At 71.3% G+C, this 228302-nt stretch carries 199 protein-coding genes, 4 tRNA genes, 1 pseudogene and 1 riboswitch (1 of these 205 running past the window's edge); of the genes and pseudogenes, 110 read left to right on the forward strand and 94 right to left on the reverse strand.

Annotated features, from left to right (window positions below; all coding sequences use genetic code 11):
* Nucleotides 1-208: 208 nt before the first annotated feature.
* Nucleotides 209-295: transfer RNA gene (locus AB0P07_RS23265), tRNA-Ser, on the reverse strand.
* Nucleotides 296-846: 551 nt separating this feature from the next.
* Between AB0P07_RS23265 and AB0P07_RS23270 the strand changes: the two genes are divergently transcribed.
* The gene (locus AB0P07_RS23270; RefSeq protein WP_365553380.1) at nucleotides 847-1008 is read left to right on the forward strand and encodes a hypothetical protein; all 162 of its coding nucleotides are present in this window, start codon (nucleotides 847-849) and stop codon (nucleotides 1006-1008) included.
* 120 nt (nucleotides 1009-1128) lie between these two features.
* On the opposite strand, the gene AB0P07_RS23275 is transcribed toward AB0P07_RS23270, so the two are convergent.
* Nucleotides 1129-1722, reverse strand: coding sequence for a helix-turn-helix domain-containing protein (locus AB0P07_RS23275; RefSeq protein ID WP_365553382.1), 594 nt, complete (start codon nucleotides 1720-1722; stop codon nucleotides 1129-1131).
* Between the two features lie 71 nt (nucleotides 1723-1793).
* Here AB0P07_RS23275 and AB0P07_RS23280 point away from each other — a divergent pair, with 71 nt between their 5' ends.
* The gene (locus tag AB0P07_RS23280) at nucleotides 1794-2687 is read left to right on the forward strand and encodes an NADP-dependent oxidoreductase (RefSeq protein WP_365553384.1); all 894 of its coding nucleotides are present in this window, start codon (nucleotides 1794-1796) and stop codon (nucleotides 2685-2687) included.
* A 75-nt stretch (nucleotides 2688-2762) separates the two neighbouring features.
* Here AB0P07_RS23280 and AB0P07_RS23285 read toward each other — a convergent pair whose 3' ends face one another.
* Nucleotides 2763-4343, reverse strand: coding sequence for a trypsin-like peptidase domain-containing protein (locus tag AB0P07_RS23285; RefSeq protein ID WP_365553386.1), 1581 nt, complete (start codon nucleotides 4341-4343; stop codon nucleotides 2763-2765).
* Nucleotides 4344-4605: 262 nt separating this feature from the next.
* On the opposite strand from AB0P07_RS23285, the gene AB0P07_RS23290 reads away from it, so the two are divergent.
* From AB0P07_RS23290 to AB0P07_RS23300, 3 genes are all read left to right on the forward strand, one after another.
* Nucleotides 4606-5442, forward strand: a complete 837-nt coding sequence (locus tag AB0P07_RS23290) for a glycerophosphodiester phosphodiesterase (RefSeq protein ID WP_365553388.1) — start codon at nucleotides 4606-4608, stop codon at nucleotides 5440-5442.
* Nucleotides 5443-5674: 232 nt separating this feature from the next.
* The gene (locus tag AB0P07_RS23295) at nucleotides 5675-6313 is read left to right on the forward strand and encodes an ATP-binding protein (protein WP_365553390.1); all 639 of its coding nucleotides are present in this window, start codon (nucleotides 5675-5677) and stop codon (nucleotides 6311-6313) included.
* A 163-nt stretch (nucleotides 6314-6476) separates the two neighbouring features.
* On the forward strand, nucleotides 6477-7442 hold the full coding sequence (locus AB0P07_RS23300) for a DUF5926 family protein (protein WP_365553392.1): 966 nt from the start codon (nucleotides 6477-6479) through the stop codon (nucleotides 7440-7442).
* Nucleotides 7443-7686: 244 nt separating this feature from the next.
* Here AB0P07_RS23300 and AB0P07_RS23305 read toward each other — a convergent pair whose 3' ends face one another.
* On the reverse strand, nucleotides 7687-8292 hold the full coding sequence (locus tag AB0P07_RS23305; protein ID WP_365553912.1) for a hypothetical protein: 606 nt from the start codon (nucleotides 8290-8292) through the stop codon (nucleotides 7687-7689).
* 190 nt (nucleotides 8293-8482) lie between these two features.
* Nucleotides 8483-9148, reverse strand: coding sequence for a bifunctional DNA primase/polymerase (locus AB0P07_RS23310; RefSeq protein WP_365553394.1), 666 nt, complete (start codon nucleotides 9146-9148; stop codon nucleotides 8483-8485).
* 661 nt (nucleotides 9149-9809) lie between these two features.
* Between AB0P07_RS23310 and AB0P07_RS23315 the strand changes: the two genes are divergently transcribed.
* Together AB0P07_RS23315 and AB0P07_RS23320 are read left to right on the forward strand one after the other, a co-directional pair.
* Nucleotides 9810-11243 (forward strand): PP2C family protein-serine/threonine phosphatase, encoded by a 1434-nt coding sequence (locus AB0P07_RS23315; protein WP_365553396.1) that lies wholly within the window; start codon nucleotides 9810-9812, stop codon nucleotides 11241-11243.
* A gap of 137 nt (nucleotides 11244-11380) precedes the next feature.
* The gene (locus AB0P07_RS23320) at nucleotides 11381-12889 is read left to right on the forward strand and encodes an aminopeptidase P family protein (RefSeq protein ID WP_365553397.1); all 1509 of its coding nucleotides are present in this window, start codon (nucleotides 11381-11383) and stop codon (nucleotides 12887-12889) included.
* Nucleotides 12890-12956: 67 nt separating this feature from the next.
* On the opposite strand, the gene AB0P07_RS23325 is transcribed toward AB0P07_RS23320, so the two are convergent.
* On the reverse strand, nucleotides 12957-13421 hold the full coding sequence (locus AB0P07_RS23325; protein WP_365553398.1) for an ATP-binding protein: 465 nt from the start codon (nucleotides 13419-13421) through the stop codon (nucleotides 12957-12959).
* A gap of 241 nt (nucleotides 13422-13662) precedes the next feature.
* On the opposite strand from AB0P07_RS23325, the gene AB0P07_RS23330 reads away from it, so the two are divergent.
* The 9 genes from AB0P07_RS23330 (at nucleotide 13663) to AB0P07_RS23370 (ending at nucleotide 23686) form a co-directional block, all read left to right on the forward strand.
* A complete protein-coding gene (locus tag AB0P07_RS23330) occupies nucleotides 13663-14502 on the forward strand; it encodes a hypothetical protein (RefSeq protein WP_365553400.1) in 840 nt (279 codons plus the stop codon).
* 130 nt (nucleotides 14503-14632) lie between these two features.
* On the forward strand, nucleotides 14633-15388 hold the full coding sequence (locus tag AB0P07_RS23335; protein WP_365553402.1) for a YcnI family protein: 756 nt from the start codon (nucleotides 14633-14635) through the stop codon (nucleotides 15386-15388).
* A 147-nt stretch (nucleotides 15389-15535) separates the two neighbouring features.
* Nucleotides 15536-16186 carry an SCO family protein gene (locus AB0P07_RS23340; RefSeq protein WP_365553403.1) on the forward strand — a complete coding sequence of 217 codons (651 nt, stop codon included), beginning with the start codon at nucleotides 15536-15538 and terminating at the stop codon, nucleotides 16184-16186.
* Complete coding sequence (locus AB0P07_RS23345; RefSeq protein WP_365553405.1) at nucleotides 16183-16674, forward strand: copper chaperone PCu(A)C; 492 nt, start codon at nucleotides 16183-16185, stop codon at nucleotides 16672-16674. Before AB0P07_RS23340 ends, AB0P07_RS23345 begins: the two co-directional genes overlap by 4 nt.
* A 13-nt stretch (nucleotides 16675-16687) precedes the next feature.
* Entirely contained in the window at nucleotides 16688-18676 is a 1989-nt protein-coding gene (locus AB0P07_RS23350; RefSeq protein ID WP_365553407.1) for a copper resistance protein CopC, read from the forward strand.
* An 8-nt stretch (nucleotides 18677-18684) separates the two neighbouring features.
* Nucleotides 18685-20022: an iron uptake transporter deferrochelatase/peroxidase subunit gene (gene efeB / locus AB0P07_RS23355; protein WP_365553409.1), complete on the forward strand. Its 1338-nt coding sequence runs from the start codon at nucleotides 18685-18687 to the stop codon at nucleotides 20020-20022.
* A gap of 80 nt (nucleotides 20023-20102) precedes the next feature.
* Nucleotides 20103-21035 carry a prephenate dehydratase gene (gene pheA, locus AB0P07_RS23360; protein WP_365553411.1) on the forward strand — a complete coding sequence of 311 codons (933 nt, stop codon included), beginning with the start codon at nucleotides 20103-20105 and terminating at the stop codon, nucleotides 21033-21035.
* Between the two features lie 534 nt (nucleotides 21036-21569).
* Complete coding sequence (serS, locus tag AB0P07_RS23365; RefSeq protein ID WP_365553413.1) at nucleotides 21570-22847, forward strand: serine--tRNA ligase; 1278 nt, start codon at nucleotides 21570-21572, stop codon at nucleotides 22845-22847.
* The gene (locus AB0P07_RS23370; protein ID WP_365553415.1) at nucleotides 22844-23686 is read left to right on the forward strand and encodes an HAD family hydrolase; all 843 of its coding nucleotides are present in this window, start codon (nucleotides 22844-22846) and stop codon (nucleotides 23684-23686) included. Before serS ends, AB0P07_RS23370 begins: the two co-directional genes overlap by 4 nt.
* Nucleotides 23687-23986: 300 nt before the next feature.
* Here AB0P07_RS23370 and AB0P07_RS23375 read toward each other — a convergent pair whose 3' ends face one another.
* The 4 genes from AB0P07_RS23375 to AB0P07_RS23390 are packed head-to-tail and all read right to left on the reverse strand — an operon-like array spanning nucleotide 23987 to nucleotide 27486.
* Nucleotides 23987-24706: an ABC transporter permease gene (locus AB0P07_RS23375; protein ID WP_007388893.1), complete on the reverse strand. Its 720-nt coding sequence runs from the start codon at nucleotides 24704-24706 to the stop codon at nucleotides 23987-23989.
* 11 nt (nucleotides 24707-24717) lie between these two features.
* Nucleotides 24718-25629: an ABC transporter ATP-binding protein gene (locus AB0P07_RS23380; RefSeq protein ID WP_365553418.1), complete on the reverse strand. Its 912-nt coding sequence runs from the start codon at nucleotides 25627-25629 to the stop codon at nucleotides 24718-24720.
* On the reverse strand, nucleotides 25626-26534 hold the full coding sequence (locus AB0P07_RS23385) for an ABC transporter permease (protein WP_365553420.1): 909 nt from the start codon (nucleotides 26532-26534) through the stop codon (nucleotides 25626-25628). Before AB0P07_RS23385 ends, AB0P07_RS23380 begins: the two co-directional genes overlap by 4 nt.
* Nucleotides 26524-27486, reverse strand: coding sequence for an ABC transporter ATP-binding protein (locus AB0P07_RS23390; protein ID WP_365553915.1), 963 nt, complete (start codon nucleotides 27484-27486; stop codon nucleotides 26524-26526). The genes AB0P07_RS23385 and AB0P07_RS23390 overlap by 11 nt, the downstream gene beginning before the upstream one ends.
* Before the next feature lie 334 nt (nucleotides 27487-27820).
* Between AB0P07_RS23390 and AB0P07_RS23395 the strand changes: the two genes are divergently transcribed.
* From AB0P07_RS23395 to AB0P07_RS23415, 5 genes are all read left to right on the forward strand, one after another.
* Nucleotides 27821-29578 carry an SDR family oxidoreductase gene (locus AB0P07_RS23395; RefSeq protein WP_365553422.1) on the forward strand — a complete coding sequence of 586 codons (1758 nt, stop codon included), beginning with the start codon at nucleotides 27821-27823 and terminating at the stop codon, nucleotides 29576-29578.
* Nucleotides 29579-29689: 111 nt separating this feature from the next.
* On the forward strand, nucleotides 29690-30238 hold the full coding sequence (locus AB0P07_RS23400) for an RNA 2'-phosphotransferase (protein WP_365553424.1): 549 nt from the start codon (nucleotides 29690-29692) through the stop codon (nucleotides 30236-30238).
* Nucleotides 30239-30244: 6 nt separating this feature from the next.
* Nucleotides 30245-30703: a hypothetical protein gene (locus AB0P07_RS23405; protein WP_365553426.1), complete on the forward strand. Its 459-nt coding sequence runs from the start codon at nucleotides 30245-30247 to the stop codon at nucleotides 30701-30703.
* A gap of 54 nt (nucleotides 30704-30757) precedes the next feature.
* Nucleotides 30758-31663, forward strand: coding sequence for an LLM class flavin-dependent oxidoreductase (locus AB0P07_RS23410; RefSeq protein WP_365553428.1), 906 nt, complete (start codon nucleotides 30758-30760; stop codon nucleotides 31661-31663).
* A gap of 74 nt (nucleotides 31664-31737) precedes the next feature.
* Entirely contained in the window at nucleotides 31738-32625 is an 888-nt protein-coding gene (locus AB0P07_RS23415; protein ID WP_365553430.1) for an HAD family hydrolase, read from the forward strand.
* Nucleotides 32626-32649: 24 nt separating this feature from the next.
* Here the strand turns inward: AB0P07_RS23415 and AB0P07_RS23420 are convergent, their stop codons facing one another.
* From AB0P07_RS23420 to AB0P07_RS23440, 5 genes are all read right to left on the reverse strand, one after another.
* Complete coding sequence (locus AB0P07_RS23420; RefSeq protein ID WP_365553432.1) at nucleotides 32650-33702, reverse strand: peptidoglycan DD-metalloendopeptidase family protein; 1053 nt, start codon at nucleotides 33700-33702, stop codon at nucleotides 32650-32652.
* A 122-nt stretch (nucleotides 33703-33824) separates the two neighbouring features.
* Nucleotides 33825-35510: a GAF domain-containing protein gene (locus AB0P07_RS23425; RefSeq protein WP_365553434.1), complete on the reverse strand. Its 1686-nt coding sequence runs from the start codon at nucleotides 35508-35510 to the stop codon at nucleotides 33825-33827.
* A gap of 98 nt (nucleotides 35511-35608) precedes the next feature.
* Complete coding sequence (gene cydD / locus AB0P07_RS23430; RefSeq protein WP_365553436.1) at nucleotides 35609-39124, reverse strand: thiol reductant ABC exporter subunit CydD; 3516 nt, start codon at nucleotides 39122-39124, stop codon at nucleotides 35609-35611.
* A 79-nt stretch (nucleotides 39125-39203) separates the two neighbouring features.
* Complete coding sequence (gene cydB, locus AB0P07_RS23435) at nucleotides 39204-40208, reverse strand: cytochrome d ubiquinol oxidase subunit II (RefSeq protein WP_365553438.1); 1005 nt, start codon at nucleotides 40206-40208, stop codon at nucleotides 39204-39206.
* A gap of 20 nt (nucleotides 40209-40228) precedes the next feature.
* A complete protein-coding gene (locus tag AB0P07_RS23440) occupies nucleotides 40229-41734 on the reverse strand; it encodes a cytochrome ubiquinol oxidase subunit I (protein ID WP_365553440.1) in 1506 nt (501 codons plus the stop codon).
* A 210-nt stretch (nucleotides 41735-41944) separates the two neighbouring features.
* Between AB0P07_RS23440 and AB0P07_RS23445 the strand changes: the two genes are divergently transcribed.
* Entirely contained in the window at nucleotides 41945-42349 is a 405-nt protein-coding gene (locus AB0P07_RS23445) for a cyclophilin-like fold protein (protein ID WP_365553442.1), read from the forward strand.
* A 14-nt stretch (nucleotides 42350-42363) separates the two neighbouring features.
* On the opposite strand, the gene hisC is transcribed toward AB0P07_RS23445, so the two are convergent.
* Nucleotides 42364-43443 carry a histidinol-phosphate transaminase gene (hisC, locus tag AB0P07_RS23450; protein ID WP_365553444.1) on the reverse strand — a complete coding sequence of 360 codons (1080 nt, stop codon included), beginning with the start codon at nucleotides 43441-43443 and terminating at the stop codon, nucleotides 42364-42366.
* A gap of 422 nt (nucleotides 43444-43865) precedes the next feature.
* Between hisC and AB0P07_RS23455 the strand changes: the two genes are divergently transcribed.
* The 3 genes from AB0P07_RS23455 to AB0P07_RS23465 all read left to right on the forward strand — a co-directional run bounded on the left by AB0P07_RS23455 (nucleotide 43866) and on the right by AB0P07_RS23465 (nucleotide 47488).
* Nucleotides 43866-44978, forward strand: a complete 1113-nt coding sequence (locus AB0P07_RS23455; protein ID WP_003975000.1) for a LacI family DNA-binding transcriptional regulator — start codon at nucleotides 43866-43868, stop codon at nucleotides 44976-44978.
* Between the two features lie 375 nt (nucleotides 44979-45353).
* Nucleotides 45354-46433 carry a Ser/Thr/Tyr protein phosphatase SppA gene (gene sppA, locus AB0P07_RS23460; protein WP_365553447.1) on the forward strand — a complete coding sequence of 360 codons (1080 nt, stop codon included), beginning with the start codon at nucleotides 45354-45356 and terminating at the stop codon, nucleotides 46431-46433.
* 182 nt (nucleotides 46434-46615) lie between these two features.
* Entirely contained in the window at nucleotides 46616-47488 is an 873-nt protein-coding gene (locus AB0P07_RS23465; RefSeq protein ID WP_365553449.1) for a hypothetical protein, read from the forward strand.
* A 24-nt stretch (nucleotides 47489-47512) separates the two neighbouring features.
* Here the strand turns inward: AB0P07_RS23465 and AB0P07_RS23470 are convergent, their stop codons facing one another.
* The 3 genes and pseudogenes from AB0P07_RS23470 to thiC form a co-directional block, all read right to left on the reverse strand.
* Nucleotides 47513-48958 (reverse strand): VWA domain-containing protein, encoded by a 1446-nt coding sequence (locus tag AB0P07_RS23470; protein ID WP_365553451.1) that lies wholly within the window; start codon nucleotides 48956-48958, stop codon nucleotides 47513-47515.
* Nucleotides 48959-49037: 79 nt separating this feature from the next.
* Nucleotides 49038-49169: pseudogene (locus tag AB0P07_RS23475) on the reverse strand (thiamine biosynthesis protein ThiC); the annotation flags it as partial.
* A 1064-nt stretch (nucleotides 49170-50233) separates the two neighbouring features.
* Nucleotides 50234-52078 carry a phosphomethylpyrimidine synthase ThiC gene (gene thiC / locus AB0P07_RS23480; RefSeq protein ID WP_365553453.1) on the reverse strand — a complete coding sequence of 615 codons (1845 nt, stop codon included), beginning with the start codon at nucleotides 52076-52078 and terminating at the stop codon, nucleotides 50234-50236.
* A riboswitch (TPP riboswitch) is annotated at nucleotides 52071-52260 on the reverse strand. Its footprint overlaps the gene before it by 8 nt.
* Before the next feature lie 71 nt (nucleotides 52261-52331).
* Here thiC and AB0P07_RS23485 point away from each other — a divergent pair.
* Nucleotides 52332-53822: a YibE/F family protein gene (locus AB0P07_RS23485; protein ID WP_365553455.1), complete on the forward strand. Its 1491-nt coding sequence runs from the start codon at nucleotides 52332-52334 to the stop codon at nucleotides 53820-53822.
* Nucleotides 53823-53870: 48 nt separating this feature from the next.
* On the opposite strand, the gene AB0P07_RS23490 is transcribed toward AB0P07_RS23485, so the two are convergent.
* The 4 genes from AB0P07_RS23490 to AB0P07_RS23505 form a co-directional block, all read right to left on the reverse strand.
* Nucleotides 53871-54308 (reverse strand): SsgA family sporulation/cell division regulator, encoded by a 438-nt coding sequence (locus AB0P07_RS23490; protein WP_365553457.1) that lies wholly within the window; start codon nucleotides 54306-54308, stop codon nucleotides 53871-53873.
* Between the two features lie 100 nt (nucleotides 54309-54408).
* On the reverse strand, nucleotides 54409-55146 hold the full coding sequence (locus AB0P07_RS23495) for a helix-turn-helix domain-containing protein (RefSeq protein WP_365553917.1): 738 nt from the start codon (nucleotides 55144-55146) through the stop codon (nucleotides 54409-54411).
* A gap of 309 nt (nucleotides 55147-55455) precedes the next feature.
* A complete protein-coding gene (locus AB0P07_RS23500; protein ID WP_007388908.1) occupies nucleotides 55456-55668 on the reverse strand; it encodes a DUF5326 family protein in 213 nt (70 codons plus the stop codon).
* A 150-nt stretch (nucleotides 55669-55818) separates the two neighbouring features.
* Entirely contained in the window at nucleotides 55819-56136 is a 318-nt protein-coding gene (locus tag AB0P07_RS23505) for a cupin domain-containing protein (RefSeq protein WP_003975009.1), read from the reverse strand.
* Nucleotides 56137-56196: 60 nt separating this feature from the next.
* Between AB0P07_RS23505 and AB0P07_RS23510 the strand changes: the two genes are divergently transcribed.
* The 6 genes from AB0P07_RS23510 (at nucleotide 56197) to AB0P07_RS23535 (ending at nucleotide 60894) form a co-directional block, all read left to right on the forward strand.
* Nucleotides 56197-56583, forward strand: coding sequence for a phage holin family protein (locus tag AB0P07_RS23510; RefSeq protein ID WP_365553459.1), 387 nt, complete (start codon nucleotides 56197-56199; stop codon nucleotides 56581-56583).
* Nucleotides 56580-57074 carry a low molecular weight protein-tyrosine-phosphatase gene (locus AB0P07_RS23515; protein ID WP_365553461.1) on the forward strand — a complete coding sequence of 165 codons (495 nt, stop codon included), beginning with the start codon at nucleotides 56580-56582 and terminating at the stop codon, nucleotides 57072-57074. The genes AB0P07_RS23510 and AB0P07_RS23515 overlap by 4 nt, the downstream gene beginning before the upstream one ends.
* A complete protein-coding gene (locus tag AB0P07_RS23520; RefSeq protein ID WP_365553463.1) occupies nucleotides 57071-58249 on the forward strand; it encodes a cystathionine gamma-lyase in 1179 nt (392 codons plus the stop codon). Before AB0P07_RS23515 ends, AB0P07_RS23520 begins: the two co-directional genes overlap by 4 nt.
* Nucleotides 58250-58500: 251 nt before the next feature.
* Nucleotides 58501-59397 carry a LysR family transcriptional regulator gene (locus AB0P07_RS23525; RefSeq protein WP_365553465.1) on the forward strand — a complete coding sequence of 299 codons (897 nt, stop codon included), beginning with the start codon at nucleotides 58501-58503 and terminating at the stop codon, nucleotides 59395-59397.
* Nucleotides 59398-59467: 70 nt separating this feature from the next.
* Nucleotides 59468-59950, forward strand: coding sequence for an NUDIX hydrolase (locus tag AB0P07_RS23530; RefSeq protein WP_061443668.1), 483 nt, complete (start codon nucleotides 59468-59470; stop codon nucleotides 59948-59950).
* 77 nt (nucleotides 59951-60027) lie between these two features.
* Nucleotides 60028-60894, forward strand: coding sequence for a GNAT family N-acetyltransferase (locus tag AB0P07_RS23535; RefSeq protein WP_365553468.1), 867 nt, complete (start codon nucleotides 60028-60030; stop codon nucleotides 60892-60894).
* Nucleotides 60895-60985: 91 nt separating this feature from the next.
* On the opposite strand, the gene AB0P07_RS23540 is transcribed toward AB0P07_RS23535, so the two are convergent.
* Together AB0P07_RS23540 and AB0P07_RS23545 are read right to left on the reverse strand one after the other, a co-directional pair.
* Nucleotides 60986-61405: a heme-binding protein gene (locus AB0P07_RS23540; protein ID WP_365553469.1), complete on the reverse strand. Its 420-nt coding sequence runs from the start codon at nucleotides 61403-61405 to the stop codon at nucleotides 60986-60988.
* A 99-nt stretch (nucleotides 61406-61504) separates the two neighbouring features.
* A complete protein-coding gene (locus AB0P07_RS23545; RefSeq protein ID WP_365553471.1) occupies nucleotides 61505-62713 on the reverse strand; it encodes an MFS transporter in 1209 nt (402 codons plus the stop codon).
* Between the two features lie 140 nt (nucleotides 62714-62853).
* Here AB0P07_RS23545 and AB0P07_RS23550 point away from each other — a divergent pair, with 140 nt between their 5' ends.
* The gene (locus AB0P07_RS23550; protein ID WP_365553474.1) at nucleotides 62854-63318 is read left to right on the forward strand and encodes a MarR family transcriptional regulator; all 465 of its coding nucleotides are present in this window, start codon (nucleotides 62854-62856) and stop codon (nucleotides 63316-63318) included.
* Nucleotides 63319-63340: 22 nt separating this feature from the next.
* Nucleotides 63341-63793, forward strand: a complete 453-nt coding sequence (locus AB0P07_RS23555) for a GNAT family N-acetyltransferase (protein WP_365553476.1) — start codon at nucleotides 63341-63343, stop codon at nucleotides 63791-63793.
* Between the two features lie 75 nt (nucleotides 63794-63868).
* Here the strand turns inward: AB0P07_RS23555 and AB0P07_RS23560 are convergent, their stop codons facing one another.
* Both AB0P07_RS23560 and dnaB read right to left on the reverse strand, forming a co-directional pair.
* Complete coding sequence (locus tag AB0P07_RS23560; RefSeq protein ID WP_365553479.1) at nucleotides 63869-65254, reverse strand: serine hydrolase domain-containing protein; 1386 nt, start codon at nucleotides 65252-65254, stop codon at nucleotides 63869-63871.
* 103 nt (nucleotides 65255-65357) lie between these two features.
* Nucleotides 65358-66836, reverse strand: coding sequence for a replicative DNA helicase (gene dnaB, locus AB0P07_RS23565; protein WP_365553482.1), 1479 nt, complete (start codon nucleotides 66834-66836; stop codon nucleotides 65358-65360).
* A 459-nt stretch (nucleotides 66837-67295) separates the two neighbouring features.
* Between dnaB and AB0P07_RS23570 the strand changes: the two genes are divergently transcribed.
* On the forward strand, nucleotides 67296-68633 hold the full coding sequence (locus AB0P07_RS23570; protein WP_365553485.1) for an MATE family efflux transporter: 1338 nt from the start codon (nucleotides 67296-67298) through the stop codon (nucleotides 68631-68633).
* A 124-nt stretch (nucleotides 68634-68757) separates the two neighbouring features.
* Here the strand turns inward: AB0P07_RS23570 and rplI are convergent, their stop codons facing one another.
* The 4 genes from rplI to rpsF all read right to left on the reverse strand — a co-directional run bounded on the left by rplI (nucleotide 68758) and on the right by rpsF (nucleotide 70472).
* Complete coding sequence (gene rplI / locus AB0P07_RS23575; RefSeq protein WP_003975023.1) at nucleotides 68758-69204, reverse strand: 50S ribosomal protein L9; 447 nt, start codon at nucleotides 69202-69204, stop codon at nucleotides 68758-68760.
* 18 nt (nucleotides 69205-69222) lie between these two features.
* A complete protein-coding gene (rpsR, locus tag AB0P07_RS23580; RefSeq protein WP_003949403.1) occupies nucleotides 69223-69459 on the reverse strand; it encodes a 30S ribosomal protein S18 in 237 nt (78 codons plus the stop codon).
* Nucleotides 69460-69504: 45 nt separating this feature from the next.
* Nucleotides 69505-70101 carry a single-stranded DNA-binding protein gene (locus AB0P07_RS23585; RefSeq protein WP_282087457.1) on the reverse strand — a complete coding sequence of 199 codons (597 nt, stop codon included), beginning with the start codon at nucleotides 70099-70101 and terminating at the stop codon, nucleotides 69505-69507.
* An 80-nt stretch (nucleotides 70102-70181) separates the two neighbouring features.
* Entirely contained in the window at nucleotides 70182-70472 is a 291-nt protein-coding gene (rpsF, locus tag AB0P07_RS23590; RefSeq protein ID WP_077798159.1) for a 30S ribosomal protein S6, read from the reverse strand.
* Nucleotides 70473-70747: 275 nt separating this feature from the next.
* On the opposite strand from rpsF, the gene AB0P07_RS23595 reads away from it, so the two are divergent.
* The 3 genes from AB0P07_RS23595 to AB0P07_RS23605 all read left to right on the forward strand — a co-directional run bounded on the left by AB0P07_RS23595 (nucleotide 70748) and on the right by AB0P07_RS23605 (nucleotide 73407).
* Entirely contained in the window at nucleotides 70748-71053 is a 306-nt protein-coding gene (locus tag AB0P07_RS23595; protein WP_365553489.1) for a hypothetical protein, read from the forward strand.
* A gap of 139 nt (nucleotides 71054-71192) precedes the next feature.
* A complete protein-coding gene (gene femX / locus AB0P07_RS23600) occupies nucleotides 71193-72314 on the forward strand; it encodes a peptidoglycan bridge formation glycyltransferase FemX (RefSeq protein ID WP_365553492.1) in 1122 nt (373 codons plus the stop codon).
* Nucleotides 72315-72375: 61 nt separating this feature from the next.
* Nucleotides 72376-73407: an alanine racemase gene (locus tag AB0P07_RS23605; protein WP_061443657.1), complete on the forward strand. Its 1032-nt coding sequence runs from the start codon at nucleotides 72376-72378 to the stop codon at nucleotides 73405-73407.
* 85 nt (nucleotides 73408-73492) lie between these two features.
* On the opposite strand, the gene AB0P07_RS23610 is transcribed toward AB0P07_RS23605, so the two are convergent.
* Both AB0P07_RS23610 and AB0P07_RS23615 read right to left on the reverse strand, forming a co-directional pair.
* Nucleotides 73493-75001 (reverse strand): glycosyltransferase 87 family protein, encoded by a 1509-nt coding sequence (locus AB0P07_RS23610; protein ID WP_365553495.1) that lies wholly within the window; start codon nucleotides 74999-75001, stop codon nucleotides 73493-73495.
* A gap of 120 nt (nucleotides 75002-75121) precedes the next feature.
* Nucleotides 75122-77512, reverse strand: coding sequence for a transglycosylase domain-containing protein (locus tag AB0P07_RS23615; RefSeq protein WP_365553498.1), 2391 nt, complete (start codon nucleotides 77510-77512; stop codon nucleotides 75122-75124).
* 664 nt (nucleotides 77513-78176) lie between these two features.
* On the opposite strand from AB0P07_RS23615, the gene AB0P07_RS23620 reads away from it, so the two are divergent.
* The 4 genes from AB0P07_RS23620 to AB0P07_RS23635 all read left to right on the forward strand — a co-directional run bounded on the left by AB0P07_RS23620 (nucleotide 78177) and on the right by AB0P07_RS23635 (nucleotide 81954).
* A complete protein-coding gene (locus AB0P07_RS23620) occupies nucleotides 78177-78854 on the forward strand; it encodes a PadR family transcriptional regulator (protein ID WP_019324689.1) in 678 nt (225 codons plus the stop codon).
* 44 nt (nucleotides 78855-78898) lie between these two features.
* Complete coding sequence (locus AB0P07_RS23625) at nucleotides 78899-79981, forward strand: inositol-3-phosphate synthase (protein ID WP_365553501.1); 1083 nt, start codon at nucleotides 78899-78901, stop codon at nucleotides 79979-79981.
* Between the two features lie 79 nt (nucleotides 79982-80060).
* Nucleotides 80061-81323 (forward strand): MFS transporter, encoded by a 1263-nt coding sequence (locus tag AB0P07_RS23630; RefSeq protein ID WP_365553503.1) that lies wholly within the window; start codon nucleotides 80061-80063, stop codon nucleotides 81321-81323.
* A 46-nt stretch (nucleotides 81324-81369) separates the two neighbouring features.
* Nucleotides 81370-81954 (forward strand): hypothetical protein, encoded by a 585-nt coding sequence (locus AB0P07_RS23635; protein WP_365553506.1) that lies wholly within the window; start codon nucleotides 81370-81372, stop codon nucleotides 81952-81954.
* Between the two features lie 252 nt (nucleotides 81955-82206).
* On the opposite strand, the gene AB0P07_RS23640 is transcribed toward AB0P07_RS23635, so the two are convergent.
* Nucleotides 82207-83658: a CCA tRNA nucleotidyltransferase gene (locus AB0P07_RS23640; RefSeq protein WP_365553508.1), complete on the reverse strand. Its 1452-nt coding sequence runs from the start codon at nucleotides 83656-83658 to the stop codon at nucleotides 82207-82209.
* 225 nt (nucleotides 83659-83883) lie between these two features.
* On the opposite strand from AB0P07_RS23640, the gene AB0P07_RS23645 reads away from it, so the two are divergent.
* The 7 genes from AB0P07_RS23645 (at nucleotide 83884) to trxA (ending at nucleotide 93728) form a co-directional block, all read left to right on the forward strand.
* Nucleotides 83884-86295 (forward strand): DUF6049 family protein, encoded by a 2412-nt coding sequence (locus AB0P07_RS23645; protein WP_365553511.1) that lies wholly within the window; start codon nucleotides 83884-83886, stop codon nucleotides 86293-86295.
* 44 nt (nucleotides 86296-86339) lie between these two features.
* Complete coding sequence (gene murJ / locus AB0P07_RS23650; protein WP_365553513.1) at nucleotides 86340-88748, forward strand: murein biosynthesis integral membrane protein MurJ; 2409 nt, start codon at nucleotides 86340-86342, stop codon at nucleotides 88746-88748.
* A gap of 139 nt (nucleotides 88749-88887) precedes the next feature.
* Nucleotides 88888-90606 (forward strand): protein kinase family protein, encoded by a 1719-nt coding sequence (locus tag AB0P07_RS23655; protein WP_365553516.1) that lies wholly within the window; start codon nucleotides 88888-88890, stop codon nucleotides 90604-90606.
* Nucleotides 90607-90637: 31 nt separating this feature from the next.
* Entirely contained in the window at nucleotides 90638-91363 is a 726-nt protein-coding gene (gene sigM, locus AB0P07_RS23660; RefSeq protein ID WP_365553519.1) for an RNA polymerase sigma factor SigM, read from the forward strand.
* 17 nt (nucleotides 91364-91380) lie between these two features.
* Nucleotides 91381-92229: a hypothetical protein gene (locus AB0P07_RS23665; RefSeq protein WP_365553522.1), complete on the forward strand. Its 849-nt coding sequence runs from the start codon at nucleotides 91381-91383 to the stop codon at nucleotides 92227-92229.
* Between the two features lie 158 nt (nucleotides 92230-92387).
* Nucleotides 92388-93356, forward strand: a complete 969-nt coding sequence (trxB, locus tag AB0P07_RS23670) for a thioredoxin-disulfide reductase (RefSeq protein ID WP_365553524.1) — start codon at nucleotides 92388-92390, stop codon at nucleotides 93354-93356.
* A 39-nt stretch (nucleotides 93357-93395) separates the two neighbouring features.
* Nucleotides 93396-93728: a thioredoxin gene (trxA, locus tag AB0P07_RS23675; RefSeq protein ID WP_365553527.1), complete on the forward strand. Its 333-nt coding sequence runs from the start codon at nucleotides 93396-93398 to the stop codon at nucleotides 93726-93728.
* Between the two features lie 89 nt (nucleotides 93729-93817).
* Here trxA and AB0P07_RS23680 read toward each other — a convergent pair whose 3' ends face one another.
* The 9 genes from AB0P07_RS23680 to rpmH form a co-directional block, all read right to left on the reverse strand.
* A complete protein-coding gene (locus AB0P07_RS23680; protein WP_365553530.1) occupies nucleotides 93818-94435 on the reverse strand; it encodes a GNAT family N-acetyltransferase in 618 nt (205 codons plus the stop codon).
* A 337-nt stretch (nucleotides 94436-94772) separates the two neighbouring features.
* A complete protein-coding gene (locus AB0P07_RS23685) occupies nucleotides 94773-95873 on the reverse strand; it encodes a ParB/RepB/Spo0J family partition protein (protein ID WP_365553533.1) in 1101 nt (366 codons plus the stop codon).
* Nucleotides 95870-96943: a ParA family protein gene (locus AB0P07_RS23690; RefSeq protein WP_365553921.1), complete on the reverse strand. Its 1074-nt coding sequence runs from the start codon at nucleotides 96941-96943 to the stop codon at nucleotides 95870-95872. The genes AB0P07_RS23685 and AB0P07_RS23690 overlap by 4 nt, the downstream gene beginning before the upstream one ends.
* A 261-nt stretch (nucleotides 96944-97204) precedes the next feature.
* Nucleotides 97205-97924, reverse strand: a complete 720-nt coding sequence (rsmG, locus tag AB0P07_RS23695) for a 16S rRNA (guanine(527)-N(7))-methyltransferase RsmG (protein ID WP_365553535.1) — start codon at nucleotides 97922-97924, stop codon at nucleotides 97205-97207.
* Between the two features lie 126 nt (nucleotides 97925-98050).
* Entirely contained in the window at nucleotides 98051-98563 is a 513-nt protein-coding gene (locus tag AB0P07_RS23700) for a R3H domain-containing nucleic acid-binding protein (RefSeq protein WP_030403066.1), read from the reverse strand.
* Between the two features lie 15 nt (nucleotides 98564-98578).
* Complete coding sequence (gene yidC, locus AB0P07_RS23705; protein ID WP_365553540.1) at nucleotides 98579-99874, reverse strand: membrane protein insertase YidC; 1296 nt, start codon at nucleotides 99872-99874, stop codon at nucleotides 98579-98581.
* Nucleotides 99875-99877: 3 nt separating this feature from the next.
* Nucleotides 99878-100252: a membrane protein insertion efficiency factor YidD gene (gene yidD, locus AB0P07_RS23710; RefSeq protein ID WP_031039985.1), complete on the reverse strand. Its 375-nt coding sequence runs from the start codon at nucleotides 100250-100252 to the stop codon at nucleotides 99878-99880.
* Nucleotides 100249-100620: a ribonuclease P protein component gene (gene rnpA / locus AB0P07_RS23715; RefSeq protein WP_061443637.1), complete on the reverse strand. Its 372-nt coding sequence runs from the start codon at nucleotides 100618-100620 to the stop codon at nucleotides 100249-100251. The genes yidD and rnpA overlap by 4 nt, the downstream gene beginning before the upstream one ends.
* A 21-nt stretch (nucleotides 100621-100641) precedes the next feature.
* Nucleotides 100642-100779, reverse strand: a complete 138-nt coding sequence (gene rpmH / locus AB0P07_RS23720; RefSeq protein WP_003975051.1) for a 50S ribosomal protein L34 — start codon at nucleotides 100777-100779, stop codon at nucleotides 100642-100644.
* A 377-nt stretch (nucleotides 100780-101156) separates the two neighbouring features.
* Between rpmH and dnaA the strand changes: the two genes are divergently transcribed.
* The 9 genes from dnaA to AB0P07_RS23765 all read left to right on the forward strand — a co-directional run bounded on the left by dnaA (nucleotide 101157) and on the right by AB0P07_RS23765 (nucleotide 114215).
* Nucleotides 101157-103166 carry a chromosomal replication initiator protein DnaA gene (gene dnaA / locus AB0P07_RS23725; RefSeq protein WP_365553545.1) on the forward strand — a complete coding sequence of 670 codons (2010 nt, stop codon included), beginning with the start codon at nucleotides 101157-101159 and terminating at the stop codon, nucleotides 103164-103166.
* 995 nt (nucleotides 103167-104161) lie between these two features.
* The gene (dnaN, locus tag AB0P07_RS23730) at nucleotides 104162-105292 is read left to right on the forward strand and encodes a DNA polymerase III subunit beta (RefSeq protein WP_365553924.1); all 1131 of its coding nucleotides are present in this window, start codon (nucleotides 104162-104164) and stop codon (nucleotides 105290-105292) included.
* Between the two features lie 219 nt (nucleotides 105293-105511).
* On the forward strand, nucleotides 105512-106387 hold the full coding sequence (gnd, locus tag AB0P07_RS23735; protein ID WP_365553548.1) for a phosphogluconate dehydrogenase (NAD(+)-dependent, decarboxylating): 876 nt from the start codon (nucleotides 105512-105514) through the stop codon (nucleotides 106385-106387).
* Between the two features lie 64 nt (nucleotides 106388-106451).
* Complete coding sequence (recF, locus tag AB0P07_RS23740; protein WP_365553551.1) at nucleotides 106452-107573, forward strand: DNA replication/repair protein RecF; 1122 nt, start codon at nucleotides 106452-106454, stop codon at nucleotides 107571-107573.
* Nucleotides 107570-108151 (forward strand): DUF721 domain-containing protein, encoded by a 582-nt coding sequence (locus AB0P07_RS23745; RefSeq protein WP_365553554.1) that lies wholly within the window; start codon nucleotides 107570-107572, stop codon nucleotides 108149-108151. Before recF ends, AB0P07_RS23745 begins: the two co-directional genes overlap by 4 nt.
* 434 nt (nucleotides 108152-108585) lie before the next feature.
* Complete coding sequence (gyrB, locus tag AB0P07_RS23750; protein WP_365553557.1) at nucleotides 108586-110646, forward strand: DNA topoisomerase (ATP-hydrolyzing) subunit B; 2061 nt, start codon at nucleotides 108586-108588, stop codon at nucleotides 110644-110646.
* Nucleotides 110647-110688: 42 nt separating this feature from the next.
* Complete coding sequence (gyrA, locus tag AB0P07_RS23755) at nucleotides 110689-113283, forward strand: DNA gyrase subunit A (RefSeq protein ID WP_365553560.1); 2595 nt, start codon at nucleotides 110689-110691, stop codon at nucleotides 113281-113283.
* A gap of 18 nt (nucleotides 113284-113301) precedes the next feature.
* Entirely contained in the window at nucleotides 113302-114027 is a 726-nt protein-coding gene (locus tag AB0P07_RS23760) for a DUF3566 domain-containing protein (protein WP_365553563.1), read from the forward strand.
* Nucleotides 114028-114138: 111 nt separating this feature from the next.
* Nucleotides 114139-114215, forward strand: a tRNA-Ile gene (locus tag AB0P07_RS23765).
* 78 nt (nucleotides 114216-114293) lie between these two features.
* Here AB0P07_RS23765 and AB0P07_RS23770 read toward each other — a convergent pair.
* The 3 genes from AB0P07_RS23770 to AB0P07_RS23780 all read right to left on the reverse strand — a co-directional run bounded on the left by AB0P07_RS23770 (nucleotide 114294) and on the right by AB0P07_RS23780 (nucleotide 120208).
* Nucleotides 114294-114455 (reverse strand): hypothetical protein, encoded by a 162-nt coding sequence (locus AB0P07_RS23770; protein WP_365553566.1) that lies wholly within the window; start codon nucleotides 114453-114455, stop codon nucleotides 114294-114296.
* Between the two features lie 463 nt (nucleotides 114456-114918).
* Nucleotides 114919-119280: a hypothetical protein gene (locus tag AB0P07_RS23775; RefSeq protein ID WP_365553569.1), complete on the reverse strand. Its 4362-nt coding sequence runs from the start codon at nucleotides 119278-119280 to the stop codon at nucleotides 114919-114921.
* A 373-nt stretch (nucleotides 119281-119653) separates the two neighbouring features.
* On the reverse strand, nucleotides 119654-120208 hold the full coding sequence (locus AB0P07_RS23780; RefSeq protein WP_365553572.1) for a hypothetical protein: 555 nt from the start codon (nucleotides 120206-120208) through the stop codon (nucleotides 119654-119656).
* Nucleotides 120209-120478: 270 nt separating this feature from the next.
* On the opposite strand from AB0P07_RS23780, the gene AB0P07_RS23785 reads away from it, so the two are divergent.
* Both AB0P07_RS23785 and AB0P07_RS23790 read left to right on the forward strand, forming a co-directional pair.
* Complete coding sequence (locus AB0P07_RS23785; RefSeq protein WP_365553574.1) at nucleotides 120479-120691, forward strand: ferredoxin; 213 nt, start codon at nucleotides 120479-120481, stop codon at nucleotides 120689-120691.
* Between the two features lie 62 nt (nucleotides 120692-120753).
* A complete protein-coding gene (locus AB0P07_RS23790; protein ID WP_365553927.1) occupies nucleotides 120754-121632 on the forward strand; it encodes an FkbM family methyltransferase in 879 nt (292 codons plus the stop codon).
* A 129-nt stretch (nucleotides 121633-121761) separates the two neighbouring features.
* Here AB0P07_RS23790 and AB0P07_RS23795 read toward each other — a convergent pair whose 3' ends face one another.
* The 3 genes from AB0P07_RS23795 to AB0P07_RS23805 form a co-directional block, all read right to left on the reverse strand.
* Nucleotides 121762-122532 (reverse strand): glycosyltransferase family 2 protein, encoded by a 771-nt coding sequence (locus tag AB0P07_RS23795; protein WP_365553577.1) that lies wholly within the window; start codon nucleotides 122530-122532, stop codon nucleotides 121762-121764.
* A gap of 8 nt (nucleotides 122533-122540) precedes the next feature.
* Nucleotides 122541-123329 carry a GntR family transcriptional regulator gene (locus AB0P07_RS23800; protein WP_365553580.1) on the reverse strand — a complete coding sequence of 263 codons (789 nt, stop codon included), beginning with the start codon at nucleotides 123327-123329 and terminating at the stop codon, nucleotides 122541-122543.
* Between the two features lie 215 nt (nucleotides 123330-123544).
* Entirely contained in the window at nucleotides 123545-123919 is a 375-nt protein-coding gene (locus AB0P07_RS23805) for a DUF6344 domain-containing protein (RefSeq protein WP_365553583.1), read from the reverse strand.
* A 338-nt stretch (nucleotides 123920-124257) separates the two neighbouring features.
* Between AB0P07_RS23805 and AB0P07_RS23810 the strand changes: the two genes are divergently transcribed.
* Together AB0P07_RS23810 and AB0P07_RS23815 are read left to right on the forward strand one after the other, a co-directional pair.
* Nucleotides 124258-124386 (forward strand): DLW-39 family protein, encoded by a 129-nt coding sequence (locus tag AB0P07_RS23810; RefSeq protein ID WP_003999697.1) that lies wholly within the window; start codon nucleotides 124258-124260, stop codon nucleotides 124384-124386.
* A gap of 136 nt (nucleotides 124387-124522) precedes the next feature.
* Complete coding sequence (locus AB0P07_RS23815) at nucleotides 124523-125902, forward strand: hypothetical protein (protein WP_365553586.1); 1380 nt, start codon at nucleotides 124523-124525, stop codon at nucleotides 125900-125902.
* Between the two features lie 22 nt (nucleotides 125903-125924).
* On the opposite strand, the gene AB0P07_RS23820 is transcribed toward AB0P07_RS23815, so the two are convergent.
* Together AB0P07_RS23820 and AB0P07_RS23825 are read right to left on the reverse strand one after the other, a co-directional pair.
* Nucleotides 125925-127652 (reverse strand): protein kinase, encoded by a 1728-nt coding sequence (locus AB0P07_RS23820; RefSeq protein ID WP_365553589.1) that lies wholly within the window; start codon nucleotides 127650-127652, stop codon nucleotides 125925-125927.
* Nucleotides 127653-127736: 84 nt separating this feature from the next.
* Complete coding sequence (locus tag AB0P07_RS23825; protein ID WP_365553592.1) at nucleotides 127737-128285, reverse strand: DNA-binding protein; 549 nt, start codon at nucleotides 128283-128285, stop codon at nucleotides 127737-127739.
* 179 nt (nucleotides 128286-128464) lie between these two features.
* Between AB0P07_RS23825 and AB0P07_RS23830 the strand changes: the two genes are divergently transcribed.
* Together AB0P07_RS23830 and AB0P07_RS23835 are read left to right on the forward strand one after the other, a co-directional pair.
* Nucleotides 128465-128537 (forward strand) — tRNA-Ala (locus tag AB0P07_RS23830).
* A gap of 408 nt (nucleotides 128538-128945) precedes the next feature.
* On the forward strand, nucleotides 128946-129722 hold the full coding sequence (locus AB0P07_RS23835; protein ID WP_061443622.1) for an isoprenyl transferase: 777 nt from the start codon (nucleotides 128946-128948) through the stop codon (nucleotides 129720-129722).
* Nucleotides 129723-129830: 108 nt separating this feature from the next.
* Here AB0P07_RS23835 and AB0P07_RS23840 read toward each other — a convergent pair whose 3' ends face one another.
* Nucleotides 129831-130532: a DUF5324 family protein gene (locus AB0P07_RS23840; protein ID WP_365553595.1), complete on the reverse strand. Its 702-nt coding sequence runs from the start codon at nucleotides 130530-130532 to the stop codon at nucleotides 129831-129833.
* 320 nt (nucleotides 130533-130852) lie between these two features.
* On the opposite strand from AB0P07_RS23840, the gene AB0P07_RS23845 reads away from it, so the two are divergent.
* Entirely contained in the window at nucleotides 130853-131386 is a 534-nt protein-coding gene (locus AB0P07_RS23845; protein WP_365553598.1) for a peptidylprolyl isomerase, read from the forward strand.
* A 104-nt stretch (nucleotides 131387-131490) separates the two neighbouring features.
* A complete protein-coding gene (locus AB0P07_RS23850) occupies nucleotides 131491-132399 on the forward strand; it encodes a rhomboid family intramembrane serine protease (protein WP_365553601.1) in 909 nt (302 codons plus the stop codon).
* Between the two features lie 266 nt (nucleotides 132400-132665).
* On the opposite strand, the gene crgA is transcribed toward AB0P07_RS23850, so the two are convergent.
* A complete protein-coding gene (crgA, locus tag AB0P07_RS23855) occupies nucleotides 132666-132920 on the reverse strand; it encodes a cell division protein CrgA (protein ID WP_061443618.1) in 255 nt (84 codons plus the stop codon).
* 152 nt (nucleotides 132921-133072) lie between these two features.
* Between crgA and AB0P07_RS23860 the strand changes: the two genes are divergently transcribed.
* The 5 genes from AB0P07_RS23860 to AB0P07_RS23880 all read left to right on the forward strand — a co-directional run bounded on the left by AB0P07_RS23860 (nucleotide 133073) and on the right by AB0P07_RS23880 (nucleotide 136557).
* Nucleotides 133073-133852, forward strand: a complete 780-nt coding sequence (locus AB0P07_RS23860; protein ID WP_365553605.1) for a DUF881 domain-containing protein — start codon at nucleotides 133073-133075, stop codon at nucleotides 133850-133852.
* A gap of 81 nt (nucleotides 133853-133933) precedes the next feature.
* The gene (locus AB0P07_RS23865) at nucleotides 133934-134095 is read left to right on the forward strand and encodes a hypothetical protein (RefSeq protein ID WP_016326682.1); all 162 of its coding nucleotides are present in this window, start codon (nucleotides 133934-133936) and stop codon (nucleotides 134093-134095) included.
* Entirely contained in the window at nucleotides 134092-134730 is a 639-nt protein-coding gene (locus AB0P07_RS23870) for an aminodeoxychorismate/anthranilate synthase component II (RefSeq protein WP_365553609.1), read from the forward strand. The genes AB0P07_RS23865 and AB0P07_RS23870 overlap by 4 nt, the downstream gene beginning before the upstream one ends.
* Nucleotides 134727-135785: a class E sortase gene (locus tag AB0P07_RS23875; RefSeq protein ID WP_365553612.1), complete on the forward strand. Its 1059-nt coding sequence runs from the start codon at nucleotides 134727-134729 to the stop codon at nucleotides 135783-135785. Before AB0P07_RS23870 ends, AB0P07_RS23875 begins: the two co-directional genes overlap by 4 nt.
* Nucleotides 135786-135798: 13 nt before the next feature.
* Nucleotides 135799-136557, forward strand: coding sequence for a class E sortase (locus AB0P07_RS23880; RefSeq protein WP_365553615.1), 759 nt, complete (start codon nucleotides 135799-135801; stop codon nucleotides 136555-136557).
* Between the two features lie 93 nt (nucleotides 136558-136650).
* Here AB0P07_RS23880 and AB0P07_RS23885 read toward each other — a convergent pair whose 3' ends face one another.
* From AB0P07_RS23885 to fhaA, 7 genes are all read right to left on the reverse strand, one after another.
* Complete coding sequence (locus AB0P07_RS23885; protein ID WP_365553618.1) at nucleotides 136651-137697, reverse strand: restriction endonuclease; 1047 nt, start codon at nucleotides 137695-137697, stop codon at nucleotides 136651-136653.
* Between the two features lie 146 nt (nucleotides 137698-137843).
* The gene (gene pknB, locus AB0P07_RS23890; protein ID WP_365553621.1) at nucleotides 137844-139853 is read right to left on the reverse strand and encodes a Stk1 family PASTA domain-containing Ser/Thr kinase; all 2010 of its coding nucleotides are present in this window, start codon (nucleotides 139851-139853) and stop codon (nucleotides 137844-137846) included.
* 190 nt (nucleotides 139854-140043) lie between these two features.
* Nucleotides 140044-141516 (reverse strand): penicillin-binding protein 2, encoded by a 1473-nt coding sequence (locus tag AB0P07_RS23895; protein WP_365553624.1) that lies wholly within the window; start codon nucleotides 141514-141516, stop codon nucleotides 140044-140046.
* A complete protein-coding gene (locus AB0P07_RS23900) occupies nucleotides 141513-142949 on the reverse strand; it encodes an FtsW/RodA/SpoVE family cell cycle protein (RefSeq protein ID WP_102930156.1) in 1437 nt (478 codons plus the stop codon). The genes AB0P07_RS23895 and AB0P07_RS23900 overlap by 4 nt, the downstream gene beginning before the upstream one ends.
* Nucleotides 142950-142976: 27 nt before the next feature.
* Entirely contained in the window at nucleotides 142977-144518 is a 1542-nt protein-coding gene (locus AB0P07_RS23905) for a Stp1/IreP family PP2C-type Ser/Thr phosphatase (RefSeq protein WP_365553628.1), read from the reverse strand.
* 141 nt (nucleotides 144519-144659) lie between these two features.
* Nucleotides 144660-145175, reverse strand: a complete 516-nt coding sequence (gene fhaB / locus AB0P07_RS23910) for an antibiotic biosynthesis regulator FhaB (protein WP_102930155.1) — start codon at nucleotides 145173-145175, stop codon at nucleotides 144660-144662.
* Between the two features lie 10 nt (nucleotides 145176-145185).
* Entirely contained in the window at nucleotides 145186-146055 is an 870-nt protein-coding gene (gene fhaA, locus AB0P07_RS23915) for an antibiotic biosynthesis regulator FhaA (RefSeq protein WP_365553633.1), read from the reverse strand.
* 563 nt (nucleotides 146056-146618) lie between these two features.
* Between fhaA and AB0P07_RS23920 the strand changes: the two genes are divergently transcribed.
* A tRNA-Leu gene (locus tag AB0P07_RS23920) sits at nucleotides 146619-146705 on the forward strand.
* Nucleotides 146706-146804: 99 nt separating this feature from the next.
* Here the strand turns inward: AB0P07_RS23920 and AB0P07_RS23925 are convergent.
* Nucleotides 146805-147701 carry a carbohydrate-binding protein gene (locus AB0P07_RS23925; RefSeq protein WP_365553636.1) on the reverse strand — a complete coding sequence of 299 codons (897 nt, stop codon included), beginning with the start codon at nucleotides 147699-147701 and terminating at the stop codon, nucleotides 146805-146807.
* A gap of 663 nt (nucleotides 147702-148364) precedes the next feature.
* Here AB0P07_RS23925 and AB0P07_RS23930 point away from each other — a divergent pair.
* The 6 genes from AB0P07_RS23930 to AB0P07_RS23955 all read left to right on the forward strand — a co-directional run bounded on the left by AB0P07_RS23930 (nucleotide 148365) and on the right by AB0P07_RS23955 (nucleotide 154436).
* Nucleotides 148365-149852, forward strand: a complete 1488-nt coding sequence (locus tag AB0P07_RS23930; protein ID WP_365553639.1) for a DUF2252 domain-containing protein — start codon at nucleotides 148365-148367, stop codon at nucleotides 149850-149852.
* Between the two features lie 59 nt (nucleotides 149853-149911).
* A complete protein-coding gene (locus tag AB0P07_RS23935) occupies nucleotides 149912-150727 on the forward strand; it encodes a hypothetical protein (protein WP_365553641.1) in 816 nt (271 codons plus the stop codon).
* A gap of 48 nt (nucleotides 150728-150775) precedes the next feature.
* Entirely contained in the window at nucleotides 150776-151105 is a 330-nt protein-coding gene (locus tag AB0P07_RS23940; RefSeq protein ID WP_031043538.1) for a rhodanese-like domain-containing protein, read from the forward strand.
* A 214-nt stretch (nucleotides 151106-151319) separates the two neighbouring features.
* Nucleotides 151320-152330: a DUF5819 family protein gene (locus AB0P07_RS23945; protein ID WP_365553643.1), complete on the forward strand. Its 1011-nt coding sequence runs from the start codon at nucleotides 151320-151322 to the stop codon at nucleotides 152328-152330.
* A complete protein-coding gene (locus tag AB0P07_RS23950; protein WP_365553646.1) occupies nucleotides 152327-153655 on the forward strand; it encodes an HTTM domain-containing protein in 1329 nt (442 codons plus the stop codon). Before AB0P07_RS23945 ends, AB0P07_RS23950 begins: the two co-directional genes overlap by 4 nt.
* Before the next feature lie 10 nt (nucleotides 153656-153665).
* Nucleotides 153666-154436 carry a TrmH family RNA methyltransferase gene (locus AB0P07_RS23955; protein WP_365553649.1) on the forward strand — a complete coding sequence of 257 codons (771 nt, stop codon included), beginning with the start codon at nucleotides 153666-153668 and terminating at the stop codon, nucleotides 154434-154436.
* A gap of 38 nt (nucleotides 154437-154474) precedes the next feature.
* Here the strand turns inward: AB0P07_RS23955 and paaN are convergent, their stop codons facing one another.
* On the reverse strand, nucleotides 154475-156166 hold the full coding sequence (paaN, locus tag AB0P07_RS23960; RefSeq protein ID WP_365553652.1) for a phenylacetic acid degradation protein PaaN: 1692 nt from the start codon (nucleotides 156164-156166) through the stop codon (nucleotides 154475-154477).
* 191 nt (nucleotides 156167-156357) lie between these two features.
* Here paaN and AB0P07_RS23965 point away from each other — a divergent pair, with 191 nt between their 5' ends.
* On the forward strand, nucleotides 156358-157875 hold the full coding sequence (locus tag AB0P07_RS23965; protein ID WP_365553656.1) for a 3-hydroxyacyl-CoA dehydrogenase: 1518 nt from the start codon (nucleotides 156358-156360) through the stop codon (nucleotides 157873-157875).
* On the forward strand, nucleotides 157872-158483 hold the full coding sequence (locus tag AB0P07_RS23970) for a TetR/AcrR family transcriptional regulator (protein WP_365553660.1): 612 nt from the start codon (nucleotides 157872-157874) through the stop codon (nucleotides 158481-158483). The genes AB0P07_RS23965 and AB0P07_RS23970 overlap by 4 nt, the downstream gene beginning before the upstream one ends.
* Nucleotides 158484-158506: 23 nt before the next feature.
* Here the strand turns inward: AB0P07_RS23970 and AB0P07_RS23975 are convergent, their stop codons facing one another.
* The gene (locus AB0P07_RS23975; protein WP_365553663.1) at nucleotides 158507-159010 is read right to left on the reverse strand and encodes an Lrp/AsnC family transcriptional regulator; all 504 of its coding nucleotides are present in this window, start codon (nucleotides 159008-159010) and stop codon (nucleotides 158507-158509) included.
* A gap of 188 nt (nucleotides 159011-159198) precedes the next feature.
* Here AB0P07_RS23975 and pdhA (AB0P07_RS23980) point away from each other — a divergent pair, with 188 nt between their 5' ends.
* From pdhA (AB0P07_RS23980) to AB0P07_RS24010, 7 genes are all read left to right on the forward strand, one after another.
* Nucleotides 159199-160350: a pyruvate dehydrogenase (acetyl-transferring) E1 component subunit alpha gene (gene pdhA, locus AB0P07_RS23980; RefSeq protein ID WP_365553667.1), complete on the forward strand. Its 1152-nt coding sequence runs from the start codon at nucleotides 159199-159201 to the stop codon at nucleotides 160348-160350.
* Nucleotides 160347-161351, forward strand: coding sequence for an alpha-ketoacid dehydrogenase subunit beta (locus AB0P07_RS23985; protein WP_365553669.1), 1005 nt, complete (start codon nucleotides 160347-160349; stop codon nucleotides 161349-161351). The genes pdhA (AB0P07_RS23980) and AB0P07_RS23985 overlap by 4 nt, the downstream gene beginning before the upstream one ends.
* Entirely contained in the window at nucleotides 161351-162781 is a 1431-nt protein-coding gene (locus AB0P07_RS23990) for a dihydrolipoamide acetyltransferase family protein (protein ID WP_365553672.1), read from the forward strand. Before AB0P07_RS23985 ends, AB0P07_RS23990 begins: the two co-directional genes overlap by 1 nt.
* Before the next feature lie 503 nt (nucleotides 162782-163284).
* Nucleotides 163285-164214 (forward strand): NTP transferase domain-containing protein, encoded by a 930-nt coding sequence (locus tag AB0P07_RS23995; protein WP_365553932.1) that lies wholly within the window; start codon nucleotides 163285-163287, stop codon nucleotides 164212-164214.
* Nucleotides 164214-165584, forward strand: a complete 1371-nt coding sequence (locus AB0P07_RS24000; RefSeq protein WP_365553675.1) for a molybdopterin molybdotransferase MoeA — start codon at nucleotides 164214-164216, stop codon at nucleotides 165582-165584. The genes AB0P07_RS23995 and AB0P07_RS24000 overlap by 1 nt, the downstream gene beginning before the upstream one ends.
* Nucleotides 165581-166678 (forward strand): potassium channel family protein, encoded by a 1098-nt coding sequence (locus AB0P07_RS24005; protein WP_365553678.1) that lies wholly within the window; start codon nucleotides 165581-165583, stop codon nucleotides 166676-166678. The genes AB0P07_RS24000 and AB0P07_RS24005 overlap by 4 nt, the downstream gene beginning before the upstream one ends.
* Nucleotides 166679-167075: 397 nt before the next feature.
* Nucleotides 167076-168056: an NAD(P)H-quinone oxidoreductase gene (locus AB0P07_RS24010; protein ID WP_365553681.1), complete on the forward strand. Its 981-nt coding sequence runs from the start codon at nucleotides 167076-167078 to the stop codon at nucleotides 168054-168056.
* Between the two features lie 89 nt (nucleotides 168057-168145).
* Here AB0P07_RS24010 and AB0P07_RS24015 read toward each other — a convergent pair whose 3' ends face one another.
* Nucleotides 168146-168961, reverse strand: a complete 816-nt coding sequence (locus tag AB0P07_RS24015; RefSeq protein WP_365553684.1) for a hypothetical protein — start codon at nucleotides 168959-168961, stop codon at nucleotides 168146-168148.
* 180 nt (nucleotides 168962-169141) lie between these two features.
* On the opposite strand from AB0P07_RS24015, the gene AB0P07_RS24020 reads away from it, so the two are divergent.
* Entirely contained in the window at nucleotides 169142-169681 is a 540-nt protein-coding gene (locus AB0P07_RS24020) for a bacterial proteasome activator family protein (protein ID WP_365553686.1), read from the forward strand.
* 102 nt (nucleotides 169682-169783) lie between these two features.
* Here AB0P07_RS24020 and AB0P07_RS24025 read toward each other — a convergent pair whose 3' ends face one another.
* Nucleotides 169784-171445 carry a protein kinase gene (locus AB0P07_RS24025; RefSeq protein ID WP_365553688.1) on the reverse strand — a complete coding sequence of 554 codons (1662 nt, stop codon included), beginning with the start codon at nucleotides 171443-171445 and terminating at the stop codon, nucleotides 169784-169786.
* 347 nt (nucleotides 171446-171792) lie between these two features.
* On the opposite strand from AB0P07_RS24025, the gene AB0P07_RS24030 reads away from it, so the two are divergent.
* Nucleotides 171793-173427 carry a protein kinase gene (locus AB0P07_RS24030; RefSeq protein WP_365553691.1) on the forward strand — a complete coding sequence of 545 codons (1635 nt, stop codon included), beginning with the start codon at nucleotides 171793-171795 and terminating at the stop codon, nucleotides 173425-173427.
* A gap of 68 nt (nucleotides 173428-173495) precedes the next feature.
* On the opposite strand, the gene AB0P07_RS24035 is transcribed toward AB0P07_RS24030, so the two are convergent.
* Together AB0P07_RS24035 and AB0P07_RS24040 are read right to left on the reverse strand one after the other, a co-directional pair.
* Nucleotides 173496-173903, reverse strand: a complete 408-nt coding sequence (locus tag AB0P07_RS24035) for a pyridoxamine 5'-phosphate oxidase family protein (protein ID WP_365553694.1) — start codon at nucleotides 173901-173903, stop codon at nucleotides 173496-173498.
* A gap of 106 nt (nucleotides 173904-174009) precedes the next feature.
* Complete coding sequence (locus AB0P07_RS24040) at nucleotides 174010-174666, reverse strand: response regulator transcription factor (protein ID WP_365553696.1); 657 nt, start codon at nucleotides 174664-174666, stop codon at nucleotides 174010-174012.
* Nucleotides 174667-174989: 323 nt separating this feature from the next.
* Here AB0P07_RS24040 and pdhA (AB0P07_RS24045) point away from each other — a divergent pair, with 323 nt between their 5' ends.
* From pdhA (AB0P07_RS24045) to AB0P07_RS24055, 3 genes are read left to right on the forward strand one after another with little or no spacing between them, the layout of a single operon-like run.
* Entirely contained in the window at nucleotides 174990-176243 is a 1254-nt protein-coding gene (gene pdhA / locus AB0P07_RS24045; protein WP_365553699.1) for a pyruvate dehydrogenase (acetyl-transferring) E1 component subunit alpha, read from the forward strand.
* A gap of 16 nt (nucleotides 176244-176259) precedes the next feature.
* Nucleotides 176260-177225: an alpha-ketoacid dehydrogenase subunit beta gene (locus tag AB0P07_RS24050; protein WP_161380073.1), complete on the forward strand. Its 966-nt coding sequence runs from the start codon at nucleotides 176260-176262 to the stop codon at nucleotides 177223-177225.
* A 10-nt stretch (nucleotides 177226-177235) separates the two neighbouring features.
* On the forward strand, nucleotides 177236-178690 hold the full coding sequence (locus AB0P07_RS24055; protein WP_365553702.1) for a dihydrolipoamide acetyltransferase family protein: 1455 nt from the start codon (nucleotides 177236-177238) through the stop codon (nucleotides 178688-178690).
* Nucleotides 178691-178767: 77 nt separating this feature from the next.
* Here AB0P07_RS24055 and AB0P07_RS24060 read toward each other — a convergent pair whose 3' ends face one another.
* From AB0P07_RS24060 to AB0P07_RS24075, 4 genes are all read right to left on the reverse strand, one after another.
* Nucleotides 178768-179745, reverse strand: coding sequence for a Bro-N domain-containing protein (locus AB0P07_RS24060; protein WP_365553704.1), 978 nt, complete (start codon nucleotides 179743-179745; stop codon nucleotides 178768-178770).
* Between the two features lie 164 nt (nucleotides 179746-179909).
* Nucleotides 179910-180902: a DUF1648 domain-containing protein gene (locus AB0P07_RS24065; protein WP_365553706.1), complete on the reverse strand. Its 993-nt coding sequence runs from the start codon at nucleotides 180900-180902 to the stop codon at nucleotides 179910-179912.
* The gene (locus AB0P07_RS24070; protein WP_365553709.1) at nucleotides 180899-181246 is read right to left on the reverse strand and encodes a GntR family transcriptional regulator; all 348 of its coding nucleotides are present in this window, start codon (nucleotides 181244-181246) and stop codon (nucleotides 180899-180901) included. Before AB0P07_RS24070 ends, AB0P07_RS24065 begins: the two co-directional genes overlap by 4 nt.
* Before the next feature lie 108 nt (nucleotides 181247-181354).
* Nucleotides 181355-182296, reverse strand: coding sequence for a D-alanyl-D-alanine carboxypeptidase (locus AB0P07_RS24075; protein ID WP_365553711.1), 942 nt, complete (start codon nucleotides 182294-182296; stop codon nucleotides 181355-181357).
* 219 nt (nucleotides 182297-182515) lie between these two features.
* Between AB0P07_RS24075 and AB0P07_RS24080 the strand changes: the two genes are divergently transcribed.
* Both AB0P07_RS24080 and AB0P07_RS24085 read left to right on the forward strand, forming a co-directional pair.
* A complete protein-coding gene (locus tag AB0P07_RS24080; protein WP_365553714.1) occupies nucleotides 182516-183166 on the forward strand; it encodes a GntR family transcriptional regulator in 651 nt (216 codons plus the stop codon).
* Complete coding sequence (locus AB0P07_RS24085; RefSeq protein WP_365553716.1) at nucleotides 183163-184473, forward strand: MFS transporter; 1311 nt, start codon at nucleotides 183163-183165, stop codon at nucleotides 184471-184473. The genes AB0P07_RS24080 and AB0P07_RS24085 overlap by 4 nt, the downstream gene beginning before the upstream one ends.
* Nucleotides 184474-184604: 131 nt before the next feature.
* On the opposite strand, the gene AB0P07_RS24090 is transcribed toward AB0P07_RS24085, so the two are convergent.
* On the reverse strand, nucleotides 184605-185429 hold the full coding sequence (locus AB0P07_RS24090; RefSeq protein WP_365553719.1) for a maleylpyruvate isomerase family mycothiol-dependent enzyme: 825 nt from the start codon (nucleotides 185427-185429) through the stop codon (nucleotides 184605-184607).
* Nucleotides 185430-185611: 182 nt separating this feature from the next.
* Here AB0P07_RS24090 and AB0P07_RS24095 point away from each other — a divergent pair, with 182 nt between their 5' ends.
* The gene (locus AB0P07_RS24095; RefSeq protein ID WP_365553721.1) at nucleotides 185612-186409 is read left to right on the forward strand and encodes a carbon-nitrogen family hydrolase; all 798 of its coding nucleotides are present in this window, start codon (nucleotides 185612-185614) and stop codon (nucleotides 186407-186409) included.
* 68 nt (nucleotides 186410-186477) lie between these two features.
* Nucleotides 186478-186957: a DUF2867 domain-containing protein gene (locus AB0P07_RS24100; RefSeq protein ID WP_365553724.1), complete on the forward strand. Its 480-nt coding sequence runs from the start codon at nucleotides 186478-186480 to the stop codon at nucleotides 186955-186957.
* 12 nt (nucleotides 186958-186969) lie between these two features.
* Here the strand turns inward: AB0P07_RS24100 and AB0P07_RS24105 are convergent, their stop codons facing one another.
* The 4 genes from AB0P07_RS24105 to AB0P07_RS24120 form a co-directional block, all read right to left on the reverse strand.
* Nucleotides 186970-187464 carry an LURP-one-related family protein gene (locus AB0P07_RS24105; protein WP_365553726.1) on the reverse strand — a complete coding sequence of 165 codons (495 nt, stop codon included), beginning with the start codon at nucleotides 187462-187464 and terminating at the stop codon, nucleotides 186970-186972.
* 76 nt (nucleotides 187465-187540) lie between these two features.
* Nucleotides 187541-187792 (reverse strand): DUF6458 family protein, encoded by a 252-nt coding sequence (locus AB0P07_RS24110; protein WP_365553729.1) that lies wholly within the window; start codon nucleotides 187790-187792, stop codon nucleotides 187541-187543.
* Between the two features lie 114 nt (nucleotides 187793-187906).
* Nucleotides 187907-189205, reverse strand: a complete 1299-nt coding sequence (locus AB0P07_RS24115) for a M18 family aminopeptidase (RefSeq protein WP_365553731.1) — start codon at nucleotides 189203-189205, stop codon at nucleotides 187907-187909.
* 120 nt (nucleotides 189206-189325) lie between these two features.
* Nucleotides 189326-191152 (reverse strand): acyl-CoA dehydrogenase, encoded by a 1827-nt coding sequence (locus tag AB0P07_RS24120; protein WP_365553734.1) that lies wholly within the window; start codon nucleotides 191150-191152, stop codon nucleotides 189326-189328.
* A gap of 149 nt (nucleotides 191153-191301) precedes the next feature.
* Here AB0P07_RS24120 and AB0P07_RS24125 point away from each other — a divergent pair, with 149 nt between their 5' ends.
* The 3 genes from AB0P07_RS24125 to AB0P07_RS24135 all read left to right on the forward strand — a co-directional run bounded on the left by AB0P07_RS24125 (nucleotide 191302) and on the right by AB0P07_RS24135 (nucleotide 194045).
* Nucleotides 191302-191772: an SseB family protein gene (locus AB0P07_RS24125; protein WP_365553737.1), complete on the forward strand. Its 471-nt coding sequence runs from the start codon at nucleotides 191302-191304 to the stop codon at nucleotides 191770-191772.
* Nucleotides 191773-191915: 143 nt separating this feature from the next.
* Nucleotides 191916-192893 carry a pirin family protein gene (locus AB0P07_RS24130; protein WP_365553739.1) on the forward strand — a complete coding sequence of 326 codons (978 nt, stop codon included), beginning with the start codon at nucleotides 191916-191918 and terminating at the stop codon, nucleotides 192891-192893.
* 66 nt (nucleotides 192894-192959) lie between these two features.
* Nucleotides 192960-194045 (forward strand): AI-2E family transporter, encoded by a 1086-nt coding sequence (locus AB0P07_RS24135; protein WP_365553742.1) that lies wholly within the window; start codon nucleotides 192960-192962, stop codon nucleotides 194043-194045.
* On the opposite strand, the gene AB0P07_RS24140 is transcribed toward AB0P07_RS24135, so the two are convergent.
* A complete protein-coding gene (locus AB0P07_RS24140; RefSeq protein ID WP_365553745.1) occupies nucleotides 193976-196141 on the reverse strand; it encodes a SpoIIE family protein phosphatase in 2166 nt (721 codons plus the stop codon). The two genes, AB0P07_RS24135 and AB0P07_RS24140, sit on opposite strands and share 70 nt — an antisense overlap.
* A gap of 195 nt (nucleotides 196142-196336) precedes the next feature.
* Here AB0P07_RS24140 and aspS point away from each other — a divergent pair, with 195 nt between their 5' ends.
* Nucleotides 196337-198100: an aspartate--tRNA ligase gene (gene aspS / locus AB0P07_RS24145; RefSeq protein ID WP_365553748.1), complete on the forward strand. Its 1764-nt coding sequence runs from the start codon at nucleotides 196337-196339 to the stop codon at nucleotides 198098-198100.
* An 83-nt stretch (nucleotides 198101-198183) separates the two neighbouring features.
* Here the strand turns inward: aspS and AB0P07_RS24150 are convergent, their stop codons facing one another.
* From AB0P07_RS24150 to AB0P07_RS24160, 3 genes are all read right to left on the reverse strand, one after another.
* Nucleotides 198184-198549 (reverse strand): PH domain-containing protein, encoded by a 366-nt coding sequence (locus AB0P07_RS24150; protein ID WP_052836613.1) that lies wholly within the window; start codon nucleotides 198547-198549, stop codon nucleotides 198184-198186.
* 282 nt (nucleotides 198550-198831) lie between these two features.
* Nucleotides 198832-200448, reverse strand: a complete 1617-nt coding sequence (gene metG / locus AB0P07_RS24155) for a methionine--tRNA ligase (RefSeq protein ID WP_365553750.1) — start codon at nucleotides 200446-200448, stop codon at nucleotides 198832-198834.
* 114 nt (nucleotides 200449-200562) lie between these two features.
* Entirely contained in the window at nucleotides 200563-202110 is a 1548-nt protein-coding gene (locus tag AB0P07_RS24160; protein WP_365553752.1) for a VWA domain-containing protein, read from the reverse strand.
* Nucleotides 202111-202373: 263 nt separating this feature from the next.
* Here AB0P07_RS24160 and AB0P07_RS24165 point away from each other — a divergent pair, with 263 nt between their 5' ends.
* On the forward strand, nucleotides 202374-204455 hold the full coding sequence (locus tag AB0P07_RS24165; protein ID WP_365553754.1) for a PhoX family protein: 2082 nt from the start codon (nucleotides 202374-202376) through the stop codon (nucleotides 204453-204455).
* 41 nt (nucleotides 204456-204496) lie between these two features.
* On the opposite strand, the gene AB0P07_RS24170 is transcribed toward AB0P07_RS24165, so the two are convergent.
* The 3 genes from AB0P07_RS24170 to AB0P07_RS24180 all read right to left on the reverse strand — a co-directional run bounded on the left by AB0P07_RS24170 (nucleotide 204497) and on the right by AB0P07_RS24180 (nucleotide 206594).
* The gene (locus AB0P07_RS24170) at nucleotides 204497-204892 is read right to left on the reverse strand and encodes an ADP-ribosylation/crystallin J1 (RefSeq protein WP_365553757.1); all 396 of its coding nucleotides are present in this window, start codon (nucleotides 204890-204892) and stop codon (nucleotides 204497-204499) included.
* Nucleotides 204893-204936: 44 nt separating this feature from the next.
* Nucleotides 204937-205866: a hypothetical protein gene (locus AB0P07_RS24175; protein WP_365553760.1), complete on the reverse strand. Its 930-nt coding sequence runs from the start codon at nucleotides 205864-205866 to the stop codon at nucleotides 204937-204939.
* Between the two features lie 200 nt (nucleotides 205867-206066).
* Nucleotides 206067-206594 (reverse strand): hypothetical protein, encoded by a 528-nt coding sequence (locus AB0P07_RS24180; protein WP_365553763.1) that lies wholly within the window; start codon nucleotides 206592-206594, stop codon nucleotides 206067-206069.
* A gap of 160 nt (nucleotides 206595-206754) precedes the next feature.
* Here AB0P07_RS24180 and AB0P07_RS24185 point away from each other — a divergent pair, with 160 nt between their 5' ends.
* Together AB0P07_RS24185 and AB0P07_RS24190 are read left to right on the forward strand one after the other, a co-directional pair.
* Nucleotides 206755-207918, forward strand: a complete 1164-nt coding sequence (locus AB0P07_RS24185; protein WP_365553766.1) for a PP2C family protein-serine/threonine phosphatase — start codon at nucleotides 206755-206757, stop codon at nucleotides 207916-207918.
* 192 nt (nucleotides 207919-208110) lie between these two features.
* Nucleotides 208111-209193 carry a hypothetical protein gene (locus AB0P07_RS24190; RefSeq protein WP_365553769.1) on the forward strand — a complete coding sequence of 361 codons (1083 nt, stop codon included), beginning with the start codon at nucleotides 208111-208113 and terminating at the stop codon, nucleotides 209191-209193.
* A gap of 51 nt (nucleotides 209194-209244) precedes the next feature.
* Here AB0P07_RS24190 and AB0P07_RS24195 read toward each other — a convergent pair whose 3' ends face one another.
* Nucleotides 209245-209424 carry a hypothetical protein gene (locus AB0P07_RS24195; protein WP_365553772.1) on the reverse strand — a complete coding sequence of 60 codons (180 nt, stop codon included), beginning with the start codon at nucleotides 209422-209424 and terminating at the stop codon, nucleotides 209245-209247.
* Nucleotides 209425-209536: 112 nt separating this feature from the next.
* On the opposite strand from AB0P07_RS24195, the gene AB0P07_RS24200 reads away from it, so the two are divergent.
* A complete protein-coding gene (locus AB0P07_RS24200) occupies nucleotides 209537-210886 on the forward strand; it encodes a helix-turn-helix transcriptional regulator (protein ID WP_365553775.1) in 1350 nt (449 codons plus the stop codon).
* Between the two features lie 18 nt (nucleotides 210887-210904).
* Here AB0P07_RS24200 and AB0P07_RS24205 read toward each other — a convergent pair whose 3' ends face one another.
* The 7 genes from AB0P07_RS24205 to AB0P07_RS24235 all read right to left on the reverse strand — a co-directional run bounded on the left by AB0P07_RS24205 (nucleotide 210905) and on the right by AB0P07_RS24235 (nucleotide 218955).
* Nucleotides 210905-211522 (reverse strand): hypothetical protein, encoded by a 618-nt coding sequence (locus AB0P07_RS24205; protein WP_365553779.1) that lies wholly within the window; start codon nucleotides 211520-211522, stop codon nucleotides 210905-210907.
* Nucleotides 211523-212137: 615 nt separating this feature from the next.
* Nucleotides 212138-213808: a glycoside hydrolase family 13 protein gene (locus AB0P07_RS24210; RefSeq protein ID WP_365553782.1), complete on the reverse strand. Its 1671-nt coding sequence runs from the start codon at nucleotides 213806-213808 to the stop codon at nucleotides 212138-212140.
* 141 nt (nucleotides 213809-213949) lie between these two features.
* Nucleotides 213950-214930: a nucleoside hydrolase gene (locus tag AB0P07_RS24215; RefSeq protein ID WP_365553785.1), complete on the reverse strand. Its 981-nt coding sequence runs from the start codon at nucleotides 214928-214930 to the stop codon at nucleotides 213950-213952.
* A 189-nt stretch (nucleotides 214931-215119) separates the two neighbouring features.
* Nucleotides 215120-216196, reverse strand: coding sequence for an aminopeptidase P family protein (locus AB0P07_RS24220; RefSeq protein WP_365553935.1), 1077 nt, complete (start codon nucleotides 216194-216196; stop codon nucleotides 215120-215122).
* Between the two features lie 209 nt (nucleotides 216197-216405).
* Nucleotides 216406-216777, reverse strand: coding sequence for a DUF6479 family protein (locus AB0P07_RS24225; protein ID WP_365553788.1), 372 nt, complete (start codon nucleotides 216775-216777; stop codon nucleotides 216406-216408).
* Nucleotides 216778-216959: 182 nt separating this feature from the next.
* On the reverse strand, nucleotides 216960-217838 hold the full coding sequence (locus tag AB0P07_RS24230; RefSeq protein ID WP_102929087.1) for a serine hydrolase: 879 nt from the start codon (nucleotides 217836-217838) through the stop codon (nucleotides 216960-216962).
* Between the two features lie 184 nt (nucleotides 217839-218022).
* Nucleotides 218023-218955 (reverse strand): LysR family transcriptional regulator, encoded by a 933-nt coding sequence (locus tag AB0P07_RS24235; protein WP_365553791.1) that lies wholly within the window; start codon nucleotides 218953-218955, stop codon nucleotides 218023-218025.
* A 115-nt stretch (nucleotides 218956-219070) separates the two neighbouring features.
* On the opposite strand from AB0P07_RS24235, the gene AB0P07_RS24240 reads away from it, so the two are divergent.
* Nucleotides 219071-220153: a PHB depolymerase family esterase gene (locus tag AB0P07_RS24240; protein WP_365553794.1), complete on the forward strand. Its 1083-nt coding sequence runs from the start codon at nucleotides 219071-219073 to the stop codon at nucleotides 220151-220153.
* 17 nt (nucleotides 220154-220170) lie between these two features.
* Nucleotides 220171-221814, forward strand: coding sequence for a penicillin-binding transpeptidase domain-containing protein (locus AB0P07_RS24245; RefSeq protein ID WP_365553797.1), 1644 nt, complete (start codon nucleotides 220171-220173; stop codon nucleotides 221812-221814).
* A gap of 20 nt (nucleotides 221815-221834) precedes the next feature.
* On the opposite strand, the gene AB0P07_RS24250 is transcribed toward AB0P07_RS24245, so the two are convergent.
* The 3 genes from AB0P07_RS24250 to AB0P07_RS24260 all read right to left on the reverse strand — a co-directional run bounded on the left by AB0P07_RS24250 (nucleotide 221835) and on the right by AB0P07_RS24260 (nucleotide 223771).
* Nucleotides 221835-222083, reverse strand: a complete 249-nt coding sequence (locus AB0P07_RS24250; RefSeq protein ID WP_365553800.1) for a twin-arginine translocase TatA/TatE family subunit — start codon at nucleotides 222081-222083, stop codon at nucleotides 221835-221837.
* A gap of 142 nt (nucleotides 222084-222225) precedes the next feature.
* Complete coding sequence (locus tag AB0P07_RS24255; RefSeq protein ID WP_102928683.1) at nucleotides 222226-222681, reverse strand: tellurite resistance TerB family protein; 456 nt, start codon at nucleotides 222679-222681, stop codon at nucleotides 222226-222228.
* 73 nt (nucleotides 222682-222754) lie between these two features.
* Nucleotides 222755-223771 (reverse strand): sporulation protein, encoded by a 1017-nt coding sequence (locus AB0P07_RS24260; RefSeq protein WP_365553803.1) that lies wholly within the window; start codon nucleotides 223769-223771, stop codon nucleotides 222755-222757.
* Between the two features lie 293 nt (nucleotides 223772-224064).
* Between AB0P07_RS24260 and AB0P07_RS24265 the strand changes: the two genes are divergently transcribed.
* The 4 genes from AB0P07_RS24265 to AB0P07_RS24280 form a co-directional block, all read left to right on the forward strand.
* A complete protein-coding gene (locus AB0P07_RS24265; RefSeq protein ID WP_365553806.1) occupies nucleotides 224065-225516 on the forward strand; it encodes a hemolysin family protein in 1452 nt (483 codons plus the stop codon).
* The gene (locus tag AB0P07_RS24270) at nucleotides 225513-226538 is read left to right on the forward strand and encodes a hemolysin family protein (protein WP_365553809.1); all 1026 of its coding nucleotides are present in this window, start codon (nucleotides 225513-225515) and stop codon (nucleotides 226536-226538) included. Before AB0P07_RS24265 ends, AB0P07_RS24270 begins: the two co-directional genes overlap by 4 nt.
* Nucleotides 226539-227008: 470 nt before the next feature.
* Nucleotides 227009-227524, forward strand: a complete 516-nt coding sequence (locus AB0P07_RS24275; protein WP_365553811.1) for a hypothetical protein — start codon at nucleotides 227009-227011, stop codon at nucleotides 227522-227524.
* Between the two features lie 166 nt (nucleotides 227525-227690).
* Nucleotides 227691-228302 carry the start of a histidine kinase gene (locus AB0P07_RS24280; RefSeq protein ID WP_365553814.1) on the forward strand. 642 nt of this gene lie beyond the right edge of the window, so the window shows 612 of its 1254 coding nt (coding positions 1-612); the start codon lies at nucleotides 227691-227693; its stop codon lies off the right edge, out of view.

Below are 228302 nucleotides of genomic sequence, written 5' to 3' on the forward strand. Positions count from 1 at the left end.
CCCATCATGTACACGCCATGACACGAGGGCGAAACCGCCCCATCACCCACGAACGGGCGACACCACATCATCAGGAACGGGACTTAACGCCCTCTCAGACCGGACGAACCGCCCGGCTATACCCTCCAAGCAGTCCCGCACGCTCTGACGGGCAAGCGCATGGCAGCGGCCCCTGACCGTCAAACCTGGTCAGGGGCCGTACTCACTGCGGTGGGTGTGGGATTTGAACCCACGGTGACATCGCTGCCACGACGGTTTTCAAGACCGTTCCCTTAGGCCGCTCGGGCAACCCACCCGCGCACCGTCCCGCCGGGGGCGGAGCGGGTACAGCGTACCGGCCCCAGGCGTCGCACGGGGGCGGTGGTCACACGGGGTCCATCACCTCTGCTCTTTCGCTCGAAGACCGGCGACCTTCTGATCCGTGGGATCGGACAGCGTCGTCGCGGTGAGGTTTCCCGTCCTCCGACCGGTCGCCGGTGCTGGTGATCGACACTCTTCGCGTGCCGTCGGAGCGTTCACGTGCCGGGCCTTCGCCGCACGGCACCCCACGTCGCGCGCGACAGTGATTTGCGTCACACTTGACGAGCAGGCTGTTTCAATTCCCTGCGGCCCCTGGACGAACAGTCGGCCGCTGGAGGGGCCATGACGGCGACAAGGCGGAGCGAGACTCCCGTAACGATCGAAGGCAATGGCGTCGAGCTGCGCACAGCGGAGGTCGGGGGAAACGTGACCGTCGGCTTCATGCGGCTTCCTCAGGGCGCGAACCTGGCACCCATCCTTGTGGGACTGCCCGACGATCTGTGCCAGTGTCCCCACTGGGGATACCTGCTCAAAGGTCGACTGAGGATGCACACGAAGAACGGCGACGAGATCTACGAGGCCGGACAGGCTTTCTACTGGCCTCCCGGCCATGCACCGGAGGCCGTCGAGGACTGCGAGTACCTGGACTTCTCCCCGACCAAGGAGTTCGCCAAGGTCGTCGACCACGTGCAGTCCCACATGGGGTAACACGTCCATCCCTAGCGGCTTGATCGGTCCGCGACCATCTGTTCCGCAAGTCTGCGCGCGGCCCCGGGGGGACGTGCGGTCACGCCGCAGGACGCTACCGGCACCGTCCGCCGGGCGCGCTCACGTGTGGCGGGGAGGGCGGGCGGCCTCCTCCCAGGCGGCCTCGATCATCGGGAAGATCTCGTCCAGGGCGGCTTCCGGATCGGGGGCCTCGCGGGACAGCGAGTAGGCGTCGATCACGAACCGCGCGATGGTGCGGGCGGCCGTCTCGCTCCGGGTCGGGTCGGGGTCGGCGGCGATGGCCCGCGCGAGGGTGTCCGCGTGGCGCAGGCGCACCGACTCGTCGTACTTCCGCAGGGCGGGGGACGCGTCGATCATGCGCCAGATCGGGGCGGCGTCGTCGGCGGTGCAGTGCCGCACCAGGGCCAGGATCTCGCGGCGGAGCGCGGGGATGAGCGGCTCGTGCGGGGACCGGTCGGATACCGCCTGCGTGAGGCGGTGCTCGAAGTCCTCGTCCTGCTCGAAGACCAGCGCCTCTTTCGATGCGAAGTGGGAGAAGAGCGTGGTGACGGCGACGTCGGCCTCGGCGGCCACGTCACGGATGCCCACCGCGTCGTATCCGCGCTCCAGGAAGAGCCGCAGCGCGGTGTCGGCGATCTTCTGGCGGGTCGCGGCCTTCTTGCGCTCACGACGGCCGGACTGCTGCACGGTCATACTCGGCAGGCTAGCAGGTATGAAACAATAACCGTTATGAAAAACTATCGGTTAGTGTTACGTTCGACGGCATGAAGAAAGTGAGCTTCGCCGAGTTCGGTGGTCCGGACGTTCTGCAACTCGTCGACGCCGAGGAGCCCCGTCCGGGCCCCGGCGAGATACGCGTCACCGTGCGCGCGGCGGGCGTGAATCCCGTCGACTGGAGAATCAGGGAGGGGCAGGTTCTGGGAGCCCATCCGGTCGTGCTGCCCTCGGGGGTCGGGATCGACGCCGCCGGGGTCGTGGACGAGGTCGGTGAGGGGGTCACGGGGGTCGAGGTCGGCGACCGGGTGTTCGGCGAGGGCAGCAGCACGTATGCCGAGTTCGCCGTGCTCGGGGCCTGGGCGCGGATGCCCGAGGGGCTGTCGTTCGAGGAGGCGGCCGGGTATCCCTCCGTGGTGGAGACCGCGCTGCGCGTCGTCCGCGAGGTCGGTGTGCGGCCCGGGCAGACGCTCCTGATCAGCGGCGCGTCGGGGGGAGTCGGTTCGGCGGTGCTGCAGATCGCCCGTGACCGCGGCATCAGGGTGATCGGTACGGCCGGTGCCGCGAACCAGGAGTACCTGCGCGGGCTCGGCGCCCTCGCCACGACGTACGGCGAGGGCTGGGTGGAGCGGGTGCGGCGGCTCGGTCCCGTCGACGCGGCTCTCGATCTGGCCGGCTCGGGGGTCGTTCGCGAACTCGTCGAGCTGACCGGGAACGCGGAACATGTCGTCAGCATCGCCGACCTGGGGGCGCCCGAGTTCGGCGTGCGGTTCTCCGGGGTGGCCGGAAGTATGCCGGCGGCGCTCGCCGAGGCCGTGGACCTGATCGCGCGGGGCCGGCTCCACATCCCGGTCGAGAAGTCGTACTCACTCGCCGAGGCCGCGGCGGCGCACGTCGACAGCCGGGCCGGTCACACGCGCGGGCGTCGGGTCGTCGTCATCTGACCACCCGTACAACGCACTTCGCCACCGGGCGGATCCCGGTGGCGAAGGAGGCGGTCGTGCGGGGAGCGAGGTGGATCAGTCGTCGCCGACCTTCGAGCCCAGGGTGACCTCGGTGGTGTGCTGCTTGCCGCCGCGCTCGTAGGTGACCGTGACCTCGTCGCCGGGCTTGTGGGTCCAGATCTCGCCGATCAGGGTGGGACCGCTGTCGATCACCCGGTCGTCGAGCTTGGTGATGACGTCACCGGGCTTCAGGCCCGCGTCGTCGGCGGGGCCGCCCTTCTCGACGGGGTCGGAGCCGCCCACGCCCTGCTCGGTGAGCTTGGCGCCGTTCGTCGTCTCCTCCAGGGAGACGGAGGCGCCGATCTTCGCGTACACCGGCTTGCCGTTCTCGATCAGTTGCTGGGCGACGAACTCGGCCTGGTTGATGGGGATCGCGAAGCCCAGGCCGATGGAGCCGGCCTGGCCGGTGCCGAAGCCGCCGTTGCTGGTGGACTGGATCGCGGAGTTGATGCCGATGACGTTGCCCTGCGCGTCCAGCAGCGGGCCGCCGGAGTTGCCCGGGTTGATCGACGCGTCGGTCTGCAGGGCGCTCATGTACGAGGCCTTGCTGTCGGCGCTGCCGTCGCTGGAGGCCACGGGGCGGTTCTTGGCGCTGATGATGCCCGTGGTCACCGTGTTGGACAGGCCGAACGGGGCGCCGATGGCGATCGTCGAGTCGCCCACCGCGACCTTGTCGGAGTCGCCGAGGGGGAGGGGGTTCAGGTCCGAGGGGGCGTTCTCGAGTTTGATGACCGCGACGTCGTAGCCCTGGGCGTGGCCGACCACCTGGGCGTCGTACTTCTTGCCGTTGGGGAAGGTCGCGCTGAGCTTGCCGCCGTCGACCGCCTCCGCCACCACGTGGTTGTTGGTGACGATGTGGCCTTCCTTGTCGAAGACGAACCCGGTGCCGGTGCCGCCCTCCCCATTGCTTCCCTCGGCCTGGATGGTGACCGTGCTGGGCAGCGCCTTGGCGGCCACCCCGGCGACGGTGCCCGCGTCACGCTTGAGGGAGCCGCCGGTGTCGGAGGCGGAGACCGTGGTGGAGCCGTTCCCGTCGTTGTTCCTGGCCAGGGTGTAGCCGAGACCACCGCCCAGGCCGCCCGCGACGAGCGCGGCGATCAGGACGCCGGCGACCAATCCACCCCGTCCGCGGCCCGGCTTCGGGGCGGGCTGCTGGTACGAGGCTCCCCAGCCGCCCGCCCCGCCGCCGGCGCCCTCGCCCGGGCCGTGACCCGAGCCGTCGCCGAAGCCGTTGCCGTGACCGAAGCCGTCGCCGCCGCCCGCGCCGTACGTCGGGGTCTGAGCCGGGGTGCCCGGCGGCGGGGGCGGGGGCCACGAGGCGTCGGGAGCCGTGGGCGTCTGGGGGATCTCGCCCCCTTGGGGGGCCGGCTGATCCTGCGGCGCTTGGTGGGCCTGGGTCACCGGGGCCTGGGTGGGGGGAGCAGCCGGGGACTCGGGGGTGGACTCCGGGGCCTCGGGGGACCCGGGGGCCGGGTGGGAGGTGTGCGGGGCGGGAGGTCGGGGCTGGGGCTGGGCGGAGGCAGCGGGAGCATCCACCGGCACGGGAGGTGCGGACGGGGCCGGGGGTACCGCGGTGCCCTCGTTCTCGGTGCTCACAGCTTCTCTCCTCGTTCCACGGCTGGTTGTCGCTCACCCTGGTCGCGCTCAGCCACGATCACGCGCTGTTCCACGGTCCGGCGCAATGCGGATGTGCCGGTGTTTTTGTATGCCATCAGCTTTTCCCACGGGCCGTCAGGGCACCATAAGCCGTTGCTGTGGGTCCCCGACCGTTCTTTACATAGGTCATCCAAGACTAAACGGACGCGTTGCCGATTCCACCGATGGCACGTCTACCCGCCCGCGGTGGCACCATGACGCGGTGACCCACGCACGACAGCACCGGATTCAGGTCGTCGCCCACCGCGGAGCCTCCGAGGAGGCCCCCGAGCACACGCTGGCCGCGTACCGGAAGGCGATCGAGGACGGGGCGGACGCCCTCGAGTGCGATGTCCGCCTGACTGCCGACGGCCACCTCGTCTGCGTCCACGACTGGCGCGTCAACCGTACGTCGAACGGTCGCGGCGCGGTGTCCGCGCTCGAGCTCGCCGATCTCGCCGCCCTGGACTTCGGCGCGCGCCGGACCCGGGAGTTCTGGCGTACGCGCGACGAGCAGCCGGACTGGGAGCACCGGCCGGAGGACCGGGAGGAGACCTCCGTACTGACTCTGGAGCGGCTGCTCCAACTGGTCGCCGACGCGGGGCGGCGCGTGGAGCTGGCCATCGAGACCAAGCACCCCACCCGCTGGGCGGGCCAGGTCGAGGAGCGACTGCTGCTGCTCCTGAAACGGTTCGGACTGGACGCACCGGTCTCGGCCGAGGAGTCCCCGGTGCGGGTGATGAGCTTCTCGGCACGGTCGCTGCACCGGGTGCGGGCAGCGTCGCCGACGCTGCCCACGGTGTACCTGATGCAGTTCGTCTCGCCCCGGCTGCGCGACGGGCGGCTGCCCGCGGGTGTTCGGATCGCGGGCCCCTCGATGCGGATCGTCCGCAATCACCCCGCGTACATCGCGCGTCTGAAGCAGGCCGGTCACCGGGTGCACGTGTGGACGGTGAACGAGACCTCCGACGTGGACCTCTGCGCAGGCCTGGGCGTCGACGCCGTCATCACCAACCGGCCGCGCGCGGTCCTGGACCACCTGAACCGCCCGGGCCACTGACCTAGCCGCTGACCGGCCCACCGTCCGGACCGGGACCGCCGCACCGCCCGGACCACGACCGCCGCACCGCCCGGACCACGACCCGCCGAACTCCCGGGACGTCGGTTCGTCCGCGGCTCTTGACCCGGCGGCCCCGCTGCCCCATTCTCCGGCCTCGGCCGCACCGATCAGATCCAGCCATGTAATTACGGGGAGTGCTCCGGCGCGTTCGGTGCGTGTTCGACCGTGTCGAATGCGTCACCGTACGGAGACCGGCCGGTTTCCGGCTCGGAGCGATGGGGCATCCACACCGTGGCGTGGGGCGAAGGAGGTCTCGGGGGTGGCGTTGGTGGTGGCACAGGAGGTGCCCACGTCGTCGAGCATGGCCGTGCCCCATGGCCCTGCGGGCGTGGGGGAAGCAAGACACCGCATGCGTGATCAGTTGCGCAGAGGCGGTGTGACGGAAGAGGTCATCGACGACGCAGTACTGATCCTTTCCGAACTACTGAGCAATGCCTGCAAGCACGGCCGGCCGCTGGGTGACGCCCTGGCCGGGGACGGCGACGTCCGCGCCGCGTGGCAGGTGGACGCGGGCGGCCGGCTGCTCGTGGAGGTCACGGACGGCGGCGGACCGACCCGCCCGGCTCCGGCGACCCCCTCGGTCACCGCGCACGGCGGCCGCGGGCTGAACATCATCACGGCGCTCGCCGACGACTGGGGCGTACGGGACGACGCCCGCGGAGAGGTCACGGTCTGGGTCGTCGTCCACGGCGACGTGCACGATCCGGACGCCGGGCACCGGCGTGACGACTTCACCGCCCGGATCTCGGCACCGGCGGTCCCGGAGATCCCCGGCCTGGACTTCGCGGACGCCTTCGACGACCTCGGCTGATCCGGCGGCCCGTGCCCCGAGCGGGCCGGGGCGGGCACGAGGTCCTGGCGGGCGACGGCGAGTTGTCCACAGGCGGACCGTCGTCCACAGGGTCCCGTCGGCCGGGGCCGGAACGGCTAGGCTCGCGCCGTACGAGTAGAGCCGTAACCGGGAGACACCCACGATGGCCAAGAAGCGACCCCAGACGAAGGCCAAGCGGCCCCAGCTCGACGACGCCGAGGTCCCGGTCGTCGGCGCCCGCGAGCCCTGCCCCTGCGGCAGCGGCCGGCGGTACAAGGCCTGTCACGGCCGGCCCGCCGCCCAGGCCACCACCGCGCTGGTACAGCGCCCGTTCGAGGGGCTGCCCGGCGAGTGCGACTGGGTGGCGCTGCGGGAGTTGGTGCCGGCGGCCACGGTCGGGCTGACCCTGCGGGACGGCCTGCCCGAGGGCGTCCCCTCCGTCACGCTGGCCACGGTGCTGCCGATGGCCTGGCCCGCCCTGCGCCGCGACGACGGCTCGGTCCTGTTCGGCCTGCAGAACGACACGGCGTCCGGCGACATCAGCCGCGACCTCGCCGACACCCTCGCGCGGGCGCTGACCGCCGCCCCGGGCACTCCGGTGCAGGGCCGCCGCGCTCCGGCCGACGGCCCCCGGCTGCAGGACCTGCTCGCCCCCGAGGGCGCCTTCGAGCCGGAGGTGCACTCGGGCTTCGAGTTCTGGGTGCCGGACCCGGACAACGCCACGCCGGACGTCACCGCATCCCTGGAGCGGGCCAACGCCGCGGCCATCCCGACCGTCCGGCTGCAGAGTGTCGACGCCGCCTACTGGTGCGAGACGCCGGACAAGAACCACCTGCGGTGGGTCATGCCGCACGAGGAGGAGCGCCTTCTGGACGCCCTGGCCCGGCTGCACGCCGCGGGCCGGTCGTCCCTCGGCGAGGGCACCCGGCTCGTGGGCTCCTTCCGCGCCCACGGGCTCACCGTGCCGGTGTGGGACCTGCCGAGCGAGATCACCGCGCAGGACATCGAGAAGCCGGCCGCGGAGTTCGCCGAGCGGCTCGCCGAGGCCCTGGCCGCGGACGCCCCGCTCACGCACGACGAGCGCCGGGCGCGCGGCGGTCTCACCAACCGGCAGGTCACGCTCAGCTGACCTCCGCCCGCCGAGGCCGTCCCCGGCTGACCGACCGGTCAGCCGGAGCGGCGCCCTCCGGACGCGTGACTCCGGTCACAACTCCCCGTGGAGACAGGCCAGTCGGTGACCGGAAACAAGAGATCGAATTTGCTAACCGCCGATCTCTTGTTACCGTTCCAGTAGCCCGGTTGCTGGTGCATCCCCCGTCGCCAGCAACCGGGTCTTTCCGTGTCCCAGGTCGTGCACTCACCGCAGTCGCCCGTCAACTCCCCGTTTGCACAGGTGAGTTGCTCTCGGCGCCTCCGATGCTCTGGTCACTGCCGCCGCTCACGCCGCTTCCGGCGCGCAGCAGCAGCGGCCCGTACCCGGCCCGGCGCGCGAACTCCGCGACCGCGCTGTACCCCGCCAGTCCGCCGCGGGTCGCACCCTCGGCGTCCGGCGGCGTCTCGCAGGTACCCGGCGCGTCCTCGGCACTCACCGCACAGCGCATCCGCACGCTGCGCCCGTCGGGCCCCATGAGACTCAGTACGGACTCGAGCGGGCCGCCGGTGACATTGCGGTAGTAGGTCCGCGCCCAGGTCTCCGTCCCCCGGGTCAGGACACAGGTCTGCGCCTCCACGCCCGCGGGCGAGGTGAGTTCGGGACCGCAGCGCGCGGCCAGCGCGGGACCGGGCGGCAGCGGCGAACGGGTGGACACGGCGCCCGCCGCCGTCGGGGACGCGGACGCCTTGCCGTCCCCGCCCCGGGCGAGAAGCGGGACGGCCACCGGGGCATCCCGGCCCCCGTCGCCCGAGGGCCCCGCGGACGCCACGGCGAACGGCAGTACGGCCGCGCACACCACGACTCCCGCGAGCCCGTACAGACGGATCCGCCGACGGTCCGGCCCACCGCGGCGTCGCCCGGCGCGGCGCGGTCCGACGACTCCTCGCGGTCCGACGGCGGCGCGCGGCCCCACGGCTCCTCGCGGTCCGACGGCACGGTGCTCCCCAGCATGAAGCGGCATGGGGCGGACGATAACGACCGGGAGCGGGCCCGGGCCCGGCGCGCGCCGGACACTCCTACAACTCGGGCGCGCTCACACCCTTACGAGTGAGGGCGTCGACCACCGCGTCCACCACGGCCTCCACGTCCGGCACCCAGGGCGCGGCCGAGCCGGGCAGCGGCGCCCGCTCCCAGCGGACGGCACCGGCGCCGGTCTCGGACGGCGGCAGCGCGAGATAGCCGCCCTCGCCGTGGAAGCGCAGGGAGCCGGGGACGAAGTCCTTGGCATAGAGCAACTCACCCAACTGCTCCATGGAGTACGGCCTGACCAGCAGCGACCAGCGGTGGGGCGAGGCGACGACCGGGCCGGTCCGCAGCCCGGCACGGTCGAGCGCGGCGAGCGCGTGCGCGGCCGGCAGGGCGGGCAGGGAGACGGCGCACGGGGCGCTGCCACCGGTGGCCAGGACGATCGGCGCGGCCGGCCGGTTGGTCCACCACCAGCGCACCATGCGGGCGTCGGTGGACGCCGCGAGGAGACCGGGGTCGAAGGGGTGCGCGCCCGGCACCGTGCACTCGGGGTCGGGGCAGGCGCAGCGCGACCGGGCCCGCTCGTCGGCCGCCGCGCCCGGGAGTACGGGCCACCGCCATTGCGTCGCGTAGGTCAGGGCCGCGCCGATCAGCTCAGGCCGCCCGTCGTCGTGCTGGGACAGGAGCCTGCGTCGCCTTCCGAGGATCTCGCGCATGAGCGCTCGTTCCTTTCCGTTGCACGCCTGGCAACACCGTGGTCACTTCACACCATGTGTCGATCACTTCGCTGTGCGTTGCTGGTGGCGCATCACACCCCTGCCGAGGGGCGCCCCCACGGGGAAATCCCCGGACGACACCTCCGCCAAGGGCAAGGGAAACCCCTGTGGGTCGAGCACTGACTGCGTCCGTGACGGTTCCGACCACTGCGTCTGTCAAAAGCATGGGCGTGGCGCGGGGGTGGCGAAGTATGGCGTTTTGCCGTCGCGCGTATTTCTCTCCGCCTCCGCCACGGGAGGATGGGGCACGGTCGTCGGTGGATAGGACGCCCGGGTCCGTCGCCAGGTTCCAGGTGGCCCCCAACCACCCCCGGCCTTCTCCGAGTACGTACCCATCACGACCGCTGTGACGCTCCGTGAAGCACCCCCAGTCGACCGCAACAAGGCGTCCTCTGGGGCAGTTTCAAGCCAATTTCGCTTTTCCGCAAGGGGTCGGGAAGGAAGCCGTTCACACCCCACGGACACCAGGAATCCCTGCAGGACAATGCTGGACATCCCCTTACGAGTGCGTGTACATGTGGAGACACTGCTGGCGGCGCAGAATGACATGGGGGTTCGCGATGCTTTTGAGCAGTAAGCGCCGGTCGGAAGGCCGGACGCCATGAACGCCCCGCACCCTGCGAAAGTGGCCGGAATCGATTCAACGGTTCCCTCCCCCGCACACACTGTCGCGCCCGCCGCGACGGACGCATCCTCGGCGACCGGGTCCCGCACGGCGGACGCCGAGACCGTCACCGACGGCCCGGGCGCCCCCTGTGCCCCCGGCGCCCTGCTCCAGGACCGGCTCGCCGGCTGGGTCTCGGACCTCACCACCCTGCACGAACTGACCGAACGCCTGGCCCGCACGGGCACCCTCGCCGACGGCCTCCAGGAACTGCTGCACGCCGGAGCCGCCCTGGTCGGCGCCCGGCGCGGGCTCGTCGTGCTGGAACCGGCCGACGGACTCGGCCCCGACACCACCGTCGGCCTCGGCCTCGCCCGCGCCGATCTCGGCCACATCGAGACCGTGCCCCGCGCCTCCCTGTCCTACGGACGGATCCTGGACGGACTGCCGGTCGACGAGGACGGCGTCACCGAACCCGACCTGCTCGCCGAGAAGACCCTCGACCCCCGCCACCGCGAGGTCGCCGCCCGCCTCGGTTACGCCGCGAGCTACGCCCTCCCCCTGCACGCCGAGGGCTCCGGACGCCTCGGCGCCGCCGTCTGGCTCTACGACGAGCCCGCCGAACCGGGCGAACGCCGACGTCACCTCGCCGGCCTGTACGTCCGGTACGCCGCCCAGCACCTGACCCGCCTCCTGGAGGTCGAGCGCACCCGCGCCGCCATGGCCACGATGGCCGAGGAACTGCTGCCCTCCCGCCTCCCCCGGGTGCCCGGCGTGCAGCTCGCCGCCCGGCACCGCACCGGCCCGCGCGGCGGGGGCGACTGGTACGACGCGCTGCCGCTGCCGGACGCCGCCCTCGGCCTCGCCGTCGGCTCCGTCACCGGGTCGGGGCCCAGCGCGGTCGCCGCGATGGGGAGGCTGCGCGCCTCGCTGCGGGCGTACGCCGTGATGGAGGGCGAGGATCCGGTCGCCGTCCTGTCCGACCTGGAGCTGCTGCTGCGGCTCACCGAGCCCGCCCGCTCGGCCACCGCGCTGTTCGGGTACTGCGAGCCCGCGCTGCGCCGGATCACCCTCGCCGGCGCCGGACACAGCCCGCCGCTGCTGATCGGGGAGCGGCGCACCGAGTTCGTCGAGACCTCCGTCTCCGCGCCGCTCGGCATGCTCGCCTGCTGGGAGGCGCCCAGCGTGGAGCTCGAGGCCGAACCCGGAGAGACGGTTCTGCTGTACACCGACGGACTGCTCCACCGCACCGGCGACCCGGCCGACCGCGCATTCGCCCGGCTGCACGCGGCGGCGGCCGGAGTACCCCGGGCCGCACGCCACGACCCGGACGCGGTCGTCGAGCACGTCCTGCGCACCGTGCTGCCCGGCTCGAAGGCGGAAGCCGACTCCGAGGAGGACGTCGTCCTGCTGGCGGTCCGGTTCGCATAGCGGACACAGGGACCGCGTGAACGCCCCGCATGTCACGCATAACGGACGGTAGTTCCCTCGCGTAACAGGTCCTCCGGCCCTGGGCCCCCTTCCGTACGCCCGTACGATGGGGGTGGTCCAGTGCCGTACCTAGGAGGATGACCGTGGCGCAGGAGCTCACCCCGGCAGTATCCGATCTTGCTGCTGACGCAGCGGGCCCGGAGAACCCGGAGACCCCGGACGAGACCGAAGAGCCCGTCAAGCAGCGCAAGAACGGCCTGTACCCGGGCGTGTCCGACGAGCTGGCCGAGAACATGAAGTCCGGCTGGGCCGACACGGAGCTGCACGACCTGGAGCCGATCGCCCAGGCCGCGGAGACCGCCGCCCGCCGTGCCGCGCTGTCCGCCCGCTTCCCGGGCGAGCGTCTGGTGATCCCCGCGGGCAACCTGAAGACCCGCTCCAACGACACGGAGTACCCCTTCCGCGCCTCCGTCGAGTACGCGTACCTGACCGGCAACCAGACCGACGACGGCGTCCTGGTCCTGGAGCCCGAGGGCGACGGCCACACCGCGACGCTCTACCTCCTGCCGCGCTCGGACCGCGAGAACGGCGAGTTCTGGCTGAACGGCATGGGCGAGCTGTGGGTCGGCCGCCGCCACTCCCTCACCGAGGCCGGCAAGCTGTACGGCATCCCCGCCTCCGACGTCCGCGAGCTGGCCGACAGCCTGCGCGAGGCCACCGGCCCGGTGCGCGTCGTGCGCGGTTACGACGCCGGCATCGAGGCGGCCCTCACCGACAAGGTCACCGCCGAGCGCGACGAGGAGCTGCGCGTCTTCCTCTCCGAGGCCCGTCTGGTCAAGGACGAGTTCGAGATCGGCGAGCTGCAGAAGGCCGTCGACTCCACGGTGCGCGGCTTCGAGGACGTCGTGAAGGTCCTCGACAAGGCCGAGGCGACCAGCGAGCGCTACATCGAGGGCACCTTCTTCCTCCGCGCCCGCGTCGAGGGCAACGACGTCGGCTACGGCTCCATCTGCGCCGCCGGCCCGCACGCCTGCACCCTGCACTGGGTCCGCAACGACGGCCCGGTCCGCTCCGGCGACCTGCTGCTGCTCGACGCCGGCGTGGAGACACACACGTACTACACCGCCGACGTCACCCGCACGCTGCCGATCAACGGCCGCTACAGCGAGCTGCAGAAGAAGATCTACGACGCCGTGTACGACGCCCAGGAGGCCGGCATCGCGGCGGTGAAGCCGGGCGCCGCGTACCGCGACTTCCACGACGCCTCCCAGCGCGTGCTGGCCGAGCGGCTCGTCGAGTGGGGTCTGGTCGAGGGCCCCGTCGAGCGCGTGCTGGAGCTCGGACTGCAGCGCCGCTGGACGCTGCACGGCACCGGTCACATGCTCGGCATGGACGTCCACGACTGCGCCGCGGCGCGCGTCGAGTCGTACGTCGACGGCACGCTGGAGCCCGGCATGGTGCTCACCGTCGAGCCGGGCCTGTACTTCCAGGCCGACGACCTGACCGTGCCCGAGGAGTACCGGGGCATCGGCGTGCGCATCGAGGACGACATCCTCGTCACCGCCGACGGCAACCGGAACCTGTCCGCCGGCCTGCCGCGCCGCTCGGACGAGGTCGAGGCGTGGATGGCCGCGCTGAAGGGCTGACCCGTCGTACGACGGCCGGGCACCACGCGGTGCCCGGCCGTCGGCGTTCCCGCGCGGCTGGTGTCGGTCAGACCGCCACCAGCGGGGCGTTCTCCCGCCACTTGAGGATCTTGTCGAAACTCACCACGGCACCGGCACACCCCGGCGCACTGCCGATGTGGACGTGGTCCGCGAGCTCCCGGATGAGACACAGACCCCGACCGCTCTCCGCCTCCGCGGGCGCCGGACGGGCCACGCCCTGCGGTCCGTCCGGAGCGGCGGCGGGGAAACCGGGGCCCGTGTCCGCGACCTCGATACGGCACCGTTCGCCGTCCAGGTAGGCCGTGACGCGGTAGGCCTCACCGGGGCCGCCGGACCCGTCGTCGCCACCGTGCTCGACCGCGTTGGCACAGGCCTCGCTCAGCGCGACGGAGAGGTCGAAGGAGATGTCGGGGTCGACGCCCGCGGTCTCCATGGTGCCGATCAGCAGGCGGCGGGCCAGGGGCACGCTCGCAGCCTCGCGCCGCAAATGGAGTGACCACCAGATGCTCATGCTCCAGCCTCCCGGCCGCGGCTCGACATACCGATACGTATTGCCCCTCACACCCGGGCGTAAGCACGCTGCCGCCGTGACACCGCTCGTCTGGCGGATGCGTCGCCGCCGCCGATCGGTGTATGCGGCGCGGCCCGCAACAGAAGGTGATCTTCCGTGGCGTTCCTCACCTTCCGGTCGTACGGCATCTTGTGGACCTGCCGTACGGCGCGTGGGCCGCGGGTGCGATGATGAGGCCGCCATGACTGCCCCCCACCCGCCAACGGCGCGCTCCGGGAACGATCTCCGGATCCTGCGGGCCGCGGTGTTCGCCGCGGTCTGTGTCGTGCTGGCCGCGGCGGGCCACACCCTCGCCTCCTGCGCCACCGTTCCGCTGTGGTCGCTGGGCGCGGGATTCCTCGGGGCGGTTCTGGTCGCCGTGCCACTCGCCGGGCGCCGGCGCTCGCTGGCCGGCATCGCGACACTGCTCACCGTCGGACAGACCCTGCTGCACACCCTGTTCGGGCTGGGCCAGCACGGCACCGCCGTCGCCGCCCCGGCCGCGGCGTCCGGCGCCGGAGCGGGCGCGCTGTCGGACGCCTCGCTGGTCCAGCAGGCCGCACGGCTGGTCTGCGGGACCACCGCGGCGGCGATCAGCCCGACCCAGGCCCAGCGCATCCTCACCGACGCGCGGATCGCCCCCGACGTCCGGACCGGCGCGGCGCACCACCCGGCCGACGCGCTGTCCGGCGCCGGTGGTTCCGCCTCGCTGCTGCCGTCCCTGCCTATGCTGCTCGGTCACGTCCTCGCGGCCCTGGCCGCCGGCTGGCTGCTGCGGCGCGGTGACCTGGCGCTGGCCCGGCTCGTCGAACTGTCGGCGCACTCGGCCCACTCCTTGGCCGAAGCGGCGTTCGTCCGCGCCCTGCGCGCCGCGCTCTTTCTGGTGCGCGCCCTGCACGCCGGGCTGGCCGGCGCCCCCGGTACGGGACCCCGCCTGCCGCGCCCCGCCCTGTGGGTGCCGCCGCAGCCCCGTACCACCGCACTCCAGCACACGGTCATCAGGCGCGGCCCGCCGAGTGACGCGTTCGCCCTCGCCGCCTGACACGACGCGACCACCGTCCCGCTTCCCGGGGAGGGGCCGCCGTCGTGCGGCACGCGCGCGTGCGCGCATCCCTCCTGTCACCCGGCACCGGGTCAGCACCGGTGTCCACACGAAGCGGAGTACTCCGTCCATGAAGGCTTCCCGTATCGCCGCCGCCGGCGCCGTGTCCGGTATCGCCGTCCTCGCCCTGTCCGCCCCCGCCTTCGCGCACGTCAGCGTGCAGCCGGAGGGCGCGGCCGCCAAGGGCGGTTACGCGGTCGTCGACTTCAAGGTCCCCAACGAGCGCGACAACGCCTCCACCACCAAGCTGGAGGTCACCTTCCCCGCCGACCACCCGCTGGCGTCCGTGATGCCGCAGCCGGTGCCGGGCTGGAAGGCGGAGGTCACCAAGGCCAAGCCGGCCAAGCCGCTGGAGGCGCACGGCAAGCAGATCACCGAGGTCGTCACCAAGGTGACCTGGACCGCCGACGGCAAGGGTGTCGAGCCGGGCTACTTCCAGAAGTTCCCGGTCTCCATCGGCGCGCTGCCCGAGGACGCCGACCAGCTGGCGTTCAAGGCGATCCAGACGTACTCCAACAAGGAGGTCGTGCGCTGGATCGAGGTGCCGCAGGAGGGCCAGGAGGAGCCCGACACCCCGGCGCCCGTGCTCAAGCTGTCCGCGGCCGAGGACGACGCCCACGGCGCCTCGGGCTCCTCGGACGCGAAGGGCGACGACGCCGAGGCGGCCGCACAGAACACCGCCGCCGACGCCTCCTCGTCGGACTCAGGGTCCGGCAGTGACACCACCGCCCGGGTCCTCGGCATCGTCGGCATCGTCGTCGGTGCGGCGGGCGTCGCGTACGGCGTGCTGGCCGGCCGACGGCGCGGCTCCGGCACGGCGGCGTAACAGCCCGTGCCGGTGCGTCGGCGTGACCTCGCCGGCGCATCACCTCGTCCGGTGCGCGCCGGACACCCGTCCGCCGGTCCGTCCATTCGGGCGTCCGGCGGACCCCGGCGCGCGCACCGGAGCACCTCACATCTGGGACATTCTTCTATGCGCAAAAAGACGTTCGCCATGGCCGCCGTGCTCGCCGCCGCCTGCCTGACGCTGTCCGCCTGCGGCAGCGGCACCGACAGCGACAAGCCCGTGACCGTGGTCTCCGAGGACAACAGCCGGCAGGCCGCCACCGTCCTCGACAAGCCCTTCGAGAAGCCTGACCTGGTCCTCACCGACACCCAGGGCAAGAAGTACGACCTGCGCGAGCAGACCGCCGGCAAGCCCACCCTGGTCTACTTCGGCTACACCCACTGCCCCGACGTCTGCCCGCTGACCATGAACAACATCGCCGTGGCCAAGAAGCAGCTCTCCCAGTCGGAACAGGACAAGCTCCGCGTCGTGTTCGTCACCACCGACCCCGAGCGCGACACCCCCGCCGCGCTCGGCACGTGGCTCAAGGGCATCGACCCGCAGATCGTCGGCCTGACCGGCGACTTCGACACCATCCAGGCGGGCGCCCGCACCCTCGGCATCTCGATCGAGCCGCCGACCAAGGACAAGGACGGCAAGATCGTCTCGACCCACGGCACCCAGGTCGTCGCCTTCTCGCCGAAGTCCGACGCGGGCTACGTCCTCTACGGCGAGGACGCCACGGTCGACGACTACACCAAGGACCTCCCCAAGCTGATCAAGGGGGAGAACCCGTGAGGCGACGCCCCGCTCTCGCCGCCGTCGCGGTGATCGGCTCCCTGGCCCTCGCGGGCTGCGGCGGCTCGGACTCCGACTCCGCGACCTCCGGCGCCGAACTCTCCGTCGACGCCGCCTACATACCGCAGCCCGTCTCCGACTCGATGGCGGCCGGGTTCCTCACGATCACCAACGAGGGTGGCACCGCGGACGAACTGACCTCCGTCACCAGCGAGGCCGGCGAGGTCACCGTGCACCAGACCGCCGACGGGACCATGAAGGAGGTCGACCGCCTCGAAGTCCCCGCCCACGGTCAGCTCGTGTTCAAGAGCGGCGGAAACCACCTGATGTTCGAGAAGCTGAAGCGGCAGCCGAAGCAGGGACAGTCGGTCGCCGTCGAACTGCACTTCGCCCACTCCGACCCCGTCACGGTCAAGATGCCCGTGAAGGCGGCCACCTATCAGCCGGCCACCGGAGACTCCGGGCACACCGAAGACTCCGGACACTGAGGGAGGGACCACCTTGACGCAGACCATCGCCCCGCGCGTCCGGACCCTGGTGCTGCTCCTGGCCGCGGCCTGCGCGCTGCTGGCCGGCGCCGGACCGGCCTCCGCGCACGCCGCGCTGACCGGCAGCGATCCCCGGCAGGGGGCGGTGGTCGACCAGGCACCGGCCCAGGTGTCGCTCACCTTCTCCGAGTCGGTATCCATGGACGACGACTCGCTGCGCGTCCTCGACCCCAAGGGCAAGCGCGTCGACGACGGCAGGCCGTCCGGCACCGGCGGCACGACGTACTCCGTGAAACTGCACGCCGGGCTGCCCGACGGCACCTACACGGTGACCTACCAGGTGGTCTCCGCCGACAGCCACCCCGTCGCCGGCGCCTACACCTTCTCCGTCGGCGCCCCCTCCGAGACCTCGGTCTCCGTCTCCGCACAGGCGGCCGGCGGCGGGTTCGTCGGCGGGCTGTACGGCGTCGGGCGCTACGTCTCGTACACCGCCTTCGTCGTCCTGGTGGGCGGCGCCGCCTTCGTGCTCGCCTGCTGGCCGCGCGGCTCCGGCATACGCGCCGTGCAGCGCCTCGTCGTCTCCGGCTGGCTCGCGCTGACCGCCGCCACCCTCCTGCTCCTCCTGCTGCGCGGCTCCTACACCGGCTCCGGAAAGCTCGCCGACGTCTTCGACCTGAACCTGCTCGGCGAAGTGCTGCAGACCAAGTCCGGCGCCGCGCTGGTCTCCCGACTACTGCTGCTCGCGGCGGCCGCGCTGTTCATCGCCGTGCTCTTCGGCGCGTACGACAAGCGGGAGGACGAGGAGAGACGGGACCTCACCTTCGGACTCGCGCTCGGCGGCAGCGTCGTGGCAGTGGGCCTCGCGGCGACCTGGGCCATGTCCGAGCACGCCTCCGTCGGCCTCCAGGCCGGTCTCGCCATGCCGGTCGACGTCGTCCACCTGATCGCCGTCGCCACCTGGCTCGGCGGACTCACCGCGCTGCTCGCCGCCCTGTACCGCGGCCCGGCGGAGACGCCGGTGCCCACCCTCGCCGTACGACGATTCTCGCGCATCGCCTTCGGCAGCGTCGTGGCGCTGGTGGCGACCGGGACCTACCAGTCCTGGCGCCAGCTCGGCTCCTGGACCGCCTTCACCGACACCCGGTACGGGCAGCTGCTCCTCGTGAAGATCGGGCTCGTGGCGGTGCTCGTGGGCGTCGCGTACTTCTCCCGGCGGTGGACGGCACAGCTGGCGGAGACGGTGCCGGCGGCCGTCGCCGGGCAGCGGCAGAAGGAGCGCGCGGCCGCGTCGAGTGGTCGTAGGGACGACGAGGCGAAAGCCGCCGGGAAGACCACGACCGCCGACGCCAAAAAGGCGGGAGCCGCAGGGAAGACCAAGGCCGCCGGAAAGGCGTCCGGCACGGGGAAGGGCTCCGGCGGCTCGCAGCGGGCCGCCCAGCTCGCTCGGCAGCGCGCGGCCGTGGACGCCGCCCGGCAGAAACGGCAACGCGACGCCGACCCGCACCGCTTCGGACTGCGCCGCTCCGTGCTCGCCGAGGCGGGCGTCGCCGTCGTCCTGCTCGCGGTGACCACCGTCCTGACCCAGACCGAGCCCGGCCGCACCGAGGAGGACGCCAAGGCCGCCGGAGCCACCTCCGCCGCCGGTGCCACCCCCGCCACCGGCGCGGTGACACTGGACATGCCCTTCGACACCGGCGGCCAGAACGGCAAGGGCGTCGTACGGGTCGAACTCGACCCCGCCCGGGTCGGCGCCAACGACCTGCACCTCTACGTCCAACGCCCGGACGGAACCGCCTTCGACATCCCCGAGGTGAAGGTGGCCCTCACCCAGAAGGCCAAGGACATCGGGCCCCTGCCCGTCGCGCCCGACCACATCACCACCGGCCACTGGTCGGCCAGCGGAGTACAGATCCCGATGGCCGGAGACTGGGAAGTCGCCGTCACCGTACGGACCTCCGACATCAACCAGATCACCCTCACCAAGAACGCGCAGATCGGCTGAACCGCACCATGGCAGACCAGTCCATCCCGGAGGCCCGGAACCCCGAGACGACCCGCAAGGCGACCGACGGACCCGGACCGCTCGACTCCGACGGCACCACCGCTCCCGAGGGCATCTCACGGCGGCGGCTGCTGGGCACCGCCGGTGCCACCGGGCTCGTCCTCGGCGCGGCGGGCGCCGCCGCGGGCCACGCCGCCGCACCCTCCTCCGCCGCCACGCCCCTCACCTCACTCGGCAGTGAGCGGGCAATGTTTCACGGGAAACATCAGCCCGGCATCACCACCCCCATGCAGGCACGCGGCCACCTCGTCGCCTTCGACCTCGCGGCGGGCGCCGGCCGCAAGGAAGCCGCCGCGCTGCTGCGCCGCTGGTCCGACACGGCTCGGCGGCTGATGGCGGGCGAGCCTGCCGGGACCCGGGACACCGACGTGGCCCGGGACGCCGGCCCCTCCGCGCTGACCCTCACCTTCGGCTTCGGCCACAGTTTCTTCGGCCGGACCGGGCTGGAGGAGCAGCGCCCGGTGGCGCTCGACCCGCTTCCCGACTTCTCCTCGGACCACCTCGACAAGAACCGCAGCAACGGCGACCTGTGGGTGCAGATCGGCGCCGACGACGCCCTGGTGGCCTTCCACGCCCTGCGCGCGATCCAGCAGGACGCGGGGACAGCCGCCCGTATCCGCTGGCAGATGAACGGCTTCAACCGCTCGCCCGGCGCCACCGCCCACCCCGTGACCGCCCGCAACCTCATGGGCCAGGTCGACGGCACCCGCAACCCGAAGCCCGCCGACGCCGACTTCGACAAGCGGATCTTTGTGCCGGAGGCGCCCGGGTCGGGGCAGGGCGGACCGGCCTGGATGGCGAACGGCTCCTACGTCGTCGTACGCCGCATCCGCATGCTCCTCGACGACTGGGAGAAACTGTCACTCAAGGCCCAGGAGGACGTCATCGGGCGCCGCAAGTCCGACGGGGCACCGTTGTCCGGAGGGAGCGACGCCACCGAGACGACGGAGATGGACCTTGAGAAGACGGACGGCTCCGGGAAGCTCGTCGTTCCGATCAACGCCCACGCCCGGATCACCCGCCCCGACCAGAACGGCGGCGCGGCCATGGTCCGCCGCCCCTTCTCGTACCACGACGGCTTCGACGCCGACGGCGTCCCGGACGCCGGGCTGCTCTTCATCTGCTGGCAGGCCGATCCGCTGCGGGGCTTCGTGCCCGTGCAGCGCAAGCTGGACCGGGGCGACGCGCTGTCGCAGTTCATCCGGCACGAGGCGAGCGGCCTGTACGCGGTACCGGGCGGGGCGTCGGAGGGAGAGTACGTGGGGCAGCGGCTGCTGGAGGGGTGAATCCGGCGGCGAATCACCCCGCGGAGGGGCTGGGGCGCGACGCGTGAGCCTGGCATCCCCGGGCCCATTAGGGTGAGGACATGCCAGCCAGTTACGCGTATCTCGGCCCCGAAGGCACCTTCACCGAAGTCGCCCTGCGCACCCTCCCGGAGACGGCGACCCGGGAACTGGTCCCGTACGTCTCCGTGCAGTCCGCGCTCGACGCGGTGCGCACCGGCGAGGCCGAGGCCGCGTTCGTGCCGATCGAGAACTCCGTCGAGGGCGGCATCACCACCACCCTGGACGAGCTGGTCGCCGGCCAGCCGCTGATGATCTACCGCGAGGTGCTGCTCTCCATCACCTTCGCGCTGCTGGTCCGCCCCGGCACCAAGCTGTCGGACGTCAAAACGGTCACCGCCCACCCGGCCGCCCAGCCCCAGGTGCGCAACTGGCTCAAGACGCACCTCCCGGATGCCGCCTGGGAGTCGGCCGCCTCCAACGCGGACGGCGCCCGCCTGGTGCAGGAGGGTCGGTACGACGCGGCCTTCGCCGGCGAATTCGCCGCGGAGCGCTACGGCCTCGAGGTGCTGGAGGCCGACATCCACGACGCGGAGAACGCCCAGACCCGCTTCGTGCTGGTGGGCCGCCCGGCCCGGCCCGCGGCACCGACCGGCGCGGACAAGACCTCCGTCGTGCTGTGGCAGCGCGACGACCATCCCGGCGGCCTGCGCGACCTGCTGGGCGAGTTCGCCACCAGGGGCGTCAACCTGATGCTGCTCCAGTCCCGGCCCACCGGTGCCGGCATCGGCAATTACTGCTTCTGCATCGACGCCGAGGGGCACATCTCCGACCGGCGGGTGGCCGATGCGCTGATGGGCCTGAAGCGGTCCTGTCTCCAGGTGCGCTACCTCGGGTCGTACCCGCGGGCGGAGGTCGAGCCGGCCGACGCGGACGCGCTGCGGCCGGGCACCTCGGACGAGGCGTTCGTCGCGGCGGCGGACTGGGTGGCCCGCTGCCAGGACGGCCGGTTCTGATCACCGGGCCTATCGGCTGATTTTCCTCGGTCCGCCCGTTGTCCACAGAAGTTATCCACAGGTCCTCTTCTCGACCTGGGGACAAGTCGACAACGAAACGGCATTCAGTCGACATATCCCCCTACAGGCCCCCTCTTCACCCACAGGAGCCCAGGTCACCCTTCGTCCACCTGTTTCTTGCACCCCATTCTCCGGAGTGACACCGGGTGCCCCGTTTCCACTCGAAAGTGGAGGCGTGGAGGGTTTGGGCAGTCCACCCTCCGGAATTGGGAATGATCACCTCCGTGAGTCCACAGATCTTTCGCACACCCTGTGGATAACTTTTCCGGACCGTGGATTCCTGTGGACAGCCGCGGCCCCAAGTCCCTTTCTGCACAAGCAAATCCGGTCAACAGGGTGCCCGGTGGCGCCTCGTTCCGGGGATGACGCAGCGCCTCATTGACCGGCCTCATCGACCGGTCGGACGGAACGTGAGGCCCGCGTCCGGCACTAGTGGGTCGAGACCCGACACCGCGCACCGGTAGCCTTGACCGCGTGATTGACCTTCGCCTGCTCCGTGAGGACCCCGACCGTGTGCGCGCGTCGCAGCGCGCCCGTGGAGAGGACGTCGCGCTCGTCGACTCCCTCCTGTCCGCCGACGAACGGCGCAGGTCGTCCGGCGTCCGCTTCGACGAGCTGCGCGCCGAGCAGAAGGGTCTCGGCAAGCTGATCGGCAAGGCCGCCGGGGACGAGAAGGCCGAACTGCTCAAGCGGGCCGAGCAGCTCAAGACCGACGTCAAGGCCGCCGACACCGAGCGCGACGCGGCCGACGCCGAGACTCAGGAGCTGCTCCAGCGGCTCGGCAACCTCGTCCACCCCGACGTGCCCGTCGGCGGCGAGGAGGACTTCGTCACGCTGGAGACGCACGGCACGCACCGCGACTTCGTCGCCGAGGGCTTCGAGCCCAGGGACCACCTGGAGCTGGGCCAGCTGCTCGGCGCCATCGACGTGGAGCGCGGCGCCAAGGTCTCCGGCTCGCGCTTCTACTTCCTGACCGGCGTGGGCGCCCTCCTGGAGCTCGCCCTGGTCAACGCGGCGATCGCGCAGGCCACGGCGGCCGGTTTCACGCCGATGCTGACCCCGGCGCTGGTGCGCCCGCAGTCGATGGCCGGCACCGGCTTCCTCGGCCAGGCCGCCCAGGACGTCTACCACCTCGACAAGGACGACCTGTATCTGGTCGGCACGTCCGAGGTGCCGCTCGCCGCGTACCACATGGACGAGATCCTGGACGCCGAGCGCCTCCCGCTGCGCTACGCCGGCTTCTCGCCCTGCTTCCGCCGCGAGGCGGGCTCGCACGGCAAGGACACCCGGGGCATCTTCCGCGTGCACCAGTTCGACAAGGTCGAGATGTTCTCCTACGTCCTCCCCGAGGACTCGCAGGCCGAGCACCAGCGCCTGCTGGAGTGGGAGAAGCAGTGGCTGACGTCGCTGGAGCTCCCGTTCCGGGTGATCGACGTGGCCTCGGCCGATCTGGGCTCTTCTGCCGCGCGCAAGTACGACTGCGAGGCCTGGATCCCGACCCAGGGCAAGTACCGCGAGCTGACCTCGACCTCGGACTGCACCGAGTTCCAGTCCCGTCGGCTGTCGATCCGTGTCCGCGAGGGCAAGAAGGTGCGCCCGCTGGCCACGCTCAACGGCACCCTGTGCGCCGTTCCCCGCACCATCGTGGCGATCCTGGAGAACCACCAGCAGGCCGACGGTTCGGTCCGCGTCCCCGAGGTGCTGCGCCCATACCTGGGCGGCCGGGAGGTCCTGGAGCCGGTGGCCAAGTGACTGACACCGGCACCGCCACGGTCCCCGGCACCGATGCCGCCGGGGGTTTCCCGTACCGGCTGGTCGCGACCGACCTCGACGGCACGCTGCTGCGCGGCGACGACACGATCTCGCAGCGCACCCGTGACGCGCTCGCCGCGGCCACCTCGGCGGGCGCGGCCCACATCGTGGTCACCGGGCGGGCGGTGCCGTGGACCCGGCACATCCTGGACGACCTCGGCTACGACGGGCTGGCCGTCTGCGGTCAGGGCGCGCAGGTCTACCACGCCGGGGAGCACCGGCTGCTGACCTCCGTAACCCTGGACCGGCAGCTGGCCGGGGTGGCACTGGCCAAGATCGAGGCGGAGACCGGCCCGCTGTACCTGGCGGCGAGCCGGGACGGCCTGGACGGCGACGTACTGGTCGGCCCCGGATACGAGGTCGGGGGCGACCTTCCCGCGCTGCCGTTCACCGACGCCTCGGACCTGTGGTCGGCACCGCTGAACAAGATCTACATCCAGCATCCGACCCTGTCGGACGACGAGCTGGCCGAGGTGGCCCGGCAGGCCGCCGGCGGCTTCGTCACGGTGACCATGGCTGGCGCGGGCGTCGTCGAACTGCTCCCCCTCGGTCTGTCCAAGGCGACCGGCCTCTCGCTGGCGGCACGCCGGCTCGGCCTGAAGGCCGCGGACACCATCGCATTCGGTGACATGCCCAATGACGTCCCTATGTTCGGCTGGGCGGCCCGGGGCGTGGCCATGGCCAACGCCCACGAGGAGCTGAAGGCGGTGGCCGACGAGGTGACGTCCTCCAACGACGAGGACGGCATCGCGGTGGTACTGGAGCGTCTGTCGGCCTGATCCCGGCCCGGCGGTGTTCCTCGTCGCGGCCCCGCACACGGTCCGGACGGCACCGGCGTCCCCGTCGGTCGGCCCACGCGGGGCATCCCGCGTGCTCGAAGCGGCCTTCCGTTGCGCCGGCGCCGTCCGGCCTCGTGCATCCCCCACAGTGCCGCTGCGGAGAGCCGGGCGCCACCGATTAAAAGCGGACGTACACCGCGTTACCGACGGCTCGCCACGCACCGGGCCGCCGCGGGCCGTCATCTCCCCACGGGCCACCGCGTCCCGGTACGGCTCCCCGCCCCGGGCCGGGCGGCGCGGTCACTCCTCCCCGGCGAGGGTCAGCGACCGCAGCTTCTGGCCGGCGTACCAGGTGGCGAGCACGGTCACCGCGGCGAGCAGCACCGTCGCGGTGGGCAGGCCGACGTCGGAGGTCACCAGGTTCCCGTCGGCGACCTTCTGGGCCACCGCCAGCGACCACTGCTGAACGCTCAGCGTGCGGGCCCCTGGCACCAGGGAGCCGAACAGGGCCTCCCAGACCAGGGCGTAGACGAGGCCGAAGACCACCGCGTGCCGGGACACTGTGCCCAGCAGCAGGAACAGGGCGGCGTAGGCGATGGAGGCGACCAGCGCGGCGATCGTGTAGGCGACGGCGACCTGCTGGCCGTTGCCGTTGAGGATCAGACCGGCGAGCAGCGTGGGCACGGCGGAGAAGACCATCGTCACGGCTATGGCGACGATCAGCTTGGTGAAGATGATCGTCGGCCGCTTGATCGGCTTCGACAGCAGGTACACCACCGAGCCGTCGTCGATCTCGGGGCCGATGGCGCCGGTGCCGGCGATGACGCCGATGATCGGCACCATGGTGGCGAGGGCGAACCCGCCCAGCACGTCCGCGGCGGTCTGGTCGTCGGCTCCGGCGAGGGCACGCACGGCGACGGCGATGACGAGCAGCAGCAGGGGGAGCGCGCCGAGGATGAGGGCCCGGCGGCGGCCGAGCAGGGCCCGGTAGGTGAGCCGGGCGACTGTGGGGTCGTACATTCTTCGGCCTCCTACGCCGCGACGAGATACGAGAAGACGGACTCGAGGGACTCGTCGGAGGGCGAGACCGTGAGGAGTCGGATGCCGTGGTCGCGGGCGACCTTCGGCAGCAGGGCCGTGAACCGGCCGAAGTCGACGGCCTGGATGCGCAGGGCGCCCTCGGCGAGGTCGATCTCGATGCCGGACGTCGACGGGTCGGCGATCAGCGCTGCCGCGAGGGCCCGGTCGTCGCTGGAACGCACCAGGTAGCGGTGGGGCCGGTCGGTCATCAGGCGGCGGATCTTGCGGAAGTCGCCGCCGGCGGCGTGGCGTCCGGCGACGATGACCTCGATGTGCCAGGCGAGTTGTTCGACCTCTTCGAGGATGTGCGAGGAGAAGAGCACGGTGCGGCCCTCGTCGCCCATGCGCCGCAGCAGGTCCATGAGCTGCATGCGCTGGCGCGGGTCCATGCCGTTGAACGGCTCGTCGAGCAGGAGCAGCGACGGCTGGTGGACCAGGGCGGAGGCCATCTTCACGCGCTGGCGCATGCCCTTGGAGTAGGTGGCGATCTTGCGGTCCTGGGCGTAGGCCATCTCCACCGTGGCCAGCGCCTCGTCGGCCGCCTTGGCACCCAGGCCGTGCAGCTCGGCGTTGGCGAGGACGAACTCGCGGCCGGTGAGGAAGTCGTACATCGCCTCCCGCTCGGGCACGATGCCGATGTGCTTGTAGATGTCCTCGTTGCGCCAGACCGGCTGGCCGTCGAGGGTGACGCTGCCGGTGGAGGGGGCGAGGAAGCCGCCCATCATGTTGATGAGGGTGGACTTTCCCGCGCCGTTGGGGCCGAGCAGGCCGGTGACGCCGGGGCCGATCGTCATGGTGATGTCGTTGACGGCGACCACGTTGCCGAACCAGCGGGAGACGTGGTCGATGTTGAGCGTGGTCACAGTCCCACCTTCTGGTAGCGGCGCATCAGCAGGCCGTAGGCGCCGGCGATCAGGCCGAGGGTGACGAGGACGTAGACGGCGCCCTCACCGTTGCTCGGGCCGACCCCGCCGGGGAAGGCCGAGGTGGCGCCCAGGAAGGCGGACTGCACTCCGTCGATGAGGGTGATCGGCGAGAACAGGCCTATCCAGGCGACGGCTCCGGCGCTGCCCTGGACGTCGGCGATGGCCTGGAGCGTGGAGACCGCGCCGTAGGTGATGGTCAGGACGGCGATGACGGCCGCGATGCCGAAGCCGCGGCGCGGGGTGACCGATGCCACGACCAGGCCGAGGCCGGCGAAGAGCAGGGAGAGCAGTGCCACGGAGACCAGTCCCTGGGCGAACCCCTTGGTCTGGTCCGCGAAGTCGAGTTTGGCGAGCAGCGCGCCCACGTAGAGCACCAGCAGGGGTGCAGCGGTGAGGATGAAGAGGGCGGAGGCCAGCGAGGCGTACTTGGCGCGGACGTAGTCGGAGGTCTCGATCGGCCGCGAAAAGTACAGCGGTACGGTCTTGAAGCGCAGGTCGCGGGAGACGGACTGCGGGGCCTGGGCCGCGACGTAGAGGCTGATGACGGCCTGCAGGACGATCGCGTAGCGCGTGTAGTCCACGGGCAGGTCGTCGGCCTTGGTGGCGACGGCGACCGCGACCATGATGCCCGCCGGGAGGCACATCACCACGAACAGCAGCATCGGCAGCACCTTGGACTTGGCCGAACGGCCGAGACCGTAGGCGCCGCGCAGGGACTGCGAGTACAGCGAGCGACGGGCGTAGGCGCGGCCGAGACGGGGGCCGTCGTAGCTGCGGTAGCCGATGTTGTGGATGCGGGTCTGGTCACCCGGAACCGTGGCTGTGGGCTGTTCAGCTGCCATGGCCGACCGCCTCCTTCCGTGCTGCGTCGTTGTCGGTGAAGACCTCCGAGATGTGATGCCGGCGTTGCTCCATGCGGACCAGGCCGAGGCCGAGGTCGGCTATGACGTCCCGGACCAGGTCGTAGGTCTCCTCGCCCGCCGCGGTGAGCAGCAGGACGTGACCGGCACCGGGCAGACCGCTGCCGTCCTGGACGGTCACCCCGCGCGCTTCGAGCGCGTCGCGCACCGCTCGCGTGCCGTCGGGGTGTTCGTCGGTGTCGGTGACCTCGATGGCGAGGGTGGTGGTGGTCTGGGTGAAGTCCGTGGTGGAACTGGAGCGCAGCAGCTTGCCCCCGTCCACGACGACGACGTGGTCGCAGGTGCGTTCCAGTTCGCCCAGCAAGTGGGAGGTGACCAGGACGGAGATGCCGAAGTCGGTGTGGATGCGGCGGATGAGGCCGAGCATCTCGTCGCGGCCGACCGGGTCGAGGCCGTTGGTCGGCTCGTCGAGGAAGACCAGCTGGGGGTCGTGGACGAGGGCCTGCGCGAGCTTCACGCGCTGCTTCATGCCCGTCGAGTAGCCGCCGATGGGGCGGTAGCGCTCCTCGTACAGGCCGACGTGGCGCAGGGTGTCGGCGGTGCGCTCGCGGGCGGCGGTGGGCGGCAGGCCGGACATGCGTGCCATGTGGACGACGAACTCGGTGGCCGAGACGTCGGGTGGCAGGCAGTCGTGTTCCGGCATGTAGCCGACCCGCTCGCGGATGTCGGCGCCCTTGGTGGCGACATCGAGTCCGAGCACTTCGGCCCGGCCCTCGGTGGCGGGAGACAGACCCAGCAGGATCTTGATCAGAGTGGACTTGCCGGCGCCGTTGGCACCGACGAGTCCGGTCACACCGGGTCCGACGTCCACGGAGAGCCGGTCGAGCGCGGTCACCCGGGGGAACCGCTTGCTCAGGCTTTCGGTCGCGATCACAGTCACATCCACGACAGTAGTGACGGGCGCCACTGCGGTCGTCAGACCGCAGAGCCGTCTTCGCGTCAGACTCGAGTAGTACGGGCCCGTAGGGGTTGCCGTACCTGAGAGCCACCGGGTGGCCTTCCACGACCGCGCAAGCCGCTCTGCCGACCACCCTATTGACGTTCGGTCTAACAACTGGGAGATTCGGCGGCGTCGTGTTACGCGCGAGTAGCACGGTCGGAGGGACCGCGGCGGGACGGGGGTCCACCACCGGCACCGGCCACCGAAGAGCAAGCACCTTCGGGCCGGACGACGATCTGCCGCACGAGCGGCGCTGGGCGGAGGAGACATGACGGTGCTGAACGGCGGGCGAGAGCGCTGGGTGCGCACGGGCGGGGTCGAGCTGTGCGTCGTGGAGCTGGGCGATCCCCGGCAGCCCACGGTCGTCCTGGTGCACGGCTACCCGGACAGCAAGGAGGTCTGGTCCGAGGTCGCCGCCCGCCTGGCCGGCCGCTTCCACGTGGTCCTCTACGACGTCCGCGGCCACGGCCGGTCCACCGCGCCGAGCCCGCTGCGGGGCGGGTTCACGCTGGAGAAGCTGACGGACGACTTCCTGGCCGTGGCCGACGCGGTCAGCCCGGACCGCCCGGTGCACCTGGTGGGCCACGACTGGGGGTCGGTGCAGTCCTGGGAGTTCGTCACGGTCAGGCGCACCGAGGGCCGCATCGCTTCCTTCACCTCGATGTCCGGCCCCTCCCTGGACCACTTCGGGCACTGGATCAACCAGCGCCTCAGGCGGCCCACCCCGCGCCGGGTGGGACAGCTCCTCGGCCAGGGCGCCAAGTCCTGGTACGTCTACCTGCTGCACACGCCGGTGCTTCCCGAGTTGGCCTGGCGCGGACCTCTCGGCAAGCGCTGGCCGGGCATCCTGGAGCGCGTCGAGAAGGTGCCGGGCGGCGACTACCCGACCCCGTCCCTGCCGTCGGACGCGGCCCACGGGGCGTGGCTGTACCGGGACAACGTCCGGCCCCGGCTGCGCAGGCCGCGTGAGGACGCCTACGCACACGCACCCGTGCAGCTCGTCACTCCCCTCGGCGACGCGTTCCTGTCGGAGCGGCTCTACGACGGACTGGAGCGGTGGGCACCGCGGCTCACCCGGCGCACGCTGCCCGCGAAGCACTGGGTGCCGCGCACCCAGCCGGACCGGCTGGCGGACTGGATCACTGAGTTCGTCACCGCCACCGAGGACGGCCGCTCCGAGACCGCTGCGCGCGGGAAGTACGCGGACCGCTTCGGCGGGCAGCTCGTCCTGGTCACCGGTGCGGGCAACGGCATCGGGCGGGCGACGGCGCTGGCGTTCGCCGAGGCCGGTGCGCGCGTGGTGGCCGTCGACCGGGACGCCGAGGCCGCCGACCGGACCGCGGAGCTGTCCCGGCTGATCGGTGCGCGCGCCGCCCGGGCGGAGGCCGTGGACGTCTCCGACGGGCAGGCCATGGAGAAGCTGGCGGCGAGGGTCGCCGCCGAGCACGGCGTGGTGGACGTGCTGGTGAACAACGCGGGGATCGGACTGTCCGGCTCCTTCTTCGACACCACGCCGGAGGACTGGAAGAAGGTCCTCGACGTCAACCTGTGGGGCGTGATCCACGGCTGCCGTCTGTTCGGCCGGCAGATGGCCGAACGCGGGCAGGGCGGGCACATCGTCAACACCGCCTCGGCGGCCGCCTTCCAGCCCTCCCGGGCGCTCCCCGCCTACGGCACCTCCAAGGCGGCCGTACTGATGCTGAGCGAGTGCCTGCGCGCCGAGCTGGCCGGCCAGGGGATCGGCGTCACGGCGATCTGCCCCGGCCTGGTCAACACCAACATCACCTCCACGGCGCACTTCGCGGGGGTGGACGCCGAGGAGGAGACACGCCGGCAGCAGCGCGCTGCCCGGCTGTACGGGGCGCGCAACTACCCGCCGGAAAAGGTGGCGGACGCCGTCCTGGAGGCGGTCGTCCGCAACCGGGCCGTGGTGCCGGTGACGCCGGAAGCGTGGGGCGCCCATCTCATGTCCCGCCTCGCCCCGGGGGCGTTGAGGCGCCTAGCTCGTGTGAAGCCGCCTCTCTAGTTTCCACAGGCCGCCCCAACCAGCCTGTGGATAGCCGGACTTGTCTGTGAATCAAACCTCGCAGGCAATAATCTTTCGCGTGCCGCGCGCCTCACCAGGCAGGCTGGTGCCATGCAACAGGAACGTTCGGTGAAGGTGTCCAAGTACCTGTCGAAGCACCTGCGCCACCAGCCCGAGAGGCTCGGGCTCACGCTCGACGAGGGCGGCTGGGTCGAGATCGACACGCTGATCGCCGCGGCGGCCGCACACGGCTTCCGTGTCACCCCCGACGAGCTGCACCACGTGGTCGCCACCAACGACAAGAGGCGCTTCGCCGTCGACGGCACCCGTATCCGCGCCAGCCAGGGACACAGCATCGACGTGGATCTGGGACTCCCCTCGGCGACCCCGCCGCCGTATCTCTTCCACGGGACCATTGCCCGCCACCTGGAGGCCATCCGCGCCGAAGGCCTGCGGCCCATGAACCGGCACGACGTGCACCTCTCGCCCGACCGCGCGACCGCGACCCGGGTCGGAGCCCGCCGCGGCCGGCCAGTCGTCCTCCGGGTGGACGCCGCCGCCATGCACCGCGCCGGACACGTCTTCCACGTCAGCGCGAACGGGGTCTGGCTGACGAAGGCCGTGCCGTCCCGCTACCTGCGCTTTCCCCCTCCGCACTGACCCCGCATGATCGAGGGCATGGAGCACCTCCCCACCACCCAGTCCGCCGTCACCGCCCTCCGCGCCATCGCCGAGGAGTACGCGCTGGAGATCGAGGTCACCGACGACATCGGTGCCGACCAAACCTCCCGCCGCAGTGCCGCGGGCGTGGGGGTGACCACCGACGCCGACGGCTCCCTCCCGCACGAGGCGTTTGTCGAGTTCGGCGGCGTTCCCCGGGTGAGCGTCCGGCTCTTCCCCGAGGACGACGCCCTGATCACCGTCGAGAACGTGGAGTGCCCCGACGTCCCACATGACGAGGTGCCCGCCTTTCTGCGCTCCGTCTTCGACGACCACGCCTTCGTCAAGGGGCGCCGCTTCCCGCCCGGGTACCACCTGATCGTGCCGCTGCCTGGTGACCGCACTCACCGGGAGTACGTGCCGATGATCTTCCTCAGCCCGTGGCTGAGCAGTCGCGTACGGTGACGCCGGAGGGGCCGTTTCACGTGAAACCGGAGACGGCCGCATAGTCTCGAAGACATGACCCTTCGCCTGAGCACCGTGATCCTCCCCTACCGCCGCTGGCACGAGGGCGGCCGTTCGACCTGGACGCGGGCGGAGCAGCTCGGCTTCCACACCGCGTACACCTACGACCACCTCTCCTGGCGCAGCTTCCGGGACGGCCCCTGGTTCGGTGCCGTACCCACCCTGACGGCCGCCGCGGTCGTGACCGAGCGGTTGCGTCTGGGCACCCTGGTCACCTCGCCGAACTTCCGGCACCCGGTGACGCTCGCCAAGGAGCTGATCTCCCTCGACGACATCTCCGGCGGGCGGATCACCCTCGGCATAGGAGCCGGCGGCACGGGATTCGACGCCACGGCGCTGGGCCAGGAGCCGTGGACGCCGCGTGAGCGGGCGAACCGGTTCGGCGAGTTCCTGCCGCTGCTCGACCGGCTGCTGACCGAGGACGCCGTGTCGTACGAGGGTGACTTCTACTCGGCACACGAGGCACGCAACATCCCGGGCTGTGTACAGCGCCCCCGGCTGCCCTTCGCGGTGGCCGCGACCGGCCCGCGGGGACTGGCGCTCGCCGCACGGCACGGACAGGCGTGGGTGACCACCGGCGACCCGAAGCTGTTCGAGAACGGCACCCCCGAGCAGTCCGACCGGGCCTTGCGACAGCAGGCCGACCGACTGGCCGACGCCTGTGCCGCGATCGGCCGCGAGGTGGGCGGGCTGGACCGGGTCCTGCTCACCGGCTTCACCCCGGAGCGCAACCGCCCGCTGCAGTCCGTGGACGCCTTCGTGGACTTCGCCGGGCGCCACCAGGACCTGGGTTTCACCGAGCTTGTCGTCCACTGGCCGATCGCCGACTCCGACTTCGCCGCGGACGAGAAGGTCTTCGAGCGGATCGCCATGGAGACCTCCTCGCAGTTGAAGGGGTGAAAGAGGCGAGGGAGGTCCGCGCGTGAGAGCCGTAGCTCACATATGTGCGGACCCTCGCACGGGCGTGCACGCATATGCGTGACAATGACCGGGTGACCTCAGCGACCCGAAAGCCCGAGCCCCCGGCCGCCGCCACTCGCCCGCGGCTCATCGCCACCGACCTCGACGGCACCCTGCTGCGCGACGACAAGTCGGTCTCCCCGCGCACGGTCGCCGCCCTGGCCGCCGCGGAGAAGGCGGGCATCGAGGTCTTCTTCGTCACGGGCCGTCCCGCCCGCTGGATGGACGTCGTCAGCGCCCACGTACACGGGCACGGCCTCGCCATCTGCGGCAACGGCGCCGCCGTGGTCGACCTGCACGGCGGCCCGGGCACGCACGGGTTCGTGAAGGTCCGAGAGCTGCCGCGGGAGAACGCGCTGGACGCCGTGCGGCTGCTGCGCCAGGCGGCGCCCGGCACGGTGTACGCCGTCGAGCAGACGTACGGCTTCCACCAGGAGCCGGCCTATCCGAAGCTGCACATGGAGGTGCCCGACGACCTCCTGCCCGCCGAGGAGATCCTGGCACCGGGCGGTCGCGCCGCCGCCGAACCCGTCCTCAAGATCCTTGCCTTCCACCCGGAGCTGGACCCCGACGCCTTCCTCACGCTGGCCCGCCTCGCCCTCGGCGACCGCGCCAACGTCACCCGGTCCAGCCCCAGCGCCCTGCTGGAGATCAGTGGTCCGGACGTCTCCAAGGCCAGCACGCTCGCCCTGTGTTGCGCCGAGCGCGGCATCTCGCACGAAGAGGTCGTGGCCTTCGGCGACATGCCGAACGACGTCGAGATGCTCACCTGGGCGGGGCGGTCGTACGCGATGGGCAACGCGCACCCCGACGTGGTCGCCGCCGCCTCGGGGCGGACGGTCGCCAACAACGACGACGGAGTGGCCGTCGTGATCGAGCGGATGCTGGCGGACCTGCCCTGATGCCCCGCATCACGTCCGGTGCCGTCACCACAGTGGCACGCCGTGTTCCGACAGCCATGGCACCGGGTCGAGCGCCGAGCCCATCTCCGGGGTGACCCGTACCTCGAAGTGCAGGTGGGGTCCGGTGGAGTTGCCCGTGGTGCCGGACTGCCCGATCCACTGCCCGGCCTCGACCCGGTCGCCCTGATCGACGGCGACGGCGGCGAGGTGGGCGTACTGCGTGTAGTAGCCGCCCGCGTGCTGGATCACGACGTGGATGCCGAAGGCGCCGCCGCAGGAGACCTTCAGGACCCGCCCCGCGCCGACCGACCGCACCGGTGTCCCGACCGGGACCGCGAAGTCCTGGCCGGTGTGCCGGTTCGCCCACCGCGACCCGCCGCTGCCGAACGACGCGGACAGCTCGTAGGTCTCGACCGGTGCCACCCAGGCCGGGCCGGCGGGCAGGTCCGGCTGGTCGAGACGGACCGCGCCGGGGCACGAGCCGGCCGCGACGGAGGAGTCCGCCTGCCCCTCCAACTGTTCCCGCGCCGCCTCCAGCTTGCTCTCGATCTTCTTCTTCAGCCGCACCAGCTCGGCTCGGCGCTTGTCCAGCGCCTGCCATGCCGCCTGTGCCTTGGCCTCGTCGGCGACGAGCCGTGCCTCGGCCCGCAGGTTCTCGCCGATGGCCCGGTCGACGGCCCGATTCGCGCGGGACACGGCCCGCTGACCGCGCATCAGCTCGTCGGGGTTCTCGGCGAGCAGCATCCTCGCCGTGAGCGGCAGCCCACCGCCGTCGCGGTACTGAGCACGGGCGATGCGGCCGAGGTCCTCGCGCATGGCGTCGGTTTTCCGCCGCTGCGCGTCGAGCAGCCGCTCGTACTCCAGGGCCTTCGCGCGTTGGGTCTCGGCCGCGCGCCGCCCGTCCTCGTACTGGCGGGTGGCCGTCGCCGCGTCCTGGTACAGGCGCGCCACCTGCGGGCCGAGGGCGGTAGCGGATCCACCGTCCGCGTCCGTGCCGTCGGTGGGGCGGGCCGCGAGCAGCGCGAGTGCGCACAACAGCGCCGGAACGAGCAGCGGGCGTCGGCGGGATGAGCGCATGTCAGCGATCGTGGACCGGCGCAGGGCGCGAGGTCTCGTTCATGTCGTACGAGTGGGGGACCCGTTGCTGCACACGGATCAGTGCCGCTGCTGCACATGGGGCAACACGGCGCCGGCTTCACTCAGTACGGCGCTTCCCACAGCACCGTCGTGCCAGTGCCGTCCGCCCCGATGCCCGGCCCGAGCCGACTGGTGCCGCCCACGGCCTCTGCTCGGCGCTCCAGATTGCGCAGGCCGCTGCGCCGGCCGCCCTCCGGAATGCCGACCCCGTCGTCCGCGACGGTCAGCCGGACGCCGGGCCTGCCGTCCCGCAGGGTCACCGAGGCGTCCACGACCACCTCGATCCGGCCCGCGTGGGCATGCCGGAAGGCGTTGGACAGGGTTTCGCGCAGCGCGGCGATGAGGTTCTTGGCGGTCAGGTCGCCGACGGCGGTGTCGACCGGGCCGACGAACCGGTGCGCCGGCGTGAAGCCCAGCGGTGCGGCGGCCATGGTGATCTCGCGCAGTACACGGGAGCGCAGTCCTGCGGGCGCCTCGGCCGGCTGCTGGAGCGCGAAGATCGCCGATCGGATCTCCTGGATGGTGACGTCGAGTTCCTCGACGGCCCCGCCGACCCCGTCGCGCACTTCCGGCACGGCCGACCTGCGCTGGGCGCTCTCCAGCATCATTCCCGTGGCGAACAGTCGCTGGATGACGAGATCGTGCAGGTCCCGGGCGATTCGGTCCCGGTCCTCGTACACGGCGAGCCGTTCCCGGTCGCGCTGAGCCTCGGCCATCGTGAGCGCCAGTGCCGCCTGTGAGGCGAACCGCTCGCCGAGCGCCCGCTCCGTCCGGGTGAACGGGCGGTCCCCCCGGGACCGGGGCAGGACGAGGCCACCCAGGACCTTCCCGTCCCGGCACAGCGGCACCAGCATGACCGGCCCGTAGGAGCGCGCCGGTCCGGCCTCCAGGCGGGGGTCGGTGGCGGCGTCGTCCACGAACACGGGCCGTCCGGAGAGCAGTTCCGCCACCATGCCGTTCTCCGGCGGGAGGACGGTGCCGAGGGCGTTCGTGGGGTGCGGTGCGTCGACGGCCGCGATCTCCAGGCCGCCCCCGTCGGCCGGCAGCAGTACGAACCCGGCGGCAGCCCCGGACAGGCGGCGGGCCTGCTCAGCGACGGTCTGCAGGGCATCGTCGGTGTCACCGCCCGCGAGCAGGGCGGTGGTGACGGCGACCGACCCGTCGATCCAGCGCTCCCGCTGCTGAGCGGCTTCGTGCAGTCGCGCGTTGCCGATGGCGATTCCGGCCTCCGCGGCCAGCACCCGGACCATGGCGAGGTCGTGGTCGTCGAAGGGCTCGCCCGCGTGTTTGTCGGTCAGGTAGAGGTGGCCGAAGATCTCGCCCTGCACGCGGATGGGGACTCCCAGGAAGCCGCGCATCGGCGGGCGGTGCTCGGGGAAGCCACGGGAACGCCGGTCCTCGGGCACGTCGGTCGGCCGGACCGGTTCGGAACCCCTGATCAGCGCGCCTAGCAGGCTCTTCCGGTCGTCCGGGCGGTGGCCGATGCGCCGGGCGGCGGTCACGTCGTCGAGGCCGTGGTGCACGAAGTCGGCGAGGCCGTCACCGTCCTCGTCGACGACGCCAATGGCCGCGTACCCGGCGTGCGCCAGGTCGGCGGCCGTCTCGCAGATCCGGTGCAGCGTGGTGTGCAGCTCCAGGCCGCTGCCGACGGACCGCATCGCGTCCAGCAGTTTCGGCACCCGGGCCAAGAGTTCGGCCGAGGCCTCCGGGCGGGACGGCAACGAGCCGGGAGGCGGTGCTGGGGGCATGCCCCGAGCCTAATGAGACCTTTTTATTCAGGAAAGTCGGATTCCAGGGTTTCTTTCCGAAACCGCGGCCGGAACCGTGACCGGGCCGGCTCGGCCGGTCATCTCGCCGTCACCAGCAGCTCCGCCGCCGCCTCCCGCCCGGCCATCTCCTGCAGCGGTCCCGGAACGGCCGCCAGCTCCGCGTAGGTACCCCGCTGCACGACCCGGCCCCGGTCCAGGACGATCACCTCGTCCACGGCCCGCAGTCCGGCCAGCCGGTGCGTGATCAGCAGGGTCGTACGGCCCTCGGTCGCGGCCAGCAGATCGGTGGTGAGCGCGTCGGCCGTCGGCAGGTCGAGGTGTTCGGCGGGCTCGTCCAGCACCAGGACGGGGAAGTCGGCGAGCAGCGCCCGGGCCAGGGCCAGCCGCTGGCGCTGGCCACCGGACAGCCGGGCCCCGTGCTCACCGACCAGCGTGTCCAAGCCGTCGGGCAGGCTGTCGGCCCACTCCAGCAGCCGGGCCCGCGCCAGCACGTCGCGCAGCTCGCCCTGAGTGGCGTCCTTCCTGGCCAAGAGCAGGTTCTCGCGGACCGAGCTGTCGAAGAGGTGCGCGTCCTGGGCGCACAGCCCGACGAGCCGCCGCACGGCGTCGCCGACCAAGGCGTAGGCGTCGACACCGGCCAGCGTGTAGGAGCCGGCGTCCGCGTCGAGGAAGCGCAGCAGGACCTGGGCCAGGGTCGTCTTGCCGGACCCGGACGGTCCGACCACGGCGACACGGCGGCCCTCCGCCAGGGTCAGGTCCAGCTCCGCCAGCGCGTCCCCGTCCTGCCCGGCGTGACGCGCGGACAGCCCCTTGAGGACCAGCGGGAACGGCGAGGTGGGCGCCTGTCGGGGCGTCTCCGGCTCCCGCACCGGCTCCGGGGCGTCGAGCACCTCGTACACGCGCTCGGCGCTCCGGAGCACGCGCTGGCGGTACTGCACTGCGAGCGGCAGGCCGAGTACGGCCTCGAAGGCGGCCAGCGGGGTCAGGACGACGACGGCCAGGGCCACCCCGGCGAGCCGGCCGTCGGCGACCGCCTGGACCCCGACGAGGGCGGCACCCGCGACGGTCACGCCGGAGACGAGCGCGGTGAGTCCGTCGCCCAGCGCGGTGGCGGTGGCAGCCCGCGAGGCGATCGAGGTGAGGGCGCCGTCGGCCCGCCGCGCCTCGGCGGCACGCCCGGCCAGGGCACCGGCGACGGTCAGCTCGGCGGTGCCGGTGAGCAGGTCCGTCACCCGGGTGGCGAGTACGCCCTTGGCGGGGGCGAGCCTGCGCTCGGCGCGCCGTGCCACGGCGGCGGTGACCAGCGGGACACCGGCACCGGCAGCGAGCAGGCCGACCGCGAGCACGGCACCCGCCTCCGGCAGCAACCAGGCCGTGAAGCCCACCGACGCGGCGGAGACGATCAGGGCGCCGCCGGCGGGCAGCAGCCAGCGCAGCCAGTAGTCCTGCAGGGCGTCGACATCGGCGACGAGCCGGGACAACAGGTCGCCCCGGCGGCTGCGGCGCAGCCCCGCGGGGGCCAGCCGCTCCACCCTGCGGTAGACGGCGACCCGTGTGTCGGCCAGCATCCGCAGCACGGCGTCGTGCGACACGAGCCGCTCCGCGTAGCGGAACACGGCCCGTCCGATGCCGAAGGCGCGCGTCGCCGTCACGGCCACCATCAGGTACAGCACCGGCGGCTGCTCGGAGGCGCGCGAGATGAGGTACCCGGAGGTCGCCATCAGGCCGACGGCGCTGCCGAGGGCCAGGGTGCCGAGCAGCAGCGCGAGTACCAGCCGACCGCTCCGGGCCCCGGACATGGCGCGGACCCTGGACAGCGCGCCTCCTCGGGCCCCCGGAGCACGCTCGGTGCGCCGAGGGGACTCGGCGACCGGCTCGTCGAAGGCGTCCGGGGCGGGCGGGCGCCTGCTTCCCCGCGCAGCGGCCGGCAGCCCGCCGGTGTCCGCGGAGGCGACGACGGCCGGCGCCTCCAGCCGCACCACCCGGTCGGCCACCTCCAGCAGTGCCGGCCGATGCACCACGAGCAGGACCGTTCGCCCCTGCGCCAGCCTGCGCACGGCGTCCACGACCTCGGCCTCGGTGGCCCCGTCCAGGGCCGCCGTCGGCTCGTCGAGCAGCAGCACCGGCCGGTCCGCGAGGAACGCCCGGGCCAGCGCGAGCCGCTGCCGCTGTCCGGCGGACAGACCGGTTCCGTCCTCCCCGAGGACCGTCGCCGTGCCCTCGGGCAGCGCGTCCACGAACTCCAGGGCACCCGCGTCCCGCAGCGCCCGCCGTACGGCGGTGTCGTCGGCGTCGGGCCGGGCCAGCCGTACGTTCTCCGCGATGGTGCCGGCATACAGGTGCGGATGCTGCGGCACCCAGGCGACCCGGGCGTGCCAGTCGGCCATGTCGAGGGAGGCGAGATCGACCCCGCCGATCCGGACCCGTCCGCCGGTCGGGGGCACGAAGCCGAGGAGGGCGTTCAGGAGTGTCGACTTGCCCGCCCCGCTGGGGCCGACGAGCGCCACCGCCTCTCCGGGTTCCACGGTGAAGCTGACGTCCGTGACGGCGTCCGCGGTGCGTTCCGGGTAGCGGACCGCCACGTCCTCGAAGGCCAGGGCGCCGTCCGCCGCCACCCGGGCGGTCCCCGATGCCGGTACGGGACGCTCCAGCACCTCGAAGATGTCCTCTGCGGCGGCGAGGCCCTCGGCCGCCGCGTGGTACTGCGCCCCCACCTGCCGCAGGGGCAGATAGGCCTCGGGTGCGAGGACGAGCACGACCAGGCCGTCGTACAGCGCCATGTCCCCGTGGACCAGGCGCATGCCGATGGTGACCGCGACGAGCGCCACGGACAGCGTGGCGAGCAGTTCCAGCGCGAAGGAGGACAGGAAGGCGATCCGCAGCGTCCGCATGGTCGCCCGGCGGTACTCGCCGGTGATGCGTTTGATCGACTCGGCCTGTGCCTTGGCCCGGCCGAAGACCTTCAGTGTCGGCAGCCCCACGACCACGTCCAGGAAGTGCCCGGACAGCCTCGACAGCAACCGCCACTGGCGGTCCATCCGGGACTGGGTGGCCCAGCCGATCAGCATCATGAAGATCGGGATGAGGGGCAGGGTGCCGACGATGATGGCCGCCGAGACCCAGTCCTCGGTGACGATGCGGGCCAGCACCGCGACCGGCACGACCACCGCGAGGCCGAGCTGCGGCAGATAGCGCGAGAAGTAGTCGTCGAGGGCGTCGACGCCCCGGGTGGCGAGCGCAACCAGCGATCCGGTCCGCTGGCCGCTCAGCCAGCCGGGGCCGAGCGCGGTGGCCCGTTCCAGCAGCCGGCCCCGCAGCTCCGACTTCACCGCGGCACTCGCCCGGTGTGCGGCCAGTTCGGTGAGCCAGCCCACCAGCGCACGCCCACAGGCGACGACCACCAACAGCAGGAGGGGGGTACGGAGTCCGGTGGCCGTCGTGCCGTGCTGGAAGGCGCCGACCACCACCTCGGCGATGAGCATCGCCTGCGCGACGAGTAAGCCGGCCCCGACGGCCCCCAGGGCGACGACGGCCGCCAGGAAGAGCCGGGTGGCGCGGGCGTACCGCAGAAGACGTGGATCGATGGGTTTCACGTGAAACAGGCCCTCCTGCCCCATGGGGTGCGTTCCAGCCGCGTTTCACGTGAAACACGGTGAACGCACCCCGCTGGACTCAGTGCGCGGCGTCGGCGAGGTGCTGGGTGCCTATGCGCTTGCGGAACACCCAATACGTCCAGCCCTGGTAGAGCAGGACGACCGGCGTGGCGATCACGGCCAGCCAGGTCATGATCTTCAGCGTGTAGGCGCTGGACGAGGCGTTGGTGACGGTGAGGTTCCAGTCCTCGTTCAGCGTGGACGGCATGACGTTCGGGAAGAGGGTCAGGAAGAGCATCGCCACGGCGGCCACGATGGTGACGCCGGACAGGGTGAACGACCATCCCTCACGCCCGACCTGGTTCGCTATCAGCGCGGCGACCAGGGCGGCGGCGGCCACCACCAGGGCGATGAGGCTCTTGGCGTCCCCGCTGTCGACCTGCGTCCAGAGCAGGAAGGCCAGGGCCTGCACGGTCGTGACCAGGCCGACGCGCAGCGCCAGGGTCCGCGCCCGCTCACGGATCTCACCGACGGTCTTGAGCGCGGTGAACACCGTCCCGTGGAAGGTGAACAGCGTCAGCGTCACCAGGCCGCCGAGGAGGGCGTACGGGTTGAGCAGGTCCCAGACCGAGCCGACGTACTCCAGGTTCCGGTCGATCTCCACGCCGTGGACGATGTTGCCGAAGGCCACGCCCCACAGGAAGGCGGGGATCAGCGAGGTCCAGAAGATCGCCGTCTCCCAGTTGCGCTGCCAGTTCTCCTCGGGCCGCTTGACGCGGTACTCGAAGGCGACGCCCCGGACGATCAGACAGACCAGGATGACCAGCAAGGGGAGGTAGAACCCGGAGAAGAGCGTGGCGTACCACTCGGGGAAGGCGGCGAAGGTGGCGCCACCGGCCGTGAGCAGCCACACCTCGTTGCCGTCCCACACGGGGCCGATGATGTTGATCAGCACCCGCTTCTCGGCCCGGTTCCGGGCGAGCAGCTTGGTGAGCACACCGACTCCGAAGTCGAAGCCCTCCAGGAAGAAGTAGCCGGTCCACAGGACGGCGATCAGGACGAACCAGACGTCGTGCAGTTCCATGACTGTGCAGCTCCCTCGGCCTAGTACGAGAAGGCCATCGGCTTGTCGGCGTCACGGAGATCGCCGCCGATCTTCGTGGGCGGGTTGAGGTCGGCCTCGGTCAGCTCGGGCGGTCCCGCCTTCACGTACTTCGCGAGGAGCTTGACCTCGATGACGGCCAGGACGGCGTACAGCAGGGTGAAGACGGACATCGAGGTGATGACCTCGGCGGTGGAGACACCGGGGGAGACCGCGTCGCGGGTCTGCATCACGCCGTAGACGACCCAGGGCTGCCGGCCCATCTCGGTGAAGATCCAGCCCCAGGAGTTGGCAATCAGGGGGAACGCCATCGTCCACAGCGCCAGCAGCCAGTAGATCCGCGAGAGCTTCACCCCGAGCGGCTTCTTCAGCAGCACGAGGTGCGGGACCTCGTCCTCCCCGGTGCGCAGGGCCGGTGGCAGCAGGAACCGCTTCCGGGTCAGCCACAGGCCCAGCAGGCCGAGGGAGAAGGACGCCATGCCGAAGCCGATCATCCAGCGGAAGCCCCAGTAGGCGACGGGGACGATGGGCTTGTAGTCACCGGGGCCGAACTGCTCCTGGAGTGCCTTGTTGGTGTCGTTGATGCCGGGCACGTAGGACTCGAAGTCGCTGTGGGCGAGGAAGGAGAGCAGTCCGGGGATCTCCAGGGCGACCTTGTTGTGCCCCGTGTCGACATCGCCGTAGGCGAACACCGAGAACGGTGCCGGCTGCTCGCCGTCCCACAGGGCCTCGGCGGCGGCCATCTTCATCGGCTGCTGCTCGTACATGACCTTGCCGAGGGTGTCACCGCTGACCGCGGTGAGCAGGCCACCGACGGCCAGGGTCATCAGGCCGAGTCGGAGCGAGGTCCGCATCACCGGAATGTGCTTCTTGCGCATCAGGTGGAAGGCGGCGATGCCGACCATGAAGGCGCCACCCGTGAGGAAGGCCGCCGAGAAGCTGTGGAAGACCTGGTTGAGGGTGGTGTTCTGGGTGAGAACCTGCCAGAAGTCGGTGAGTTCGGCGCGGCCCTTCTCCTCGTTGATGCGGTAGCCGACGGGGTGCTGCATCCAGGAGTTGGCCGCGAGGATGAAGTACGCCGACAGCAGGGTGCCGATCGAGACCATCCAGATGCAGGCCAGGTGGATCTTCTTGGGCAGCTTGTCCCAGCCGAAGATCCACAGCCCGATGAAGGTGGACTCGAAGAAGAACGCGATCAGCGCCTCGAAGGCCAGCGGGGCACCGAAGACATCACCGACGAAGCGGGAGTAGTCGGACCAGTTCATACCGAACTGGAACTCCTGCACGATGCCGGTGACGACCCCCATCGCGATGTTGATCAGGAAGAGCTTGCCCCAGAACTTGGTCGCCCTGAGGTACTTCTCCTTCTCCGTGCGAACCCAAGCGGTTTGCAGTCCGGCCGTGAGGGCGGCCAGCGAGATCGTCAGCGGGACGAACAGGAAGTGGTAGACGGTCGTGATGCCGAACTGCCATCGCGCCAGCGTCTCCGGCGCCAGAGCCATGTCCACGTCGTCACTCTCCTCACATCGCCACATCGCCGTGGTCAGCGGCATTTTGAGCGTGTTTGTCACACCCAACGCGGGCGCAACCGGGACACGCTTGTGAACGCGTTCACATTCACAAGCAATTATGACCTACTGCTTTTCGCCACCGGAAGGGGGGTCCCCTGTGACGTCAACCCCTTGGCAAGAACTTCAACATCTTGTTGAATTCGTGGCATGAACACCACGGACACACAGGAGCAATACGCACGGATACGCATCTCATGGCCGGCGGGTCACCTCACCGCGGCTCTCGAGGACACTCCCACCACGCAGGCGCTTCTCAAGGCCCTGCCACTCACCGCCTCCGCCCACACCTGGGGCGAGGAGGTGTACTTCGACACAGGTGTGTCGGTTTCACGTGAAACGGACGCGCGGCAGGTCGTCGAGCCCGGAACCGTCGCCTTCTGGACCGACGGCGACGCGCTGGCTCTTCCGTACGGACCCACACCGATCTCGCGAGACGACGAGTGCCGTCTCGCGAGCCCGTGCAACGTCCTCGGCCGCCTCGACGGTGACCCCCGCCGGCTGGCGACGGTGCGCGACGGCGACCCGGTACGCGTGGAGACGGTGGACTTCTGACGCCCACCACCCCGTCAGATCTCCTTGCGGAACGCTTCCGACACCTTCATGAAGATGTCGTTCGCCTCGCTCTCCCCGACCGTCACCCGCACACCCTCACCCGGGAACGGTCGTACGACCACGCCGGCCCGCTCGCACGCCTCGGCGAAGGCGAGCGTGCGCTCCCCCAGCCGCAGCCAGACGAAGTTGGCGTGGGTCTCCGGCACCGTCCAGCCCTGCGCGCGCAGCGCGTCGACCACGCGCGTGCGCTCGCACACCAGCGAGCCGACCCGGCCGATCAGCTCGTCCTCCGCACGCAGCGAGGCGATCGCCGCCTCCTGCGCGATCTGGCTGACCCCGAAGGGCACCGCCGTCTTGCGCAGCGCAGCCGCCACCGGCTCGTGGGCGATCGCGAATCCGACCCGCAGGCCGGCCAGGCCGTAGGCCTTGGAGAAGGTGCGCAGGACGCAGACGTTCGGCCGGTCACGGTAGAACTCCACGCCGTCCGGGACCTCGGCGTCGCGGATGAACTCGCGGTATGCCTCGTCCAGGACGACCAGCACGTCGCTGGGCACCCGGTCCAGGAACCGCTCCAGCTCGGCCCGCCGCACCACCGTGCCCGTCGGGTTGTTGGGATTGCAGACGAAGATCAGCCGGGTCCGGTCGGTGATCGCGTCCGCCATCGCGTCGAGGTCGTGCACCTCGCCCGGTGTCAGCGGCACCTGCACGGACGTCGCACCGCTGATCTGCGTGATGATCGGGTACGCCTCGAAGGAGCGCCAGGCGTAGATCACCTCGTCGCCGGGACCGGAGGTCGCCTGGATCAGCTGCTGGGCCACACCGACCGAGCCGGTGCCGGTGGCCAGGTGGGAGAGGGGCACGCCGAAGCGGTCCGACAGCTCGGCCATCAGCGACGTGCAGGCCATGTCCGGGTACCGGTTGAAGGAGGCGGCGGCCGCCGTCACCGTCTCCATCACTCCGGGCAGGGGCGGATAGGGGTTCTCGTTGGAGGACAGCTTGTAGGCCACCGGGCCGTCGGCCGCGGCGGGCTTGCCCGGCTTGTAGGTGGGAATCCCCTCCAGCTCGGCGCGCAGCTTGGGGTTCTTCTCGCTCACCGCAGTCCTCCTCATGACCACCACCGGCATCGAATACTTCTCACCTTATGAGGATTCGCCGCCGCTGCGTATAGGTGAGACCGGACCTCGTCCGGGTGCGACCGTGCCTCGTCCGTCACAGTGGCATCAGGGACACCAGCACACGAAGGCGCATGATTCGGGGGGCGCGCCGCACATATATCTACGCGCCGGTGGCTCGCGCCGTGGCGCGCATCCCTCGTGCAGGTGAGTTGAGACCTCTTCGCAACATCCGCCACCCCGCAGGCCCCCACTGGTCAACACGCCCGGTAATGGAATGAGCGAGCCCAACTACCTTGCTTTCCAAGAGCGTTAGCCGTAAATGATCATGCAGAAACGTGACTGTCAACGCGTGCATATGCGTCCGCACTACCCCACCCCATGAGCCCTACTATCGGCTCGCCATGACAGCAGCAGGGAAGCACCAGGTGAGCCGCGCGGAAACCTCACGTCGAGGCAGCCGGCCGGGCCGGGCGGGTATCAGGGACGTGGCCGCCGCCGCCGGAGTATCCATCACTACCGTCTCCGATGCCCTCAACGGCAAGGGCCGACTCCCGGATGCCACCCGGCGCCATGTGCGCGAGGTCGCCGACCGGCTGGGCTACCGGCCCTCGGCTGCCGCCCGCACGCTCCGCACGGGCAAGTCCGGACTGATCGGCCTGACCGTGACGACGTACGGGGATGAACCTTTCACCTTCACCGAGTTCGCGTACTTCGCCGAGATGGCACGCGCCGCCACGTCTGCCGCGCTCGCCCGCGGCTACGCCCTCGTCATCCTCCCGGCGACCTCCCGACACGACGTGTGGTCCAACGTCGCGCTCGACGGCACGGTCGTCATCGACCCCTCGGACCACGATCCGGTCGTCAGCGAACTGGTCCGGCAGGGCTTACCCGTCGTGTCCGACGGCCGGCCGGCCGGTTCACTGCCGGTGACCGCCTGGGTCGACAACGACCACGAGGCGGCCGTACTCGGCATCCTGGACCATCTCGCCGACGCCGGCGCCCGCAGGATCGGCCTGCTCACGGGCACCACGACCGACACGTACACGCATCTGTCGACCACCGCCTACCTGCGCTGGTGCGAGCGCGTCGGCCAGGACCCGGTCTACGAGGCCTACCCCGCGCACGATCCGTGCGCGGGAGCGGTCGCCGCCGACCGGCTGCTCGCCCGCCCGGACCGGCCCGACGCCGTCTACGGCCTGTTCGACCCGAACGGCACCGACCTGCTCGCCGCCGCCCGCCGCTACGGTCTGCGCGTCCCCGAGGACCTGCTGCTGGTCTGCTGCAGCGAGTCCACCGTGTACGCCAGCACCGAGCCGCCCATCACCACCCTGTCGCTGAAACCCCGCCGCATCGGCACCGCGGTGATCCAGGTCCTCATCGACGCGATCGAGGGGCTGCACTCCGATCAGCCGGTCGAGCAGGTGATACCGACCGAACTGATCGTGCGTACGTCGTCGCAGCGACGGCCACCGCGTACGACGGTCAGCCCGCCACGGTCACCGGAGGGCGAATAGGGCGGACGGCAGGCGTGGCCCGGGAAGCGGCGGCGTGGCGCGCGACGGTGCCGTCCCGGCCGGAAACGGCACGCGCGGCCGGCGCCGGCCAACGACACCGCCGAAGACCCCGGAAGGCGGCGGCGCGGGACGGCGAAACAGGGCGGAGGACGCCACACCAGCCCCGGCAGGAACGGGACCGGGCCCTGGTTACGGACGGGCGAAGCCGGGCCCAATCGGGGCGAATGCCGCGGTGAACCGCAGTCCTGTCCTGATTCACCACCCCTGGGTCATCACACAGCGCGATCCGCATTCCTATGATGGGCCCACACACCGCGGGCCGCTGCGACCAGGCAGTCCGAAGCGGTGCAGATGCGGCGCGATGGTGGAGGGTCGATGACTCAGGGGGCCGGTCAGGGACCCGAGGTGGAGCGGACGGCGACGGTGCGCGACTTCCGGGTACCCGCGTACGTCCACGATGCCGCTCCGTACGCTGCCCCCGGCATGCACACGGGCGAGTCGGCGCCGCCCTCCGAGGAGGCCATGCCCGAGGGCTACACGCCCACTCAGCGCGACCTGCCTGTCATCCGTCGGGGTGACACGGTCCAGGTCACGGTCGACCCCGCGCCCGTAGCGGTGCAGCAGCAGGCCACCGGTCAAGGGCCCCTGTTCGTCGTCGGCGACGTGCACGGCTACCTCGACGAACTGCTGGCCGCCCTACGGGAGAAGGGCCTCGTCGACGACGCCGGCCAGTGGTGCGCGGGCACCTCCCGGCTCTGGTTCCTCGGCGACTTCACCGACCGCGGCCCGGACGGCATCGGCGTCATCGACCTGGTGATGCGGCTGTCCGCGGAGGCCGCCGCGGCCGGCGGCTACTGCAAGGCGCTGATGGGCAACCACGAACTGTTGCTGCTCGGCGCCAAGCGGTTCGGCGACACGCCCGTCAACTCCGGCGCGGGTACCGCCACCTTCCAGGCCGCCTGGCTGCTGAACGGCGGCCAGAAGACCGACATGGACCGCCTGCAGGACCACCATCTGCAGTGGATGGCCCGCCTCGACGCCATGGAGGAGGTCGACGACCACCTCTTGGTCCACTCGGACGCCACCACCTACCTCGACTACGGCCGCTCCATCGAAGAGGTCAACGACACCGTCCGCGAGACGCTCACGCGCAACGACGCGGAGGAGGTGTGGGACCTGTTCCGCAAGTTCACCAAGCGCTTCTCCTTCCGCGACGAGGGTGGCGCCGAAGCCGTGCGCTCATTGCTGAATACGTACGGCGGCACCCGGATCGTTCACGGCCACAGCCCCATCCCCTACCTGCTGGGCGAAGTCGGCTCCGAGGACGGCGAGGACGACACCCGTACCGTCGTCGAGGGACCGCACGTCTACGCGGACGGCCTGGCCATCGCGATGGACGGCGGCGTCACCATGGCCGGAAAACTGCTGGTCCAGCAACTGCCCCTGGACGCCTGAGCCTTCCCCGAGCGGCCCTTTCGGCGGCTCCGTCCCCGCGAACGGGCACCCAATTTCTGGAAACCCCCTGTCACCCTCCACCGTCACCGCTCTACCATCGGCTTATCCGTAGCAGGCTCCCCTCCGTTTCTGCCCGACGGCTCGTTGGCATGCGAGCCCCAAGCCCTACGGAGCATCGGGGGATGCACATGAACAGCGTTCCGCAGTACCTGTCGACCGAGGACCGCCAAGAGTACGAGCGGATCCTCGACGAGGCGCTGCGCTCCGCACCACACCGCCCGGAACTGACCGCTGTCGGTCAGCGACTCAACTCCGAACAGCTGCGCACCATGGCACTCAACGCCACCGCCCTCATCACGGCGGCGGCCACCACCGAATACCAGCACTACGTGAAGGTCCGCGAGGAGTTGCGCCACCCCGCGCCCTCGGGCCCGTCGACCACCACGCGCGGGTCCGGCTCCCAGGAGCAGAGCACGGGTGCGGGGGGCCTCGCCGCCACCATGGGCGAGATGGCCGAGGCGACCGGCGCGGGGGCCGTCGCCGTCGTCGCCGTCCTGGCGCCGGTCCTGGCCGGCACCGCCGCGGCGATCTTCCTGCTGGTCGGCTACATCCTGAAGATGCTCGACCCGGAGCAGGCCTTCGCGCGGACCATGCTCACCACGGGGTGGGTGTTCGGCGCCGTCACCGCGGTGGCGATCCTCGTCGCCGCGGTGGGACTGCTGCTCACGGCGCTGCGCAACCGCCCGTCCGCCGAGTCCGGCTTCTACGACGCCCGGGACGAGGAGGTGGCCCGGGCCCGGGAAGCCTGGCACGAGGCCCTGCTGGAACGCGGCATCCTGCCCTTCCTGCGGGAGGCGCTCGGCGAACCCGGCACGACGGCACTGCACCGCGCGGGACCAGCAGCCCCGGGCAACGGCCGCATGCCGCACCTCGGCTACGGCCGTCCCGGCTTCACCAGCCCCGACGGCGGCTCCGACCCGGGTTCGCGTCCGAGCTACTCGAGCCCGGACTACAGCAGCCCGGACTTCGGGGGCCCGGAACACCGGACCGAGTAGCCACCGGCACGGGCGGGCAGCGGCTCAGAGGATGCCCGCCCGGCCGGCGGCAGTGATCCAGGAGGGGAACTCGGACAGCAGACGGTCGTACAGCTCCGGGTCCGGTACGGTGCCGATGTCGTCGACGGCGAAGAAGCCGACGTTGTCGACGCGACGGCCCGGCAGGGTGTCGAACCGCTCCAGCACGCCGTAGTTGGAGCGTCCGAGCCCCACGAACTGCCAGAAGACCGGTTCCTCCACGGCCTCCCGCAGCTCCCGATCGATCTCGGCGTTGCGGTATACACCGCCGTCGGAGAAGAACAGGACCAGGGTCGGAACCGGCGCCGGGTGCTCCCGGACGAAGGCGCGGACCTCGGCGATCACCTTCTGCTCCTCGTTCTGGATGCCGACCGCCCGCATGTCGACCTGCTCGGGGTGAAGGCCCTTCTTCCGGCCCCGCCGGAACAGGCTGATCTCCCCCACGCGTACGTGCAGTCGCAGCCAGTCGGGCAGCTCGCCGAGGCGCAGGTCGGGCAGGCGCGCCGGGTTGGAGGCAAAGGTCCACGCCTGCATCTCGCCGTCGTCGTCCAACTGCGCGGCCACGGCGGCCATCCGCTCCACGACGTCCGCGACGACGCCCTTCGAGTAGAGGAAGGACATCGATCCGGAGGCGTCCAGTACGAGGACGACGCGCGCGGTGACCCCGGCCGCCCCGTGCTTGCTCAGGCTGACCGCGACCTGCTCCTTGCGCAGGGACAGCCGCTTGCGCATGTCCACGGGCAGGCGTTCCTCACCTTTGGTGAGACGGGGGCCGCCGGCGGCCGGCGCCACGCTCGGCGGCACCGGGGGTACGAAGGGGACCGGCGGTGGTAGGGGAGCCGTGGGCGTCGGGGAAGTCGGCGCCGACGGTGCGCGGGGGGCCGTGGCGGGAGCGGCCGTCGGGGGAGCGTCGTCCACGGTGATACCGAAGTCCGTGGCCAGCCCCGCGAGCCCGGCGGCGTATCCCTGTCCGACCGCGCGGAACTTCCACTTCCCCTCGCGCCGGTACAGCTCACCGGCGACCAGCGCGGTCTCCGGCCCGGCAGTGATGTCGAACCGGGCCAGTTCGGTGCCGGTCGCGGTGTCCAGCACCCGCAGCGACATCCCGGGGACCCGGCCGAACGTCCCGCCGTCCGCCGAGGCGCACAGGACGATGCGCTCGACGGCCGTCTCAACCGCCCGCAGGTCCACCTCGACGGCATCGCTCGTGACGCCCGCGTCCGCGTCGGGCCCACTCCGCTTGCCCAGGTGCCGCACCGCGCCGGAGCTGTGCCTGGGCTGGTTGTAGAAGACGAAGTCACCGTCGTCCCGCACCCGCCCGGCCGAGGTGAGCAGCAGCGCGGAGGCGTCGACCTCGGGGACGCCCGGTCCGGCGGACCACACGAGTTCGACGCGTACCGCAGGGGAGTCGACGGCGACGTTGGCACCCTTGCTCAGTGAGGTGGCTGTCATGCGTCCAGTCTGCCGAGCGAGGCCCCTGGGCGGGGAGAGGGCCGACCCTGCGGCCTGTTCCCTCCCCGCGCTTGGGCGCTCAGTCCGCGATCGGCAGGTACACGCGGTTGCCCGCCTCCGCGAACTCCTTCGACTTCTGCGCCATGCCCTCCTCGATCTCCCCCCTGCTGCTCCCGTGCTCCCGGCGAATGTCCTGCGAGATCTTCATCGATCCGTGAATCGGTGCCCACACGCGGCCCCCAGGTTGCCGGCGCGAGCAGCGGAACCAGAATATTTACGCAGGTCAGCGTGGATTCCGAGCCCCACGGCTCAGGCTGCTCTGTGAGCGCAGGGCTCCCAACCTGCGGTGGTCATCGGGGCCGGACAGGCTCTCGTCCAAGGCCAGGAGCGACAGGAGTTGCACGGTACGTCCGGCCGAGGCTGCCGCCTCCAGCTTGTGATGGCCGTCGAGCAGAAAATGCGTCAGTCCCCAGTGCTCGTACTCGTCCGTCGCCTGGAGGCTCAACGCAGGCTGACAGAGATCCAACGTCGACACCGCGACTGCTGTCGGCACCACCCCCTGCCCCATCCACTCGACGTACTCCGCGCTCTCGGTCGTTCCAGAGTGGAGGGACCATCGGTACTACGAACTCATAGAGATGTGCGGTGTCGTCGATCACCGTCTCGAACGTGCGGCAATACGGCGTGCGGAGATGCTCCGGAAGACCCCAGAACTGATCGGGACCCCAGGTGGCCACTTGCTCATTGCTGAAGTAGTCGCCGTCCTGCCCTGGAGTCACCAGCCGTGGCTCGACACGAAGCAACAGTGGCAGGTAATTGCCTTCCGGCAGCAAGGAGCCGAAGGCACCCAGGATGCCATCGTCCAGATCTGAGACCTGTCCGGAGAGCAGATCTTGCATGCCTGCCAATGACAGCGTCTCGCTGGCGCCCTCAAGCCGCTGAAACAGGAACTGACACGTCCCACACCACGGCGAAAGCTCAAATGCGGGATTCCCGTCGAGCACCAGCAACCTGCGCCGCGGTGCCGACCCCAGTTCCTGGCGCTCTGTCTCGAACCGCAGCCTCGCTTCAGGCCCGGGAACTCCAAGCCTGCGCGGCTCGCCAACGATGTTCATCACGCCCACGACCTTACGAGCGGTGCGACCACGTACCAGAGGGGGGTTCTTCACCACGGAGCGCGGCTGGCCCTCCTTCGCGAGCACGGTGACGCTGCCCAGGGGGCTGGGGAGCGCCGTTCAAGGCAGACGCCGCCCCGCCACCCGGTTACTCACTCACTCAGTCCGCCAACGGCAGGTACACCCGGTTCCCACGCTCGGCGAACTCCTTCGACTTCTGGAGCATCCCCTCCGCGACCTCCTCAGCCGTCGCCCCCGCAGCCGCTGTACCGCCGAACTGCTCTGTGATGCTTTGACTAATCTTCATCGAGCAGAACTTGGGCCCGCACATGGAGCAGAAGTGGGCCGTCTTGGCGGGCTCGGCAGGCAGGGTCTCGTCGTGGAACTCCCGTGCCGTGTCCGGGTCGAGGGCCAGGTTGAACTGGTCCTCCCACCGGAATTCGAACCGGGCGTCCGACAGCGCGTCGTCCCACTCCTGTGCACCTGGATGGCCCTTGGCGAGGTCGGCGGCATGGGCGGCGATCTTGTAGGTGATGACGCCGGTCTTGACGTCGTCACGGTTGGGCAGGCCCAAGTGCTCCTTGGGCGTGACGTAGCAGAGCATGGCCGTGCCCCACCAGGCGATCATCGCGGCACCGATGCCGGAGGTGATGTGGTCGTACGCCGGCGCGACGTCCGTCGTCAGCGGACCGAGCGTATAGAACGGAGCTTCATCGCAGATCTCCTGCTGAAGGTCGATGTTCTCCTTGATCTTGTGCATCGGGACATGGCCCGGGCCCTCGATCATGGTCTGTACGTTGCAACGCTTGGCGATCCGGTTGAGTTCCCCGAGGGTGCGCAACTCGGCGAACTGGGCCTCGTCGTTGGCGTCCGCGATCGAGCCCGGGCGCAGGCCGTCGCCCAGGGAGTAGGTGACGTCGTAGGCGGCGAGGATCTCGCAGAGTTCCTCGAAGTTCTCGTACAGGAACGACTCCTTGTGGTGCGCCAGGCACCACGCCGCCATGATCGAGCCGCCGCGCGAGACGATCCCGGTCTTGCGGTTCGCGGTCAGCGGTACGTACGGCAGGCGCACGCCCGCGTGGACCGTCATGTAGTCCACTCCCTGCTCGGCCTGTTCGATCACGGTGTCCTTGTAGATCTCCCAGGTCAGTTCCTCGGCCCGGCCGTCGACCTTCTCGAGGGCCTGGTAGAGCGGCACGGTGCCGATGGGAACGGGGGAGTTGCGCAGCACCCACTCGCGCGTGGTGTGGATGTTGCGGCCGGTGGAGAGGTCCATGACCGTGTCGGCGCCCCACCGGGTCGCCCAGGTCATCTTGTCCACCTCCTCCTCGATGGAGGACGTCACCGCCGAGTTGCCGATGTTGGCGTTGACCTTCACCAGGAACCGCTTGCCGATGATCATCGGTTCGATCTCGGGGTGGTTCACGTTGGCGGGCAGGACGGCACGCCCCGCCGCGATCTCCTCGCGGACCACTTCCGGCGCGACGTTCTCCCGGACGGCCACGTACTCCATCTCCGGGGTGATCTCGCCCCGTCGCGCGTACGCGAGCTGCGTGACCGCGGTGCCGTTCCGGCCCCGGCGCGGCTGGCGCGGGCGGCCGGGGAAGACGGCGTCGAGGTTGCGCAGGCCGCCGCGCGGCGAGGTGTGCTTGATTCCGTCGTCCTCGGGACGGACGGGACGGCCCGCGTACTCCTCGGTGTCGCCGCGGGCGATGATCCAGTTCTCCCGCAGCGGGGCGAGACCCCTGCGGACATCGGTGTCGACGAGTGGATCGGTGTACGGGCCCGAGGTGTCGTACAGCGTGACCGACTGCCCGTTGGTGAGGTGCACCTGACGGACCGGCACCCGCAGATCGGGGCGTGAGCCCTCGACGTACGCCTTGTGCCAGCCGATGGACTTCCCGGCCTCCGTGGTCTGCGCGGCGTCCTCCTGGCCGGAGTTGCGGGTGGGATTGTGTGCGGAGTTCTGCGCGGAGGCAGGCGTGCGTGCGTCCTTGATGGTCATGAGACCTACTCCCTACGCCGGCATTACCCGGTAACAGGTTCGGCGGTCGACGCAGCGGCTTCCGTCCGACGGTGCTTCGTGGGTTACGTCACTCGACTTCGGTGACGTTTCCCGTGAAACATCGCTGGGACGGAGGTCAGCGCCCTCTCAGCCCGGTGCTCCGAGCTCCCGCGTGTACAAAGGTGCCTCCACGCTAGCGCCCCTCCGGGCGCGGTGACCAGAGGGCCCCCCTCGTTCTTGCGATGATCGGGCGGTGACCACACCGCAGCATCCCCCCTTTCCACCCCGCCGGCCCCGCCGCGGACCGAACGCCGAAGAAGGCGACGGCCGTGCGACCGGCGATGTCCCCGCCGTCGCTCATGGCGCGCCCGAGGGCAGACCCGAGACCGGTCACGGGCACGGGCCCGGTGCGGAGGGTGGCGGACAGGGTGCGGTCGGCGGGCACGGGCATGCGCACACCCACAGTCATGGCCCCGCGGCGCCCGTCTCCCGGCATCTGCGCAAGGTCATCGCCGCCGTCCTGATCCCCTTCGCCGCGGCCGTGGTGGTCGGGCTCGCGGTGCTGTGGCCGGGCGGTGCGCCTTCTCACGAACGCACGGGTGTCGGCTTCGACCGGCAGACACAGGAGGCCACCGTCACCAAGGTGGTCGCGCTCAGCTGCCAGTCGGTCAACGCCTCGGGCGGCATCCCGACCGGTGACACGTCCACCGCCGAGGGGTCCTCCGCGGTGCAGCAGTCGAAGGGGGAGTGCAGGCGGGCGACCATCCGCGTCGACACCGGCGACGACAAGGGCCGTACGTTCAACGAGATCGTGCAGCCGGACCAGTCACGGCAGTTGCACGAGGGGCAGAAGGTGGTGGTCGCCTACGAACCCTCGGCGCCCAAGGACCTGCAGTACTCGGTGACCGACATCAACCGCCGACTCCCCCTGGCCCTGCTCGCCGGCATCTTCGCCCTCGCCGTCGTGGTCGTCGGGCGACTGCGCGGTCTCATGGCGCTGGTCTCACTGGCCATCAGTTTCCTGCTGCTGAACTTCTTCATCCTTCCCGCGATCCTGCAGGGCTCCAACCCCCTGGTCGTGGCGGTGATCGGGTCCAGCGCCATCATGCTGATCGCGTTGTACCTGTGCCACGGCCTGTCGGCCCGCACCTCGGTGGCGGTGCTCGGCACCCTGATCTCGTTGCTGCTGATCGGCGTGCTCGGGTCGCTGTTCATCGGCTGGGCCGTGCTCACCGGCAACACGGACGACAACACCGGCCTCATCCACGGTTTGTACCCGTCCATCGACATGAGCGGCCTGCTGCTCGCCGGGGTCATCATCGGTTCACTCGGTGTCCTCGACGATGTGACGGTCACCCAGACCTCCGCCGTCTGGGAACTGCACGAGGCCAACCCGACGATGGGCTGGCGCGGCCTGTACCGCGCGGGCATCCGCATCGGCCGCGACCACATCGCCTCGGTCGTGAACACGCTCGTTCTCGCCTACGCGGGCGCCGCACTGCCCCTGCTGCTGCTGTTCTCGATCGCGCAGAGCGGGGTGGGGACGGTTGCCAACAGCGAACTGGTCGCCGAGGAGATCGTGCGAACGCTGGTCGGCTCGATCGGGTTGGTGGCCTCCGTGCCGGTCACCACGGCCCTCGCGGCCCTGGTGGTGTCGGCGGACCGGCCGGCCGTGGCCGCGGGGGCGGCAGCCGGTGCGGGGGCACCCGCACGCGGCGGGCGCGGCCGTCGCCGTAAGCGCTGACGCGCCCGGCGAAGCGTTACGCCACCGCTGCTTGTCTGCCGTAACGGTTCAGCCCGCGCTCTGTTCCTCGGCCAGGATGCGGTCCAGGGCTTCGTCGAGGTGGCTGTCGAAGTCGGCGAGCGCGCCCTCCTGGCCGAGGGGCACGAGCTTGTCGGTGCGGTCGAGGAAGGCCACGAGCGGCGCGGCCGAGGAGCGGAACAGTGCCTGGTCGCTGCCGACCTGAAGGCGGATCACCACCTCGGCCAAGGGCTCCGGATCGACCGGTGCGATGCGCACGTCTCCGTCGCCGCACGGCCGACCCACTCCGTCGACGAGCAACTCCCGGCCGAAGGCCCAGGTCACCGGCGCGTCTCCGGGCAGATGGAAGGTCAGTCGTACGGCGTAGGGATCACGTGTCTCGTACCGCAGCTCCACCGGGATGCGGAACGAGAGCTCCTCGGACACGAGAAAGCTCATCATGACCTCTGCCTGTACGGACTCGCCCATTCGCCTACCCCGTCATTCGCCGTCGACTGTCCGGGAATCAAACCTCTAACACTGGTGGCATCTTGCTCAACGTACACACCAGATCACAAGGAGTGAGTTTTCAGATACTGATAGAGAGCGCCAGTGAACCCAGACGCCGCCCCACCTCGGTCTGCAAACGCTGAGCCGCCGGAAGCAGTCGGTCCGCCTGGTGGAGGGGGAGCGAGATGGCCATCGTCGCGGCCGTGGTGCCGACGGTGATCGGAATGGCCGCGCAGACCGTGCCGAGCGCGTATTCCTGGCGCTCGACCACCGGCGTCATCCGGCGCATGCGCTCCAGTCGTTTCAACAGGCTGTGGCCGTCACGCAGCGTGTACGGCGTGAGCGGCCGCACCGGGTAGCGGTCCAGGTGATCACGGCGGGCGCCCTCGTCCAACTGGGACAGCAGGCACTGTCCGATGGCGTGCGCGTGCCCCGTCTCCCGGAAGTCCGCCCACTCCTCGACCGCCGGGTTGCCCGGAGTGTCGGAGACGCACATGACCTCGATCTCGCCGTCCCGGTACATGGCGTAGTACACCGGGACGCCGATCGCGTCGCGCCAGCGGGCCATGGTGTCGACCACCGTGCTGCGACGTTTCTGCTCGGCCCCGCTGCTGCTCAGCCGCTCGGCGGCCTCGCCGAGGAAGAACAGCCCCTTCTCCCGGCGCAGATACCCCTCGTGCACCAGCGTGCGCAGCAGGTGGTACGCCGTGGGCAGTGCCAGCCCCGTCTCGCGGGCCAGTTGTTTGGCCGGGGCGCCGTACTCGTGCTCGGCGACGCACTCGAGCAGGCGCATCGCCCGCTGCACGGAGCCGATCAGGGTGGCGGAGGGCGGCGGGTCGGCGGAGGAGGGCGTGGGGGAGGGCCGAGGCGTCGAGCAGGGCTGCACGGGAAGGGCGTGCAGGTGAGCGAATGCGGTGTCAGCCGTGGCCAAGGGTCACTCCCGGAACGCGAGGAGGCAACCCGTGCGGAGAACACGGGTGGGGGTGTACGCCGTGCACGGGGTCGCCCCCGCGTGGAGTTCCGGACTCTAACCGTCGGTCACCGCTCACCGAGGTCCCGTCCGGGAAAAGTCCCCCGCCCGAGGGAACCGGTGGTTCCTGTTACCCCCGCAGGTGTCCCACCTCGCTCACCAGTCGCTGCGCGACGACGAGCTCGACATGAACTTGCGTACGACGTAGATCAGTCCGCCGACGAGCGCGACGAAGACCAACAGCTTGAACAGCAGCCCGATCACGAACCCGACCACGCTGGCGATCAGCCCGCCGAACACGACCAGGGCGATGACCGGCACCGCGATCCACTTCACCCACCACGGCAGTCCCGTGAAGATCTCTCGCATCGCCCTTGCCCTCACCTTTCGGGGAACCCCGGCCAGTCCGGGAATCCTCTGATGTCCTGCACTCGATGCTAGAGCCGCGAGGGCCACGGCAGGGGCTTGGCATCCCTTGTCTCCCCCTGACCGATCCCCTAGGGAATCCCGGCTCCGGTCTCAGCTCTCCGGCGGAGAGAACACCACCAGAACCCGCAGGTCCTCGCTGATGTGATGGAACTTGTGGGCGACCCCGGCCGGCACGTAGACCACACTGCCGCGGGCGACCTGGGTGGTCTCCATGCCCACGGTGATCGCGGCCCGCCCGCTCACCACGAAATACACCTCGTCCTGCGCGTGCGGTTTCTGCGGGTCGGTCGTCCCCGCGTCGAGGGCGTACAGGCCGACCGACATGTTCCGCTCGCGCAGGAACTGCAGGTAGGCACCGTCGTTGGCGGCGCGCTCCGCCTCCAGTTCGTCCAGCCGGAATGCCTTCATCGCCTCGTCCGTCCCCTGCCTCACCGTTCGTTTCCGATCGCGTCTGCCACGATCAGACACATGAAGAATTTCCTAGTCAAGACGATCGCCAACGCGGGCGCCCTGGCGGTCGCCGTGTGGCTGCTCGACAAGATCACCCTGGCCGGCGGCAGCACCGGGGAGAAGGCCGCCACCCTGATCGTGGTCGCCCTGGTGTTCGGCCTGGTCAACATGGTGGTGAAGCCCATCGTGCAGGTACTCACCTTCCCGCTGTTCATCCTGACCCTCGGCCTGTTCACGCTGGTGGTCAACGCGCTGATGCTGCTGCTCACGTCGTGGGTGGCCGACCAGCTCGACCTGAGCTTCCACGTCGACGGGTTCTGGACCGCCGTTCTGGGCGGCCTGATCATCTCGATCGTTTCCTGGGCCCTCAACGCGTTCCTGCCCGACGGGGGACTGATTCGATGACCTACCGCGTCTGTTTCGTGTGCACGGGCAACATCTGCCGCTCCCCGATGGCCGAGGCCGTCTTCCACGCGCGCGTGGCGGACGCCGGGCTCGACGACCTGGTCGAGGCCGACAGCGCCGGCACCGGCGGCTGGCACGAGGGCGAGGGCGCCGACCCGCGCACCGTGGCCGTCCTGGCGGAGAACGGCTACGACCTCGATCACACGGCCCGCCAGTTCCAGCAGTCCTGGTTCTCCCGCCTCGACCTGGTCGTCGCCCTCGATGCGGGGCACCTGCGGGCCCTGCGGCGCCTCGCCCCCACCGAGCGGGACGCGGCCAAGGTGCGCCTGCTGCGCTCGTACGACCAGGCCGCCGACGGCGACGACCTGGACGTCCCGGACCCGTACTACGGGGGCCAGGGCGGTTTCGAGGAATGCCTTGAGATGGTGGAGGCGGCGAGCACCGGGTTGCTCGCCGCCGTACGCGAGCACGTGGAAGGACGGGCGGCATGAGCGACTCCGCTACGAACGACGGGGCGGGTACCGGCGCGGGGAGCGCCGCTTCCGGCCCCGGTGACGGCACACGCGCGGTGCGGGCCGGGCTGCCCGAACCCGTCAAGCACGAGCCGACCCTGCCCGGCCCGGTGTTCGCGGCCCACTTCCACCTGCCGGGCGACCCGACCGGGCCGTACACCTACGGCCGCGACGAGAACCCGACCTGGACCCGTCTCGAGAGGGCCATCGGCGAGCTGGAGGCGCCCGGACAGGCCGACGTGGAGACACTCGTCTTCGCCTCGGGCATGGCCGCGATCTCCTCGGTGCTCTTCTCGCAGCTGCAGGCCGGCGACACCGCCGTCCTGCCCGACGACGGCTACCAGGCGCTGCCGCTGGCCCGTGCACAGCTGGAGGCGTACGGCATCGAGGTGCGCACCGCGCCGACCGGCCGGGACGCCCAGCTCGACGCCCTGGACGGCGCGAAGCTGCTGTGGATCGAGACGCCGTCGAACCCGGGGCTCGACGTGTGCGACGTACGGCGGCTCGTGGAGGCGGCGCACGCACGCGGCGCTCTGGTCGCCGTCGACAACACCCTCGCCACTCCGCTGGGGCAGCGCCCGCTGGAGCTCGGCGCCGACTTCTCGGTGGCCAGCGGCACCAAGCAACTCACCGGCCACGGGGACGTCCTCCTGGGCTACGTGGCCGGCCGCGACGCCGGGGCGATGGCCGCCGTGAAGCGCTGGCGCAAGATCGTCGGTGCGATCCCCGGCCCCATGGAGGCATGGCTCGCGCACCGCTCGCTCGCCACCCTGCAGCTGCGGGTGGACCGGCAGGACGCCACCGCGCTCAAGGTGGCCGAGGCGCTCCGGGACCGGCCCGAGATCACCGGCCTGCGCTACCCCGGGCTGCCCGACGACCCGTCTCACAAGGTCGCCTCGCAGCAGATGCGGCGCTACGGCTGCGTCGTCTCCTTCACGCTGCCCTCACGCGCACGTGCCGATCGTTTCCTCGACGCGCTGCACCTCGTCGAGGGTGCGACGAGCTTCGGCGGGGTGCGCTCCACCGCGGAACGACGCGGACGCTGGGGCGGCGACGCGGTGCCGGAGGGCTTCATCCGGCTCTCGGTCGGCGCGGAGGACCCCGCCGACCTGGTGGCCGATCTGCTGCGCGCGCTGGACGAGACGGCGGCCTGACGCCGCAGCGCTGCCCCGCACCCTCATCGGCCCTTCGCGCCGGGTACGACGGACGGTCCGAGCCTCCCCCCTCGTGGCTCGGACCGTCCTCCGGTTCCGCGCGTCTCCGGTTCGACGCGCGAAGAGCCGGGCGAACCAGGCTAGTTGACTGGGTGTCAGTGTCCAATCACAGAGGCGACAGCGACCTATCGACATATTTATAGTTGAGTGCGGGCGGGGGCTGGAGAAGAACAGAAGAGGGACGGGATTCCGTGGATCTGGCCTTGCTCCGTACCTTCGTCACCGTGCACCGGGCCGGTTCCTTCACCCGCGCGGCTGCGCTGCTCGGCCTCTCGCAGCCCGCCGTCACCTCGCAGATCCGTACGCTGGAGCGACAACTCGGCCGTCCCCTCTTCCTTCGGCAGGCCCGCGGAGTGACTCCGACGACCATCGGCGACGAACTCGCCCACAAGGCCGCCCCGCATCTCGACGCCCTGGTGGAGATCGCCGAGACCGGGCCGGGGGACGACTCGGTCCTGCGAACCCTGCATCTGGCCGGACCACCCGAGTTCACCGCGGAACGGGCGCTGCCCGCCCTCCTGGGAGACGGCGGGCAGGCCTTCGCCCTGCGCGTCTCCTTCGGGAACGCCGAGCAGACCCTGGAAGGGCTGGCGGCCGGGCACCACGATCTGGCCATCGGCACGGCCCGTCCCCACGGTGCGCTGCTCACGGCGACTCCCCTCTGTGACGAGGTACACGTTCTAATCGCCGCACCTGACTGGGCGAAGCGTGCCGGTGTGGAAGAGCTCCACGACACCGACGCCTCCGACCTCGAACACCTCCCCGTGGTCGAGGTGCACGAGTCGCTGCCCTTCGTCGCCCGCTACTGGGCCTCCGTGTTCGACGCCCGCCCGGCCGCTCCGGCCACCGTCGTGGCTCCCGACCTGCGTGCGGTTCTCGCCTGCACGATCGCGGGCGCGGGACTCGCCGTACTGCCCCGCTATCTGTGCGCCAAGGCGCTGGAGCGCGGGGACGTCGTCGCCCTGCACGATCCGCCGGTGCCGCCATTGCGGACGTACTTCCTGGTCGCACGCACCGGCACGCTGGCGTTGCCACACATCGCCCGGGCCCACGAGGGACTGCTGCGCGCGGCCCCTGCCTGGAACTGAGCCGGCGGACTCCTGAATCGGGCGTGCGTCACGATGTTTCACGTGGAACCAGCCGGGCCACATTTCTCCCATGACCGTCCGACCCGTGGTCAAGCGCACCGCTCGCGCCGTCCTGCTGGACGGCGACCACCTGATCCTGATCAAGCGGACCAAGCCCGGCGTCGACCCCTACTGGGTCACTCCCGGCGGCGGGGTCGAGCCGGACGACACCACCGTCGTGGACGCCCTTCACCGTGAGGTGTACGAGGAGCTCGGCGCCAAGATCAGCGATGTGGTGCCCTGCTTCGTGGACACCGTGGAGCACATCGGCGAGGACGGTGGCGCGACCGGAGTGAAGGTGCAGCACTTCTTCGTCTGCCGCCTGGAATCCATGGACCCGTCCCTGCGGCACGGTCCCGAGGTCGACGAGCCCGCCGGTGAGTACGAGATCGTCAGAGTGCCGTTCACCCGGGTCGGGATCGCCTCGGTCCACCTCGTACCGCTGTCGCTGCGGCACTACCTGGACGGCAACATCGAGGGTGTGCGTGCCATGCACGCCCCCGACCTCGGCTGACCGACGTGGCCGAAAGCTCGCGTGTTCCGCCGGAAAGAGGTGGACGCGGACGGCCACTCTCGGACAGCCTGACCTGCGTGCCGACTCCTTTCCTCGCCTCTGCACCGATCCGCCGTCTGACGCTCCGCGATCTCACCGCCTGCGCCGACCTGTCCGAGGGCCGGGGGTGGCCGCGCGAGGAACACAAGTGGGGGTTCCTCCTCACGGCCGGCCAGGGATACGGCATCGACGATCCCGATGGGGGCCTGGTCGCCGCCTGTACCGTCACCGGGTACGGACCCCAAGAGCGCCTCGCTCTCGCCGGTATCGGCATGGTGTTGGTCGCCGAGCGCCACGCCCGCCAGGGGGTGGGACGCCGGTTGATGCGCCACGTCGTCTCCGGCCTGGGCACCGTTCCCCTCACCCTGCACGCGACGCCGTACGGTCGGCCGCTCTACGAGGAGCTGGGTTTCAAGGTGACGGGCTGGGCGGAGATGGTGCGCGGCCGTTTCGTCCCGGGCGGGCCGCAGTCGAGGGCCGTCACTCGCGCGGCCACCGCCGAGGACCTCACCACGATCCTCCGGCTCGACGAGGAGGTTTTCGGTGCCGACCGCACCCACATCGTCACGCGGCTGCCCGCCTTCGCCGACCAGTTGCGCATCGCCGAGGAGGACAGCCGGATCACCGGGTACGCCGCGGCCTGGCCGAACATGGACACCCACGTGGTGGGACCGGTGATCGCCCGCGACACCGAGACGGCCAAGGCTCTGATCGGCTCGCTGGCCGCCCGCACCGACCGGCCGCTGCGCACGGACATCGACGTACGGCACGAAGAGTTGCTGGCGTGGATCAAGGAGCGCGGCCTGTCCTCGGTCGCCCCCAACGCGGTTATGACCTACGGGATCACCGAGTTGCCCGGAGACTGGACCCGGCGGTTCGCGCCGCTGACGGTGGCGGCGGGCTGACCTCGGCGCAGCGCCCCTGCGCCGCCGTCCGACCGGTTTCCGGGCGGCCCGGGAACCGGTCGGACGGACGGCCACTCCAGGACCACTGCCGTCAGGCGAGGCTCCGCACGGCGGCCGAGGCGAAGCCGTGGTCCTGCTCCGGCGCGCCTCCGCCCACCCCGATCGCCCCGATCAGCCGGCCGTCCCGGTGCACGGGCACGCCGCCCGCGATGAACAGCAGCGGCCGGTCGAGTGCCGTGGGCAGGGTGTGGAAGGGGCCTCCGGGCTGCACGGCGTCGACGAGGTCGGCGGTCGGAGTGTTCAGCTGGAGCGCCGTGTAAGCCTTACGCGTGCTGGTCTCTCCGGAGATCAGCACGGCGCGGTCGTCGCGCCGGAAGGCGAGCAGATGGCCCCCGGCGTCGAGGACCGTGACGCTGACGGCGACGCCGGACGCCTCGGCGGCGTGACGAGCGGCGGTGACGAGAGCTTCGGCGTCCTGGATCGTCAGCGGGGTGACGACGGTGGTGCTCATGGGTCGTTCTCCTTGGTTCTACTGGGTGGTGCGGTGCCTCGATGAGGCGTCCGAGGCCCGTGAGGCGCGGGGGCGGCCCTGGTCCCGCACCCCGGTCGGTCAGTGGTGGACGGCGGCTCGCTGCTCGGTGGGCACGGAATCCGCGACGACGGTTCCGGAAGCGCTGCCGCGCCTCTCCAGGGCGGCCGAGAGGACGGCGAGGACGAGAGCGGCGGCTGCGAGCACGGCGCCGACCCAGTTGGGCGCGGTGTATCCGTAGCCGGCCGCGATGACGACGCCGCCGAGCCACGCGGAGAGGGCGTTGCCGAGGTTGAAGGCGCCGATGTTCACCGCGGATGCCAGCGTGGGAGCGCCGTGCGCGTGGTCCAGGACGCGCTTCTGCAGCGGGGGGACTGTGGCGAAGCCCAGGGCGCCGATCAGGACGACGGTCACGGCGGACGCGGTCTTGTCGTGCGCGGTGAGGGTGAAGAGAGCGAGCACCACGGACAGTGCGCCCAGGGAGATGTACAGCATGGGCATCAGAGCGCGGTCGGCGAACCGGCCGCCGACGAGGTTGCCGCCGACCATGCCGAGGCCGAAGAGGACCAGCAGCCAGGTGACCGAGCCGTCGGCGAAGCCCGCGACGTGGGTCATCATCGGCGCGATGTAGGTGATGGCCGCGAAGACCCCGCCGAAGCCGAGGACGGTCATGGCCATCGCGAGCAGGACCTGGGCGTTCTTGAACGCAGCCATCTCGTGGCGCAGCCGCACGCCCTCGGCCCTGGGCACGTCGGGGACCAGCTTGGCGACTCCGGCCAGACCGACGACCCCGAGCACGGCGACGACGGCGAACGTGACGCGCCAGCCGGCGGTCTGCCCGATCAGCGTGCCCAGCGGGACACCGACGACATTGGCGACGGTCAGTCCGGTGAACATCATCGCGATGGCCCCGGCCTTCTTGTGCGGAGCGACCAGACCGGCTGCGACGACCGACCCGATGCCGAAGAAGGCGCCGTGCGCGAGCGAGGCGACCACGCGGCCGATCAGCATGACGGGGAAGACGGGGGCGAGGGCGGAGAGCAGATTGCCGACGATGAACAGGCCCATCAGCAGCATCAGCATCCGCTTGCGCGGAACCCTGGTGCCGAGCACGGTCATCAGCGGGGCGCCGAACATCACGCCGAGCGCGTATCCGGTCACCAGGTATCCGGCGGTGGGGATGGAGACCCCGTAGTCGCTCGCGACCTCGGGCAGCAAGCCCATGATCACGAACTCGGTCGTTCCGATCCCGAAGGCCCCGATCGCGAGGGCCAGAAGCGCGAGAGGCATGGAGGGATACCCCTTCCGAAACGATTGCAAGAGCGCTTTATGCTTGAAGACAATAGTTGCATACGCGGGCTATATGCAAGCGCAGGCAATTGCGGCGCTGGTCTACCCTGGTCTGAGCCGCCCCTGGACGGAGGAACCACATGACAGCGACGGATCCCGCGCTCACCGCCCTCTCCCAGGGCTGGTGCGCCCTCTCCCTGCTGCACGGGAGGATCGAGGCCCACATCGAGCGCGCTCTGCAGGCCGGCCACGACCTGAGCGTCCGTGAGTACTCGCTGCTCGACGTGCTCAGCAGGCAGCACGACGGCGACGGGGGGCATCTTCAGATGAAGCAGGTCGCCGACGCCGTGGTCCTCAGTCAGAGCGCGACCACCCGGCTGGTCACCCGGCTCGAGGACCGTGGCCTGCTCGAGCGCTATCTGTGTCCCACCGACCGACGCGGCATCTACACCAACGTCACCGCGGCGGGCTTGCGGCTGCTCAGCGAGGCGCGGCCCACCAATGACGCCGCCCTGCGCGAGGCCCTCGACGACGCGGCCGAGAACCCCGACCTGGCCCCGCTGGTCCGGGCAGTGGAGACGCTGAAGGCACCCGTGCCCGCCTAGATCCGGTTCTAGAGTGCGGGGCATGGCAGACCTCGAAATACGCCCCACCACCGCCCGGGACATTCCGGCGGTCGTCGCGATGCTCGCCGACGACCCGCTGGGCGCACAACGCGAATCACCGGACGACCTGGGCCCGTACCTGGCCGCCTTCGAACGGCTCAGGACCGATCCGAACCAGCATCTCGTGGTGGCCGTCCGCGAGGACCGTGTCGTCGGCACGCTCCAGTTGACGATCGTCCCCGGCCTGTCCCGGCGCGGCGCCACCCGCTCGATCATCGAAGGCGTCCGCATCCACGGCGACGAGCGCGGCAGCGGGCTGGGCAGCCAGCTCATCGAGTGGGCGATCGACGAGTCCCGGCGGCAGGGTTGCCACCTGGTGCAACTCACGTCCGACAAGACCCGTACCGACGCCCACCGCTTCTACGAGCGTCTGGGCTTCTCGGCTTCCCACACGGGGTTCAAACTCCAGCTCTGAGGTACGACTCGAACTGCACGCCCGCCACGGTGCCCGGCCCTGTTTCACGTGAAACAGGGCCGGGCCGGACAGCCGTCAGCCGATCCCCCGCCACCCCTCAGGGTCCACACCGCCGGGTACGGCGGAGCCCTCTTCGTACGGCTGACGCGTGAAGACGAAGGAGCCGAGGTCCAGATGGCTCACCATTCCGTCCGGGCGCCTCACCGCTCGGAGCAACTCCCCTGCGTAGTAACCCTCCAGCCCTGTCCAGCTGCCGTCACCGTTCGCCCGGAAGCGTGAGCGACGGCCCTGGCCCGACAGTGGCCCCAACGAGACCCCTCCGTCGGACGTCAGCCGCAGGGCGAAGGCGTGCGTCCCCCAGTACCACTGCCCCGCCAGCTCCAATACGGAGGAGTCGACGTCCCGCAACGGGCGCCACGGCTCAGGGATCCGGGGCTCCGCCTCGGCGACGATGCGCACGAGGTCGGCTCCGACCCCGGCGAGCAACGGCCCGGACGTGCAATTGGTCAGGACCACCGCGGCGACGTCGTCCTCCACGTCGATGGTGAGGTTGGCCAGAAAGCCCGGCAGGGACCCGGAGTGGCCCACCAGCAACCGTCCGTCCCGGTGCTGGAGCTGCAGCCCCAGTCCGTACGCCGCACCGTCCACCACATCCGCCGCCTCGGCCGGCGCGGCAGGCGCCCGCATCTCGCGCACGGTCTCCACGCCGAGTACCTTGTCGTCTCCGCGCATCAGGAAGACGGCGAACCGCGCCAGATCCCCGGTGGTAGACCAGAGTTGTCCTGCCGGGGCCATCAGCCCGAGGTCCTCGAGGGGCTCGGCCTGCATCACATCGGCCCACGGATGCACCGCCCAGCCACCGGCGTGCGGGGCACTGGGGCGCAGGGTCGTACGCTCCAGCCCCAGCGGGTCCAACACCTCTCGCCGCAGCACTTCCTCCCACGGAGCACCACGCAGCTTCTCGACCAGCGCGCCGAGCAGGGTGTATCCGGGGTTGGAGTAGTGGTGGCGGCGGCCCACGGGGTGCAGGAGCGGCTGCTCGCCCAGAACATCGGCGAGCTCGGGCCGCAGCGAGCCCGGCGTCCGCTCCCACCACGGCGCGGGCGACTCGGCGGCCAGACCACCCGAGTGCGCGAGCAGCTCGGCGATCGTGGCCTCCCCCGCCTTCGTATCCGGCAGATGCTTCTCCAGCGGATCCCCGAGATCGAGGACGCCCTCGTCGCGTAGCCGCAGGACGAGGACGGCGGTGAACGTCTTGGTGATCGAGCCAATCCTGTACTGCACGGTCTCGTCCGGTCCGTGCCCGTCGACCGAGGTCCGCGCCCCGTGCCACACGGTCTGTCCGCCCCTGACCACCGCCGCTACGAGCGACGGTGTGCGCCCTCCGGCCTGGGCCACGGCGATGCGGTGCGTCAGTGCCCTGCGGGTGGTGGGAAGCAGTTCCTGCTCAGGTGTCGTCATGGGCCCAGTCCACCGGTCGGCACTTCTCACGTCGAGCCGATTTCGCCGGGGCACGGTCCTCGGTTCGGTGGGGCAGGGCGGGCGGAGGCCCCCTGGCCGGGTGTCAGGTCTGTGCCATGTCCACGAAGCGCGAATAGTGACCCTGGAAGGCGACCGTGATCGTCGCCGTCGGGCCGTTACGGTGCTTGGCCACGATCAGGTCGGCCTCGCCCGCGCGAGGCGACTCCTTCTCGTAGGCGTCCTCACGGTGCAGCAGGATGACCATGTCGGCGTCCTGCTCGATCGAACCGGACTCACGCAGGTCGGAGACCATCGGCTTCTTGTCGGTGCGCTGCTCGGGACCACGGTTCAGCTGGGAGAGCGCGATGACCGGGATCTCCAGCTCCTTCGCCAGGAGCTTGAGGTTACGGGACATGTCCGAGACCTCCTGCTGCCGGCTCTCGGCACGCTTGGAACCGCCGGACTGCATCAGCTGGAGGTAGTCGATGACGACCAGCTTGAGGTCGTTGCGCTGCTTGAGGCGGCGGCACTTGGCACGGATCTCCATCATCGACAGGTTCGGGGAGTCGTCGATGTAGAGCGGCGCGGCCGACACGTCCGGCATCCGGCGCGCCAGCCGGGTCCAGTCGTCGTCCGTCATCGTGCCGGACCGCATGTGGTGCAGCGCGACGCGGGCCTCGGCGGACAGCAGACGCATGGCGATCTCGTTGCGGCCCATTTCGAGCGAGAAGATGACGCTCGGCAGGTTGTTCTTGATCGAGGCGGCCCGGGCGAAGTCCAGCGCCAGGGTCGACTTTCCCATCGCGGGACGTGCGGCGATGACGATCATCTGCCCGGGGTGCAGGCCGTTGGTCAGCGAATCGAAGTCCGTGAATCCCGTCGGCACACCGGTCATCTCGCCGCTGCGCGACCCGATCGCCTCGATCTCGTCGAGCGCGCCTTCCATGATGTCGCCGAGCGGCAGGTAGTCCTCACTGGTGCGCTGCTCGGTGACGGCGTAGATCTCGGCCTGGGCGCGGTTGACGATCTCGTCGACGTCGTCATCGGCCGCGTACCCCATCTGTGTGATCCGGGTGCCGGCCTCCACCAGGCGGCGCAGGACGGCCCGCTCGTGCACGATCTCCGCGTAGTACGCGGCGTTCGCGGCCGTCGGCACGGTCTGTACGAGGCTGTGCAGGTACGAAGCGCCGCCGACCTTGTTGATCTCGCCGCGCTTGGTGAGTTCGGCGGCGATCGTGATCGGGTCGGCCGGCTCGCCCTTGGCGTAGACGTCGAGGATGGCCTGGTAAACCGTCTCGTGGGCCGGCTTGTAGAAGTCGTGGCCCTTGAGGATCTCGACGACGTCGGCGATGGCGTCCTTGGACAGGAGCATGCCGCCGAGCACGGACTGCTCGGCGTCCAGGTCCTGCGGCGGCACCCGCTCGAACGACGGGGCGCCGCCGTCCCACGCACCGTTGTCCGGACCGCGCTCGTGCTGCTCGTCGCGGTTGCGGCTGCCCTCACCGCGGCGGCGGGAAGCAGGCAGACGATCGCTGGGGCCGCTGTCGGCCCACGGGTCGTCCAAGGGCTCGGAAATGCTCACCGAGCCACCTCCTCCCGTCCGCCGAGCGGACCTCGCCGTGCTTCTCATTTCTACGGCACAGCACTGACAAATAAGACGCCCAACTCCGGTTCTGGCGCGTCGGCTTTGTCACGATTCACCAGCCGACGGACGGAGCGGGCGCCGGATAACCGTAGGCCTGCGAGCACCGTCAGCCAATCTGGTTATCCACAGGCCATGTGGACGACGGGCCAGATGCTGTGGAGAACTCCGCGAAACCTGTGCACGACCCGGTGGACAGCCCTGTGAACAAGCCCGCACCCCGGCCCACGAAGCGGCCCTGACCTGCACAGTCACCGTCCACCGCCTGTGCAGAAGAAAAACTTTCCCAGTCGGACCAAGATCGCTCGGACCCGTACCCAGAAGTACACGGGGCGAGAGCAACCGTAAGGGTCGTCAAAGCATTGCATCTCTTACCTGTGGACGATTAGATTGGTGCTCATGACACAGGCCCCCGTGCGTACCCGGACCGCCCGGCGCCGGCACGACCGAGAGATCGTCGCGCTGGCCGTCCCGGCCTTCGGCGCGCTCGTCGCCGAGCCCCTTTTCGTCATGGCCGACAGTGCCATCGTCGGCCATCTGGGGACCGCTCAGCTCGCCGGACTCGGCATCGCCTCGGCCCTGCTCACCACGGCAGTCAGCGTCTTCGTCTTCCTCGCCTACGCCACCACGGCAGCCGTTTCCCGTCGCGTCGGCGCGGGCGACCTGCAAGCAGCGATCCGCCAGGGCATGGACGGCATCTGGCTGGCACTGCTGCTCGGGGCCGCCGTCATAGCGGTCGTCCTGCCCGCGGCCCCCTCGCTCGTGGAACTCTTCGGCGCATCCGAGACCGCGGGCCCCTATGCCACGACCTATCTGCGGATCTCCGCGCTCGGCATCCCCGCCATGCTCGTCGTGCTGGCTTCGACCGGTGTGCTCAGGGGACTGCAGAACACCCGCACCCCGCTGTACGTGGCCGTGGCCGGCTTCATCGCCAACGCCGTCCTCAACGTCGTTCTCGTCTACGGCGCCGGCCTCGGCATCGCGGGTTCCGCCTGGGGCACCGTCATAGCCCAGGTCGGCATGGCCGCGGTCTATCTGTGGGTGGTCATTCGCGGGGCTCGACGGCACGGCGCCTCCCTGCGACCCGACCTGGCCGGCATCAGGGCATCCGCTCAGACCGGGGTGCCACTGCTCGTGCGCACGCTCTCCCTGCGGGCGATTCTCATGATCGCAACAGCCGTGGCGGCCCGTCTCGGTGACGCCGACATCGCCGCGCATCAGATCGTCCTGTCCCTGTGGAGTCTGCTCGCCTTCGCCCTCGACGCCATTGCCATCGCGGGGCAGGCCATCATCGGGCGGTATCTGGGCGCGGGTGACGCACAGGGCGCACGCGACGCCTGCCGCAGGATGGTGGAGTGGGGCATCGCGGTCGGGGTCGTGCTGGGCCTGCTCGTGGTGCTGTCCCGCCCGGCGTTCCTGCCACTGTTCACCGGTGACTCCGTGGTCAAGGACGCCGCGCTGCCCGCACTGGTCATCGTGGCCGTCGCGCAGCCCGTCTGCGGAGTGGTCTACGTCCTGGACGGTGTTCTCATGGGTGCGGGCGACGGTCCCTACCTTGCCTGGGCCATGCTGCTGACCCTGGCGGTCTTCACTCCTGCGGCGCTCCTCGTTCCCACGCTCGGCGGCGGGCTTACCGCCCTGTGGGCGGCGATGACGCTGATGATGGTGATGCGTCTGCTGACGCTGTGGCTGCGTGCCCGTTCGGGGCGATGGATCGTCACCGGTGCGACGCGCTGACTGTTTCACGTGAAACGACGAAAGGCGACGTTCCACGTGAAACATGACTGCCGCCAACAGACACGAGAGGGGCCGCATCCCTCGGGAGATGCGGCCCCTCTCATCGCTTCAGCGAGAGCAGTGCTCAGGCAGCGACGACCTCGATGCTGACCTTGGCGTCAACCTCGGGGTGCAGACGCACGGACGTCTCGTGGGCGCCCAGGGTCTTGATCGGCGAGCCCAGCTCGATGCGGCGCTTGTCGACCTCGGGGCCACCGGCGGCCTTGATCGCCGAAGCGACGTCGGCCGGGGTGACGGAGCCGAAGAGACGACCGGCGTCGCCGGAGCGGACGGCCAGACGGACCTTTACACCCTCGAGCTGGGCCTTCACCTGGTTGGCCTGCTCGATGGTCTGGATCTCGTGGATCTTGCGAGCACGACGGATCTGCTCGACGTCCTTCTCGCCGCCCTTGGTCCAGCGGATCGCAAACTTCCGCGGGATCAGGTAGTTGCGAGCGTAACCGTCCTTGACGTCGACGACGTCGCCCGCGGCGCCGAGGCCGGAAACCTCGTGGGTGAGGATGATCTTCATGATTCGGTCACCCTTCCCTTATCGCGCGGTGGAGGTGTAGGGCAGCAGCGCCATCTCACGGCTGTTCTTCACGGCCGTGGCGACGTCACGCTGGTGCTGGGTGCAGTTGCCGGTCACGCGGCGGGCACGGATCTTGCCGCGGTCGGAAATGAACTTCCGCAGCATGTTCGTGTCCTTGTAGTCCACGTACGTGACCTTGTCCTTGCAGAATGCGCAGACCTTCTTCTTCGGCTTGCGCACAGGCGGCTTAGCCATGATGTTTCTCCTGTGTGATCAAGAAGTGTGGGTAGAGCCCGTCCCTCAGAAGGGGGGCTCGTCCGAGTAGCCGCCACCGCCGCCGGAGCCACCGCCCCAGCCGCCGCCACCCTGGCCGCCACCGCCCTGCTGGCCACCGGCGGGAGCGCCGGTCGCCCAGGGGTCGTCGGCGGGAGCGCCGCCGCCCTGCTGGCCGCCACCGGGGCCGCCGCCCCAGCCGCCGCCACCCTGGCCGCCGCCACCACCGCCGTAGCCGCCCTGGCCACCGCGGCCCTGGCCCGAGGTCTTGGTGACCTTGGCCGTGGCATTGCGCAGGCTGGCGCCGACCTCGTCGACGTCCAGTTCGTAGACCGTGCGCTTGACGCCCTCACGGTCCTCGTAGGACCGCTGCTTCAGCCGGCCCTGCACGATGACGCGCATGCCTCGCTGGAGCGACTCGGCGACGTTCTCCGCCGCCTGGCGCCAGACCGAGCAGGTGAGGAACAGGCTCTCGCCGTCCTTCCACTCGTTCGTCTGGCGGTCGAAGGTGCGGGGAGTCGACGCGACGCGGAACTTCGCGACGGCCGCACCGGACGGGGTGAAGCGCAGCTCGGGGTCGTCGACAAGATTGCCGACGACCGTGATGACGGTCTCGCCTGCCATGGGGAACCTCTCGGCGGGTTTGCTGCTCTGGCTGCTTGGTTGCTGCTACTCGAATCCCGGGATCAGCTGAGCGGGAGGGCTCAGTGCATCTCGGGACGGAGGACCTTGGTCCGGAGGACCGACTCGTTCAGGTTCATCTGGCGGTCGAGCTCCTTGACGACCGCAGGCTCGGCCTGCAGGTCGATGACCGAGTAGATGCCCTCGGGCTTCTTCTTGATCTCGTACGAGAGACGACGACGGCCCCAGGTGTCGACCTTCTCGACCTTTCCGCCGCCGTCACGGACGACAGAGAGGAAGTTCTCGATCAGCGGGGAGACAGCGCGCTCCTCGAGATCGGGGTCGAGGATGACCATCACCTCGTAGTGACGCATGTGGAACCCACCTCCTTTGGACTCAGCGGCCACGGTCGTTCCGTGGCAGGAGGGTTGCGATGCGTTCGCACCGGCATCAACGAGTAAACCAGGACCCACTGACAATCGGGCCTCCTCCGAGGAGGTGGCCCGGTCGTGGCTGGCAACAGACACCGGTGCGGAAGGTACAGCGTACCCGGCTGCCGCCTTGCGGTTGAAATCAGGCCCCGAGGGGACACAATCGGTAGTCAGGGATGTGAGGGCGAAAACACACTGCCTTCGGCAGGAGGTTCTCCATGGCACAGATCATGCGACCCGCCAAGCCCCGGACCGGCTTGCTGGCCACCGACGGCAAGCCGCACCCCCTCCAGGACACGCTGCTGGCCGTGACCGCGGTCCTCGCCGTGATCGCCGTCGCGACCGCGAGCTTCCGGGAGCTCCACGTCCTGACCTCCTGGGCGGGGCTGCTGGGTGTCCTGACCGGCGGGTACGGCCAGTACGTGTCCGAGACGACACGGGAGCGCTTCGGCCTGGTGCTGGCTCTCGGCGTCTCCGCGTTCGGACTGTTCTTCGGCATCTACCACGGTGGGTTCGTCGGCTGATCCGCAGCACCGGCCGCCCGGCCGGTGCCACCCCTTCCAGCCGTACGCCGGACGGGGCGCTCACAGGGCGCAGTAGGCTTCGCGCGAGAGCCGGAGCCCCTGTACCCATGGGGACACACCAGCCCGAGGAGCGCCCCGAATGAGCCTGACCCTGAGGACCATCAGCCGCGAGCAGCATCTGGCCTACATCCAGAGCCTGTCGGCGGCGAGTCACATGCAGGTCCCGGCATGGGCGGACGTCAAGGCGGAATGGCGCTCGGAGAACCTCGGCTGGTTCGACGACCGGACCGGCCAGTTGGTCGGGGTCGGTCTCGTCCTCTACCGGCAGCTGCCCAAGATCAAGCGCTACCTCGCCTACCTCCCCGAGGGCCCGGTGATCAACTGGTTCGCGCCGAATCTCCAGGAATGGATGGAGCCGATGCTGGCGCACCTGAAGCAGCAGGGCGCCTTCTCCGTCAAGATGGGCCCGCCGGTGATCATCCGGCGCTGGGACGCGACGTCCATCAAGAAGGGCATCCAAGACCCCGACGTCAAGCGCCTGAGGGACATAGAGGCGGACCACATCGAGCCGCGCGCCTTCGAGGTGGCCGACAAGCTGCGCCGCATGGGCTGGCAGCAGGGCGAGGACGGCGGCGCCGGCTTCGGTGACGTGCAGCCCCGCTACGTCTTCCAGGTGCCGCTGGCCAACCGCTCCCTGGAAGAGGTCCACAAGAACTTCAACCAGCTCTGGCGCCGCAACATCAAGAAGGCCGAGAAGGCCGGTGTCGAGGTCGTCCAGGGCGGCTACCACGACCTCGAGGAATGGCAGCGGCTGTACGAGATCACGGCCGTGCGCGACCACTTCCGGCCGCGCCCGCTGTCGTACTTCCAGCGCATGTGGTCGGCCCTCAACAACGAGGACCCCAATCGCATGCGGCTGTACTTCGCCCGGCACAACGGGGTGAACCTGTCCGCGGCGACCATGCTGGTCGTCGGCGGGCACGTCTGGTACTCCTACGGCGCCTCCGACAACATCGGCCGCGAGGTCCGGCCGTCGAACGCCATGCAGTGGGCCATGCTCCGCGACTCCTACGCGCTGGGCGCGACCGTCTACGACCTGCGCGGCATCTCCGACTCGCTGGACGAGAGCGACCACCTCTTCGGTCTGATCCAGTTCAAGGTGGGTACGGGCGGTCAGGCGGCCGAGTACCTCGGCGAGTGGGACTTCCCACTGAACAAGCTGCTCCACAAGGCGCTCGACATCTACATGTCGCGCCGCTGACCGCACCGCCCCTCCCCGATCCGCACCTCTGACAGCCACGAGAAAGGTTCCAGGTCCGGCCATGGCGCTCACGCTCTACGTCGACACCGCGCGCTGGCGGGCGCACCACAAGCACGTGCAGGAGCAGTTCCCCGGGCTGGTCCCGGTCTGCAAGGGCAACGGCTACGGATTCGGTCACGAGCGGCTGGCGGAGGAGGCCACGCGGCTGGGCTCGGACGTACTGGCCGTCGGCACCACCTACGAGGCCGCCCGCATCAAGGACTTCTTCGGCGGTGACCTGCTGGTCCTCACGCCGTACCGGCGCGGTGAGGAGCCCGTGCCGCTGCCCGACCGGGTCGTGCGTTCGGTGTCGTCCATCGACGGCGTGTACGGCCTGGTGGGTGCGCGTGTGGTCATCGAGGTGATGTCCTCGATGAAGCGGCACGGCATCAGCGAGCAGGACCTGCCGCAGCTGCACGCCGCCATAGAGAACGTCCGGCTCGAGGGCTTCGCCATCCATCTGCCGCTGGACCGTACCGACGGCTCGGACGCCGTCGAGGAGGTCATCGGCTGGATGGACCGGCTGCGCGCGGCGCGGCTGCCGCTGCACACCATGTTCGTCAGCCACCTCAAGGCCGACGAGCTGGCCCGGCTCCAGCAGCAGTTCCCGCAGACCCGTTTCCGTGCCCGGATCGGCACCCGGCTGTGGCTGGGCGACCACGAGGCCACCGAGTACCGCGGCGCGGTCCTGGACGTCACGCGCGTCGCCAAGGGCGAGCGTTTCGGCTACCGGCAGCAGAAGGCCGCCTCCGACGGGTTCCTGGTGGTCGTGGCGGGCGGTACGTCGCACGGGGTGGGTCTGGAGGCGCCGAAGGCGCTGCACGGCGTGATGCCCCGTGCCAAGGGCGTCGCCCGGGCCGGCCTCGCCACGGTCAACCGGAATCTCTCGCCGTTCGTCTGGAGCGGCAAGCAGCGCTGGTTCGCGGAGCCTCCGCACATGCAGGTGTCGATCCTGTTCGTCCCCTCGGACGCGACGGAGCCCAAGGTGGGGGACGAGCTGGTGGCCCATCTTCGGCACACCACCACCCAGTTCGACCGCATCCTCGATCGCTAGCGAACGGGCCGTACCCGCGCGAAGGCCGTACACGACGTCTGGGTGATCCCCGTGATCGTCGTGTACGGCCTTGTTGTGCGCTCGCTCAGAGCGAACCGTCCGGCTGCCGGCTCTTGCCCCAGTCGACGTGTGGTCCTTCGAAGTGGGCCACGGGCGGTTCGGGACGAGCCGCGGGGCCCAGGACGAAGACGTCCTCCGCACCGTCCAGCACGCCGCCCGACGGATCGTCGTCGCCCGTCCGCCGGACCGGGTCCCGGTCCGGCAGCAGGATGTCGCGCACGACCATGGCGCAGAGGTACAGCGTTCCCAGCAGGTGCAGGCCGATCGCCCAGTGGTAGCCGTCCGTCGGCAGCCCCTTGTGGGAGTCACCGCTGGTCGTGTAGGCGAGGTACATCCAGATGCCGAGGAAGTACGCCACCTCGCACGCCTGCCAGATCAGGAAGTCCCGCCACTTCGGCCGGGCCAGCGCGGCCAGCGGTACCAGCCAGAGCACGTACTGCGGTGAGTAGACCTTGTTGGTGAGAATGAACGCCGCGACGATCAGGAAGGCGAGCTGGGCGAAGCGCGGGCGCCGGGGTGCGGTCAGCGTGAGTGCCGCAACGGCGCCGCAGCACAGCAGCATCAGGAGCGTGGCGAGGGTGTTGACGGTCTCGGTGCTGAGCGGGTTGTCGGAGTTCTGGGCCAGGATCAGCCAGAAGGACCCGAAGTCCACCCCGCGTTCCTGGCTGAAGGTGTAGAACTTCGACCATCCGTCGAAGGCGTAGAGCATCACCGGCAGGTTCACCACGAGCCAGGCGACGACCGAACCCCCCAGCGCCGCTCCGAACGCCCGCCATTTGCCCGCTCGCCAGCACAGGACGAGCAGCGGTCCGAGAATCAGGAACGGGTAGAGCTTGGCAGCCGTGGCCAGGCCCAGCAGCACGCCGAACGCCAGCGGGCGCTCCCGAGACCACATGAGCAGTGCTGCGGCCGTCAGGGCGACCGCCAGCAGGTCCCAGTTGACCGTGGCGGTCAGCGCGAAGGCGGGAGCCAGGGCTACCAGCAGGCCGTCCCAGGGACGCCGGGTGTGGGTACGGGTCACGCAGACGGCGATGACGGCCGCGCACACCATGAGCATCCCGGCGTTGACCATCCAGTACCACTGCTCCTGGTCCTGGATGGTGCCGCTGCCCGGTGTGAGCCAGGACGCGACCTCCATGAACAGGCCGGTCAGCACGGGGTACTCCAGGTACTCCATGTCGCCGGGGAGCTTGTCGAAGTACGGCACGAGTCCGCCAACGAAGCCACGGCCCTGGTAGAGGTGCGGGATGTCCGAGTAGCACGCGTGGGTGTACTGGGAGCTGGCCCCGAAGAACCAGGCACCGTTGTAACAGGGGGCTTTCTGGACCAGCCCGAGGGCGAACATGCCGATCGCCACGAGTGCGATCACCCGCACAGGCGTCCACCAGGACCTGCCGAGCAGGGCACGCCGGCCCATGGGGCCGCCGATCAGCTCGCTTCCGGCCGCAGCGACCGTGTCCTGACTGGTCGGTCGTACCGGGTCCGGCTCGTGCACGCTTGCTGGCGTCGATTCTGCACTGGGCATGGGGCACATCCTGCCGCATGCCCCTGGGAACAGGCTGGGGCCGCCGCACCCTCGTGGATGCGACGGCCCCTGTTTCACGTAAAACGTGCAGGTGTTTCACGTGAAACACCCCTGCTCGCGGCTCTGCGGTCAGCCGTTCGCACCCCAGATGGTGTTTCCTCGGCTGTTTCCGTTGGTATCGCCCTCTGCACCCGTCTCACTGGACGTTGGTGAGGGTGATCCGCTCCCCTCCGAGCCGCCTGGGCCATTGCCCCCGTTGCCGTTGCCGCCGTTATTGGCGTCGCCGCAGTTGAACTCGAAGACTCCGCAGGTGTCGCTCGGTACGGGAGGCGAGGGACTGTTCTGCGTGTCGCTGGGCGACGGTGTCGGCGACGGGCTGGCCTCCTCGGTCTCGGACGCGGAGGCAGAGGGAGTGGGCGTCGGGGTCGGCGACGGGGTGTCGTTCAGGACCTCACCGATGGACTCCGGCTCCGGGAACTTCTCCACCTTCTGGCCCTTCACTGCGTCCGACATGTAGTCCTGCCAGATCGTGGACGGGAAGGAGGCACCGTGGATCTTCTTCTCGCCACCCGTTCCGTACATCTCCAGGAACGTGCGGTCCTTGATGGTCTCGTCGTCCGGGTAGCGGTACATGCTGATCGCGGTCGACAGCTGCGGGGTGTAGCCCACGAACCAGGCGGACTTGTTGCCGTCCGTCGTACCGGTCTTGCCGGCCACCTCGCGGCCGGGCAGCTGGGCGTTGGTGCCCGTTCCCTTCTCGACGACGGTTTTCAGGATGTCCGTCACGTTGTCCGCGACCTTCGCGGTGAAGGCCTGTTTCTCCTCGACCTTGTGCGTGTAGATCGTGCCGTCCTTGCTCGTCACCTTGGTGACGGAGTACGGCTCGCGCTGCTTGCCGCTGTCCGCGAAGGTGGCGTACGCGCCCGCCATGCGGATGGCACTCGGGTCCGAGATACCGAGGGAGAAGGACGGGAAGCCGGAGCCCGTCAGGCTGTCCTCCAGAAGCCCCGCGTCGACGGCGGCCTCCTTGACCTTGTCCAGGCCGACGTCCATGCCGAGCTGCACATAGGCGGAGTTCACCGACTGGCGCATGGCCTCCCGAAGGTCGATCTTGAAGTCCGGCGGATCACCGACGCTGTCCTGACCGTCGTTCTCCTGGCGCCACTGCTCGCCGTCCTCGTTCTCCCAGATCGACCCGTCGTAGTTGTTGATCTTGAGCTTGTTCTTGCCACTGTAGAGGCTCTTCGGAGAGACGATGGTGCGCTCGTCCTGGGCCTGGACCGGTCCGAGGTCCGGGTCGCGCACGCCCCACTTCATCGCTGCCGCGAGCACGAACGGTTTGAACGTCGAACCGACCTGGGCACCGGTCACGTCGGCGTTGTTGGTGAAGTGCTTGGTGGCGTCCTCACCACCGTAGATGGCCTTGATGGCCCCGGTCTTGGTGTCGATCGACGCTCCGCCGAACTGGACGTGGGTGTCCGTCTCGGGGCGCTTCTTGGGGTCGATCTTCTCCTTGTAGACCTTCTGGACCGCCTTCTCCATCTCGTCGACCTTCTTCTTGTCGAAGGTCGTGTAGATGGAGTAGCCGCCCTTCTCCAGCTGCTGCTCCGTCACCTTGCCGCTCTTGAGCACGGAGGACTTGGCGAGCCTGACGAGGTAGCCGATCTGGCCGCCCAGGTTCGCGTTCGACTGCGGGTTCTGCGTAGTGGGAAGTTCGGTGTACTTGTCCCGTTCCGCCTGGTTCAGATGCCCGTATTCCACCATCTTGTCGAGGGTGTCCTGCATCTGAGAGAAGGCCCGCTTCTTGTTGGCCTCCGGCGTGGCCCCCGTCGGGTCGATCGACACCGAGCCCGCCGGGTCGTAGTAGGTGGCGCCCTTGAGCATCGCCGAGAGGAAGGCGCACTGACCGGGGTTGAGGTCGACGGCGTCGACGTTGAAGTACGCCCGGGACGCGGCCTGGATGCCGTAGGCGCCGCGGCCGTAGTAGGCGGAGTTCAGGTAGCCCTCGAGGATCTTGTCCTTCGGCTCCTCGGCACCGACCTTGATCGAGACGAAGATCTCCTTGACCTTGCGGGAGATCGTCTGCGACTGGTCGTTCAGCATCGCGTTCTTCACGTACTGCTGGGTGATGGTGGAGCCACCCTGCGTCTCACCGCCCTTGGCCATGTTGAACACGGCGCGGGCGATGCCCTTCGGGTCGATGCCGCTGTCGGAGTAGAACGTCTTGTTCTCCTGCGAGATGACCGCATTGCGCATCGCCTTCGGGATCTGCGAGAGATCGACGCTCTGGCGGTTGCGGTCACCGCCCGTGGCCACCATCTGGGTGTTGTCGGCCCAGTAGTAGACGTTGTTCTGCGCCGTGGCGCTCTCGTCGATGACGGGAACGCTCACCATGGCGTACGCGAGGCCTGCGGCGCCGACCAGACAGCCGAAGAACGCGATGCACAGCCCGGAGACGAGCCTCCAGGAGGGCACCCAACGGCGCCACCCGTCCCTGTCGTAGCGCGGGTAGTCGATCATCCGCTTCTTGCCGGGCGCGGCGGCACGTCCCCGCCCGGGCCCTGCCGACCCGCCGGGGGCGCCTCGCCGGCCACCGCGGCCCGGCTCGGCCGCTCTGCGGCGGCCGCTCCCGTTCCGCTGTGCGGCGCGCCGGGCTTCGGCGCGGCTGCCGTATTCACGCTCCTCGTTCTCCGGACCGTACGAGCCGGACGGAGACCCTGTGGCGCCTCGCGGTGCCGCACGGCGGCCGGAGGACGAGCCGGACTGACCGCGTCGGGCCGCGGCACGTCCGCCTCCCTGCGGCTGCGGCGGTTTGCGACGGTGCTCGCTCATCGAACGACTACTCCTCGGGCAGGCGCACCCTTGCGCGCCTGGTAAAGGCGGCTGGTTTCCGGTCCCCCCGAAGTACGGATGCGGCCCCTTCCGCATTCACCCGTACTGCACCGGGGACAGGGACGCCCCCAGACGTCACTCGGTTCCCGGTGGTTCGCATGGCGCACACACTACGCACCGTCAAAACCCCCGAGGCCCGAAGTTCACCTCAAATCAGGCAACTTGCTCGCGATGAAACCCTGATGTGATCCCGTTCACCAGTTCCCCCCTTGTCGCACGCGGAAGCTCGTTCTATCGTGCTGATGTATCGAGTCGATACATCAGCACGGCATAAGGGCGAGAGGAGGCGACGATGAGCCGGAGATCCGGCATCCTCGAGTTCGCCGTACTCGGCCTGCTCCGCGAGTCCCCGATGCACGGCTATGAGCTGCGTAAACGGCTCAACACCTCACTGGGTGTGTTCCGGGCGTTCAGCTACGGGACGCTCTATCCCTGCCTCAAGACGCTGGTCGCCAACGGCTGGTTGATCGAGGAACCGGGGAACGTCGGCGAGGCCGCCGCTTCCCTCACGGGACGCCGCGCCAAGATCGTCTACCGGTTGACGGCCGACGGTAAGGAACATTTCGAGCAGCTCCTCTCCCAGACGGGCCCGGACGCATACGAGGACGAGACCTTCGCCGCTCGCTTCGCGTTCTTCGGCCAGACGTCGCGGGACGTACGCATGCGCGTGCTCGAGGGTCGGCGCAGCCGGCTGGAGGAGCGCCTGGAGAAGATGCGGGCCTCACTGGCCCGCACCCGGGAGCGACTCGACGACTACACGCTTGAGCTCCAGCGCCACGGAATGGAGTCCGTGGAGCGCGAGGTGCGCTGGCTGAACGAGCTCATCGAGAGCGAGCGGGCGGGGCGGGACCTGAGGGGTTCCGCCGCGGAGGGGACCGCTCAACAGGACACGACATCTGGAGCGACGGGCGGCCTGCCCCGGCCGGGGGACGACCCCCGGCCGGATACGCCCGGCGACACCGCCACGTGAGCGCCCAGTCAGGGCCTCACTCGTACACACAGGGAGCAACCGGAATGGGTTCGGTTCGCGTAGCCATCGTCGGTGTGGGCAACTGCGCCGCATCGCTGGTGCAGGGCGTCGAGTACTACAAGGACGCCGACCCGGCGGCCAAGGTCCCCGGTCTGATGCACGTCCAGTTCGGCGACTACCACGTCCGCGACGTCGAGTTCGTCGCCGCCTTCGACGTGGACGCCAAGAAGGTCGGCCTGGACCTCGCGGACGCCATCGGCGCCTCCGAGAACAACACCATCAAGATCTGCGATGTGCCGAACACCGGTGTCCAGGTCCAGCGCGGCCACACCCACGACGGCCTCGGCAAGTACTACCGCCAGACCATCGAGGAGTCCGCCGAGGCGCCGGTCGACGTCGTCCAGGTTCTCAAGGACAAGCAGGTCGATGTTCTCGTCTGCTACCTGCCCGTCGGTTCCGAGGACGCGGCGAAGTACTACGCCCAGTGCGCCATCGACGCCAAGGTCGCCTTCGTCAACGCCCTCCCGGTCTTCATCGCCGGCACCAAGGAGTGGGCGGACAAGTTCACCGAGGCGGGCGTCCCGATCGTCGGCGACGACATCAAGTCCCAGGTCGGCGCCACCATCACGCACCGCGTCATGGCGAAGCTGTTCGAGGACCGGGGCGTCGTCCTGGACCGCACGATGCAGCTGAACGTCGGCGGCAACATGGACTTCAAGAACATGCTCGAGCGCGAGCGCCTGGAGTCCAAGAAGATCTCCAAGACGCAGGCCGTCACCTCCCAGATCCCCGACCGCGACCTGGGTGCGGACAACGTCCACATCGGCCCGTCGGACTACGTCGCCTGGCTGGACGACCGCAAGTGGGCCTACGTCCGTCTCGAGGGCCGCGCCTTCGGTGACGTTCCGCTGAACCTGGAGTACAAGCTCGAGGTCTGGGACTCCCCGAACTCGGCCGGTGTCATCATCGACGCCCTGCGCGCCGCGAAGATCGCCAAGGACCGCGGCATCGGCGGCCCGATCCTGTCGGCGTCGAGCTACTTCATGAAGTCCCCGCCGGTCCAGTACTTCGACGACGAGGCCCGCGCCAACGTCGAGAAGTTCATCGCAGGCGAGGTCGAGCGCTGAGACGCCGCTCACCCCGGTCTGCCGAGGGTCCCCGGGTCGCACGACCCGGGGACCTTCCCCGTATGTGAGGCTGTGCCCCATGGCCGTCGTCCGTGACCTGCGCATCCTGCTGCGTCTGAAGGGGTTTCGGCACCTGCTCGCCGTTCGCCTTCTCTCCCAGGGCGCCGACGGTGTCTACCAGGTCGCGCTCGCCACATACGTCGTGTTCTCCCCGGAGAAACAGACCTCGGCCGCCGCCATCGCCTCCGCGATGGCGGTCCTGCTGCTCCCTTACTCCCTGGTGGGCCCCTTCGCCGGTGTCCTCCTGGACCGCTGGCGCCGCCGCCAGGTCTTCCTGTACGGCAACCTGCTGCGCGCCGTGCTGGCCTCGGTGACGGCGGTGCTGATGTTCGCCTCCGTCCCCGACTGGCTCTTCTACGTCTCGGCCCTCTGCGTCACCGCCGTCAACCGTTTCGTCCTGGCGGGCCTGTCCGCCGCCCTGCCCCGGGTGGTCGACGCCGAGCGCCTGGTGATCGCCAACTCGCTCTCCCCGACGGCCGGCACCCTGGCCGCCACGGCGGGCGGCGGCCTCGCGTTCGTCGTGCGCCTCGTGGTCTCGGACTCCGACGCCGCCGTGGTGCTGCTCGGTGCCGGTCTCTATCTGTGCGGCGCGCTGGCGGCGCTGCGCATCGCCGTGGAACTGCTGGGCCCGGACCCGGCACGCGTTCCGCCGAGGCTGACCTCGGCACTCACCGGCACAGCCCGCGACCTGGTGGCGGGCGTGCGCCATCTGGCCGCACCCGCCCGCCGGGAAGCGGCCTGGGCACTCGTCGGCATGACACTGATGCGGTTCTGCTACGGCGCCCTGCTGGTCATGCTCCTGATGCTGTGCCGGTACGCCCTGACCTCGGACACGGACGAGGGACTCGCCCTGCTGGGGCTCGCGCTCGGCGTTTCCGGGACGGGCTTCTTCGCGGCCGCGGTCGTCACCCCGTGGGCGGCGGGACTACTGGGCCCCGGCCGCTGGATGGCCGTATGCGCCGCGGTCGCCACCGTGCTGGTCCCGGCGCTGGGCCTGCCGTTCGCCACCGTGCCCCTGCTCGCCGCCGCGTTCGTGCTCGGGTTGACGACCCAGGGAGCGAAGATCGCGACCGACACGATCGTGCAGTCATCGGTCGACGACATCTTCCGGGGCCGGGTCTTCTCCGTCTACGACGTGCTGTTCAACGTGGCCTTCGTCGGCGCGGCCGGGGTGGCCGCACTCATGCTGCCGCCGGACGGCCGCTCGGTGCCGCTGGTCGTGACGGTCTCCGTGGTCTACGGAGTGGTTGCGGCAGCTATGGCCCGGTTTGAGAGCGGGTAAGTGTCACATCAGTGACACAGAGCCCCACCGGACTACAGAGTTGTCAGTGGGAGCCGGTAGCTTACGTGCGTCTTATCTCGCGGCATGTCCGCGACACGCACCTATTTCAGGGGGACCCCCAGTGACCACCCAGCCGCCGCCTCAGGGCAACCCGTTCGCGCAGAACCAGCCGCAGCAGCCCCAGGGACAGAACCCCTACGCCCAGGGGCAGCAGGGCTTCCCGCAGCAGGCAGGCCAGCCCGGTCAGCCCGGTTTTCCGCAGCAGGGTGCGCCGTACGCCCCGGTGCCGCCGCAGCCGGCCCGTCGCAAGCTGAGCTTCAAGACGATCAAGAACATCGTCATCGCGGTGGTCGTCGTGGGGGTCGCGATCGGCGGCTACATCGCCAGTCGGGACGATGCGGACCAGGCCGGCGTGGGCGACTGCCTGAAGTCCGCGTCGTCGTCGTCGGACCGCATGGAAGTCGTGGACTGCTCCTCCTCGGAAGCCGAGGGCAAGGTCCTCGAGAAGGTGAAGGGTCACTTCACGTCGATCACCGCGGAGACCGAGTGCCGAAAGGTCAAGGACGCCACCGGCTTCTACGCCGAGACCGGTGATGGGGAGGAGTTCCTCCTCTGCCTCGGTGACGTTTAAAGCACCTGGGAATGCCTCCTCTCCCTTAACCGGGACGTGTTTCACGTGAAACACCGTCGCCTCCATCGTCTGGGAGAGTGAGGTCGTCATGTCGGGAGGGACCTTCCAGGTCGACAAGAAGCAGACCCTGGTCTCCAATGTCTACGGCACGGCCACCAGCACCCTTGTGAACATGTAACGAGTCACGCGCAAGACCCGCAAGCACTGAATGAGCAGGGGCGGCATGTTTCACGTGAAACATGCCGCCCCTGCTCATTCAGCTTCTGCCTCGTTGCTCCACCACTCCTTGAGTGCCGCGACGGCGGCCTCATGCCCCATTGGGCCGTTCTCCAGGCGGAGCTCCAGCAGGTGCTTGTACGCCCGACCGACGACCGGGCCCGGCGGGACGCCCAGGATCTCCATGACCTGGTTACCGTCCAGGTCCGGGCGGATCGCGTCCAGCTCCTCCTGTTCCTGAAGCTGCGTGATCCGCTCCTCCAGACCGTCGTAGGCGCGGGAGAGGGCCAACGCCTTGCGCTTGTTGCGCGTCGTGCAGTCCGACCTCGTGAGTTTGTGGAGCCGGTCGAGCAGCGGTCCCGCGTCCCGGACGTATCGGCGGACCGCGGAGTCCGTCCACTCGCCCGTGCCGTAGCCGTGGAAGCGCAGATGCAGCTCGACCAGGCGCGAGACGTCCTTCACCAACTCGTTGGAGTACTTGAGGGCAAGCATGCGCTTCTTCGTCATCTTCGCCCCGACCACCTCGTGGTGGTGGAACGAGACCCTGCCGTCCTTCTCGAAGCGACGGGTGCGCGGCTTGCCGATGTCGTGCAGCAGGGCGGCCAGGCGCAGGGTCAGGTCGGGGCCCTCGCTCTCCAGGGCCATCGCCTGCTCCAGGACGATGAGCGTGTGATCGTAGACGTCCTTGTGCCGGTGGTGCTCGTCGCGCTCCAACCGCAGGGCCGGCAGCTCGGGCAGGACCCGCTCGGCGAGGCCGGTCTCCACCAGCAGGGTCAGCCCCTTGCGCGGATGCGAGGAGAGGATGAGCTTGTTCAGCTCGTCCCTGACCCGCTCGGCCGAGACGATGTCGATGCGCCCGGCCATGTCCCGCATGGCCTTGACGACCTCCGGGGCCACCTCGAAGTCGAGCTGTGCGGCGAAGCGCGCGGCTCGCATCATCCGGAGCGGATCGTCCGAGAAGGAGTCCTCAGGAGTCCCCGGAGTACGCAGCACGCCGGCCGCGAGGTCGTCGAGTCCACCGTGCGGGTCGATGAACGCCTTCTCCGGCAGCGCGACAGCCATCGCGTTCACCGTGAAGTCACGCCGGACGAGGTCCTCCTCGATGGAGTCGCCGTAGGACACCTCGGGCTTGCGCGAGGTACGGTCGTACGCCTCGGACCGGTAGGTGGTCACCTCGATCTGCCAGCCGTCCTTCTGCCCCCCGACCGTGCCGAAGGCGATCCCGACCTCCCAGACCGCGTCCGCCCAGGGACGCATGATCTTGAGTACGTCCTGGGGGCGGGCGTCCGTCGTGAAGTCCAGGTCGTTGCCGAGCCGCCCGAGCAAGGCGTCCCGGACCGACCCGCCGACCAGGGCGAGCGAAAACCCGGCCTCCTGGAAACGGCGGGCGAGATCGTCGGCGACAGGGGCGACGTGCAGCGGCTCGTTCACCGCGCGGTGCTGCTCCTGGCTCAGGACACTGGGGCTGACTTCGTTGGCGTTCGGCACAACTGAACAGGGTACGTGGCCGGGGCGGAGACGGGCGCCCCCATTCATCGGGCGCGGAATCCCCCACTTCCGTACCGCTCCCTTTATAGGCGCACATAGAGGGAAGCCCGCCGCAGCTGCGGATCTTGTGGCGTACGCCGCGGCACTTCCCCTCGGCGCACATCGTTACCATGCGTGGACGCACATTCCGACGACCACTGATCACGACGAGGGACGGGCGAGCGCGTGGCCGAGGCGGCAGACTTCCAGGGGACCAGTCCCTCACCTGCCCGCCGGTGGCTCCGGCGTACCACGGCGCTGCTCGCCGGGGCGCCGCTGCTGGCCGGCCTCGTCCAGCTGCCCGCCGCCGGTTCGGCGCACGCCGAGGAAGCGGCCGCCGCCCTGGCCGACTCGGACTCGGGCTCGGTGGCCGTCGCCGTGGACTCGCTCACCCCCTCGGCACCGACGGACGGGGACACGGTGACCGTGTCGGGCACCGTGACGAACAAGGGCAAGCAGACCGTCACCGACGCCCACGTGGGCCTGCGCGTGGGGTCGCAGATCGACACCAGGTCGTCCGTCGACGCGATCGCCAAGGACAGCGACGATCTCCAGGGTTCCATCCCTCCGGAGATCGACAACAAGTACACCGAGAAGTTCTCCAAGCTCACTCCCGGCGTCGCCGAGCACTTCAACATCTCCGTCCCGGTCGACGACCTCAACCTCGGCGACGACGGTGTCTACGAATTCGCCGTTTCGCTGTCCGGTGAGACCTCTGCACGGCCGTGGGAGCAGATCCTCGGCATCCAGCGGACCTTCCTGCCGTGGCAGCCAGACGGGGCCGACACGAAAACCAGGACCACGGCGCTGTGGCCCCTCGTCTCGACTACGCACATGGCCGCGGAGACGGGGCCGAACGAGGAACAGACACCGGTCTTCCTCAACGACGACCTGGCGAAGGAGATCTCCCCCGGCGGCCGTCTGAACCAGATGGTGACGCTGGGCAAGGACCTCGACGTCACCTGGGTGGTCGATCCGGACCTGCTGGCCTCCGTCGACGCGATGACCGGCAGCTACCGCGTCCGGGACGGGGACAGGACCGTCGCCGGCACTCACCAGGCGATCGCCAAGCAGTGGCTGGCGGACCTGCAGGACGCGGTCGCCGACGAGGAGGTCGTCGCCCTCCCCTTCGCCGACCCCGACCTGGCCTCCCTGGCCCACAACGGCACGGACGTCACCGGCTCCCTGAGCCAGCTCAAGGAGGCGACGGACGTCATCGGCAACACCGTCGAGCCGATCCTCCACGTGAAGCCGAACACCGACTTCGCCTGGCCCGTGGACGGCGCCGTCGACCGGTCGATCGTCAAGGTCGCCACCTCCGCGGGCGCCGACAAGGTGATCGCCCGCAGCGATTCCCTCCGGGAGACCGACGGCCTGCCCTACACCCCCTCGGCCTCCCGTCCCATCGGTGGCGGCACCACGGCCGTCGTGGCGGACGCCCGGCTCTCCACGGCGTTCGAGGGCGATCTCACGACGGCGTCCGCCTCCACGCTCGCCGTGCAGCGCTTCCTCGCCCAGAGCCTCGGCCTGGGCCTCCAGACCGCCAAGCAGCGCAGCGTCGTCATCGCGCCGCAGCGCATGCCCTCCGGCAGCCAGGCCCGCGCGATGGCCGAAGCGCTGCGGACCCTCCAGAGCGGCACCTGGTCCCAGTCCCAGAAGCTGGCCGCCGCCTCCGCCGCCGAGCCTGACCCGGACGCCGCCACCAAGGTGCCGGCCACCTCCTCCTACCCGTCCGGGCTTCACAAGAAGGAGCTGCCCCGGTCGGCCTTCGTGGAGAGCGCACGGACGCAGGACGCCCTGGACAGCTTCAAGGTCGTGCTCTCGGACCCGTCCCGGGTGGTGACCCCCTTCGGACGTGCCCTGAACCGGGAGATGTCCGTGTCGTGGCGCGGCCGGGCCACCGAGGCGAAGTCGTTCCGCGACGGGGTGAAGTCGTACCTCGACAGCCTGTCCGGCCGGGTCAGACTGATCGACAAGTCGGAGACGAAGCTCTCCGGCCGCAGCGCCACGATCCCGGTGACGGTACAGAACAACCTGGTGCAGGACGTCGGCCCCCTGATCCTCCGGCTCACCTCGACCAACCCGACGCGTCTGGAGATCGACGGCGCCCGCTACCAGGAGCAGCCGATCTCGGTGTCCGGCGGCCACAGCCAGTCGGTGAAGTTCACCACGTCGGCCAACGCCAACGGCCGGGCCACGGTGATCGCCCAGCTGTACACGCAGGACGGGCGGCCCTACGGCAAGGCCGTCACCTTCGACGTGAAGGTCACCGAGATCACGGCCACCGTGATGCTCGTCATCGGCGGCGGTGTCCTACTGCTCGTCCTCGCCGGCTTCCGGATGTACACGCAGCGCAAGCGCGCCGCGGCCCGCGCAGCCGAGAAGGCCGACGAGGAGACGGAGTCCGGGGAGGAGCCGGAGGCGGCGGAGAACTCCAAGGTCGACCCGGAGAACCCGAAGGACCCCGAAGCACGTCACACACAGGAGTCCGAGGCACCGGCCCGGGCAGGCAACCCGGAGCAGCCGAGTGACCCGACACCGGACACCGCAGCGGAAAACGCCGACCCGTCCGGCACGGGTGAGAGAGTGGACCGTTGAGGATGTCGTGGCCGGTCGGCCCGGGACGATGAGGTGGGGTAACCATGAACGCGCCGTACGACGGTGACCGCGGTCAGGCCGCGGACGGCTCGGGTCACCCCCAGGGCCCGCCGCCGGACCCCGGCCAGACGCCGCCGCAGGCGCCCGCGGACATGTACCTCCAGGACGCCTACGACCAGGACCCCTACCGGGCGCAGGACCTCTCCGCCCAGGACCCGGTCTCCGAGGCGCTCTACGACCGCGCCGCGCACCCTCCGCCGCCCCCGGGCACGTACCCGCCGCAGCAGCCGCTGTACTCCCAGCCCTCCCAGTCGCCCCACGCCCCCGACCCCCGCCTCTGGGCCCAGACCCCGGCCCCCGAACCGGAGGGTCCGACGCAGTACCTGCCCTACGGCGACGACCCGCGGACCACCCAGTTCGTCGGCGTGGACGACCTGGTCGGCCAGGCCGGTGACCAGCGTCACGAGCCCGACGCCTTCGCGCACCTCTTCCGCGACCAGCAACAGGGCGGCGGCCACCCCTCGTACAACGACCAGGCGGCCGTCCCCGCCCCGGCTCCGGCGCCGTACGGCGGGACGGCAGGACCGGGGCAGTACGGCACCACACCGGCTCCGGGACAGTACGGCGGGCACCAAGGGCCCGACCTGCACGGCAACGCTGCGGCGCACGGCCAGTGCGGCGGGCCCTCTCCGGCGCCCGGCCAGCACGCGGCGCCCGCGCCCGGCCAATACGCGGTGGCGCCCACCCCCGAGGCGGCCGAGGCCCCCCTCCAGGAGCCCGAGCCCGCCCCTGCGGCACCGCCGGCCGCCGCGCCCAAGAAGGGCGGGCGTGCGGGCGGCCTGCTGAAGTCGAGCGCCGTGATGGCGGCGGGCACGATGGTGTCGCGGCTGACCGGGTTCGTCCGGTCGGCGATGATCGTGTCGGCGCTGGGTGTCGGCCTGCTCGGCGACACCTTCCAGGTCGCCTACCAGCTGCCGACGATGATCTACATCCTTACCGTCGGCGGCGGTCTCAACTCGGTCTTCGTACCGCAACTCGTCCGCGCCATGAAAGACGACGAGGACGGTGGCGAGGCATACGCCAACCGCCTGCTGACCCTCGTCATGGTGGCCCTGGGCACGCTGACGGTGATCACGGTCTTGGGCGCGCCCCTGCTGATCCGGCTCCTGTCCAACCCTGTGGCCAGTGACCCGGCTGCGAACGAGGTCGGTATCACCTTCGTCCGCTACTTCCTGCCGTCCATCTTCTTCATGGGTCTCCATGTGGTGATGGGGCAGGTCCTCAACGCCCGTGGCAGGTTCGGCGCGATGATGTGGACCCCGGTCCTGAACAACATCGTCATCATCGTGACCCTGGGGATGTTCATCTGGGTCTACGGCACCGCTGAGAGCTCAGGGATGAAGGTCACGAGCATCCCACCGGAAGGCGAGCGTCTGCTCGGCATCGGTGTACTGCTGGGCCTCATCGTGCAGTCCCTGGCCATGATCCCTTACCTGCGGGAGACAGGCTTCCGGCTCCGCCTCCGGTTCGACTGGAAGGGTCACGGACTCGGCAAGGCCATCACTCTCGCCAAGTGGACGGTCCTCTTCGTGCTTGCCAACCAGGCGGGCGCCATGATCGTCATCCAGCTCTCCACCGCGGCGGGCAAGGCATCGCCTGTGGACGGCACGGGTTTCGCCGCCTACGCAAACGCGCAGCTGATCTGGGGGCTGCCGCAGGCGATCATCACCGTCTCCCTCATGGCCGCGCTGCTCCCTCGCATCTCCCGTTCGGCATCCGAGGAGGATGGGGGAGCGGTTCGAGACGACATCTCCCAGGGCCTCCGCACCACGGCCGTGGCCATCGTTCCCGTGTCCTTCGGTTTCGTCGCACTCGGCATTCCCATGTGCACGCTCATGTTCGGCTCGTCGGGCACCAGTGAAGCCACCAACATGGGCTACATGCTGATGGCCTTCGGTCTCGGCCTCATCCCGTACTCCGTGCAGTACGTCGTCCTGCGCGCCTTCTACGCCTACGAGGACACCCGGACGCCCTTCTACAACACCGTCATCGTGGCCGTGGTCAACGCCGCCGCCTCGGGCCTGTGTTACCTCCTGCTGCCCTCCCGCTGGGCCGTCGTCGGCATGGCCGCCTCCTACGGCCTGGCCTACGTGATCGGCGTGGGCGTCGCCTGGCGCAGGCTGCGCAAGCGGCTCGGCGGTGACCTGGACGGCGCCCGGGTGCTGCGCACGTACGCCCGGCTGTGCATCGCGTCCGTACCGGCAGCCCTGCTCGGTGGCGCCGCCTGCTACGCGGTCAGCCGGGCGCTCGGCCAGGGCGTCGTGGGATCGTTCGCCGCGCTGATCGCCGGCGGACTGCTCCTGTTCGGCGTCTTCTTCGTCGCCGCCCGCAAGATGCGCATCGAGGAAGTCAACTCTCTGGTCGGGATGGTGCGCGGACGCCTGGGACGCTGAGACCCGGGGTAGGCGCACAACCATCGCCCGCCGCTGTGTGTCGTGCATAGCGGCGGACTGTGGGCACAATTGGGTTCGGCGTCGCACGCGCGGATCGGGAGTCGGCCGACGCGCACGGAATGGGGAGGCAGGAACGACGGTGGCGGAACGGAGCACAGCTGCCGTCGACGTGGCAGACAACAGCGGTGACGAGCCGCTGACCGCACAGGCGGACCAGTCCACGGCCGACGGGGTGGCCAACAACCGGGAGCGGGACACGGACAGCGACGAGGCACAGGGGAGCCACACGAGCGAGGAATCCGGCAAGGCCTCGCCTCCCGAACTGCACAGCGGGCACAAGCTCGCCAGACGCTACCGCCTCGAGGAATGCGTCACCCGTCTGGACGGCTTCAGCAGTTGGCGGGCCGTCGACGAGAAGCTGCGCCGCGCCGTCGGAGTCCACCTCCTTCCGGCGGACCACCCGCGAGCCCGCTCCGTGCTGGCCGCGGCACGCTCCTCCGCCCTGCTCGGCGACCCCCGGTTCGTCCAGGTACTGGACGCCGTCGAGGACAACGACCTCGTCTACGTCGTCCACGAGTGGCTCCCCGACGCCACCGAGCTGACCGCGCTCCTCGCCTCCGGACCGCTGGATGCCTACGACGCCTACCAGATGGTCAGTCAGGTGGCTTCGGCCATGGCGGCCGCGCACCGCGAGGGTCTCGCCCATCTGCGCCTGAGCCCCAACGCGGTGCTGCGTACGTCGACGGGCCAGTGGCGGATCCGCGGGCTCGCCGTCAACGCCGCGCTGCGCGGCATCAGCTCCGACACCCCGCAGCGCACCGACACCGAGGCCATCGGCGCCCTTCTGTACGCCACGCTCACCCAGCGCTGGCCGTACGAGAGCGACGCGCACGGTCTGGCGGGACTGCCCAAGGACATCGGCCTGATCCCCCCCGACCAGGTGCGGGCCGGCATCCACCGCGGCCTGTCCGAACTGGCGATGCGAGCGCTCGCCAACGACGGCGCCACCGCATCCCGCCACGAGTCCCCCTGCACGACGCCGGAGGAACTGGTGAAGGCGATCGGCGAGATGCCCCGCATCCGCCCGCCGGAGCCTGCGTACACCGCTCCACCCCAGTACCAGCGCACGGCCTACCAGCAGGGCGCGTACGGCCGCCCGGCGCCCCACCCCGGCGTCACGCAGCCCGTACCGACGCCGCCGCCCCCGCTGCAGAGCCGTACGGGCAAGGCCCTCAAGTGGAGCGTCTCGGCCCTGCTGATCGCCGCGCTCGGCCTCGGCAGCTGGCAGTTGGCGGACGCCCTCATGGAACGGGGCGGCAAGGCCGAAGACCAGAACCAGACCCAGACGACGGACGGAAACGACAAGAACGACGAGCGGACCCAGCCGGCCAAGCCGCTCAGTGTGCAGGCAGCCCAGGAGTACGTCGCCAGCGGCGGGGCCCAGGCACCGGGGGACGTCGCCAACACCTACGACGACGACGCAACCACCTTCTGGCGCACGAAGAAGTACAACGAAGGCCCGAAGCTCGCGCCGTACAAGCCCGGCGTCGGCATCGTCTACGACCTCGGTTCACCGCAGGACGTCTCGACGGCGTCGGTAGGACTCCGGTACACCGGTGATCACACGACCGTGCATCTCTACGCCACCGATTCCCTGTCGCCCTCGACAGGAGTCGACGGCATGAAGGAGATCTCGAGCGCCACCACGACCGGCACCTCGCTCACCGCCAAGGCATCGAAGCCCGTCAAGACGCGGTACGTCCTCCTGTGGATGACCGACGTGCCGAACGCTCCGTCCGACGGCTACAGCGGCGCGGGCTACAAGCAGGCGATCACCGACGTGACATTCAAGGGCTGAAGGCCCTCGGAGGGGAAGGGGGAGGAGGCCGATGGCAGATGTCACCGCATACAGCGGCATCAGCGATCAGGACCTCCTCGCCCGCCACGTCGAGGGCGACCCCGATGCCTTCGGTGAGGTCGTACGCCGTCACCGCGACCGGCTGTGGGCGGTGGCCCTGAGGACGCTGGGGGATCGCGAGGAGGCGGCCGACGCCGTCCAGGACGCTCTCGTCTCCGCCTATCGGGCCGCACACACCTTCCGTGGGCAGGCGGCCGTCACGACCTGGCTGCACCGGATCACGGTGAACGCCTGTCTGGACCGTGCCCGCAAGGCCGCGTCTCGGAAAACCGCACCCGTCGACGACACCGAACGCCTGGAGCAGCTCCTGGAGCCGCACGAGTCGGCCTCCGCGCCCGCCGAACGCAATGATCTGCACCGTCAACTGCTGGCGGCCCTGAGCACCCTGCCCGCCGACCAGCGAGCCGCCCTCGTCCTGGTGGACATGCAGGGCTACCCCGTCGCGGAGGCCGCCCGCATCCTCGACGTACCGAGCGGGACGATCAAGAGCCGGTGTGCCCGGGGCAGAGCCAGGCTCCTGCCGCTACTCACCCACCTCCGGCCTGACGGCAGCGAGAGGAAGAGGGAACCGGACGCGGAGCGGAACCGGACGCAGGGGCCAACCGTCCCACCCGCAGCGGGACCGCAGCGTGCGGGTCTGCCAGAGACAGGGCCGAGCGATTCAGCCGCAGTGAAGGGCGGAGGTGGACGAGCGTGACGTCGTCGACGACAGACATGACCGAGCACCCGGACACCGCGGAGCTCTCCGACCTCGCCGAAGGTCTCCTCCCCAGTGCACGGACTGCCAACGTACGGCAGCATCTGGCCGGCTGCGAGCTCTGCGCGGACGTCTACGCGGCACTGGACGACATCCAGGGACTGCTCGGCAGCCTGCCCGCCCCGGCACCCATGCCGGACGACGTGGCTGCGCGTATCGACGCCGCCCTGGCAGCCGAGCCACTGCCGGGCGCCTTCGGCACCGCGCATGTTTCACGTGAAACATCGGCACCGGCCGACCGGCCCACGGGACACGCTCGTCCCTCCTCCACCGGCCCAGGTCGCAAGGATCGCCGACGAGGCGGGCGACGCAGGATCGCCGTCCTCGGCGCCGTGACCGCGGCTGCGGCCATCGGACTCGGCTCGGTCATCGTGTCCTCCCTGAACGGGGGGAGCTCCTCCGACGACACCGCCCACGAGCAGCAGACCGCGCTCGCGGACACCTTCTCCGAGGGGCATCTCAAGGCCAAGGTCACCGACCTCGTCTCGGACGGGAGCGCCCAGAAGGAGTCGCGCACGCCGCGCAGCTTCGGCATGGAGTCCGAGAACGGTGGCGAGACCGCCGAGAACCACGTCTTCAAGCAGCCGACCGTCCCCGAGTGCATTCGAAGGGCCCTCGGGCGCGACGACGCGGCGATCGCGACCGAGCAGGGCGTCTACAAGGGCAAGGAAGCCCTGCTGGTGGTGGTGCCCGATGCCGCCAACGACACTCGGGTCACCGCCTACATCGTCGAGTCGGCGTGCGTGAAGCAACCCGCGATCGGCAAGGGCAAGATCCTCCTGAAGCATTCCTACGCGCGTCCGTAGCGGACCGGCCCTACTTACCCCGGGCTGCCCGGCGCTGTCGCCGTGTGCCCGAACACAGCGGGAATGCGCGCCCCGTAGGATCCGTTAGGTGGGGTGAGAGTTCCGAGTGCAGCTCCACCCGGCCCTGAAGACACAGTCCAGAGACGAGGAATGAAGCCGTGAGCGACGTCCGAAACGTGATCATCATCGGCTCCGGGCCCGCCGGCTACACGGCGGCGCTCTACACCGCACGAGCGTCGCTGAAGCCGCTGGTGTTCGAGGGTGCCGTCACCGCGGGCGGAGCTCTGATGAACACCACCGAGGTCGAGAACTTCCCCGGCTTCCAGGACGGCATCATGGGCCCCGAGCTCATGGACAACATGCGGGCCCAGGCGGAGCGCTTCGGCGCCGAGCTGATCCCGGACGATGTCGTGGCCGTCGACCTCACCGGTGAGATCAAGACTGTCACGGACACCGCGGGCACGGTCCACCGGGCCAAGGCCGTCATCGTCACCACCGGCTCCCAGCACCGCAAGCTCGGCCTGCCGAACGAGGACGCGCTGTCCGGCCGGGGTGTCTCCTGGTGCGCGACCTGTGACGGCTTCTTCTTCAAGGACCAGGACATCGCCGTGATCGGTGGCGGTGACACCGCGATGGAGGAGGCCACGTTCCTCTCCCGCTTCGCGAAGTCCGTGACGATCGTCCACCGTCGCGACACCCTGCGTGCCTCCAAGGCTATGCAGGAGCGAGCCTTCGCCGACCCCAAGATCACGTTCGTCTGGGACAGCGAGGTCGCCGAGGTCCAGGGCGACCAGAAGCTCGCGGGCCTGAAGCTGCGCAACGTCAAGACCGGCGAGCTCTCGGACCTGCCGGTGACCGGCCTGTTCATCGCGATCGGCCACGACCCGCGTACCGAGCTCTTCAAGGACCAGCTCGACCTCGACCCGGAGGGCTACCTGAAGGTCGAGGCGCCCTCGACCCGCACCAACTTGACGGGTGTCTTCGGCGCCGGTGACGTGGTCGACCACACCTACCGCCAGGCGATCACCGCCGCGGGCACCGGCTGCTCCGCCGCTCTGGACGCCGAGCGCTTCCTCGCCGCCCTCAGCGACGAGGACAAGGCGGAGCCCGAGAAGACCGCCGTCTGACCACCCCATCCCCCGCACCACTCAGTTAAGGAGCCCGCCGTGGCCGGCACCCTGAAGCATGTGACCGACGCATCCTTCGAGCAGGACGTCCTCAAGAACGACAAGCCCGTCCTGGTGGACTTCTGGGCCGCCTGGTGCGGTCCGTGCCGCCAGATCGCGCCGTCCCTCGAGGCGATCGCCACCGAGTACGGTGACAAGATCGAGATCGTCAAGCTGAACATCGACGAGAACCCGGGTACGGCTGCCAAGTACGGCGTCATGTCCATCCCCACCCTGAACGTCTACCAGGGCGGCGAGGTCGCCAAGACCATCGTCGGCGCCAAGCCGAAGGCCGCGATCGTCCGCGACCTCGAGGACTTCATCGCCGACTAACGATCGCCGACTCACGTTTCACGTGAAACACGAATGGGCCGACCCGCTCGGGTCGGCCCATTCGGCTTACAACAGCTTTACGTCCGTCACTACAGCGGACGCAACACCGGTTCCTTCTGAACCGCGCCGAGCAGGCGGTCCAGTGCCATCTCCACGTCTTCCTTCCAGGAGAGCGTGGACCGAAGATCGAGTCGCAACCGTGGGTGGCGGGGATGCGGCCGGACCGTCTTGAAGCCCACCGCCAACAGGTGCTCCGCCGGCAGGACACAGGCGGGTTCCTTCCAGCGAGCATCACCGAACGCCTCGATGGCCTTGAAGCCCCGGCGCAGAAGATCCTTGGCGACCGTCTGGACCATCACCCGGCCCAGCCCTTGACCCTGATACCCCGGCATCACGAAGGCGGTCATCAGTTGGACCGCGTCCGAGGAGACCGGGCTGGTGGGGAATGCCGCCGAGCGCGGTACATACGCCGGCGGCGCGTAGAGAACGTAGCCGACCGGAATGTCGTCGACGTAGACCACCCGGCCGCACGATCCCCAGTCCAGGAGGACGGCGGAGATCCAGGACTCCTTCTCGAGAGCGGGTGTGCCCGCCTTTACCGCGGCCTCGCCGCTGACGGGGTCCAGCTCCCAGAAGACGCACGAGCGACAGCGCTGGGGAAGGTCCTGAAGGTTGTCCAGCGTGAGCGGTACGAGCCGGCGCCCCATGAAGGCTGTTCCTCGCTTCCTTCGCCTGCCGCGTCGCGGGCGGCTGTCAGAGCGCTCCGTTCCCTGAGCAGGCTGCCGATGAACCCACCGACCGCGCCCAGCCCCAAGCCTGCGCTCACCAGTTCGGTGCGGCTCATCGCTCGCATGGCCCCTGCCTTCCACTCAGAGGTACTGCCAGGTGACGACGCCATCCCGGTCGCATCGTATCCACGATGCGGTGGCCTCGACACCGACGCAAAGCAAAGGACGGGCCGTGTTCCGGTATGCACCGGACACGGCCCGCCCTTGAGGCTCTCGAGGCACCACCGAGCGCGCCGGGCGCTTCGTTACCCCGACATCAGGATTCGACGGCGCCGTCCTTGTCCTCCAGGAGGCCCTTCTGGAGGACGGGACCTTCACCGGGAGCCAGGCTGCCGAGGATCCGCTCCAGGTCGTCCATGGAGGCGAACTCCACGGTGATCTTGCCCTTCTTCTGTCCCAGGTCGACCTTCACTCGCGTCTCGAAGCGGTCCGAGAGCCGCGTCGCCAGGTCCGAGAGTGCCGGAGAGACCAGAGAACCGGCCCGTGGGCCCTTGGCTCGCTGCGGCTTCTGCGGCCGGGAACCCATCAGGGTCACGATCTCCTCGACCGACCGCACCGAGAGTCCTTCAGCCACGATGCGATGGGCCAGCCGGTCCTGCTCTTCCGGGTCGTCGACGGAGAGCAGCGCTCGTGCGTGCCCCGCGGAGAGCACTCCGGCGGCGACGCGGTTCTGCACCTTCGGGGAGAGCTTCAGCAGACGCAGCGTGTTGGACACCTGCGGGCGGGAGCGACCGATACGGTCCGCCAGCTGATCGTGCGTGCAGTTGAAGTCCTTCAGCAGCTGGTCGTAGGCGAACGCCTCCTCCAGCGGGTTCAGCTGAGCGCGGTGCAGGTTCTCCAGGAGCGCGTCCAGGAGGAGCTTCTCGTCCTCCGTCGCCCGCACGATCGCCGGAATGGCGTCCAGTTCCAGCTCTCGGCAGGCCCGGAAGCGGCGCTCGCCCATGATGAGCTCATAACGCCCGGGCTCCGTCGGCCGCACGACAACCGGCTGGAGTAGACCCACCTCCCTGATGGAGGTGACGAGCTCGGCCAGCGCGTCGTCGTCGAAGTCCTTGCGCGGCTGCTTCGGGTTCGGCGTGATGGCGTCGAGAGGAACCTCGGCGAAGTGCGCTCCCAAGGGCGGGCGAAGCCCTTCGGCGCCCTGGGGTACCGTCGGCTCCTCCGTTTCACGTGAAACATGCGGCAGCGTGGCCACCTTCGCCGCAGCCACCCCGCGTTCGTTCGGCAGCAGAGGCATCGTCCCCGGGGACGCGGAAGCCGCAGTTCCCAAAGCCGCCGAGGCAACCGACTTCTCGGTCGGGGCGTTGGGGATCAGTGCGCCAAGACCACGGCCCAGCCCCCTCCGTCGCTCACTCACTGGATCCCCTCCACCATGCTCGGATCATTCTGAGCGCCGACATGGGCATGGGTCGCGTCATAGTTGACGCCCACACCCTTCAGCGCGATCTCACGGGCCGCCTCCAGATAGGAGAGAGCCCCGCTTGATCCTGGATCGTAGGTCAGTACCGTCTGCCCGTAGCTCGGGGCCTCGGAGATGCGGACCGAGCGGGGAATGCTCGTCCGCAGCACCTCCTCGCCGAAGTGGCTGCGCACCTCGTCCGCGACCTGGGACGCAAGCCGCGTCCGGCCGTCGTACATGGTGAGGAGGATCGTCGACACATGCAGCGTGGGGTTGAGGTGCCCTCGTACCAGGTCGACGTTGCGCAGCAGCTGGCCCAGCCCCTCCAGCGCGTAGTACTCGCACTGGATCGGGATCAGTACTTCCTGGCCGGCGACGAGCGCGTTGACGGTCAGCAGGCCGAGCGAGGGCGGGCAGTCGATGAGGATGTAGTCCAGCGGCTGTTCATAGGCCGTGATCGCCCGCTGGAGCCGGCTCTCACGCGCGACCAGAGAGACCAGTTCGATCTCCGCACCGGCGAGATCGATGGTGGCGGGCGCGCAGAACAGGCCCTCGACATCAGGGACCGGCTGGACCACTTCCGAGAGCGGTCGGCTCTCGACCAGCACGTCGTAGATGGACGGCACCTCGGCGTGATGGTCGACACCCAGCGCGGTAGAGGCGTTGCCCTGTGGGTCGAGATCGACGACCAGGACTCGCGCACCGTGCAAGGCGAGCGACGCGGCAAGATTGACGGTCGTCGTCGTCTTGCCCACACCACCCTTCTGGTTGGCTACGACCATGATCCGAGTCTGCTCGGGCCGCGGTAGCCCCTCACCGGCGCGGCCCAGAGCGTCCACCGCCAGTTGGGCAGCACGGCCGATCGGAGTGTCGTCCATCGGAGGCGGTGTTTCACGTGAAACATCCGCCCCCATCGACTCGGTACGGGGACCGGGGACCGGATCGGTCATCGGTCCCGCGATATTGGCGTCGGACCGCAAGGATTCACTCTCCTCGACTTCAGGCTCGCAATGAACAGAGCCTCCCATGCCATCGGGGTCACGAACCAGTGAGGCCTGGTCTTCTGTGGAGAAATCCACCTCTGTGGACAACTCCGCGCCCTCTCCGAGCGACCCGAGAGGCTTTCGTTCACGTGAGTCGGACGCGGCGCGGCCGCGACTGATGATGCCGTGCAACAGTGAGCGACGTTTCACGTGAAACACGATGCAGCGCGGCCCAAGTCGAACGGCCGCGACACTCCGGCATCCGTGAGCAGGGCAGCTTGTGTGGAGTACGTCGGACCACGAGAGCTAGCCGCGACGCCGGCGCGTTCGCCCCGTCCGGGCGGCCTTGGCCCGCTTGGCGGCGAACCGCACACCCCCGGGGCTCTCGCCCACCTCGACGCGCACCACGGTGGACATGGGCTCCACAACGCCCTCGCCGACGTGGAGGATGGACGTCTCCTCCGCTCCGAGCTTGCTCAGCGCCGCGGTCGCCGCCTTCAGTTCCTCCTCGGCCGTGTCGCCCTTGAGGGCGAGCATCTCGCCGTACGGGCGCAGGAGCGGGATGCCCCAGGCGGCGAGACGGTCCAGTGGAGCGACGGCTCGGGCCGTCACCACATGCACCGGCGGCAGCTTGCCCATGACCTCCTCGGCCCGACCCCGCACCACGGTGACATGATCCAGGCCCAGCAGCTCCACGACCTCGGTGAGGAAGTTCGTACGGCGCAGCAGCGGCTCAAGCAGGGTGATCTTCAGGTCGTCCCGTACCAGCGCCAAGGGGATCCCGGGCAGGCCGGCGCCCGAGCCGACGTCGCACACCGTCACTCCCTCGGGCACGACCTCCGAGAGCACGGCGCAGTTCAGCAAGTGCCGCTCCCAGAGCCGGGGCACTTCACGCGGACCGATCAGGCCGCGCTTCACCCCCGCCTCGGCGAGCAGTTCCGCGTAGCGGACCGCGTCCGCGTAGCGATCACCGAACACAGCACGTGCCTGCTCGGGTACAGGGGGGAGCTCCGCTGCCTCCGACACGGGGACCGTCCTTCCGTACGACACCGGCGCCAAGGGCGTCGGTGCCAGAACCACCAGAACTATCAGGCTGACAAAATTCGGCCCCGTCTGCGCAACAGACGGGGCCGGAGAACGAGAGGGAGCCGATCAAGCAGGGAGAACGACGACGAAGCGCTCCGGCTCCTCGCCCTCGGACTCACTGCGGAGCCCTGCGGCCTTGACCGCGTCATGCACGACCTTGCGCTCGAAGGGCGTCATCGGCTCGAGCCGCACGGACTCGCCGCTGCTCTTGACCTCGGCCGCGGCCTTGGCGCCCAGCTCGGACAGCTCGGCGCGCTTGCCCGCCCGGTAACCCGCGATGTCGAGCATCAGCCGGCTGCGGTCCCCGGTCTCCCGGTGCACGGCGAGGCGCGTGAGCTCCTGCAGAGCCTCCAGCACCTCACCGTCCCGGCCGACCAGCTTCTGCAGATCGCGGCTGCTGCTGTCACTGATGATCGAGACGGAGGCACGGTCGGCCTCGACGTCCATGTCGATGTCGCCGTCGAGGTCGGCGATGTCGAGCAGACCCTCCAGGTAGTCCGCCGCGATATCGCCCTCCTGCTCGAGGCGGGTGAGGGTGTCTGCACCCTCGGCAGCGGCGGAGGTGGTGCCTTCCGTCACGGGATGGGCTCCTTCTTACTTCTTCGACGGGGACTTGGGCCGCTGCGGGCCCTTGCGCTGTCCGGACTGGGCCTTGCTGCGGCCACCGCCGCCGGACTTCTGAGCCGGCTTCTTGGCACCGGCGGCGGGCTTCACGTCCTGCTTGCCCGCCGGCTTGGCGTCCTGCGGCTCGTCCGACTTGGTCAGCGACGTCTTCGGCTCGGCCTCACCTGCGGGCTTGGCCTGGCGCTGGGACTTGCTCTGCCTCTTGGGCTGCTGGCGCTTGGGCTGGCCCGTGGTCGTCACGGTCGAACCGTCCGCGCTCTGAGCGGCCACGGCGGCGTCACTCTTCACCACGGTGCCGTCGGCCTGAGCAGCCAGTCCCGCCTTGTTCAGGCCGTTGATGAACTTCCGCTCGGCCTCGTTGCGGTCCCGGCCCTTGGCGACGATGGCCTTCACGATGGCCTTCTCGCCCCGGCGACGGGTCTTGCCGTGCTCGGTGACGCTCTTGTGCAGCCGCTCCAGGTAGGCGGCCTGCGCCTTGGAACCGGGCGTCGGGTTGTTGCGGATGACGTACATCTGCTGGCCCATGGTCCACACGTTGGTGGTCAGCCAGTAGACGAGGACACCGACGGGGAAGTTCACACCGAAGACGGCGAACATGACCGGGAAGACGTACATCAGCATCTTCTGCTGCTGCATGAACGGCGTCTTCACGGTGGTGTCGACGTTCTTCGTCATCAGCTGGCGCTGGGTGAAGAACTGCGAGGCCGACATCAGCACGATCATGATCGCGGTGACGACCCGGACATCGGTGAGGGAGGCGTTGAGGGCGGCGACGTCGCTCTCGCTGCTGAAGAACTTGGAGGCCAGCGGAGCCCCGAAGATGTGCGCCTTCTGCGCGCTCTGCAGCAGGTCCTGGTTGACCGCGCCGATGGTGTCGCCGGACGCGATGCCGTTGAGCACGTGGTACAGGGCGAAGAAGAACGGGGACTGCGCGAGGATGGGAAGGCACGAGGAGAGCGGGTTGGTACCCGTCTCCTTGTACAGCTTCATCATCTCTTCGGACTGCCGCTGCTTGTCGTTCTTGTAGCGCTCCTGGATCTTCTTCATCTCCGGCTGGAGCGTCTGCATCCCGCGCGTCGCCTTGATCTGCTTCACGAAGAGCGGGATCAGGCAGATGCGGATGAGGATCACCAGCGACACGATGGACAGGCCCCAGGCCCATCCGGTGTCAGGTCCGAAGATCGCCCCGTACACCGTGTGGAACTGGACGATGACCCAGGAGACGGGCCAGGTGATAAAGCTGAAGAGGCTGGCAATCGTGTCCACTAATCATGCTCCTTGGGCATGGGGCGAGGTCTCTGCGGCCGGGCTCGAAGGCTCGGACGGGCTCGGGTGAGCGGGCCGTCCTTCGGTGGCCGGTTCGGCGGCGGAGGTCCCGCCCTTGCGTGCCCGCCAGGCGGCACGCAGCATTTCGTGCCACCGCGGGCGCTTGCGCGGCGGAACATGGTCCACACCGCCCGGCGACCACGGGTTGCACCGCAGGATGCGCCAGGCGGTGAGTGCCGTGCCCTTGACGGCTCCGTGCCGGTCGATGGCCGTGTAGCCGTAGTGGGAACACGACGGGTAGTACTTGCAGACCGGCCCCAGCAGCGGACTGATCGTCCACTGATAGAGCTTGATCAGAGCCAGCAGCGGGTACTTCATCGCGCGCCCCCTCCCAGTAGCCGCGCCAGGGCGGCGTCCAGGTCTCGGGCCAGCTGTGCATGGTCGGCGTCACCCGCACCGGGCAGCGCTCGTACGACTACCAGGCTACCGGGGGGCAACAGGTCGATCCGGTCGCGCATCAGATGGCGAAGCCTGCGCTTCACCTTGTTGCGCACGACCGCACCACCCACGGCTTTGCTCACGACGAAACCCGCACGTGTCGGGGGAGCGCTCTCCCCAGGCGCGTGCGGGTCCGTGGCACCGCTTCGAAGGTGGACGACGAGGGCCGGGCGGCCGGCCCGGCGGCCCCGTCGTACCGCGGTCGCGAAGTCTTCGCGCCGCCTCAGCCGGTTCTCGGTGGGCAGCACGACGTCATGACCTGACCGGGATCAGGCGGACAGACGGGCGCGACCCTTGCTGCGGCGGGTCGCGAGAATCGCGCGGCCGGCACGGGTACGCATACGCAGCCGGAAGCCGTGGGTCTTCGCGCGGCGACGGTTGTTCGGCTGGAAGGTGCGCTTGCTCACTCGGGGGCTCCAGAAAGAATCGGGTGTTGGCGGGGTGCCGTCCTGGCTGTCACCGTGCGCCCACGAGTAGCTCGCGTTACGCCCGAGTGCACCGCTTTTCGATCACCTTGGACGTGACCTGTGCCCATCGGAGGCAGGCGGCAGCAGCCATCGACAACTCGACCTGGTTACGGTACGTGCGACTGCGCCATTCGGTCAAACCAGCGGTGACCGGGAGACACTTGTCCACAGGCTGGGGACAACAACTTGAACCCTACCCGCCGCGCTGACTACCGTGACTGAACTCCGATTCGTTCCCTTATCCCTGCCCCACCCGAGTTTCATCCCGACCCGTCCCTGAATCACACGTTCGAGGGACTCGTGAGAGAGCGTGCCCTGTGGCTGACGTACCTGCCGATCTTGCCGCAGTGTGGCCACGCGTACTGGAGCAACTCCTCGGAGAAGGCCGCGGGCCGGGCGTCGAGTCGAAGGACGAGCACTGGATCCGTCGCTGCCAGCCGCTCGCGCTGGTCGCCGACACCGCCCTCCTCGCCGTACCGAACGAATTTGCGAAGGGCGTACTGGAGGGCCGCCTGGCCCCCGTCGTCAGTGAGACCCTGAGCCGCGAATGCGGCCGCCCGATCCGCATCGCGATCACCGTCGACGACACCGCGGGCGAACCCGCCGGGCCCGCTCCGCAGGCACCCCAGGCGCAGCCGTCCCGCCCCCAGCCCCGCTACGAGGAGCCCGAGCGCCCCGCGCCCGGCCATGGGACCCGCGAGGACTACCGCGACGGGTACGAGAACTACGACCGCGGCCGCGCCGACCAACTCCCGACCGCACGGCCCGCCTACCCGCAGGAGTACCAGCGCCCCGAGCCCGGCTCCTGGCCCCGGCCGGCCCAGCAGGAGGACTACGGCTGGCAGCAGCAGCGCCTCGGCTTCCCGGAACGGGACCCCTACGCCTCCCCGTCGCAGGAGCCCTACGGCCAGGAGCCGCCGCCACCGCCGTACTCCCACGACCCCCACGCCCCGTACCAGCAGGACTACCGGCCGCAGCCCCCGGAACGCCCGTCGTACGACTCGCCGCGCGGTGAGTACGAACAGTCCCGGAGCGACTACGACAAGCCCCGCGCCGACTACGAGCAGTCCCGGGGCGAGTACGACGGTCCGCGCGGCGACTACGACCAGCCACGAAGCGACTACGAGCAGCAGCGCGGCGACTACGAGCAGCGCGGCCCCCGCCGGGACCTGGCAGAGCCCCCGGCCGGATCCGGTCACGTCCACCGCGGCGGCCCCGTGGGCCCCGGCCCCGCCACCGGGGCACCCGGACCGCTGGCCGCACAGCCGGCGCCGGCGACCGGCCCCGGCGAGCCGACCGCGCGCCTGAACCCGAAGTACCTCTTCGACACCTTCGTCATCGGGGCCTCCAACCGCTTCGCCCACGCGGCGGCCGTCGCGGTCGCGGAGGCACCCGCGAAGGCCTACAACCCCCTCTTCATCTACGGGGAGTCGGGGCTCGGCAAGACCCACCTCCTGCATGCCATCGGGCACTACGCGCGCAGCCTCTACCCCGGCACGCGCGTGCGCTACGTGAGCTCGGAGGAGTTCACCAACGAGTTCATCAACTCCATCCGCGACGGCAAGGGCGACAGCTTCCGCAAGCGCTACCGCGAGATGGACATCCTGCTCGTCGACGACATCCAGTTCCTCGCGGACAAGGAGTCGACGCAGGAGGAGTTCTTCCACACGTTCAACACCCTGCACAACGCCAACAAGCAGATCGTGCTCTCCAGCGACCGGCCGCCCAAGCAGCTGGTGACGCTGGAGGACCGGCTCCGCAACCGCTTCGAGTGGGGACTGATCACCGACGTCCAGCCACCCGAACTGGAGACGCGCATCGCGATCCTGCGCAAGAAGGCGGTGCAGGAGCAGCTCAACGCCCCCCCGGAGGTGCTGGAGTTCATCGCCTCGCGCATCTCGCGCAACATCCGCGAGCTGGAGGGCGCCCTGATCCGGGTGACGGCGTTCGCGTCGCTCAACCGGCAGCCGGTCGACCTGGGCCTGACGGAGATCGTCCTCAAGGACCTGATCCCGGGAGGCGAGGACTCCACTCCGGAGATCACCTCGACGGCCATCATGAGCGAGACCGCCGACTACTTCGGCCTCACGGTGGAGGACCTGTGCGGCAGCTCGCGCGGTCGCCAGCTCGTGACGGCCCGGCAGATCGCCATGTACCTGTGCCGCGAGCTCACGGACCTCTCGCTGCCCAAGATCGGTGCGCTCTTCGGCGGCCGGGACCACACCACGGTGATGCACGCCGATCGCAAGATCCGCAATCTGATGGCCGAGCGGCGCTCGATCTACAACCAGGTCACCGAGCTGACCAACCGCATCAAGAACGGCTGACGGCCACCGGCCGCCGGCACCGGCCACGAAGGCGCCTCCGGGACTTCCGCAGGCGCCTTTCGCGTGCCCTCGTCTGCCCTCCGCGGCTTCCCTCCGCGCCCCCTCAGGGTCCCTTGGAGCCTCCTCGGTACCTCTCAGAGGCCGCCCGAGGACCGCCCAAGGCCGCCCCAGGACGCTCCTCGGGCTTCCACCGCTCGTACGGACGTCCTGTCCGCTGTTCGAATATCTGCCGGGTTACGGCCGTCCTCCACAGATTGGGCCAGTTTTTTCCGTCCACACCTTGGGGACTGGGAAGTTGTCCCGATCCCGTCCACAGGCCAGGCTGGTGAGGGATCATCAGGGCAGGTCAGCTCCCTGTGGATTCGTGGACGAACGATCTCCACAGGCTGTGGACGACGAAATGATCCACAGGCTGTGCATCCAGTTGTCCACGGGCAACCCACAGGCTGGGGCCGGTTGTCCCCAGCGATCCCCAGCTTCTCCACATGTCTGTCCACTGTTCGGCAACGCGACGCGCCCCGTCACCGCGTCGAGTGAAAGGCGTCACACGAGGCTGCCTGGTTGGGCTGTGGGAAACGTGGGTAAAGCTGGGGACGGCTCTGGGGAGAAGTCGCCTCTCCCTGTGCACGGTGTGTGCAGAACTTTCTGTTCTCCACAGAAGAGCCCGGTTGTCCACGGGCTCCGCCCACAGGACCCGTGGACAAAATTCATGCTCTGACCTGGGGAAACAGGGTTATCCACGGTATCCACAGGCCCTACTACTACTGACGACTAGAGAGAGAGCGGAATCCGTTTCGAAGCGGGCCCTGTGCACAACTCGCCCTCTCGAGCCCGACCGCCCCTCGTCACGACTTGACCCCGAACGGCACCTACTGTCAGTGGGGTGCGTCAGACTGGTCCCCGGTGTTCTGCCCCTCACAGCGGCGGACGACACCGGTCAGACGACGAAGGCGAAGCAGGGCGAGCAGCGCCGGCAACAGCAGGAGGCGGCAACAGTGAAGATCCGGGTGGAACGCGACGTACTCGCGGAGGCAGTGGCCTGGGCGGCCCGCAGCCTCCCGGCCCGTCCGCCGGCGCCGGTCCTCGCGGGCCTGCTGCTGAAGGCCGAGGAGGGACAGCTGAGCCTGTCGGGCTTCGACTACGAGGTCTCGGCGCGGGTGTCCGTGGAGGCGGAGATCGAGGAGGAGGGCACGGTCCTCGTCTCCGGCCGCCTGCTCGCCGACATCTCCCGGGCCCTGCCCAACCGGCCGGTGGAGATTTCCACAGACGGTGTACGGGCGATGGTGGTCTGCGGCTCCTCGCGGTTCACCCTCCACACCCTGCCGGTGGAGGAGTACCCGGCACTGCCGCAGATGCCGGAGGCGACCGGCACGGTCCCCGGCGAGATCTTCGCCTCGGCCGTGCAGCAGGTGGCGATCGCCGCGGGCCGCGACGACACGCTGCCCGTCCTGACCGGTGTGCGCATCGAGATCGAGGGCGACTCGGTCACGCTGGCCTCCACCGACCGCTACCGCTTCGCGGTCCGCGAGTTCCTGTGGAAGCCGGAGAACCCGGACATCTCCGCGGTCGCCCTGGTGCCCGCCAAGACCCTCCAGGACACCGCCAAGGCGCTGACCAGCGGTGACCAGGTGATCCTGGCGCTGTCCGGCTCGGGCGCGGGCGAGGGACTGATCGGTTTCGAGGGTGCGGGCCGCCGGACGACGACGCGTCTGCTGGAGGGCGACCTCCCGAAGTACAAGACGCTGTTCCCGACGGAGTTCAACAGCGTCGCGGTGATCGAGACCGCCCCGTTCGTGGAGGCCGTGAAGCGCGTGGCCCTGGTCGCCGAGCGCAACACCCCGGTGCGGCTCAGCTTCGAGCAGGGCGTGCTCATCCTGGAGGCCGGCTCCAGCGACGACGCACAGGCTGTGGAAAGGGTCGACGCCCAGCTGGAGGGCGACGACATCTCGATCGCCTTCAACCCGACCTTCCTGCTGGACGGGCTGAGCGCGATCGACTCGCCGGTGGCCCAGCTGTCCTTCACGACGTCCACCAAGCCGGCGCTGCTCAGTGGCAAGCCCGCGGTGGACGCCGAGGCGGACGAGGCCTACAAGTACCTGATCATGCCGGTGCGGCTGAGCGGCTGAGTCCACCGGCCGTCGCCTGCCGGCCGGTGGCGTCGTCGGTGGCTGTCCACAGGGTGGGGAAGAACCCGCAGGTGGGGGCATTCGTCTGAGCGCGTATGCCCACAGCTGTGCACGGGCGTGCGGGTTTAGGCTCGACACGGGTACGAAAGTGCCGCGGCACGCATCCGGCGGGTTCGGAGGTGCCGCCTTGCCACCTCGCACACCTAAGGAACGCAACTGATGGAGCTCGGTCTCGTCGGCCTCGGCAAGATGGGCGGCAACATGCGCGAGCGGATCCGCCGCGCGGGCCACACCGTCGTCGGATACGACCGCAATCCGGACCTCGCCGACGTCCACAGCCTGGAAGAGCTTGTGGGCAAGCTCAGCGCCCCGCGCGTGGTGTGGGTGATGGTCCCGGCCGGCGAGGCCACCCAGGCCACCGTCGACCGGCTCGGCGAGCTGCTCGAGCCCGGCGACGTCGTCGTGGACGGCGGCAACTCCCGCTGGACGGACGACGAGAAGCACGCCGAGGAGCTGGCTGCCAAGGGCATAGGCTTCGTCGACTGCGGCGTCTCCGGCGGTGTGTGGGGCCTGGAGAACGGCTACGCGCTGATGTACGGCGGCGACGCGGAGAACGTCGCCAGGGTGCAGCCGGTCTTCGACGCCCTCAAGCCCGAGGGCGACTTCGGCGCCGTGCATGCGGGCAAGGTCGGCGCGGGCCACTTCGCGAAGATGGTCCACAACGGCATCGAGTACGCGATGATGCAGGCCTACGCCGAGGGCTGGGAGCTGCTGGAGAAGGTCGACTCCGTGGAGAACGTCCGCGAGGTCTTCCGTTCCTGGCAGGAGGGCACGGTGATCCGCTCCTGGCTGCTGGACCTGGCGGTCAACGCGCTCGACGACGACGAGCACCTGGACGGGCTCCGGGGTTATGCACAGGACTCCGGTGAGGGACGCTGGACTGTGGAGGCGGCGATCGACAACGCGGTGCCGCTGCCCGCGATCACGGCCTCCCTCTTCGCGCGGTTCGCGTCCCGCCAGGACGACTCGCCGCAGATGAAGATGATCGCCGCGCTGCGCAATCAGTTCGGCGGCCACGCGGTCGAGAAAAGGTAAGCAACGCCCGAGGGTCAACGCCCGAGGGTCCACACCCGAAGGCTGGGGAGGTCGGCGCACGACCATGCACGTCACGCATCTGTCGCTGGCCGACTTCCGTTCGTACGCCCGGGTCGAGGTGCCCCTGGACCCGGGCGTCACCGCTTTCGTCGGCCCCAACGGACAGGGCAAGACGAACCTGGTCGAGGCGGTCGGCTACCTCGCCACCCTCGGCAGCCACCGGGTCGCCTCCGACGCGCCCCTGGTGCGCATGGGCGCCGAGCGGGCTGTGATCCGCGCCCAGGTCCGCCAGGGCGAGCGGCAGCAGCTGGTCGAGCTGGAGCTGAACCCGGGCAGGGCCAACCGCGCCCGTATCAACAGGTCCTCGCAGGTCAGACCGCGCGACGTGCTCGGCATCGTGCGCACCGTGCTGTTCGCGCCGGAGGACCTCGCGCTGGTCAAGGGCGATCCCGGGGAGCGGCGGCGGTTCCTGGACGAGCTGATCACCGCCCGTTCGCCGCGGATGGCCGGGGTGCGCTCCGACTACGACCGGGTCCTCAAGCAGCGCAACACCCTGCTGAAGTCGGCCGCGCTCGCCCGTCGGCACGGTGGCCGCACGCTGGACCTTTCCACGCTCGACGTCTGGGACCAGCACCTCGCGCGCGCGGGCGCCGAACTGCTCGCCCAGCGCCTGGACCTGATCGCGGCGGTGCAGCCGCTGGCCGACAAGGCGTACGAGCAGCTGGCCCCGGGCGGCGGTCCCCTCGCCCTGGAGTACAAGCCGTCGGCGCCGGGCGAGGCCCACACGCGCGAAGACCTGTACGAGCAGCTGATGGCGGCGCTCGCCGAGGCGCGCAAGCAGGAGATCGAACGGGGCGTCACCCTGGTCGGTCCGCACCGGGACGATCTGCTGCTCAAGCTCGGCTCGCTGCCCGCCAAGGGCTACGCCTCGCACGGCGAGTCGTGGTCGTACGCGCTCGCACTGCGGCTGGCCTCCTTCGACCTGCTGCGGGCCGAGGGGAACGAGCCGGTGCTGGTCCTGGACGACGTCTTCGCCGAGCTGGACGCCCGGCGCCGGGAGCGGCTGGCGGAGCTGGTGGCCCCCGGTGAGCAGGTGCTGGTGACGGCCGCGGTCGACGACGACGTACCGCATGTGCTGGCGGGGGCGCGGTTCGCGGTGGCGGAGGGCACGGTGGAGCGCGCGTGAGCGCCGACGAGCCGACTGCCGGGGGCGCACCGAACCGCCGCGCGGACGACGACACGGTCGGGAGCGGTCCGGAGCCGTCCGGTGTCGACCTCGCGCGCGTGGCGCTCAGGGCGGCGCGGGAGGCGGCACGTGCGCGGGGCGACGTGGCGCAGCAGAAGAGGCAGGCACGCCGGGGTGGCCTGCGCTCCGGCGCTCGCGCCGACGGCCGCGACCCCATGGCCCTGGGTTCGGCGATCAACCGGCTGATCACCGAGCGCGGCTGGGAGACACCGGCCGCGGTGGGCGGGGTCATGGGCCGCTGGCCGCAGATCGTCGGCGAGGACGTGGCGAAGCACTGCGTGCCGGAGCGGTACGACGAGGACGAGCGGGTGCTGGTGGTGCGCTGCGACTCGACGGCCTGGGCGACGAACCTGCGGCTGCTCGCGCCGACGCTGGTGGCCCGGCTCAACGAGGACCTGGGGCACGGGTCGGTTCGGATGATCAAGGTCCTGGGACCCGGTGGCGCGGGCGGTCCCGGCCGGCGCTACGGGCCGTTGCGGGCGCCGGGCAGCCAGGGTCCGGGCGACACCTACGGGTGAGGCGGGGACGGCCTGGCGCCCCGTCAGCGATGCGTGATGTACCTCACAGAAATTGCCGCCTGCGGTCGGTGTGAACCGTTGGCGCGGGCTGTTGCGTACCCCCGTGCGGGGAGCCGGACCGGGATCTGACTCCCAAGTAGCAAAGGGTTGACACCTCAAAGCGCTGAGTGCCGTTGTGAGCCTCTTGAGGCCCCCTTCCGTATATCGGGAGTCGGACGAGGCTCGTTCAGGGCGGCACATGCGGACTCAGGTACCGGCAAACCCCCATCAGTGTCAGTGGTACCGGTAGAATGGGAGAGAATCCCGCCCCGAACGTGGGGACCGTCCGGGACTAGCTGAGCAACGCTGATCAAGGCTTACCAACGCAACATGCCGCAGCCGCTCCGGCAACCTGCCGACGAGCCCGGCTCGTGGTGTGCCAGAAAGGGCGCTTCGTGGCCGATTCCGGCAACCCCAACGAGAACAACCCGTCCACCGACACCGGCGTGAACGACACGGTGAGCACCTCGCACGGCGAGGTGCCCGCGTCGTACGACGCCAGTGCCATCACCGTCCTCGAGGGTCTGGACGCGGTCCGCAAGCGACCCGGTATGTACATCGGATCGACCGGTGAACGTGGTCTGCACCACCTGGTGCAGGAGGTCGTGGACAACTCCGTCGACGAGGCGCTGGCCGGCCACGCGGACACGATCGACGTGACCATCCTCGCCGACGGCGGTGTCCGGGTCGTCGACAACGGCCGCGGCATCCCGGTGGGCATCGTCCCCTCCGAGGGGAAGCCCGCCGTCGAGGTCGTGCTGACCGTGCTGCACGCGGGCGGCAAGTTCGGCGGCGGCGGCTACGCGGTCTCGGGCGGTCTGCACGGCGTGGGTGTCTCCGTCGTCAACGCCCTTTCCACGCGGGTCGCGGTGGAGGTCAAGACCGACGGCTACCGCTGGACGCAGGAGTACAAGCTGGGCGTCCCCACGGCTTCGCTCGCCCGGCACGAGGCCACCGAGGAGACCGGCACGACGGTCACCTTCTGGGCCGACGGCGACATCTTCGAGACCACCGACTACTCCTTCGAGACGCTCTCCCGGCGTTTCCAGGAGATGGCCTTCCTCAACAAGGGCCTGAAGATCAACCTCACCGACGAGCGCGAGTCGGCGAAGGCCACCGCCGGCGCGGACGAGGCGGGTGAGGACGAGAAGCACGAGGTCAAGAGCGTCTCGTACCACTACGAGGGCGGCATCGTCGACTTCGTGTCGTACCTCAACTCCCGCAAGGGAGAGCTGGTGCACCCCACCGTGATCGACCTCGAGGCGGAGGACAAGGACAAGAACCTGTCCCTCGAGGTCGCGATGCAGTGGAACGGCGGCTACACCGAGGGCGTGTACTCGTTCGCCAACATCATCCACACGCACGAGGGCGGTACGCACGAGGAGGGCTTCCGCGCGGCGCTCACCTCGCTGATCAACAAGTACGCGCGCGACAAGAAGCTGCTGCGCGAGAAGGACGACAACCTCACGGGTGACGACATCCGCGAGGGTCTGACGGCGATCATCTCGGTGAAGCTGAGCGAGCCCCAGTTCGAGGGCCAGACCAAGACGAAGCTGGGCAACACCGAGGTGAAGACCTTCGTCCAGAAGGTCGTCTACGAGCACCTGACGGACTGGCTGGACCGCAACCCCAACGAGGCCGCGGACATCATCCGCAAGGGCATCCAGGCGGCCCACGCGCGCGTGGCGGCCCGCAAGGCGCGCGACCTGACGCGTCGCAAGGGCCTGCTGGAGTCGGCGTCGCTGCCGGGCAAGCTGTCCGACTGCCAGTCGAACGACCCGACCAAGTGCGAGATCTTCATCGTCGAGGGCGACTCCGCCGGCGGCTCCGCCAAGTCCGGCCGGAACCCGCAGTACCAGGCGATCCTCCCGATCCGCGGCAAGATCCTCAACGTGGAGAAGGCCCGCATCGACCGGATCCTTCAGAACCAGGAGATCCAGGCGATGATCTCCGCGTTCGGCACCGGTGTGCACGAGGACTTCGACATCGAGAAGCTCCGCTACCACAAGATCATCCTGATGGCGGACGCCGACGTCGACGGCCAGCACATCAACACCCTGCTGCTGACCTTCCTGTTCCGCTTCATGCGGCCGCTGGTCGAGTCCGGGCACGTCTACCTGTCCCGCCCGCCGCTGTACAAGATCAAGTGGGGCCGGGACGACTTCGAGTACGCGTACTCCGACCGTGAACGCGACGCGCTGATCGAGATGGGCCGCCAGGCCGGCAAGCGCATCCGCGAGGACTCCGTCCAGCGCTTCAAGGGCCTCGGCGAGATGAACGCCGAGGAGCTGCGCATCACGACCATGGACCAGGAGCACCGCGTGCTCGGCCAGGTCACGCTCGACGACGCCGCGCAGGCGGACGACCTGTTCTCGGTGCTGATGGGCGAGGACGTCGAGGCCCGGCGCGCGTTCATCCAGCGCAACGCCAAGGACGTCCGCTTCCTCGACATCTGAGTCGGTCTCGGCTGACCGCACCAGGAAGGACCTTCACCAGCAATGACCGACGAGAACACTCCTGTGACGACGCCCGAGGGTGACGCCCTCGCCATGCGTGTCGAGCCCGTCGGGCTCGAGACGGAGATGCAGCGTTCCTACCTCGACTACGCGATGTCCGTCATCGTCTCGCGTGCGCTGCCCGACGTCCGCGACGGCCTCAAGCCCGTGCACCGGCGCGTGCTGTACGCCATGTACGACGGCGGCTACCGCCCCGAGCGCGGCTTCTACAAGTGCGCCCGCGTCGTCGGCGACGTCATGGGCAATTACCACCCCCACGGCGACTCCTCCATCTACGACGCCCTGGTCCGCCTCGCGCAGCCCTGGTCGATGCGGATGCCGCTGGTCGACTCCAACGGCAACTTCGGCTCGCCGGGCAACGACCCGGCGGCGGCCATGCGGTACACCGAGTGCAAGATGGCGCCGCTGTCGATGGAGATGGTCCGCGACATCGACGAGGAGACCGTCGACTTCACGGACAACTACGACGGCCGCTCCCAGGAGCCGACCGTCCTGCCCGCCCGCTTCCCGAACCTGCTGATCAACGGCTCGGCGGGCATCGCGGTCGGCATGGCGACCAACATCCCGCCGCACAACCTGCGCGAGGTCGCGGCCGGCGCCCAGTGGTACCTGGAGAACTACGAGGCCTCGCACGAGGAGCTCCTCGACGCGCTGATCGAGCGCATCAAGGGCCCCGACTTCCCGACCGGCGCCCTGGTGGTGGGCCGCAAGGGCATCGAGGAGGCCTACCGCACGGGCCGCGGCTCGATCACCATGCGCGCGGTCGTCGAGGTCGAGGAGATCCAGAACCGCCAGTGCCTGGTGGTCACGGAGCTGCCCTACCAGGTCAACCCGGACAACCTCGCGCAGAAGATCGCCGACCTGGTGAAGGACGGCAAGATCGGCGGCATCGCCGACGTCCGCGACGAGACGTCCTCCCGCACCGGCCAGCGCCTGGTCATCGTCCTCAAGCGGGACGCGGTCGCCAAGGTCGTCCTGAACAACCTGTACAAGCACACCGACCTGCAGACCAACTTCGGCGCCAACATGCTGGCCCTGGTCGACGGCGTGCCGCGCACCCTGTCCCTGGACGCGTTCATCCGCCACTGGGTGAACCACCAGATCGAGGTCATCGTCCGCCGTACGCGCTTCAGGCTGCGCAAGGCGGAGGAGCGGGCGCACATCCTGCGCGGCCTGCTCAAGGCCCTGGACGCCATCGACGAGGTCATCGCGCTGATCCGGCGCAGTGACACCGTCGAGATCGCGCGCGGCGGCCTGATGGACCTCCTGGAGATCGACGAGATCCAGGCCAACGCGATCCTGGAGATGCAGCTGCGCCGCCTGGCGGCCCTGGAGCGGCAGAAGATCGTCCGCGAGCACGACGAGCTCCAGATGAAGATCAACGAGTACAACGAGATCCTCGCCTCGCCCGTCCGCCAGCGCGGGATCGTCAGCGAGGAGCTGACCGCGCTCGTCGAGAAGTACGGCGACGACCGCAAGACCAAGCTGATCCCGTACGAGGGCGACATGTCCATCGAGGACCTGATCGCCGAGGAGGACATCGTCGTCACGGTCACGCGTGGCGGTTACATCAAGCGCACCAAGACCGACGACTACCGGGCGCAGAAGCGCGGCGGCAAGGGCGTGCGCGGCACGAAGCTCAAGGAAGACGACATCGTCAACCACTTCTTCGTGTCCACCACCCACCACTGGCTGCTGTTCTTCACCAACAAGGGCCGCGTCTACCGGGCCAAGGCCTACGAGCTGCCGGACGCCGGCCGGGACGCGCGCGGGCAGCACGTGGCGAACCTGCTGGCCTTCCAGCCGGACGAGACGATCGCCCAGATCCGTGCGATCCGCGACTACGAGGCGGTTCCGTACCTGGTCCTGGCCACCAAGGCCGGTCTGGTGAAGAAGACGCCGCTGAAGGACTACGACTCGCCGCGCTCGGGCGGCGTCATCGCCATCAACCTGCGGGAGCAGCCGGACGGCAGTGACGACGAACTGATCGGAGCCGAACTGGTCTCGGCAGAGGACGATCTGCTGCTGATCAGCAAGAAGGCGCAGTCGATCAGGTTCACCGCGTCGGACGACACACTGCGTCCGATGGGACGCGCCACCTCGGGCGTCAAGGGCATGAGTTTCCGCGAAGGGGACGAGCTGCTCTCGATGAATGTTGTTCGAGCCGGTACGTTCGTGTTCACTGCCACCGACGGCGGTTACGCGAAGCGGACCTCCGTCGACGAGTACCGCGTCCAGGGTCGTGGTGGCCTCGGCATCAAGGCCGCCAAGATCGTCGAGGACCGCGGGTCACTCGTGGGCGCGCTGGTGGTCGAGGAGCACGACGAGATCCTCGCCATCACGCTCTCTGGCGGTGTGATTCGTACGCGAGTCAACGGGGTCAGGGAGACGGGCCGTGACACCATGGGCGTCCAACTGATCAATCTGGGCAAGCGCGATGCCGTCGTCGGCATCGCACGCAACGCCGAGGCGGGACGCGAGGCGGAGGAGGTCGACGGCGATGTGGCCGTCGACGAGACCGCCGAGGGTGCCGCGACCACCGGCACGGACGAGGGTGAGGCGCCCTCGGCCGAGTAGCACGAGGAGAGAGTAATCGTGAGCGGAGCCACGGGCGCCGGATCGGCCGGTACCCCCACGGGTACGGAAACGGGCGGCGGCGGCCGTGGCTCCGCCGCGCGTGCGACGGATTCGCACACGACTCAACTGCGCAAGATCGACGACGGAGCGACCGACTCGCACTCGGGGAGCTCGTCCTCAACGCATGGATCCCAGGGGGGAACTGTGACGGACACCCGAGGCCAGCGGACTCAGCAGGCGGCCTCGCCGCTGCCGGGTGAACGGCAGCCACAGCAGACCGGCGGGCCCTACCACCCGCCGCAGGCCTACCAGACCCAGGGCGGCAACGCGTCCGCCGTGCGCCGCCCGCGCACCGGCGCCCGCACCACGCCCCGCGTCCGCAAGGCCCGCCTGCGCGTGTCGAAGGCGGACCCGTGGTCGGTGATGAAGGTCAGCTTCCTGCTCTCCATCGCGCTCGGCATCTGCACCATCGTCGCGTCCGCCGTGCTGTGGATGGTCATGGACGCCATGGGCGTCTTCTCGACGGTCGGCGGCACGATCTCCGAGGCCACCGGCTCGAACGAGTCCAACGGCTTCGACCTGCAGTCCTTCCTGTCGCTGCCCAACGTGCTGATGTTCACGACGGTCATCGCGGTCATCGACGTCGTCCTCGCGACAGCCCTGGCGACCCTCGGCGCGTTCATCTACAACCTGTCCGCGGGCTTCGTCGGCGGTGTGGAGCTGACGCTCGCCGAGGACGAGTGATCCGCGAGCCGACCGCGCTTGTCAGCCGCGCGACAACCGATTTTGGGACTGCCCGCCTCGTGCGCTAATCTTCAGGAGTCAGCGCGCGGGACATACACCGCAGAGCGCGGCGGGGCTATAGCTCAGTTGGTTAGAGCGCATCCCTGATAAGGATGAGGCCACAGGTTCAAATCCTGTTAGCCCCACCAGCTCGAAGACCCCCAGCCGGATCCGGTTGGGGGTCTTTGCTGTGCCTGTGGGGTCCGTGCGCGGGACGCGGTGTTCGGTCAGGTCGTGGCGAGCCGTGCCAGGCCCCACAGAATGATCAGGTCGAGGGCCATGACGCTGATCGACCACAAGGGGTGGTACGGGATGAACAATCCGGCCGCGCGGCCCCAGGGCGCGGCGCGCAGCAGCGCCGCGCCCGCGATCACCACTGCGACACCCACGACGAGGTGGATCCAGCCCCGAACCTGTACTCGTGGTGCCGCGGCATCCCGAAAGGCGGTCCTTGGCGATGCCCGCGATGCCCTGGAGGATGCTCAGCACGCCGCTGAGGAGGAGCGGCACACCGAAGTACTTCGTCGGTCCGGTCGGCAAGCCGTCGCGCCTGTGGTCTTCGGCGGTCGTCACCGCACTGCACGGCGCGGGCGGGAAGCGAACGCATCCGTCACGGTCACAGCGTCACCCCGGCGCAGTCGCCCGGCGAGCGCACGGGGGCATACGGGTCGTTCCTGCCGTGTGGGCGCACGGCGGCGCCGCGTGGGCAGGAAAAAACCCGACCGCTGGCGACGGGGGATGCGCCAGCGGTCGGACTGTGGCCAAGGCTAACAAGGCCGGGTGTCCGGTGGGTGCCGACTGGTCGGTCGGTTGTGGTGATGTGATACGGATCACGTAGACGACGTGAGGGGGTCAGTGGTCGCACGGCGACTCGTAGTCCAGGCGCGGCAGGTACTCGTGCCACTTCTCCTCGGTCAGCACCCCTCGGGTGGCGGAGCAGATGCGGTCGATGGCGTCGTCCACGCCCAGGCTCCACAGCCGGACGGTGTCCGTGCCGCTGGAGACCCCGAGCATGTGGCGTACGGGGCTGAAGGAGAGGAAGCTGCCGGTCTTGGCGTTGGGGCTCATCGCCCGGCCGATGGGGTTGGCCTCGGCGGGGGCGGAGACGCTCCACAGCCGGACCGTGTTGTCGTTGGCGCCGCTGGCCAGGGTGGCGCCGTCCTGGCTGAACGTCAGCGACACCACCGAGTCGGTGTGGCCGGCCAGCGTGGCCTCGGGCCCGGACGCCCTGCCCGGCTCGGTGACGTCCCACAGCCGGACCGTGCCGTCGTCGCTGCCGCTGGCCAGGGTCTCGCCGTCGGGGCTGTAGGCGAGGACGTTGACGGGCCCGAGGTGCCCGGTGAGGGGGGCACCGAGACGAGTGGCGTGCGCGGGGTCGGTGACGTCCCACAGGCGCACGGCGTCGTCGGCGCCACCGCTGGCCAGGGTGTGGCCGTCCGGGCTGAACGCGAGGGTGTTGACGTATCCCGTGTGGCCGGTGAGCGTCTTGCCCAGACGACGGGGGTGGGACGGGTCGCCGGTGTCCCACAACTGGACGGTGCGGTCGTCGTGCGCCGTGGCCAGGGTGTGGCCGTCCGGGCTGAACGCCAGGGCGTCGGGGCCCGCGTAGCGGGTGTTCAGCGCCACGGGCGGCCCGTGGGACCTGGGCCGGGCCGGGTCCGTGACGTCCCACAGCTGCAGCGCGCTGCCTCCGGCGAGCACCGCGAGCGTGTCGCCGTCCGGGGAGAACACCAGCGACCGTATGTCGCCCTCCCCCGGTCTGAAGGGGGCGCTCAGCGACACGGGCCGGGCGGGGTCGGTCACGTTCCACAGCCGGACCCTGCCGTCGCGGGCCGCCGTGGCCAGGACGTGCCCGTCCGGACGGAAGGCGCCGATGCGGCCGATCATGTCCGACGTCGGCAGCGACCACAGGCGCACCTTGCTGTCGCCGCTGCCGGTGGCGAGGGTGCGGCCGTCGGGGCTGAAGCCGAGGGCGTACATCTCGCCGCTGCCTCCGGCGAGGGGCACGCCGACCTGGGAGGGGTAGGCAGGGTCGCTGACGTTCCACAGGCTCGCCGTGCTGTCCGCGCTGCTCACGGCGAGCATGGCTCCGTCGGGGCTGAAGGCCACCGCCCAGACGGGGCCGGTGTGGCCGGTGAGCGGTGCCCCGGCCGGCCTGGCCCGGGCGGGGTCGGTGACGTCCCAGAGCCGGACGGTGTCGTCCGCGCTGCCGCTGGCGAGGGTGCGGCCGTCGGGGCTGAAGGCCACGGAGTGGATCAGGCCGCTGTGGCCGGTGAGCGGTTTCCCGACGGTCTTCGCCCCCGCCGGGTCGGTGACGTCCCAGAGGTGGACCTTGTCGTCGTCGCCGCCGGCGGCGAGCGTGCGGCCGTCCGGGCTGAAGGCCACCGAGCGCACCGCCGCGGTGGGGCCGGTCAGGGTGTCGAGCGCCTTGGGGGCGCGCGGGTCGGCCACGTTCCACAGGCGTACGGCGTGATCGTCGTGGGCGGAGGCCAGGGTGTGGCCGTCGGGGCTGAAGGCGAGCAGGTAGACGGTGCCGCCGCGGCCGGCCAGCGGGGCGCCGAGCGGACGCGGCCGACTGGGGTCCCGTACGTCCCACAGCCGGATCGTGCCGTCGTCCGAGGCGCTGGCGAGGGTGTGGCCGTCGGGGCTGAAGACCGCGGTGCTCACCCAGCTGGTGTGCCCGGTGAGGGGCTTGCCGAGCTGCTTGGGACGGGCGGGGTCCGAGACGTCCCAGAGCCGGACGGTGCGGTCGTAGCTGGCCGTCGCCAGAATCCGCCCGTCGGGGCTGAAGGAGGTGAGGTAGACGGCGCCGGTGTGCCCGAGGAGCGGGGTGGCCAGGGGAGCGTTCACGATCGAGATCAGCCGGTTCCTGACGTCCTCGTCGTCCGGCCGCAGGCGGTGTGCCGCCAGGTCGAGCTGGGCCGACAGCGACGGGTCCGTGTCCTGGACCCGGTCCGCCTCGGCGACCACCTGCTCGAACACGGCGTCGTTGCGCTGCTGCCAGGCGAGCACCGCGGAGCCGACGGCCACCAGGGCCAGCACGACCACCACCGAGACCGCGGCGCGGCTGATCATGACGGTGCGTCTGCGCAGCCTGACCGCGGCGGCCAGGAACTCCACCGCGCTGCGGGTCAGCAAGGTGTCGTCGGCCGACTTCGCCCAGTCGCTGGCCTGCGTCAGCCGGGAGCCCCGGTAGAGCAGGGCGGAGTCGCGGTCCGACTCCTCCCAGGCCAGGCCGTCCTCCTCCAGCCGCTGGCGCAGCAGGTTCCCGGCGCGGTCCTCGTCGATCCAGTCGCGCAGCCGGGGCCAGGCGTGCAGCAGCGCCTCGTGGGTGATCTCGACGGTGTCCGAGTCGAGCGTCACCAGCCGGGCCCGCACCAGCGCCTCGAGGGACTCCTCGGTCTTGCCGGGGTCCCCCGACTCCTCGGCCAGCCGGCGCCGCGTACTGCGCCTACGGGTGGCCTGGGTGTCCTCGCTCAGCCGGACCAGTCTGAGCAGCAGCAGCCGCGCGGCCGTGCGGGCCGCCGGGTCCAGGCCGGACCAGGCCCGCTCGGCGGTCGCGGCCACCGCGCCCTGGATGCCGCCGGCCGCGCGGTACCCGGCCAGGGTGAGGCGGCCCGCCTTGCGGCGCTGCCAGGTGGCGAGCAGGGCGTGGGAGAGGAGCGGCAGCACGCCCGCGTCGTGCGCCCCGTCCGGGCCGTCGGTGCTCACCTCGCGGATGATCAGCTCGGCGAGGCCCGGTTCGAGTTCCATGCCCACGGCCTTGGCGGGAGCGGTCACCGCCTCGCGCAGTTCCGCGGTGGTCAGCGGCCCGAGCACCATGTGCCGGTGCTGGAGGGCGTCGGCCAGTTCCGGGTACCGCAGGCACCGGTCGTAGAAGTCCGCGCGTACGCCCAGCGTCACGAGCGCCGGCGCCGGGTCCCCGTCGGGTCCGGGCACGCACGCCGCCTGGAGCAGCCGGATGAACACACGCCGGTCCGTCTCGTCGGCGCAGAGCGTGAACAGCTCCTCGAACTGGTCGACGATGACGACCGGACGGGCGGGGGGTGGGTGCGTGGGGGATGTGGGGGGCGTGGTGCCGGTTCGGTTGGCGGGGGCTGCTCGGCCGTTTCGGCTGTCGGGGTCCGCATGGTCGGCCCGGCCGTCCTGGCTGTCCCGGTCGCCTCGGCCGTCCAACGCGTCGCGGGGCCGATCCGGGTCGCCCGAGGTGTCCGGCAGGGCCGAGTCGCCTGCCCGGTTCGAGCTGTCCGACGTGTCCGTTCGGGCCGGTCCTGCTGACCCTTCGGGGTCGCCGGGCCTGTCGGAGCCGCTCGGTCGATCCGGGCCCGCGGTGACGGAGACGTTGGACCCGTTTCCGTCCTCCGGGGACGTCGCCCAGGTCGCGAAGGCAGCCCTGACGGCGTCGTCGGCGTGTGGGGTGTCCGTGGCCCGGGCCTCGGGGGCGCCCGGCTCCGTGGTCGGCGCCCTCTGCGTCACCGCGCCCCGCACGCCGCCGACGACGGGCGTGAGCTGCGGCACCAGACGGGTCAGTTCCCCGAGCGGGTCGGCCCCCGGTACGAGCTGGAGCACCCGCCGGGGCGTACCGCCCCCGGCATCCGGGGCGCCGGCGCGCAGGGCGGGCACCAGGCCGGCGTTCAGCAGGGAGGACTTCCCTGCCCCCGAGGCGCCCACCAGCATGACCAGGCCGCCCGTGTCCCGCGTCGCGTCGAGCTGGGCGAGGAGGGCCCGCGTGCTGCGCTCCCGCCCGAAGAACCAGCCGGCGTCCTGCCGGCGGTAGGCGGCCAGCCCCCGGTACGGGCAGACCCCGCCGGGCGTGGCCGCGGCCTCGGCGGCGGGCTGCTCCTCGGCCGGGGGCGGCGCGGGGCGTTCCCCGTTCGGGTCGGCCAGCGCCCGCTCCCACAGGCGCTGCCACTGGGACAGGTCGTACAGCCCCGCGGAGACCGGTACCGGCCGCGCGCGCCGCGCCTGCGGTATGAGGACGTGCAGGACGGCCGCGAGGGCGGGGAACTGGGCGGGCACGTTCTTGGCGCGCCGCCAGTCGCTGATCCGCTGGGCGGAGACCCGTACGGGGCGTCCCCGCTCGTCGACCCGCTGGAGCCGGACGACGGCTTCGGACACGCGTTTGAGGGGAGGATTGCCGGCCTCGCCGTACAGCAGTGCTAGGCGCTCTGCGAAGGCCGTGCGTGCCCCTGAGTCGAAACTCAAGGCCTCCACTCCTTACTTCCCCCGCCGTCTGGACGTCCGGACCGGAAAACTCACTCTATATGGCTGACCTGCGACTACAGCGGGTCCAGGAGTGCGGAGCCTGCCCGGCGGCGACCACGGATGGCAGGATCGCGTCGCAGTGGCGAGGCGGCTTCGCGGAACCCGGACAGGTCAGCGGCTCGGTGCTCACACAGCCACGCCGCGGGGCCCGCATGTTCTCGGTCAGCTTTCGGCGGTCGGTCCCTCCGGGACCCGCCCCGGCCCGCCACCGCACGCGAGAGCGGCGCCGGCCCGGTTTGGCACCGGTCCCCACGAGGGGAGGGACCGGGGCCAAACCGTGCCGACGCGTACCGCGTACCCGGGGACGAGACGGCCCGCGCCGTCAGTCGCCGGCGGCCGGACCGCGGCGAGGACGGCGGGCGGGCGGGACCAGCAGATCGCGCTCGGGATGCTTCTCACCGGTGACGCGGCCCCGGATGCCGAGATCGGCCCTGGCGTCCTCGTGGAAGGCGTTGATGGCGCGGAAGGCGGCCCGGTGCCGCTCCCGCCACTCCTCCAGGGTGCCGTCGACCCGGCCGGTCGCCTGCCAGTCGATCTCGGCGAGCAGCACGTTCAGCTCGTGTCCGGACTCGATGGCGTCGTCCCCGCCGAGCAGCATGACCCGCTCGAAGGCGGATCCCCACCGGCGGCTCGCCTCCGCCAGGTCGTCGCGGAGGTCCTCCTCGCTGCGGTGGCTCTCGCGCAGTTGCTTCCGCATCTCGTACAGCGGTACGCAGGCGGCGATCCGCAGCTTGACGGCGTCGACGTACTCCCCGTAGGCGTCGACCTTCTTGTCGTCCCACCGCGTCAGCAGCTGGTGGCGGTTCCTGCTCCGCTCCATCAGGTGGTTCGTGACGTGTGTGGTCAGCGCGCCGAGCAGCACCGCCGCGATCGTCACGAGTTGCTCGCCGGTCCCCAAACCGTCCCCCCAGTCACCGCCGCGCACGCCGCACCCGCACGCCGCACCCGCACGCCGCACCCGCACGCCGCACCCGTGCGCCGCCTCCGCCCCCGCACTCCGCGCTCCGCGGGAGTGCCGGACGACGATGATCTTATGAGCGCCTGGGGGTGGCTGGCCAACAGGCTTGCGAATACGGCGGGTTCACCGCACCGATCCGTGGGAAGGCAGGTCGTGAAGGCTTCGACACCGACCGCCGCTGGAGTGCGCATGAGGATCTCCCTCGACCCCGAGCAGTGTTACGGCTCCGGCGACTGCGTCCACCGGGCCCCGTCCGTGTTCACCACGGTGGACGGCCTGGGCGCCGTCATACCGGGCCGGGAGCACGACGTCGACGCTCCACGGGTGCGCGAGGCGGCCGAGGGATGTCCGTCCGCCGCGATCACCATCGTCCGCACGGACACGGAAGAGGCCCGGGGCTGAGCGGCCGGGGCGAACCGGGCGCCGCCCTCGGCGAGGCCCTGGTCGGCCTCGCCGTCCGGTACGTGCGGCAGGGCCCCGGCGCCCTCGGGAAGGCGGCCCTCGCCGAGCGCCTGCTCAATCCCTACCTGCGCGAGCACCCCCGCCGGGCCGTCGTCGAAGCGCCGCGCGCCGGTGGCCGGTTCGCCGTGGACACGCAGGACCTCATCCAGCGGTACCTGTATCTGTTCGGCGCCTGGGAACCGCACCTGACGGGCTGGCTGCGGCGACGGCTGAGGCCCGGGGACGGCTTCATCGACGTCGGGGCCAACATCGGGGTCTTCAGCGTCCTGGCGGCCCGGCTCGTCGGCGACCGGGGCCGGGTCGTCGCGATCGAGGCGTCCCCGGACCTGCACCGCCACCTGCTGCGCAACCTCCGGCTCAACGGCCTCGACACCGTCCGCGCGCTCAACGCCGCCGTGTCGGACCGGCCCAGGACGCTGACGTTCACGCTCGCCAGCTCACGGAACACGGGCGCGAACAGCATCGTCCCGTACGACGGTCCGGCGGAGTCCCGCTTCCGGGCCGAGGCCCGGCCGCTGCCGGAGCTCCTGGATCCGGCGGAGATCGCGGCCGCCCGCGTGATCAAGATCGATGTGGAGGGCGCGGAGGGGAGCGTCGTGCGCGGTCTCGCCCCGATGCTCGGCGCGCTGCGGCCCGACGCGGAGATCACGGTCGAGGTGGCGCCCGAGCGCATGGCCCGGCTCGGGGACCGGGTCGACGATCTGCTGGGGGTGATGCGCACAGCCGGATTCCACGTCTACCGGCTGACCAACGACTACGCCCCCGGGAGCTATCCGGAGGCGCTGCGCGGCGTGCCCCGTGCACCGGTCCGCCGGCGCGGGCCGGTGACCGAGGAGAGCGACCTGATCTTCTCCCGGGTCGACGCGGAGCGGCTGCCCTGAACGGCCGCCGCCCCGGACGGCCGCTCTGCCGCCCGCATCGCACCGTCCGGCCGTGTCCGTTCCACCGCCCACACGCCGCAGCCCGGACGCCCGCTCCACCGCCCACACGCCGCAGCACCGCCGTCCGCTCTACCGTCCGCCCTCCGGCAGCCGCCACCCGAAGGAGGCCAGAGCCCGAGCCCTGGCCTCCACCACCGCCATCCGGGCATCGCGTTCGGCGGGTTCCGCGTGGGATGCCTGGCCGGTCTCCTGGCCCTCCCACTTGCGGTACAGAAGGCCCACCTCCTCCGAGAACCACCCCCGGCTCACTGAGTTGAGCGCCAGCAGCAGGCCGGTGTCCTCGGACGCGGGCAGAGCCATCCAGCCGCCGAGGGCGAGCAGCAGTTCCCGCCGGGCCAGGAGGGTCGCCGGGTGGACCTGGGCGCGGAAGCCGTTCGCCCTCCAGTGGTCGAGTACCGCCCCGCGCTCGATCGGCCCGTGCGCCGGGTCGCCGGGGAAGCCGGCCGTCGAACCGTCCGGCAGGAGGTCCAGGACCCGTGAGGTCGCCCACCCGATCGACGGGTCGGCCTCCAGGGCGGCCAGGTCGCGCGCCAGGGCACCCGGGGCCAGCCGGTCGTCGGCGTCCAGCACCTTCACGTAGGCGCCGTCCGCGTGGGCCAGGGCCATCGTGCGGGTCACCCCGGGACCGCCCTGCCGGCCGGGACGCCCCTGGTGGAAGGCGACCCGCGGATCGTCGGGCACGTACGGCCGGACGTCCTGCGTACGGCCGTCCTCCTGGATCACCCACCGCCACTCCCAGCCGTCGGGCAGCTCCTGGGCACACAGGGAGGCGTGGGCCTCGGGCAGGAAGGGGGCGGAGGGGCCGTGGACGGCCGTGACGATGACGATGCGCCGGTTCACGGCGGCACTCACCACCTTTCCAGACGGGTCGTGAAGCGCAGTTCGGTGCGGTCGCCGGGCAGCGTGACGAAGGAGACCTCCACCACCCGGCCCCCGGTGTCGTACGAGGTCTTGCGGAGCAGGATCACCGACGTGCCCGGCGGCAGGTCCAGCGCCTCGGCCTCCTCCGGCGTCGGCGGGCGGGCGGTGAAACGCTCCTCCACGCGGTCCAGTTCGATCCCCACCGTGTGGAGCTGGTGCTGGGTGCCGCCCGGCCAGGGCTCCTGGGTCGGGTCCAGGAGCTCGGGGTTGGCCGCGATCATGTCGCGGACGAGGTAGGAGGTCACGAGGCTGAAGGGGGCGGGCTCGGCCGAGTGGCGGGTGCGGAAGGTGCGCCGCAGGAGCACGGTGCCCTCGGGGACGCCGAAGACGTCGGCCAGTTCCCCGGACGCCTCCCGTTCGCGGTACTCCGCGTGGAAGACGAGGTCGTCGGCGCGCAGGCCCGTGTCGTGCTCCGTGGCGCCGGTCTCGGCCCGCGTGGCGAGCGGCCGGCGGGCCCGGTCCTTCTCCCACTGGTGTCGCAGGTTGTCGCGCACCGCCGGGGTACGGGGGCGCCGGACGAAGGTGCCGAGTCCGTGCCGTCTGTCGATCAGGCCCTCGTCGCTCAGCACCCGGAGCGCGTTCTGCACGGTGGGCACGCTGCGCCGGTAGTGGAGGGCGAGGTCCGCCTCCGAGGGCAGCCGGTCGCCGGGCTCGCGCTCGCCCGACCGGATCGAGCGGCGGAGATCGTCAGCGATCACTTCGTACGCCTTGGGCACGGTCGCAGGCTACAACTCCTCAAGAGGTCTTGAGGAGTGGGGTCCGGTCGGGCGGGGGATCGGGCCCGGGCGGCCGGATGTGTGCGGGGGCTTGCCCGTTCTGTGCGTACACACGGCGGCGGCCCGGCTGCTCTGTCGAGCCGCCGGGCCGTTTCTCGCGTGTGGTGCGGTACGCAGATCGCCGTTGCGTCGGGGTCGGGGGTGGCCCGGTCCGCTCAGCGTTGGAGCGGGATGGTGTGCTGGGCCGGGGGCTCGGCGGCGGTGCCGTCGCACGGAAGGCCGACGAGCGAGGCGGCGGCCGTGGCGGAGGTGCCGGCGAGCGGGTGGTTGCGGCAGCTGGGTGCCGCGCCGTGTGCCTCGGCACGGATGCGCTGCTTCATCGTGGGAGGCAGGGAACCGGTTCGGGTCCGGGGCAGGTGGACGGTGGCCGCGGGTGCCGCCTCGGGGGTGGCGCTCTCGGTGTTGCTGTGCGATCCGGTCTGCGGTACGGCCGCGGCGGCCGTCGTCGTGATGAGTCCGAGCGCCGTGCACAGCGCGAGGAAGGCGGTGACGATGCTGGTCCACAGCGTCAGGACCTTGTTCCGGGCCATGGCCCCTCACTTTCGGGTTGGGCGATTTGCGTACTTTCCTCATGATGTGTATGAGGGCCTCGAAGTGGTGGACCTGAGCCCGTGGCGCGTCGATGTTCAGATGAACACCACCCGTTTAGCCGCAGGAGGGTGGAAAAGGTGCGCAGACGGGAGGGAGGTGGGCAAAAGTAGCGGCGTGTGAGGGTGTGATCACCCTCCGGTCGGAACCGTTTCGTCCACTTCTATCGGGGTCCGGCGACGGGCAGTTGACCACCGGCGCAGGTCACCGATCGGTATCGGCCGGTGTGTATAGTCGGGCGCCAGAGGTCCCCTACGTCAAGGAAAGACGAGGTCGCGCGGTGAAGAAGCTTCTCCTGGTCGCACTGGCCGCCATCGGCGGGCTCCTCGTGTACCGCCAGATCCAGGCGGATCGCGCCGAGCAGGATCTGTGGACGGAGGCGACTGACTCCGTGCCCACGGGTTCCTGAGTACGACCGACATCCGGTCCTGAGCAGACCCCGGCCGTCAAACGGTCGGGGTTTTGTGTTGCCCTGAGGGGGCAGATCCGCCCGGGGCGGGCGGCGACGGAGCGACTGAGCCGGTGGACGCGAGGGGTGGCGGGTCATGGGACGGTGGTGTACGGCTCGGCGGCGTGCCGGAACGGAACGGGTACGGCCGACGGCCCCCTGGCTGCCGACGGTGTTCGCGCGGACGGCCGTGATGACCGCCGTACTGGCCACGGCCACGGCCCTGCCCGGCGCCACGGCCCTCGCGGCCGGCCCGGCAAGTGCCCGTGGGGCCGGTTCGGCCGGTGAGAGTGCCGGGTACGACTTCGCCGACGACGCCGTGCGCATCGCGGGCGCGAGCACCGTCACGGCCGCCGAAACCCTGGCGGCCGGCTCCACCTACCGCAGCTCCCTGCCGCGCAACGGCGCCCTCTACTACCGCCTCGAACTCGACGCCGCCTCGGACGCCTACGTCTCCGTGACCGCCGTACCCGGCTCCGACGGAGAGGTCACCGCCGTCGACGGCATCCGGGTCTCCGTGCGGGACTCCGACGGCGGCTCCTGCTCCCTGCACAGCGCGACGTTCGGCGCCGCCCACAGCCCCCGACCGGTCACCGCCTGGGGCCTGCGCGAGATCGACCCCGGGACCAACCGGTGCCAGGACCCCGGCACCTACTACGTCGGCGTCGAGCGGACCCGGCCCCAGGACTCCCCGCCGGACGACTGGGACCTGGAGATCATCGCCGCCACCGAACCCCGCCCGCGACAGGCCGGCGCCACCAAGGCCCCCGAGACCTGGGACTCCGCCTCGCCCGAACCCCTCGCCGGTGAGCCGGAACGCCGGCCGGGCGGCAGCGGTTTCGCCCACGCCGCGCTCGTCGGCCAGGGCGCCTGGAGCGCCGACATCCGGCCCGGCCAGACCCTCTACTACAAGGTGCCGGTCGACTGGGGCCGCCAGGTGTACGCCACCGCCGAACTCGCCGGCTCCCCGGACGCCTCCGGCTACACCACCGGCGCCCTGCGTCTGGCCCTGCACAACCCCGTGCGCGGCGAGGTCGACGACGCCGCCAAGGGATACCCGGGCCGCCGGACCACCGTCGGCCTCGCCCCGCTGCCGCCCGTGGCCTACCCCAACCGGTACGCCACCGCGGGCCACGTCGGCGCGCTGCGGTTCGCCGGCGACTACTACCTCGTCGTCCACCTCGCGGCGCAGGTGGCCGACGACTTCGGCCCGGGCCCCTTCGCCTTGACGCTGCGCCTGCGACTTGGGGGAACGGCGCGGAGCGGGCCCGAGTACGCGGGGGAGTCCCGGCCGAAGGGGCTCTTCGAGGTCTTCGCGCAGGACCGCGTCGCCGCGCCCGGCAGCGGCGGCGGGAGCGGGGCCGCGGCCGACGACGACGCCGCCATGCGAGCGGTCGCCGTCGGCGGGATCGGAACCGGCAGCCTGCTGCTCCTCGGCCTGGCGGTGTGGACGGCGGTTGCCCGGCGCAGGACCTGAACCGGACCCCGGAGCGCCGGAGTCAGATACGGGTCAGCGCCCAGAAACCCACGGCATAGCAGGCCAGCGCGAGCATCAGCAGCGGCAGCGCCACCTTCGCCGGTGGACCGGGGCGGCGCCGGCGCCGAGCCCCACGGTGCTGGGCGGGCGGGGCGGACCGCGGGTTCCCGGTGGTGTACGGGGCGGTGGGAACGTCGGCACACTGCGGCGGGGACGGCGCGAGGGCCTGGGCCGGAAGCGGCGGCACGGGTGGCGCACCGTACTCAGTGAACGCCGGTCTCCGGGAAGGAGATCGCGGGACGCCTCCGGCCGGAGACCCCGCCCGGGTGACGGTCGGCCGCGGCGGCGGCAGGCGGAAGCTACCGGTCTCCGACATGGCACCCGGCCGCTCGCCCCCGGCAGCCACCGACGGCCCGGCTTCGCCCGGGGCGGGGCGGGCCCGGCCGAGAGGCGAAGGCGGTGCGGTGTCGGTGGAGGGCGTCCAGTCCTGGCCGGGCGGCGCGCCGACGGGCCAGGACCCCGTGCCCGCCGGGGCTGCGCCGGGCACGGCGGGGAACCGGCCGTCGGTGGGTGGCGTGCCGGCCGAGGCCGGTGGTGTGCCGGTCGATGTGGGCCCGGACGGCGACGTACCGTCCACCGTGCCTGCCGGAGGCGTGGGAGTGTCGGGGACAGCGGGGGGCCAGGGCCCGGCGGGCGGTGGCGGACCGGCCGGGGTCGAAAGCGATGCCGGGGTACCGTCCGGGACCGGAGGCATGCCGGGCGGGGGCGTCGACGCGCCGGGCAGTGGTGTGGGCGCCGTGTGCGGGGCCGGGGCCGGGTCCGTCGGCCGCTGGGGGGCCGTTGCCGCGTCGGCCAGGCCGGACGCCCTCTTGAACGGGCCCTCAGAGCCGAACCCCGCGGGCAGCGGGCCCACTTGGTCGAAGATCTCGATCAGCTCGTCGTCGGGCCCCGGCTCCGGCAGCAGCTCCACCGCCGCGGCCAGCGCCCTGCGCGCCCCCGTCGCGGTACGGAACCGCGCCGCCGGATCCGGCTGCACCAGCGTCGCCACGACCTGCCACAGCGGCTCGGGGATCCCCCGCGGCGCGGTCGGCGTACCGTGCTCGGCGAAGTGCTCGACGAGCGCCTTGGCGTCCGGCTTCGCCCCCTCCAGCAGGTACAGGGCGACCAGACCCACCGCGAACAGGTCCGCCGGGAAGTCCGGCTCCGCGCCCATCATCTGCTCCGGCGCGAGATAACCCGGCGTCCCCACCACCAGGTTGGTCTCCGTCAGCCGAGGCTCACCCAACCGCATCGCGATGCCGAAGTCGGACAGCCTCAAACGCGGACGGCCCGTCCCCGTCGCCTCCAGGAGCAGGTTGGCCGGCTTGATGTCGCGGTGCACCACGCCCTCCCCGTGCACCGCCGCCAAGCCCGACAGGAGCTGATCGAGCAACGTGCACACGAAGTCGGGCGGCAGGGGACCGTAATCCCCGACCAGATGGACCAGCGAACCACCCGTGACCAGGTCCATGGTGAACAGGACCTGGTCGTCGTCGGCGGCCCAGCTCGCGGGCGCGAGCACATGCGGATGATCGATCCGCAGCGCCTGCTCACGGACGAACCGCAGCAGCGAGTGCGCGTCCCGCTGCTGCAGCACCTTCGCGGCCACATAACGCCGGCGCCGGTGGTCCCAGGCGCGCCAGACGGCACCCACCCCGCCCCGGCCGACCGGGTCGACCAGCTCGTACCGGCCCGCGAAGACCTCACCCATGGCTGTGCGCCGCTCCTCCCCTGGGACCTGTCGCGCCACTCCCGCGGACCCGGCCGCCGACCCCTCGGCGAGCGGGCTCCGGGATCAGTTCTGGTGGGACTGGTAGTGCGCGACCGCGTCCGAGGTGCGGCCCGCGCCGTACACCCGCAGGAACTCCGCCAGCTCGGGATGCGAGGAGGAGAGGGCGTCCGCCGCATCGATGATGTCCCCCGCGGCCGCCACCGAACGCAGCAGCGACTGGATCTCACGGACCACCCGCTTGACCGTGGGCGCACCCGAACTGCTCGTGGTCGTCGTGGTGTTGCTGAGCACCGAACCCCCCTGCGACTTCCTGATCTCGTCCATGCGCTCCGTCGCCTCGGCCGCGCTCACACTGCCGTCGGCGACCTGACCCGCCAGGTCCTGCAGCAGCTGCACCCGCTGCACCACCGCGGGATTGCCGATCTTCGCCCGCTGGCCGCTCATCAGCTGCGACAGCATCGGCGCGGACAGCCCCAGCACCCCCGCCAGACGAGCCTGGTTGAGACCGAGGTCGTCGATAAGCCTGCGGAAAAGCGCCCCCAGCGGCTCCCCGTACCAGTTCCGCTGCAGTTCCCGCGCTCTTGCGGTGGCTTCCTGCTGTGCGGCGTCCATTGCGTCTCCCCATCGCTTCCCCAAAAACCGCAGTTCGCTCCAGCGAACCACGCCGAGCATCTTACGGAGCGTGGTCGTTCCCCGGGAGCCCCAATCATTTGTGAGATACGGGGGGCGACCCGGTACTCTTGTCCGCGGTGACCGACGGTCCGCGACACCAGGGCCGACGACACCGCCGAGGGGCCTTAGCTCAGTTGGTAGAGCGCTGTCTTTGCATGGCAGATGTCAGGGGTTCGACTCCCCTAGGCTCCACCGAAAAGAGCGCCTCCGACCTGCGAAAACGTAGATCGGAGGCGCTCTGTTCCGTTCAGGCGACCGCCCGGCGGGGGGCCACACCGCCCCCACCGGTCTGCCGGTGGGCGGAGACGTTCCTCACCGTCGTCGCCCTCGCACCCCCGCCCGACACCGCACGCGCCACCCGGTGATCACCAATACCCGGAGGGAAAAGGCCAGTTGACCGCCTGGAAGAGCACTCCGACGCCCGCGCCGTCACCGGCACGGGCCCGCGGGCGGGCCCCTCTCGCCGCCCGGGCCGGGCTGTCTGCTCTTGATATCGTCACCCCACAGGGCATCAGCACCTCACCCCCGCGGGGCGGTGCCACGTGGCTCATCGCCGTTGGAGCCGTCCGGTCGCTACCGACGAGGTGGAAGGGGTAGACCATGCGGGCGAAGGTACGGGCCGCTCTCGACGCGCTCTACATGAAACGGCTGGTCAGGGAGTTGGAAGGACGCCCACGCCCCCAGCACATCGGGATCATGCTCGACGGCAACCGCCGGTGGGCCAAGATGTCCGGCATCGACGACCCCCGCGAGGGCTACCGGGCCGGCGGCGCCAAGGTCCTGGACTTCCTGCGCTGGTGCGACTCCGCCAAGATCGAGCACGTCACCCTGTTCATGCTCTCCGACGACAACCTCCACCGGCCCGAAGAGCAGCTGAACCCGCTCATCGACATCATCGCCGAGGTCGTCGAGCAACTGGCCGCACCGGGCAACCCCTGGCCCGTCGAAGCCGTCGGCGCCCTGGACCTGCTGCCCGCCGAGTCCGCCAGCCGCCTCAAGACCGCCACCGCTGCCACGCAGGGCCGCAAGGGCGGCACCAAGGTCGACGTCGCCGTCGGCTACGGCGGCCGGCGCGAGATCGTCGACGCCGTGCGCTCCGCCCTCACCGAGCACAGCTCCCAGGGCGGCGACATCGACGAGTTCATCGAGACCTTCACCATGGAGCACATCTCCAAGCACCTGTACTCCAAGACACGCTCCGAGTCCGACCTCATCATCCGCACCTCCGGCGAACAGCGGCTCTCCGGATTCCTGCTCTGGCAGTCCGCCTACGCGGAAGTCCACTTCTGCGAGACCTACTGGCCGGACTTCCGCGAGATCGACTTCCTGCGTGCCCTGCGCTCCTACTCCCTGCGGGAACGCCGCTACGGCCGCTGAGCGCCGTTTCACGTGAAACATCGCCGAGGGGCGGGAGCCCCGGACAGGGGCTCCCGCCCCTCGGCGGCAGGACTGCCATACGCCAGAACCGCCGGCGAACAGCGAGGATCAGCGGGGCTCGTCGCCCTCGGCCGCCTCCTCCTGGGCCTGCTTGGCCTGTACCTCGGGATCGAGGATCGCCTCGCCGGTACCGTCCACCGACGTCAGCCGACCCGACTCGGGCACCTCCGTCGCCTCCGGCGGCTCCACCAGCCAGTCCGGGTTGGCCTGCTTGTCCCACCACTTCCACGCGGCAAAGGCACCGCCCGCGACGACACCCACCACCGCGAGAACCTTGGCGACACGGCCGACCCGCGCCCGGCGCTGATGCCTGCGCGTCAGCCGCTGGATCTCCTTCGCCGTCACCTGACCACGCAACGCGGCCAGCGCGGCGGCACCCCGCGCCGTGGCCTCCTCACGCACGGGACCCGCCGCGGCCACCGCCTGCTCGATCCTCGGACGCGAGTAGTCGGCCGCCTGCCGAGCAGCGAGCCGGGCACGTACCGCGGCCTCCTGCGCGGCCGCGTCCATCTTCGGCGGCACATGCGTACGCGCCTGTTCCAGCCGCGGCGAGACATGCGTGCCGTACTGAAGGCGCGCCTGGCACGTGGCCTGCGACACCTTGGGCGCCAGCCGTACGCGCGCCTCCTGTGCATAGTGAGCGGCCCTGTCCTTGGCCGTGTCGGCGTAGGGCGCCACCACTTCCGCGGCGTGCAGCACGCTGTCCTTCGCCGAACCGGTCGCGGCGCGCACGCTGTCGATGCGGGTCACGGGTTCCTCCTCCTCGGTGGCGTACGGTAATTCGACTTTCCACCCTTTTACGGATCATGCCTGGGGACGCTCCACCAGGCATGTGAGGGCGGGCATCCGGGTCACGGACGATGCCGCCGGGACCTCTGGGACAAGTAGTGATGAAGTTGCGAACAGGAGCTGATCAACGTCAATAACCGATGAATACCGGGCAACACGATCCCGTCCACGACCATGCCACGGATCGGCCCCCCACGCTCGCGACCCAGCGGTAAGAGCACCGGACGCGCCCCCGCCCGTGGGAGGATCGGTGCGCACCACAGGACGACGGAAGGCACACCGTGGCCGAGCAGCTCTACGCCACCCTGAAGACCAGCCAAGGTGACATCGAGGTCCGGCTGCTGCCGAACCACGCACCCCGGACGGTCAAGAACTTCGTCGAGCTGGCCCGCGGCGAGCGGGAGTGGACCCACCCCGCCACCGGAGCGAAATCCACGGCCCGGCTCTACGACGGCACCGTCTTCCACCGGGTCCTCAGCGGCTTCATGATCCAGGGCGGCGACCCGCTGGGCAACGGCACCGGCGACCCCGGCTACCAGTTCCCCGACGAGTTCCACCCCGACCTCACCTTCCACAAGCCCTACCTGATGGCCATGGCCAACGCCGGCCCCAACACCAACGGCTCCCAGTTCTTCATCACCGTCTCCCCGACCACCTGGCTCAACCGCAAACACACGATCTTCGGCGAAGTGACCGACGCGGCCAGCCAGAAGGTCGTCGACACCATCGCCGCCGCCCGGACCAACCCCCGCACCGAACGCCCCCTCGACGACATCGTCATCGAGTCGGTCGTCGTCGAGACCCGCGAGGCCTGAGACCCCGGCACACCGGGCAGGAACCAAACGCCCCGCCCATCCGTAAAAAAGGGCGGGGGCAGTGCATCTGCACACACCGCCCGCAGGACGACCGAGGGGATGTCATGGACCACGCGGCCGCCGGCCCACCGGACGCGGGCCCGCCGGGAGCCCAGAGCCTGCCCGGCTGCTATCGCCACCCCGACCGCGAGACCGGCATCCGCTGCACCCGCTGCGAACGCCCCATCTGCCCGGACTGCATGGTCAACGCGTCGGTGGGCTTCCACTGCCCCGACTGCGCCGCAGGCCGCACCCCGGGGGCCAAGGGCCCGGCCCCGGCCGCTTCCCGCCCCCGTACTCTCGCGGGCGGCACGGTCGCTGCAGACCCGCACCTGCTCACCAAGATCCTGATCGGGATCAACGTGGCGGTGTTCATCGCCGTCCAGGCACTCCCGTCGTCGTTCCTCAGCGACCTGGTGCTCATCGGACGCTGGCCCCCGGCTCCCTTCGTCCCCACGGAGGGCGTCGCGGAGGGTGAGTGGTACCGCCTGGTGACCACGATGTTCACCCACGAGGAGATCTGGCACATCGGCTTCAACATGATCAGCCTCTGGTTCCTGGGCGCCCCCCTCGAAGCAGCTCTCGGCCGAGCCCGCTATCTCGCCCTCTACCTCGTCTCCGGCCTGGCCGGCAGCGCCCTCACCTACCTGCTGGCCGCACCCACCACGGCCACACTGGGCGCCTCCGGCGCGGTCTTCGGCCTCTTCGGTGCCACCGCCGCACTCGTGCGCCGCCTCAACGCGGACATGCGCCCAGTGGTCATCCTCCTGGTGATCAACCTGATCTTCACCTTCACCTGGGCCAACATCGCCTGGCAGGCCCACATCGGCGGCCTCGTCGCCGGCGGCGTCATCGGCTTCGCCATGCTCCACGCTCCGCGCGAGCGGCGGACGCTCGTGCAGTACGGCACCTGTGCGCTGGTCCTGCTGGTCGTCGTCGGCCTGACCCTGCTGAGGTCGGCGCAGCTCACCTGAGCGCCCCGTTGTCCACAGAAGGTGCCGGATCTTGTGCACAGTGTGCGAGAACAGGTGTGCCCCCTGTCACTGACCAGTGTTTGCGCAGGTCAGGCAGGGGGCGAACACGTTTTCGGAACCGGGGGTCAGTCGATACTTCCGTCATACCGGCGTCAATGTCCGGCGGGTTATCCACAGATCGTCTTTCTTTTCCCCAGCGTGTGGACAGCGCCTGTGGATAACTCGGTGAATACCCCTGGGCAGAGCCTGTGGGGACTACCGCCGCGCTACTTCCACTGCGTCGAGACGCCGAACCCCGCGGCGATGAAACCGAAGCCCACCACGATGTTCCAGTTGCCCAGCGAGTCGATGGGCAGCGAACCGTCGGTGACGTAGAAGACGACGATCCAGGCCAGGCCGATGATGAACATGGCCAGCATGACCGGCGCGACCCAGCTGCGGTTGGTCAGCTTGATACTGGCCGTCTGCTTCGAGGGCGGCGGCGTGTAATCGGCCTTCTTGCGGATACGTGACTTCGGCACGAGGGTCTCTCCTGTCGATGCGCTGCGTGGCCGCGCAGGGAACGGGGGTCGGTCTCGGTGGGCGGCGTACTTGGGGGCAAGGGGACTCTGAGCGCTCCCCCGGGCGTCCGTTAGCGTAGTCCTTCCGTGGCGCCGAAGGAGATAAGGGTACGTTGAGCAATTCTGCCGACTCCCCCGGAACGGGACTCAGCCCTGCCCGTCGGCGCCGTTTCCGGCCCGTGCGGGTTCTCACGGCGGCCGTCTTCGCGCTCGCGGGACTTATTTTCTTCACCAGCTTCAATACCGCGAAGGGCACCAATATCCGTACGGATGCCTCTTTGCTCAAGTTGTCCGATCTCATCCACGAGCGCAGCCGGGAGAACGGCGATCTGGAGGAGTCGAACGGCGCCCTGCGCGAGGAGGTCGAATCGTTCGCCGAGCGCGACGACGGCCGGACGCAGTCGGAGGACGACGAGCTCGCCGGGCTGGAGAAGAAGGCGGGTACGCAGAAGCTGAAGGGCGAGGCGATCACCGTCACGCTCGACGACGCCCCGCCGGACGCCACCGCGAAGCTGCCCGGTTACCCGGAGCCGCAGCCCGACTACCTGGTGATCCACCAGCAGGACCTGCAGGCCGTGGTGAACGCGCTGTGGCAGGGCGGCGCGGAGGGCATCAAGGTGATGGACCAGCGGCTGATCTCCACCAGCGCGGTGCGCTGCGTGGGCAACACCCTGATCCTGCAGGGCCGCGTCTACTCGCCGCCGTACCGGATCCAGGCGGTCGGTGAGCCGGAGCGGCTGAAGAACGCGCTGGCCAAGTCGCCGGCGATCCAGAACTACATGGTGTACGTCAACGTGTACGGGCTCGGCTGGAAGGTCGAGGACGACGGGCGGGTGACGCTGCCGGGCTACGCCGGCACGGCGGACCTGCAGTATGCCCAGCCTGTGGATTAGAGCCGTTCCGAGCACCCGCGCGCCGCTAGTCTGGTGCGGTACGGCGTGAGTGTGGCGTCGTGGTGCGACGGAAGGGACGGCATGTACGGCTGGATCTGGCGGCATCTGCCGGGAAACGCGTGGGTGAAGGCGCTGCTCTCGCTCATGCTGGCGATGATCGTGGTCTACGTCCTGTTCCAGTACGTCTTCCCGTGGGCCGAACCGCTGCTGCCCTTCAACGATGTGACGGTGGACAACCAGTGAGCGCGCGCATCCTCGTCGTCGACAACTACGACAGCTTCGTCTTCAACCTGGTCCAGTACCTCTACCAACTCGGCGCCGAGTGCGAGGTGCTGCGCAACGACGAGGTGTCGACGGCGCACGCCCAGGACGGTTTCGACGGCGTGCTGCTCTCGCCCGGCCCGGGTACGCCGGAGCAGGCGGGCGTCTGCGTGGACATGGTCCGGCACTGCGCGGCGACTGGGGTGCCGGTCTTCGGCGTGTGCCTGGGCATGCAGTCGATGCAGGTGGCGTACGGCGGTGTGGTGGACCGGGCGCCGGAGCTGCTGCACGGCAAGACCTCGCCGGTGGAGCACACGGGCCGGGGCGTCTTCGCGGGCCTGCCCTCGCCCTTCACGGCGACGCGGTACCACTCGCTGGCGGCTCGGCCGGGCACGGTGCCGGCGGAGCTGGAGGTGACGGCCCGGACGCCGGACGGGATCGTGATGGGCCTGCGCCACCGGGAACTGCTCGTGGAGGGCGTGCAGTTCCATCCGGAGTCGGTGCTGACCGAGCACGGGCACCGGATGCTGGCCAACTGGCTGGCGGAGTGCGGCGACCAGGACGCGGTGGCGAGGTCGGCGGGGCTCGCCCCGGTGGTGGGCAGGGCCACGGCGTGACCGCGCTGCGCCCCGAGCGCGACTCCGGCACGGCCGGTGACCAGGGATCCTCGTACGGGCAGCCGTACGGGGATTCCGGTGCGTTCGGGGGCGGTTGGCACGAGGAGTCGGCGTCCGGGGGGGAGCACCAGGCGCCGCCGGTCGACGACGAGACGGTGGCGCTGCGGATTCCGGAGCCCCCGGTGCGGGGGGCGGACACCGGGACGGGTGTTGCCGGGGACGGTCCCGTGGAGGGCGGGCGCGCGGCCCGCAGGAAGGCCGCGAAACGGCGTCACGGGCGCCGTGGGGCGCCCCGGGGGCAGTCGGCGGAGGTCGAGGACGAGGAGCCGCCGAAGGCGCCTCTGTCGCGCGTGGAGGCTCGTCGGCAGGCACGGGCACGCAAGCCCGGCGCCGCGGTGATCGCCAGCCGGGCGATAGGTGAGATCTTCATCACGACCGGTGTGCTGATGCTGCTGTTCGTCACCTACCAGCTGTGGTGGACGAACGTGCGCGCGCACGCGCAGGCGGACCAGGCCGCGAGCAACCTCCAGGACGACTGGGCGAGCGGCAGGCGCAATCCCGGGACGTTCGAACCGGGGCAGGGCTTCGCGCTGCTGCACATTCCCAAGCTGGACGTGGTGGTGCCGATCGCGGAGGGGATCAGCAGCAAGAAGGTGCTGGACCGGGGCATGGTCGGGCACTACGGGGAGGGCGGCCTGAAGACGGCGATGCCGGACGCGAAGACGGGCAACTTCGGACTCGCGGGGCACCGCAACACGCACGGCGAGCCGTTCCGGTACATCAACAAGCTGGAGCCGGGCGACCCGATCGTGGTGGAGACGCAGGACAAGTACTTCGTGTACAAGATGGCGTCGATCCTGCCGGTGACGTCGCCGAGCAACGTCAGTGTGCTGGACCCGGTCCCGAAGCAGTCGGGCTTCAAGGGGCCCGGCCGCTACATCACCCTCACCACCTGCACGCCGGAGTTCACCAGCAAGTACCGCATGATCGTCTGGGGCAAGATGGTCGAGGAACGGCCGCGCAGCAAGGGCAAGCCGGATGCGCTCGTCAGTTAAGGGCGGATGACCAGTGGCATCGACCACCGACACGGAGCAGCAGGAGCACGCCGAGGCCCGCGGTCGCGGGCGGCGTCGTCCCGGACGGATCGTCGCGCAGGCGGTCAGCGTCTTCGGGGAACTGCTCATCACCGCGGGCCTGGTGATGGGCCTGTTCGTCGTCTACTCGCTGTGGTGGACGAACGTGGTCGCCGACCGTGCGGCGGACGAGCAGGCGGAGAAGGTCCGGGACAACTGGGCCCAGGACCGGGTGGGAGACGGCCCGAGCGGCCCGGGGGCGCTGGACACCAAGGCGGGCATCGGCTTCCTGCACGTCCCGGCGATGGGCGAGGGTGACGTCCTGGTGGAGAAGGGCACGTCGATGAAGGTCCTCAACGACGGCGTGGCCGGCTACTACACCGACCCGGTCAAGGCGACGCTGCCCACCTCGGACAAGAAGGGCAACTTCTCGCTCGCCGCGCACCGGGACGGGCACGGGGCGAGGTTCCACAACATCGACAAGATCGAGAAGGGTGACCCGATCGTCTTCGAGACGAAGGACACCTGGTACGTGTACAAGACGTACGCCGTCCTGCCCGAGACGTCGAAGTTCAACGTGGACGTCCTCGACGCCGTCCCGAAGGAGTCCGGCAAGAAGAAGGCCGGCCACTACATCACCCTGACGACCTGCACCCCGGTCTACACGAGCCGTGACCGGTACGTGGTGTGGGGCGAGCTGGTCCGCACGGAGAAGGTGGACGGGGAGCGGACGCCGCCGGCGGAACTGCGCTGAAAGGGCTGGGGTCCCTTCGGGACCTCAGTCACCTAACATGGCGAGGGCCCGAAGCCGCAACTTCCTCTTGCGGCTTCGGGCCTCTTCGTTCTCTCAGTGCAGGACGGTCAGCGGTGCACCGGCACTCCATTCCTCCAGGAGCCCGCGGTGTACGACGGTGATGCCGCTCTCTGCGGCGATGTTCTGGGCGTCGCGCGTGAAGGGGCAGGTCGCCACGAACAGAGCGATGTCGGAGGTGTGCAGGACTTTGGCCCCGAGGAACTTCTGGATCTCGGGGCTGGTGATGTTGAGGTGAGGCGCGAACCTCTTGCACTGGACGACGAGTGCTCGCCCGTCGGAGGTGAGCGCGGTGATGTCGATGCCTCGGTCCCTGCTGCCACCGCGCACGAGGACGTTGGTGCATCCGTCGCGGCGGAGCAGTGTGGCCACGTGCTCCTCGAACTCGCGGCCGTTCATGGCGTCCATGGCGGCCATGACGCCGGCGAGGGGGCGGTCCTCCCGAGGGCCTTCGAGCCGTTGCAGCCTGGAGTGGTGCCCCCGGAGCCGCCTCTCGATGCGCTGGACGCCTGTGCGGAGGGCGATGAGTTCTCGTCGGTGATCGCTCGAGGTTTCGATCAGGGCGTTGAACATCGGCACGACGGTCTTGCCGAGGATGTGGGTGATGCGCTGGTCGATGCGGGCGTCGAGGGTGGCGGTGTCTGTCGGGGACGGGTTTTCCACAGGCTGGGTGCGGGCCAGGTACTCCATGTCCAGGAGGTAGACACGGACCTGACGTGCGACTTCGCTGTCACGGAGGAGCATGGCGACGTTGAGGACGGCGCGACGCGAGTAGATGGTGAGGCTTCGCCGCGCTTGTGGATAACTCGCCAGCGAGCGTGACACGTTGTCACTCTCGAATCTCCGCAGGTCAGCGCCTCGCAGTACGGACATCCCATTGACTTCAAGTTCCTCACGATGGCGTTTGGTCAGCTGACGGACAGCTTCAGCGGTCACGCCGAAGTACGTCGCCACCATCGCCGTCGTCACGTGCATGCCGTCCGGCAGCAGGGACAGCGCCTTGACGCGGTCGAGTACGTCGGTGCGGTCCAGGACGCTGCTGCGCAGGGTCGGTGATTCCAGTAGGGCGGTCTCGCTGATCACGGTGTCCTCCGGGTCGGTTGTGTGGTCACCCGGGGTCAACGAGTCATGAGATACGAAGACACGATCGACGCATGTCGGCCTGTACGACGGAGCCCCGGCTCTCAGCTGAGCTGAGGGCCGGGGCTCCGGACGGTGGATCGGGCGGGTCAGTCCCGGCCGGGGAGGCCGCCGATGAACCCGCCGTTGTCGTTGCCGCCGTTGCCGTTGGCGGCGACGGTCATCAAGGTGACCGGCGTGGCGGCCGGGTCGTCGACCTCGCTGCCGGGCTGCGGGTTCGAGCCGATGACCTTCGCGTTGTCGTCGCCCGGGGCGCCGGGAGCGACCTGGACGTTGGTGAAGCCGTTCTGCTGCAGGATCTGCCTGGCCTCGGCGAGGGTCTTGTTGCGGATCTCGGGCATCTTCGTCTTCTGCGGCGCCTTGGCGATCTTCACGTTGACCGTGCTGCCGCGGTCGACGTCCTTCCCGCCGCTGGGGGTCTGCTCGAAAATGGTCCCCTCGGCCTGTGCGGTGGACTCGGCCTGCTCCTGCGTGCCGAGCACGAGGCCCTGCTCCTCCAGCCGCTTCTTGGCGTCCTCGGGCTTCATGCCGGTCAGGTCGGGCACGGTCACCTGGGCCGTCTCCTTGGCGACGGTGAGGGTGACGGTGGAGCCCTTCTCCCGTGACGCGCCGCTCCTGGGGTCCTGGGTGAGCACGGTGTCCGGGGTCTGGGTGGACTCCTCCGACTGCTTCTCGACCTCGAAGCCCTTGTCCTTCAGGGTGGCTTCGGCCTCACTGAAGGTGAGTCCCTCCACGTCGGGAATCTCGACCTTGGGCGCGCCCGTCGAGATCACGAGGTTGACGGTGGACTCCTTGTCGACCTTCTGGCCCTGCTCGGGGTCCTGGGAGCAGACGGTGCCCTTCTTCTGGTCCTCGCAGGGCTTCTGCTCGACGGTTCCCAGCGTCAGGTCGGAGTTGGTGAGAAGTTTTTCGGCGTCGTCCTGCGTCTGACCGACCAGGGGCGGCACGGAGACCGTGCTGTCGCCGGGGCCTCCGCCGCCGCTGACGACGTACTTGCCGATCAGGATGGCACCGATCAGGACGAGGATGCCGGCCAGGACCAGGAGGATCGTGGAGGTGTTCTTCTTGCGGGGCTGCTGGCGGCGCCGATCGGGGCGGTCGTCGTAGCCGTAGCCGCCGTCGTCCGGGTTCATCGGCGGCAGCATGGTCGTGGCGCCGGCGCCCGCGTCGGAGCGCAGGGCGGTGGTCGGCTGCTCGTCGGGGTAGGCGCCGTAGCCGCCGGCGGCCATGGCGCCCATCGCGGCGGTGGCGCCGACGGGCTGGCCGTCGAGGCAGGCCTCGATGTCGGCGCGCATCTCGTCGGCCGACTGGTAGCGGTAGTCCGGGTCCTTGACCAGTGCCTTCAGTACGATCGCGTCCATCTCGGGCGTGATCTCGGGGTCGAAGACGCTCGGTGCCTGCGGTTCCTCGCGTACGTGCTGGTAGGCGACGGCGACCGGGGAGTCGCCGACGAAGGGCGGGCGGACCGTGAGCAGCTCGTAGAGCAGGCAGCCCGTGGAGTACAGGTCGGAGCGGGCGTCGACCTGTTCGCCCTTGGCCTGCTCCGGGGAGAGGTACTGGGCGGTGCCGATCACGGCGGCGGTCTGGGTCATCGTCATGCCGGAGTCGCCCATGGCGCGGGCGATGCCGAAGTCCATGACCTTGACCTGGCCGCCCCGCGTCAGCATGACGTTGGCCGGCTTGATGTCGCGGTGGACGATGCCGGCCCGGTGCGAGTACTCCAGGGCCTGGAGGATGCCGATGGTCATCTCCAGTGTCCGCTCCGGCAGCAGTTTGCGGCCGGAGTGGAGCAGCTCGCGGAGGGTGGACCCGTCGACGTACTCCATGACGATGTACGGGATCGACACGTTGTCGATGTAGTCCTCGCCCGTGTCGTACACCGCCACGATCGCGGGATGGTTGAGCGAGGCGGCCGACTGGGCCTCCCGGCGGAAGCGGGCCTGGAAGGACGGGTCGCGCGCGAGGTCCGCGCGGAGCGTCTTCACCGCCACGGTGCGGCCGAGCCGGGTGTCGTGCGCGAGGTAGACCTCCGCCATGCCACCACGGCCGAGCACCTGGCCCAGCTCGTACCGGCCGCCGAGGCGACGCGGCTCTTCCATGGTTACCTACCAGCCCTCTCCGTCGGTCCCGACCGGCATGCTTGTACGGTCGGAGGCTGCCGTCCGGCCTACCGTACCCGGCTCGCTCCGGGCCCCTTGGCCGAGCCGGGCAGCCGATACAGGACCGGTATCGCAACGTGCGCCGATGTGAAGGGGACGTGACCGGAGTCACGTCCCTTTCATGGCGCGGTCACTTCTTGCTGTCGATGACGGCCTCCATGACGTTCTTCGCGATCGGTGCCGCGAGGCCGCCGCCGGAGATGTCGTCGCGGCTGGCGTTCTCGTCCTCGATCACCACGGCCACGGCCACGGGCGAGCTGCCGTCGTCGGTCTTGGCGTACGAGATGAACCAGGCGTACGGGTTCTCGCTGTTGTCGACACCGTGCTGTGCGGTACCGGTCTTGCCACCCACCGTGACGCCGTCGATCTGCGCGTTGGTTCCCGTGCCGTCCTCGACGACGGTCTCCATCATGGACTGGAGGGTCTGGGCGTTGTCCGCGGACAGCGGCTTGCTCATCTCCTCGGGGTCCGTCTTCTCGATGGTGTCGAGGTTGGGGGCCTGGAGCGCGTCGACCATGTACGGCTTCATCAGGGTGCCGTTGTTGGCGATGGCGGAGGTGACCATGGCCATCTGCAGCGGGGTGGCTGCGGTGTTGTACTGGCCGATGGAGGAGAGTGCGACCTGGGAGTCGTTCATGCCGTCGGAGAAGCGGGAGGCGCTGGAGCGGACCGGGACGAACTGCTCCTTGTTGAAGCCGAACTTCTCGGCGGTCTCCAGCATCTCGTCGTTGCCGAGGTCGTAGCCGGCCTTGCCGAAGACGGTGTTGCAGGAGACGCGCAGGGCCTCGCGGAGGGTGGCGTCCTCGCAGGGAAGGTCGCCCTCGTTGGGCAGCGGCGTGGTGGTGCCGGGCATGGTCCAGGGCAGCGGGGAGTCGGTCTTCTCGTCGGCGGACTTGTACAGGCCGTGCTCCAGGGCCGCGGCGGCGGTGACCACCTTGAAGGTGGAGCCGGGCGGGTAGACCTCGCGCAGCGCCCGGTTGAGCATCGGGTCGTCGGGGTTGTTCTTCTTCTGGAGCCTGTTCCAGGCCTCGCCGGCCGCGTTGTTGCTGCCCGCGATCGTGGTGGGGTCGTACGAGGGGTAGGAGGCCATGGAGAGGATCTTGCCGGTGGACGGCTCGATCGCGACGACGGCTCCCTTGGCGCCCTGCTTCTTCAGGCCGTCGTAGGCGGCCTTCTGGGCGGCGGCGTTGAGGGTGGTGACGACGTTGCCGCCCTCGCGCTTCTTGCCCGTGATCATGTCGAGGGTGTTGCGGAAGAAGAGCCGGTCGTCGTTGCCGGTGAGGATGCCGTCGTCGATGGACTCGAGCTGGGTGGCGCCGTAGGCCTGGGAGACGTAGCCGGTGACGGGCGCCCACATGGCGCCGTCCTTGTAGGTGCGCTTGTACTTGAAGTCGCCCTCGGTGGTGGCGTGTGAGGTGATGGCCTTGCCGTCGACGATGATGTCGCCGCGCGGGGTGGCGTACCGCTCGATGGCGACGCGGCGGTTGTGCTCGTCCTCCTTGAGCTCGTCGGCCTGGACGTACTGGAGCCAGTTGTCCCGGATGAGCAGGGTGAGGACGAGGAGGCCGCAGAAGATCGCGATTCGGCGCAGTGGCTTGTTCACGGTCGGACCACCTGGGTCATCTCGGCGTCCGGGTTGGCGGGCGCGGCGGGTGCCGGCCTGCGCGCGGTGTCGCTGATGCGCAGCAGGATGCCGATCAACGCCCAGTTGGCGATGACGGAGGAGCCGCCGTAGGCCAGGAAGGGCATGGTCATACCGGTGAGCGGGATGAGGCCCATGACACCGCCGGCGACGACGAAGACCTGGAGGGCGAAGGCGCCGGAGAGGCCGATGGCGAGGAGCTTGCCGAAGGGGTCGCGGGCGGCGAGGGCGGTGCGCACGCCGCGTTCCACGATCAACGCGTAGAGCAGGAGCAGGGCCATCAGGCCGGCCAGGCCCAGTTCCTCGCCGAAGGTGGCGAGGATGAAGTCGGAGTTGGCGGCGAAGCGGATCAGCTCGGAGTGGCCCTGGCCCCAGCCGGTGCCGAGGGTGCCGCCGGAGCCGAAGGCCCACAGGGCCTGCATGGCCTGCTCGGAGTGGCCGACCTGGCCCGCGCGGGAGAGCGTGTACTCGCGCATCGGGTCGAGCCAGGCGTCGACGCGCTGCTGGATGTGCGGCTCGAAGGTGGCCACGCCGACGGCGCCGACGGCGGACATCAGCAGACCGAAGACGATCCAGCTGGTCCGCTCGGTGGCGACGTACAGCATGATCACGAACATGCCGAAGAACAGCAGCGAGGTGCCGAGGTCGGTCTCGAAGACCAGGATGAGGATCGAGACCATCCACACGACCAGGATCGGGCCGAGGTCGCGTCCGCGGGGCAGGTAGAGGCCCATGAAGCGGCGGCTGGCCAGGGCGAGCGCGTCGCGTTTCACCATCAGGTAGCCGGCGAAGAAGATCGCCAGGACGATCTTGGCGAACTCACCGGGCTGGATGGAGAAGGAGCCGACCTGGATCCAGATCTTGGCGCCGTAGATGTTCTTGCCGAGGCCCGGCACCAGCGGGAGCAGCAGCAGGAACAGCGCGGTGACCATGGAGATGTAGGTGTAGCGCTGCAGGACGCGGTGGTCCTTGAGGAAGATCATGACGGCGACGAACAGGGCGATGCCCATCGCGGTGTACATCAGCTGGCGGGGCGCGGCGGTGCCGGCCTGCTTGATGTCCTGGAGCAGTTCGGACTGGTCCAGGCGCCAGATGGCGACGAGCCCGAGTCCGTTGAGCAGGGTGGCCAGCGGCAGCAGCAGCGGGTCGGCGTACGGCGCGAACTTGCGGACGACGAGGTGGCCGACGCCGGCCAGCAGGCCGAGGCCGAAGCCGTAGCTCAGCAGCCCTGCGGGCACCTCGTCGTTGATGGCCAGGCCCACGTTGGCGTAGGCGAAGACCGGGATGAGGACGGCGAACACGAGCAGAGCCAGCTCGGTGTTGCGCCGGCTCGGGGCGCCGATGGCGCCGATCGTGGACGTGTGCTGCGTCGACGGGTTGGTAGTACTGCTCATCGTGTGACGGGGCCTCTCACGGCTTGCCTACTGCTGCTTACCGCACAGCGAGACGACCTTCTGTTCTTCCTCCGAGAGGGTCGGGCCTGAGCCTGGAGTGGGTGCGGTCGTGGACGGGGACTCGGACGATTCGGGTGCCTTGGCCGATCCCGAGGGGTTCGGGCTCGGTGAGGCCTTGGACGTGAAGGAGGCGGTGCTGGTTCCCGTGGTGCCTCCGGCCTCGCCCTCGCCCGTCTTCGCGTTCTCCTCGGCCGCCGCGGAGCGTCGCTCGGCCTGCTTCCTGCAGGCGGAGGCCTGGACCGCCAGTTCCTCGATCTTGGCCCGGGCGTCGTTGAGATCGTCCTCGGCGATGGTGGCCTCGACCAGTTTCTGCTGGTAGGGCGGCAGGTACTTGAGTTCGATCTCGGGGTGGTCCTTCTGGACCTTGGAGAGCGAGACCCAGGCGAGGTCCTGGCTGATGCCCCGGTACAGCGCGAGGTGGTCGTCCTTGGTGCCGACGTAGTACTGGGTCTGGGTCCAGCGCCAGCCGCCGTAGGTGCCGCCGCCGATGACGGCGAGGGCGAGGACGGTGTAGAGGGACCGCTTGAGCCACTTGCGGGTCTTGCGGGGTTTGACGAAGTCGTCGGGGCCGTAGTCGTCGAAGCCGCCGGTGGGGACGAAGCCGGTGACGTCGCCGCTGCCGGGCGGGCCGAACTCGCCGCCTCCGCCGCGGGGCCGGCCGAGACCCGCGGCGCGGCCGGCCGGGGTCTGCATGATGCCGTTGTCGCCCGTCTGGGCCTGGTTCTCGGCGACGGCGCCGACGACCACGGGGGTGTCGGAGAGCTGCGCGGCGAGGGTGTCGCCGGTGTCGAGGTCGAGGACGTCGGCGACGATGACGGTGATGTTGTCCGGGCCGCCGCCGCGCAGGGCGAGCTGGATCAGCTCCTGCACGGTCTCCTGGGGGCCCTGGTAGCTGGCGAGGGTGTCCTCCATCGTCTGGTGGGAGACGACGCCGGAGAGCCCGTCGGAGCAGATGAGGTAGCGGTCGCCGGCCCGGACCTCGCGGATGGACAGGTCGGGTTCGACGTGGTCGCCGCTGCCGAGGGCGCGCATCAGCAGGGAGCGCTGCGGGTGGGTGCCCGCCTCCTCCTCGGTGATCCGGCCCTCGTCCACGAGGCGCTGCACCCAGGTGTGGTCCTGGGTGATCTGGGAGAGGACGCCGTCGCGCAGCAGGTAGGCGCGGGAGTCGCCGACGTGGACCATGCCCAGGCGCTGCCCGGTCCACAGCAGGGCGGTCAGGGTGGTGCCCATGCCCTCCAGGGCGGGGTCCTCCTCGACCATCTGCCGCAGCTGGTCGTTGGCGCGCTGGACGGCGGCGCCGAGCGAGGTGAGGACGTCGGAGCCGGGCACGTCGTCGTCGAGGGCGACGATGGTGGAGATCACCTCGGAGGAGGCGACCTCGCCGGCCGCCTGGCCGCCCATGCCGTCGGCGATGGCGAGCAGGCGGGGACCGGCGTAGCCGGAGTCCTCGTTGCCCTCGCGGATCATGCCCTTGTGGGAACCGGCGGCGAAGCGCAGTGACAGACTCATGCGCACCTCGCCCGTCGGCTCCGACTGCAGCCGGTCGTGTCGAGCCACACTGCCCACCCTCCGGTCGGGAGCGCGCCGGGGCCCGGGGTGCCGGCCGCCGCTGCGTGCTCGCTCCGCTCGCGCTCATTCATTGGTGTAGCACTACTTCCGCAGCTCGATGACGGTCTTGCCGATGCGGATCGGCGCCCCCGGGCCAATCGGGGTGGGGGTCGTCAGCCGGGCCCGGTCCAGGTAGGTGCCGTTGGTGGAGCCCAGGTCCTCGACGATCCACTGGCCGTTCTGGTCCGGGTAGATCCTGGCATGGCGGCTGGAGGCGTAGTCGTCGTCCAGCACGATGGTCGAGTCGTGGGCCCGGCCGAGCGTGATGGTCTGGCCCTGGAGGGCGACGGTGGTGCCGGTGAGGGTGCCCTCCGTCACGACCAGCTTGGTGGGCGCGCCCCGGCGGCCGCGGCCGCCGGACTGCTGGCGCTGCTGCGGAGGCGCCTGGCCCTGGCGCGTGGCGGTCTGCTGCGGTCGGCCGGCGTCGCGCCGCGCGCCGCGCTGGGTGACCCGCGTACCGAACAGGTCGCTGCGGATGACCTGCACGGCCACGATCACGAACAGCCACAGTACGGCGAGAAAACCCAGCCGCATGACCGTGAGGGTCAGCTCTGACATTGCCCCCGGATCACCCTTCGGCTTGCCTGTAGATAACGGTGGTGCTGCCCACGACGATCCGCGAGCCGTCGCGGAGCGTAGCGCGGGTGGTGTGCTGCCCGTCCACCACGATGCCGTTGGTGGAGCCGAGATCCTGGATCGTCGAGGGCGTTCCGGTCCGGATCTCGCAGTGCCGGCGGGAGACGCCGGGGTCGTCGATCCGCACGTCGGCCTCGGTGCTGCGGCCCAGCACGAGCGTCGCGCGGGAGATCTGGTGGCGGGTGCCGTTGATCTCGATCCAGTGGCGGGTGCGTCCGCCCGCGGCGGGCGCGGCCGGGGGCTGCGGGCCGCCGGCGGGCTGCGGGTAGCCGTAACCGCCGGGGCGGCCGCCGGGCGGCGGCGCGGACGGCATGGGCGGGGCGCCCGCGGGGGCGGCCGGCGGGTAGCCGTACCCGCCGGCCGGCCCGGTGGGCCGTGCGGGGGGTGCCGGGTGCGCGGTGGGGCCCGGGCCGCCCTGGTGGCTGCTGGAGGAGGCGAGAGTGCGGCTGCGCACGCGGTACAGGCCGGTGTCGAGGTCGTCCGCCTTCTCCAGGTGGACCTTGATCGGTCCCATGAAGGTGTAGCGCTGCTGCTTGGCGTAGTCGCGCACCATGCCGGCCAGTTCGTCGCCGAGCTGTCCGGAGTAGGGGCTGAGGCGCTCGTAGTCGGGCGTGCTCAGTTCCACGATGAAGTCGTTGGGCACGACGGTGCGGTCGCGGTTCCAGATGGTCGCGTTGTTGTCGCATTCACGCTGAAGCGCTCCCGCGATCTCCACGGGCTGCACCTCGGACTTGAAGACCTTTGCGAAGGTGCCGTTGACCAGGCCTTCGAGCCGCTGCTCGAATTTCTTCAGGACTCCCATGGGGCACCTCCTCCGTCGCTGCCGTCCTGTCCGCTGCCACTGTCCTGCGTAGTGCTGTGTTGCGTACTGCTGCCTTGCCTGCCGCTGCCTTGCGCGGTGCCGCTCCGCGTCGTGCGGTGCGTGCGCGCGCTGCCCACCTGGTACTGCTTACTGATCGTATCCACGCGCCGGTCGATCGGCTGGTTCCCCCTGTCGGCCCGGTCGACGGGTGTCGACGCCTCGGGGAGTTCCCGCTTTCCCGCCGGAGCCCCCTTCGAACTCCCGCGGAGCCTTCGGGAGTGCTCCCTCAGGTACTCATGCCCAGGATCGTAGAGGCGGCCGCAGACCAGTGTCCCGCACCTGACCGCGGTCCCCTACCGGCTCCTGGGGAGACGGGCCGGACCGGTACGAGGTTGATACGTGAACGGCCGTGGACCGGGACGAGTGCCCGAAGGAGGGCGGGCGCCCCGGTCCGCCCCGGTCCGCCCGGGGAAAGGGATGTGAATCGACCCCTTCCAGCGTGCTAATGTTCTCGTGTCGGAAGGCGCCGGACCGCAAGGAAAGGCCCGGAAGACGCACCCAATGCGCGGGTGGCGGAATAGGCAGACGCGCTGGATTCAGGTTCCAGTGCCCGCAAGGGCGTGGGGGTTCAACTCCCCCCTCGCGCACCAGCCGGAAGCCCCCCAGGTCTCGGACCTGGGGGGCTTGCGCATGTCCTGGCGCGGTGGCCCGTGGTGTGTGCGCCGGGTGCGTGTGCTGTGAGGAAGGTCTCAGGGCTCCGGCTGCCACAGGGCCGGCACGTTCGGCGGCTCCCAGCCGGTCATCGAGGTGTGCGCCTGGAGGCAGCGGTACGAGCGTCCGCCGTACGTCACCCGGTCACCGGAGGTGTAGGCGTGGCCGCTCGTCCAGGTGCCGCCCGGCGGGTCGGTCGGGGGGTCGGTGGGCGGGTCCGTGGGGCCGGTGTCGCCGTCCACGTCCAGCACGAAGTCGAAGGTGCCCTCCTTGCCGCCGCCGGCGCCGCGGAGGTTCATCAGCAGGGCCGGGTCGAAGATCATGTCCGTGCTGTTGCGGGGCTCGCCGGGGAAGTACAGCTGGGTGGTCAGGATCGGCTCGCCGGGGGCCTGCACCTTGACGTGGATGTGCCGGGTGCGGCCGGGATAGAGGCCGGGGACGATCGTCTTCAGGGCGAAGGCGCCGGTGGCGTCGGTGAACTGGTGGCCGCGGAAGGTGTAGCCGGCCATGTCGTAGTCGCCGTTGTCGTCGGCCTGCCAGAAGTCGAGCAGCACGCCGGACAGCGGGACGCAGTCGCGGCCGAAGACGTAGCCGCTGACGGTCAGCGGGGTGCCCGGGGTGCCGGGCGTGACCAGGTTGGTGCGCAGCGGCGAGTTCGGCTTGAAGTACGGGCCCTCCATCTGGTCGGGCGTCAGGTCGTCGCCGTCGTCGCAGTACGGCGTCGGCGTCAGCGTCCGGCCGTCCAGGGAGCGGGCGGCGTCCCGGGCCAGCGCGACGCCGCCGGTGGCGAGCAGGGGGACGGCGGCACCGGCGGCGACGGCCGCCCTGAGCAGCGTCTTGCGGCTGATGCCGCGGTCCGCGCCGGAGCCCGGGCCGGATCCGGGCCTGGGGCCGGGCTTGGGCTCGTCGGGGGTGGTGGGGGTGTCGGAGGTCATGGCGGTTCCTCGGTCTCCTCGGTGGTTGGTCCCTCGGGGAAGCTGAACGGGACGTGCGACATCCGGGACGTCGGGGACAGGGGGCGCGCCCGCCGGCGCGGGGCAGGCTGCTGTGGTTGCTTCGACGGGCGCGCTCCGTGGTGATCGCTGGCCACGGTAGGCGCGCCACGGGGGCCGGGGGCACCTCCTGTTTCGCCCCCTGCCCGGCGTTATGCGGGGGCGGTGGGCCGGGCCGTGTACGGGCGGTGCGGTGCGGCGGTACGGTCGGGGCGCGCCGGGTGCGGGTGGGGGCCGGTCGTGGCCCGGGCCCAGGTCCGGGTCCGCAAGCGGCGACGTGGACCGGCTCGGTGCCGGGCGTGCCCGGCGGTGGCGTGGGGCGGCTCACGGACGGGTCGCGTGCGCGGCAGGGCCACGTCACCCAGCGGCCGGTTCGCTTGCCCGGCCAGGTACGACGACGCACGGCGGGCGTGCCGGACGGGCGGGTCGCTGGTGCGCCGCACAGCGGGTCGGCGTGCGGGGCCCGGGACCGGCGCACGGCACGCGCACGGGACGCGCGCGGTGCACGATGCTCGGGCAATGCGATGCTCGGGCGACACGAGGCACAGGCAAGATGCACAGGCAATACGCACAGGGCGGACGAACACGCACGCGGAGGGGGACGGGATGACCGGGGCGACGGCGGGGGCGGGCACGGAGGCGGCGACCGGGGTGGTGCCGGTGGCGCGTACGGGCGGGGACGGAGAGGGGACGGAAGGCACCGCGCGGGGCGGGCGGGTGCCGGTCGTCCCGGGGTTCGCGCGCTGGCCCGCGGCCGGCTCGCCGAAGGCGGAGGGCAAGGCGCTGCGCACCCGCGTCCCGCGCTCCGCGCACGCCGCGCTCGACCCCGACGCCTCTCGGCCGGACGCGGTGAGCGCGGTCGAGGAGTCCAACCGCGGCCGGATACCGGGGCTCGCCCCGATCCGCGCGGGGCGGATGGCGGCCACGCCGTTCGCGTTCCTGCGCGGGTCGGCGGGCCTGATGGCGTACGACCTGGCGCGCACGCCGGTGACCGGGATCGGCGCGCAGATCTGCGGTGACGCGCACGCCGCCAACTTCGGCCTCTACGGCGACGCCCGCGGCCGCCTGGTCATCGACCTGAACGACTTCGACGAGACCGTCCACGGCCCCTGGGAGTGGGACCTCAAGCGGCTCGCCGCCTCGCTCGTCCTCGCGGGCCGGGAGGCCGGCGCCGACGAGGACACCTGTCGCGAGGCCGCCCACGACGCGACCGGCGCGTACCGGCGCACCATGCGGCTGCTGGCGAAGCTCCCCGCGCTGGACGCCTGGAACGCCATCGCCGACGAGGAACTCGTCTCGCACACCGACGCCCACGACCTGCTCGGCACCCTCGAGCGGGTCTCCGAGAAGGCGCGGGCCAACACCAGCGGGCGCTTCGCCGCCAAGTCGACCGAGGCCACCGAGGACGGCGGGCGGCGCTTCGTGGACGCGGCGCCGGTGCTGCGCCGGGTGACGGACGCCGAGGCGGCGACGGTCGCCGGGGCCCTGGAGGCGTACTTGGGCACGCTCTCCGAGGACCGGCTGCCGTTGCTGGCCCGGTACGCGGTGCACGACGTGGCCTTCCGGGTCGTCGGCACCGGCAGCGTCGGCACGCGGTCGTACGTCGTGCTGCTCCTGGACCACCGGGGCGAACCGCTCGTGCTCCAGGTCAAGGAGGCCAGGGCGTCCGCGCTGCTGCCCCACCTGGCGACCGCCGGGTTCGACGCCCCCGAGGCCGGGCACGAGGGCCGCCGGGTGGTCCTGGGACAGAAGCGGATGCAGGTCGTCAGCGACATCCTGCTGGGCTGGACCTCGGTCGAGGGGCGGCCCTTCCAGGTGCGGCAGTTCCGCAACCGCAAGGGCAGCGTCGATCCCGCCGCCCTGGCCGCCGACCAGCTGGACGACTACGGCCGCATGACCGGAGCCCTGCTGGCCCGGGCCCACGCGCACAGCGCCGACCCGCGGCTGATCGCGGGCTACTGCGGCAAGAACGGCGAGCTGGACGAGGCGGTCGCCGCCTTCGCCGTCGCCTACGCCGACCGCACCGAGGCGGACCACGCCGCGCTCGTGGCCGCGGTGCGCACGGGGCGGGTCACGGCGGAGCTGGGGGTGTGACGGGAGCGGCGGGGAGCGCGTGGGCGGCTCCCCGCCCGGACACCCCCTAGGCTGGTCGGGTGACGACGCCGGAAGCTGAGCCCGAGCAGGAGGGTGCGCCGCGTCCCGAGGAACGGCTGGAACGGGCCGTACGGGCCGCCGAGCAGGCACTCATCGAGTACGAGATCGCGCTGGAGACCTTCCGCGTGGAGGTCGAGAACTTCTCGCGGCTGCACGAGCAGCGGCTCGGCCCGGTGTACGCCCGGCTCGAGGAGCTGGAGGCACAGATCCTCGAGGCCACGGCGGCCCGCACGGGTGACGACGAGGACCGGCGCCGGGCCGACGAGGCGCGGGCCCGGCTGATGCCGATCCCCGGGGTCGAGGAACTGCTGAACGGCTGGATGGACGGGGACGGGCTGTTCCCGGAAGCGGCCGCGATGCTCACGGACCGGGCGGTCCGGCCCCCGCAGCGGGTCCGGCCCGGCGAGGAGGCCCGCAAGCTCTACCGCGAGCTGGCCCGCAAGGCCCACCCCGACCTGGCGCAGGAGGAGTCCGAGCGGGTCCGGCGCGAGGAGTTCATCACCCGCGTCAACGCCGCCTACGCCCGCGGCGACGCGGCGCAGCTGCGCGAGCTGGCCGAGGAGTGGGCCGCCGGGCCGGTGCCCGAGCGGCGCCCGAGCCGCGCCGAGGAGCTGTACGTACGGCTCGAGTGGCTCGACCGGCGCAAGGAGATGCTCACGCTGCTCGCCAAGGAGCTGGAGGAGAGCGCGATCGGCGCCATGCTCAGGCTGGCCCCGGAGGACCCCGACCGGCTGCTGGAGGAGATCGCCGAGCAGCTGGCCACCCAGGTGCGCGAGCGGGAGGCGGAGCTGGCGGGGATCCTCGCCCAGGACTGAGGCGGTCGCGGCTCCGGTAGCGTCTGGGGCATGAGTTTCGGAGCTGGTGTGCCCACGGTCGGGATCGACGACCTCAAGGACGGCGACTTCCTGCTGGACGTCCGCGAGGACGACGAGTGGCAGGCGGGTCATGCCGCCGGGGCGCTGCACATTCCCCTGAGCGAGTTCGTGGCCCGCTACGGTGAGCTGGCCGAGGCCGCGCCCCAGGACGGCCGGGTGCACGTGCTCTGCCGCGTCGGGGGCCGCTCGGCGCAGGTCACCATGTACCTGGTCCAGCAGGGCGTCGACGCGGTGAACGTCGACGGCGGCATGCAGGAGTGGGCTGCGGCCGGGCGTCCCGTGGTGGACGACAAGGGTGAGCCCGGGCACGTCCTCTAGGGGTGCCGGGAGCGCCGGTACACCGTCCCCGTCGGCTCCGGGGGTCGCGCCGGATGTGGCGACGGCCACGGTGCGGCCGGTCCGCCGGGGGCTGTGCGGGCGGTCGGTCCTGAGTACCGTTCCCGTTCGAACGTCGCCGAGCGGCCGCACGGGCGGCGCTGGGCGTCCCGTGACGGGACGTGCGGATGGACGGATCGGGACCGAACGGGGCGGAATGGACGCGTACGACAAGGAGCCGGCCGCCGGGCAGGGGCAGGGGCAGGCGCCGGGGCCGGGGCCGGGCGGCGGAGCCGACCCGGAGGAGACCGGCGCGACCGAAACCGGCAGGACCGAAACTGGCGCGACCGAAACTGGCAGGACCCTAATCGGCGCGACCGAAACCGGCAGGACCGTAACCGGCAGGACCGTAACCGGCGCGACCGAAACCGGCAGGACCGAAACTGGCGCGACCGAAACCGGCAGGACCGTAACCGGCGCGACCGACGGATCGGCCGCCGGGGAAACCGTCGTCGCCGCACCTCCCACCGCGTCCCCCGAGCCCCGTACCGGCGTCGCCGCGCTGTCCCCGCGCTACCAGATCGGTGCCGTGGTCGCCCTCGCGGTGGTCGCGGTCGCCGTCTGTGCCCACCTGGGCCTGGTGTTCCTGCACGTGGCCCCGTCCAACACGCTCACCAAGCAGCACGGCGCCGTGGTGGACGAGTGGGTGTTCCCGGAGTTCGAGCAGAACTGGAAGCTCTTCGCGCCCAACCCGCTCCAGCAGAACGTCTCCGTCCAGGTCCGTGCCGAGGTCGGTACGGCGGACGGCGGGATACGGACCACCGGCTGGTACGACCTGTCCGCCGAGGACGGCCGGGCCATCGCCGGCAACCCGCTGCCGAGCCACACTCAGCAGAACGAACTGCGCCGGGCCTGGGACTTCTTCGTCGCGACCCACGACTCCGAGGACCGCCCGGTGGGCCTGCGGGGCTCCCTGTCCGAGACGTATCTGCGGCGCATCGCGCTGCTGCGCCTGGACCGCAACGACGCCGCCGGGCCGGGCGGCGTCGTCGAGCGTGTCCAGTACCGTTCCCGGACCACGAGCGTGGCACCGCCCTCGTGGAGCGGCGAGAAGGTCTCCGGCCGCCCGACCGTGCGCGAGCTGCCCTGGTGGTCCGTGGTTGCGGAGACCGGGGGCGCGAGGACCGAAGCGGCAGGGGCGGCCGGAAGGGAAGGGGGCGCCGCGTGAACGGCATCGTCCTCTCGGTCTCCCGCTCCATCGCCCGTGTCACGGGCGCCGCGCTCGGCCCGTACCAGACCGCCGTGGTCCGCATCGGCTTCGGCGCCACCTGGCTGCTCTTCCTGCTGCGTGAACTGCCGCACCGGCACGAGCTCTACGGTCCGGACGGGCCCTGGGGCCACGATCTCGCCGAGCAGCTGATCGCGGACAACGGCGCCTTCACCGTGCTGATGTGGTCGGACGGGCGGGCCTGGTTCGAGATCGTCTACGCGCTGGCCGTCCTGAGCAGCGTGCTGCTTCTGCTGGGCTGGCGCACGCGCACCATGTCCGTGCTGTTCATGGTCGGTGTGCTCTCGCTGCAGAACCGCAGCGTGTTCATGGGGGACGGCGGCGACAACGTCGTGCACCTGATGAGCATCTACCTGGTCCTCACCCGGTGCGGCCAGGTGTGGTCGCTGGACGCGCGCCGTGCCCGGCGGGCGGCGGCGGCACGCGCGCGCGGGGAGCGGGTCGTGGACCGGGTCGGGCCGGTGCTGTGGAGCGCCCTGGGGTTCGGGCTGGTGGCGGTGACGTCGGCGGGCCTTCTCGACGGCGACTGGTTCGTCCCGGCGCTGCTGTGGGCGGTGTGGGTCTCGCTGGGCCTGTGGTGGGTCGTCGGGCGGGGGCCGGAGGGCGGTCAGCCGCGCATCCTGCTGGACGTGGTCACCCACGTCGTCCACAACGGCGCGCTGGTCGTGATCATGGCCGAGGCGTGTCTGATCTACGCGACGGCGGGCTGGTACAAGATCCAGGGCTCGCGCTGGCAGGACGGCACGGCCGTCTACTACCCGCTGAACCTGGACCACTTCACGCCGTGGCCCGCGCTGTCCGACGCGCTGGCCGCCAACGGCACGATGATCATGCTCATCACCTACGGCACGGTCGCCGTACAGGTCGCCTTTCCGTTCACGCTGTTCAATCGGCGGGTCAAGAACGTGCTCCTCGCCGTGATGATGACCGAGCACGCGGTGATCGCCGTGACGCTCGGGCTGCCGTTCTTCTCGCTGGCGATGATCGCCGCCGACGCGGTCTTCCTGCCGACCTCGTTCCTGCGCCGACTGGGCGACCGGGCGGCGCGCGCGCGTGGCCGGCTGCTGCGCCGGGTGTCCTCGTCGCTGTCCGCGGGAACGGCGGACGGGCGATGGGACCGTCGTACGACGAGGGCGCCGTTGCCCGGACCCCGCACCCGGGAGGGCGAACGTGCGACCGGAGCCGGAGCCGGAGCCGGAGCCGGAGCGGGGGCGGGGGCGGGAGCGGGCGTCGTGGACCGGAAGGACCCGGCCCCGCGCACGTAGGCTTCCGCACATGACCGAGCCCGCAGCCCCCGGACCGCCCGCCGACTGGCATCTGCACGCCGGCCGGTGCGTGCTGCTGGACGGCTTCCACGCCCTCAAGCACGCGCTCCGGTTCGGCGCCGAGGTGCCGGTGGCGGTCACCAGCGACCGCGCGGGCGCCCTGGCCCTCGCCGACGAGCTGGCACCGGACCTGCGCGGGACACTGGCGGGGTTGCTGACCGAGGTGTCGCAGGAGGCGTACGCGTCGCTGGTCGCCCGGCCGCACCCGACCGCGGTGGCCGCCCTGGCCGTACGGCCCTCCCGGGCGGAGGGCACGGAGGCGCTGGCGCGCACGCCCCGCCGCGCCCCCGTCGTGGTCCTCGACCAGCCGCGCAACCTCGGCAACGCGGGCGCGGTGATCCGGCTGGCCGCCGGTTTCGGGGCGACCGGTGTGGTCACCACCGGCACGCTCGACCCCTGGCACCCCACGGTGGTGCGCGGCGGGGCGGGGCTGCACTTCGCGACCGTCGTGGAGCGGCTGGAGGTCGCCGAGCTGCCGCCGGGGCCGGTGTTCGCGCTCGACCCGGAGGGCGAGGACGTCCGGGGGCTGAAGCTGCCGGACGACGCGCTGCTCGCGTTCGGCTCCGAGCGCAGCGGACTCTCGCGGGAGCTGCGGGCGCGGGCCGACCACTTGGTGGCGCTGCCGATGCGCCCCCAGGTCTCCAGCTACAACCTCGCGACCAGTGTGGCCATGACGCTGTACCACTGGAGCGCCACCGGGGGCGCACCGCAGGTGCCGTAGGGCCGCGGCGGCCGCGGCGCCGTAGTGGTGCCGTCGGCTCAGGCCGGGCGGCGGACCTCCACCACCCGGAAGCGGTTCGCCACGAAGGCGCCGTCGCACAGGGCCGCGTTGGCCGCCGGGTTGCCACCCGAGCCGTGGAAGTCGGAGAAGGCGGCGGTCTGGTTGACGTACACCCCGCCGGTGAGGTTCAGGGAGAGCTGCGCCGCCTCGTCCAGGCAGGCCTCCTGCACGGCCTCCTCGACCTCCGGGTCGGTCGTGTACGCGCCCACCGTCATCGCGCCCTGCTCACGGACGCTGCGGCGCAGCAGCTCCACGGCGTGGTCCGCCGAGTCGACGGCGACGGCGAAGGAGACCGGGCCGAAGCACTCGCTGGTGTAGGCGGCCTCGTCCTCGGGCTTGGCGCCGTCCAGCTTGACGATCACCGGGGTGCGGACCACCGCGTCCGGGAACTCCGGGTTGGTGACCTCGCGGGAGGCGAGGGCGACCTCGCCGAGTCCGGCGGCGGCCTCGAGGCGGGCCTTGACGTCCGGGTTGACGATGGCGCCGAGCAGGGCGTTCGCCCGGGCGTCGTCGCCGAGGAGGCCGTCGACGGCGCGGGCCAGGTCGGCGGTGACCTCGTCGTAGGACTTGTCGCCCTGGTCGGTGCGGATGCCGTCGCGGGGGATCAGCAGGTTCTGCGGGGTGGTGCACATCTGGCCGCTGTACAGGGAGAGCGAGAAGGCCAGGTTGGCGAGCATGCCCTTGTAGTCGTCGGTCGACTCCACGAGCACCGTGTTGACGCCGGCCTTCTCCGTGTACACCTGGGCCTGACGGGCGTTGGCCTCCAGCCAGTCGCCGAAGGCGGTGGAGCCGGTGTAGTCGATGATCCGGATCTCCGGGCGGGTGGCCAGGGTCTTGGCGATGCCCTCGCCGGGGCGCTCGGCGGCCAGCGCGACCAGGTTCGCGTCGAAGCCGGCCTCGGTGAGGACCTCGCGGGCGACCTGGACGGTCAGCGCGAGCGGCAGTACCGCGCGGGGGTGCGGCTTGACCAGGACCGCGTTGCCGGTGGCGAGGGAGGCGAACAGGCCCGGGTAGCCGTTCCACGTCGGGAAGGTGTTGCAGCCGATGACCAGGGCGATGCCGCGGGGGACCGGCGTGAACCGCTTGGTGAGCGCGAGCGGGTCGCGCTTGCCCTGCGGCTTGGTCCACTCCGCTGCCTCGGGCGTGCGGGACTGCTCCACGTACGCGTAGGCCACGGCCTCCATACCGCGGTCCTGGGCGTGCGGGCCGCCCGCCTGGAAGGCCATCATGAAGGCCTGTCCCGAGGTGTGCATGACCGCCTGGGCGAACTCCATGGTCCGGTCGGCGATCCGCTTGAGGATCTCCAGGCAGACCATCGCGCGCAGCTCCGCGCCCGCGTCCCGCCACGCCTTCTGGCCGGCCTTCATGGCGGGCAGCAGCACGTCGAGGTCCGCGTGCGGGTACTCGACGCCCAGCTCGATCCCGTACGGGGAGACCTCGCCGCCCACCCAGCCGTCGGTGCCGGGCTGGCCGAGGTCGAGGCGGGTGCCGGCCAGGGCGTCGAAGGCGGTCTTGCCCGCGGCCGCGTCCAGGCTGCCGTTCTCCCCGTAGGCCTTGGGGTGTTCGGGGTGGGGGGACCAGTACGCGCGCGTGCGAATCGTCTCCAGCGCCAGGTCCAGGGTCGGCCGGTGCTGGGCGATCAGCTGGTGTGCGGTGAGTTCGGCGGCCATGCGGGACCAACTCCTCGTCTCTCACGGGCTCCCGACGTGCCGCCGACGCTCCGTCGGCCGTCTGTCGGGTCCGTGGACCTGGGGGAAACCTGGGCAGAAACAGGCGGACACGGCTAGAGTAACCGAACGATCGGTCGGGACAAGGGGGTCCGCCGCATCTGTGGAAAACCCCGTGCGGGAGGATCGCGCACATGACAGCACTGGACCTCAGCAGCCCCGTGGCCGTCGTCGGCACCGGCACCATGGGCCAGGGCATCGCCCAGGTGGCGCTGGTCGCGGGCCATCCCGTGCGGCTGTACGACGCCGTCGCCGGGCGGGCCCGGGAAGCGGCCGACGCGATCGGCGCCCGGCTCGACCGGCTCGTCGAGAAGGACCGCCTCACCGGCGCCGAACGGGACGCCGCCCGCGCCCGGCTCACGTCCGCCGAGACCCTCGCCGGCCTGGCCGGCTGCGCGCTCGTCGTCGAGGCGGTCGTGGAGCGGCTGGACGTCAAGCAGGAGCTGTTCCGGGCCGTGGAGGACGTCGTCGGCGACGACTGCCTGCTGGCCACCAACACCTCCTCCCTGTCCGTCACCGCCGTCGGCGGCGCGCTGCGCATACCCGGGCGCTTCGTCGGCCTGCACTTCTTCAACCCCGCGCCGCTGCTGCCGCTGGTGGAGGTGGTCGCCGGCGCCGCCACCGACCCCGCGTCGGCCACGCGCGCGTACGAGACGGCCCGCGCCTGGGGCAAGACCCCGGTCGCCTGCGCCGACACCCCCGGCTTCATCGTCAACCGCATCGCCCGGCCCTTCTACGCCGAGGCCTTCGCGCTCCACGAGGAGCGGGCCGCGGACCCGGCCACCATCGACGCCGTACTGCGCGAGTCCGGCGGCTTCAGGATGGGCGCCTTCGAGCTGACCGACCTCATCGGTCAGGACGTCAACGAGTCCGTCACGCACTCCGTGTGGCAGTCGTTCTTCCAGGACGTGCGCTTCACCCCGTCGCTGGCCCAGCGCCGCCTGGTCGAGTCCGGCCGGCTCGGCCGCAAGAGCGGGCGGGGCTGGTACGACTACCGGGACGGCGCCGAGCGCCCCGAGCCGCACACCGCCGAACCGGCGGATCCGCCCGCGCACGTCGTCGTCGAGGGCGGCCTGGGGCCGGCCGCCGACCTCGTCGCGCTGATCCGCGAGGCGGGCATCGAGGTCCGCGAGGAGGGCGGGGACGCCACCGGATCGCTCGTGCTGCCCGGCGGCGGCCGGCTCCGTCTCACCGACGGAAGGACCTCGGCCGGGCTCGGCGGCGTCGTCCACTTCGACCTCGCCCTCGACTACCGGCGGGCCGGCCGGATCGCCCTCGCCCCCGCCGAGACCACCCCGCCCCGGGCCCTCGCCGAGGCCACCGGCCTCTTCCAGGCGCTCGGCAAGAAGGTCAGTGTCGTCGGCGACGTGCCCGGCATGATCGTGGCGCGCACGGTCGCGCGGATCGTCGACCTGGCGTACGACGCGGTCGACCGCGGCGTGGCCTCGGCTGCCGACGTCGACACCGCCATGCGCCTCGGCGTGAACTACCCGCTCGGTCCCGTCGAATGGGGCCGCGGGCTGGGCCTGAGGTGGGTGTACGAGCTGCTCGGCCAGTTGCGCCGGCTCGACCCGTCCGGGCGCCACGCACCGTCCCTCGCGCTCCACCGCCACACGCACGTATCCGACGCCGGGGAGGACACCCCCTCATGACCACCGCCAGGCGCGACACGTACACGCCGGAGACGCTGCTGTCCGTCGCCGTCCAGGTCTTCATCGAGCGCGGCTACGACGGCACCTCCATGGAGCACCTGTCCAAGGCGGCCGGGATCTCCAAGTCGTCGATATACCACCACGTCAGCGGCAAGGAGGAGCTGCTGCGCCGGGCCGTGAGCCGGGCCCTGGACGAGCTCTTCGGGATCCTCGACGAGGAGCACGCGCGCGTGGGGTCCGCCGCCGGGCGCCTCGAGTACGTCGTGCGGCGCATGGTCGAGGTGCTCATGGCCGAGCTGCCCTACGTGACGCTGCTGCTGCGGGTGCGCGGCAACACCGACACCGAGCGGTGGGCACTGGAGCGGCGGCGCGAGTTCGACCACCGGGTCGCCGCCCTGCTGAAGGCGGCGGCGGCCGAGGGGGACGTGCGCGCGGACGTGGAGGTGCGGCTCGCGACGCGCCTGGTCTTCGGCATGATCAACTCGATCGTCGAGTGGTACCGCCCGGAGGGTCCCGACGGCCGGGGCGGCGCGGGCGGCGCCGGTGAGGGCGAAGTGGTCGACGCGGTGGTGCGGCTGGTCTTCGGCGGGCTGCGCACGGCGTCCTGAGCGGCACCGCAGGAGTGGGGCCCTCAGCCCTGCGGTTCGAGGTCCTCGGTCTCGAAGACCAGCAGCGTGCGGGTGCTCAGCACCTCCGGGATGGCCTGGAGGCGGCTGAGCACCAGCTCGCGCAGGGCCCGGTTGTCCGGGGTGTGCACCAGCAGCAGTACGTCGAAGTCGCCGCCCACCAGCGCGATGTGCGAGGCCCCGGGCAGCTTGCGCAGCTCGGCGCGGACCGTGCGCCAGGAGTTCTGAACGATCTTGAGGGTGATGTACGCAGAGGTGCCGTGCCCCGCGCGTTCGTGGTCGACGCGGGCGCCGAAACCGCGGATGACGCCGTCCTCCACGAGCCGGTTGATGCGCGCGTAGGCGTTGGCCCGCGAGACGTGCACCCGCTCCGCGACCGACCGTATGGAGGCGCGGCCGTCCGCCTGGAGCATGCGCAGGATGTCCTGGTCGATGGCGTCCAGCGGGCGCGGGGGCGGCGGGGTGCCGGGGTCGTCCGGGCCGCCGCCCTCCGCGGGGCGATCGGCCATTTGTTCAGATGCCACGTGCCCCCGCCTTCCCCTGATGGACGTACTGCGTCCATCACAGGCTGTGGAGAACCGTTTGTCCACAGCCTGGGGCCGCCTGTAGCCAAAATGTGCCGGCGACCGAACAATCGGTAGGTGAGGCCCGTCACACCCGTGGCGAGCCCAGCCGTCTCCCACGAGGAGGTGCCGTCATGACGGTCATGGAGCAGCGGGGCGCGTACCGGCCCACACCGCCGCCCGCCTGGCAGCCCCGTACCGACCCCGCGCCGCTGCTGCCCGACGCCGAGCCGTACCGCGTCCTCGGCACGAAGGCCGCGGACCGCGCCGACACCGAGCTGCTGCGCGCGCTGTACGCCCGGCTGGTGCGCGGCCGCCGCTACAACGCGCAGGCCACGGCGTTGACCAAGCAGGGCCGGCTGGCCGTCTACCCCTCCAGCACCGGCCAGGAGGCGTGCGAGATCGCCGCCGCGCTGGTCCTCGAGGAGCGGGACTGGCTCTTCCCCAGCTACCGCGACACCCTCGCGGTCGTCTCGCGCGGCGTCGACCCCGTCGAGGCGCTCACCCTGCTGCGCGGCGACTGGCACACCGGCTACGACCCCTACGACTACCGGGTCGCCCCGCTCTCCACACCCCTGGCCACCCAGCTGCCGCACGCCGTGGGCCTCGCCCACGCCGCCCGACTCAAGGGCGACGACGTGGTCGCGCTGGCGATGGTCGGCGACGGCGGCACCAGCGAGGGCGACTTCCACGAGGCGCTGAACTTCGCGGCCGTCTGGCAGGCCCCGGTCGTCTTCCTGGTGCAGAACAACGGCTTCGCGATCTCCGTCCCGCTGGACAAGCAGACCGCCGCCCCCTCGCTGGCCCACAAGGCCGTCGGCTACGGGATGCCCGGCCGCCTGGTCGACGGCAACGACGCCGCCGCGGTGCACGAGGTCCTGTCCGACGCCGTACGCCGCGCGCGTGCGGGCGGCGGCCCCACGCTGGTGGAGGCGGTGACGTACCGCGTCGACGCGCACACCAACGCCGACGACGCCACGCGCTACCGGGGCGACGCCGAGGTGGAGACCTGGCGCCGGCACGACCCGGTCGAGCTGCTGGAGCGGGAGCTGACCGAGCGCGGCCTGCTCGACGAGGAGGGCATCCGCGTCGCCCGCGAGGACGCCGAGACCATGGCCGCGGACCTGCGTGCCCGGATGAACCAGGACCCGCAGCCGGCCCCGCTGGACCTGTTCGACCACGTCTACGCCGAGCCCACGCCGCAGTTGCGCGAGCAGCGGGACCAACTGCGTGCGGAGCTGGAGGCGGAGACCGGGGCCACCGCACCCGAAGGGGGACACCGATGACCACCGTCGCCGTCAAGCCGGCCACCATGGCGCAGGCCCTCACGCGCGCGCTGCGCGACGCCATGGCCGCCGACCCGGCCGTGCACGTCCTGGGCGAGGACGTGGGCACGCTCGGCGGCGTCTTCCGGGTCACCGACGGACTCGCCGCGGAGTTCGGCGAGGACCGCTGCACGGACACCCCGCTCGCCGAGGCGGGCATCCTCGGCACGGCCGTCGGCATGGCGATGTACGGGCTGCGCCCGGTCGTCGAGATGCAGTTCGACGCCTTCGCCTACCCGGCGTTCGAGCAGGTCGTCAGCCATGTCACCAAGATGCGCAACCGCACGCGCGGGAAGATGCCCCTGCCGCTGACCATCCGCATCCCCTACGGCGGCGGGATCGGCGGCGTCGAGCACCACAGCGACTCGTCCGAGGCGTACTACATGGCGACTCCGGGGCTCCATGTCGTCACGCCCGCGACCGTCGCCGACGCCTACGGGCTGCTGCGCGCGTCCATCGCCTCCGACGACCCGGTGGTCTTCCTCGAGCCCAAGCGGCTGTACTGGTCGAAGGACACCTGGAACCCCGAGGAGCCCGCACCCGTTGAGCCGGTAGGCCGCGCGGTGGTGCGGCGCTCCGGCCGGAGCGCCACGCTCATCACGTACGGACCGTCGCTGGCCGTCTGCATGGAGGCGGCGGAGGCGGCCCGGGCCGAGGGCTGGGACCTCGAAGTCGTCGATCTGCGCTCCCTGGTGCCGTTCGACGACGAGACGGTGTGCGCCTCGGTGCGGCGGACGGGACGCGCGGTGGTCGTCCACGAGTCGGGCTCCTTCGGGGGCCCGGGCGGGGAGATCGCGGCCCGGGTCACGGAGCGCTGCTTCCACCACCTGGAGGCGCCGGTGCTGCGAGTGGCCGGGTTCGACATCCCGTATCCTCCGCCGATGCTGGAGCGTCACCACCTGCCCGGTGTGGACCGCATCCTGGACGCCGTGGGGCGCCTGCAGTGGGAGGCCGAGAGCTGATGGCACACGCTTCTGACGGTCGCAGCATGGAGTTCAAGCTCCCCGACCTCGGTGAGGGGCTCACCGAGGCGGAGATCGTGCGCTGGCTGGTCGAGGTCGGCGACGTGGTCGCCGTCGACCAGCCGGTCGTCGAGGTCGAGACGGCCAAGGCGATGGTCGAGGTGCCCTGCCCCTACGGCGGTGTGGTCACCGCCCGCTTCGGGGAGGAGGGCACGGAGCTGCCCGTCGGGGCGCCGCTGGTGACCGTGGCGGTGGGCGAGGGCGACGCGGCCGCCGGCGGACCGGCAGGGGAGCACGGTGACGGTGCCGCACCGACGCCGGCCGCCGAGCCGCCCGTCGCGGAGCCGAAGCCGGAGGGCTCCGGCAACGTCCTGGTCGGCTACGGCACCTCCGAGGCGCCCGCGCGGCGGCGCAGGGTACGGCCCGACCGGGCGCCTGCCTCCGGGGCGCCCGGGCGGGCGAACGGCCACGCTCGCGCGGCGGAGCCGGTGGGCGGCGCGGTCGGTACGGCCGAGCCCGTGGACGGCCCGGTCCCGGTCATCTCCCCGTTGGTGCGCAGGCTGGCCCGGCAGCACGACCTGGACCTGCGCGAGCTGGCGGGCTCCGGCCCGGACGGGCTGATCCTGCGGGCGGACGTCGAGTACGCGCTGCGGGCCGCCGCCGCGCAGGGCGGCCGTACGGCGGATCGGGAGGCCGGGGCCGGCGGGACACCGGCCGGCGCTGTGGCCCCCTCGCCCTCCGACGGCACCCGCGTTCCCCTCAAGGGGGTGCGCGGCGCCGTCGCCGACAAACTCTCGCGCAGCCGGCGCGAGATCCCGGACGCGACCTGCTGGGTGGACGCCGACGCGACCGAGCTGATGCGGGCGCGCACCGCGATGAACGCGTCCGGCGGGCCGAAGATCTCCCTGGTCGCTCTGCTGGCCCGGATCTGCACGGCCGCCCTGGCCCGGTTCCCGGAGCTGAACTCGACGGTCGACACCGAGGCCCGGGAGATCGTCCGGCTCGACGGGGTGCACCTCGGCTTCGCCGCCCAGACGGACCGCGGTCTCGTCGTGCCGGTCGTGCGGGACGCGCACGCGCGGGACGCCGAGTCGCTCACCGCGGAGTTCGCCCGGCTGACCGACGCGGCCCGCGCCGGTCGGCTGACCCCCGGGGAGCTGACCGGCGGCACCTTCACGCTGAACAACTACGGCGTGTTCGGCGTCGACGGCTCCACGCCGATCATCAACCACCCCGAGGCGGCCATGCTCGGCGTCGGCCGCATCGTCCCCAAGCCCTGGGTGCACGAGGGCGAGTTGGCGGTGCGTCAGGTCGTGCAGCTCTCGCTCACCTTCGACCACCGGGTGTGCGACGGCGGCACGGCGGGCGGTTTCCTGCGGTACGTGGCGGACTGCGTGGAACAGCCGGCGGTGCTGCTGCGGACCCTGTGACGGCCGGGCGGTGCTTGGGGGGAGTCGTTTTGGATCTTGCCGAGGGCGCGAGGTCCGGCACGCACTCCCCCGCTGCCTGAAGGGCGTGGGAGGTGCCCCCAGCGGCGTTGCCGTCACTCTCGGCTTCGCTCGAGCGGGAGGGACCCCCACCGCTCCGCGTCGACTCCCTCCTCCGCCTTGCAGCTGCACGCACCAGACCCCGCTCGGGTCGGCCGCAAGGCACCGTTGCCTGGAGTCGGCCTGATCCGAACGACACCCCCCTAGTCGGCACTGCCGGGTGACACCCCTGGGCGGCGGGGCGTCCGCGTTCCCCGCGATCGCGTGGGCTCCCCTGCGTTCCCTGTGATCGCACAGGGCCCCATACTCGTGGGGTGACCGCGTACGAGCCCGTCGGCGACCAACGCGCCGACAGCGACCCCGCGCCGGATTCCGAGGCCGGGCCGGGCCAGGACCCCGCCCCGGGGCCCGGCACCGGTCCCCGCCCCGCCGGGTACGACGCCGTCGTGCTCGCCGGCGGGGCCGCCCGGCGGCTCGGGGGTGCGGACAAACCCGGCCTGCGGGTGGGCGGCCGCGCGTTGCTCGACCGGGTGCTCGCCGCCTGCGCCGGGGCCCGGACCACCGTCGTCGTCGCCGAACCCCGGCCCACCGCGCGCCCCGTGACCTGGGCGCGCGAGGACCCGCCCGGCGGCGGACCACTCGCCGCCCTCGCCGCCGGACTCCGGCACACCACGGCGGAGCACGTCCTCGTGGTCTCCGCCGACCTGCCGTTCCTCGCCGGACCGACCGTCGGACGGCTGCTGTCGACCCTCGCCGCGGGCGACGCCGACGGGGCGCTCCTCACCGACGCCGACGGCCGCGACCAGCCCCTCGTCGCCGCCTACCGCGCCTCCGCACTGCGCCGCGAACTGGCCGCTCTCGCACGGGACGGCGCCGACCGGAGTGCCGGAGCGACAGACGCGACAGACACGGCAGACGCGGCAGATCTGACCGGGCTGCCGCTGCGCCGTCTGACCGGCGCGCTGCGCCTCACCCGCCTCCCGGACGCCGTCGCCTCCTTCGACTGCGACACCTGGGACGACATCGCCACCGCAAGGGCACGCATCAGGGAGCATGGTCACGTGTTGGATGAATGGATTTCCGCAGCCAAGGACGAGTTGGGCATCGACCTGGACGTCGACACCAAGGTCCTGCTCGATCTCGCACGCGACGCCGCCCACGGGGTGGCCAGGCCGGCGGCCCCGCTGACCACCTTCCTCGTCGGTTACGCGGCCGGGCGGGCCCGGGGCGGCCCGGAGGCCGTCGCCGAGGCCGCCCGCAAGGCCGCGGCCCTCGCCCTGCGCTGGGCGGAGGAGGCCGCCGCCGAACCGGCCCCGGCGCCGGGGAAGCCCGACGTGGCCCCGGACGCCACCCCCGACACCCGCCCGGACGCCTGATGACCTCCCCCGGCACGCGGGCCGACGCGGATCCCGAGGACCTCGACGTCGAGGAGGCGCTCGCCCTCGTGAGGGACAACCCCGGCCCCGCCCGCCCCGGGCACGGCGGCCCCGGCGGTCACGGCGCGCCCACCCCGCACCACCCGCCGGACTCCCACCACCGCGCGAGCTCCTGGCCCGAGGCCCGGGCGATCGCCGAGCGTGCCGCCCGCGCCGCCGCCCGTGCCGTCCGCCGCACTCCGGTCTCCGTACCCCTCGACGCGGCCCTGGGCCTCACCCTGGCCGCCCCTCTGGCGGCCCTCACCGACCTGCCGTCCTTCGACACCTCCGCGATGGACGGCTGGGCTGTCGCGGGGCCGGGCCCCTGGACGGTGCGCGACGAGGGTGTCCTGGCCGGACACGCGGAACCCGTTCCCCTCACCGACGGCGAGGCCGTCCGCATCGCCACCGGCGCACGCATCCCGCCGGACACCACCGCCGTCCTGCGCACCGAGCACGGCCGCACCGACGAACGCGGTCGCCTGCACCCCACCCGCGACGTGGTCCACGGCCAGGACATCCGCCCGCGCGGTCAGGAATGCCGCAGCGGCGACCAGCTGCTGCCCGTCGGCACCCTCGCCACCCCGGCGGTCCTGGGGCTCGCGGCGGCCGCCGGCTACGACACGCTCACGGCGGTCCCCCGCCCCCGCGTCGACGTCCTCGTCCTGGGCGACGAACTGCTCACCGAGGGCCTCCCGCACGACGGCCTCATCCGGGACGCGCTCGGCCCGATGCTGCCGCCCTGGCTGCGGGCGCTGGGCGCCGAGGTCGGCACCGTCCGCCGGATCGGCGACGACGCCAAGGCCGTGCACCGCGCCGTCACGACCTCCGACGCCGACCTGCTCGTCACGACCGGCGGCACCGCCGCGGGCCCCGTCGACCACGTCCGTCCGACCCTGCGCCGCATCGGCGCCGCACTCCTCGTGGACGGCGTCGAGGTACGCCCCGGCCACCCCATGCTGCTGGCCCGCCTCAAGGACGACCAGCACCTCGTCGGACTGCCCGGCAACCCCCTGGCCGCCGTCTCCGGACTGCTCACCCTCGCTGAGCCGCTGCTGCGCACCCTCGCCGCCCGTCCGGCACCCGAGGCGTACACGCTGCCGCTGCGGGACGCGGTGCACGGCCACCCGCACGACACCCGGCTCGTGCCGGTCGTGCTGCGCGGGGAGGGCGCCGTACCGCTGCGCTACAACGGTCCGGCGATGCTGCGCGGCATCGCGGCCGCCGACGCGCTGGCCGTCGTGCCCCCGGGCGGCGCGGGGCCGGGCCAGGAGGCCGAGCTGCTCGACCTGCCCTGGGCGACCGGCGGGATCGGGGTGTGTTTCACGTGAAACTTCCGGGCCAGGACGCGATCGCCCGCCAGGCGGACGAACACCTGTTGACCCACAAGGTGAAACTCCCCAGGAAACTGGTGGAGCACCCGTTCCGCCAGGTCGCCAAACGGCTGTCCGTGGCCCTGGTGGTCCTCGTGGTGACGGCCTTCGTCGTGTACGTCGACCGCGACGGCTACACCGACAACTCCGACGGTTCCGTCGACCTTCTCGACGCCTTCTACTACGCCACCGTCACCCTCTCCACCACCGGCTACGGCGACATCACACCGGTCAGCGACTCCGCCCGGCTGACCAACATCTTCGTCGTCACCCCCCTGCGCGTGCTGTTCCTGATCATCCTGGTCGGCACCACGCTGGAAGCCCTCACCGAGCGCACTCGGGAGGAGTGGCGCCTGAACCGCTGGAGGTCCGCCTTGCGCGATCACACCGTCGTCGTCGGCTTCGGCACCAAGGGGCGGTCGGCGATCCAGACCGTCTGCGCGACCGGGCTGCCCAAGGAGCAGGTGGTCGTGGTCGACCCCAGCGGCAAGGCCGTCGAGGCCGCGACGGCCCACGGCTACGCGGGTGTGATCGGCGACGCCACCCGCAGCGACGTGCTCAACCGGGCCGAGGTGTACCGGGCGAGGCAGATCATCATCGCCACCCAGCGCGACGACACGGCCGTGCTGGTCACGCTGACCGCCCGGCAGCTCAACCGCGGGGCGAAGATCGTGGTCGCGGTCCGCGAGGAGGAGAACGCGCCGCTGCTGAAGCAGTCCGGAGCCGACGCCGTGATCACCAGCGCCAGCGCGGCGGGCCGCCTGCTCGGGCTCTCCGTGCTCAGCCCCGCCGCCGGCATGGTCATGGAGGACCTCATCAGCCAGGGCAGCGGACTCGACCTCATCGAACGGCCCGTCATAAAGGTCGAGGCGGGGAAGAACCCGCGGGAGGTGGACGACCTGGTGGTGAGTGTGATCCGCGGTCATCGGGTCCTGGGGTACGACGATCCGGCCGTCGGCGGGCTGGAGCTGACGGACCGCCTGATCACGATCGTACGGGCGACGCCGGCCACCCATGTGACGCCCGACGCCCGCCCGCTCCCCCGCGACTGAGGCGGCGCCGGTCGGAGGTTCGCTTCTCGTCGTCCGCCACCGGAAATCACTCGCAGTCCATGGAGTTTCGGCCCGGTGGCGAAGCCGAGGAAACAGGAAGCCACGGACTCCCGACCGAACCCCGTGCCGCGTAGCGGCACAGGACTCGGCCGGGAAGGGCACAACCTTCGGACTTCAGCCCGAGGAGCAGGTCAATTGCGGTTGTAGAGCCCCCCGCCGCCGCCCGCCGACGGTCCCGGGGACTTGATCGCAAGCCGGACGCGGGCGTACTCCGGTGTTCCTTTCGCCCTCTTGGGCTACGCATGGGAAGACCTTTGCCGTCGCGCAAACTCATCGGCGACGCACGGGGATTTGCCGGCGGGGGGAGACGGGGCGCCAGGGGAGTAGCGTCCCTCTCATGCATGCGATCACGATTTCCGAACCCGGAGGCCCCGAGGCCCTGGTGTGGGCCGAGGTCCCCGACCCCCAGCCCGGCGAGGGCGAGGTCCTGGTCGAGGTGGCGGCCAGCGCCGTCAACCGCGCCGACATCATGCAGCGCCAGGGCTTCTACGACCCCCCGCCCGGCGCCTCCGCCTACCCCGGCCTGGAGTGCTCCGGCCGGGTCGCCGCGCTCGGGCCGGGGGTGTCCGGCTGGGCCGTCGGCGACGAGGTGTGCGCGCTGCTCGCGGGCGGCGGCTACGCGGAGAAGGTCGTCGTCCCGGCCGGACAGCTGCTGCCGCTGCCGCAGGGCGTCGACCTGAAGCGGGCGGCGGCGCTGCCCGAAGTGGTCTGCACGGTCTGGTCGAACGTCTTCATGGTCGCCCACCTGCGCCCCGGCGAGACGCTGCTCGTGCACGGCGGCTCCAGCGGCATCGGCACGATGGCGATCCAGCTGGCCAAGGCCGTCGGAGCGAAGGTCGCGGTGACGGCGGGCACCAAGGAGAAGCTGGAGCGCTGCGCCGAGCTGGGCGCGGACGTCCTGATCAACTACCGGGAGCAGGACTTCGTCGCGGAGATCAAGGACGCGACGGGCGGCGCGGGCGCCGACGTCATCCTCGACAACATGGGCGCGAAGTACCTCGACCGCAACGTCCAGGCCCTCGCCGTGAACGGCCGGCTCGCGATCATCGGCATGCAGGGCGGCCGGAAGGGCGAGCTGAACATCGGCACCCTCCTCGCCAAGCGCGCCGCCGTCAGCGCGACCTCGCTGCGGGCCCGCCCCCTGGAGGAGAAGGCGGCCATCGTGGCGGCCGTACGGGAGCACGTCTGGCCGCTGTTCGCCGGGGGACACGTCCGCCCGGTCGTCGACCGCGAGATGCCGATGAGCGAGGCCGCGGAGGGGCACCGGGTGGTGGAGGAGAGCGGGCACATCGGCAAGGTGCTGCTGGTCACCACGTAGACGACTCGGGGACGGGGCTCGCAGGCGGCGGACCCGGCCGGCGTGGCCGGTGCGCGGTGGGCCCCGACCGGTTCGGCGCGCGGCCGGCCCTACCCCCGGCGCAGGCGCAGCCCCACGAGGCCCAGGGCCAGGCCGAGCCCGATGAGGACCAGCCCGGTGCCCAGCGGGAGGACCCGCAGGACCGGCTCGGCGGCCCCCTGGGCCGCCACACCGGTCTGCGCCCCCGACCGGGACGGGGAGACCGACGGGGTCGGGGCGGCCTCGGTCGGTCCGGGCGGGACGGCGCCGGCCGGTTCCTCGGGAACGTCGTCGCCGCGGTCGCCGTCCCGGTGCCGACCGGCGTCTGCGTCCCTACCGTCGCGTTCCGGCTCACGCTCCTCGGCGCGACCGGGCCGCTGCCGTCCCTCGCCCGGCTCGCCCCCGGCCCGGGAGGGCTCGGGGTCGGCCGTGGCGCGGGACGCCGATGAGGTGGGAGAAGCGGGGGAGGGCCTGGCGGAACCGCGGCCCGCGCCGTCCGAGGGGCCGGAGTCCGGGGCGGGCCGGGAGGCGGACGGCGGGTCCGGGCGCTGCTCCGGGCGGTCGGGACCGGCGGGGCGCCGGGGACGCTCGTGACCGCCCCGCCCGTCGTGGGTGGCGGAGCCGTCCGGAACGACGTCCGCCCCCGGCGCCGAACCGTGCCCCGGCGAGGAGAACCCGGGGGACGGCGCCACTGCCGGGCCCGGCGGCCCCGCCAACCCGGCGACCGGCCTCGCCGCGACCGTGGTGAGCGGTCTCGTCGGCGCCGTCGCGAGGTCCGCGGCCGTGGTGTGGGCCGGGGCCGTTCCGTACGGGGTCACCACCGCGCCGACCCCCAGGGCGGCACCCACCAGCCCCGTCGTCCGCAGTGTGCGCAGCCATGGAGTCACGTCCGTGACCCCCTCCCGGTGTCGCCCGTCGTGGAAAGCGTCGTAGAAGTCGTGGAAAACGACGGAACAAGCCTCACACCGGTCGGCGATACCGGCATTCCGGGCGCCGCCGAACGCGTGGGAGACCGGTTTCCTGGGGCAGCACGCGTTCGCGGAGTACGGGTGAGAGACAATGGCGGCATGGAAATGCCGAGGAACGACAGGTCGCCGGAGAACCCCCAGATCCTGGTCGTCGGCCAGGACGGGATGGCGCTCAGCGGTGGCGGGGACGACGAATCCCGCGAGATCCCGGTGACCGAACAGGTGGAGCAGCCTGCCAAGGTCATGCGGATCGGCAGCATGATCAAGCAGCTGCTCGAAGAGGTGCGGGTCGCGCCCCTGGACGAGGCGAGCCGGGCCCGGCTCAAGGAGATCCACGCCAGCTCGGTGAAGGAGCTGGAGGACGGCCTGGCCCCCGAGCTGGTGGAGGAGCTGGAGCGGCTCTCCCTGCCCTTCACGGACGACGGCACCCCCACCGACGCCGAACTGCGGATCGCCCAGGCACAGTTGGTCGGCTGGCTGGAGGGCCTCTTCCACGGCATCCAGACCACGCTGTTCGCCCAGCAGATGGCCGCGAGGGCCCAGCTGGAGCAGATGCGCCGCGCGCTTCCGCCCGGCGTCGCGCCCGAGGGCGAGGAGACCCCGCACCCGGGCGGCCGGTCCGGCGGCCCCTACCTGTAGAGACAGCCTCCGACGGATAGCGCGAAGGGCCCGGCAGCACTCGCTGCCGGGCCCTTCGCGCTATTTCGTCAGCCGCCCGTCACATCGTCACGGGCCCGGGGCTCACTCGCCGGCCGGGTTGCCCGTCGACACCTTGAGCTGGATCGTCGGCATGTTCTCCGGGTCGACGTCCGTGCCGGCGACGGGGAACTGGTCCCGGACCGAGCCCTCGCCGTACGTGTTCTCGTCGACCTGGACGACCTTCATCTGCCAGCCCGCGGCGTTGAAGCACTCCTTGACCGAGCCGATGTACTTGAACGTGAAGTCCGGCACCTTGATCTTGTCCGGGTCGTTGTACGACTCCTCCGGCTCGGTGCACTCGTCCTTCTCGATCGTCTTCGTCTTGTCCGGCCCGCGGTAACCCGCCGCCTTCGTCGGCGACGCGGACACGCTCGCGGAGCCGCCACCGCCGGCCTGCGGGTCCTCGTCCCCGCCGCTGTTCGTCAGCAGTGCGGCGATCAGCCCGCCGACGGCCACCAGGGCGACCACGATCGAGCCGATGATCACCGGCTTGTTGCTCTTGCCCCCGCCGGAGGAGCCGGAGCCCGTGGCGGACGGCGTCAGGTTGTACGGCGGCGGCGTGGACGCGCCCTGCTGCTGCCCGTACGGCGAGGGGGCGGGCGTCTGGTAGCCGCCCTGCTGCGGATAGCCGTACGCCGGCGAGTGCGCCGCCGGGGCCGGGGTGCCGTACGGGTTCGGCCCGGGGGCCGGAGCCGGCTGGTACGGCGTCTGCACGGGGCCCGTGGGCGCCGGGGTGCTCTGGTCGACCGGCGGGAAGACCGCGGAGCCGACGCCCGCGCCGTTCGACGTCTGGGCGCCGGGCACGATGCTCGGCGGGGCCGCCTGGAAGGAGGCCGCCACCCGCAGGCACTCGTCGCGCATGGCCTCGGCGCTGGGGAAGCGTTCGTTGGGGTTCTTCTTCAGCGCGCGGGCGACCAGCGCGTCCACCGCCGGGGGCAGGGCGCGGTTGACGGCGGACGGGGCCACCGGCTCCTCCTGCACGTGCGCGTACGCGATCGCGAGCGGCGAGTCGGCGTCGAACGGCAGGCGCCCGGTGACCAGTTGGAACAGCATGATGCCGACCGAGTACAGGTCGGAGCGGGCGTCGACGCCGCGGCCGAGGGCCTGTTCCGGCGAGAGGTACTGCGGGGTGCCGACGACCATGCCGGTCTGCGTCATCGAGGTGACGCCGGACTGCATGGCGCGGGCGATGCCGAAGTCCATCACCTTGACCACGCCGCGCTTGGTCATCATCACGTTGCCCGGCTTGATGTCCCGGTGGACCAGGCCCATCTCGTGGCTGATCTCCAGCGCGGCCAGCACGTCCGCGGTGATCTTCAGCGCCTTGTCGGCGGGCATCGCGCCCTGCTGCCGCACGTCCTCGTCGAGCACGGAGCCGAGCGGCCGGCCCTCGACGTACTCCATGACGATGTAGGGAGTCGTCAGGCCGTTCAGCTCGTCCTCGCCGGTGTCGAAGACCGAGACGATGTTGGTGTGCGTGAGCTTCGCCACGGCCTGCGCCTCGCGGCGGAAGCGCTCGCGGAAGGCCTGTTCGCGGCCGAGCTCGGTGTGCAGCGTCTTGATCGCGACCTGACGGTCGAGCACCGAGTCGTACGCCAGGTGCACGGAGGCCATGCCGCCCTCGCCGAGCAAGTCGCGCAGCTGGTAACGGCCGCCGGCGAGTGCCCGCCCCGCGTACCGTCCCTGTCCGGCGTCCTGGCTCATGTCTCTGCGTCCCCCATTGGCGGCGGGCGCCGGTGGCAGCGGCACGCGCGCTTGTGATCGAAAGTGCTATTCCCGGCCAAGTCTGCCCCAGGGCACTGACACGTCAAGCGCGGTGCCCGTTCCGTGACCGTACGCGAAAGAAGCGTCGCGGAAGCGTTACAGCCGGCGTACTGCCGGTACACGGAATTTGCACGAGAGTACGGAACCAGGGTTTCATGACCGGTCCGTCTCATGTACCGGTTCCGACGCCCATCCCGGACCGGAGGCCCCCGCGAAGGCTGTAGCGTGGCCGACGGAGACCGTAACAACACCGCGCGTACCGCGGGCAGAAACGACGGCGAGGACTGATGGCACAGCAGCAGCGCGCCCAGGGCCCGTCCGAACCCGAGGCATCTGGCGGCGGTATGTCTGACGCGCCGGAGAACTGGGGCAACGGCGGCCTGGTCGGCGACGGCCGGTACCGGCTGACCCGCAGGCTCGGGCGGGGCGGCATGGCCGAGGTGTTCGCCGCCGAGGACGTCCGCCTGGGCCGCACCGTGGCGGTCAAGCTGCTCCGCGCGGACCTCGCCGAGGACCCGGTCTCCAAGGCCCGCTTCACGCGCGAGGCACAGTCGGTGGCCGGCCTCAACCACCATGCCATCGTGGCCGTGTACGACTCCGGCGAGGACGTCGTCGGCGGGCAGTCCGTCCCGTACATCGTGATGGAGATCGTCGAGGGCCGCACCATCCGCGACCTCCTCCTCAACGCCGAGGCGCCCGGCCCCGAGCAGGCGCTGATCATCGTCTCCGGTGTCCTCGAGGCGCTCGCCTACTCCCACCAGCACGGCATCGTGCACCGCGACATCAAGCCCGCCAACGTCATCATCACCAACGCCGGCGCGGTGAAGGTGATGGACTTCGGCATCGCGCGCGCCCTGCACGGCGCCCAGTCGACGATGACCCAGACCGGCATGGTCATGGGCACCCCGCAGTACCTCTCCCCCGAGCAGGCCCTCGGCAAGGCCGTCGACCACCGCTCCGACCTGTACGCGACCGGCTGCCTCCTCTACGAACTCCTCGCACTGCGCCCGCCGTTCACGGGCGAGACGCCGCTGTCGGTGGTCTACCAGCACGTGCAGGACATCCCGACGCCCCCGTCCGAGGTCTCCGACGCCACCCCGCCGGAGCTGGACGGCCTGGTGATGCGCTCGCTGGCCAAGGAGCCCGACGACCGCTTCCAGACCGCCGAGGAGATGCGCGGCCTGGTCCAGTACGGCCTGCAGATGCTGTACGAGCAGGGCGGCCACACCGGCACCTGGAACACCGGCCCGGTCGCCGCGCACGACGGCCGGCACACCCCCGCGGCCGGCCTCGCGGGCACGACGGTGATGCCGCACCCCGACCAGCACGGGGCGTCGGGCACCCAGCAGATCCCCCAGCCGATCCTGCCGAACGGCTACGGCGGGGGCGACGACGGCGGCTTCGAGGGCCACGGCAACAAGGGCAGCGGCCGCGGCAAGCTGTGGATACTGGCCGTCTTCGCGGTGATCGCCATCGCGGCGGGCGTCGCGCTGGCCGTCAACAACGGCGGCGGCGACAAGGGGGGCACCGAGACGGACAAGAGCCCGTCGGCGACCACCTCCCGGAGCACCGGCGAGGAGACGCCCAGTTCGTCGCCCAGCGACGAGCAGACCCAGAAGACCACCGACCCGGGCACCGAGCAGGGCTCGGGCGGAGGCGGCAACGGCGACGGGGACTGGGACCGGCCGTACACGCCGTCGTACGAGCCGTCGGAGACGGCGACGGACGATTCGACCGGTGGCGGTGAGCCGACCGGTGGTGGCGAGCCGACCGGTGGTGGCGAGCCGACGGGCGGTGGCGAGCCGACCGGTGATCCGACTGGTGGCACCGATCCGACTGGCGGCGAGACCCCGCCGGACGGCGGCGGCACCGAGGGCGGCTCCGGAAACACGGGCGGCGCCACCGATCCCGCGGGCGAGTGACCGACCCCCACCACACCCCACGCGCGCGTGCGGCCCGGAAACGGGCTTCACGCGCGCGTCGCGTTCGCCTACGCGGGCCCCGCGACCCCGTCCGCGAAATGCACCGTGCCGAACTGCGGGTCGACGCGCAGGTAGGCGGGTTCGAACGGTTCGCCGTCCACCCGGCTCGGCGCGGGACCGAACCGCTCCAGCTCGGCGGCGCTCGGCACGTGGGCCTCGCAGTGCCCCACGACCTGCACGGTCCACAGGCGCTCGCCGGGCCGCGCGGAGGTCAGGTTGTCCGCCCCGTACGCCACGACGCTCCCGGCGCACACCTGGTGGTACCCCCAGCTCCTGGGCATGCGCAGCAGGACCCGGCCGTCGGCCACGATGTGGCGCGCGAGGGCGAGGAAGGGCAGGGCGCGCATGGTGGTGGCCGCCCGGCCGTAGGGGGTACGGCCGAGCAGGCCGACGGCGAGCCGTTCGTCGGAGGGCATGGAATTACTCTGCGGGAGCGGCGGGCGCCGGAACAGAGTCGCCCGCCCCGGCAGGAAGGGACGTAAGTCCCGAGTAAGCCCGGAGCCGGTGACCGGCCAGGACCCGTCAGCGGTTCTCGGCCTCCAGGCGGGCCACGAAGGCGGCCGCCTGCGAGCGCCGCTGCATGCCGAGCTTGCCCAGCAGGCTCGACACGTAGTTCTTGATCGTCTTCTCCGCCAGGTGCAGCTGCTCGCCGATCGCGCGGTTGGTCAGCCCCTCGCCGATCAGCTCCAGGATGCGGCGCTCCTGCTCGGTGAGGTGGGCCAGCCGGTCGTCGGGCTTGGCCCCGCCGTCGCGCAGCCGCTCCAGCACGCGCGCGGTGGCCGCCGGGTCGAGCAGCGACTTCCCGGCCGCCACCTCCCGCACGGCGCCGAGCAGCTCGGCGCCGCGGATGTCCTTGAGGACGTAGCCGGAAGCGCCCGCCATGATCGCGTCGAAGAGGGCCTCGTCGTCGGCGAAGGAGGTCAGCATCAGGCAGCGGACGGACTCGTCCCGGGAGCGGATGTCGCGGCAGACCTCCACGCCGCTGCCGTCCGGCAGCCGTACGTCCAGTACGGCGACGTCCGGACGGGTGGCCGTGACCCGGGCCTGCGCCTCGGCGGCCGTGCCGGCCTCGCCCACCACCTCGATGTCGGGCTCGCCGGCGAGCAGATTGTGCACCCCGCGCCGGACCACCTCGTGGTCGTCGAGGAGGAATACCCGGATTTTTCCGTCTTCGCGCACGCGGTCAGTGTCACACACCGACTCTTCCCGTGCCCGGGGTGGCCGGGATAACGTGCCGTTGTTCCGGCCCCCTGCAAGGCTGTGACCAGTAAAACCTCCGTCCTACGCCGATTTACTTGGAAATCCGAGTAAAAACGCAGGTCAGGAGGGGTTTCACAGAAATGTGGAGCACTGGGTAACGTGCTGTTCGCAGGGCGCTCGCCGGGGCACCTGTCACGCCTGTTCCCGATCGGGCCGCACCCACCCTTGTGCGTCCGCCGGGCCGCAGGTGAGCCGCACTGGCTTCCGGCGAACCCGGGGGCCGGACCGACGGAGGAGCACACGTGACCGAGAGCACTGCCGCGCGCAAGCCGCGACGCAGCGCCGGAAGCAAGGCGGCCGGCACCACCGGCACCAAGGCGGCCGGGACCACCGGCGGCAAGGCCGGCACCGGCAAGCGCACGACTCGCACCACCAGCACCACCCGTACCGCTGCCAAGAAGGGCTCCGAGACGGAGCTGGTGCAGCTGCTGACGCCCGAGGGCGAGCGCGTCGAGGACGCCGCTCACGCCGAGTACGCCTCGTACGTCGCCGACATCACCCCCGACGAGCTGCGCGGCCTGTACCGCGACATGGTGCTCACCCGGCGCTTCGACGCCGAGGCGACCGCCCTGCAGCGCCAGGGCGAGCTGGGCCTGTGGGCCTCCCTGCTCGGTCAGGAGGCCGCCCAGATCGGCTCCGGCCGGGCCACCCGCGAGGACGACTACGTCTTCCCGACCTACCGCGAGCACGGCGTCGCCTGGTGCCGCGGCGTCGACCCGACCAACCTCCTCGGCATGTTCCGCGGCGTGAACAACGGCGGCTGGGACCCCAACAGCAACAACTTCCACCTGTACACCATCGTCATCGGCTCGCAGGCGCTGCACGCCACGGGCTACGCGATGGGCGTGACCAAGGACGGCGCCGACTCGGGCGTGATCGCGTACTTCGGCGACGGCGCCTCCAGCCAGGGCGACGTCAGCGAGGCGTTCAACTTCGCGGCCGTCTACAACGCCCCCGTGGTGTTCTTCTGCCAGAACAACCAGTGGGCGATCTCCGAGTCCAACGAGAAGCAGACCCGCGTGCCGCTCTACCAGCGCGCCCAGGGCTTCGGCTTCCCCGGCGTCCGCGTCGACGGCAACGACGTGCTCGCCTCCCTCGCGGTCACCCGCTGGGCCCTGGACCGCGCGCGGCGCGGTGAGGGACCGGCGCTGATCGAGGCGTTCACGTACCGCATGGGCGCCCACACCACCTCGGACGACCCCTCCCGCTACCGGCACGACGACGAGCGCGCCGCCTGGGAGGCGAAGGACCCGATCCTGCGCCTTCGCCGCTTCCTGGAGTCCGCACACCACGCGGACGAGGGATTCTTCGCGGAACTGGAGGCCGAGAGCGAGACGTTGGGCAAACGAGTGCGCGAAGTGGTCCGTGCCATGCCGGACCCGGACCGGTTCGCCATCTTCGAGAACGTGTACGCGGACGGACACGCGCTCGTGGACGAGGAGCGGGCCCAGTTCGCCGCCTACCAGGCATCGTTCGCAGACGCAGAGGGGGTCTGACATGGCAGCGGAAAAGATGGCGCTGGCGAAGGCGATCAACGAGTCGCTGCGCCGCGCACTGGAGTCGGACCCCAAGGTCCTGATCATGGGCGAGGACGTCGGCAAGCTCGGCGGTGTCTTCCGGGTCACCGACGGCCTGCAGAAGGACTTCGGCGAGGACCGGGTCATCGACACCCCGCTGGCCGAGTCCGGCATCGTCGGCACCGCGATCGGTCTGGCCCTGCGCGGATACCGGCCGGTGGTGGAGATCCAGTTCGACGGCTTCGTCTTCCCGGCCTACGACCAGATCGTCACCCAGCTGGCGAAGATGCACGCCCGCTCGCTGGGCAAGGTCAAGATGCCGGTCGTCATCCGCATCCCCTACGGCGGCGGCATCGGCGCGGTCGAGCACCACTCCGAGTCCCCCGAGGCCCTGTTCGCGCACGTGGCGGGCCTGAAGGTGGTCAGCCCGTCCAACGCGGCGGACGCGTACTGGATGATGCAGCAGGCCATCCAGAGCGACGACCCGGTGATCTACTTCGAGCCCAAGCGCCGCTACTGGGACAAGGCCGAGGTCGACAGGGAGGCCATCCCCGGCCCGCTGCACGCAGCGCGCGTGGTGCGCGAGGGCACCGACCTCACGCTGGCCGCCTACGGCCCGATGGTGAAGCTCTGCCAGGAGGTCGCCGACGCGGCCGCGGAGGAGGGGCGTTCCCTGGAGGTCGTCGACCTGCGGTCGATCTCGCCGGTCGACTTCGACACCGTCCAGGCGTCGGTGGAGAAGACCCGCCGTCTGGTCGTGGTCCACGAGGCGCCGGTGTTCCTGGGCTCCGGCGCGGAGATCGCCGCCCGGATCACGGAGCGCTGCTTCTACCACCTGGAGGCCCCGGTGCTCAGGGTCGGCGGCTACCACGCGCCGTACCCGCCGGCGCGTCTGGAGGAGGAGTACCTGCCCGACCTGGACCGGGTGCTGGATGCCGTCGACCGCTCGCTGGCGTACTGAGGAGGGGAGCGTGACGACGATGACGGACAGCTCCGTGCGTGAGTTCAAGATGCCAGACGTGGGCGAGGGGCTCACCGAGGCCGAAATCCTCAAGTGGTACGTCCAGCCCGGTGACACGGTCACCGACGGCCAGGTGGTGTGCGAGGTCGAGACGGCCAAGGCCGCCGTCGAACTGCCCATCCCCTACGACGGCGTGGTCCGCGAGCTGCACTTCCCCGAGGGCACCACGGTCGACGTCGGTACGTCGATCATCGCGGTGGCCGTCGGCGACGGCGCGGCGGCCGCGGCGGAGCCGGTGCAGGAGGCGGTGGCGGACACCCCGGCCACCGCCGAGGCGGAGGAGCCCAAGCCGGAGGGCCGCCAGCCGGTCCTGGTCGGGTACGGGGTCTCCACCTCCTCGACCCGGCGCCGCCCCCGCAAGGGCGCCCAGGCCCCGGCCGCCGCGCAGGAGGCGTCGGCGGCGATCCAGGCGGAGATGAACGGCCACGGACCGGCCGCCCCTGCGGCACCATCCGCCCCTGCCGTACCCCCGGCCGCCCCGGTCACCGGCGACCGTCCGCTGGCCAAGCCCCCGGTGCGCAAGCTCGCCAAGGACCTCGGCGTCGACCTGGCGACCGTGGTCCCGTCCGGCCCGGACGGCATCATCACCCGCGAGGACGTCCACGCGGCGGCGGCCGAGCCCGCGACACCGGAGCCGCAGGCGGCCCCCGCGGCCGTCGCGCCCGCCCCCTCCCCGACGGCGGCGCCGACGTCGTACGACACGACGCGCGAGACCCGTGTGCCGGTCAAGGGCGTGCGCAAGGCGACGGCGGCGGCGATGGTCGGCTCGGCGTTCACCGCGCCGCACGTCACGGAGTTCGTGACGGTCGACGTGACGCGCACGATGAAGCTGGTCGAGGAGCTGAAGCAGGACAAGGAGTACGCGGGCCTGCGCGTGAACCCGCTCCTGCTGATCGCCAAGGCCCTGCTGGTCGCGATCAAGCGCAATCCGGACGTCAACGCGTCCTGGGACGAGGCCGCCCAGGAGATCGTGGTCAAGCACTACGTCAACCTGGGCATCGCCGCCGCCACCCCGCGCGGCCTGATCGTCCCGAACATCAAGGACGCCCACGCCAAGACGCTGCCGCAGCTGGCGGGCTCCCTCGGCGAGCTGGTGTCGACGGCCCGGGAGGGCAAGACCTCCCCGGCCGCCATGCAGGGCGGCACGGTGACCATCACCAACGTCGGCGTCTTCGGCGTCGACACCGGCACGCCGATCCTCAACCCGGGCGAGTCCGCGATCCTCGCGGTCGGCGCGATCAAGCTCCAGCCGTGGGTCCACAAGGGCAAGGTGAAGCCGCGTCAGGTCACCACCCTCGCCCTGAGCTTCGACCACCGCCTGGTCGACGGCGAGCTGGGCTCCAAGGTCCTCGCCGACGTGGCAGCGGTCCTGGAGCAGCCGAAGCGGTTGATCAGCTGGGCATGAGGGGCACGAGCCGGGTAGGTTCATGACGGAGGGGCGCCGCAAGTTGGAGTTGCGACGCCCCTTCCGCCGTCTCGGGCTCAGCCCCGGTGCAGCACGTACACCGGGGCCCCGCCCTCGGCCCCGCCCCGCGAGCGGATGCAGGCGTGGGTGCGCAGCAGCCGCAGGCACTCGTTGACCCGCCGCACGGAGAGCCCCGTACGGGCGGCGATCGACTCCAGCGGCTCCCGCAGCTCACCCTTCTCGACGAGCACGGGCGCGATGACCAGGGCGACCGTCCACACGTCCTCCGTCACGGACAACCGCTGCCGCCAGTCGGCCAGTACGGACTCCGTGGTCGGTACCGGGGCGAGGTGCGGGCAGGGCGCCCCTTGGTGGAGCACCAGGGTGTCGAACCGGTCCGCGATGCGCTCCAGGGCGTGCACCATGGCCTGCTGTACGGCGAGGGTGGCCTGTTGGGCGGCGAGGGTCGCCTGCTGCGTGGAGAGCATCTCCCTCTGCACAGCGATCGACGTGCGTTGCCCCTCGGCCAGCTGCTCGTCCAGTTGAAGGTTGTGCGCCTCCAGCCGGACGATCGCGTCGGCCACCTGGTCCGGCATGGCGTAGGCGATGGGGGCGCCGGGCACGGCGGGCTGCACTTCGGCCTCGTCCAGAGAGTACGAGCCCTCGCGCTGCACGGTCTCGATGACTTCGGCGACCCACTGCTTGAAAGGGGCGCAGGCCGGTTTGGTGCAGGCGTTGACGAGGAGGATGAGACCTTGCAGAGAGATGACGTGCAAGTCTCGACGCCACCCCCTACCTGCGGGAACGCTGAGACCGTAACTTCCAGTTACAGTCTCGAGCAAGTCTCGGTGCTCGACGGGAACATGATCCGCGAGCGCCTTGCGAGAGTTGCTGTGGCCGAGTTCCTTGCACACGTCCACCGCCGGAAACCAGTGGCTTCCGTCGGGCATGGTCAGCCGGCGCACCCGGGCGCCGGTGGCCGCGTACACGAAGTCGGCGGCGTCGATCGCCTCGTGCCGCGCGCCGGAGTCCTGTCGTTTGCTGGGTTCCTTCATGTGAACCACCTCCGCCGCGGAACGTAGGACGGAGCCCAAGGCATATGCCAGCCAGATCGGTGATGTTCACGACTGCGAGCGAAGATCACTGAAAATCCTGCAGCGGCCGACGCGTGCGTGTATGACGGCCCAGGCTCCGGGCCCCAGGCCCCGACCCCCTGCGCTCAGTCTCGGACTCGTTTCGTGCGCAGCGCGTTGAGCAGGGCCGCTCCCCGCTCGGCGTCGTCGACGCTCACGGCGAAGTCGCTTCGGCGCCCCCGGGGGCGGACGACCAGGCACTCGCCCGCACGCAGCATCACCGTGGTGCCGAGGCCGCTGAGGCGGTAGCCCCAGCCGCCGACCTGGGAGGGCTGTCGGACCTCCATCCGCGCCGTGTCGATGTCCCCGGGCGCCCAGCGGCGGCCGGGCCAGCCGAGGGGCCCGAAGGAGACCTCCAGGCCCCGTTCCGATACGCGGGCCTGGACCGAGGAGAACACGGCGCAGGCGAGGGAGCCGGCGGCGCATCCGGCGAACAGGGCCCACAGACCGCCCGGCTCGGCCAGGCCGCCGACCAGGGCGACGAGCGCGCCCACCGCCACCAGGCCGATGGCGGCCGCCAGCAGTTGGAGCCAGGGGTTGGCGGTGCGGGAGAACCAGACCAGGCGCCGGCCCTTCGGGATGTCCAGGGCCGGGGCGCCCTCGTCGGCGGTCGTGGCGTCGTCCGGGACGCCGCGCCGCCGGGTGACGAGCAGCCATCCGGCCACTGCCGCAAGCACGGCCGCGACGAGGATTGCGACCACCCAGCCGGCAGGCTGCCGGGCCTCGTGCCAGTCCGCGCGGTCCAGGTTGGCCCGGAGGACCGCGGCCTGGGCGCCGGTGAGGACGACGCCCATGGGGAGCAGGGTGACGGTGGGCCACCACGGACGGGCCGCCGGACCCGCCCGCATCAGCGGGACGGTGACCGCGGCCGCCGTCACGAGCCAGATCAGCGCGGGCACCAGGGATGCCGCCCACAGGGGCATCGAGCCGTCGGGGGCCTCGCCGCTCAGGCCCCAGTGGGTCGCCAGCCGGTCGGGCAGCCGGTCGCGCGCCAGGAGCGGCATCCCGGCTAGCACCGCTGTGACCCCGCCCGTCCAGACCGCGGCCGTCGTGCGCCGCGCCGCCGTCGTGTCCCTCATGGCAACCCCCTGATCATGTCGATGACATCGGTCCTGCTGTAGCCCAGTCGGGCCGCCTCGTCGAGCAGCTCCCGCGCCCGGATCTGCAACTCGGAGTGCGGCCGGGCGTCCTCGGCCACCGTCACCCCCCGGCCCCGGCGGAACTCCAGCAGGCCCTCGTCCCGCAGGCCGCGCAGGGCGCGCAGGGCAGTGTTGACGTTGATGTCCAGGGCCTCGGAGAGGTCGCGAGCCGAGGGCAGGCGATCCCCCGGGGCGCACTCCCCCTCGGCGATGGCACGCCGGAGGGCGCCGGCGACCTGTTCGTGCAGGGGTCGGGTGTCGGTCTTGTCCAGACTCAGCAGCATGGTGCTAATGACACTATCACCATGCATGTCATCTCGGCTGTGTGAACCGGACAGCGAGAGGGGCCCGTCGCGTCGGCGACGGGCCCCGGTGGTGGTGTGGTGTCAGGTCTACCTCTTGAATCCGTAGTCCATGAGCCTGGTGGCGTCCTTGGCGCGCTGCGCCGACGACGAGGACGCCAGCACCGTGCCGATCACGGTCTTGCCCTTCCGGGTCGCGGCGAAGACCAGGCAGTACTTGGCCTCCGGTCCCGACCCGGTCTTGACGCCGATCGCGCCGCTGTAACTGCCCAGCAGCGTGTTGGTGTTGGTCCAGGGCGCCATCGTCCGGGTGCCGCCCTTCCTGGTCTTCGTCTTCGCCGTGTACTTCCTGGTCTTGACGATGGTGCGGAAGGTGGAGTTCTTCATGGTGCTGCTCGCGAGTTTCGTGAGGTCGCGCGGCGTGGAGTAGTTCTTGCCGTGGCCGATGCCGTCGAACGAGTCGAAGTGCGTGTTCTTCAGGCCGAGGCTCTTGGCGGTGGCGTTCATCTTGCCGATGAACGACTTCACGCGCGCCGCCCGCGTCCGGCCCGAGCCGAACTTGTCGGCCAGCGCGTAGGCGGCGTCGCAACCGGACGGCAGCATCAGCCCGTACAGCAGCTGGCGGACCGTCACCTTGTCGCCGACGATCAGGCGGGCGGAGGAGGCGTTCTTCGACACGATGTAGTCGCTGTAGGCCATCTGGATCGTCACCTTGGCGTCCAGGTTCAGCTTCGGCTGGGCGAGTACGACCTTGGCGGTCATGATCTTGGTCGTGGAGCCGGTGGAGCGCTTGGTGTCGGCGGCCTTGGTGTAGAGCGCCTTGCCGGTCGCGTTGTTCATCACGAAGCCGCCCTTGGCGGCGATCGAGGGCGCGGTGGGCGCCCGCACGGCGCGGGCGGGGGTGGGAAGGACGCGCTCGGCCGCGGCTGCCTGTGCGGGGGCGGTGGCGAGGGCGCCGGTGGTCAGGACGGTGCCGCAGGTCAGGGCGACGGCGAGGGCCCTGCGCAGGCGGCTGCCCGAAATGGTGTTCATTGAGTTGATTACCCCGATTGTGGTGAAGTCACCTGAGGCGCGGCCGAGTTGTGGTCGTGGAGCTGTGGCCGCGTCAGTGCGACACCCGAAGGGGGTGGATGGTTGCACGCCGGGGCGTCGCGAGGGGTCGGGTTCCCCCCGAGGGGTGAGCGGGGCGGGCCGGCGTCCGGATGCTGGAACGGACTCTTCTTGTGTCCCTGTTGTATCTATCCTGTCGGCATGACCACGGCAGTGAAGCAACCCCCCGCGGCGGACCGCGTCTACACCCACGTCAAGCAGGGCGTCCTGGAGCGCCGGTACGAGGGCGGAACGCTGCTCACCGAGGGGGAGCTGGCCGAGGCGGTCGGCGTCTCCCGCACGCCGGTCCGCGAGGCGCTGCTGCGGCTGGAGGTCGAGGGGCTGATCCGGCTCTACCCCAAGAAGGGCGCCCTGGTCCTGCCCGTCTCCGCGCAGGAGATCGCGGACGTGGTCGAGACCCGGCTGCTGGTCGAGGAGTACGCGGCCAGGAAGGCCGTACCCGCCCCGCCCGGGCTGGTCGATCGGCTGGAGGAGCTGCTCGCCCGGCAGAAGGAGCAGGCGGCCGCCGGTGACTTCGCCGCCGCCTCCGTCACCGACCGCTGCTTCCACGCCGAGATCGTCCGCAGCGGCGGCAACGAGATCCTCTCCCGCCTCTACGACCAGCTCCGCGACCGCCAGCTGCGCATGGGCGTCGCCGTCATGCACTCCCACCCCGACCGGATCGCCCACACCCTCGCGGAGCACGAGGAGATCCTCGACGCACTGCGCGCCGGGGACGCGGACGCGGCCGTCGGTGTGGTGGCCCGGCACGTGGGCTGGTTCTCGAACCTGGCGCGGGGGGAGGTCCGATGAGTACGGCCACCTCGGCCGGCCGGGCCCTGCCCGGTGATCCCCCGGGCGGCCGGCGTGCGATCGCCGTGTGGGGCGTCGGCGTGTCCGTCTACTTCGTCGCCGTCGTCTTCCGTACGTCGCTCGGGGTCGCCGGCCTCGACGCCGCCGACCGCTTCCACGTCAACGCCTCGGCGCTGTCCACCTTCTCCATCCTCCAGCTGCTGGTCTACGCCGGCATGCAGATACCCGTCGGTCTGCTCGTCGACCGGCTCGGCACCAAGAAGGTGCTGGGTATCGGCGTCGTGCTGTTCACGGCGGGGCAGCTGGGCTTCGCCTTCTCCCCCTCGTACGGCATGGCGCTGGCCTCGCGGGCGCTGCTGGGCTGCGGGGACGCGATGACGTTCATCAGCGTGCTGCGGCTGGGCACCCGGTGGTTCCCGGCCCGGCGCGGGCCGATGGTCGCCCAGCTGGCCGGTCTGGTCGGCATGGCGGGCAACCTGGTCTCCACCCTCGTCCTGGCCCGGCTGCTGCACGGCATCGGCTGGACGGCCGCGTTCGCGGGCAGCGCGCTGGCGGGTGCCGTCGTCTTCGTCCTGCTGCTCCTCTTCCTCAAGGACCACCCCGAGGGGCACGAGCCGGAGCCGCTGCCGCACCAGGGTGCCGCGTACGTACGGCGGCAGATCGCCATGTCCTGGCGTGAGCCGGGAACCCGGCTGGGACTCTGGGTGCACTTCACCACGCAGTTCCCGGCGATGGTGTTCCTGCTGCTGTGGGGGATGCCCTTCCTGGTCGAGGCGCAGGGGCTGTCCCGGGCCACGGCCGGCACGCTGCTCACCCTCGTCGTGCTGTCCAACATGGTGGTCGGCCTGGTCTACGGCCAGATCATCGCCCGGCACCACGCGGCGCGGCTGCCGCTGGCGCTCGGCACGGTGGGCGTGACGGCCGCGCTGTGGGCGGCGACGCTGGCCTACCCGGCCGAGCACGCGCCGATGTGGCTGCTCGTGGTGTTGTGCACGGTGCTGGGGGCGTGCGGGCCGGCCTCGATGATCGGCTTCGACTTCGCACGGCCGGCGAATCCGCCGCAGCGGCAGGGGACGGCGTCCGGGATCACCAACATGGGCGGCTTCGTGGCGTCGATGACCACGTTGTTCGCGGTGGGGGTGCTGTTGGACGCGACGGGGGACGACTACACGGTCGCCTTCTCTTCCGTGTTCGTGCTGCAGGCGGTGGGGCTGTCGCAGATCCTGCGGTTGCGCAAGCGGGCCGCGGTGCGGGAGCGGGAGCGGTTGGTGGCCAGCCGGGTGGAGACGGTGCACGTGCCGGTGTAGGCACCCGGCGCGCGGGGCGGGGACGGGTCGCGCTCGCCGGCGCGGGCCGGGTGCCTCCCCCGGTGCCTGAACGGCCTGGGAGGTACCCCCAGCGCCCACCCGTGCCGCCCCAGCGGCACGACTGCCCGCAGCTAGGGCGTGACCGTGAAGTTCCGCAGGATCGCCTCCGCCAGGTCCGGGTCGCCCTCCGTCTTGATGCCTTCCTTCGCCGCCTCCAGGGGCACGCGGCCGCAGGCCAGGCGGACGTACGTCTCCCAGTCGAGGGTGAGGGTGGCGGCGGGGCCGAGAGCCGGGGACGATTCGAGGGTGCCGCGGCCCTGGATGTCGACGCGGATGGTGCGCAGGAACTCGACCGGCCCGTGGACGTCGAAGACGACGGCCGAGCTGCGCGGCGCGTCCGCCCGGTCGGCGACGACGGCGGGCAGCGCGTCCAGCAGCACGTCACGGGCGACGTGCGCGCCGGGGGAGTCGAGGTTGCCGGGGCGGCCGAGGGCCGTGCGCAGGTCCTGCTCGTGCACCCACACGTCGAAGGCGTGGCGGCGCATCGCCTCCTGGAGGGTCAGCTCGGTGCCGAGCGGGCCCCGCACCTTGGTGCCGGGGTCCCGCGACTCGTTCCGCAGCTGGCGGTTGCGCCGGATGATCATGTACTCCAGCTCGGACGTCATCTCCGGTGCCGTGTGGTGGCGGCGGACGTCGACCTGCATCTCCATGTAGCGCTGGTGGTCGTTGGTGACGTGGTAGAGGTCGCGCGGGAGCGTGTGGATGGGGCGGGGGTCGCCGAGCATCTCGGAGTCCCGGCCGAGGACGTGCGAGACGATGTCGCGCACCGACCACCCCGGGCAGGGGGTCCGGCGGTTCCACTCTGCCTCCACAAGCGGCTGGACCAGCTCGGATATCGCCTCGATGGAGTGAGTCCAGGCGTCGGCGTAGGGCTGGAGGGTGGGATGCAGACTCACGGAAACGGGACCCCTCGGCGGTCGGTACACGGGCGGTTGGCGGCGGCGGTGCCAGTGGCGGCGGCGGCAGTCGGCGGGTGTCTTGAGAGGCTAAGTTACGCTGCTGTGCGGCACCCCGGCAGTGCTTTCGTGTGACGATCGTAGGCCCGTGTGGACGGCTCGAATGCCAGGACGGTGGTAGTGTGCGCGCCTCTCTGATCCAAATCGCCGTGAACGAGGACGAAACGGTCGAAGCGCGTCGCCTCCGGGCGGCGGCCCTGGTGAGGGAGCAGGCGGGCGCCGACCTCGTCGTGCTGCCGGAGCTGTGGACCACGGGCGCGTTCGCCTTCGAGGAGTTCGACGCGGCGGCCGAGCCGCTGCGGGGGCCGACGTACGAGGCGATGGCCGAGGCGGCGAGCGATGCGGGCGTGTGGCTGCACGCGGGGTCGGTTCCCGAACGCGGTCCGGACGGGCGGCTCTACAACACCTCCCTCGTCTTCTCCCCCGCCGGCGACCTGGCCGCCTCCTACCGCAAGATCCACCGCTTCGGCTTCGACAAGGGCGAGGCCGTGCTGATGGGTGCGGGGCGCGAGCCGGTGACGGTCAAGGTGCCGGACACCACCACCCTCGGCGTGGCGACCTGCTACGACCTGCGCTTCCCCGAGCTCTTCCGCGCCCTCGTCGACGCCGGTGCCGAGATCCTCGTCGTCCCGGCGGGCTGGCCGGAGCGCCGCCGGCCGCACTGGACGCTGCTGGCCCAGGCGCGTGCCGTGGAGAACCAGGCCTACGTGCTCGCCTGCGGAACGGCCGGGACGCACGCCGGAGTTCCGCAGGCCGGCCACTCGATCGTGGTGGACCCCTGGGGCGAGGTGCTCGCGGAGGCCGGCGCCGGCGAGGAGGTCCTCACGGTGGAGTTCGACCCGGGCAGGGTGGCGCGGACCCGGGAGCAGTTCCCGGCGCTGAAGGACCGGGTGCTGGGGCTGGAGCCCCCGCGCGGCTGAGCGCACTGTGTGGGGCCGTCGTGACCCAGCGTGTTTGACGCTCGGTCGCGGCGCCCAGGATTGCGGGTATGGCACGCATCAAGACCTCCGCCATCCGACGCGTCCGGGTGGAACCCGCCGGTGCCCACTTCGCGTCGGCGTTCGCTCTTCCGGTCGCCGGGCTGCCCCGCCGTACGGCCGAGGAGTGGGCGCGGACCACCTTCGAGGACACTCCCGCGCTGCTGCGCACCCTGCTTCGGGCGGGCTGGTCGGGCGTGCTCGGCCTGCGCCTGGGACCGAGGGTCTCGGCACAGCACGTGATCGGATGGCCCACGGTGGAGTCCGGGCCGGACCGCATCGCCGTGGAGGCCCGCGCCCCGTCGCTGACCGTCCGCAACGTCGTGACCGTCGACGACGCGCGGCTCGTCTGGGCGACGTACGTGAACTTCGAGGGCCGCGGCGGCCGGATGCTCTGGTCCCTGGCCGCGCCGGTGCACCACCTGGCCGTGCCCCTGCTCCTCGGCCGCGCCGTCCGTCGGACGGCCCGAGGAGCCGGGCCGTGCCGGTGACGGGCGGGCCCCTCAGTCGTCCTCCCTCTCCTTCTCCGCCAGGTGGATCACGCACACCGTCAGGGCGATCAGCAGCGCCGGGTCCGCGTCGTCGCGGACGACGTCCACGCCGTAGGTGTCCCGGAGAGTCAGCCACCGCCGGGAGACGACGGCCAGGAGTTCGCCGTCGTACTCGATGGCGAACTCCCGGTCGAGGATCTTGCCGCTGACGTCCAGTTCGGTGCCGTCGGCCAGGGTGACCCGGTAGTGGTTGCGCAGCAGGGAGAGACGTTTCCGCTTGAGGCGGGCCAAGGGCTCGCCGTCCCGCTCGATCACCATGGTGTCGCGCAGGGCGAACATCTTCTGGTGGATGTCGATGAGGACGCGCCCCCGGGCGTCCTTCAACTCCCAGGTGTCCCGCAGCCGCAGTGCCTTGCCGTCGACGAGGAAGACCTTGTTGCCCCGGTCGTCCTCGATCCAGTAGTCGTCGCCGATGCCGAGGAGCCGGTCGTACACGAGGAATCTCATGCTCTGACCGCTTCCCCGCCGGGCGCCGCGGAACGCGGCCGGTAGGCCGACAGGCTGAGTGCCGGGCCCGGCCGGGTCAGGAACCGTAGCCGTTCTGGTAGCCGTCCTGCGTGGGGTGGTGGGGCCGTTCCTCGACGACCGGGGTCGTCGGTGGCATCACGACGCGGCGGCGCCGGGCGATGCTGCTGAACGTCGCGACGCCGATCAGGCCGACGACCATGAAGATCACACCGACCAGGTCGAGGTTGACGCCCTCCATGTCCCAGTCGGTCGCGAACGTGAGGATGGCTCCCACGGCGATGAGGATGATGCACCCGCCGAGGCCCATGAGTGTTGCCTCCCTGTCAGATCCGGTCGGTTCCGGGTTTCCGGCCGATCCGGTTCCGTGCGGGTACCCCGGGCCTCAACCCTCATGCCGTGGGGACCTGTTGCGTGACGGGGCCTACGGCTGGAGGAACGCCACCAGCGCGTTGGCCAGCAGGTGCGGGTCGTCGGCGCCGCACAACTCCCGGGCGCTGTGCATCGACAGGATGGCCACGCCGATGTCGACGGTGCTGATGCCGTGGCGGGCCGCGGTGATGGGGCCGATGGTGGTGCCGCACGGCATGGAGTTGTTGGAGACGAAGGTCTGGAACGGGACGTCCGCCTTCTCGCAGGCGGCGGCGAACACCGCGCGGCCCGAACCGTCGGTGGCGTAGCGGTTGTTGACGTTGACCTTGAGGATCGGGCCGCCGTTGACGCGCGGGTGGTGCGTCGGGTCGTGGCGCTCCGCGTAGTTGGGGTGGACGGCGTGGCCCGTGTCGGAGGAGAGGCAGACCGTGCCGGCGAAGGCACGCGCGCGGTCCTCGTAGGAGCCGCCGCGGGCGAACACCGAGCGCTCCAGCACGCTGCCGAGCAGCGGCCCGTCGGCGCCCGTGTCCGACTGGGAGCCGGTCTCCTCGTGGTCGAAGGCGGCCAGGACGGGGATGTACGGCAGGTCGGCGCCGGAGGTCGCGACCGCGGCCAGCGCGGCCGTACCGGCGTGCACGGACAGCAGGTTGTCCATCCGCGGGCCCGCCACCAGCTCCCGGTCGCGGCCCAGGTACGCCGGGGGTTCCACGGAGTGCGTCATCAGGTCCCAGCCGGTGACCTCGCCGCGGGCGAGGCCCGCCTCGTCCTCCAGGAAGGCGATCAGGTCGCCGTCGCGCACGGTGTCGTCCAGGCCCCAGACGGGCTGGAGGTGGCGCTGTTTGTCGAGCTTGAGGCCGTCCGCGGTGACGTTGCGGTCCATGTGGATGGCGAGCTGCGGGACGCGCAGCAGCGGACGGTCGACGTTGACCAGGCGGGTGGAGCCGTCGCGCAGCGAGAGGCGGCCGGCCAGGCCCAGGTCGCGGTCGAGCCAGGAGTTCATCAGCGGGCCGCCGTAGATCTCCACGGCGACCTGGCGCCAGCCGTGCGCCCCGGTGTCCGGACGGGGCTTGACGCGCAGGTTGGGGGAGTCGGTGTGGGCTCCGACGATGCGGAAGGGGGTGTGGGCGGTGGCGCCCTCCGGGACGTACCAGGCGACGATCGCACCGCCGCGCAGCACGTACTTGCCGCCGCTGGTCCCCTCCCACGCGTCGGTCTCCGAGACCTGGCGGAAGCCGGCCTTCTCCAGGCGCTCGGCGGCACTCGCCACTGCGTGGTACGGGGTCGGGCTCGCCGACAGGAAGGTCATCAGGTCGTCGGTGTGGCCGCGGTCGAAGCGGGAGGGTGCGCTCATGGGTTCACCTTAACGACGTACGGGGGCCCGCTTCCCGTGGAGCGGGAGCGGGCCCTCGTCAGGGTGTGTGGAATTGGTGGAGGGGGCCCGGACCGGACGGCCGGTCCGGGAAGGCCGGTCCTAGAAGGCGGCCTCGTCGAGCTCCATCAGGTCCAGCTCGACGCCCTGGGCGACCTGGCGGGCCAGGGTGAGACCGGGCAGGACGTTGGCCGCGAAGAACTTCGCGGCGGCGATCTTGCCGGCGTAGAAGGCCTTGTCCTTGGCGGACGCGGTCGGCAGCTTCTCGGCGGCGACGGCGGCGCCCTTGAGCAGCAGGTAGCCGACGATCACGTCGCCGGAGGCCTGGAGCAGGCGGGTGGTGTTGAGGCCGACCTTGTAGATGTTCTTGACGTCCTGCTCGGTGGCCGCGAGGTCGGTCAGCATCAGGCCGACGATGGCCTCCAGCTCGACGGCGGCCTTGGCCAGGTGCTCACGGGCGCCGGACAGCTCCTCGCCGCCGGTGGCGAGCGCCAGGAACTTCTTGATGTCCTCGGCGAGCGAGTTCAGCGCGGCGCCCTGGTTGCGGACGATCTTCCGGAAGAAGAAGTCCTGGCCCTGGATCGCCGTGGTGCCCTCGTACAGGGTGTCGATCTTGGCGTCGCGGATGTACTGCTCGATCGGGTACTCCTGCAGGAAGCCGGAGCCGCCGAAGGTCTGGAGCGACTGCGCGAGCTGCTCGTACGCCTTCTCCGAGCCGTAGCCCTTCACGATCGGCAGGAGCAGGTCGTTGAGGGCGTGCTCGACCGAGGCGTCCTCGCCGTTCGCCTCCTTGACCTGGATCTCGTCCTGCACGGAGGCGGTGTACATGACCAGGGCGCGCATGCCCTCGGCGTACGCCTTCTGCGTCATCAGCGAGCGGCGCACGTCCGGGTGGTGCGTGATGGTGACCTTGGGGGCCGACTTGTCCATGAAGTTGGCCAGGTCGGGGCCCTGCACGCGCTCCTTGGCGTACTCCAGGGCGTTGAGGTAGCCCGTGGAGAGGGTGGAGATCGCCTTCGTGCCGACCATCATGCGGGCGAACTCGATGATGCGGAACATCTGGCGGATGCCGTCGTGCTTGTCGCCGATCAGCCAGCCCTTGGCGGGGTGGCGGTCGCCGAAGGTCATCTCGCAGGTGTTGGAGGCCTTGAGGCCCATCTTGTGCTCGACGTTGGTGGCGTAGACGCCGTTGCGCTCGCCCAGCTCACCGGTCTCGAAGTCGAACTCGTACTTGGGGACCAGGAAGAGGGACAGGCCCTTGGTGCCGGGGCCGGCGCCCTCGGGGCGGGCGAGGACGTAGTGGAGGATGTTCTCCGACATGTCGTGCTCGCCGGACGTGATGAAGCGCTTCACGCCCTCGATGTGCCAGGAGCCGTCCTCCTGCTCGACGGCCTTGGTGCGGCCGGCGCCCACGTCCGAACCGGCGTCCGGCTCGGTGAGGACCATGGTGGAGCCCCACTGCTTCTCGACGGCGATCGAGGCGATGTGCTTCTGGACCTCGTTGCCCTCCTCGAAGAGGATGCCGGCGAACGCCGGACCCGAGGAGTACATCCACACGGCCGGGTTGGCGCCGAGGATCAGCTCCGCGTAGGCCCAGATGAGGGAGCGCGGCGAGGTGGTGCCGCCGATCTCCTCGGGGAGGCCGAGCCGCCAGTACTCGGAGTCCATGAAGGCCTGGTAGCTCTTCTTGAAGGAGGCCGGGACCGGTGCCGTGTTGGTCTCCGGGTCGAAGACCGGCGGGTTGCGGTCGGCGTCGGCGAAGGATTCGGCCAGCTCGTTCTCGGAGAGCCGGGTCAGCTCCTCGAGGACGCTCTTGGCGGTGTCCGTGTCCATCTCCGCGAACGGGCCCGTGCCGTACACCTTGTCACGGCCGAGCACCTCGAAGAGGTTGAACTCGATGTCCCGGAGATTCGGCTTGTAGTGCCCCATGGCGACGGCTCCGTTGAGAGATCGGCGAGGCACTCGCTCCTCGCATCCGTACACGTACCAACTAGTAGCTACGATGATGCTACCCGTCGGTAATAAGAAGCAACCCCGAGCCGCCCATCTGTGACTCGTTACTCGTTACTCTGTGCTGCATGTACGGCTACGACCAGACCGCGGGCCAACAGCAGCAGCAGTACGCCCCGCCCCCGCAGCAGCCGATGGGCGGCGGGTACGGGCAGCAGCCGCCGCTGTATCCCGAGCCGTCCCCGCCCTCGCTCGCGGACGCGGTGCGCGCCTTCACCACCGGCCAGATGTCCGCCGAGGACTTCCAGCAGACCTTCGCGACCTCGAAGGTCTACTGCCCGCGCGGCGACAACCCCGGCTTCCTCGCGCTGCACAACACCCAGCAGCCGGTGATCCCGATGTTCACGGGCCTGAAGGAGCTGCGCCGGTACGCGGGCAAGGAGTCGAAGTACTTCGTGATCACCGGTGCCGAGGTGATCGACCTGCTGCCGACCGGCTACGGCTTCGTCCTGGACATGGAGGGCGAGCACCGGATGGTGTTCGACGCGAAGGCTGTCGAACAGATGGTCGATTTTGCGATGCGCCGGATGTACGGCTAGACGCCGTTGCCGCACGGACGGCCGACCGGTGCGTCGGTGATCCGCGAGCCCGGAGGGAATTCCCTCCGGGCTTTTGTGGTTCCGGGTGGCAAGAAGTTCAACGCTCAACTAAAGTGGGGCGCACGCCGCCCGAGGAGGTCGACATGCCCGCCGTGACCGTCGAGAACCCGTTGACGCTGCCCCGCGTATCCGCGCCCGCCGACGCCGTCGCACGTCCCGTGCTGACCGTCACGACCGCGCCCAGCGGTTTCGAGGGTGAGGGATTCCCGGTGCGCCGCGCGTTCGCCGGGATCAACTACCGCCATCTCGACCCGTTCATCATGATGGACCAGATGGGTGAGGTGGAGTACGCGCCCGGAGAGCCCAAGGGCACCCCCTGGCACCCGCACCGCGGCTTCGAGACCGTCACCTACATCATCGACGGCATCTTCGACCACCAGGACAGCCAGGGCGGAGGCGGCACCATCACCAACGGCGACACCCAGTGGATGACGGCCGGCTCGGGTCTGCTCCACATCGAGGCGCCGCCGGAGCAGCTGGTCATGTCCGGCGGGCTGTTCCACGGGCTCCAGCTGTGGGTGAACCTGCCGGCCAAGGACAAGATGATGGCCCCCAGGTACCAGGACATCCGCAGCGGCAGCGTCCAGCTGCTCACCTCTCCCGACGGCGGCGCGCTGCTGCGCGTCATCGCCGGTGAGCTGGACGGGCACGACGGCCCCGGGATCACGCACACGCCGATCACGATGGTCCACGCGACGCTGGCGCCTGGCGCCGAGGTCACCCTGCCTTGGCGGGAGGACTTCAACGGCCTGGCGTACGTCATGGCCGGGCGCGGGTCGGTGGGCGCCGAGCGGCGTCCGATCCACCTGGGCCAGACGGCCGTCTTCGGCGCCGGGGGCTCGCTGACCGTCCGCGCGGACGAGAAGCAGGACTCCCACACGCCGGACCTGGAGGTCGTGCTGCTCGGCGGGCGGCCGATCCGGGAGCCGATGGCCCACTACGGCCCGTTCGTGATGAACACCAAGGACGAGCTGATGCAGGCCTTCGAGGACTTCCAGAAGGGGCGCCTGGGCACCGTCCCGGCGGTGCACGGGATGTCCGAGGAGGGCCCCGGCGCCTGACCGTGCGTCACCCGGGCGGGCCGTCCGCGCAGGACAGCCCGCCCGGTGCGTGATCGGGTGGGGGACGTGCAGCTGCTCCCCGGTCCGGTGCGTCGGTTCGCCGCCTGGTGTGCCGTCATCCTGCTCGCCAGCGGTGTCGTCTACGTCGCGATCCGGCTCTGCGTCGAGTTCCGCACCGCGGTGACCCCGGCGCTGCTCGCGCTGCTCGGCACCGCCCTGCTCCGGCCGCTGCACCGGCGGTTGGTGAAGGCCCATGTGCAGCGGTCGCTGGCCGCCGGGCTGACCTGCGTCGCCGTGCTGGCCGTGGTCGGCGGCGCCGGGTACATCGTGGTCTCCGCGCTCATCGAGACCGGCGACCAGATCGTCGCCTCGCTGCGGAACGCGGCGAAGGGCGTCGCCGACCACTTCGGCGCGGCCGGGACCTCGCTGGACGACCTCGCCTCCAACGCCCGCGAACTGCTCGGCAAGTTCGGCGGTACGGCCGCCTCGGGCGTGGTGAGCGGGATCAGCGTCGTCGGCGAGATGATGGCCATGGCCGTACTCGCCCTGCTGCTCGTCTTCTTCTTCCTGCGCGACTCCGACCGGGCCGTGGGCACGGTGCGCGCCCTCGCCCCGCACGGCAGCGCCGACATGGTCGAGGCCATGGCCCGCCGGGCGTTCGGGGCCGTCGAGGGCTTCATGCGGGGCACCACCCTGATCGCCCTCATCGACGCGGTCTGCATCACCGTCGGGCTGCTGATCCTGCGCGTGCCCGGCGCGGTCGGGCTCGGCGCGCTGGTCTTCGTCGGCGCCTACATCCCCTACCTCGGCGCGTTCATCTCCGGTGCCGTCGCCGTGCTGGTGGCGCTGGCCGACCGGGGGTTCGTCATCGCGCTGTGGGCCCTCGGCGTGGTGCTGGCCGTGCAGGTGCTGGAGGGGCACGTGCTCCAGCCGGTGATCCAGAGCCGTACCGTCCAGATGCACCCGGCCGTCGTGCTGCTCGCGCTCACCGCGGGCGCCTCGGTGGCGGGCATCCTGGGGATGCTCCTCGCCGTGCCGCTGACCGCCGCGGCGGTCGGGATCGTGTACGAGCTCCAGGGCCGTTACGGGGCTGCGGCGGGCTCCGGGTCGACGGCGGGACCGGCGTCCTCGTCCGGGTCGGCGGACTCGTAGATCTCGTACCAGATGCTCTTGCCCTCGCCGCGCGGGGCGACGCCCCAGGCGTCCGCGAGCAGCTCGATCAGCATCAGGCCGCGTCCGGAGGATGCCATCTCCCCCGGCCGGCGCTTGTGCGGCAGGTCGTCGCCGTTGTCGGTGACCTCGACCCGGATCCGTCGCTCCCCAGGCTCCCCGACGACCTCGGCGACGAGCAGGGCGTCGGTGTCGGTGTGGACCAGGACGTTGGTCAGCATCTCGGAGAGCAGCAGCACCGCCGCGTCCCGCTGCTCCTCGCCCGGCCAGTCGTGCAGCAGGTCGCGCAGGTGCTGCCGGGCGGTGGCGATCCGCGCCGGCTCGGCCTGGGCGACCGTCAGCATCGTGCGGCGCACCGGCGCCCGGGTCGCGGTGGATTCGCCGCAGCCGCAGCCCTCGCCCTGCCGGCACAGCAGCAACAGCGCGATGTCGTCCTCCCGCCGGTCGGACAGCGGGCCGACGGTGTGGTGCGAGGAGGGGCCGTGCACGGCCTGGACCAGCGCGTCGGCGAGCTCCTCCAGGCCGCCGGTGTGCTCCTCAAGGATCACGCGCAGACGGTGCCAGCCGCTCTGCAGGTCGTGGCCGCCGGTCTCCACCAGACCGTCCGTGCACAGCATCAGGGTGTCCCCGGGTTCCAGGGCGAGCCGGGTCGTCGGGTAGTCGGAGTCCGGGTCGATGCCCAGCGGCAGCCCGCCCGCCGTGGCGAGGATCAGCGCCGTGCCGTCCGCCATGCGCACCACCGGGTCCAGGTGCCCCGCCCGGGCGCTCTCCACGGTGCCGGTGGCGGGGTCGACCTCGGCGTAGTAGCAGGTCGCGAAGCGCTGGTCGCCGGGGTCGTCCTCGGACGCGACGAGGCCGTGGAAGAAGTGGGAGGCGCGGGCGAGCACCGCGTCGGGGCGGTGGCCCTCGGAGGCGTAGGCGCGCAGGGCGATGCGCAACTGGCCCATCAGCCCGGCCGCCCGCACGTCGTGCCCCTGGACGTCGCCGATCACCAGGGCGAATCGGCCCCCGGGCAGCGGAATCATGTCGTACCAGTCGCCGCCCACCTGGAGGCCGCCACCGGTGGGGACGTAGCGCGCGGCGACGTCCATGCCGGGGATCTCCGGGCCGAGCATGGGCAGCATGGAGCGCTGCAGCCCCTCGGCCAGCTCCCGCTGGTTCTCGGCGGCGCCCGCCCGGGACAGGGCCTGGGCGAGCATCCGCGCCACCGTGGTCAGCACGGAGCGCTCGTCGGGCGTGAAGGCCACCGGATAGGTGAAGGCCGCCATCCAGGCGCCCATGGTGCGGCCCGCCACCGTCAGCGGGAGGAAGGCCCAGGAATGGCGGCCGAAGCGTTCGGCAAGGGGCCAGGTGAGGGGGTAGCGGTGCCGGTACTGCCCGGGGGAGGAGAGGTAGACGGCCCGGCCGGTGCGCACCACCTCGGCGGCTGGGTAGTCCGTGTCCAGCGGCATGTCGATGAACGGGTTCATGTCGTTCTGGGGCTGTCCGTGGTGGCCGATGACGGTCAGCCGGTCGCCCGAGACCCCGAACACCGCGAGGCCGTCCGGGGAGAACCCCGGCATCGACAGCCCGGCCGCGACCCGCAGCACCTCCTCGGTGGACCGCGCCTCGGCCAGCGCCCGGCCCGCGTCCAGCAGGAAGGCCTCCCGGGAGCGGCGCCACTCGCCGGTGACCGCGCTGCGCCCGGCGGGGGTGCCAGGCCTGGGCTCGGCGACCTCCTGGAGGGTGCCGGTCAGCGAGTAGGCCTTGCGTACGGGGTCGAAGGAGGGCTTGGAGCGGCTGCGCACGACCCGGACGACATGGCCGCGCTCGTCCATGATCCGGATCCGGACCTCGGCGAGGGTGCCCTCGGCGACGGCGAGCTGCACCACCCCGGTGATCTCGTTCCAGTCCACCGGGTGCAACCGGGCCCGTACCTGTGCCTCGGTGAGGGTCGCCGGTTCGGCGGGCAGGCCGAGCAGGCGGGCGGCCTCTCCGTCCACCGTGACCTCTGACGCGGCGGTGTCCCAGTGCCACAGTCCGGTCGCGAGGGCGGCGAGGACGTCCCCCACCTCGGGCAGGGGCTCACCAGTACGCATTGCCCCACTTTAAGAAGAGGTGATCGGACGCTGCCACCGGTCACGGCGGTGCCGGACGGGCTCCGGGCCGGGCCCGGGGCGGGGCCGTGGCGCGTCAATGGGGAAGAAGGCAGGCACGGCTGCCCGGTACGCTGGGGTTGTTTCACGTGAAACGCGAAACGCCATCCCCGATCCGCGAAGGCTGGATGAACGACGATGCATCGGTACAGGTCCCACACCTGCGGCGAGCTCCGCTCCTCTGACGTCGGCACCGACGTCCGACTGAGTGGCTGGCTGCACAATCGGCGCGACCTGGGCGGCATCCTCTTCATCGATCTGCGCGATCACTACGGCATCACGCAGCTCGTCGCCCGTCCGGGCACCGCGGCCTACGAGGCGCTGGACAAGCTGACCAAGGAATCGACCGTTCGGGTCGACGGCAAGGTCGTCTCCCGCGGCGCCGACAACATCAACCCCGACCTGCCCACCGGCGAGGTCGAGGTCGAGGTGGGCGAGGTCGAACTGCTCGGCGCCGCCCAGCCGCTGCCCTTCACCATCAACACCGAGGACGGGGTCAACGAGGAGCGGCGCCTGGAGTACCGCTTCCTGGACCTGCGCCGCGAGCGCATGCACCGCAACATCATGCTGCGCACGTCGGTCATCTCCGCCATCCGGCACAAGATGGTGACCCTGGGCTTCAACGAGATGGCTACGCCCATCCTCACCGCCACCTCCCCCGAGGGCGCCCGCGACTTCGTGGTCCCCTCCCGTCTGCACGCGGGCCGCTTCTACGCCCTCCCGCAGGCGCCGCAGCAGTTCAAGCAGCTGCTGATGATCTCTGGCTTCGACCGGTACTTCCAGATCGCGCCCTGTTTCCGCGACGAGGACGCCCGCGCCGACCGTTCGCCGGGCGAGTTCTACCAGCTCGACGTCGAGATGAGCTTCGTCGAGCAGGAGGACGTCTTCCGCCCGATCGAGCAGCTCATGACGGAGCTGTTCACGGAGTTCGGCAACGGCCGCGAGGTGACGTCCCCGTTCCCGCGCATCCCGTTCCGCGAGGCGATGCTGAAGTACGGCTCCGACAAGCCGGACCTGCGCGCCCAGCTGGAGCTGGTCGACATCACCGACGTCTTCGAGGGCTCGGAGTTCAAGGCCTTCGCCGGCAAGCACGTGCGCGCGCTGCCCGTCCCGGACGTCGCCGCCCAGCCCCGCAAGTTCTTCGACCAGCTCGGCGACTACGCCGTCTCGCAGGGCGCCAAGGGCCTGGCCTGGGTCCGCGTCGGCGAGGACGGCAAGCTGTCCGGCCCGATCGCGAAGTTCCTCACCGAGGACAACGTCGCGGAGCTGACCAAGCGGCTCTCCCTGGCCCCCGGCCACGCGGTGTTCTTCGGCGCGGGCGAGTTCGACGAGGTCTCGAAGATCATGGGCGCGGTCCGCGTCGAGGCCGCCCAGCGCGCCGGGCACTTCGAGGAGAACGTCTTCCGGTTCTGCTGGATCGTCGACTTCCCGATGTACGAGAAGGACGAGGAGACGGGGAAGATCGACTTCTCCCACAACCCGTTCTCGATGCCGCAGGGCGGCATGGACGCCCTGGAGAACCAGGATCCGCTGGACATCCTGGCCTGGCAGTACGACATCGTCTGCAACGGCGTCGAGCTGTCCTCCGGCGCCATCCGGAACCACGAGCCGGAGATCATGCTCAAGGCCTTCGGGATCGCGGGCTACGACGCGGAGACCGTCGAGCGCGAGTTCGCCGGCATGCTGCGCGCCCTGCGCTTCGGCGCGCCGCCCCACGGTGGCATCGCCCCGGGCGTCGACCGCATCGTCATGCTGCTGGCCGACGAGCCCAACATCCGCGAGACCATCGCCTTCCCGCTCAACGGCAACGCCCAGGACCTGATGATGGGCGCCCCGACCGAGCTGGACGAGTCCCGCCTGAGGGAGCTGCACCTGACGGTGCGCAAGCCGCAGCCGAAGTAGTCCGCCGACGGCACATGCAGGGGCCGGGCGCCGATCTTGCGACGATCGGCGCCCGGCCCCTGGTGCGTGACGCGGTCGCGGACCTAGCGCGCCACGAACTGGGTCAGGATTGCCTGGACCTCGTAGATGTCGACGCCCTTGGTGAAGGTCTTCTGGATGGGGGCCTGGGACCCGGAGAGCCAGATCTTCAGTTCGGCGTCGAGGTCGAAGTGGCCGGCCGTCTCCACCGCGAAGTGCGTGATGCTGCGGTACGGGATCGAGTGGTACTCGGTCTTCTTGCCGGTGATGCCCTGCTTGTCGACCAGGATCAGGCGCCGGTCGGTGAACAGGATGGTGTCGCGGATCAGCAGGTAGGCGGCGTGGACCTGCTCGCCCTGGCCGAGCAGACGCGCGTACTCCTGCTGCGCCTGGCCCGGGTCGATGCTGTGCGCGTTGCCGAACAGTGCCATGGAAAGTCCCCCACGTGTAGCGGTGGTGGCCGGACGCCGGACCACTCTGACGCGATCTTCGCAAACCGGGGGGCCGGGTAGAAGAGCCGGTCGCTCCCGGTCCCGCGCTGTAGCGAGCGTGTTACGTGCTGGGCCTCAGCTGCCCTGCGGGCGCCCATCCGCCGACGGTCCACCCGATGGCCGCGAGGTGCCACGTCGGACGCACCGGGGAAGACGTAGGCCCAAGCTCAGAGGGCCCGGGAAAACGTTGTTCCCGGGCCCTCTGGAGATGCGGCGCACGTCCTACGCGGTCGGCTTCTCCTCGAGACGGGGGAAGAGCACCGCGCCCTTGGTGATCGTGGCGCCGACGGGGAGCCGGCCCCAGTCCGCCGCGTGCTGGACCCGCTGGTCGGCGAGGGCGCCCAGGGAGGGCTCGGCGCCGAGGGAGTCCCAGAGCTTCTGGGAGGTGTCCGGCATGATCGGGTTGAGGAGGACCGCCACGGCGCGGAGCGCTTCCGCGGCCGTGTAGAGGATCGTCGCCAGGCGGGCCCTGCCCTCCGGGGAATCGTCCTTCGCGACCTTCCAGGGCTCCTGCTCGGTGATGTAGCCGTTGACCTGCTTGACGAAGTCGAAGACCGCCAGGATGCCGCCCTGGAAGTCCAGCTCCTCGCCGATCCTGCGGTCGGCCTCGGCCACGGCCTTGGTCAGGCCGTCGTGGATGGCCTTCTCCGCGTCGCCGTCGGCCGTCGCGGCCGGCAGCTCGCCGCCGAAGTACTTGTTGACCATGGCCGCGACGCGGGAGGCGAGGTTGCCGTAGTCGTTGGCCAGCTCGCTGGTGTAGCGGGCGGAGAAGTCCTCCCAGGAGAAGCTGCCGTCCTGGCCGAAGGCGATCGCGCGCAGGAAGTACCAGCGGTACGCGTCCACGCCGAAGTGCGAGGTCAGGTCCTGCGGCTTGATGCCGGTCAGGTTGGACTTGGACATCTTCTCGCCGCCGACCATGAGCCAGCCGTTGGCCGCGATCTTCCCGGGCAGGGGGAGGCCCTGCGCCATCAGCATCGCCGGCCAGATGATCGCGTGGAAGCGGAGGATGTCCTTGCCGACCAGGTGCACGTCGGCCGGGAACGTCGACTCGAACTTCTCCGGGTTCTCGTTGTAGCCGACCGCGGTCGCGTAGTTCAGCAGGGCGTCGACCCACACGTAGATGACGTGCTTGTCGTCCCAGGGGACCGGCACGCCCCAGTCGAAGGTCGAGCGGGAGATGGAGAGGTCCTGCAGGCCCTGGCGGACGAAGTTCACGACCTCGTTGCGTGCGGACTCGGGCTGGATGAAGCCCGGGTTGGCCTCGTAGTGGGCGAGCAGCTTCTCGCTGTACTCGCTCAGCTTGAAGAAGTAGTTCTCCTCGCTGAGGATCTCCACCGGCTTCTTGTGGATCGGGCACAGCTTCTGGCCCGCGTACTCGCCCTCGCCGTCGAGCAGCTCGCCCGGGAGCTTGTACTCCTCGCAGCCCACGCAGTACGGGCCCTCGTAGCCGCCCTTGTAGATCTCGTCCTTGTCGTACAGGTCCTGCACGAACTCCTGGACGCGGTCGGTGTGCCGCTTCTGCGTGGTGCGGATGAAGTCGTCGTTCGCGATGTCGAGGTGCTCCCACAGGGGCTTCCACGACTCCGTGACGAGCTTGTCGGCCCAGGCCTGCGGGGTGACCCCGTTCGCCTCGGCCGTACGCATGATCTTCTGACCGTGCTCGTCCGTGCCGGTGAGGTACCACACCTTCTCGCCGCGCTGGCGGTGCCAGCGGGTGAGCACGTCGCCTGCGACGGTCGTATAGGCGTGGCCCAGGTGAGGAGCGTCGTTGACGTAGTAGATGGGGGTCGAGACGTAGTACGCCTTCGCCCCCTGCTTCTCTGATCCAGTGGCCGCCATGGTCGAAATCCTACTGGCCCTGTGGAGATCGACTCACACGTGTTTCGGGGGGTGGACGGAGGGATTCCCCTTGCCCACCCCCCGAGGGGCCGTGCGTGCGGCTGTGCGGTCCGGCTACGGGCGCCAGCCGGCCAGAATGCCCTCGTACAGCTCCTTGTCGGTGAGCTCCTTCGGGGTCTCGCCGGCCAGGAGGTGGGAGGCGTTGTCCGTCTTGAGCTTGCGGAGGTAGTCGAAGGCCTTGCTCTCCGGGTCGCCGAAGGCGACGAAGGAGAAGTGGACCTCCGGGTGGTTCGCGGCCGCGGCCGTGAGGGACTGGGTGGCCGGGGTCTTGGCGTCGGGGGCGCCGTCGGTCTGGAAGACCACCAGGGCGGGGGTGCCGGGTTCCTCTTCCTTGGTGTGGTGGGCGAGGACCGCCTCGACGGCGGCGTGGTAGCTGGTGCGGCCCATGCGGCCGAGCGCTGCGTGCAGTTCGTCGATCTTGTTCTCGTGGTCGGTGAGGGCCAGCTCGCCGGTGCCGTCCACTTCCGTGGAGAAGAACGTGACGTGGACCGTGGCCTCGGGGTCGAGGTGCGCCGCGAGCGCGAGGGTCTGCTCGGCGAGGGCCTGGGCGGAGCCGTCCTTGTAGTACGGGCGCATGGAGGCGGAACGGTCGAGGACGAGGTGGACCTTGGCGCGGGCGCCGGTGAGGTCGTGCTTCTTGAGGGCGGCGCCGGCTGCCTTGTAGGCGGTGGCGAGGGCGGGGGCGCGGCTGCGGAGCCTTGCGGGGGTTGTGGCCGGCTTCGGCGCCTCGGCCTCGCTCTCGGCGTCCGTGTTCCCACCGGCGGTTGCCTCCGGCCGGCTGGCGGTCGGAGGCGCCTCGGCTTCGCCTTCGGCGTCCGTGCTCCCACCCGCACCACCCGTGCTGAATTCGTTGTCGGGTGCCGGTGGCCCCTGCGGGGTGTCCTCGCCGTCGGCGGCTGCGGGTTCCGGGGCGGCTGCCGCCGGGGCGGCCGGGGTCTCGGTCGGCTCGGGCTTCTGCTCGGCCTGCGGCTCCGCCTTGGCCTCGGGCTCGGGCTGCGGCTCCGCCTTGGTCTCGGGCTGCGGCTCCGCCTTGGTCTCGGGCTGCGGCTCGGATTTGGCCTGCGGCTCGGGCTCCGCCTTGGCCTCGGGCTGCGGCTCCGCCTTGGTCTCGGGCTGCGGCTCGGATTTGGCCTGCGGCTCGGGCTCGGACTGCGGCTGGGGCTTGGGTTCGGGATCGGTTGCCGGTTCCGGCTCGGCTGTCGTCTTGGCTTCCGGCTCTGCCGCCGGGGCCGACTCTGCCTCCGGGATCACCTCTGCCGCCGGGGCCGGCTCCGTCTTCGGGGCGGTCTCCGTCTTCGGGGTCGGGGTCGGCTCCTCGGTCGGGGGGTCCGTCGGCTTGGGGACCGTGACGTTGGTGAAGGCGGCCTTGACGAGGTCGTGCTCGTCGGGGGTGGACTCCGAGCGGGGCTCGGGAATCTGGGAAGCGGTCTCCGGCTGGGCCGGGGGCTCGGCCGGCTCCGTGGGTGCGGTGGGCTGGGACGGGAGCTGCGGCTCCGGCGCGGTGACCGGCGGTGCCGTCTCCTGCGTCGCACCCTCCGCCTGGGCGGCCTGTTCTTTGCGTGACCGGCCGAACGCGTTCCGCAGGAGAGTGAGAATGCCCATGAGCGCAATCCTTCGGGTGAGTTGATGCCGTCAATCCCTGGCCAGGACGGACACGTAAGGTTAGCGGTCCCGGCTTGTGATCTTGTGCAGGGTCTGGCATGCGGGCGGCGGCGCGTCAAGGGCGGAACGAGCCGTCGCCGTAACCTCCCCACGGCTTCCCCGGGTTCACCCTCCGTTCACCGCGCCGCCCGGTCCCCGCACGTATGTGCGCCTACGGTCGCGCTGACACCAGGGCATACAGGGATTCTCAAGGGGAGAACACAGTGCGCAAACTCCTGCCGTTGATCGGAACGCCGTCCGGTTCCCACCCCGGCGGCCGGTCCGCGATGACCTGCCGTTTCCGGTGTGGCGACGCCTGCTTCCACGAGGTGCCGAACACCAGCGACAACGAGTACGTCGGCGACGTCATCGCCGGTGCGCTCAGCCGCCGTTCCATGATGCGGGCCGCCGCCGTCGTCACCGTGGCGGCGGCGGGAGCCGGGGCCGTGGGCGTGGCCGGGGCACCGTCGGCGCAGGCCGCGCCCGCGGCGGCAGGCAAGGGGCACGGGAAGCCGTCCCGGGACCGCGGTGCGCGCGGGCTGCGGTTCACGCCCGTCGCGCCCAACACCGACGACGCCGTGACCGTACCGGAGGGGTACCGGCAGGACGTCGTCATCCGTTGGGGTGAACCCATTCTGCGCGGGGCGCCGGCCTTCGACCCGGAGAAGCAGAGCGCCAGGGCGCAGGCTGGGCAGTTCGGGTACAACAACGACTTCCTCGCGCTGCTGCCGCTGCGCGGTGAGCACGACCGCCAACTCCTGGTCGCGAACCACGAGTACACCGACGAGGTGCTCATGTTCCGCGGCTACGACCCGGAGAATCCGACCCGCGAGCAGGTCGAGATCGCCTGGGCCGCGCACGGGCTGTCCGTCGTCGCCGTGGAGGAGGAGCGCAGGAGCGGGCGGCTGACGCCCGTGGCACGGCACCGGCTCAACCGGCGGGTCACCGCCACCACCGAGTTCCGGCTGACCGGGCCGGCCGCCGGGTCCGACCTGGTGAAGACCTCCGCCGACCGCACCGGCCGCAAGGTGCTCGGCACCCTCAACAACTGCTCCGGCGGCACCACCCCGTGGGGCACGACGCTGCACGGCGAGGAGAACTTCAACCAGTACTTCGCCAACGCCTCCAGCGCCACCGACAAGCGGTACGGCATCGGGACCGGCGCCACCGAGCGCAAGTGGGAGCGGTTCGACAAGCGGTTCGACGTCGCCCAGGAGCCGAACGAGGTGCACCGGTTCGGGTACGTGGTCGAGCTGGACCCGTACGACCCCGAGTCCACGCCGCGCAAGCACACCGCGCTGGGCCGGTTCAAGCACGAGGCCGCGACCGTGCGGCTGACGCACGACGGGCGTCCGGTCGTCTACACCGGCGACGACGAGCGGTTCGACTACTTCTACAAGTTCGTCGGCAGCAAGCGGATGCGGCACGGCAACTCCCGTTGGGCGCGCGAGCACAACCTCTCGCTGCTCGACGAGGGGACGCTGTACGTCGCCAAGCTCTCCGGCGACTCCCCGGCGATCGAGATCGACGGGACGGGGACGCTGCCGCGCGACGGGGAGTTCGACGGCGGTGGCGAGTGGATCCCGCTGGTCACCGCCACCGAGGACGGGGCCGTCTCGCACGTCGAGGGGATGAGCGCCGAGGAGGTCTGCGTCTTCACGCGGCTCGCCGGGGACAAGGTCGGCGCGACCAAGATGGACCGGCCCGAGGACATCGAGCCGTCGCCGGTCACCGGCAAGGTCTACGTCGCCCTCACCAACAACTCCAACCGGGGCAAGAGCGGCTACGCGGGCCCCGACGAGGCCAACCCGCGCAACTCCAACAAGCACGGCCACGTCCTGGAGCTGACCGAGCGCTGGAACCGGGCCGACGCGACCCGCTTCGGGTGGGCGCTGTTCCTGGTCGCCGGTGACCCGGAGGACCCGGCGACCTACTTCGCGGGCTTCCCCAAGGACCGGGTCAGCGCGATCTCCTGCCCCGACAACGTCGCCTTCGACGACCACGGCAACCTGTGGATCTCCACCGACGGCAACGCGCTCGGCAGCCACGACGGGCTCTTCGGTGTCGCGACCAAGGGCGACCGGCGCGGTGAGCTGAAGCAGTTCCTGACCGTGCCGACCGGCGCCGAGACCTGCGGCCCGCTCGTCCAGGACCGCCGGGTGCTGGTCGCCGTGCAGCACCCGGGCGAGGTCGACGGTGCCTCCGTGGAGCGGCCGGCCAGCACCTGGCCCGACGGACCCGGGAAGATCGTGCGCCCGGCGGTCGTGGCGGTGTGGCGCGCGGACGGGCGCGACATCGGCGTCTGACCCGGCCCGGGCCACCCAGGCCCCAGCGGTCTTCGGGGGTTCTACGCCTGCGCGTGGAACCCCCGTACGACCTCGATGCGGCCCACGATGTGCCGGTTGAACTCCGTCAGCTCCTCCGCCGGGACCCACAGCTCCAGGATCGTCTCGCCGCCGGCCCGGCGGACCGGGTAGCGCTCCAGGAACCCGGCGTCCACCTCGAATCGGGTGACGTAGCCCGAGCCGGAGGCGGGCACGTTCCAGTCGCGGGCGATGCGGACGGCGTAGTCCTCGTTGAGGACCGGGTAGAAGATCGGCTGCTCGGGCAGGCGCGGGGGCCAGGCCGTCCAGCCGGAGGCCTCGACCAGCGCCAGCTCCTCGGGGCCCGTGGGGCGCCACAGCGTCGTCGTCCCGGACCGCGGCACCGGCACGGTCCCGGTCTCGTGGTTGGTCTCGGTCATGGTCGGCGACGGTAGCCGTGGGGCGCGGGCGCCGCCACGTCGTTTCAGCGGCCGGTGCGGGTCGGGCGGGTCGGGCGGGCCGGGGCGGGATCGGTGACGGGCTCGGCGCGGGAGCGGCGGCGCGGGAGACGGCCGTACCGGCCGGTGAGCCAGGAGGCCAGGGCGACCGTGAGGCCGAGGCCGACCAGGAGCCAGGAGGCGGTGCGCAGGGTGGCGGTGAGGGCGTCGTAGACGGCGCCCGCGGCGGGGCCGTCCACCGGGCCGGGGAGTTCGGCGACGGTGAGCCGGCGGCCGACCAGGACGGCGAGGGCGAGCAGCGCGCCGCCGAGGGCGGTGCCGATCCCGGCGGCCGTGACGGCACGGCGGCGGCGGGCGGCGACGGCGATGCCCGTGACCGCGAAGACGACGGCCGCCAGCGGCAGCCAGAAGGCGGCGACGTCGAGCACGTGGAAGCCCTTCCTGAGCCGGTCCGCCTCGGGCGCCGTGAGCACGGTGACCGCGGTGTGCGGCACCGGGATGCGCCGGGCGAAGGGCACGTGGTCCTCGGCGAGTCGGTCCCGCACGCGCTCGGCGACGGGGGCGAGGTCGACGGCTACCGGGCGTCCGGCCGTCCCGTCGTCCCGCAGGGCGCGCAGCACGGCGGTGTGGAGGGTGCGGTTGGCCGCGTCCCAGCCCGCACGGAAGGCGTCCGTCCTGGTGAACGACCGGGCCGCGTCCCGCACGAAGAGCCGCACGGTGCCGTCCACGGGGCCCGCCGTGACCTCGTCGACGATGCCGGCGAATCCGCTGCCCAGGGTGTCGGCGGCCGCGTCCCGCACGTCCGCGTCGTCGGCGAGCGGTGCCACGGCCGCGACGTACCGGCCGGTGTCGGCCAGGGCGTACAGCGCCCAGCCCGCCAGCGTCGCGCACGGCGCGAGCAGGCAGGCGAGGGCGATCGAGGCGGCCGACAGGGCGCCCCTGAGGCGTGGGAACACCCTCCCAGGGAAACCGCCGAGCCGGCCGCGGGCGACCGGCGTGACTGCATATGGCCGCCTGGGGCGGACCGGTCAGGTGGTGTGGGCCGTCCGGGGCGGACGGGTCAGGTGGTGTGGGCCGTCCGGGGCGGACGGGTCAGGTGGTGCGTGCCGTCCGGGGCGGACGGCTCAGGTGGTGTGGGCCGCCTGGGGCGGACGGGTCAGGTGGTGCGTGCCGTCCGGGGCGGGCCGGTCGGCCGGGCCGACCGGCGTGTAGCGGCCAGGTGGGCCGCCCGGGCCTCCTCGGCGTCGCGGTGGGTGTAGTAGTGGTAGACGAGCGAGCCCGTCACCGCCCCCGCGAGCAGCAGCGACGCCAGGATGGCCGTGAACATGGCGACGCCGCTGCCGGAGTAGATGAACCCCAGCGCGCTGCCCGCGAAGGCTCCCCACAGCGCCGCGTGGGGCTCGGGCGGCAGGCGTCGGCCCACGGAGCGGATCACGAAGTAGAGGACCACGAACGCGAGCGCCGACATGAAGCCGAACAGCAGGTTGGTGCCGGTGATGGGGCCGCCGTGACGGCGGACGGACGCGACCCAGTAGCCGTAGACCAGCGCGGTCGCGACGGGCATCCCCCACTTCACCAGCAGGTGGGTCTTCCGGCCCAGGACGTCGGGGCTCGTGCGCCCCGGGCCGGCCGGGCCCGTGCGGGCGCCGGCGGGTGTTCCGGGTGTGGATACCGCGTGAGCCATGAGTTCACTCCTCTGCCTCGTCCCGTCTGCCCGGCCCCCCGTCTACCAGGGCACACCCGGGCGGGTCGCCCGGCAAGTCCGGATGCGGCCGGGCCGGGCAGGTGCTTCGCTGTTTCCTGTGAGGGCACGCGTGCGGCAGCCGGTGCGGAGCGGGCGGACCTTGTTCGGAGGGCTCGTCAGCGCCCTCGGACGGACCGATGCCGCCTCCCGGCACGCGTTGCTGAGCGTGCGCGGTCACAGCGTCGCCTGGCTGGTCCCGACGCTGATCCTCGCCGCCATCGCCGTGGCGGACGTGACCACGGACGTGTTCCAGATCATCGCCTGGACCGTGCTCGTCCCCGGGGTCGCCGCCGCGATCTGCGGAGTGCGGAGCACAGCCGTGTTCGCGGTCCTGGCCCTGGTCGTCTACGTCCTCGCCGACACCGTCTGGAAGCACCGTGCGGAGACGGGGGCGGCCGGACTGACGCTCGTCCTGATCGGAGGGGTCGTCGCCGTGGTGGCGGCGACGTTCCGGGTCTCGGGGGAGCAGCGCATGCTGCACATGCGGGACATCGCCGAGACGACGCGGCGGACCGTGCTGCGGGCGTTGCCGCAGGGATTCGGCGGCCTGGAGCACGCCGCCGTGTACCTCGCGGCGGACAGCGACGCCCGTGTCGGCGGGGACTTCTTCGACATCCAGCCGGGTCCGTACGGCACCCGCGTACTCGTGGGCGACGTGCAGGGCAAGGGGCTCGGTGCGGTGGACGCGGCCGCGGCGCTGCTCGGCACCTTCCGCGAAGCCGCCTATCACTTGCAGGACCTCGCCCTGGTCGCCGAGCACCTGGATCTCCGCATGCTCCGCCACCGCGCGCACACGGCGGCCCTGGGAGCGGCCAACGACGACCGCTTCGCCACCGCCGTCCTGGTCGGCTTCCGCAGCGACGTGCCGGACGCCGTGGAGCTCGTGAACTTCGGCCACGAGCCGCCGCTCGCGGTCGGCCCGGGCGGCGTCCGCCGGCTGCCGGTGGCCGGCGGCCTGCCCCTGGGCATGCGCGAGCTCCTGCCGGGTGACCTCCTCACGACCGTCCGCGCCCGGCTCGCCGAGGACGAGACGCTGCTGCTGGTCACCGACGGGGTCGTCGAGGCACGCGATCCCGACGGGGCCTTCTACGACCACGAGGCGACCGTCGCCCTCGCCGTTGCGGCCGATCCGTCGGACACCTCGCCGCAGCGGCTGGTGACCGTCGTACGCGACGGCACGCTGCGGCACTGCCGGGGGCGGCTGACCGACGACACCACGGTCTTCGCGGTGCGGCGGTCGGGGCGGCCGCCGGTGTGGCCGTAGACGCCCTCGGCGGGCCGGTTCCCACGGTCCCCGGCGGGGTGGTGCCTTCCACGGTGGGCGGCGGGGGCCGGGCGCACACGTGGGATCCCGAGGCCCCGAGGGCCTCCGTGCGCGGCCGCAGCGGTTACGGTGCTGCCGTACGTGATCGACGGTGACCGACGGGAATCGACGGCCATCGACAGGGGAGGGGACATGCCCGGAACCGTGCTGCTGCTCGCGGCGTCGCCCGTGGGCCGCGGATGCCTGGTGGACGCCGCCTCCGTGCTGCCCGTGCTCGCGGCCGTGCCGCCCGCCGTGCTCTCCGGCGCGGACACGGCGAACGTCGTCGAACTCGCCGACCCGCTGGAGCCACAGGCCGTCCTCACCCGGCTGCGGGCCGCGGCGGCGGCCTCCGGACCGCTCACGGTCTACGTCGCCGGGCAGCTCCAGCTGGACCGGCGCCAGCGCCTGCCGCACCTCGCGCTGGCCCGCACGACCCCGGCGAACGTCCGTTACACCGCCCTGCCCTGGCACTGGATCCGCGAGGAGCTGCGGCTGCGGCCGAGCGGCGCGACGACGCTGCTGCTCGATCTGCACGCCGACCACGAGACGTGGCAGTGGCTGCGGGCCGGCGCGCTGGACTCCGGGCGCAACAACGCCGTTTACGGTCGCATCGCGCCGCCGCCCGCCCGGCGGACGGTGGCCGTCCCGTCGTACATGCGGGCCGTCGCGACGATCCTGCGCAGCGGGTACCGGCCGCCGCCGGACGAGCTGCACCAGCAGGCGCTGGCCCGGGCCGCCGCCGACGCCGCGGGCGGCGGTGCGGTGGCGGCCGGAGCGGACCTGGTGCTGACGGCGCCGGGGCCGGTGGCGGGCGACCCGCACGCCGTCATCGCCGCCGCCGTGCAGGCCGGGCGGCACGGGGACGCCGACGCGCTCGCCGCCCGGCACGAGCGGGCCGCGGCCCACGCGTACGGGCCCGCCTCCGAGGACGCGCTGCACTGGACGGAGGTCCGGGCCGACCTGGCGATGTTCGCGGGCGACCCGGTGCGCAGCTGCCGTGCCTGGCTGACGGTTGCCGAGACCCGGCTCGGCGCCGGGCAGGCCCCGCAGACGCCCGCCGTGGAGGCGGCCGTCGACCGGGCCCACCACCAGTGGGGCCGCATCCGCGACGCCGGACGCGCCCGCGAACTGGGCGCGCCGCTGGCGGCCCTGCGCGGCCGCGTACCGGGCCGCCGCGAGGGTGCGCTGGACCACGTCCAACGCGAGCTGAGCCGCCTCCAGACCCAGGGGTGAGCGCGCACCCGGCCGGTCGGCGGGGCGACGGACGGGTGGGCGGGTGGCGGACTAACGAGTCGCGGCGGCCAGGTCGTCCGGGGCGGGGGCGGTCTCGGACGCCGGGGCCGGGGCGGCCGGTGTCGCGTCCACGGGGGCCGCGTTGGCGGCCAGCAGCAGGGCGGCCACGGCGACGAGGGCGGCGGCCAGGGCTCTGGCGTAACGTTCGGCGGTGCGGGAGCGTACGGGCACGGTGTCCTCTGTGGCATCAGGGAATGTGTCAAGCACGGTTAAGCGCGCTTAATACGCCGTTTAACCTAGAGCCGTCCGAGCCGAACGGCAAGAGCCACCTGGGGAGTTGGCAGTGGGGGACCGTGACGACCGAAACGCCGTCGGACGCCGGGTGCAGCGGCTGCGCGCCGAACGCGGGATGACCCAGCGCCAGCTCGCGGAACCGGCCTACACGCCCGCCTACATCTCCACCCTTGAGGCCGGCCGCGTCCGCCCCTCCGACGAAGCGCTGCGGCACATCGCCGAACGGCTCGGCGTCGGCTACGAGGAGCTGGCCACCGGGCGCCCGGCACGGCTCGCCACCGATCTGCGGCTGCGGCTCACCGAGGCGCAGCGCGCCCTCGCCACCGAGGGCGCAGAGCAGGCGGCCGGGCAGTATGCCGCACTGCTCGCCGAGGCCGAGGCGTACGAGCTGGCCGAGGAGCGGGCCGCCGCCCTGCTCGGGCTCGGCGAGTGCGCCGTGGAGACCGGCGAACTGGCCGCCGGGCGGCAGTACTTCGAGCGGGCCGAGCAGTGCCTCACCGACGCCGGTGCCCCGCTGCCCGCCCGCGTCCCCGCCGTACGGGGGCGTGCCCTGGCCCACTACCTCGCCGGTGAACTGCGGTACGCCGTCTACCTGCTGGAGTCCACCCTCGACGAGCTGAACCGCGGCGGCCTGCACGACCCCGACGCGCTGCTGCTGCTCTACGCCAGCGCCATCGGCCCGTACATGGACATGGGCGCCCACGCGCGCGCCGCCCAGGCCGCCGAACTCGCCCTCTCCCTCGCGCCCAGCGCCGGCGACCCCGCGCTGGTGGCCCGCATGCACCGGTCCGTCGCCCGCACCCTGCTCGCCGAGGGCCGCCTCGCCGACGCCGACGCCTCGCTGGCCAAGGCGGCCGAGCTGTACCGCACGCTGCGCCTGCGTACCGAGCTGGCCAACTGCCACTGGATGCGCGGCTACGTCTGCGCGCAGAACGGCGAACTCCCCCGCGCGGAGGCGGAGATGCGCGAGGCCCTCGGCATGCTGTCGGCCTCCCGCGCCGCCCTCTACAGCAGCCAGGTCGCCGTCGAGCTGGCCGACGTACTGCACCGGCGGGGCAAGTCCGAGGAGGCCGCCGAACTGCTCCACGGCGTGCTCGACGACCTCTCCTCCGAACGCGGCGCCGTGCACTCCGCGGGCGCGCACCGGCTGCTCGGCATCATCGCCGAGGACGCCCGGGAGACCGAGGCCGCCGAGGAGCACTACGTCCGTGCGCTGAGCCTGCTGGAGCGGGCCGGCGCGGCCGGTGACCTCGCCGACCTGTGCCGGCTCCTCGGTGACCTGCTGCGCCGTACCGGCCGCGTCGAGGCGGCCCTGGACGCCTACCGCACCGGCCTCGGTCACCGCACCGCGCCCGGTACGACCACCCTGGGTCCGGCGCCCGCCCAGCCGCCGCTGTAGCTCTCGCGCGCGCTCCGGCTACACCTGGGCCCGACCCTGCCGCCGGGCCTCCGTCAGCCGCTCCGTCCCCACCTCGACGGCCGTCCGGGTCGCGTCGTCGGCCGGTGCGTCGAGGGTGCCGTTGGTGAGGCTGAGCGCGTCGTCCCCGACGCGGACGGCGACGAGGTCCACGGTGAGGGTCTCTTCCGCGCGGGCGTCGCTCACCGTCACCCGCAGGCCGCCGCGCGCGTCCCCCGCCCCGGGCAGCGTCAGGGCGGTGACCCGGACGTCCCGGGCGACACCGGCCTCGGCGCGCGCCTCGAAGTGCCCGCACGTGTCCGGCAGCGTCGCCAGCCACGCCAGTGTGCCGTCGATGTCGGCGGCGCGGTACGAGGTGATCCGGTAGTGCAGCTGGGCCCCGCCGTCCGGATCGTCCAGGGCGACCGCGGCCCGGGGCGCGGTGGTGGCGCTGCCGCCGAAGAGGTCCTCGGTGTAGAGGACGTCGAGGAGGCGTCGGCAGTCGGGCCGGTCGGTCGGTCCCGCCGTGGTCTTGAGCACCTCGTCCCGCCAGGTCGCGGCGCCCCGCGTCGACTCCCAGCCCTTCCCCAGGTCGGCCGCCGTGATCAGGGCCGCCCGCGCCTGCCCCGGGGTGAGCACCGGCGGCAGGACGGGCGACGGAAGCGTCGCCGGCGACTGACTGCTCGCCGACCCGGTACCGACCGGCGGCTCCGCCCGCCGCTCACCACCTGCCCCACAGGCACTCACCGCCAGCACCAACGCGGCCGAGAGCACGGCACAACGCAACGAACGACCGACGGGGGCGGGCGCGGGGCGGACGGTGGTCGGAGGTGTCGGGGGTGCGTCGGCGGTGGGCGGTGGACCGGTGGGGGCGGGCGACGCACCTTGGGCGCTGGTGGTGGGCGACGGTCGGGCGGTGGTGATGGCGGGCGACGCACCCGTGGCGCTGGTGGCGGGCCACGGTCGGGTGGTGGCGGGGGTGAGTGACGCGGGGGCGGTGGTGGCGGTCGGCGGTCCAGGGGTGGCCAAGGCGAGGGATGTGTGTGCGGCGGTGGGGGGCGACGGGCGGGTGGGGGTGAGCGACGGGCGGGCGGCGGGGGCGTGTTGCATCGGTGCCTCCTGTCGGTGCCTCCTGGAGGGCCGGTGCGACCGGCGCCGTGCGGGATCGGTCACCCCTCCACGGCACCACCGTCGCCGCCCGGCCACCAGCGTGCGCGGCCGTCCGGGTGAGAGCGGTCGGGTGGCGCGGACCGGTCAGAGGGCCAGCCACACCGTCGTGTCCGGTCCCAGCCGGCCGTCCTCCAGCGGCGCGCTGCTCAGCAGGACCTCTCCGGCCGGCAGGTCGACCGCGGCGCCGGACAGGTTGGTGACGCAGCGCCAGCCGTCCGAGCGGTCGAACCGCAGGACGCCCGACGGGACGTCGTCCGACCAGGTCAGCTCCTCGCCGTCGAGCAGCTTGCGGCGCAGGCGCAGGGCCGTGCGGTACAGCTCCAGCGTCGAGCCCGCCACCCCGTCCTGTGCCTCGACGGCGTACCGGGCGAATCCCGGCGGCTGCGGCAGCCACGCCGCGCCCGCGCCGAAGCCGTACGACGGCCCGCCGGTCGTCCACGGCAACGGCACCCGGCAGCCGTCGCGGCCCTTGCGGACGTGCCCGGTCTGCTCCCAGATCGGGTCCTGGAGGACCTCGGTGGGCAGGTCGGCCACCTCGGGCAGGCCCAGTTCCTCGCCCTGGTAGAGGTAGGCCGAGCCGGGCAGTGCCAGCATCAGCAGTGTCGCCGCGCGGGCCCGGCGCAGCCCGGCCGCCGCGTCGACGGCGGGGGCGTTGCCGCCGGACAGCAGCCACGCGTCGGTGTCCGTGCCCGGGGGAAGGACCAGACGGCTGGCGTGGCGGACGACGTCGTGGTTGGACAGCACCCAGGTCGCCGAGGCGCCGGCGGCCCGCGCGTCGGCCAGCGAACCGGTGATGACCTCGCGCAGTTCGGCCGCGTCCCAGCCGGTCTGCAGGTACTCGAAGTTGAAGGCCTGGCCCAGTTCGTCCGGGCGGGCGTACAGCGCGCGCCGGGCGCCCGGGACCCAGGCCTCGGCGACCGCCGTACGGGGCGGGGTGTACGCGTCGAGGATCTTGCGCCAGTCGCGGTAGACCTCGTGGACGTCGTCGCGGTCGTAGAAGGGGTGGGTGCCCGGCTCGAACTGGGCCAGAGCCGCCTCGCCGCTCAGCTCGGGGGCGCCGAGGTCGCGCAGCGGCTCGGTCAGGTCCTTGACCAGCGCGTGCGCGACGTCGACGCGGAAGCCGTCGACGCCCCGGTCGCACCAGAACCGCAGCGTGGTGCGGAAGTCGGCGCGGACCTGCTCGTTCTCCCAGTTGAGGTCGGGCTGCTGGGGTGCGAACAGGTGCAGGTACCACTGCCCGTCGGGCACCCGCTGCCAGGCGCTGCCGCCGAAGACGGACTGCCAGTCGGTGGGCGGCAGTTCACCGTGCTCGCCCTTGCCGTCCCGGAAGACGTAGCGGTCGCGGGCCGCGGAACCCGGGCCCGCCCGCAGGGCCTCCCGGAACCACGCGTGGCGGTGCGAGGAGTGGTTGGGGACCAGGTCGACGATCACCTTCAGGCCCAGCCGGTGGGCCTCGGCGGCCATCGCGTCGAAGTCGTCGAGCGTGCCGAGACGCGGGTCGACGTCGCGGTAGTCGTCGACGTCGTAGCCGCCGTCGGCGAGTTCGGAGGGGTAGAAGGGGCTCAGCCACAGGGCGTCGACGCCGAGGGCGGCCAGGTGGGTCAGGCGCTGGGTGACGCCGCGCAGGTCGCCGAGACCGTCGCCGTCGGCGTCGGCGAAGCTGCGGGGGTAGACCTGGTAGATGACGGCCTGCCGCCACCAGTTGGGGTCCCTGGACGACAGGTCGGGGGTGCCGGCGGTGCTGCGTACGGTCACGCGGCCTCCTTCGCGGTACGTGGTGCGCGGTACGCGGTTCGCGGTTCGCGGTGGGAGCCACGCGGGACGACACGAACCGATCCGTTACTTCTGTCCAGATCACCCGAAAAGCGAACCCGTGCGCCCGCGACGCGCCGGTGGTTATGCCTCCGTGCGCTCGACCGCGCCGAGGTACAGCTCCACGTAACGCGCCACGTCCACGTCCAACGCCACGTCTACCAGCGGCTGTTCGCGCGTGCCGTCGTGCAGCTCGGACTCCCCGGCGCGCAGGCGGCGGTCGACGAGCGTCTGGCCGCGTGCGGGGCCGGGGGCGAGGGACACCTCGACGGGCAGCCGTCGCGTGGTCAGGCCGCCGGGGTCGAGCACCGCGCAGACCGCGCCCGCGTCACCGAGCCCGCCGCCGGGGTCGGTGACGTCGGTGGCCGGGCCCCGGTGGGCGAGCAGGTCGCCGGCGAGCCGGGTGCCGGGCTCGGCGCTCGCGCGCAGCCGCCGTACGTCGGCGCCGGGCACGATCACCCGCTCGAACACGTCGAGGCCGTACATCGTGATCGGCACCCCGGCCGTGAGCAGGATCGCGGCGGCCTCCGGGTCGTGCCACACGTTGAACTCGGCGACCGGCGTCGCGTTGCCGGTGGCCACCGCGCCGCCCATGAACACGATCCGCTCGATGTTGCCGGTGACCTCCGGGTGGGTGCGCAGCAGCAGCGCGATGTTGGTCAGCGGTGCGGTGGGGATCAGGGTGACCGGTCGCGGGGAGGCGAGGATCTCCCGGCGCAGCAGGGTCACCGCGTCCACGTCGGCGGGGGCGCGGGTGGGAGCGGGCAGCCCGAGGTCGCCCATGCCGTCGTCCCCGTGCACGTGCCGCGCGGTGCGCACGCCCTCGATCAGCGGCCGCTCGGCACCCCGGGCGACCGGGACGTCCGGGGCGCCGGCCCGCTCCAGCACGGTCAGCGTGTTCCGGACCACCCCCGCCACGTCCGTGTTCCCGGCCACGCAGGTGACCGCGCGCAGGTCGAGGCGCGGGTGCCGGACCGCCAGCAGCAGGGCCAGGGCGTCGTCGATGCCGGTGTCGCAGTCGATGATCACCGGAAGGGGCTGCTGCTGGTCGGAGGCGGTCGTCACGTCGGGGCTCCTTACGGTGCGTGTGGTGCGCCGGTGACCCTACGCGGCTTCGGCACGGACCCCGCGGCCCGGGGCGCGCGCCCCGCCCTCGCGCGTCCGGCGGCGGGTCCGGTGCGCGGTGGTCGGGCGCCGTGCGGTCGCTTGCGGTGGGCGGCCGCGGCCCGCGGGCGGGGTCTTCGGCGAAGGGCGTCAGTGGACGATCGCCAGTTCGTGCGAGGTGGTGTTGAGGCGTCGGCCGCCGTCGTCCGTACAGGTCACCACGTCCTCGATGCGGACGCCGAAGCGGTCGGGGAGGTGGATGCCGGGCTCGATGGAGAAGCACATGCCGGGTTCGAGCGGCTGCTCCTCGCCCTCCGCCAGATAGGGCGGCTCGTGGGTGGTGACGCCGACGCCGTGGCCGGTGCGGAGCGCTCCGTGCGCGGCGTGGCCGGCCTTCTCGAGCACCGCGCGGGCCGCCCGGTCGACCTCCTGGCACGACACCCCGGGCCGTACCGCCTCGAACGCCGCCCGTTGTGCGGCCCGCACCGTCTCGTGGACCCGGCGCTCCTCGTCCGTCGGCGCCCCGACGTGGACGGTGCGGGCGGTGTCGAAGCCGTAGCCGTCGCGCAGGCCGCCGAAGTCCAGGACGACCATGTCGCCGTCCCCGATGACCCGGTCACCGGGCCGGTGGTGCGGGTCGGCCGCGTGCGGGCCGGCGCCGACCACCGTGAAGTCGACCCGGCTGTGGCCGTGCTCGCACAGCAGCCCGGCGAGGTCGGCGGCCAGCTCGCGCTCGCTGCGCCCGCCGAAGCGCAGCCCGAGGGCCTCCTCGTACGCGGCGTCCGCCGCCGCTGCCGCGGCCGCCAGCCGGGCCACCTCCTGCTCGTCCTTCACCGCGCGCCGCATGGGCAGCACGACGGACAGCGGCTGGTAGGTGGCGAGCGGGAGGGAGCTCTGGAGGCAGAGCAGGTGCAGCGCCCAGGTCGCGTCGGAGACGGCGTAGCGGCCGTGCGGACGCAGCAGCCCGGCCGCGGCGGCGTAGGCGTCCTGGCCCTCCCACCAGTCGAAGACGCGGAGCGCGCCCGCGCCGGGGGCCGCCTCGGCGGACGGCCGGTCGACCGCCGGCACCAGCAGCCGAGGCTGGGAGTTGGCGGTGAGGACGAGGAGGGTGAGGCGCTCGGTGGGCGCGGTGGGCCGGTAGCCGCACAGCCACACCAGGTCGGGGCCCGGCGTGACCAGCACCCCGGCGAGCCCGAGGGTGGCGGCCTCGTACGCGGTGCGCTCCATGCGGGCCGCGTAGACCTCGTCCGTGAAGGCGGCAGGGGTGCCGTCGCCCGTGACCGCGCCCGGCACGGGCGTTTCAGCGGCCCCGCCGACCTCGCCGGTCCCGCCGACCTCGCCGGTCCCACTGGTCTCGTCGGTCACCTGTGCCTCACTGGCCTCGGGCGGGCCTGCACGGCCGGCGCCGGAGCACGGCCTGCGCGGCCCACGGCGACTCAGACGCGCCCCGGCCCACCGCCGCCGAAGGATCCGCTCGATCCCGGCGACCAGCGGCGCCGGTGTTGGTCGTCGCCGCGGCGGCTGCCCGCGTGGTGCAGCTGGTAGGGCATGAGCCGGGGGCTTCCGTCCTCGCTCAGCGGGATCTCGTCGGGTTCGCGCATCTCCCGTTCCTCGTGGACGGGTCCGGTGTCCGGAAGGTGCGGCTGTTCGTCGGCGCGGGGGCGGTCGGGCTCCCGGATCATGACCCCGATGCCCCTGCGCACGGCCCAGATCAACGCGCCGGCGATGACCAGCCCGATGACGAAGACCACCACCACTTTCAGCCCGCCCGAGGGCGCGGCCAGCAGTACATGCGTTGCCGTACTCATGTTCTGATTATGTACCCCCAAATGGGATAAAGCGCACGATATGTCCGGGATTCCATTCCGGGATGGGAGCGGGCCGGTGGCTGGTGCCCGGGCGGCGGGAGGCGATGTGGGGCTCAAGACGCCGCGCGCAGCGCCAGGGCCCGCCATGGCGCCGCCCCGCCGGCGGGGCGGCGCCCGCGCCGTCAGGGTGCCCGCAGCGCGTCCACCGCGATCCGGGCCGCGGTGCCGATCACCGCGTCCGCCGCCGGGAGTACGGCCGCGGTGTGGGCGGTGCGGGTGAAGACGGCCACGGCGTAGCGGCCGCCGTCCGGGTACTCGACGACGCCGATCTCGTTGCGCAGCGTCGGCAGGCTTCCGGTCTTGCCGGCCACGTGCACGTCGTCGAAAGGGAAGCCGGCGGCCAGACGGTGCGGCCACACCTGGAGGCCCATGATGCGGCGCATCGCGGCGCCGTACTCCGGAGGGCAGGCCTCGTCCCGCCACACCGCGCCCAGCAGGCGGGTCATGTCCCGGGGGGTGCTGCGGTTGGTGCGGGCCGGGTCCAGGGCGCGCAGCCGGGTGATGACGTGCGGGTCGGTCAGCGCCCGGGCGCCGTCGGGCCCGGCGTCCTCGCGCATGGTGCCCAGCATCTCGCCGAAGCCGTACACCGCCCGCGTCCGGGTGAGGCCGAGCCGGGCGGTGGTGCGGTTGACGGCGTCCAGACCGACCCGGCGCAGCAGCAGGTCGGCGGCGGTGTTGTCGCTGACGGACATCATCAGGTACGCCGCGTCGCGCAGGGACAGCCGTACCGGGTCGAGCATGGCCGCCAGTCCCGTGGGCCCCGGGGTGCGTCCGGCGGGCGGGCACTCGACCTGCTCGGTGAGGTCCAGCGCCCCGGCCGCCGCCAGCTCGTGCAGCGTCACCAGTACACACGCCTTGTGGACGCTGGCCGTGCACACCGCCTGGTCCGCCCCGGCCCCGACCTGCGCCCCCGAGTCGATGTCCACGGCGTGCAGCCACCCGGTGACTCCGGCGTCGGCGAAGGCCGCGTCGAGCCGGGCGGCGGTGGCGGTGTCGGTCATGGCCGGGGCTCCGTTGCGGGGCGGATCGGGGACGTCGAAGGCCCCCGGACCGGGGACGTCGACGGCCTGCGGATCGGGGACGTCGAAGGCCTGCGGACCGGGGACGTCGACGGCCGACGCTCGGGGCCGGACGCGGCCGCGGTGGCGGGGCAGGCCGGCCGGTGGCCGGGGGCGGCGGTGTCGGTCATAGCCAGAACTCCGATGCCGGACGAAGGTGCAGCGGCCGGGCGGCCGTCTCGGCGTGGGCGCCGGCCGTGGTGCGCAGGGCATGGGTGGCCGCGTCCGCGAAGGCGCCGACGGCGGCGTCGCCGCGCCCCCTGGGCCAGGCCGCGGAGTGCCGCCACGCGGGCGGCGCACCGGCCAACGGGCGCCAGACCAGGTCCGGGTCGCCGGGGGGCACGAGCCGGGTGTCGCGGGGGCCGAGGGCGACGGCCCCGGACGACAGGACCAGCCCGCGGACGAAGCTGGCGCCCTGGCCGTGTCGTACGGCCGGGGGCGTGTAGCCGCCCCGGGCGCAGGCGGTGAGCAGGTCGTCGTAGACCGCGGGGGCGTCGGCGCGCGGGAAGAGGACCAGGTCGTAGTCGGTGAGGGCGGCGAGCGGCACCTCGTCCAGCCCGGTCTGCGGGGCGCCGCGCGGCAGCAGTACGCCGAGGTCGCGGCGGAGCACCGGGCCCAGCTCCAGGCCGGTGACGTCGCAGGGGTGGTGGATGAGGCCGACGTCCAGCTCGTGGGCGGCGAACCCGGCGAGCTGCTGGGCGGTGGTCAGCTCGTGCAGCTCCAGTTCGAGCCCCGCGTGCCGGCGCCGGAAGTCGGCCAGCAGCGCGGCGACGGTCTCGCCGGAGATGTCGGGGGACAGGGCGGCACGCAGCAGGCCGCTCTCGCCGTCCCGGATACGCCGTGCGGCGGTCCGCAGGGACTCGGCGCGGGCCAGCAGCTCGCGGGCCTCGGCGAGCAGCAGCATGCCCGCCTCGGTGATCGTCACCTGGCGGCTGGTGCGCTCGAAGAGCCGGACGCCCAGCTCCTTCTCCAGCCGCTGGATGCGCTGCGACAGGGGTGGCTGGGCCATGCCGAGCCGGGCGGCGGCACGCCCGAAGTGTGACTCTTCTGCAACAGCCACGAAGCACTCCAGGTGCCGCACCAGGTCCACGACCAGTAATCATATCGGGGATTGATCGATTCGACATCCATATCGGTCTTGGACAGGGGCTCCGCGGGGTTGCTCTCCTCGGGCCATGCTCTCCTTCGGTGAACCTTCCCGCCGCCGGTCCGGCGTGCTCGCCCTCGCCCTCGTCCTTTCCCTGGCCGGCTGCGCCACCGACTCCGACCGTCCGGACGCGGCACCGCCGTCGAGCGGGTCGTCCGGCACCAGTGGCGCAACCAGTGGCGTCGCCGGCACAGGCACCGGTGGCGCTGCGGGTACGGCCACCGCGGCACCCGGAACCCGCGAACAGCTCCGGGTGGACGGCGACGTCCGCCAGTACCTCCTGCACCGGCCCACCGCCACCTCCGCATCCGCCACCGCCGACGGCCCGCGGCCCCTCGTCGTCGCCTTCCACGGCCGCGGCGCCGACGCCGCCGAGCTGCGCGCGAAGACCCGGCTGGAGAAGGCGGCCGCCGCGCGGGGCATGCTCGTCGCCTTCCCCGAGGGCCTGGGCCAGGGCTGGGGCGCGGGCACCCGGGCGACGAAGCAGCGCCCCGATCCCGACCTGGACGTACGGTTCACCGAGGCGCTGATCAAGCACTTGGTCCGCACCGAGGGGGCCGACCCCCGGCGGATCTACGTCGCCGGTTTCTCCAACGGCGGCTCGATGGCCCTGCGCATGGCCGCCGAGCGCCCCGCCCTGCTCGCGGGCGCGGCCTCCGTCTCCGGTCAGCTGCCCACGGGCGACGCCGCGGTGGAGCCCACCGGGCCCGTCCCGGTCATGGTCGTCTACGGCGCCGACGACCCCGTGCGGCCCCTCGCCGGTCTGCCCTCCCCGCCGCCGGACCCCGAGGAGCCGATCCTGCCGACCCGGTCGGCCCGGGACACCGCGGCGGCGTTCGCGGCGGCCGGGGGCGCGGGCGAGCCGGTCACACGGGAGGAGAAGGGCTACGACCGGACGGTGTGGCGGTCGGGGGCCGATGCCTCCGGCGGCGACCGGCGGCCCGACGGCACGGTGCAGCTCCTCGTCGTCCACGACGCCGGTCACACCTGGCCGGGCTCGACCGTGCCCCCGCCCGAGGGGTTCGGCCCGGTCGGCAAGGCCCTCGACGCCACCGACACGATCCTCGACTTCTTCGCCCACCCCGACCGCGCCCCCGGCCCCGGCCGCTGACCGACAAGGACCTTCCCATGTCCGACTCCCCCTACCTCGCCTCTCCCCGCCGCCGCAGGCCCCGCAACGGTGTGCGGGCCGTCGCCGCCGTGGGGGTCGTGCTCGCGATCGCCGCGGGCGGCGCGTACGCCGCCGGGTTCGGCCCCTTCGCGCGCGGCGACGACGGCCCCGACCCCGCCGCGATGAAACAGGCGCGCGCCTTCCTCGCCGACTGGGCCGCCGGCCGCCTGCCCAGCGCGGCGGGCCGCACCACCGAACCGGACAGGGCGCAGGAGGTGCTGCAGAGCTTCACCGCGGGCCTCGACATCGAGAAGCCGAAGCTGACGGCGGCGGACGGCGGGGTGCGGGAGGAGGAGGACGGCACCCTCGGCGTCCCGTTCACCGCGAGGATGCCGGTCACCGGCCTGGGCACCTGGACGTACGAGTCGCGGCTGCCGCTGCGCGAGCAGGACGGGGGCGGCTGGAAGGTGGACTGGCGGCTGTCCCTGGTGCACCCGAGGCTCAGCGACACCGAGAAGTTCCGCCTGGAGCGCGAGGAGACCGCCCCGCCGAAGGTCACGGACCGGGAAGGCACCTCCCTCGTGGGCGCCGACTACCCCTCCCTGGCCCCGCTCCTGGGCCGGCTCGCCGGTGCCGCGGGCGGTGGCGGCGGTCCGCGCGGCGCGGTCGAACTGGTCGACCGGGCCAGCGGCCGGACCGTGCGCACCGAGGCGTCCTTCGGCAAGAAGCCCGACCCGGCGACGGCGGACCGGCCGGTGCGCACCACCCTGGACGCCACCTGGCAGGCGGCCGCCGAGAAGGCGCTCGGGAAGGCCGACGGCAAGAACGCCGCCCTGGTCGCCCTGCGCGTCGACAACGGCGAGGTGCTCGCCCTCGCCAACTCCCCCTCCTCCGGCTTCAACCGCGCCGCCTCCGGCACCTACGCGCCGGGCTCCACCTGGAAGATCGTCACCAGCAGCGCGCTGCTGCTCAAGGGCGCGGTCGCGCCCGACGACGTCGTGGACTGTCCCAAGTACCTGACGGTGGGCAAGGAGTTCCACAACGTGGAGACCTCCGAACACCCGGGCGCCACCTTCCGCAAGGACTTCACGGAGTCCTGCAACACCGCGTTCATCAGCCTGCGCGGCAAGCTCGGCGACGGGGAGCTGGGCAAGGTCGCCCGCACCTACTTCGGGGTCGGCCAGGAGTGGCACGTCGGCATCCCCACGTACGACGGCTCGGTGCCGGCGCCCAAGGACGCGACGGAGAAGGCGGCGTCGATGATCGGGCAGGGCCGGGTCCAGGCCAACCCCCTGATCATGGCGTCGGTGACGGCCACCGCGGTCTCCGGCGAGTTCCACCAGCCGTCGCTCACCGCGGGCAACGAGAACGGGACGCGCACCGAGCCGCTCCCCGGCGAGGTCGTCACCCAGTTGCGCGAGCTGATGCGGGCCACCGTCACCGACGGGACCGCGCGCGTCCTGGCCGACCTGCCCGGCGAGGTCGGCGCCAAGACCGGTACCGCCGAGGTCTCCGACGACCAGGACAACAACGGATGGCTCGTCGCCCACCGGGGCAACGTGGCCGTCGCCGTCGTGGTCGAGGAGGGTGTCACCGGCGGCGGCTCGGCGGGCCCGGTCGTGCACAGCCTGCTGTCGGCCGTACCGCAGGACCCGTCCTGACCGGGCCGGCGGGAGGCGGGTCAGCCCCGGGGCGTGTCCTGGGTGCCGGTGCCGGTGCCGGTGCCGGGTTCGGGGTCCTCGCGTCGGACCGTCTCCCCCTGGATGACGCGCGGGGCACCCGGCTCGTCCGCGTCCCTCGCGGCACGGGCCTCGGACTTGAGGATGCGGGCCGACTTGCCCGCCGAGCGGGTCAGCTCGGGGAGCTTCTTGATGGCGAGGACGGCGGCGACGACGATGAGAATGATCGCGAGTTCGCTGAGTCCGAACACGGTGCTCCCCTGGTGAACGTCGGTGCGGGCCCGCGGCACGGGCCCGCACACGGAATCTACGGCAAGGCCGGCGGGCCCGGCGCCGCGGGCCGGAGCCGCGGAGGTCGCGCAGGCCCCGGGGGCCTCAGCAGCCTTGGCAGCCTCAGAGGTCGAACTCGTGCGGCGGCAGGTCCAGGGCGTAGCACGCCTCGCGGACCACGGCGCGCTCGTCCTTGTCGAAGTCCCCGTCGGCACCGCCGATCACGATGCCGATCTGCACCACGGCCCGCGCCTCGGCGGGCTTCTTCTTCGCCTTGGCGATCTCCTGGAGGATGCCGACCTTGCCGAAGGCGAAGTCGGCGGTCAGCTTGTCCAGATTCTCCTCGAACCGGCGGCGCAGGTCGTCGGCGGGGAAGTTCTGCAGCACCTCGTTGGTCGAGATCAGCTGGGCGACCCGCTGTCGCTCCGAGGGGTCGACGGTGCCGTCGGCCGCGGCGACCAGCGCGCACATCGCCATGCTCGCGTCGCGGAAGGCACCGCTCTTGAGGTCGTTCTTCTTCGCCACGAGCTGCGTCTGCATCTGCGACGCGGACTCCTTGAAGCGGTCCCACAGGGCCATGAGAACTCCGTACTCCGTACCGGTCGGAAGGGAAAGGGGGTGATCCTGACCCTCTACAGCACTGTAGAAGTTATCAGTCCTCCTCGTCCTCCGAGTCGCCCTCGAAGAAGTCCCCCACCTCGTCGACGACTTCCGCCGCCACCATCCCCCCGGCGATCCCCGCCGCGCCCGCGACGACGGCGGCGCCGATGCCGGGCCCGCCGCCCGGGTGCCCGGACCCGTGATCGCCGTACCCGGACTCGTGACCGGCGTACCCGGACTCGTGGCCGTACACCGCGTGGGAGCCGTACGACGCGCGGTGCTCGACCAGCTCCCGGATCCAGCCGTCGACGAGGGTGTTCCAGTCCTGCGGCCCGGCGGGGCCCTCGTGCGGGACGGAGAAGCGGCTGAGCGCGTCGTGGCCGCCGTGACCCTCGTGTCCGTCGGCGAACGGGTCGCCTCGTTTGTCCGCCTCCAGCACCACCTCCAGGGCGCCGGGCACGGCCAGGAAGGTCAGCTCGATCTCGTTGACCTGGTGGGCGTAGCGCGGGGGCGGGGTCAGCTCGATCTCCTGGTAGAAGGGCAGCTGCTGACCGGTGCCGCCGATGCGGCCGTACTCCAGGTCGGCGGAGCGGAAGCCGAAGCCGAGCTGTCCGAGGGCGTCCAGGACGGCCTCCTGGGCCGGAAGCGGCGCCACGGTCAGCGGGTCCAGGTCGCCCTTGTCCCGGGCGCCGGCGACGGCCAGCTCCGTGCGCACGCCGAGCACGATGCCCAGGGGCTGCCCGTGCAGCTCGGTGGCCGGGGTCTCCCAGGGCAGCGGCACCGCGAACGGCAGGCTGGTCTCCTCGCCCGCCGCGAGCCGGAAGGCGCCGCCGACGGCGTGCCGGCCGAAGGCGACGACGCCCTCCCCGTCGCCGTGCTCCTCGTGCTCGGTCTCCACGCGGGCCACCAGCTCCAGCGCGACCTGCTCGACGTCGTGGTCGACGGTGCCGCCGACCAGGTGGACCCGGCCCGACAGCATGCCCCCCGGCCGGGCGGCGCCCGGGTCGAGGACCGTGTCCACCGTGGGTCCGCCCACACCGAGGGAACCGAGCAGCCGCTTGAACACCATCGAGGCGTTCACTCCTTCACGTTCGTGCGGGAACTCCTGTGAGAGCACCCGTGGGAACAACCGGAATCCTCCGGCCGTTCTCTACAGGCGAGTAGAAGCATAGGGGTCTCAGGACTCCCGATCTTTTTGCTCGTCCTTTACCATGAGGGAGAACCCTCGGGTGCCCGGCTGGTACCGGCGCCCACCGACCCCGTTAAGGAGTTCCGTTCCGTAATGGAGCCCCCTAGTACCGGCCGTGCCGCGGCCGGCCCGTCTGTTCCCCCGTCTGTGCGTGAGGGAAGCGGGGTGGCACGGTGACCGAGGTCCTGCTGCTCCTGCTGGCCCTCCTCCTCACCCTCGCGTGCGCGCTCTTCGTCGCGGCCGAGTTCTCCCTCACCACCGTCGAGCGCGGTGACCTGGAGCGGGCCGCCGAGTCCGGTGAGCGCGGCGCCGACGGCGCCCTGAAGGCCGTACGCTCGCTGACCCTCCAGCTGTCCGGCGCCCAGCTCGGCATCACCGTGACCTCGCTGGTCATCGGCATGCTCGCCGAGCCGTCGATCGCCGTGCTGCTGCGCGGCCCGCTGACGGCGATCGGCCTGGGCGGCGCCGCCTCCACGGTGGCGACCCTGCTCGGCGTGGTGCTGTCCACCGTCGTCCTGATGGTCGTCGGCGAGCTGGTCCCCAAGAACTGGGCGATCTCGCGTCCGCTGGCCGTCGCGAAGGTCGTCGCGGGCCCGCAGCGCGGTTTCACCACCGCCTTCGGCCCCTTCATCCGGCACCTGAACAACACGGCGAACCGTTTCGTGCGCCGCTTCGGCCTGGAACCGGCCGAGGAACTGGCGTCCGCCCGCAGCGCCGAGGAACTGGTCGCCCTGGCCCAGCACTCGGCCGCGGAGGGCGCCCTGGAGGCGGACTCGGCGGAGCTGTTCGTCCGTACGCTCCACCTGAGCGAGCTGACCGCGGAGAACGTCATGACCCCGCGCGTGGACGTCAAGGCCCTTGAGGCCCACGCCACCGCCGCCGACGCCGCGAACCTCTCGCACGCCACCGGCCTGTCCCGCTTCCCGGTCTACCGGGACAGCCTGGACGACGTCGTCGGCACGGTCCACATCCGCGACGTGCTGGCCCTGGAGCCGGACGAGCGCCGGGCCACCCCCGTCACCGAGCTGGCCACCGCGCCCCTCCTGGTGCCGGACAGCCTGCCCGCCGACCGCCTCCTGGAGCGCATGCGCGCCAGCCGCACCATGGCCGTCGTCATCGACGAGTACGGCGGTACGGCGGGCGTGGCGACCGTCGAGGACATCGTCGAGGAGGTCGTCGGCGAGGTGCGCGACGAGCACGACCCGGTCGAGATACCGGACCTGCTGCCCGCCCCCGCGGACCCGGACGGCCGCGCGGCCTGGGAGGCCGACGGCTCGCTGCGCCTGGACCACCTGGAGCGCATCGGTCTGACCGCGCCGGAGGGCCCGTACGAGACCCTGGCCGGCCTGGTCGCCACGCACCTGACGCGCATCCCCGCCAAGGGCGACGTGGTCGCCCTCGACGGCTGGCGCATCGACGTCCTCGACGTCGACCACCACCGCGCCGACCGCCTGCGCGTCACGGCCCCCGCGCCGGACGACGCGTCGCCGGCGCCCGAACACGCGGCGCACGAGGACGCGGCGCACGAACACGCGGCGCACGAGGACGCGGCACACGAACACGCGGCGCGCGAGCAGTCGGCCGGCGACCGGTCGGCGCACGAAGAGCGGGAGCTGGCCCGATGACCGTCGTACAGCTCTTCATCGGCGCGCTGACGCTGCTGACCAACGCGTTCTTCGTGGGCGCCGAGTTCGCCATGATCTCGGTGCGCCGCAGCCAGATCGAGCCGCGCGCGAAGTCGGGCGACAAGCGCGCCCGGATGACCCTGTGGGGCCTGCAGCACATCTCGCAGATGATGGCCACGGCCCAGCTCGGCATCACCGTCTCCTCCCTGGTGCTCGGCGCGGTCGCGGAGCCGGCCATCGCGCACCTGATGGAGCCGGTGTTCGAGGCGGTCCACATGCCGCACGCGCTGGTCCACCCGGTCGCCTTCGCCATCGCCCTGACCCTGGCGACCTACCTGCACATGCTGATCGGCGAGATGATCCCGAAGAACATCGCGCTGGCCGCCCCGGCGACCACCGCGCTGCTCCTGGGCCCGCCGCTGGTCGCCCTCACCCGGGCCCTGAAGCCGGTCGTCTTCGGCATCAACGCCTTCGCCAACACGCTCCTCAAGCTGCTGCGGGTGGAGCCGAAGGACGAGGTCGAGGCCGTCTTCACCGACGACCAGCTGGCCCGCATGGTGGTCGACGCCAGTGAGGCCGGACTGCTCACCCCGGCCGACGGCGAGCGCCTGCGCGACGCGCTGGAACTGGGCACCCGCCCGGTCGGCGAGATCCTGGTCCCGGTCCAGAAGATGCGCACGGTCCCGCACACGGTCACCCCGGCCGAGCTGGAACGCCTGGCCGCCCAGGCGGGCTACTCCCGCTTCCCGGTCACCGGCCCCGGCGGCACCGTCCTCGGCTACCTGCACATCAAGGACACCCTGGGCCTGACCGACCGCGAGAGCCCCTTCCCGCGCACGGCCCTGCACCGCGTCACCCGCGTCCGCATCGACACCCCCCTGGACGACACCCTCACCGCCCTGCGCACGGAGGACAGCCACCTCGCCGCCGTCACCGGCGAGACGGGCGCGGTCCTGGGCTTCGTCACGATGGAGGACGTCCTGACGGAACTGGTGGGCCCGACGACGCCGGTGGCGCCGTGACGACGTCCTGACGCGGCCGGCCGCACCGTCGGCCGGCCGCGCGCCGGTGCCCCGAACCGGGCGCGGCCGAGCGTGTGGTCGGCCGCGCCCGGGGCCCGGCTGGACCGGCCTCTCCGGACCGAGACCTACGAGCGGTACGGGCGATACCCGGAGCTCGCACAGCTGTGTCTGATGTCGCCGCTCGGGGCGGTCGGTCCGGCGGCTGCGCTGCACACCGTCCTGCGAAGCGCCCGGCTGCTCGCATCGCCCCGGGCGTTGGGCGCCCCGACGGCGGACGGTGAATTCGACGGGGTGGCCTCGGTGAGCATCGGGTCCCGCTTCGTCGTCCCGGGAGTGGAGTGGACGGGGGGTTCCACGTCAACGACTCGCGGTGAAGGGAGCGTTGACGCTCCCGACCGTGGGGAACCTGCGTGTGATCGCGTTCGTCTCCCCTCACGACAGCGAAAACCGCACCGCCGGGGGAGACACCCATGACCATGGTCGGCCTGTTCTGGATCACTGAGGAGTGCGTGTACCTGGGGGCCGAGCCCACCGGTACGGCGCCCGGTGTGCGGCTGACCGAGGGTGGGGTGGAGGTCCTGGGGCTGGAGCAGGGCGGGCGGTCCTGGGGGTGGGACGAGGTGCGGGGGCTGGACGTGCGGGACGTGGCCGTGCGGTCCGAACGGCGGCGGCTGGCGTCCATGGCGTTCGACTCGTTCGTCGTGCTGTTCACGGGCGACGGCGAACTGCCGCCGCAGTTCACGGTGTGCGTGGAGACGGAGGGCGACGGCACGGTCGAGGCGAGCGTCCTGGCGGCCGTCACCGGTGGTATCCACACCCCGGACGAGTACGAACTCTCCCGCACCCTCCTCGCCCGCCTCGCCGACGGCACCACCACCGTCGGGGAGCTGGTCGGCTGGCGCCGGGAGGAGCCCGAGGACGTCGCCCCCACCAGGGAACAGCGCCTGGCGCTGCTGCGGGAGTGGACGGCGACGGCCTCCGTCTGACCGGTTGCCGTATCACGTCCGGTTTCTGCCGCGCCGGCCGGAGCGACTCCCCTCCCGTACGGCGCCCGCCCCGTCGTGGCCCCCCCGACCCCCTACCGCGGTATCACTGCGGGCTTGGCTCTCCAGGGGGACGGCGCGGCCCCGCCGGACACCTAGTCTGGTGACCATGACCTCAGTGGAGGGGGAGCGCCCCCGCGCGCTGCTCGCGGGGGCTTCGCGGCGGTGGGTGCGGGCGTTGCCGTGGGCCGTGGCGTTCGTGCTGTGCGTCGCGCTGCTGCCCACCACCATCGTGGTCCTCACCGCCGACTACGGCCTGGGCGGCGCCGTGGCGAGCGCGCTGGCCGTCGCGCAGGCGGCCCCGCTGCTCCTGGCCGTCGTACGCCCGCTGCACGCCTGGTACGTGGTCGTGCTCGCGGACGTGGCCGGGGCGCTCGCCCTGCGCACCGTCGACTTCGAGGAGCGGCTGCTGTGGCCGTTCCCGCCGATGGAGCTCGTCGGGTACGTCGCCCTCTGCCTCGCCCTCGGCCTGCGCGAGCGGCGCCGGACGCTGGTGCTGGTGTGGCTGGTGACGGCGGCCGCCAACGTCGGCCTGGGCTTCGCCGCCCCCCACGGCACCGGCGCCCGCGAACTGCTGTTCACCATCCTCGGCGGCGTCGCGCTCCTGCTGGGCGGGGTGCTGCGCGAGCGGTACGAGGTGCAGCGCAGGCTGGCCGAGCAGGAGACCATCAGCGAGGCCGAGCGGGGCCGGCGCACGCTGCTGGAGGAGCGCGCCCGTATC

The sequence above is a fragment of the Streptomyces sp. NPDC085944 genome (genome assembly GCF_040686295.1).
Lineage (GTDB): Bacteria > Actinomycetota > Actinomycetes > Streptomycetales > Streptomycetaceae > Streptomyces > Streptomyces salinarius.

What these genes read in the sequence shown, in the direction of transcription:
- AB0P07_RS24030 (WP_365553691.1), top strand. Translation starts at nt 171,793, where the DNA reads ATGGCACAGCAGCAGCGCGCCCAGGGCCCGTCCGAACCCGAGGCATCT.
- AB0P07_RS23990 (WP_365553672.1), top strand. Translation starts at nt 161,351, where the DNA reads ATGGCACACGCTTCTGACGGTCGCAGCATGGAGTTCAAGCTCCCCGAC.
- AB0P07_RS24225 (WP_365553788.1), bottom strand. Translation starts at nt 216,777, where the DNA reads ATGAGTACGGCAACGCATGTACTGCTGGCCGCGCCCTCGGGCGGGCTG.
- AB0P07_RS23510 (WP_365553459.1), top strand. Translation starts at nt 56,197, where the DNA reads ATGAAGAATTTCCTAGTCAAGACGATCGCCAACGCGGGCGCCCTGGCG.
- AB0P07_RS24075 (WP_365553711.1), bottom strand. Translation starts at nt 182,296, where the DNA reads ATGAACACCATTTCGGGCAGCCGCCTGCGCAGGGCCCTCGCCGTCGCC.
- AB0P07_RS23680 (WP_365553530.1), bottom strand. Translation starts at nt 94,435, where the DNA reads ATGGGGCGCCGGCTCGTACCGCTCACGCTGGACAACCTTCAGGACCTT.
- AB0P07_RS24050 (WP_161380073.1), top strand. Translation starts at nt 176,260, where the DNA reads ATGGCGCTGGCGAAGGCGATCAACGAGTCGCTGCGCCGCGCACTGGAG.
- AB0P07_RS23420 (WP_365553432.1), bottom strand. Translation starts at nt 33,702, where the DNA reads ATGCGCTCATCCCGCCGACGCCCGCTGCTCGTTCCGGCGCTGTTGTGC.
- AB0P07_RS23310 (WP_365553394.1), bottom strand. Translation starts at nt 9,148, where the DNA reads ATGCGCGAGATCCTCGGAAGGCGACGCAGGCTCCTGTCCCAGCACGAC.
- AB0P07_RS23625 (WP_365553501.1), top strand. Translation starts at nt 78,899, where the DNA reads ATGGGTTCGGTTCGCGTAGCCATCGTCGGTGTGGGCAACTGCGCCGCA.
- AB0P07_RS23560 (WP_365553479.1), bottom strand. Translation starts at nt 65,254, where the DNA reads ATGACGACACCTGAGCAGGAACTGCTTCCCACCACCCGCAGGGCACTG.
- AB0P07_RS24065 (WP_365553706.1), bottom strand. Translation starts at nt 180,902, where the DNA reads ATGAGGGACACGACGGCGGCGCGGCGCACGACGGCCGCGGTCTGGACG.
- AB0P07_RS23865 (WP_016326682.1), top strand. Translation starts at nt 133,934, where the DNA reads ATGTACGGCTGGATCTGGCGGCATCTGCCGGGAAACGCGTGGGTGAAG.
- AB0P07_RS23500 (WP_007388908.1), bottom strand. Translation starts at nt 55,668, where the DNA reads ATGCGAGAGATCTTCACGGGACTGCCGTGGTGGGTGAAGTGGATCGCG.
- AB0P07_RS23835 (WP_061443622.1), top strand. Translation starts at nt 128,946, where the DNA reads ATGCGGGCGAAGGTACGGGCCGCTCTCGACGCGCTCTACATGAAACGG.
- thiC (WP_365553453.1), bottom strand. Translation starts at nt 52,078, where the DNA reads ATGACCATCAAGGACGCACGCACGCCTGCCTCCGCGCAGAACTCCGCA.
- AB0P07_RS24025 (WP_365553688.1), bottom strand. Translation starts at nt 171,445, where the DNA reads ATGAGCCAGGACGCCGGACAGGGACGGTACGCGGGGCGGGCACTCGCC.
- AB0P07_RS23295 (WP_365553390.1), top strand. Translation starts at nt 5,675, where the DNA reads ATGCGTCACCGTACGGAGACCGGCCGGTTTCCGGCTCGGAGCGATGGG.
- AB0P07_RS23605 (WP_061443657.1), top strand. Translation starts at nt 72,376, where the DNA reads ATGGCGCTCACGCTCTACGTCGACACCGCGCGCTGGCGGGCGCACCAC.
- AB0P07_RS23490 (WP_365553457.1), bottom strand. Translation starts at nt 54,308, where the DNA reads ATGGGCGAGTCCGTACAGGCAGAGGTCATGATGAGCTTTCTCGTGTCC.
- AB0P07_RS23945 (WP_365553643.1), top strand. Translation starts at nt 151,320, where the DNA reads ATGGACGCGTACGACAAGGAGCCGGCCGCCGGGCAGGGGCAGGGGCAG.
- AB0P07_RS23585 (WP_282087457.1), bottom strand. Translation starts at nt 70,101, where the DNA reads ATGGCAGGCGAGACCGTCATCACGGTCGTCGGCAATCTTGTCGACGAC.
- fhaB (WP_102930155.1), bottom strand. Translation starts at nt 145,175, where the DNA reads ATGTCAGAGCTGACCCTCACGGTCATGCGGCTGGGTTTTCTCGCCGTA.
- AB0P07_RS23280 (WP_365553384.1), top strand. Translation starts at nt 1,794, where the DNA reads ATGAAGAAAGTGAGCTTCGCCGAGTTCGGTGGTCCGGACGTTCTGCAA.
- AB0P07_RS23955 (WP_365553649.1), top strand. Translation starts at nt 153,666, where the DNA reads ATGACCGAGCCCGCAGCCCCCGGACCGCCCGCCGACTGGCATCTGCAC.
- AB0P07_RS23465 (WP_365553449.1), top strand. Translation starts at nt 46,616, where the DNA reads ATGCACATGAACAGCGTTCCGCAGTACCTGTCGACCGAGGACCGCCAA.
- AB0P07_RS23395 (WP_365553422.1), top strand. Translation starts at nt 27,821, where the DNA reads ATGACGGTGCTGAACGGCGGGCGAGAGCGCTGGGTGCGCACGGGCGGG.
- AB0P07_RS24245 (WP_365553797.1), top strand. Translation starts at nt 220,171, where the DNA reads ATGTCCGACTCCCCCTACCTCGCCTCTCCCCGCCGCCGCAGGCCCCGC.
- AB0P07_RS24150 (WP_052836613.1), bottom strand. Translation starts at nt 198,549, where the DNA reads ATGGCACTGTTCGGCAACGCGCACAGCATCGACCCGGGCCAGGCGCAG.
- AB0P07_RS23550 (WP_365553474.1), top strand. Translation starts at nt 62,854, where the DNA reads ATGACAGCGACGGATCCCGCGCTCACCGCCCTCTCCCAGGGCTGGTGC.
- AB0P07_RS23520 (WP_365553463.1), top strand. Translation starts at nt 57,071, where the DNA reads ATGAGCGACTCCGCTACGAACGACGGGGCGGGTACCGGCGCGGGGAGC.
- AB0P07_RS23965 (WP_365553656.1), top strand. Translation starts at nt 156,358, where the DNA reads ATGACAGCACTGGACCTCAGCAGCCCCGTGGCCGTCGTCGGCACCGGC.
- AB0P07_RS23530 (WP_061443668.1), top strand. Translation starts at nt 59,468, where the DNA reads ATGACCGTCCGACCCGTGGTCAAGCGCACCGCTCGCGCCGTCCTGCTG.
- AB0P07_RS23515 (WP_365553461.1), top strand. Translation starts at nt 56,580, where the DNA reads ATGACCTACCGCGTCTGTTTCGTGTGCACGGGCAACATCTGCCGCTCC.
- sigM (WP_365553519.1), top strand. Translation starts at nt 90,638, where the DNA reads ATGGCAGATGTCACCGCATACAGCGGCATCAGCGATCAGGACCTCCTC.
- AB0P07_RS23555 (WP_365553476.1), top strand. Translation starts at nt 63,341, where the DNA reads ATGGCAGACCTCGAAATACGCCCCACCACCGCCCGGGACATTCCGGCG.
- pheA (WP_365553411.1), top strand. Translation starts at nt 20,103, where the DNA reads ATGCCAGCCAGTTACGCGTATCTCGGCCCCGAAGGCACCTTCACCGAA.
- AB0P07_RS23315 (WP_365553396.1), top strand. Translation starts at nt 9,810, where the DNA reads ATGAACGCCCCGCACCCTGCGAAAGTGGCCGGAATCGATTCAACGGTT.
- recF (WP_365553551.1), top strand. Translation starts at nt 106,452, where the DNA reads ATGCACGTCACGCATCTGTCGCTGGCCGACTTCCGTTCGTACGCCCGG.
- AB0P07_RS24240 (WP_365553794.1), top strand. Translation starts at nt 219,071, where the DNA reads ATGCTCTCCTTCGGTGAACCTTCCCGCCGCCGGTCCGGCGTGCTCGCC.
- AB0P07_RS23690 (WP_365553921.1), bottom strand. Translation starts at nt 96,943, where the DNA reads ATGGGAGGCTCTGTTCATTGCGAGCCTGAAGTCGAGGAGAGTGAATCC.
- AB0P07_RS23375 (WP_007388893.1), bottom strand. Translation starts at nt 24,706, where the DNA reads ATGTACGACCCCACAGTCGCCCGGCTCACCTACCGGGCCCTGCTCGGC.
- AB0P07_RS23545 (WP_365553471.1), bottom strand. Translation starts at nt 62,713, where the DNA reads ATGCCTCTCGCGCTTCTGGCCCTCGCGATCGGGGCCTTCGGGATCGGA.
- murJ (WP_365553513.1), top strand. Translation starts at nt 86,340, where the DNA reads ATGAACGCGCCGTACGACGGTGACCGCGGTCAGGCCGCGGACGGCTCG.
- rpsR (WP_003949403.1), bottom strand. Translation starts at nt 69,459, where the DNA reads ATGGCTAAGCCGCCTGTGCGCAAGCCGAAGAAGAAGGTCTGCGCATTC.
- AB0P07_RS23400 (WP_365553424.1), top strand. Translation starts at nt 29,690, where the DNA reads ATGCAACAGGAACGTTCGGTGAAGGTGTCCAAGTACCTGTCGAAGCAC.
- AB0P07_RS23850 (WP_365553601.1), top strand. Translation starts at nt 131,491, where the DNA reads ATGGACCACGCGGCCGCCGGCCCACCGGACGCGGGCCCGCCGGGAGCC.
- AB0P07_RS24275 (WP_365553811.1), top strand. Translation starts at nt 227,009, where the DNA reads ATGACCATGGTCGGCCTGTTCTGGATCACTGAGGAGTGCGTGTACCTG.
- AB0P07_RS24105 (WP_365553726.1), bottom strand. Translation starts at nt 187,464, where the DNA reads ATGAGATTCCTCGTGTACGACCGGCTCCTCGGCATCGGCGACGACTAC.
- AB0P07_RS23405 (WP_365553426.1), top strand. Translation starts at nt 30,245, where the DNA reads ATGATCGAGGGCATGGAGCACCTCCCCACCACCCAGTCCGCCGTCACC.
- AB0P07_RS23900 (WP_102930156.1), bottom strand. Translation starts at nt 142,949, where the DNA reads ATGAGCAGTACTACCAACCCGTCGACGCAGCACACGTCCACGATCGGC.
- AB0P07_RS23455 (WP_003975000.1), top strand. Translation starts at nt 43,866, where the DNA reads ATGACAGCAGCAGGGAAGCACCAGGTGAGCCGCGCGGAAACCTCACGT.
- paaN (WP_365553652.1), bottom strand. Translation starts at nt 156,166, where the DNA reads ATGGCCGCCGAACTCACCGCACACCAGCTGATCGCCCAGCACCGGCCG.
- AB0P07_RS24115 (WP_365553731.1), bottom strand. Translation starts at nt 189,205, where the DNA reads ATGAGCGCACCCTCCCGCTTCGACCGCGGCCACACCGACGACCTGATG.
- AB0P07_RS23410 (WP_365553428.1), top strand. Translation starts at nt 30,758, where the DNA reads ATGACCCTTCGCCTGAGCACCGTGATCCTCCCCTACCGCCGCTGGCAC.
- AB0P07_RS23300 (WP_365553392.1), top strand. Translation starts at nt 6,477, where the DNA reads ATGGCCAAGAAGCGACCCCAGACGAAGGCCAAGCGGCCCCAGCTCGAC.
- AB0P07_RS23930 (WP_365553639.1), top strand. Translation starts at nt 148,365, where the DNA reads ATGACCGGGGCGACGGCGGGGGCGGGCACGGAGGCGGCGACCGGGGTG.
- AB0P07_RS24230 (WP_102929087.1), bottom strand. Translation starts at nt 217,838, where the DNA reads ATGACCGACACCGCCACCGCCGCCCGGCTCGACGCGGCCTTCGCCGAC.
- AB0P07_RS23925 (WP_365553636.1), bottom strand. Translation starts at nt 147,701, where the DNA reads ATGACCTCCGACACCCCCACCACCCCCGACGAGCCCAAGCCCGGCCCC.
- AB0P07_RS24140 (WP_365553745.1), bottom strand. Translation starts at nt 196,141, where the DNA reads ATGCGTACTGGTGAGCCCCTGCCCGAGGTGGGGGACGTCCTCGCCGCC.
- AB0P07_RS23610 (WP_365553495.1), bottom strand. Translation starts at nt 75,001, where the DNA reads ATGTGCCCCATGCCCAGTGCAGAATCGACGCCAGCAAGCGTGCACGAG.
- AB0P07_RS24110 (WP_365553729.1), bottom strand. Translation starts at nt 187,792, where the DNA reads ATGGGCCTCGGCGGGTGCATCATCCTCATCGCCGTGGGAGCCATCCTC.
- AB0P07_RS23630 (WP_365553503.1), top strand. Translation starts at nt 80,061, where the DNA reads ATGGCCGTCGTCCGTGACCTGCGCATCCTGCTGCGTCTGAAGGGGTTT.
- AB0P07_RS23445 (WP_365553442.1), top strand. Translation starts at nt 41,945, where the DNA reads ATGAACACCACGGACACACAGGAGCAATACGCACGGATACGCATCTCA.
- AB0P07_RS24130 (WP_365553739.1), top strand. Translation starts at nt 191,916, where the DNA reads ATGCCCGCCGTGACCGTCGAGAACCCGTTGACGCTGCCCCGCGTATCC.
- AB0P07_RS23330 (WP_365553400.1), top strand. Translation starts at nt 13,663, where the DNA reads ATGACTGCCCCCCACCCGCCAACGGCGCGCTCCGGGAACGATCTCCGG.
- fhaA (WP_365553633.1), bottom strand. Translation starts at nt 146,055, where the DNA reads ATGGGAGTCCTGAAGAAATTCGAGCAGCGGCTCGAAGGCCTGGTCAAC.
- AB0P07_RS23275 (WP_365553382.1), bottom strand. Translation starts at nt 1,722, where the DNA reads ATGACCGTGCAGCAGTCCGGCCGTCGTGAGCGCAAGAAGGCCGCGACC.
- gnd (WP_365553548.1), top strand. Translation starts at nt 105,512, where the DNA reads ATGGAGCTCGGTCTCGTCGGCCTCGGCAAGATGGGCGGCAACATGCGC.
- AB0P07_RS23470 (WP_365553451.1), bottom strand. Translation starts at nt 48,958, where the DNA reads ATGACAGCCACCTCACTGAGCAAGGGTGCCAACGTCGCCGTCGACTCC.
- AB0P07_RS24180 (WP_365553763.1), bottom strand. Translation starts at nt 206,594, where the DNA reads ATGGCTCACGCGGTATCCACACCCGGAACACCCGCCGGCGCCCGCACG.
- AB0P07_RS24120 (WP_365553734.1), bottom strand. Translation starts at nt 191,152, where the DNA reads ATGGGGCACTACAAGCCGAATCTCCGGGACATCGAGTTCAACCTCTTC.
- AB0P07_RS24100 (WP_365553724.1), top strand. Translation starts at nt 186,478, where the DNA reads ATGGCACGCATCAAGACCTCCGCCATCCGACGCGTCCGGGTGGAACCC.
- AB0P07_RS23985 (WP_365553669.1), top strand. Translation starts at nt 160,347, where the DNA reads ATGACCACCGTCGCCGTCAAGCCGGCCACCATGGCGCAGGCCCTCACG.
- metG (WP_365553750.1), bottom strand. Translation starts at nt 200,448, where the DNA reads ATGGCGGCCACTGGATCAGAGAAGCAGGGGGCGAAGGCGTACTACGTC.
- AB0P07_RS23570 (WP_365553485.1), top strand. Translation starts at nt 67,296, where the DNA reads ATGACACAGGCCCCCGTGCGTACCCGGACCGCCCGGCGCCGGCACGAC.
- AB0P07_RS23325 (WP_365553398.1), bottom strand. Translation starts at nt 13,421, where the DNA reads ATGAGCATCTGGTGGTCACTCCATTTGCGGCGCGAGGCTGCGAGCGTG.
- AB0P07_RS23970 (WP_365553660.1), top strand. Translation starts at nt 157,872, where the DNA reads ATGACCACCGCCAGGCGCGACACGTACACGCCGGAGACGCTGCTGTCC.
- AB0P07_RS24080 (WP_365553714.1), top strand. Translation starts at nt 182,516, where the DNA reads ATGACCACGGCAGTGAAGCAACCCCCCGCGGCGGACCGCGTCTACACC.
- AB0P07_RS24020 (WP_365553686.1), top strand. Translation starts at nt 169,142, where the DNA reads ATGGAAATGCCGAGGAACGACAGGTCGCCGGAGAACCCCCAGATCCTG.
- AB0P07_RS24070 (WP_365553709.1), bottom strand. Translation starts at nt 181,246, where the DNA reads ATGCTGCTGAGTCTGGACAAGACCGACACCCGACCCCTGCACGAACAG.
- AB0P07_RS23975 (WP_365553663.1), bottom strand. Translation starts at nt 159,010, where the DNA reads ATGGCCGATCGCCCCGCGGAGGGCGGCGGCCCGGACGACCCCGGCACC.
- AB0P07_RS24010 (WP_365553681.1), top strand. Translation starts at nt 167,076, where the DNA reads ATGCATGCGATCACGATTTCCGAACCCGGAGGCCCCGAGGCCCTGGTG.
- rpsF (WP_077798159.1), bottom strand. Translation starts at nt 70,472, where the DNA reads ATGCGTCACTACGAGGTGATGGTCATCCTCGACCCCGATCTCGAGGAG.
- yidD (WP_031039985.1), bottom strand. Translation starts at nt 100,252, where the DNA reads ATGAAGTACCCGCTGCTGGCTCTGATCAAGCTCTATCAGTGGACGATC.
- AB0P07_RS23320 (WP_365553397.1), top strand. Translation starts at nt 11,381, where the DNA reads ATGACCGTGGCGCAGGAGCTCACCCCGGCAGTATCCGATCTTGCTGCT.
- AB0P07_RS23340 (WP_365553403.1), top strand. Translation starts at nt 15,536, where the DNA reads ATGCGCAAAAAGACGTTCGCCATGGCCGCCGTGCTCGCCGCCGCCTGC.
- gyrA (WP_365553560.1), top strand. Translation starts at nt 110,689, where the DNA reads ATGACCGACGAGAACACTCCTGTGACGACGCCCGAGGGTGACGCCCTC.
- AB0P07_RS23820 (WP_365553589.1), bottom strand. Translation starts at nt 127,652, where the DNA reads ATGGGTGAGGTCTTCGCGGGCCGGTACGAGCTGGTCGACCCGGTCGGC.
- AB0P07_RS23815 (WP_365553586.1), top strand. Translation starts at nt 124,523, where the DNA reads ATGGGACGGTGGTGTACGGCTCGGCGGCGTGCCGGAACGGAACGGGTA.
- AB0P07_RS23905 (WP_365553628.1), bottom strand. Translation starts at nt 144,518, where the DNA reads ATGAGTCTGTCACTGCGCTTCGCCGCCGGTTCCCACAAGGGCATGATC.
- AB0P07_RS24255 (WP_102928683.1), bottom strand. Translation starts at nt 222,681, where the DNA reads ATGGCCCTGTGGGACCGCTTCAAGGAGTCCGCGTCGCAGATGCAGACG.
- rplI (WP_003975023.1), bottom strand. Translation starts at nt 69,204, where the DNA reads ATGAAGATCATCCTCACCCACGAGGTTTCCGGCCTCGGCGCCGCGGGC.
- AB0P07_RS24270 (WP_365553809.1), top strand. Translation starts at nt 225,513, where the DNA reads ATGACCGTCGTACAGCTCTTCATCGGCGCGCTGACGCTGCTGACCAAC.
- AB0P07_RS24035 (WP_365553694.1), bottom strand. Translation starts at nt 173,903, where the DNA reads ATGCCCTCCGACGAACGGCTCGCCGTCGGCCTGCTCGGCCGTACCCCC.
- AB0P07_RS24060 (WP_365553704.1), bottom strand. Translation starts at nt 179,745, where the DNA reads ATGAAGGAACCCAGCAAACGACAGGACTCCGGCGCGCGGCACGAGGCG.
- AB0P07_RS23665 (WP_365553522.1), top strand. Translation starts at nt 91,381, where the DNA reads ATGACCGAGCACCCGGACACCGCGGAGCTCTCCGACCTCGCCGAAGGT.
- AB0P07_RS23785 (WP_365553574.1), top strand. Translation starts at nt 120,479, where the DNA reads ATGAGGATCTCCCTCGACCCCGAGCAGTGTTACGGCTCCGGCGACTGC.
- pdhA (WP_365553667.1), top strand. Translation starts at nt 159,199, where the DNA reads ATGACGGTCATGGAGCAGCGGGGCGCGTACCGGCCCACACCGCCGCCC.
- AB0P07_RS23415 (WP_365553430.1), top strand. Translation starts at nt 31,738, where the DNA reads ATGCGTGACAATGACCGGGTGACCTCAGCGACCCGAAAGCCCGAGCCC.
- AB0P07_RS24085 (WP_365553716.1), top strand. Translation starts at nt 183,163, where the DNA reads ATGAGTACGGCCACCTCGGCCGGCCGGGCCCTGCCCGGTGATCCCCCG.
- AB0P07_RS24220 (WP_365553935.1), bottom strand. Translation starts at nt 216,196, where the DNA reads ATGGAGCGCACCGCGTACGAGGCCGCCACCCTCGGGCTCGCCGGGGTG.
- AB0P07_RS23540 (WP_365553469.1), bottom strand. Translation starts at nt 61,405, where the DNA reads ATGAGCACCACCGTCGTCACCCCGCTGACGATCCAGGACGCCGAAGCT.
- AB0P07_RS23270 (WP_365553380.1), top strand. Translation starts at nt 847, where the DNA reads ATGCACACGAAGAACGGCGACGAGATCTACGAGGCCGGACAGGCTTTC.
- AB0P07_RS24170 (WP_365553757.1), bottom strand. Translation starts at nt 204,892, where the DNA reads ATGACCGAGACCAACCACGAGACCGGGACCGTGCCGGTGCCGCGGTCC.
- AB0P07_RS23505 (WP_003975009.1), bottom strand. Translation starts at nt 56,136, where the DNA reads ATGAAGGCATTCCGGCTGGACGAACTGGAGGCGGAGCGCGCCGCCAAC.
- AB0P07_RS23825 (WP_365553592.1), bottom strand. Translation starts at nt 128,285, where the DNA reads ATGGACGCCGCACAGCAGGAAGCCACCGCAAGAGCGCGGGAACTGCAG.
- AB0P07_RS23425 (WP_365553434.1), bottom strand. Translation starts at nt 35,510, where the DNA reads ATGCCCCCAGCACCGCCTCCCGGCTCGTTGCCGTCCCGCCCGGAGGCC.
- efeB (WP_365553409.1), top strand. Translation starts at nt 18,685, where the DNA reads ATGGCAGACCAGTCCATCCCGGAGGCCCGGAACCCCGAGACGACCCGC.
- AB0P07_RS23385 (WP_365553420.1), bottom strand. Translation starts at nt 26,534, where the DNA reads ATGGCAGCTGAACAGCCCACAGCCACGGTTCCGGGTGACCAGACCCGC.
- AB0P07_RS23620 (WP_019324689.1), top strand. Translation starts at nt 78,177, where the DNA reads ATGAGCCGGAGATCCGGCATCCTCGAGTTCGCCGTACTCGGCCTGCTC.
- AB0P07_RS23805 (WP_365553583.1), bottom strand. Translation starts at nt 123,919, where the DNA reads ATGGCCCGGAACAAGGTCCTGACGCTGTGGACCAGCATCGTCACCGCC.
- AB0P07_RS24125 (WP_365553737.1), top strand. Translation starts at nt 191,302, where the DNA reads ATGTACGGCTACGACCAGACCGCGGGCCAACAGCAGCAGCAGTACGCC.
- aspS (WP_365553748.1), top strand. Translation starts at nt 196,337, where the DNA reads ATGCATCGGTACAGGTCCCACACCTGCGGCGAGCTCCGCTCCTCTGAC.
- AB0P07_RS23335 (WP_365553402.1), top strand. Translation starts at nt 14,633, where the DNA reads ATGAAGGCTTCCCGTATCGCCGCCGCCGGCGCCGTGTCCGGTATCGCC.
- cydB (WP_365553438.1), bottom strand. Translation starts at nt 40,208, where the DNA reads ATGGAACTGCACGACGTCTGGTTCGTCCTGATCGCCGTCCTGTGGACC.
- AB0P07_RS24000 (WP_365553675.1), top strand. Translation starts at nt 164,214, where the DNA reads ATGACCTCCCCCGGCACGCGGGCCGACGCGGATCCCGAGGACCTCGAC.
- sppA (WP_365553447.1), top strand. Translation starts at nt 45,354, where the DNA reads ATGACTCAGGGGGCCGGTCAGGGACCCGAGGTGGAGCGGACGGCGACG.
- AB0P07_RS23615 (WP_365553498.1), bottom strand. Translation starts at nt 77,512, where the DNA reads ATGATCGACTACCCGCGCTACGACAGGGACGGGTGGCGCCGTTGGGTG.
- AB0P07_RS23595 (WP_365553489.1), top strand. Translation starts at nt 70,748, where the DNA reads ATGGCACAGATCATGCGACCCGCCAAGCCCCGGACCGGCTTGCTGGCC.
- pknB (WP_365553621.1), bottom strand. Translation starts at nt 139,853, where the DNA reads ATGGAAGAGCCGCGTCGCCTCGGCGGCCGGTACGAGCTGGGCCAGGTG.
- femX (WP_365553492.1), top strand. Translation starts at nt 71,193, where the DNA reads ATGAGCCTGACCCTGAGGACCATCAGCCGCGAGCAGCATCTGGCCTAC.
- AB0P07_RS24260 (WP_365553803.1), bottom strand. Translation starts at nt 223,771, where the DNA reads ATGGTGTTCAAGCGGCTGCTCGGTTCCCTCGGTGTGGGCGGACCCACG.
- AB0P07_RS24190 (WP_365553769.1), top strand. Translation starts at nt 208,111, where the DNA reads ATGCCCGGAACCGTGCTGCTGCTCGCGGCGTCGCCCGTGGGCCGCGGA.
- AB0P07_RS24160 (WP_365553752.1), bottom strand. Translation starts at nt 202,110, where the DNA reads ATGGGCATTCTCACTCTCCTGCGGAACGCGTTCGGCCGGTCACGCAAA.